This window comes from Silanimonas algicola, from assembly GCF_054777375.1.
Genome location: NZ_BAAHAS010000002.1, coordinates 889357 through 1060870 on the forward strand (window position 1 = coordinate 889357; position 171514 = coordinate 1060870).

Annotated in this window: 162 protein-coding genes, 4 tRNA genes and 1 other RNA gene (1 of these 167 cut by a window edge); 62 read left to right on the forward strand and 105 right to left on the reverse strand. The window is 68.7% G+C overall.

Annotated features, from left to right (window positions below; genetic code table 11):
* The 12 genes from ACYVAK_RS09340 to ACYVAK_RS09395 form a co-directional block, all read right to left on the reverse strand.
* Positions 1–830 carry the beginning of a polysaccharide biosynthesis protein gene (locus ACYVAK_RS09340; RefSeq protein WP_461060191.1) on the reverse strand. Its footprint begins 1075 nt before the window's first position, so 830 of the gene's 1905 nt are visible here — the first part of the coding sequence; its start codon is at positions 828–830; its stop codon lies off the left edge, out of view.
* Positions 827–1843, reverse strand: a complete 1017-nt coding sequence (locus ACYVAK_RS09345; protein WP_461060193.1) for an MraY family glycosyltransferase — start codon at positions 1841–1843, stop codon at positions 827–829. Before ACYVAK_RS09345 ends, ACYVAK_RS09340 begins: the two co-directional genes overlap by 4 nt.
* 7 nt (positions 1844–1850) lie before the next feature.
* Positions 1851–3023 (reverse strand): lipopolysaccharide assembly protein LapB, encoded by a 1173-nt coding sequence (gene lapB, locus ACYVAK_RS09350; protein ID WP_461060195.1) that lies wholly within the window; start codon positions 3021–3023, stop codon positions 1851–1853.
* Positions 3023–3265, reverse strand: coding sequence for a lipopolysaccharide assembly protein LapA domain-containing protein (locus tag ACYVAK_RS09355; RefSeq protein ID WP_461060197.1), 243 nt, complete (start codon positions 3263–3265; stop codon positions 3023–3025). Before ACYVAK_RS09355 ends, lapB begins: the two co-directional genes overlap by 1 nt.
* 42 nt (positions 3266–3307) lie before the next feature.
* Complete coding sequence (locus ACYVAK_RS09360) at positions 3308–3604, reverse strand: integration host factor subunit beta (RefSeq protein WP_397573540.1); 297 nt, start codon at positions 3602–3604, stop codon at positions 3308–3310.
* 69 nt (positions 3605–3673) lie between these two features.
* Positions 3674–5359, reverse strand: a complete 1686-nt coding sequence (rpsA, locus tag ACYVAK_RS09365) for a 30S ribosomal protein S1 (RefSeq protein ID WP_461060199.1) — start codon at positions 5357–5359, stop codon at positions 3674–3676.
* 171 nt (positions 5360–5530) lie between these two features.
* Positions 5531–6259 (reverse strand): (d)CMP kinase, encoded by a 729-nt coding sequence (gene cmk / locus ACYVAK_RS09370; protein ID WP_461060542.1) that lies wholly within the window; start codon positions 6257–6259, stop codon positions 5531–5533.
* Between the two features lie 13 nt (positions 6260–6272).
* Positions 6273–7631, reverse strand: coding sequence for a 3-phosphoshikimate 1-carboxyvinyltransferase (gene aroA / locus ACYVAK_RS09375; protein ID WP_461060201.1), 1359 nt, complete (start codon positions 7629–7631; stop codon positions 6273–6275).
* Complete coding sequence (gene hisC, locus ACYVAK_RS09380; RefSeq protein ID WP_461060203.1) at positions 7628–8830, reverse strand: histidinol-phosphate transaminase; 1203 nt, start codon at positions 8828–8830, stop codon at positions 7628–7630. The genes aroA and hisC overlap by 4 nt, the downstream gene beginning before the upstream one ends.
* Entirely contained in the window at positions 8830–9948 is a 1119-nt protein-coding gene (gene pheA, locus ACYVAK_RS09385) for a prephenate dehydratase (protein WP_461060205.1), read from the reverse strand. The genes hisC and pheA overlap by 1 nt, the downstream gene beginning before the upstream one ends.
* A 3-nt stretch (positions 9949–9951) precedes the next feature.
* Positions 9952–11037: a 3-phosphoserine/phosphohydroxythreonine transaminase gene (serC, locus tag ACYVAK_RS09390; RefSeq protein WP_461060207.1), complete on the reverse strand. Its 1086-nt coding sequence runs from the start codon at positions 11035–11037 to the stop codon at positions 9952–9954.
* 121 nt (positions 11038–11158) lie between these two features.
* Positions 11159–12016, reverse strand: a complete 858-nt coding sequence (locus ACYVAK_RS09395) for an FHA domain-containing protein (RefSeq protein WP_461060209.1) — start codon at positions 12014–12016, stop codon at positions 11159–11161.
* A gap of 91 nt (positions 12017–12107) precedes the next feature.
* Between ACYVAK_RS09395 and ACYVAK_RS09400 the strand changes: the two genes are divergently transcribed.
* Positions 12108–12383, forward strand: coding sequence for a polyhydroxyalkanoic acid system family protein (locus tag ACYVAK_RS09400; protein WP_461060211.1), 276 nt, complete (start codon positions 12108–12110; stop codon positions 12381–12383).
* Positions 12384–12414: 31 nt separating this feature from the next.
* On the opposite strand, the gene ACYVAK_RS09405 is transcribed toward ACYVAK_RS09400, so the two are convergent.
* On the reverse strand, positions 12415–13134 hold the full coding sequence (locus tag ACYVAK_RS09405; protein WP_461060213.1) for an FFLEELY motif protein: 720 nt from the start codon (positions 13132–13134) through the stop codon (positions 12415–12417).
* A gap of 29 nt (positions 13135–13163) precedes the next feature.
* Here ACYVAK_RS09405 and ACYVAK_RS09410 point away from each other — a divergent pair, with 29 nt between their 5' ends.
* The 3 genes from ACYVAK_RS09410 to ACYVAK_RS09420 all read left to right on the forward strand — a co-directional run bounded on the left by ACYVAK_RS09410 (position 13164) and on the right by ACYVAK_RS09420 (position 16337).
* Positions 13164–14525 carry a patatin-like phospholipase family protein gene (locus ACYVAK_RS09410; RefSeq protein WP_461060215.1) on the forward strand — a complete coding sequence of 454 codons (1362 nt, stop codon included), beginning with the start codon at positions 13164–13166 and terminating at the stop codon, positions 14523–14525.
* A gap of 82 nt (positions 14526–14607) precedes the next feature.
* On the forward strand, positions 14608–15225 hold the full coding sequence (locus ACYVAK_RS09415; protein WP_461060216.1) for a phasin family protein: 618 nt from the start codon (positions 14608–14610) through the stop codon (positions 15223–15225).
* Between the two features lie 134 nt (positions 15226–15359).
* Entirely contained in the window at positions 15360–16337 is a 978-nt protein-coding gene (locus ACYVAK_RS09420; RefSeq protein WP_461060218.1) for a hypothetical protein, read from the forward strand.
* A gap of 73 nt (positions 16338–16410) precedes the next feature.
* Here the strand turns inward: ACYVAK_RS09420 and ACYVAK_RS09425 are convergent, their stop codons facing one another.
* The gene (locus ACYVAK_RS09425; RefSeq protein ID WP_461060220.1) at positions 16411–18399 is read right to left on the reverse strand and encodes an SDR family oxidoreductase; all 1989 of its coding nucleotides are present in this window, start codon (positions 18397–18399) and stop codon (positions 16411–16413) included.
* A 162-nt stretch (positions 18400–18561) separates the two neighbouring features.
* Between ACYVAK_RS09425 and ACYVAK_RS09430 the strand changes: the two genes are divergently transcribed.
* Positions 18562–18819, forward strand: a complete 258-nt coding sequence (locus ACYVAK_RS09430; RefSeq protein ID WP_461060222.1) for an acyl-CoA-binding protein — start codon at positions 18562–18564, stop codon at positions 18817–18819.
* A 21-nt stretch (positions 18820–18840) separates the two neighbouring features.
* Positions 18841–19467: a TetR/AcrR family transcriptional regulator gene (locus tag ACYVAK_RS09435; protein WP_461060224.1), complete on the forward strand. Its 627-nt coding sequence runs from the start codon at positions 18841–18843 to the stop codon at positions 19465–19467.
* 5 nt (positions 19468–19472) lie between these two features.
* Here the strand turns inward: ACYVAK_RS09435 and ACYVAK_RS09440 are convergent, their stop codons facing one another.
* Positions 19473–19937, reverse strand: coding sequence for a hypothetical protein (locus tag ACYVAK_RS09440; RefSeq protein WP_461060226.1), 465 nt, complete (start codon positions 19935–19937; stop codon positions 19473–19475).
* A 128-nt stretch (positions 19938–20065) separates the two neighbouring features.
* Here ACYVAK_RS09440 and ACYVAK_RS09445 point away from each other — a divergent pair, with 128 nt between their 5' ends.
* The 10 genes from ACYVAK_RS09445 to ACYVAK_RS09490 all read left to right on the forward strand — a co-directional run bounded on the left by ACYVAK_RS09445 (position 20066) and on the right by ACYVAK_RS09490 (position 29693).
* Positions 20066–20926 (forward strand): hypothetical protein, encoded by an 861-nt coding sequence (locus tag ACYVAK_RS09445; protein ID WP_461060228.1) that lies wholly within the window; start codon positions 20066–20068, stop codon positions 20924–20926.
* Positions 20927–20973: 47 nt separating this feature from the next.
* Positions 20974–22245: a nucleotide sugar dehydrogenase gene (locus ACYVAK_RS09450; protein ID WP_461060544.1), complete on the forward strand. Its 1272-nt coding sequence runs from the start codon at positions 20974–20976 to the stop codon at positions 22243–22245.
* A gap of 12 nt (positions 22246–22257) precedes the next feature.
* Positions 22258–23265, forward strand: a complete 1008-nt coding sequence (locus tag ACYVAK_RS09455; RefSeq protein ID WP_461060230.1) for an NAD-dependent epimerase — start codon at positions 22258–22260, stop codon at positions 23263–23265.
* A gap of 109 nt (positions 23266–23374) precedes the next feature.
* Positions 23375–23500 carry a type B 50S ribosomal protein L36 gene (gene ykgO / locus ACYVAK_RS09460; protein WP_029213509.1) on the forward strand — a complete coding sequence of 42 codons (126 nt, stop codon included), beginning with the start codon at positions 23375–23377 and terminating at the stop codon, positions 23498–23500.
* A 112-nt stretch (positions 23501–23612) separates the two neighbouring features.
* On the forward strand, positions 23613–23945 hold the full coding sequence (locus ACYVAK_RS09465; RefSeq protein ID WP_461060232.1) for a hypothetical protein: 333 nt from the start codon (positions 23613–23615) through the stop codon (positions 23943–23945).
* Between the two features lie 100 nt (positions 23946–24045).
* Complete coding sequence (locus ACYVAK_RS09470; protein ID WP_461060234.1) at positions 24046–25071, forward strand: agmatine deiminase family protein; 1026 nt, start codon at positions 24046–24048, stop codon at positions 25069–25071.
* 33 nt (positions 25072–25104) lie between these two features.
* Positions 25105–26007 (forward strand): carbon-nitrogen hydrolase, encoded by a 903-nt coding sequence (locus ACYVAK_RS09475; RefSeq protein WP_461060236.1) that lies wholly within the window; start codon positions 25105–25107, stop codon positions 26005–26007.
* Entirely contained in the window at positions 25995–27215 is a 1221-nt protein-coding gene (locus ACYVAK_RS09480; RefSeq protein WP_461060546.1) for a TraB/GumN family protein, read from the forward strand. The genes ACYVAK_RS09475 and ACYVAK_RS09480 overlap by 13 nt, the downstream gene beginning before the upstream one ends.
* A gap of 94 nt (positions 27216–27309) precedes the next feature.
* Positions 27310–28425 carry a glutamate 5-kinase gene (gene proB, locus ACYVAK_RS09485; RefSeq protein WP_461060238.1) on the forward strand — a complete coding sequence of 372 codons (1116 nt, stop codon included), beginning with the start codon at positions 27310–27312 and terminating at the stop codon, positions 28423–28425.
* Entirely contained in the window at positions 28422–29693 is a 1272-nt protein-coding gene (locus ACYVAK_RS09490; RefSeq protein WP_461060240.1) for a glutamate-5-semialdehyde dehydrogenase, read from the forward strand. Before proB ends, ACYVAK_RS09490 begins: the two co-directional genes overlap by 4 nt.
* Positions 29694–29721: 28 nt before the next feature.
* Here the strand turns inward: ACYVAK_RS09490 and ACYVAK_RS09495 are convergent, their stop codons facing one another.
* The 3 genes from ACYVAK_RS09495 to ACYVAK_RS09505 are packed head-to-tail and all read right to left on the reverse strand — an operon-like array spanning position 29722 to position 37454.
* The gene (locus ACYVAK_RS09495) at positions 29722–32826 is read right to left on the reverse strand and encodes an efflux RND transporter permease subunit (RefSeq protein ID WP_461060242.1); all 3105 of its coding nucleotides are present in this window, start codon (positions 32824–32826) and stop codon (positions 29722–29724) included.
* A complete protein-coding gene (locus tag ACYVAK_RS09500) occupies positions 32823–36278 on the reverse strand; it encodes an efflux RND transporter permease subunit (protein WP_461060244.1) in 3456 nt (1151 codons plus the stop codon). The genes ACYVAK_RS09495 and ACYVAK_RS09500 overlap by 4 nt, the downstream gene beginning before the upstream one ends.
* 9 nt (positions 36279–36287) lie before the next feature.
* A complete protein-coding gene (locus ACYVAK_RS09505; RefSeq protein WP_461060246.1) occupies positions 36288–37454 on the reverse strand; it encodes an efflux RND transporter periplasmic adaptor subunit in 1167 nt (388 codons plus the stop codon).
* 160 nt (positions 37455–37614) lie between these two features.
* Here ACYVAK_RS09505 and ACYVAK_RS09510 point away from each other — a divergent pair, with 160 nt between their 5' ends.
* Both ACYVAK_RS09510 and ACYVAK_RS09515 read left to right on the forward strand, forming a co-directional pair.
* The gene (locus ACYVAK_RS09510) at positions 37615–37938 is read left to right on the forward strand and encodes a c-type cytochrome (RefSeq protein ID WP_461060248.1); all 324 of its coding nucleotides are present in this window, start codon (positions 37615–37617) and stop codon (positions 37936–37938) included.
* A gap of 17 nt (positions 37939–37955) precedes the next feature.
* The gene (locus ACYVAK_RS09515; RefSeq protein ID WP_461060250.1) at positions 37956–38339 is read left to right on the forward strand and encodes a c-type cytochrome; all 384 of its coding nucleotides are present in this window, start codon (positions 37956–37958) and stop codon (positions 38337–38339) included.
* Between the two features lie 81 nt (positions 38340–38420).
* Here the strand turns inward: ACYVAK_RS09515 and ACYVAK_RS09520 are convergent, their stop codons facing one another.
* Together ACYVAK_RS09520 and ACYVAK_RS09525 are read right to left on the reverse strand one after the other, a co-directional pair.
* On the reverse strand, positions 38421–39347 hold the full coding sequence (locus ACYVAK_RS09520) for a hypothetical protein (RefSeq protein WP_461060252.1): 927 nt from the start codon (positions 39345–39347) through the stop codon (positions 38421–38423).
* A 107-nt stretch (positions 39348–39454) separates the two neighbouring features.
* The gene (locus tag ACYVAK_RS09525) at positions 39455–40039 is read right to left on the reverse strand and encodes an NfuA family Fe-S biogenesis protein (protein WP_461060254.1); all 585 of its coding nucleotides are present in this window, start codon (positions 40037–40039) and stop codon (positions 39455–39457) included.
* Between the two features lie 96 nt (positions 40040–40135).
* Here ACYVAK_RS09525 and ACYVAK_RS09530 point away from each other — a divergent pair, with 96 nt between their 5' ends.
* Positions 40136–40483: a 4a-hydroxytetrahydrobiopterin dehydratase gene (locus tag ACYVAK_RS09530; protein ID WP_461060256.1), complete on the forward strand. Its 348-nt coding sequence runs from the start codon at positions 40136–40138 to the stop codon at positions 40481–40483.
* A gap of 57 nt (positions 40484–40540) precedes the next feature.
* Here ACYVAK_RS09530 and ACYVAK_RS09535 read toward each other — a convergent pair whose 3' ends face one another.
* On the reverse strand, positions 40541–41530 hold the full coding sequence (locus ACYVAK_RS09535; RefSeq protein WP_461060258.1) for an RluA family pseudouridine synthase: 990 nt from the start codon (positions 41528–41530) through the stop codon (positions 40541–40543).
* A gap of 357 nt (positions 41531–41887) precedes the next feature.
* On the opposite strand from ACYVAK_RS09535, the gene ACYVAK_RS09540 reads away from it, so the two are divergent.
* Positions 41888–44851 (forward strand): Rne/Rng family ribonuclease, encoded by a 2964-nt coding sequence (locus ACYVAK_RS09540; protein WP_461060260.1) that lies wholly within the window; start codon positions 41888–41890, stop codon positions 44849–44851.
* Between the two features lie 94 nt (positions 44852–44945).
* On the opposite strand, the gene ACYVAK_RS09545 is transcribed toward ACYVAK_RS09540, so the two are convergent.
* The 9 genes from ACYVAK_RS09545 to ald all read right to left on the reverse strand — a co-directional run bounded on the left by ACYVAK_RS09545 (position 44946) and on the right by ald (position 54163).
* Positions 44946–45593 (reverse strand): response regulator, encoded by a 648-nt coding sequence (locus ACYVAK_RS09545; RefSeq protein WP_461060548.1) that lies wholly within the window; start codon positions 45591–45593, stop codon positions 44946–44948.
* Between the two features lie 203 nt (positions 45594–45796).
* Positions 45797–45886 (reverse strand) — tRNA-Ser (locus tag ACYVAK_RS09550).
* 51 nt (positions 45887–45937) lie between these two features.
* Positions 45938–46864, reverse strand: a complete 927-nt coding sequence (locus ACYVAK_RS09555; RefSeq protein ID WP_461060262.1) for a LysR family transcriptional regulator — start codon at positions 46862–46864, stop codon at positions 45938–45940.
* A 10-nt stretch (positions 46865–46874) separates the two neighbouring features.
* Complete coding sequence (gene serS, locus ACYVAK_RS09560; RefSeq protein WP_461060264.1) at positions 46875–48152, reverse strand: serine--tRNA ligase; 1278 nt, start codon at positions 48150–48152, stop codon at positions 46875–46877.
* Positions 48153–48292: 140 nt separating this feature from the next.
* On the reverse strand, positions 48293–48700 hold the full coding sequence (locus ACYVAK_RS09565) for a fluoride efflux transporter FluC (RefSeq protein ID WP_461060266.1): 408 nt from the start codon (positions 48698–48700) through the stop codon (positions 48293–48295).
* Positions 48697–49977 carry a replication-associated recombination protein A gene (locus ACYVAK_RS09570; protein WP_461060550.1) on the reverse strand — a complete coding sequence of 427 codons (1281 nt, stop codon included), beginning with the start codon at positions 49975–49977 and terminating at the stop codon, positions 48697–48699. The genes ACYVAK_RS09565 and ACYVAK_RS09570 overlap by 4 nt, the downstream gene beginning before the upstream one ends.
* Positions 49978–49997: 20 nt before the next feature.
* A complete protein-coding gene (gene lolA, locus ACYVAK_RS09575) occupies positions 49998–50663 on the reverse strand; it encodes an outer membrane lipoprotein chaperone LolA (protein WP_461060268.1) in 666 nt (221 codons plus the stop codon).
* Between the two features lie 64 nt (positions 50664–50727).
* The gene (locus tag ACYVAK_RS09580; protein WP_461060552.1) at positions 50728–53040 is read right to left on the reverse strand and encodes a DNA translocase FtsK; all 2313 of its coding nucleotides are present in this window, start codon (positions 53038–53040) and stop codon (positions 50728–50730) included.
* 55 nt (positions 53041–53095) lie between these two features.
* Positions 53096–54163 carry an alanine dehydrogenase gene (gene ald, locus ACYVAK_RS09585; protein ID WP_461060270.1) on the reverse strand — a complete coding sequence of 356 codons (1068 nt, stop codon included), beginning with the start codon at positions 54161–54163 and terminating at the stop codon, positions 53096–53098.
* 183 nt (positions 54164–54346) lie between these two features.
* Between ald and trxB the strand changes: the two genes are divergently transcribed.
* From trxB to infA, 4 genes are all read left to right on the forward strand, one after another.
* The gene (trxB, locus tag ACYVAK_RS09590; protein WP_461060272.1) at positions 54347–55300 is read left to right on the forward strand and encodes a thioredoxin-disulfide reductase; all 954 of its coding nucleotides are present in this window, start codon (positions 54347–54349) and stop codon (positions 55298–55300) included.
* 17 nt (positions 55301–55317) lie between these two features.
* Complete coding sequence (locus ACYVAK_RS09595; protein ID WP_461060274.1) at positions 55318–56442, forward strand: GNAT family N-acetyltransferase; 1125 nt, start codon at positions 55318–55320, stop codon at positions 56440–56442.
* Complete coding sequence (gene aat / locus ACYVAK_RS09600) at positions 56439–57164, forward strand: leucyl/phenylalanyl-tRNA--protein transferase (protein WP_461060276.1); 726 nt, start codon at positions 56439–56441, stop codon at positions 57162–57164. The genes ACYVAK_RS09595 and aat overlap by 4 nt, the downstream gene beginning before the upstream one ends.
* Before the next feature lie 114 nt (positions 57165–57278).
* Positions 57279–57497 (forward strand): translation initiation factor IF-1, encoded by a 219-nt coding sequence (gene infA / locus ACYVAK_RS09605; RefSeq protein ID WP_028769496.1) that lies wholly within the window; start codon positions 57279–57281, stop codon positions 57495–57497.
* Positions 57498–57574: 77 nt separating this feature from the next.
* Here infA and clpA read toward each other — a convergent pair whose 3' ends face one another.
* Together clpA and clpS are read right to left on the reverse strand one after the other, a co-directional pair.
* Complete coding sequence (clpA, locus tag ACYVAK_RS09610; protein ID WP_461060279.1) at positions 57575–59860, reverse strand: ATP-dependent Clp protease ATP-binding subunit ClpA; 2286 nt, start codon at positions 59858–59860, stop codon at positions 57575–57577.
* A gap of 39 nt (positions 59861–59899) precedes the next feature.
* A complete protein-coding gene (clpS, locus tag ACYVAK_RS09615; protein WP_461060281.1) occupies positions 59900–60226 on the reverse strand; it encodes an ATP-dependent Clp protease adapter ClpS in 327 nt (108 codons plus the stop codon).
* A gap of 89 nt (positions 60227–60315) precedes the next feature.
* On the opposite strand from clpS, the gene ACYVAK_RS09620 reads away from it, so the two are divergent.
* The 4 genes from ACYVAK_RS09620 to acnA all read left to right on the forward strand — a co-directional run bounded on the left by ACYVAK_RS09620 (position 60316) and on the right by acnA (position 65396).
* Positions 60316–60825, forward strand: a complete 510-nt coding sequence (locus ACYVAK_RS09620; RefSeq protein WP_461060554.1) for an NUDIX hydrolase — start codon at positions 60316–60318, stop codon at positions 60823–60825.
* A gap of 19 nt (positions 60826–60844) precedes the next feature.
* Positions 60845–61990, forward strand: coding sequence for a tRNA 2-thiouridine(34) synthase MnmA (gene mnmA / locus ACYVAK_RS09625; RefSeq protein ID WP_461060556.1), 1146 nt, complete (start codon positions 60845–60847; stop codon positions 61988–61990).
* On the forward strand, positions 61987–62607 hold the full coding sequence (gene hflD / locus ACYVAK_RS09630) for a high frequency lysogenization protein HflD (protein WP_461060283.1): 621 nt from the start codon (positions 61987–61989) through the stop codon (positions 62605–62607). The genes mnmA and hflD overlap by 4 nt, the downstream gene beginning before the upstream one ends.
* Positions 62608–62714: 107 nt before the next feature.
* Positions 62715–65396, forward strand: a complete 2682-nt coding sequence (gene acnA / locus ACYVAK_RS09635) for an aconitate hydratase AcnA (RefSeq protein ID WP_461060285.1) — start codon at positions 62715–62717, stop codon at positions 65394–65396.
* A 96-nt stretch (positions 65397–65492) separates the two neighbouring features.
* On the opposite strand, the gene ACYVAK_RS09640 is transcribed toward acnA, so the two are convergent.
* On the reverse strand, positions 65493–65945 hold the full coding sequence (locus ACYVAK_RS09640; RefSeq protein ID WP_461060287.1) for a Cif family virulence factor: 453 nt from the start codon (positions 65943–65945) through the stop codon (positions 65493–65495).
* Positions 65946–66072: 127 nt separating this feature from the next.
* On the opposite strand from ACYVAK_RS09640, the gene ACYVAK_RS09645 reads away from it, so the two are divergent.
* The 3 genes from ACYVAK_RS09645 to ACYVAK_RS09655 are packed head-to-tail and all read left to right on the forward strand — an operon-like array spanning position 66073 to position 70213.
* Positions 66073–67758 (forward strand): long-chain fatty acid--CoA ligase, encoded by a 1686-nt coding sequence (locus ACYVAK_RS09645; RefSeq protein WP_461060289.1) that lies wholly within the window; start codon positions 66073–66075, stop codon positions 67756–67758.
* A 9-nt stretch (positions 67759–67767) separates the two neighbouring features.
* Positions 67768–68997: an HD-GYP domain-containing protein gene (locus ACYVAK_RS09650; protein WP_461060291.1), complete on the forward strand. Its 1230-nt coding sequence runs from the start codon at positions 67768–67770 to the stop codon at positions 68995–68997.
* Between the two features lie 46 nt (positions 68998–69043).
* Complete coding sequence (locus ACYVAK_RS09655; protein ID WP_461060293.1) at positions 69044–70213, forward strand: putative bifunctional diguanylate cyclase/phosphodiesterase; 1170 nt, start codon at positions 69044–69046, stop codon at positions 70211–70213.
* 20 nt (positions 70214–70233) lie between these two features.
* Here the strand turns inward: ACYVAK_RS09655 and lysS are convergent, their stop codons facing one another.
* The 12 genes from lysS to hrcA form a co-directional block, all read right to left on the reverse strand.
* On the reverse strand, positions 70234–71766 hold the full coding sequence (gene lysS / locus ACYVAK_RS09660; RefSeq protein ID WP_461060295.1) for a lysine--tRNA ligase: 1533 nt from the start codon (positions 71764–71766) through the stop codon (positions 70234–70236).
* Between the two features lie 77 nt (positions 71767–71843).
* Positions 71844–72969, reverse strand: a protein-coding gene (gene prfB, locus ACYVAK_RS09665) for a peptide chain release factor 2 (RefSeq protein ID WP_461060297.1) whose coding sequence is annotated in 2 segments (ribosomal slippage) — positions 71844–72896 and positions 72898–72969 — 1125 coding nt in all. Because the reading frame shifts where the segments join, the coding sequence is not laid out codon by codon here.
* A gap of 93 nt (positions 72970–73062) precedes the next feature.
* Positions 73063–74781 carry a single-stranded-DNA-specific exonuclease RecJ gene (recJ, locus tag ACYVAK_RS09670; protein ID WP_461060299.1) on the reverse strand — a complete coding sequence of 573 codons (1719 nt, stop codon included), beginning with the start codon at positions 74779–74781 and terminating at the stop codon, positions 73063–73065.
* The gene (locus tag ACYVAK_RS09675) at positions 74778–75698 is read right to left on the reverse strand and encodes a phosphoglycerate mutase (protein ID WP_461060301.1); all 921 of its coding nucleotides are present in this window, start codon (positions 75696–75698) and stop codon (positions 74778–74780) included. The genes recJ and ACYVAK_RS09675 overlap by 4 nt, the downstream gene beginning before the upstream one ends.
* Before the next feature lie 4 nt (positions 75699–75702).
* Positions 75703–76179 (reverse strand): transcription elongation factor GreA, encoded by a 477-nt coding sequence (greA, locus tag ACYVAK_RS09680; protein WP_461060303.1) that lies wholly within the window; start codon positions 76177–76179, stop codon positions 75703–75705.
* Positions 76176–79406, reverse strand: coding sequence for a carbamoyl-phosphate synthase large subunit (gene carB / locus ACYVAK_RS09685; RefSeq protein WP_461060305.1), 3231 nt, complete (start codon positions 79404–79406; stop codon positions 76176–76178). Before carB ends, greA begins: the two co-directional genes overlap by 4 nt.
* Before the next feature lies 1 nt (position 79407).
* Positions 79408–80544, reverse strand: coding sequence for a glutamine-hydrolyzing carbamoyl-phosphate synthase small subunit (carA, locus tag ACYVAK_RS09690; protein ID WP_461060558.1), 1137 nt, complete (start codon positions 80542–80544; stop codon positions 79408–79410).
* Positions 80545–80726: 182 nt separating this feature from the next.
* A complete protein-coding gene (locus ACYVAK_RS09695) occupies positions 80727–81452 on the reverse strand; it encodes a 4-hydroxy-tetrahydrodipicolinate reductase (RefSeq protein WP_461060307.1) in 726 nt (241 codons plus the stop codon).
* A 55-nt stretch (positions 81453–81507) separates the two neighbouring features.
* Positions 81508–82641 (reverse strand): molecular chaperone DnaJ, encoded by a 1134-nt coding sequence (gene dnaJ, locus ACYVAK_RS09700; RefSeq protein ID WP_461060309.1) that lies wholly within the window; start codon positions 82639–82641, stop codon positions 81508–81510.
* Positions 82642–82752: 111 nt separating this feature from the next.
* Positions 82753–84669 (reverse strand): molecular chaperone DnaK, encoded by a 1917-nt coding sequence (gene dnaK, locus ACYVAK_RS09705; protein WP_461060311.1) that lies wholly within the window; start codon positions 84667–84669, stop codon positions 82753–82755.
* A 136-nt stretch (positions 84670–84805) separates the two neighbouring features.
* A complete protein-coding gene (grpE, locus tag ACYVAK_RS09710) occupies positions 84806–85342 on the reverse strand; it encodes a nucleotide exchange factor GrpE (protein ID WP_461060313.1) in 537 nt (178 codons plus the stop codon).
* A gap of 48 nt (positions 85343–85390) precedes the next feature.
* Entirely contained in the window at positions 85391–86440 is a 1050-nt protein-coding gene (hrcA, locus tag ACYVAK_RS09715) for a heat-inducible transcriptional repressor HrcA (protein ID WP_461060315.1), read from the reverse strand.
* Between the two features lie 126 nt (positions 86441–86566).
* On the opposite strand from hrcA, the gene recN reads away from it, so the two are divergent.
* Complete coding sequence (recN, locus tag ACYVAK_RS09720; RefSeq protein ID WP_461060317.1) at positions 86567–88234, forward strand: DNA repair protein RecN; 1668 nt, start codon at positions 86567–86569, stop codon at positions 88232–88234.
* Positions 88235–88307: 73 nt separating this feature from the next.
* Here the strand turns inward: recN and fur are convergent, their stop codons facing one another.
* Complete coding sequence (gene fur, locus ACYVAK_RS09725; protein WP_461060319.1) at positions 88308–88715, reverse strand: ferric iron uptake transcriptional regulator; 408 nt, start codon at positions 88713–88715, stop codon at positions 88308–88310.
* Between the two features lie 96 nt (positions 88716–88811).
* Here fur and ACYVAK_RS09730 point away from each other — a divergent pair, with 96 nt between their 5' ends.
* Positions 88812–89207, forward strand: a complete 396-nt coding sequence (locus ACYVAK_RS09730; protein ID WP_461060321.1) for an outer membrane protein assembly factor BamE — start codon at positions 88812–88814, stop codon at positions 89205–89207.
* 6 nt (positions 89208–89213) lie between these two features.
* Here the strand turns inward: ACYVAK_RS09730 and ACYVAK_RS09735 are convergent, their stop codons facing one another.
* Both ACYVAK_RS09735 and ACYVAK_RS09740 read right to left on the reverse strand, forming a co-directional pair.
* A complete protein-coding gene (locus tag ACYVAK_RS09735) occupies positions 89214–89510 on the reverse strand; it encodes an RnfH family protein (RefSeq protein ID WP_461060323.1) in 297 nt (98 codons plus the stop codon).
* Between the two features lie 3 nt (positions 89511–89513).
* The gene (locus ACYVAK_RS09740) at positions 89514–89954 is read right to left on the reverse strand and encodes a type II toxin-antitoxin system RatA family toxin (RefSeq protein WP_461060325.1); all 441 of its coding nucleotides are present in this window, start codon (positions 89952–89954) and stop codon (positions 89514–89516) included.
* 20 nt (positions 89955–89974) lie between these two features.
* Between ACYVAK_RS09740 and smpB the strand changes: the two genes are divergently transcribed.
* The 7 genes from smpB to ACYVAK_RS09775 all read left to right on the forward strand — a co-directional run bounded on the left by smpB (position 89975) and on the right by ACYVAK_RS09775 (position 96487).
* On the forward strand, positions 89975–90472 hold the full coding sequence (gene smpB, locus ACYVAK_RS09745; protein ID WP_461060327.1) for an SsrA-binding protein SmpB: 498 nt from the start codon (positions 89975–89977) through the stop codon (positions 90470–90472).
* Positions 90473–90592: 120 nt separating this feature from the next.
* Positions 90593–90946: a transfer-messenger RNA gene (gene ssrA, locus ACYVAK_RS09750) on the forward strand.
* 185 nt (positions 90947–91131) lie between these two features.
* Positions 91132–92358, forward strand: a complete 1227-nt coding sequence (locus tag ACYVAK_RS09755) for a tyrosine-type recombinase/integrase (protein ID WP_461060329.1) — start codon at positions 91132–91134, stop codon at positions 92356–92358.
* A gap of 100 nt (positions 92359–92458) precedes the next feature.
* A complete protein-coding gene (locus tag ACYVAK_RS09760; protein ID WP_461060331.1) occupies positions 92459–92713 on the forward strand; it encodes a helix-turn-helix transcriptional regulator in 255 nt (84 codons plus the stop codon).
* Entirely contained in the window at positions 92710–93117 is a 408-nt protein-coding gene (locus tag ACYVAK_RS09765) for a CHC2 zinc finger domain-containing protein (protein ID WP_461060333.1), read from the forward strand. The genes ACYVAK_RS09760 and ACYVAK_RS09765 overlap by 4 nt, the downstream gene beginning before the upstream one ends.
* A 2-nt stretch (positions 93118–93119) precedes the next feature.
* Positions 93120–94844, forward strand: coding sequence for an AAA family ATPase (locus tag ACYVAK_RS09770; protein ID WP_461060335.1), 1725 nt, complete (start codon positions 93120–93122; stop codon positions 94842–94844).
* A gap of 200 nt (positions 94845–95044) precedes the next feature.
* Positions 95045–96487, forward strand: a complete 1443-nt coding sequence (locus ACYVAK_RS09775; RefSeq protein ID WP_461060338.1) for a DNA sulfur modification protein DndB — start codon at positions 95045–95047, stop codon at positions 96485–96487.
* 94 nt (positions 96488–96581) lie between these two features.
* Here the strand turns inward: ACYVAK_RS09775 and ACYVAK_RS09780 are convergent, their stop codons facing one another.
* The 27 genes from ACYVAK_RS09780 to ACYVAK_RS09910 all read right to left on the reverse strand — a co-directional run bounded on the left by ACYVAK_RS09780 (position 96582) and on the right by ACYVAK_RS09910 (position 121237).
* Complete coding sequence (locus ACYVAK_RS09780) at positions 96582–97805, reverse strand: hypothetical protein (protein WP_461060340.1); 1224 nt, start codon at positions 97803–97805, stop codon at positions 96582–96584.
* A gap of 97 nt (positions 97806–97902) precedes the next feature.
* Positions 97903–98643 (reverse strand): TFIIB-type zinc ribbon-containing protein, encoded by a 741-nt coding sequence (locus tag ACYVAK_RS09785; RefSeq protein WP_461060342.1) that lies wholly within the window; start codon positions 98641–98643, stop codon positions 97903–97905.
* A gap of 268 nt (positions 98644–98911) precedes the next feature.
* Entirely contained in the window at positions 98912–101332 is a 2421-nt protein-coding gene (locus ACYVAK_RS09790; protein ID WP_461060344.1) for a sensor domain-containing protein, read from the reverse strand.
* A complete protein-coding gene (locus ACYVAK_RS09795; RefSeq protein WP_461060346.1) occupies positions 101329–102717 on the reverse strand; it encodes an HD-GYP domain-containing protein in 1389 nt (462 codons plus the stop codon). The genes ACYVAK_RS09790 and ACYVAK_RS09795 overlap by 4 nt, the downstream gene beginning before the upstream one ends.
* A 106-nt stretch (positions 102718–102823) precedes the next feature.
* Positions 102824–102910, reverse strand: a tRNA-Leu gene (locus tag ACYVAK_RS09800).
* Positions 102911–102974: 64 nt separating this feature from the next.
* Positions 102975–103048: transfer RNA gene (locus tag ACYVAK_RS09805), tRNA-Cys, on the reverse strand.
* A 46-nt stretch (positions 103049–103094) separates the two neighbouring features.
* A tRNA-Gly gene (locus ACYVAK_RS09810) sits at positions 103095–103170 on the reverse strand.
* 80 nt (positions 103171–103250) lie between these two features.
* Positions 103251–103832, reverse strand: coding sequence for a CDP-diacylglycerol--glycerol-3-phosphate 3-phosphatidyltransferase (pgsA, locus tag ACYVAK_RS09815; RefSeq protein WP_461060348.1), 582 nt, complete (start codon positions 103830–103832; stop codon positions 103251–103253).
* Entirely contained in the window at positions 103829–105721 is a 1893-nt protein-coding gene (uvrC, locus tag ACYVAK_RS09820; protein WP_461060350.1) for an excinuclease ABC subunit UvrC, read from the reverse strand. The genes pgsA and uvrC overlap by 4 nt, the downstream gene beginning before the upstream one ends.
* Positions 105718–107163 (reverse strand): redoxin domain-containing protein, encoded by a 1446-nt coding sequence (locus tag ACYVAK_RS09825; protein ID WP_461060352.1) that lies wholly within the window; start codon positions 107161–107163, stop codon positions 105718–105720. The genes uvrC and ACYVAK_RS09825 overlap by 4 nt, the downstream gene beginning before the upstream one ends.
* A gap of 27 nt (positions 107164–107190) precedes the next feature.
* Positions 107191–107955, reverse strand: a complete 765-nt coding sequence (gene kdsB / locus ACYVAK_RS09830) for a 3-deoxy-manno-octulosonate cytidylyltransferase (RefSeq protein ID WP_461060354.1) — start codon at positions 107953–107955, stop codon at positions 107191–107193.
* A complete protein-coding gene (gene lpxK, locus ACYVAK_RS09835; protein WP_461060356.1) occupies positions 107942–108964 on the reverse strand; it encodes a tetraacyldisaccharide 4'-kinase in 1023 nt (340 codons plus the stop codon). Before lpxK ends, kdsB begins: the two co-directional genes overlap by 14 nt.
* On the reverse strand, positions 108957–110714 hold the full coding sequence (gene msbA, locus ACYVAK_RS09840; RefSeq protein ID WP_461060358.1) for a lipid A export permease/ATP-binding protein MsbA: 1758 nt from the start codon (positions 110712–110714) through the stop codon (positions 108957–108959). The genes lpxK and msbA overlap by 8 nt, the downstream gene beginning before the upstream one ends.
* A complete protein-coding gene (locus ACYVAK_RS09845; protein WP_461060360.1) occupies positions 110711–111133 on the reverse strand; it encodes an ExbD/TolR family protein in 423 nt (140 codons plus the stop codon). The genes msbA and ACYVAK_RS09845 overlap by 4 nt, the downstream gene beginning before the upstream one ends.
* Positions 111130–111771, reverse strand: coding sequence for a MotA/TolQ/ExbB proton channel family protein (locus ACYVAK_RS09850; RefSeq protein WP_461060362.1), 642 nt, complete (start codon positions 111769–111771; stop codon positions 111130–111132). The genes ACYVAK_RS09845 and ACYVAK_RS09850 overlap by 4 nt, the downstream gene beginning before the upstream one ends.
* A gap of 85 nt (positions 111772–111856) precedes the next feature.
* Positions 111857–114145 (reverse strand): ComEC/Rec2 family competence protein, encoded by a 2289-nt coding sequence (locus ACYVAK_RS09855; protein WP_461060364.1) that lies wholly within the window; start codon positions 114143–114145, stop codon positions 111857–111859.
* 1 nt (position 114146) lies between these two features.
* A complete protein-coding gene (gene lolD, locus ACYVAK_RS09860) occupies positions 114147–114845 on the reverse strand; it encodes a lipoprotein-releasing ABC transporter ATP-binding protein LolD (protein WP_461060366.1) in 699 nt (232 codons plus the stop codon).
* Entirely contained in the window at positions 114838–116082 is a 1245-nt protein-coding gene (locus ACYVAK_RS09865) for a lipoprotein-releasing ABC transporter permease subunit (RefSeq protein WP_461060368.1), read from the reverse strand. The genes lolD and ACYVAK_RS09865 overlap by 8 nt, the downstream gene beginning before the upstream one ends.
* Before the next feature lie 3 nt (positions 116083–116085).
* The gene (locus ACYVAK_RS09870) at positions 116086–116475 is read right to left on the reverse strand and encodes a hypothetical protein (RefSeq protein ID WP_461060370.1); all 390 of its coding nucleotides are present in this window, start codon (positions 116473–116475) and stop codon (positions 116086–116088) included.
* A gap of 28 nt (positions 116476–116503) precedes the next feature.
* A complete protein-coding gene (locus tag ACYVAK_RS09875) occupies positions 116504–116758 on the reverse strand; it encodes an FAD assembly factor SdhE (RefSeq protein WP_461060372.1) in 255 nt (84 codons plus the stop codon).
* A gap of 28 nt (positions 116759–116786) precedes the next feature.
* Positions 116787–117215, reverse strand: a complete 429-nt coding sequence (locus ACYVAK_RS09880) for an MAPEG family protein (protein WP_461060374.1) — start codon at positions 117213–117215, stop codon at positions 116787–116789.
* Positions 117215–118003, reverse strand: coding sequence for a succinate dehydrogenase iron-sulfur subunit (locus tag ACYVAK_RS09885; RefSeq protein WP_461060376.1), 789 nt, complete (start codon positions 118001–118003; stop codon positions 117215–117217). The genes ACYVAK_RS09880 and ACYVAK_RS09885 overlap by 1 nt, the downstream gene beginning before the upstream one ends.
* 16 nt (positions 118004–118019) lie before the next feature.
* The gene (locus ACYVAK_RS09890) at positions 118020–118388 is read right to left on the reverse strand and encodes a DUF962 domain-containing protein (protein WP_460890953.1); all 369 of its coding nucleotides are present in this window, start codon (positions 118386–118388) and stop codon (positions 118020–118022) included.
* A gap of 1 nt (position 118389) precedes the next feature.
* Entirely contained in the window at positions 118390–120198 is a 1809-nt protein-coding gene (sdhA, locus tag ACYVAK_RS09895) for a succinate dehydrogenase flavoprotein subunit (protein ID WP_461060378.1), read from the reverse strand.
* A gap of 7 nt (positions 120199–120205) precedes the next feature.
* Entirely contained in the window at positions 120206–120589 is a 384-nt protein-coding gene (sdhD, locus tag ACYVAK_RS09900; protein ID WP_461060380.1) for a succinate dehydrogenase, hydrophobic membrane anchor protein, read from the reverse strand.
* Positions 120586–120987 (reverse strand): succinate dehydrogenase, cytochrome b556 subunit, encoded by a 402-nt coding sequence (sdhC, locus tag ACYVAK_RS09905; RefSeq protein ID WP_461060382.1) that lies wholly within the window; start codon positions 120985–120987, stop codon positions 120586–120588. The genes sdhD and sdhC overlap by 4 nt, the downstream gene beginning before the upstream one ends.
* Before the next feature lie 46 nt (positions 120988–121033).
* On the reverse strand, positions 121034–121237 hold the full coding sequence (locus tag ACYVAK_RS09910) for a DUF1674 domain-containing protein (protein ID WP_461060384.1): 204 nt from the start codon (positions 121235–121237) through the stop codon (positions 121034–121036).
* 45 nt (positions 121238–121282) lie between these two features.
* On the opposite strand from ACYVAK_RS09910, the gene ygfZ reads away from it, so the two are divergent.
* The gene (gene ygfZ, locus ACYVAK_RS09915; RefSeq protein WP_461060386.1) at positions 121283–122140 is read left to right on the forward strand and encodes a CAF17-like 4Fe-4S cluster assembly/insertion protein YgfZ; all 858 of its coding nucleotides are present in this window, start codon (positions 121283–121285) and stop codon (positions 122138–122140) included.
* Positions 122141–122220: 80 nt separating this feature from the next.
* Positions 122221–123102, forward strand: coding sequence for a phosphate/phosphite/phosphonate ABC transporter substrate-binding protein (locus ACYVAK_RS09920; RefSeq protein WP_461060388.1), 882 nt, complete (start codon positions 122221–122223; stop codon positions 123100–123102).
* Positions 123103–123125: 23 nt separating this feature from the next.
* Here the strand turns inward: ACYVAK_RS09920 and ACYVAK_RS09925 are convergent, their stop codons facing one another.
* The 5 genes from ACYVAK_RS09925 to ACYVAK_RS09945 form a co-directional block, all read right to left on the reverse strand.
* Entirely contained in the window at positions 123126–124016 is an 891-nt protein-coding gene (locus tag ACYVAK_RS09925) for an adenylate/guanylate cyclase domain-containing protein (RefSeq protein WP_461060390.1), read from the reverse strand.
* Between the two features lie 31 nt (positions 124017–124047).
* Entirely contained in the window at positions 124048–126279 is a 2232-nt protein-coding gene (locus tag ACYVAK_RS09930) for a thiamine pyrophosphate-dependent enzyme (RefSeq protein ID WP_461060392.1), read from the reverse strand.
* A gap of 177 nt (positions 126280–126456) precedes the next feature.
* Positions 126457–127023 carry a GNAT family N-acetyltransferase gene (locus ACYVAK_RS09935; protein ID WP_461060394.1) on the reverse strand — a complete coding sequence of 189 codons (567 nt, stop codon included), beginning with the start codon at positions 127021–127023 and terminating at the stop codon, positions 126457–126459.
* A 46-nt stretch (positions 127024–127069) separates the two neighbouring features.
* A complete protein-coding gene (locus ACYVAK_RS09940) occupies positions 127070–128233 on the reverse strand; it encodes an acyl-CoA dehydrogenase family protein (RefSeq protein WP_461060396.1) in 1164 nt (387 codons plus the stop codon).
* Positions 128234–128346: 113 nt separating this feature from the next.
* Positions 128347–129036, reverse strand: coding sequence for a glycine zipper 2TM domain-containing protein (locus ACYVAK_RS09945; RefSeq protein ID WP_461060398.1), 690 nt, complete (start codon positions 129034–129036; stop codon positions 128347–128349).
* Between the two features lie 138 nt (positions 129037–129174).
* Between ACYVAK_RS09945 and ACYVAK_RS09950 the strand changes: the two genes are divergently transcribed.
* Entirely contained in the window at positions 129175–129441 is a 267-nt protein-coding gene (locus tag ACYVAK_RS09950) for a DUF6116 family protein (protein ID WP_461060400.1), read from the forward strand.
* Positions 129442–130203 carry a TatD family hydrolase gene (locus tag ACYVAK_RS09955; protein ID WP_461060402.1) on the forward strand — a complete coding sequence of 254 codons (762 nt, stop codon included), beginning with the start codon at positions 129442–129444 and terminating at the stop codon, positions 130201–130203.
* Positions 130204–130241: 38 nt separating this feature from the next.
* On the opposite strand, the gene ACYVAK_RS09960 is transcribed toward ACYVAK_RS09955, so the two are convergent.
* Positions 130242–131069 (reverse strand): tRNA threonylcarbamoyladenosine dehydratase, encoded by an 828-nt coding sequence (locus ACYVAK_RS09960; RefSeq protein ID WP_461060404.1) that lies wholly within the window; start codon positions 131067–131069, stop codon positions 130242–130244.
* A 119-nt stretch (positions 131070–131188) separates the two neighbouring features.
* On the opposite strand from ACYVAK_RS09960, the gene ACYVAK_RS09965 reads away from it, so the two are divergent.
* Positions 131189–131656 carry a glycine zipper 2TM domain-containing protein gene (locus tag ACYVAK_RS09965; protein ID WP_461060560.1) on the forward strand — a complete coding sequence of 156 codons (468 nt, stop codon included), beginning with the start codon at positions 131189–131191 and terminating at the stop codon, positions 131654–131656.
* 58 nt (positions 131657–131714) lie between these two features.
* Complete coding sequence (locus ACYVAK_RS09970) at positions 131715–132113, forward strand: hypothetical protein (protein WP_461060406.1); 399 nt, start codon at positions 131715–131717, stop codon at positions 132111–132113.
* On the opposite strand, the gene ACYVAK_RS09975 is transcribed toward ACYVAK_RS09970, so the two are convergent.
* Positions 132103–132903 carry an alpha/beta hydrolase family protein gene (locus ACYVAK_RS09975; RefSeq protein ID WP_461060408.1) on the reverse strand — a complete coding sequence of 267 codons (801 nt, stop codon included), beginning with the start codon at positions 132901–132903 and terminating at the stop codon, positions 132103–132105. The genes ACYVAK_RS09970 and ACYVAK_RS09975 overlap by 11 nt on opposite strands.
* Positions 132904–133095: 192 nt before the next feature.
* Between ACYVAK_RS09975 and ACYVAK_RS09980 the strand changes: the two genes are divergently transcribed.
* Both ACYVAK_RS09980 and ACYVAK_RS09985 read left to right on the forward strand, forming a co-directional pair.
* Positions 133096–134250 carry an HD-GYP domain-containing protein gene (locus ACYVAK_RS09980; protein WP_461060411.1) on the forward strand — a complete coding sequence of 385 codons (1155 nt, stop codon included), beginning with the start codon at positions 133096–133098 and terminating at the stop codon, positions 134248–134250.
* Between the two features lie 8 nt (positions 134251–134258).
* On the forward strand, positions 134259–134759 hold the full coding sequence (locus ACYVAK_RS09985; protein WP_461060413.1) for a DUF456 domain-containing protein: 501 nt from the start codon (positions 134259–134261) through the stop codon (positions 134757–134759).
* Between the two features lie 37 nt (positions 134760–134796).
* On the opposite strand, the gene ACYVAK_RS09990 is transcribed toward ACYVAK_RS09985, so the two are convergent.
* Positions 134797–137331, reverse strand: a complete 2535-nt coding sequence (locus tag ACYVAK_RS09990) for an ABC transporter permease (protein WP_461060415.1) — start codon at positions 137329–137331, stop codon at positions 134797–134799.
* Positions 137328–138032, reverse strand: a complete 705-nt coding sequence (locus ACYVAK_RS09995) for an ABC transporter ATP-binding protein (RefSeq protein WP_461060417.1) — start codon at positions 138030–138032, stop codon at positions 137328–137330. Before ACYVAK_RS09995 ends, ACYVAK_RS09990 begins: the two co-directional genes overlap by 4 nt.
* A 64-nt stretch (positions 138033–138096) precedes the next feature.
* On the opposite strand from ACYVAK_RS09995, the gene ACYVAK_RS10000 reads away from it, so the two are divergent.
* Together ACYVAK_RS10000 and ACYVAK_RS10005 are read left to right on the forward strand one after the other, a co-directional pair.
* Entirely contained in the window at positions 138097–138819 is a 723-nt protein-coding gene (locus tag ACYVAK_RS10000) for an arylesterase (protein ID WP_461060419.1), read from the forward strand.
* Positions 138820–138921: 102 nt separating this feature from the next.
* Positions 138922–140373 carry a solute:sodium symporter family transporter gene (locus ACYVAK_RS10005; protein ID WP_461060421.1) on the forward strand — a complete coding sequence of 484 codons (1452 nt, stop codon included), beginning with the start codon at positions 138922–138924 and terminating at the stop codon, positions 140371–140373.
* Here the strand turns inward: ACYVAK_RS10005 and ACYVAK_RS10010 are convergent.
* Both ACYVAK_RS10010 and ACYVAK_RS10015 read right to left on the reverse strand, forming a co-directional pair.
* Entirely contained in the window at positions 140289–141086 is a 798-nt protein-coding gene (locus ACYVAK_RS10010; RefSeq protein WP_461060423.1) for a DUF2189 domain-containing protein, read from the reverse strand. The genes ACYVAK_RS10005 and ACYVAK_RS10010 overlap by 85 nt on opposite strands.
* Positions 141083–141376, reverse strand: coding sequence for a GNAT family N-acetyltransferase (locus ACYVAK_RS10015; protein WP_461060425.1), 294 nt, complete (start codon positions 141374–141376; stop codon positions 141083–141085). Before ACYVAK_RS10015 ends, ACYVAK_RS10010 begins: the two co-directional genes overlap by 4 nt.
* Positions 141377–141470: 94 nt before the next feature.
* Between ACYVAK_RS10015 and ACYVAK_RS10020 the strand changes: the two genes are divergently transcribed.
* On the forward strand, positions 141471–141866 hold the full coding sequence (locus ACYVAK_RS10020; protein ID WP_461060427.1) for a hypothetical protein: 396 nt from the start codon (positions 141471–141473) through the stop codon (positions 141864–141866).
* Here the strand turns inward: ACYVAK_RS10020 and ACYVAK_RS10025 are convergent.
* The 4 genes from ACYVAK_RS10025 to ACYVAK_RS10040 all read right to left on the reverse strand — a co-directional run bounded on the left by ACYVAK_RS10025 (position 141831) and on the right by ACYVAK_RS10040 (position 144173).
* Positions 141831–142466 (reverse strand): hypothetical protein, encoded by a 636-nt coding sequence (locus ACYVAK_RS10025; protein WP_461060429.1) that lies wholly within the window; start codon positions 142464–142466, stop codon positions 141831–141833. The genes ACYVAK_RS10020 and ACYVAK_RS10025 overlap by 36 nt on opposite strands.
* A 138-nt stretch (positions 142467–142604) precedes the next feature.
* Complete coding sequence (locus tag ACYVAK_RS10030) at positions 142605–143321, reverse strand: fused MFS/spermidine synthase (protein WP_461060431.1); 717 nt, start codon at positions 143319–143321, stop codon at positions 142605–142607.
* The gene (locus tag ACYVAK_RS10035) at positions 143314–143817 is read right to left on the reverse strand and encodes a hypothetical protein (protein WP_461060433.1); all 504 of its coding nucleotides are present in this window, start codon (positions 143815–143817) and stop codon (positions 143314–143316) included. Before ACYVAK_RS10035 ends, ACYVAK_RS10030 begins: the two co-directional genes overlap by 8 nt.
* 80 nt (positions 143818–143897) lie before the next feature.
* Positions 143898–144173 (reverse strand): SemiSWEET family sugar transporter, encoded by a 276-nt coding sequence (locus ACYVAK_RS10040; RefSeq protein WP_461060435.1) that lies wholly within the window; start codon positions 144171–144173, stop codon positions 143898–143900.
* Positions 144174–144284: 111 nt separating this feature from the next.
* Between ACYVAK_RS10040 and ACYVAK_RS10045 the strand changes: the two genes are divergently transcribed.
* Together ACYVAK_RS10045 and ACYVAK_RS10050 are read left to right on the forward strand one after the other, a co-directional pair.
* Positions 144285–144884 (forward strand): lipocalin family protein, encoded by a 600-nt coding sequence (locus ACYVAK_RS10045; protein ID WP_461060437.1) that lies wholly within the window; start codon positions 144285–144287, stop codon positions 144882–144884.
* A gap of 44 nt (positions 144885–144928) precedes the next feature.
* Complete coding sequence (locus ACYVAK_RS10050; RefSeq protein ID WP_461060439.1) at positions 144929–146977, forward strand: amidohydrolase family protein; 2049 nt, start codon at positions 144929–144931, stop codon at positions 146975–146977.
* A 21-nt stretch (positions 146978–146998) separates the two neighbouring features.
* Here the strand turns inward: ACYVAK_RS10050 and ACYVAK_RS10055 are convergent, their stop codons facing one another.
* The 3 genes from ACYVAK_RS10055 to ACYVAK_RS10065 are packed head-to-tail and all read right to left on the reverse strand — an operon-like array spanning position 146999 to position 149519.
* Positions 146999–147517: a YciI family protein gene (locus ACYVAK_RS10055; protein ID WP_461060441.1), complete on the reverse strand. Its 519-nt coding sequence runs from the start codon at positions 147515–147517 to the stop codon at positions 146999–147001.
* 11 nt (positions 147518–147528) lie between these two features.
* Positions 147529–148359: an S-formylglutathione hydrolase gene (fghA, locus tag ACYVAK_RS10060; RefSeq protein ID WP_461060562.1), complete on the reverse strand. Its 831-nt coding sequence runs from the start codon at positions 148357–148359 to the stop codon at positions 147529–147531.
* A gap of 38 nt (positions 148360–148397) precedes the next feature.
* Positions 148398–149519, reverse strand: a complete 1122-nt coding sequence (locus tag ACYVAK_RS10065; protein ID WP_461060443.1) for an S-(hydroxymethyl)glutathione dehydrogenase/class III alcohol dehydrogenase — start codon at positions 149517–149519, stop codon at positions 148398–148400.
* A 303-nt stretch (positions 149520–149822) separates the two neighbouring features.
* Here ACYVAK_RS10065 and ACYVAK_RS10070 point away from each other — a divergent pair, with 303 nt between their 5' ends.
* From ACYVAK_RS10070 to ACYVAK_RS10080, 3 genes are read left to right on the forward strand one after another with little or no spacing between them, the layout of a single operon-like run.
* Positions 149823–150164 carry a zinc ribbon domain-containing protein YjdM gene (locus ACYVAK_RS10070; RefSeq protein WP_461060445.1) on the forward strand — a complete coding sequence of 114 codons (342 nt, stop codon included), beginning with the start codon at positions 149823–149825 and terminating at the stop codon, positions 150162–150164.
* Positions 150165–150223: 59 nt separating this feature from the next.
* Positions 150224–150460, forward strand: coding sequence for a DUF3297 family protein (locus tag ACYVAK_RS10075; protein ID WP_461060447.1), 237 nt, complete (start codon positions 150224–150226; stop codon positions 150458–150460).
* A 41-nt stretch (positions 150461–150501) separates the two neighbouring features.
* Complete coding sequence (locus ACYVAK_RS10080) at positions 150502–151395, forward strand: SAM-dependent methyltransferase (RefSeq protein ID WP_461060449.1); 894 nt, start codon at positions 150502–150504, stop codon at positions 151393–151395.
* Between the two features lie 12 nt (positions 151396–151407).
* Here ACYVAK_RS10080 and ACYVAK_RS10085 read toward each other — a convergent pair whose 3' ends face one another.
* From ACYVAK_RS10085 to ACYVAK_RS10110, 6 genes are all read right to left on the reverse strand, one after another.
* Positions 151408–154590, reverse strand: coding sequence for an efflux RND transporter permease subunit (locus tag ACYVAK_RS10085; protein WP_461060451.1), 3183 nt, complete (start codon positions 154588–154590; stop codon positions 151408–151410).
* Entirely contained in the window at positions 154587–155621 is a 1035-nt protein-coding gene (locus ACYVAK_RS10090; RefSeq protein WP_461060453.1) for an efflux RND transporter periplasmic adaptor subunit, read from the reverse strand. The genes ACYVAK_RS10085 and ACYVAK_RS10090 overlap by 4 nt, the downstream gene beginning before the upstream one ends.
* A gap of 183 nt (positions 155622–155804) precedes the next feature.
* Entirely contained in the window at positions 155805–156722 is a 918-nt protein-coding gene (locus ACYVAK_RS10095) for a M14 family metallopeptidase (RefSeq protein WP_461060455.1), read from the reverse strand.
* Positions 156723–156780: 58 nt separating this feature from the next.
* A complete protein-coding gene (locus ACYVAK_RS10100; protein ID WP_461060457.1) occupies positions 156781–157203 on the reverse strand; it encodes a hypothetical protein in 423 nt (140 codons plus the stop codon).
* A 70-nt stretch (positions 157204–157273) separates the two neighbouring features.
* Positions 157274–158131, reverse strand: coding sequence for a PA4780 family RIO1-like protein kinase (locus ACYVAK_RS10105; protein ID WP_461060459.1), 858 nt, complete (start codon positions 158129–158131; stop codon positions 157274–157276).
* Entirely contained in the window at positions 158128–158742 is a 615-nt protein-coding gene (locus tag ACYVAK_RS10110; RefSeq protein ID WP_461060460.1) for a DUF6445 family protein, read from the reverse strand. Before ACYVAK_RS10110 ends, ACYVAK_RS10105 begins: the two co-directional genes overlap by 4 nt.
* 121 nt (positions 158743–158863) lie before the next feature.
* On the opposite strand from ACYVAK_RS10110, the gene ACYVAK_RS10115 reads away from it, so the two are divergent.
* Positions 158864–159616: an rRNA pseudouridine synthase gene (locus ACYVAK_RS10115; RefSeq protein WP_461060462.1), complete on the forward strand. Its 753-nt coding sequence runs from the start codon at positions 158864–158866 to the stop codon at positions 159614–159616.
* A gap of 18 nt (positions 159617–159634) precedes the next feature.
* Here ACYVAK_RS10115 and ACYVAK_RS10120 read toward each other — a convergent pair whose 3' ends face one another.
* The gene (locus ACYVAK_RS10120; RefSeq protein WP_461060464.1) at positions 159635–160192 is read right to left on the reverse strand and encodes a DUF3228 family protein; all 558 of its coding nucleotides are present in this window, start codon (positions 160190–160192) and stop codon (positions 159635–159637) included.
* 134 nt (positions 160193–160326) lie between these two features.
* Here ACYVAK_RS10120 and ACYVAK_RS10125 point away from each other — a divergent pair, with 134 nt between their 5' ends.
* On the forward strand, positions 160327–163605 hold the full coding sequence (locus tag ACYVAK_RS10125; protein ID WP_461060466.1) for a S41 family peptidase: 3279 nt from the start codon (positions 160327–160329) through the stop codon (positions 163603–163605).
* Between the two features lie 40 nt (positions 163606–163645).
* On the opposite strand, the gene ACYVAK_RS10130 is transcribed toward ACYVAK_RS10125, so the two are convergent.
* Genes ACYVAK_RS10130 through ACYVAK_RS10140 form a run of 3 tightly spaced genes read right to left on the reverse strand, consistent with a single transcriptional unit; the run spans position 163646 to position 164876 of the window.
* A complete protein-coding gene (locus tag ACYVAK_RS10130; protein WP_461060468.1) occupies positions 163646–163864 on the reverse strand; it encodes a hypothetical protein in 219 nt (72 codons plus the stop codon).
* A complete protein-coding gene (locus ACYVAK_RS10135) occupies positions 163861–164193 on the reverse strand; it encodes a YkgJ family cysteine cluster protein (RefSeq protein WP_461060470.1) in 333 nt (110 codons plus the stop codon). The genes ACYVAK_RS10130 and ACYVAK_RS10135 overlap by 4 nt, the downstream gene beginning before the upstream one ends.
* On the reverse strand, positions 164190–164876 hold the full coding sequence (locus ACYVAK_RS10140) for a class I SAM-dependent methyltransferase (protein ID WP_461060472.1): 687 nt from the start codon (positions 164874–164876) through the stop codon (positions 164190–164192). Before ACYVAK_RS10140 ends, ACYVAK_RS10135 begins: the two co-directional genes overlap by 4 nt.
* Positions 164877–165082: 206 nt before the next feature.
* On the opposite strand from ACYVAK_RS10140, the gene ACYVAK_RS10145 reads away from it, so the two are divergent.
* Positions 165083–165829, forward strand: a complete 747-nt coding sequence (locus ACYVAK_RS10145; RefSeq protein WP_461060474.1) for a substrate-binding periplasmic protein — start codon at positions 165083–165085, stop codon at positions 165827–165829.
* Between the two features lies 1 nt (position 165830).
* Here the strand turns inward: ACYVAK_RS10145 and yghX are convergent, their stop codons facing one another.
* A complete protein-coding gene (yghX, locus tag ACYVAK_RS10150; protein ID WP_461060477.1) occupies positions 165831–166862 on the reverse strand; it encodes a YghX family hydrolase in 1032 nt (343 codons plus the stop codon).
* A gap of 137 nt (positions 166863–166999) precedes the next feature.
* Between yghX and ACYVAK_RS10155 the strand changes: the two genes are divergently transcribed.
* Entirely contained in the window at positions 167000–167638 is a 639-nt protein-coding gene (locus ACYVAK_RS10155; RefSeq protein ID WP_461060479.1) for a nitroreductase family protein, read from the forward strand.
* A 116-nt stretch (positions 167639–167754) separates the two neighbouring features.
* Here ACYVAK_RS10155 and ACYVAK_RS10160 read toward each other — a convergent pair whose 3' ends face one another.
* Complete coding sequence (locus ACYVAK_RS10160; protein WP_461060481.1) at positions 167755–168315, reverse strand: helix-turn-helix domain-containing protein; 561 nt, start codon at positions 168313–168315, stop codon at positions 167755–167757.
* Between the two features lie 246 nt (positions 168316–168561).
* On the opposite strand from ACYVAK_RS10160, the gene ACYVAK_RS10165 reads away from it, so the two are divergent.
* Entirely contained in the window at positions 168562–169917 is a 1356-nt protein-coding gene (locus ACYVAK_RS10165) for an esterase/lipase family protein (protein WP_461060483.1), read from the forward strand.
* A 165-nt stretch (positions 169918–170082) separates the two neighbouring features.
* Positions 170083–171182, forward strand: a protein-coding gene (locus ACYVAK_RS10170; RefSeq protein WP_461060485.1) for an IS3 family transposase whose coding sequence is annotated in 2 segments (ribosomal slippage) — positions 170083–170335 and positions 170335–171182 — 1101 coding nt in all. Because the reading frame shifts where the segments join, the coding sequence is not laid out codon by codon here.
* Positions 171183–171514: the final 332 nt, after the last annotated feature.

Consider the following 171514-nt stretch of genomic DNA (forward strand, 5'->3'; position numbering starts at 1 on the left):
CAGTCGGGCAACACCGGGTCGCGGCCCAGCAGATCCTCGATGGCGACGTCCTTCAACGCGCCGTGCATCCACTGCTCCTGCAGCACTTCCTCCGGCGCCGGCATCCGGCTGAACCGGAGCTTCAGGCGCTCGCACTGGGCGGCGATCCGGCCCAACTGCTCGCTCTGGTCGCCGGGCAGCGCGATCGCCACGTGGGCCACCGCCGCTTCGTCGGCGATGCGCGCGAGGTCCTTGATCCGGCCCAGCACCGGGAGGCCATAGATCTTGGCCCCCTGGATGCTCGGATCGTCGGCAAGAAACCCGACCGCCTGGTAACGGTCGCTGCGCTGGAGGTCACGAGCGAGGCTCTCCGCGGTCGGCCCGGCCCCGAGAATCAGCAGGCGCTCGCGCTGTCCCGAGGCCGCACGACGGATCTGGCCGTCCTTCCATGCGCGGTACATCAAACGGGGCGCCCCCAGCAGGACGGCCAGCGCCAGCGGGTAGAGCACCAGCGCGAGGCGCGGCACGCCGGCTGCGCGATCGCGGAAGAGGAACAACAGCATCGCCACGAGCAAGCCCCCCACCAGGCTGCTCAGCAGGATGTTCTTCAGGTCCGGCAGGCTGGCGAACCGCCATAGGCCACGGTACAGCCCCATCCGCCAGAACACCGTCAGCTGCACGCCGACGACCAGTCCCGTCTCGACGAGGAAACCGTGGCTTGGCACGGGAACGCCGATGGACGCGTAGCGCAGGGCCACGAGGACCTGCCAAGCGACAACGACCATGAGCACGTCGTGGACCACCACGAGCACGCGGCTGACGGGGAACCGGGAAAGACGGAAGGCGTTCACCACTGGCCGCGCTCCCTGAGGACGGCGGAGAAATGCCGTTGGGCCAACCACCAGACGCCGGCCGTGAGGGTGAGCGACAGTGCCGCCGCGACCCCGCCGAGTCCCGCCTCCTGAGCCATGGCCACCCCTCCCCCGCTTGCAAGCATCCAGATTCCGTAGGCCACCGTCACGCGGCCGTGACTGTAACCGCAGCGTGTGACCAGCTGATAGAGGTGTCGCCGATGGGCGGATGCCAAACGTTCACCGTCCCGGGCGCGGAGGACCAGGGTCCCGAGGACGTCGACAAGGAAGGGCGCACTCGCGATCGCCACGACCGAGGCGAACGGCACGTCCGGTGCCGAGAGCAGCAAGGCGGCAAGGCCGAGACCGAGGACGTGGCTGCCGCAGTCGCCCATGAACGCGCGTGCCTTGGGGACGTTCAACGGCAGGAATCCCGCGCAAGCCGCCAGGAGCGCCGATGCCAGGCATGCGGCCAGGCCAAGTCCCGGCGCGACGAGGAGCGCGGACGTGCAAACCGCCATGGCGGCGACCGTCGCGATGCCGTCGATGCCATCCATGAAGTTCCACGCATTCACGAACAGCACGACGAGGGCCATGCTCGAGCCGACGGCCAGCAGGGGAGGCAGCGTGACCGGCAAGCCGTCCGGCGTCCAGGGCAGCGCGACGGCCACCGGAAGCGCGGCAAGCAGTTGCCCGGCAAACTTGCGAGCGGGTCTCAGCGGCCAAATGTCGTCGATGAGTCCGACGACGCCGACCACGAGGCCGCCCAGCAGAACGGCGTTACGCGTGGCGTCGGGCGTTGCATAGACCACGAGGGCCAAGCCCGAAGCGATGGCGATGCCGATCCCGGCGCCCCTCGGGGTCGCCACGACGTGGCTGCTTCGATGGCCAGGGACATCAAGCAACCCCCGCCGGAGGGCCAAGCGGCGCCAAGCGTCGGCGACGATGAAGGCGATGGCAGCCACCAGCAGGAATCGCGGCGCCACCGCCAGCGCGTCGATTGGCGGAGTCACCGGCGCCTCATTCGATGGCCACATGCGGCAGCGGCTTGATCGAGGCCCACTGCTTGCAGCTCGGGCACTGCCAATGGTGGGCGCGAGCGCCAAAGCCGCAGCTCTGGCAGCGATAGCCCGGCGACCGCACGATGAGCTGCTCGTTGATCTGCTGCAGCGCCACCAGCAGTCCACGGGCGTCGTCGCTGTCACTCCGGAGCGCGAGTTCGATCAGGGCCGCTTCGCCCCGGATCGACGGGCGCTGCCGCAGGTGCTTGCGCAGGAATTCGAGTGCCACGCCGGCGCCCTCCTCCGTCTCCAGGCGCCGCGCCAAAGCCAGGGCCGGCGAGACACCGCGGTAGCGTTCCACCATCTCCAGCAGGAAGCTCCGCGCGCGTGCCGGATCGTCCCCGCGGTCATAAGCCGCCAGCAGTGGCGGCAACACTTCGGGGAGGAATTCGATGTCCTGCCGCGCGGCACGCTCGTAGGCGCGGATCGCCGCGGCGTCATTCCCCTCGGCCAGTTCGATCTGCCCTTCGAGAAGCGCAGCGCGCACGCTGTTGGCGTCGGCGGCGTGGGCGCGTTCGAGGTGCTGGCGGGCCAGCGGAACATCACCCTTGAGGCGTGCCTTCTCTGCCAGTTCGCATTCGAACTGGGCAATCAGCCTGCCCATCGGCTCCTGCGTCGACTGCTCGTAACGGCGCGCGTGGTCGATGGCCTGCTGCCAGTCGCGCTCGGCCTGGTAGATCGACATCAGGTGGCGCAAGGCCTGGGGCGCGGCCGATCCCAACTTCACCAGATCAGCGAACAGCGTCTCGGCGCGATCCAGCAGGCCGGCACGCATGTAGTCCTCGCCGAGGGCAAGGATGGCGCGGGTCTTCTGGTCGTCCGACAGACCGGGCCGGGAGATCACGCTTTGGTGAAGGCGAATGGCGCGATCGACTTCGCCACGACGGCGGAACAGCGTGCCAAGGGTGAACTGGGTCTCGAGCGTTTCCTTGTCGCGCTCGGCGATCTGCAGGAAGACCTCGATGGCCTTGTCCTGTTGCTCGTTGAGCAGGTAGTTCAGGCCACGGAAGTAGGTCGCGGAAAGCTTCGAGATTCGGGCGCCGCCTCGGCGCTCGCTCCCACGCTGGCCAAGGTACCAGCCGGCCAGGCCGACCAACGGCACCAGCAGCAGGAGCCACCAGGTGCTGATCATCAGGCCGCGGCCTCGTCGTCGTCTTTCGAGGGGACCACGGGCGTCGACGCGGTGCGCGACAGCAGGGCGGCCAGCCCACCGAGCAGCGCCCCGAGCAGCAGCACGGAGAGCAGCAGCAGCCCCAATGGCAGGGAGAACTCGACCCACAGGAGGTCAAGGAGGACAGCGCTGCCATTCAACGCGACCACGCCGATGCCGAAGGCGATACAAAGGAAGGCCAGCAGGATGCGGATCAGACGCATGCGACCACGCCGTTGCGGAGGGATCGCGGGATTATCGACGGATCAGGGCGCTTCGGGAACCACGGGGTTCACGCGCTCGCGCAGTTCCTTGCCCGGCTTGAAGTGCGGGACATACTTGCCCGGCAGCTCGACGCTCTCGCCGGTCTTCGGGTTGCGGCCAAGCCGCGGCGGGCGGAAATGCAGGGAGAAGCTGCCGAACCCACGCACCTCGATGCGCTGCCCGGTCGTGAGCGAGTCGCTCATCATCTCGAGCAAGGACTTCACCGCCAGCTCGACGTCTTCCGGCTTGAGGTGGGGCTGGCGGAGCGCCAACGCCTCGATCAGTTCGGACTTGGTCATCAATCCCTTCGACGGCCGCGTTCAAAGGCAGCGGCCCGGGCGAACCCGGGCCGCCGGTGTCGCTTGCGATTACTCGCGGTTGCCCAGCTGCTCGCGCAGCAGCGCGCCCAGCTTGGTGGTGCCGCTGGAGGCTTCCGCCGCCGACTTGTTGTACTCGGCGAGGGTCTCCTGCACCTCGGCCTCGTCCTTGGCGCGGATCGAGAGCTGCAGCACACGGCTCTTGCGGTCCGTACCGACGATCTTGGCCTCGACGCTGTCGCCGACCTTCAGGTGCTGGCTGGCGTCCTCGATGCGCTCCTTGGCGATGTCCGAGGCGCGGATGTAGCCCTCGACGCCATCCCCCAGGTCGACCGTGGCGCCACGGGCGTCCACTTCCTTGACGGTGCCGGTCACGATGGCACCCTTCTGGCGCTGGGCCACGAAGGAACCGAACGGATCCTGCTCCATCTGCTTGATGCCCAGCGAGATGCGCTCGCGCTCCGGGTCCACGGCGAGGACGACGGCCTCGACGGTGTCACCCTTCTTGAAGTTGCGGACGATGTCTTCGCCGGTGGTGTTCCAGCTGATGTCCGACAGGTGCACGAGGCCGTCGATGCCGCCTTCCAGGCCGATGAAGATGCCGAAGTCGGTGATCGACTTGACCTGGCCCGAGACCTTGTCGTTCTTCTTGTTCATCGCCGCGAACGCTTCCCACGGGTTCGGCGTGCACTGCTTCATGCCGAGCGAGATGCGGCGACGCTCCGCGTCGACGTCCAGGATCATGACCTGGGTCTCGTCGCCCAGCTGGACGACCTTCGACGGGTTGACGTTCTTGTTGGTCCAGTCCATCTCCGACACGTGGACGAGGCCTTCGACGCCCGGCTCGATCTCGACGAACGCGCCGTAATCAGTGACGTTCGAGACCTTGCCGAACACGCGGGCGCCGTTCGGGTAGCGGCGGGCGATGTTGTCCCACGGATCCTCGCCGAGCTGCTTCAGGCCGAGCGAGACGCGGTTGCGCTCGCGGTCGAACTTCAGCACGCGGACCTGCAGCTCGTCGCCGACGTTGACGACTTCCGACGGGTGGCGGACGCGCTTCCACGCCATGTCCGTGATGTGCAGCAGGCCGTCGATGCCGCCGAGGTCCACGAACGCGCCGTAGTCGGTGAGGTTCTTGACCACGCCGGTGACGATCGCGCCTTCCTGCAGGCGCTCGAGCAGCTGCTCGCGCTCTTCCGAGTGCTCCGACTCGACGACGGCGCGACGCGACACGACCACGTTGTTGCGCTTGCGGTCGAGCTTGATGATCTTGAACTCGAGTTCCTTGCCCTCGAGGTAGACCGGGTCGCGGACCGGACGGACGTCGACCAGCGAGCCCGGGAGGAACGCGCGGACGTCGCGGATGTCGACGGTGAAGCCGCCCTTGACCTTGCCGCTGATGCGGCCGGTGACGGTCTCGGCCTTTTCCATCGCCTCTTCGAGCTCGTCCCACACCATGGCGCGCTTGGCCTTCTCGCGCGACAGCACGGTTTCGCCGAAGCCGTTCTCGAGCGAGTCCAGCGCCACCTTGACGGTGTCGCCGACGTTGACTTCGAGCTCGCCGGCTTCGTTACGGAACTGTTCGATCGGGACGATGCCCTCGGACTTCAGGCCGGCGTTCACGACGACGACGTCGTTGCGGATCTCGACGACGACGCCCGACACGATGGCGCCCGGCTTCAGCTTGTTGAGCGCGGTCTGGCTCTGTTCGAACAGTTCGGCAAATGATTCAGTCATTGGAGTTTCTCTGGTTGGACATCAGGCAAACGCCCGCATTCCTGCGCGACGTGCCCACCTGCAATGCATCTCGCGATGCGTGGGGAAACCGGCGGGCGGGATGCGCGCCGGAGCGGTTCTTCTGACGGATCGCGGAGCGACGAAAGCGTCGCCGGTGCCGGAGTCGGACGACTACGGCCGCCGCATCGATTCGGGAACGAGCGCCAGGACGTGCTGGACCACCTCGCCGATCGACCGGCCGGTGGAATCCAGGAAAAGCGCATCGGATGCGGGTTTCAGGGGCGCCACCGCACGGCTGGCATCGCGTTCGTCGCGAGCCGAGATTTCGTGCAGAAGACTGTCGAAATTAACAGAAACCCCCTTTTCCTTCAACTGCTTATGCCGCCGCCGGGCGCGCTCTTCGGCGCTGGCGGTCAGGAAGACCTTGAAGGGGGCATCGGGGAAGATGACCGTCCCCATGTCGCGGCCGTCGGCCACCAGGCCGGGATCCGCACGAAAACTGCGCTGAAGATCGGTCAATGCGCTTCGAACGGGCGGGTGTGCAGCGATCGCGGAGGCCGCGGCACCGGCGGTCTCCATGCGCAGCTGGTGGGTCGCGTCCTTGCCGTTGACCCAGACCTTGGGCTCGCCCTCGCCGTCGCCATCGAAGCGGATGACGGTGCGCGAGGCGCAGGCCGCCACGGCTTCGGCATCGGAGAGATCGATCTGCTCCCAGGCGGCGGCCAAGCCCACGGCGCGGTACAGCGCACCGGAGTCGAGGTAATGCCAGCCGAGGGCGTGCGCCACCATGCGGCTGACGGTGCCCTTGCCCGACCCGGACGGCCCGTCGATGGTAAGGACGGGCGCGGGCGCGCCGGCGGCGGTGGCCGGATCGCGGCCGCGGGAGGTCGAAGGACTCATGCGGGGCCGCAGTCTACGCGAGTCGCAGCCCGAACCCGACCCCTCGCGCCAAGGCATCGAAGCCCGGGAAGGAGGTGGCGACGTTAGCGACGTCGTCGATCCGTACCTCGCCGGACGCGCATTGCGCGGCGATGGCGAGGCTCATCGCGATGCGATGGTCGCCGCGGCTGTCGGCCTGCCCGCCGCGGAGTCGCCCCTGTCGCGAATCGGCCGACGTGGCCGAGCCATTCGCCGTGAAGCCGCTGCCGGTGATGACGGCACCATCGGGCGCTTCGTCGATGACCGCCCCGAGCGCGCGAAGGCCCGCCGCCATCACGGCGATGCGGTCGGACTCCTTCACCCGGAGCTCGGCCGCACCACTGACGACGGTCGTCCCTTCGGCGAGTGCCGCGGCGGTGAACAGGGCCGGGAACTCGTCGATCATGTCCGGTACCAGCGCTTCCGGGATCGCCGCGCCCCGCAGTCGGGCGGCCCGGACTTCGATGTCCGCCACCGGCTCGCCGCCCTGCTCGCCCGCCGGACGAACCGTGAGGTCGGCGCCCATCAGGCGCAGGGCGTCGAGCAGGCCTGTGCGGCGCGGGTTCACGCCGACCCGTTCGAGCACCAGGTGCGACCCGGGGATGACGCTCGCCGCCACGAGGAAAAAGGCGGCCGAGCTGAAATCGGCCGGGACGTCGACCGAGGTGGCCGTGAGCGTCCGGCCGGGTCGCAGGGTGGCGATGCCCGGGGCGAAATCGATGTCGGCACCGAAGGCCGAGAGCATCCGCTCGGTGTAGTCGCGGGTCGGGTGCGGCTCGCGCACCGTGGTCGAGCCATCGGCGTACAAGCCCGCCAGCAGGATCGCCGACTTCACCTGCGCGCTGGCCACAGGGCATTCATAATCAATGCCTTGCAAGACATTCTTCGCGTGGATTCGCAGCGGCGGAAAGCCGCCTTCGCTGTCGATCCGGGCGCCCATGCGGGCCAACGGGTCGATCACGCGGCGCATGGGCCGCTTGCTCAAGGACGCATCGCCGACGAGCGTGCTCTCGAAGGCCTGCCCGGCGAGCAACCCGGCCAGCAGTCGCATGCCGGTACCGGCATTGCCGCAATCCAAGGGCCCGGCGGCGGCTCGGAGGCCGTGCAGGCCCACGCCGTGCACGAGACGCTCCCCCTCGCCCGGCTCCTCGATCCGGACACCGAGGCGCTGCAGGATGGCGGCCGTGGCGCGGGTGTCCTCGCCTTCGAGGAAGCCCGTGATCCGGGTGCGGCCCTCGGCCAAGGCGCCGAGCATCACCGAGCGGTGCGACACGGACTTGTCCCCGGGGACGCGGAGCCGCCCCGTCAGCGGACGGCCCGCGGCAGCGACCCAGGCCGCGCTGCCGCCGCTCATGCGGACGCTCCCGCGCCGGGCGCCGTCAGTCCGGCTTCAGCCATCACGGCATCCAGCGCCTTCAATAGGCGGGCGTTCTGCTCGACTTTGCCCACGGTGATGCGAAGGCACTGCGGCAAGCCGTAGCCGCGCATGGGCCGCACCACGATGTCGCGGGCCAGCAGGCCGCGGTCGATGGTGGCAGCGGTCTCGGGCGTTCCGAAGTCCACCAACAGGAAGTTGGTCTGCGACGGGTGGACGAACCAGCTGCGGCCCTTGAGCTCGATGGCCAGGGCCTCGCGGTTACCGGCCGTCTCGTGGAGCACGGTGGCGATATGCGCCTCGTCCTTCAGGGCCGCGGCGGCGGCGGCGAGACCGGGGCTGTTGACGTTGAAGCTCTCCCGCACGCGCTCCATGACCGCCACCACCCCCGGGTCGGCGATCAGCACGCCGACCCGGAGCGCGGCGAGGCCGTGCAACTTCGAAAAGGTGCGCGTCACCAATAGATTCGGGTACTTAGGCAATAAAGTTAAGGCGGATTGACAACCCGGCTGGGCAAGGAACTCCCCGTAAGCCTCGTCGACGACCAACAACGTGTCCGGACCGATGGCCTGGAGCAGGCGTTCGATCTGGGCCGTCGTCAGCCAGGTGCCCGTGGGGTTGTTCGGGTTGGCCAGCATCACCAGGCCGTGGGCCGGCGTCAGGGCGGCGATCATCGCGTCGATGTCGTGGCCGCGCGGCTGGGACGGGTGGTCCTTCGGCAGCGCGTCGACCACGTCGAGCCGCGCGTTGGCCGCCTGCGCCGCCAGCGGGTAGACGGCGAAGCAGTAGCGCGACGCCAGCACCGGGCGCTCCGGCCCGGCGAACACCTGCGCGATCTGCATCAAGAGTTCGTGGGTGCCGTTGCCGAGCAGCAGTTGCTCGCGCTCCACCCCGAACGCGTCCGCCAGCGCGTGCTTCAGCACGCCGCCGCGCGGATCCGGGTAGAGCTCGAGCGTGTCGAGCTCGGACCGCAGCGCCGCCATCGCCAGCAGGCTGGGGCCCCAAGCGCTCTCGTTCCCGCCGAGTTCAAGCAGGCCCAGCTCACCGGCCCGGTTTCGCAGGTCAACGATGTCGTGGCCGGGGTCGTAGCTGGCCAGACCCCGGATCCCAGGGCTGGCGAGCGCGCTGAAGTCGCGGGCCGGCGCGCGGGCTCCCGCCTCCGTCAGGACGTCCGCCATCAGAGCACCGCCACCGGGTAGGAACCGAGGATCTTCACCGTGGAGGCGAACGCGCCGAGCTGCTGAAGGGCCGCCTGCATCTCCGGCTGGTCGACGTGGCCAGAGACGTCGATGAAGAACGCGTACTCCCAGCGCCGCGTGTGCGCCGGGCGCGACTCGATGCGGTTCAGCGACAGGCCGACGTCGGCGAAGGGCTTGAGGATGCCGAACAGCGCACCGGGCTGGTCGTTCACGAAGACCAGCAGAGACGTGCGGTCGTGGCCGCAGGTCGGGAGCAGCTCGCGGCCGAGCACAAGGAAGCGGGTGGTGTTGTCGGCACGGTCGTTGGCCGGACCGGCGATCGTCTTCAGGCCATACACGTGGCCAGCGGACTCACCGGCCAGGGCCGCGGCGTCATCGGCGTTGCGCGCGCGGCGCGCGGCGTCGGCATTGCTCGGCGTCGGCACCAGTTCGGCCTTGGGCAGGTTGGCCCGCAGCCAAGCCTTGCACTGGGCGAGGGACTGCGGGTGGGCGTAGACGCGCTCGATGTCCTCGATGCGCCCGGTGCGCCCCAGCAGGTACTGGTGGATGCCCAGTTCGACCTCGCCGCAGATCTTCAGCGAGGAGGTCAGGAACATGTCGAGCGTGGACTGGATGGTGCCCTGCCCGGAATTCTCGACCGGCACCACGCCGAAGTCGGCGTTGCCCGCCTCGACCTCCTGGAACACCTCTTCGATGCTCGCCAGCGGCAAGCCCTTGGCCGAATGGCCGAAGTGCTTGTGCACCGCCTGCTGCGAGAAGGTGCCCTCCGGCCCGAGGTAACCGACCTTCAGCGGCTCCTGCTGCGCGAGGCAGGCCGACATGATCTCGCGGAACAGGCGCACCAGCACCTCGTCCGCCAGCGGGCCTTCGTTGCGATCGATGACGCGGCGCAGGACCTGCGCCTCGCGCTCGGGGCGGTAGTAGTCGACGGCCGCCTTGAGCGGCCCTTTGGCGCGCCCCACCTGCTGCGCCCAGCGGGCGCGCTCGGCGATCAGCTGCTGGATCGTTTCGTCGATCCCGTCGATGCGGGCCCGGACCTGGCCAAGGTCGAGCGGCGCGCCGCCTTCCCCAGCCGGTACCTGTGGTTCGTCAGCCATGGCTCACCCGTGCCGCTTGGCGAAGTCGCCCATGAAATCGACCAACGCAGCGACCGCCTCGTAAGGCAGCGCGTTGTAGATCGAGGCGCGCATGCCGCCGAGGTCGCGGTGGCCTTTCAGCGCCAGCAAGCCGGCGGCCTCCGACTCCTTGAGGAAAGCGGCGTCGAGCGCGGCGTCCTTCAGCATGAAGGGCACGTTCATCAGCGATCGCGCGCCGGCCGCCACCGGGTTGCGGTAGAAGCCGCCGCTGCCGTCGATGGCCGCGTACAGGGCCTCGGCCTTGCGGCGGTTGTTGGCTTCGAAGGTGGCCAGGCCACCCTGTTCCAGCATCCACTCGAACACCAGGCCGGCAAGGTACCAGCTGAAGGTCGGCGGCGTGTTGAGCATCGAGCCCTGCTCGGCATGGGCCTTGTAGCTGAGGATCTTGGCGCGCGGCTGGCCAGTGCGCTCGAGCAGGTCCTTGCGGATGACCATCACCAGCAGGCCGGAGGGACCGATGTTCTTCTGCGCCCCGGCGTAGATGACGCCGTACTTCGAAACATCGATCGGGCGCGAGAGGATCGACGAACTGAAGTCGGCGACCAGCGGCACGCCGCCGGTCTCGATCGCATCCGGGAACTCCACGCCGTGGATGGTCTCGTTGGCGGCGACATGCACGAACGCGGCCGACGGGTCGAGGGCATAGCTGCCGGGCGCCGGCAGCGTGGTGTATTGGCTGGCGGCCGTGTCAGCGACGACGTTCACGGCGCAATGCGCCTTGCCCTCGCTGGCGGCCTTCTTGCTCCAGGCGCCGGTGACCAGGTAATCGGCCCGCTGGCCCGGCGCCGCAAGGTTCATCGGCAGCAGGGCGAAGTGCGTCGTGGCACCGCCCTGGAGGAAGAGCACCGCATAGTCGTCGGGAATGCCCATCAGCGTCCGGAGGTCGGCCTCGGCCTTTTCCGCGACCGCGATGAACGCCTTGCCGCGATGCGACACCTCCATCACCGACGCGCGCTCGCCACCCCACTCCAGCAGTTCGGCCTGCGCCCGGCGCAGCACCGGCTCCGGAAGCACCGCCGGACCGGCACTGAAATTGAATCCCCGCGACATCACCGCACCTCCCTTGAACGAAAAATCGACGCTAGCACGCGTCGACCGCCGATCGACAGTAGAGAAGGCGATTAGAGTCGAATGTCGAAATGCCCGTCAGGGCATCGTCTCCCAGGGGCACTCAAGCCTTCGGCGCGTAGACGAAGAACGCGGTCAAGGCGGCCGCCAGGGCGGCCGCGGCGGCAACGAGCAGATACAAGCCAGTGAAGTCGCGCTTCCTCGGCGGGACGGCGGAGGATGAGGGCGCCGGGGCGCCGAGTGAGGTCAGGGCACCCATCGCCGCCACGTGCCGCCGAACCGGCGGCGGCGTTCCGCCGTCGCCTCCCTCCCGGCCCCACCCAGGCGCCTCGAGCACGAACCGCTGGTCGCCAATCTCGATCTGGTCGCCTTGGTACAGGAGCGCACTGCGCACCGCATGGCCATTGACTCGCACCACGGCGGCGGGAGATAGCGTGCGCAGCACCACGCCACCGCCTTCGACGTCAAGCTGCGCGTGGCGATCCTGCAAGCCCGGACCATCGATGCGGACGTCACTGCCCGCCCCACGCCCCAGAATGCGCGCTGAGGACAGCGACAACGAACGACCGAACCAAGGACCGCTGAGCCCGCGTAGCGACGCTTTGGCACCTCCGGGGAGGGAAGGATCCTCGCTGGCACGCCGACGCGGCGGGGGGGCGGGTCTCGGGGGCGCGGGAGGCGGCTCGTCGGACTCGAACCGGACGTGGACGCCGGCGAGGCAGACAAGGTCGCCCGCACGCAGGAAGGCGATGCGTTTCACCGGCCGCGCATTGACGACCACCGTCGCACCCTGGGGAACGGTGAGCCAATTTCCTCTACGCCCGGTCGCGAACACGGCGTGCAGCGGAGCAAGCCCTGCGATGGTGACGGTTGTCCCGCCTCCCGCGGCACTTCCCACGCCCACCTGTCCATGTTCGAGATTGACGGCGGCGTGCTCGCCGTTCGGGAACGTCAGTCGCATCGGGCCTCCTGCGCGGCGAAAGGTAGCACAGGCATCAGCGACTGGCCGGCGCGGCATGGCATGGCACAGAATCGCGGGCCAGGAGGGCCCCATGACCGACATCGACATCCACCGCAACCACCGCGTGCCTCTCAAGGAGGCCAAGGCGCGGGTCGAACGCATCGCGGAACGCATTGCCGAACGCTTCGACGTGGCCTACGGCTGGAAAGGCAACACGTTGCAATTCAGCCGAAGCGGCGTCGACGGCCAGATCGCGGTAACGGCGAAGGACGTCAGGGTGATGGTAAGGCTGGGCTTCCTGCTGTTCGCGCTGAAGGGGTCCATCGAAAGGGAAGTGGACCGTGTGATCGACGAGCAGTTCCGCTGACCCCGTCGCCGACCCCACGGAAGCGGCCCTGTCAGTGGCCGAATGGTTCGGCATGACCGGCGAAGAGTCGCCGGCTGACCTCGCCCTCGCCCCGGGCGACGCGCTCGAGGAACGGCTCGGCACCCTCAAGCTTCGCGAACGCGTCGAAGCCGCGCTCGAGGAACCCTTGCAACTCGGACAAGCCGGCCGCGCGCGCCGGAAGGCGCGAAGCACGCAGCAGGCGGTGCACGCCATGGCGCCGCACCGCGGCATCGAGGCTGCGTCCGACCGCGACGACCAGCGCGATCTGGCGCTGCCGCAGCCGCGGCTGGCCTGCCTCGCGATAGAGCTCGCCATACCGGACGGCATCAAGCCTCGCCCAGCGGCGACGGTCCATGGCCCGCACCATGCGGAGATCGAGCGCATGGCTCAGCACGTGCAGTTCGATCGCATCGCGGGCAGCGCGCAGCATGGTGTCCGGCAGCAAATGCACCATGACGGGCATGATCCGGTCGACGTCTCGATCTCGGCCGCTGAAGTCACGATCGGCATACAGATCGCTGAGGAAGAACCGGGCAGCCGCGTGCATCCGCGGATCGGCGAGCACGTCCGCGAAGCTTGCTTCAAGGCGCTGCGATTGCCAGGACCGAAGCACGGCAAGGCGCGGGGACGCGTTTTCGCGGTGGTCCGGGCGGAATGCGTCCGAGCGCCACTGCAAGCGACGTGCGATCGCCGATTTGAGGCGGGCGCGATGGTGGGTGTCGTCGATCATGGCGACAGTGAGCCTAGGGGTGCCCGATCATGCAGCCGACCCCGTGCCTGCGCCAGAACGGGACGCCGGGTTCGCGGGTAGAATCGGACGCCACCGGCCGCAGCCACGATCCCATGCTCGTCGTCCAACCCGCCAAGCCCCGCACGCCCAGCAAAGGCCGGATCGGCCTCGCCATCGCCGGCGGCGGCCCCACGGGCGGGATGTATGAGCTTGGCGCCCTGCGAGCCCTCGACAGGGCGATCGAGGGCCTCGACCTGACCCGCCTTGACTGCTATGTCGGCGTGAGCTCGGGCGCCTTCATCGCGGCTGGGCTGGTCAACCGCCTCAGTACCGAGGAAATGTGCCGAGTCTTCCTGACCGGTGATGCAGACGTCCACTTCAGACCGGAAATCTTCCTGAAACCCGCGTTCGGCGAGTACCTCCGGCGCGCCGCCGGCGCCCCCGGGCTCCTGCTGAACTGGGCCCGGGAGTCGCTTGCCGACCCGATCAACGCATCGCTGGGCGAGCTGCTCACGCGCATGGGCGGGGTGATCCCCAACGGCCTGTTCGACAACGCGGGCGTGGAAGGCTTCCTGCGCCATCTGTTCACCACGCAGGGACGCAGCAACGACTTCCGCGAGCTCGACCGGCCGCTCTACGTGATCGCCGTCGACCTCGATAGCGGCAAAGCCGTGCGCTTCGGTTCGCGCGACTGGGACGACGTCCCGATCTCGCGCGCCGTGCAGGCCAGTGCAGCCCTGCCCGGCCTCTATCCGCCGGTGTGCATCCGCGACCACCACTTCGTCGACGGCGCCCTGCGCCGCACCATGCACGCGTCGGTGGCACTCGACAAAGGCATCGACCTCCTGCTTGGCGTGAACCCGTTCGTTCCATTCAACGCAAGCCGTGGCGGCAAGCGTCCGACCGGACTCGACCGCCTGGCAGAAGGCGGACTACCGGTCGTGCTGTCGCAGACGTTCCGCACGCTTCTGCAATCGCGGGTGCAGGTCGGGCTCGAAAAGTACGCCCGGCAGTACCCCGATACCGACCAGATCGTCATGGAGCCGGACGAGGATGACGGGGAGATGTTTTTCACCAGCGTGTTCAGCTACGACAACCGCGTCAAGGTATGCGAGTACGCCTTCCGCGCGACGCTGAAGGACCTCCGAGAACGCCGGGAGCAACTTGGCCCGATGTTCGCCCGCCATGGCCTCCGGCTGCGCGACGAGATCCTCGACGATCATCATCTGTCGATCCTCGACGGGGTGGGCCGCCGACGCCCGCAGACGGAAACCTCGGCGCGCCTCCGGCGTTCGCTCGACGACATCGAGGCGATGCTGCAGCGCGAGGCCCACCCCTCGAAGCATGAGGCGAAGCGCACACGTACCAACGCCCGAAAGCCACGTCCTTGAGCGCGTCACTGGTGTGAATGCTCTAGGCACGCTCCCGAGACTTCGGGCACATCACGCTCACCCCAAGGTGTAGGAAAGGCTCATGGCCAAGCTTAAAAAGTCGACCCGCAAGACCACCTCGGCAGCGGCGTCGCCCGCCGACCTCCAAGCCAAGGCCGAGCAACTCTCCCGCGGCCTCGCCGATTCGGCGCAGCAGATCTGGCTGGCCGGTATCGGCGCGTTCCAGCGCGCCCAGCACGAAGGTTCGAAGCTGTTCGACGCCCTCGTGAAGGAAGGCTCGACGATCGAAACCGCGACCCGCAAACTGGCCACCGGCCGCGTCGACGCGGTCCGCGATGCCGTCGAGGAGCGCGTGGGCACCGTGCGTGAACGGGCCGTCGATACGTGGGATCGTCTCGAGAAGGTGTTCGAGGAGCGCGTGCAACGCGCCCTCACCCGGCTCGGCGTGCCGAGCCGCGAGGACCTGATCGAGCTCACCGGGCGTGTCGACCAGCTCACCCGCGCCCTGAAGCAGCGCGGTGCAGCGCCGGCGGCGAAGCCGGTGAAGCAGGCCGGCAAGCCGGCGAAGCAGCCTGCGAAGGCGGCGAAGACGACCGCGAAGCCGAAGAAGCAGCCCAGTGCGAAGGCGGTCGCCAAGCCGGCCAAGGCGCGAAAGGCCGCGCTGGCGCCGATCGCCGCGCCGGACGCGCCACAGGGCTGATGCTTTTCCGGCCGCCCTTGCGCACGGGGCGCCCCGGATGACGATCCACTGACGACACGACGCCCTCGGGGCGTCGTGTTTTTTTGTGCACCGCGAGAGGCTACCCTCTCCCGAAACCCCAGCCACCACTGCCCATGTCCGTTGTCGTCTCGATCCTTATTGCCCTGTCGGTCGCCGTTGCCCTTGTGCTGGTCAGCCGACTCTGGTTCGATCGATTCCAGAAGCGGGCCCACGCGCAACGGATCGGCATCGAGGTCCTTGACACCCGCCGCTGGCGCGAGGCCCTCGACCTCCTCGTCCAAGCCTTGGCCAGCGAGGGCTACACCCAGGCCGCAGAGCCGACCGGTCCGAGCGGCATGCCCTTGGCGGAACGCCACCTGATGCGGGACGGCAGCCGGGTGCTGCTCATCTACAAGCACGGCACCAGCTACCGCATTGGCGCAACGGCCCTCTTGGACGCCGAACGCAGGCGTCAGGAAGCGGAGCAGGACGAAGTCATCATCGCCACCTTGGGAAGCGTCGATCGCGACGCACTCCCCCAAGCCACGCGCATGAAGGTCACTTGCCTGGACGGCACGACGGTGTGGACGAAAGTCCGCGAAGTCCTCGACCCCACCGCGCGCGATGGCGTCGCTGCGGAAGCCGAGGCGCTCGTCGAGCGCCCGAGGCGCCTCGCCGGCGTCGCTGCGGCCGTCCTTGGCCTTGCCATCGTGTTCTGGGGAGCGGGCTTGAACGAAATGCCGCTGGGCTTCTCTGCTCAGACGAACGCGCCACCGCCCATGGTTACGACGCCTAGCCCGGCGCCAGGACGCACGACGATCCCGCAGGAAACCAAGGGCGGTCCCATGTCCACAACAAACGCCGCTGGCGACGTCGGCGACGCGCAGCGGCGCGCCCTGGCCGCCAAGGCCATCACCGCACTGCCCGAGGTCGAACGCGCGAGCTGGTCCAGCGCCAGTACGATGGTTATCGGTTTGCGTCCGCGCGTCAGCGTCGATCTCGGCGTCGAGAAGACCTGTGCGCTGGCGCCCGAACACCCCGTACTCCGGGACGTCCGACTGCAGATGGAAGCGAACGGTGGCTCCGACGTTCGTTGGCGCCGGTGCACGTGACGAATGCAAGTCCTCGACGAATGAGGAGGGCCCGCTCGCGCGGGCCTTCGTCATTGTGCAGCTTCCGGTTTGCTTACCAGTGCACGCCCCGCATCAGCGCGGCGAAGGCGATCTGCTCGTTGGAGGGCTTCTCGCCCTCGCGCATGCCCTTGATGCCCTTCGCCGCGGCCGAATCGGGGAAGAGCTCGTAGGCGGTGTTCATCACGATCTCGTAGGCCTTCGGCGCCACCGAGTTCAGCACCGAGGCGAAGATGCCGAGCCGCGTCGCCACGCGGCTGGAGCGCGTGATCACCGCATCCACGATGAGATCCGCCGCCTCCTCCGGAGTGAGCGTCGGCACCGAGTCGTACATTTTCGTCGGCGCGATCATCGGCGTCTTCACCAGCGGCATGTTGATCGTGGTGAAGGCGATGTTCTTGCCCGACAGCTCGCCCTGCGCACAGCGGCTGAAGGCGTCAAGCGCGGCCTTCGAGGCCACGTAGGCCGAGAAACGCGGCGAATTGGCGAGCACGCCGATCGACGAAATGTTGATGATGTGGCCGCCACGGCGCTCGATCATCGCCGGCAGGACGCCCATGATGAGCCGCAAGCTGCCGAAGTAGTTGAGCTGCATCGTCCGCTCGAAATCGTGGAAGCGGTCGAAGCTGAGTTCGATCGAACGGCGGATGGAGCGGCCAGCGTTGTTGATCAGGATGTCGACCGGGCCGATCTCGGCCTGCACCTTCTGGATCAACTCGTCGCAGCTCGCGAGGTCGGTGAGGTCGGCGGTGTAGGCGAAGCACTGGCCGCCCTTCGCTTTGATCTCGTCGCGGGCCTTGAAGAGCTCTTCCTCGCCACGGGCGACGATGACCACCTTGGCGCCGGCATCGGCGATCTTATGGGCCGCCGCCAAGCCGATGCCCGACGAGCCGCCGGTGATGAGCACGACGCGGTTCTCGACCTTGCCGCGCAGCGAGCGGTCGATGAACAGGTCCGGATCGAGATGGCGCTCCCAGTAGTCCCACAGGCGCCAGGCATAGGACTCGAGCTTCGGCACGGTGATGCCGCTGCCCTTCAGCGCGCGCTCGACCTCGCGGGTGTCGAAGCGCGTCGGGTAGGTGATGTATCCAAGCGCCTCGCGCGGGATCTTCAGGTCCTTCAGCACGGCCCTCGAGAACCGCTGGACCGGCGGCAGGTTCTTGATCGCGCTGCGGATGTAGCCGGGCACCACGGCGAACATGCGCGCATCGATGCGCATGCTCATTTCCGGCGCATGGGCGGCGCGGGCGAAGGTGTTCATCACCTCGCCGATGCGCTCCGGATTCGGGTCCACGAGGTGGAAGCACTTGCCATCGAGCCCACGCTTGTGGGCGATGTGGTCCATCGCATCCACCACGAAATCGACCGGCACAAGGTTGATCTTCCCGCCTTCGATACCGAGCGTCGGCACCCATTGCGGCAGGGTCTGCCGGATCTTCTTGATCAAGGTGAAGAGGTAGTACGGACCGTCGATCTTGTCGATCTCGCCCGTCTTGCTGTGGCCGATCACCACGCCGGGGCGGTAGATGCGGTAAGGCACGGGGCAGTTCGTGCGGACGAGTCCTTCGGACTCATGCTTGGTGCGGAAATAGGGATCGTTCAATCCCTCGGCCTCCTCGAACATGTCCTCGCGGAACACTCCGGGGTAGAGGCCGGCCGCCGCGATCGAGCTCGTGTGGTGGAAGCAGGCCGCCTTTACGGCCGCAGCGAACTCCATCGCGTGGCGGGTGCCTTCGACGTTCGCGATCCGCTGCGATTCGGCATCGGCCGTGAGATCGTAGATCGCCGCGAGGTGGAAGACATGTTTCACTTTGCCGGCCATCGCCTTCAACTGGGCCGCCGTGATGCCGAGCTTCGGCTTCGCGAGATCACCCACGACCGGCAGTACGCGCTTGCGATCCCATCCCATCCGGGCGGCGGTTTCGTCGAACTTCTTCTGCGACCCCTTGCGCACCAGCACATGGATCTGGCCCTTGCGCGCCAGCAGCTTGCTGACGAGGAACCGACCGATGAAGCCGGTGCCGCCGGTCACGAAATACGTCATGTCACCCTCTCCCCGGAACGACGAAAGACCCGGTCCCGCAAGGCCGCGGGACTCCGGGTTACGTTGCCAGAGGCGCAGGAAAACGACAAACGGTGGCGGCGCGTTGACCCGCCCCGGGGGGCGTGCTATCTCAGCGTTCGCCGCCAGCTCCGGATCGCCGCAATGCCCGACCTCAAGACCCAGTTCGAACAGGCCAAGGAGGCCGTGATGGCCTTGGCCGAACGCCCCGACAACGACACCCTGCTGCGCCTCTACGCGCTGTACAAGCAAGGCGCCGAAGGCGACGTCAACGGCGCCCGTCCCGGGTTCTTCGACTTCGTGGGCAATGCCAAGTACGAGGCCTGGGAGAAGCTCAAGGGCACCTCGCAGACGGACGCGATGAAGAAGTACGTCGACCTCGTGAAGAAACTCACGGCCTGACGACCGGACCACGCCTGCCCGATGGCCCCCCAGACCCGGCAACGGATCCTCGATTGCGCCTTGGCGATGTTCAACGCGCAGGGCGAGCCGAACGTGACCACGAACCACATTGCCGACGAGCTGGAGATCAGCCCGGGCAACCTGTATTACCACTTCCGCAACAAGGACGACATCATCGAGCAGCTGTTCGGCCGCTTCGAGGAGCGCATCGGCGAGGCGATGACCGTCCCCGAGGGTCGGCTACCGGGGTTGGAGGACATCTGGCTGCAGATGCACCTTGTCTTCGAGTGCATCTGGGACAACCGCTTCCTGTACCGCGACCTGGTCGACATCCTTAGTCGCAACCGGCGGCTGCGCATGCGCTTCGCACGCATCCTGAAACGTGCGACCGACAACGCGAGCTCGGTGATCCGGGGGTTGTCCCAGGCCGGCGTGTTGCGCGCATCGGCGGCCGAAATGGACGCGCTGGCGACCAACATCCTGCTGGTCGCCACGTTCTGGCTGAACTATGGCGCCGCGCGCGGCGACCAAGACGAAGAACGGTCGATTCGGCAGGGTATCGTCCAGATGATGATGCTGATCTCGCCGTTCCTGAGGGACGCCGAGCGCGTCCACCTGAACACGCTCAGCCAGGCCTATCAGGACTGACCGCCTCAGGCGCGGCGTCGCGCCTTCACCGCCGCCTTCTTCGCGACCGGACGCTTCACCGCCGCCTTGGTGGCACGTTTGGCCGGAGCCTTGGCCACGATCCTCGGCAGACCGACGCGAACGAGCAGCGGATTCAGACGCTTCGCCGCCTCCGCGACGCTCTGGACACGCGCCGCATCGAACTGGGCGCCGAGCTTGCCGGCCTCGCGCTGGATCGGGGCGATCCGCGAGCGCGCCGACTTGGCGAACTTCTTCACCTCGCTCCGCGCCGTGACCACGGCGGCGTCGGCGCCCGCGCGGAGGCGCTGCGGCACCATCGCGGCGTCGGCGACGAGGCGCTCGGCTTCGCGACGGGCCAGAACCGCCGCGCCGAGGCTGGCGAGGAAGACCGTGCGCGGCGTGACCGGCGCGGCGACGGCGCGCGGACGCGCGGTGCTGCGGCTACGGGTGCGGGAGGACGAACGTGCCATGGGACCACCGTGGGAATCGCGCCGGAATGGCGTCGGCGGGGAGTTTTGGTTCGCGCCGCAGAGCTTTCACACTAGACGAGACGGCAATATCGCCGCAGGCTTCGCGCTGGATCGAGGAGACCCGAACGATGGCGACGAAGAAGAAGTCCGGCTGGGCCGCCCTGCCCGCCAAGGCCCCGAAATTCGACTTCGCAGGCGATGCCTTGAAGAAGGCGTGGAAGGACTTGCACGCGGGCGACGCCGAGCCCTTCCCGGACGCGAAACGCGCCGCCGCCCTGCTCAAGTCGGCAGGCAAGGCCGCGCCCAAGGGACTCGACGCCGACGGCGTCGCAAGCCAGTTGCAGGAGGGGTGGCGCGCCTTCCATGAGGGCCGCTTCGAGGCCGCCCACGAAGCGGGCCATGCGCTGGGCGTGATCGGCGCGTCGCTCGCCACCAAGGCAATGGGCATCCACGCGGCGTACCTCGTCGATGACGAGGCGGAGCGCCTGCAGCGCTTCGAATTCGTCGTCGCGGTGGCCGAGCAGGCCGTCGACGCCCTGCCCGGCGAGGCCAACAGCCACTATCGCCGCGCCTTCGGCCTGGGACGCTACAGCCAGGGCATCAGCATCGTGAAGGCCCTGAAGCAAGGGCTGGCCGGCAAGGTGCGCGAGAGCTTGGACAAGACGCTGGCGATCGCGCCGGACCACGCCGAAGCGCGCCTCGCACTGGCGGTCTACCACGCCGAGATCGTGTCGAAAGTCGGCGGGCTCATCGGCGGCATGACCTACGGCGCCAAGGCGTCGGAGGCCGAGAAGCATCTCGCCGCCGCACTGAAGCTGACCCCGAAGTCCCCCGTAGCCCATCTCGAACAGGGCAACGTCGCGCTGCTGCTGCACGGTGCCAAAGGCGAGGATGCCGCGGCCGCCGCGTTCGAAACGGCAGCCGGCCTGAAGCCGCGCGATGCGATGGAGTGGCTGGACGCGCGGCACGCGGCGAGCCAGATCGAGTGACCGGTTCATCCGTCCCGCAAAGGGGCCCTTCGCCGGCCTCCGGCGCCATCGATGACCTCGGCCCGGTCGGCGTGGTCGGTCTCGGCTACGTCGGGCTGCCCGTCGCGGTCGCGTTCGGCCGCGTCGTCGACACTCTGGGCTTCGATGTCTCCGCGCGCCGCATCGAGGCCCTGCGGCGCGGCATCGACAGCACGGGCGAAGTCGAACGCGAGGAATGGGAGGCGGCCACGCGCCTTGTCGTGACCGACGATGCGACGGATCTCGGCCGCTGCCGGACCTTCATCGTCGCCGTCCCCACCCCGGTCGATGAGGCGAAACGCCCGGACCTAGGGGCGCTTCTGGCCGCCAGCCGCACCGTGGGGCGCGCGATGGCGCGAGGGGCGCTCGTGGTCTTCGAGTCCACCGTCTATCCGGGGGCCACCGAGGACGTCTGCGTGCCGGCGCTGGAGCAGAGCTCCGGGCTTCGCTTCAACGTCGATTTCCATGTCGGCTACAGCCCCGAACGCATCAACCCCGGGGACCGTTCGCGCCGGCTCAAGGACATTGTGAAAGTGACGTCCGGTTCCACGCCCGAGGCGGCCGAGCGCGTCGACCGCCTGTATCGCGCCGTCGTGACCGCCGGCACCCACCGGGCCCCCAGCCTCAAGGTCGCCGAGGCCGCCAAGGTCATCGAGAACACGCAGCGCGACCTCAACATCGCCCTGATGAACGAGCTGGCGACGCTGTTCGATCGCTTGGGCATCGACACGCTCGACGTGCTGGCCGCGGCCGGGACGAAGTGGAATTTCCTGCCGTTCCGGCCCGGCCTCGTCGGCGGGCACTGCATCGGGGTCGACCCCTATTACCTGACGCACAAGGCGCAGGCCGTCGGACACGCCCCGGAGGTCATCCTCGCGGGGCGCCGGATCAATGACGCGATGGGCGGCCACGTCGCCACCCGGGTGGCCCGCGGCCTCGGTAGGCGGGGCCTGCTCCGCCCGGGTGCGAAGGTCCTGGTTGCCGGCTTCACATTCAAGGAGAACTGCCCCGACCTGCGCAACACGCGGGTGGTGGACGTCATCCGCGGTCTCGAGGAGTTCGGGCTGACCGTCGACGTCTTCGATCCCATGGCTTCGGCGCAGGAGGCCCTCGACGAATACGGCATCGCCCTGCAGGCCGAATGGCCGGAGGGCCCCTACGCGGCGGCCGTGCTCGCCGTGCCGCACGCCGCCCTGCTAGCGCAGGGCGCGGCGCCGTTCCGCCATCGGCTCGAACCCCGCGGCGTCCTGTTCGACGTCCGGGGCGCCCTGCCCCGCGACGCGGTCGACGACCGGCTCTAACGGATCCACCCCATGCGCATCCTGATCACCGGCGCCGCCGGCTTCATCGGCTCGGCCCTCGCCCATCGCTTGCTGGACCGCGGCGACGAAGTCTTCGGCTACGACAACCTCAACGACTACTACGACGTCCGCCTGAAGCAGGCCCGGCTTGATCGCCTGACGCCGCGCCCCGGCTTCGCCTTCGTGAAGGCCTCGCTCGAGGACCGCGAGGCCCTGGATGCCGCGTTCGACGCCTTCAAGCCGCAGCGCGTGGTTAACCTCGCCGCCCAAGCCGGGGTGCGCTACTCGCTGGAGAACCCCCGCGCCTACATCGACGCGAACATCGTGGGCTTCCTCAACGTGCTGGAGGCCTGCCGCCACAAGGGCGTCGAGCATCTCGTCTACGCTTCCTCCAGCTCGGTCTACGGGAGCAACCGCAAGCTGCCCTTCGCCGTCGAGGACAGCGTCGACCACCCCGTCAGCCTCTATGCGGCCAGCAAGAAAGCCAACGAGCTGATGGCGCACACCTACAGCCACCTGTTCCGGCTGCCGAGCACCGGCCTGCGCTTCTTCACGGTGTATGGCCCCTGGGGCCGGCCTGACATGGCGCTGTTCCTGTTCACCAAGAAGATCCTCGCCGGCGAGCCGATCGACGTCTTCAACTTCGGCAGGCACACGCGCGATTTCACCTACATCGACGACATCGTCGAAGGCGTGATCCGCACGCTGGACCGCGTGCCCGGCCCCGACGCCGGCTTCGATCCGCTGGCCCCGACCCCGGCCACCAGCGCCGCGCCCTACCGCGTGTACAACATCGGCAACCACACGCCGGTGCAGCTCTCGCGCTACATCGAGTTGATCGAAGACGCCACGGGCAAGGCCGCGATCAAGAACCTGCTGCCGCTCCAGCCGGGCGACGTGCCCGACACGGAAGCCGAGGTCTCGGCACTGATGCGGGACACCGGCTACGCGCCGCAGACGCCCGTCGAGGTCGGGGTGCAGCGGTTCGTGGCCTGGTACCGCGACTTCTACCGGGCGTGATCCCGCGCGAGGCCGATCGGGGATCGATTCAGCCAAGTGCTTGATTCGCCGGAAAAGATGCCCCATACTCGCGCGCTTTCCGATCAACCCTTCCGCCCACAGGTGCCCCATGAAAGTCCTTTCGTCCCTGAAGTCCGCGAAGTCCCGTCACCGCGACTGCAAGGTCGTGCGCCGTCGTGGCAAGGTCTTCGTGATCTGCAAGTCGAACCCGCGCTTCAAGGCCCGCCAGCGCTGATTCGCGCCCGGCCCTGATGCCCCACGACGCCGGCCCTGTGCCGGCGTTGTTGTTTTCGGGCATCGCGATGCCACAATCCCGTGTCGCCCCCGCCCTTTCCGGAGACCCGCCCATGCTGCGTTCCGCCCTCGTCGCCGCCAGCCTTGCCCTCGCGTTCGCCGCCCCCGCTCAGGCCGACCGCCTGCTGATCGAGCGCAGCCGCGCCGCCGAAGCCGCGAACCTGCCGGCCCGTGGCCAGTCGATGGCCCAGGTCGAGGCGAAGTTCGGTGCCCCATCGCAGAAGCTGGAACCGCGCGGCGGCCAGAGCTCGGCGTGGCCGGTGATCCATCGCTGGGTCTACCCGCAGTTCACCGTCTACTTCGAGAACGACCGTGTCGTGAATGCCGTGCTGAACCGCGCGGCGCCGAACGAAACTGGCCCGGCGCCCGCCACGCGTACGGAGTAAGCGCCGGCCTGCAGCACCGGAGGCGCGGCGTCACCGCCGCGCCTTTTTCGTGGGCAACCCTGCCCTCGTCACTCCCATCGACTCGAACGCACCGACCGCCATGAGCCTCCGCTTTCCCGCCGAATGGGAACCCCAGGACGCCGTCCTGATCGCCTGGCCGCACGCCGGCACCGACTGGGCCGAGCGTCTTGCCGAGGTCGAGACGACCTACGTGGCGCTGGGCGTCGCGATCACGCGCTTCCAGCGGCTCGTCGTCGTGGTGGCGGATGACGCGCTCGAGGCCCACGCGCGCACCCTGCTCGCCGACGGTGGCGCCGACCTCGGGCGCATCCGCTTCGTGCACGCCGCCTACGACGACACTTGGCTGCGCGACTCGGGCCCGATCACCCTCCGTGACGGCGCGGGATTCCGCCTGCTGGACTTCCGCTTCACCGGCTGGGGCGGGAAGTACGGCGCGTCGCAGGACGATGCGCTGATCTCGCAACTGGTGGCCGCCGGCCTGTTCAAGGACGCCAAGCACCAGCGCATCGACTTCGCGCTGGAAGGCGGAGGCATCGAGACCGACGGCGACGGCACCCTGCTCACCACCTGGCAGTGCCTGCACGAGCGCCACCCCACGCTGACCCGCCAAGAGATCCGCTGGCAACTCGAGAACGCCCTGCAGCAGCACCGTGTGCTCTGGCTCGACCACGGCGCGCTCGAGGGCGACGACACCGACGCGCACATCGACACCCTCGCCCGCTTCGCCGCGCGAGACGCCATCACCTTCCAGGACTGCGACGATCCGGCCGATTCGCACTACGCCGGCCTGAAGGCCATGGGGGCCGAGCTGGCCGCACTGCGCACGGCCGACAACAAGCCGTATCGCCTGTACCCGTTGCCCTGGGTGCGGCCGATCATCGACGAAGGCCGCCGCCTCGCGGCCTCGTACGCGAACTTCCTGATCATCAACGGCGCGGTGCTGATGCCCGCCTACGGCGACAAGATGGACGCCGCCGCCGCCGTGATGCTGGGCAATGCCTTCCCGAACCACGCCATCGTGCCCGTGCCCTGCCGCCCGCTGATCTGGCAGAACGGCAGCCTCCACTGCATCACAATGCAGCTGCCCGCCGGCCTGTTGGCCTGAGCGCCGTGCGTGCCCTCCACCGCGAGTAATCCCATGAGCCGCCTCCTGAAAGTCGCCCTCGTCCAAGAGTTCAACCAGGGCGACGCCGAACCCAACCTCGCGCGCATCGAACAGCGCGTCGCCGAAGCCGCCGCCGGCGGCGCGAAGCTCGTGCTGCTGCAGGAGCTGCACAACGGCCCGTACTTCTGCCAGCACCAGAACACGGACGAATTCGACCGGGCCGAGCCGATCCCGGGCCCGAGCACCGAGCGCCTCTCGCGCCTCGCGAAGCAGCACGGCGTGGTGCTGGTGGCCTCGCTGTTCGAGCGCCGCGCCCCGGGCCTCGCGCACAACACCGCGGTGGTCTTCGACGCCGACGGCAGCTTCCGCGGCAAGTACCGGAAGATGCACATCCCGGACGACCCGGGCTTCAACGAGAAGTTCTACTTCACCCCGGGCGACCTCGGCTTCACCCCGATCGACACCTCGGTGGGCCGCCTCGGCGTGCTCGTCTGCTGGGACCAGTGGTACCCGGAAGCCGCGCGCCTGATGGCGCTGGCCGGCGCCGACCTGCTGCTCTACCCCACCGCCATCGGCTGGGACCCGCGCGACACCGACGCCGAGAAGGAGCGCCAGCGCATGGCCTGGATCCTTTCGCACCGCGGCCACGCGGTGGCCAACGGCCTGCCGGTACTCACCTGCAACCGCACCGGCTTCGAGGCCTCGCCGATCGCTGCTGAAGGAAAAGCGGGCGGCCCCGGCATCCAGTTCTGGGGCTCCAGCGCCGTGTTTGGGCCGCAGGGCGAAGTCCTGGCCGAAGCGTCGCGTGACGCCGCTGAAGTGCTGTTCTGCGAGGTCGACCTCGCGCGCGGCGAGGCCGTGCGTCGCATCTGGCCCTTCCTGCGCGACCGCCGCATCGACGCCTACGGCGACCTGACCAAGCGATTCCGCGATTGAACGACACGACCCTGCCGGCCACGCTGGCCGACCAGCCGCACGCGCGCGTCGAACGCGACGGCGTGACGTACACCCTGCTCGGCACCGCCCACGTCTCCAAGGAGAGCGTGGCTGCGGTCGAGGCCGCCCTGGCCAGCGAGGCCTTCGACGTCATCGCCGTCGAACTCGATCCCGCCCGCCATCGCGCGCTCACCGATCCGAACGCGCTGGCCAAGCTCGACCTCGTGCAGGCCATCAAGACCGGCAAGGCCGGCCTGCTGGCCGCCAACCTCGCGCTCGCCGCCTACCAGCGCCGCCTGTCGGAGCAGTTGGGGGTCGAGCCCGGCGCCGAGCTCAAGGCTGCCGCGATCGGTGCGACCGAGCGTGGCCTGCCCATGGTTCTGATCGACCGCGACATCGGCCTGACCTTCAAGCGCGCGTGGTCCATCCTCGGATTCTGGAAGCGCTCGATGCTCGGCGCCGGCCTGTTCACCAGTCTCATCGTCGACGAGAAGGTCGAGGACGACGCCATCGAGAAGCTCAAGCAGGGCGACGTGCTCGAGGCCAGCTTCGCCGAGTTCGCCGGCCAGAGCCCCGAGCTGTTCGAGGCCGTGATCGCCGAACGCGACCGCTACATGGCCGCGAAGCTGCGCGAAGCCGGCGCCGCGCATCCCGGTAAGCGCGTGCTGGCCGTGGTCGGTGCGGGGCACCTTGCGGGCCTGAAGGCCGCACTGGAAACAGGCTCGGCCACGCCGTCGGTGCAGATCGCGGAACTCGAAGCGGTTCCGTCCGACAACGGCCTGCCCTGGTTCACGATCGCGTTGGTCGCGCTGCTTCTCGGCGGTTTCGCCTGGGGTTGGCACCAGGGCGGCATCGAAACCGGCGGCATGGTGCTGCTGCAATGGGCGGCGATCACCGCCGCGGGCGGCGCGCTGGGCTGCCTCGCAGCCGGCGGACACCCCTTGAGCATCCTCGCGGCGGCCGTGGCCTCGCCGATCACACCGCTGCATCCCGCACTGGGCTCCGGAACGATCAGCGCGCTGGTCGAGGCCTGGGTGCGCAAGCCGGACTACGCCGACTTCCTCGCCCTCCGCGACGACACGCGCACGGTGGGCGGATGGTGGAAGAACCGCGTGGCCCGCACGCTGCTGAATTTCTTCCTGACCTCGCTGGGCACCGCGTTGGCCGTTTGGGCGGCCGGTGCGGGCATCCTCGCCAAGCTGCTCTGAGCACCGCCGGCGGGCATGCGCTCAGGGCGTACGGTGATTTGACGGCTCCACCGCGCTCGGGTGAACTCGGGGCTTCCCTCCCCGAGAGCCGCCGGTGTCCGGAACCGTCGCCCTGCCCCGCTGGAAACGCGCCGTCCTCAAGGTCGGCAGCAACCTGATCGCGCCCGGCGGGCAACGCCTGTCGACGCGCCACCTGCTGTCCATCGCGCGCTTCATCGCCGAAGCCCGTGCCGAGGATCGCGACGTCGTGCTCGTCTCCTCCGGCGCCGTCGCCGCCGGGCGTGCCCTGCTGGGCTCGCTGGACGCCACCGCCCTCCCCGCGAAGCAGGCGCTCGCGGCCCTCGGCCAGCCCCGCATGTTCGACGCCTGGGCCCGACTGCTCGACGTGCCCTGTGCGCAGGTGCTGCTGGCCTTCGACGACTTGCAGAACCGCCGGCGCTTCGTCAACGCCAAGAACACGCTGCGCGAACTGCTGCGGGCCGGCGTGCTGCCGATCATCAACGAGAACGATTCGGTGGCCGTCGACGAACTGCGCGTGGGCGACAACGACAACCTCGCGGCGCACGTCGCCGTGCTCGTCGAAGCCGACCTGCTGGTGATCCTGTCCGACATCGACGGCCTCTACGACGCCGATCCGCACAAGGTGCCACGCGCGAAGCGGATTGAACGCGTGGCCGCCATCGACGACGCGGTGTTCGCGCTCGCGGGCGGCGCCGGCTCCACCGTCGGCACCGGCGGCATGCGCACCAAGCTCGAAGCGGCGGCGAAAGCGACCGCGCGCGGCATCGCCACGGTCATCGCCCACGGCGGCAAGGCGGAAGCGCTGGAAGCGCTCGGGCGCGGCGAATGCCCGGGCACGCTGTTCGAACCCACGGCCACCCCGGCCAGCGCCAAGGAGCACTGGATGCGCCACGCCCTGGCCAGCCAAGGGCAACTGCACGTCGATGCCGGCGCCCTGCGGGCGCTCAAGGAGCGCGGCGCTTCGCTGCTGCCCGCCGGCGTGCGCGGCGTGGAGGGCAGCTTCCGTGCCGGTGACGCCGTCGAGGTGCGGGTGGAGGGCGAGGCCCGAGCCTTCGCCAAGGGCATCGCCCAGTACGACGCCTCCGAGCTCCGTCGGGTGCTGGGCAAGCCGAGCGCCGAGTTGCCCGCCCTGCTCGGCTACGAAGGCCCCGAAACCGTGATCCACCGAGACGACCTGGTGCTGCTGTGACCCCCGACGACCTCTCGCTGATCCGCCGATGCGCGGAAGCGTCGCGCGCCGCCGCGCGCCGCCTCGCCGCCACCGATGCGGCCACGCGCCATGCCGCCCTCGAGGCCATCGCTCGCGCGCTCGATGCGCGGGAAGCCGCCGTGCTCTCCGCCAATGCGAAGGATCTCGAGGCCGCCGCCGCCGCGGGCCTGTCGGCCGCGATGCAGGACCGCCTGCGGCTCGACCCCGCCCGCTTCGCCGCGCTGGTCGCCGCCGTGCGCGCCGTGAACGCCCTGCCGGACCCGCTCGGCGACGTGCAGTGGCAGGCGCCGCGCGCCGACGGGCTCGCCATCGGGCGGTTGCGCGCGCCGCTCGGCGCCATCGCGATGATCTACGAATCGCGCCCGAACGTGACCGTCGACGCCGCGGTGCTGTGCCTGAAATCCGGCAACGCCTGCGTGCTGCGCGGGGGCCGCGAGGCGGCACACAGCAACGCCGCCCTGATCGAGGCCGTGCAGGCGGGACTGCAGGCCGCGGGCCTGCCCGTCGATGCCGCGGTGCCGGTGCCGGTATTCGAACGCGCGGCGATCGCCGAGCTGCTGAAGCACGACGACTGCCTCGCCCTGGTGATCCCGCGCGGCGGCGAGGGCTTGATCCGGCATGTCGCCGAGGTGAGCCGCGTGCCGGTGATCCGCCACTACAAGGGCGTCTGCCACCTGTTCGTGGAGGCCAGTGCCGACCTCGATGCCGCCCTTCGTCTGGCCATCGACGGCAAATGCGCACGCCCCTCGGCCTGCAACGCCCTGGAGACGTTGCTGGTCGACGCGTCGGTGGCCGACGCATTCCTGCCCCGGCTCGGAGAGGCACTCCATGCGCGCGGCGTCGCGCTTCGTGCCTGCCCCCGCGCCTTGCCGAGACTGCCTTCGGCCACGGCCGCGACGCCAGAGGACTGGGATGCCGAGTACCTCGACCTGGTGCTGTCGGTGAAGGTGGTCGACGCCATCGAGGAGGCGCTGTCGCACATCGCGGCGCACGGCTCGCAGCACACCGAGGCCATCGCCACGACGGACGCCGCGTTGGCGGACCGCTTCCAGCGAGAGGTCGATGCCTCGGCGGTGATGGTCAACGCGTCGACACGCTTCAACGACGGCGGCGAGCTCGGCCTGGGCGCCGAGATCGGGATCTCGACGACCAAGCTGCATGCCTACGGCCCAATGGGCCTCGAATCCCTGACCACCCTCAAGTGGGTGGTGCGCGGCACCGGGCACACGCGGACGCGGGTGGCCTGAGGCGGGCCAACGGGCCCGCGCCCGGCCCTCAGTGCGCGGCGCCGATCTCGCGCACGCCGGCCCACTCGCGGGCACGACGGAAGGCGGCGCTGCTCCAGTTCCCGAGGTCGTCGAGGATGGCGTAGATGGTCGGCAGGAAGACCAGGCTGACCACCGTCGAGAAGATCAGGCCACCGACGATGGCGCGCGCCATCGGGTAGTAGCCCGGACCGTCGCCACCGATCTGCGCGCCGCCCAGGGTGAGCGGGATCATCCCGAGGATCGTCGTGCCCATGGTCATCAAGATCGGCCGCAATCGCTCGCGGCTGCCCTCGACGAGCGCATCCAGGCGGTTGTAGCCCTCGCGCCTCAGGTTGTTGATGTGCTCGATCATCACGATGCCGTTGTTCACCACGACGCCCATCAGCACCAGGATGCCGATGGCGGCCATGATCGTGAATGTCGTGTCGGTGATGACGAAGAACCAGAACACGCCGAACGCCGAGAAGACGATGCTGCTCATGATGGCCAACGGATAGAGCATCGACTCGAACAGCGCCGCCATGATGATGAAGATCATGACCATCGCGATCAGCGTGTTGAACGCCATCTGCGCGCCGGCCTCGTCGTTGCGACGGAAGTCTCCGCCGAAGCTGAAGCCGTAGCCCGGGGGGAATGTGACCTGGGACAGGACCTCGGTCATCGCCCTGCGGGCATCTTCGTTGGTCTGTTTGTCGCCGAGGTTCGCGGCGATGTTCAGCGACGTCCGGCGGTTCTCACGGTTGATCTGACCCGCACCGCGTGCGATGTCAACGCGGACCATCGACATCAGCGGCACGCGGCTGCCGTCCGCCCGCGTCAGGGACAGGGACTGCAGATCCTGGACACGGAACCTCTCGGCGCCGGCGAAGCGCGCCCACACCGGCACCTCCTCGCCGCTGCCGCGGAACTCCCGCAGCGGCGTACCACGCAGGGCGATGCCGATGTATTGCGCCACTTCCTGCGCCGAGAATCCGTACGCCGCGGCACGGTCGCGATCGACACTGACGCGCACCTCACTGGTCTCGTCGCCGGTATCGATGCGGACGTCTCGAAGCTCGGACCGGCGCGCCAGCACCGGGACGATCTGCTCGGCGAGCACCATCAACTCCTCGTTCGAGTCGCCGTTGAGCGAGACACGGACGCCCTCGTTCTGTCCGCCGCCGCCACCGCCGCCGCCCGGCCCGCCGCCACCCTCGATGCCGATCTCGGCCAGGGCGGACTTGGGCAGAATCGCACGGATTTTCTCCTGCAGCTCCTCCGTCGGGATCAGATCGCCCTCCGTGCGGAGGGTCACGTCGATACCGCCCCAGCCGCGCTCGCTGTAGACGGTGTAGATCTGCTCGATCTGCAATTCCTCGCGCCTTGCGTCGAGGGCCTCCTCGACCTTCAGCATCTCGCCAAGCATCTCGTCGAGGCTGTAGGAGCCCTTCCAGTCGAAATAGATGTCGATCTCGCGGCCGGCATCCTCCTTGAACATGTCGAACTTCATCATGCCGGTGGCCGCCGGCACGACGCTGAGGAGGATGATCAGCGCGATGCCGAACACCGACCAGCCGCGGTGCTCGAGCGACCAGCGCAGTCCATCCGCGTAACGGCGGGACAACCAGGCGACGAAACCGGTCTTCAGGCCCAGCGAGGCTGGCGTCGCCACCTTCGCCGACAGCATCGGAATCAGGCTCACCGCGACGAGCCAGGATGCCAGCAAGGAGATGGTGATCGTCGCCGCCACCTGCCCGAGGAAGATGCTGATCTGGTTGACGTCCCCGAAAAGGTTCGGGACGAACACGATGATGCTGGTCAAGGTGCCGGCGCTGATCGCCAGCTGCACGCTGCGCGTGCCTTCGATGGCGCACCGGTAAGGATCGTTCGGGTACTTCTCGCGGTACTGGTAGATGCTTTCAACGACAACCACCGCGTTGTCCACCAGCATCCCGAGTCCGAGCAGCAGGCCCATCATCGTGAGGATGTTCAGGGTCAGGCCCATGAAATACATGATGCCGAGGGTCATCACGATGCAGACCGGGATGGCGAGCGTCACCATCAACGTGCTCGGCCAGTGGCGGAGGAAGTAGAAAAGGATGAAGATCGACAGCAGGCAACCGATGAGGCCGGCCTCGGTGAGCTCGGAGATGGAACTCTTCACCGATTCCGCCTGGTCGTCCGCGATCAGAACCTGGATGCCCCGCAGCTCGGGCTCCTTCTCGATCTCGACCATCTCGCGCAACACGTCGCGCGACATCTGAACGAGGTTGGCATCGGCCTCGCGCTGGATGTCGACACCGACCGCCGGACGCCCGTCGAGGCGACGACCGAAATCGGAACGCTGCGGCTTCAACACCACGTCGGCGATATCGGACAGCTTCAGGCCGCGGTCGTTGAGGACAAGGTTGCGCAACTCGTCGAGATCGCGGATCTCGCCGACAGGCTGTACGCGGATCCGCCGCGTACCGTCGTCGATGCTGCCGGCCGAGACGGAGAAGTTCACCGCGCGGAGCCGCATCGCCAGGTCATTCAGGGCGACGTTGTGGGCGCCGAGGCGGATGGGGTCGATCGCGACCTCCACCTCCGGCGGCTGGACGCCGATGATGTCGACGCGCGCGACCCCGGGGATTCTCTCCAGGCGGCGCTTGAACAGGCGTTCCAGCATCGCGTACTCATTGCGGAGGTCACGATCGCTGGTGAAGCGCAGCCGCAGCACTGGCTCGTCGGTCGTCGAGAACTTCATGACGAAGTAGCGCTGGAAATCGTCGGGAAGCTCGGTGCGGATCGCGTCGATGCGGTCACGCGCCTCGCTCGCGGCGATGTTCGTGTCGCGCGCCCAGTCATCGAACTCGAGGAAGATGCCGCCGCCGTCACCACGGGCGTTCGACCACATGTTCTTGACCCCTGACAGTGTCGCCAGGGCCTCTTCTGCCGGCCGCACGATGGTCCGTTCGACTTCCTCCGGCGAGGCACCCGCATAGGGCAGCTCGATGTAGATGAAGGGCGCGGTGAGTGCCGGGAACTGCTCGAGCGGCAACCGGAAGGCGGCGATCAGCCCCAACACCATGAGGGACACGTAGAACATGATCGCCGTCACGGGCCGGCGCAGGCTGATTTCGGCAAGGCTCACGGCTGCGACTCTCCGACCAGCTTGCCGATCAACCCGATCTGCCTGTTGCGCTCCCCCTCGGCCCTCCAGGCCTCGTCGCTGCTGCGGTCGAGCAGCTTGTACATCGCCGGGATGACGACCAGCGTCAGCAAGGTGGAGACGGTGAGGCCGCCGATCACGGTGATCGCCATCGGCGCCTTCACTTCAGCACCGTCGCCGCCGAAGAACGCCAGCGGCGCGAAGCCGAACAGGGTGGTCAGGGTGGTCATGACGATGGGGCGCAGGCGCGAGTAAGAGCCTTCCAGCAGGGCATCGACCTTGCTGTGACCCTCAAGGCGCAGCTGGTTGACCTTGTCGACCAGCACGATGGCGTTCTTGACCACGATACCGACGAGCAGGATCAGGCCGATGAAGACCACGACCGACACCGGCGATCCGGACAGCAGGAGGGCCAACACGGCGCCGACGACCGCCAGAGGGATGGTGAACAGGATCACGAACGGATGCAGCAACGACTCGAACTGCGAAGCCATCACCAAGTAGACGAGGAAGATGGCGAGACCGAAGGCGAACATCAGCGACTGCAGCGAGCGGCCCAGTTCTTCGCTCTGGCCGCCGAAGGCGAGGCGGAGGTCGCCGCCCAAGGGGTTCGCCTCGACGAGGCTGTTCACTTCCTCGACGGCCGTGCCGAGGTCGATGCCACGGAGGTTGGCCGAGATGATCGCCACCCGCGTCTGGTCGACGCGGTTGATCTCGCCCGGGCCAATGGTCTCGACGACATCGGCCACAGCGGACAGGGGAACCGGGCGCTCGCTTTCCGGATTCACGATGAGCTCCCGGATCTCGGCGATCGACGACCGGTCCTGCTCCTGGGCGCGCACCAGAACATCGATCTTCCGGTCGCGGAAGCTGTAGCGTGTCGCGACCTCCCCGCGAACCTTCCGCACGACCTGGTCGGCGATCTGGCGAGTGGTCAGGCCGAGGGCCGCAGCGCGTTCCTGGTCGAAGCGGATCTGCACTTCGGGGAAGCCTTGCTCAACCGTCGACTTCACGTCGGCGAAGTGCGGCGAAGCCATCATCAGTTCACGCAACTTCCTGCCTGCAGCCTCGAGCTCGGCCAGATCCGTGCCACGGATCTCGATCTCCAGCGGCGTCGACAGACTGACCAGCTCGGGACGGCTGAACTTCACCTCGACATCCGGATAACCGGCCATGAAGCCGCGCAAGTCTTCCGTGAGGGCCGCCTCGGTGCTGCGGCTGTAGCCTTGGCCGAGCACGATCGAGACGCGCGCGATGTTCTCGCCGGATTCGGTGGGGTTGGCATCGAGGCGCGTGCCGGTACCACTGACGCCGAACAGCGCCTTGATCCGGTCGTCACGATCGAACTGGCCCTGCACCGCGGCGACGAGCCGGTCCGTGTCCTGCAGTTGCGTTCCCGCCGGCAGCTTCGCGGTCATGTCGAAGCGATCCTGCGCGAGCTGCGGGATGAGGTCGGTCCCAAGGGTCGTCGCCATCCCCAGCGACAGCAGGAAGGCGAGGCCGGCGGAGCCCAGCACGGCCACCGGGTTACGCAAGGCCGCCGGCAGGATGCGATGGCGATAAGCATCGGCCGCGGCATCGTAGGGCCGCAGGATGACTTCGCCGACCTTGGCGACCACCGGCAACGCATAGCCGGTGAACCCCCGCCACACGAGCAAGGCACCACGCACCGCCACGAGGGTCGCAGCGCTCAAGAACCAGCCGATGAGCCGGAAGGGAGCACTCAGGGCCACCAGGATCGCGCCGGCGACAGCGGAAAGTGCGCCCGGTCGGCGCGCGACCAACGCAACGTACGGGGCCGCGAAACGCAAGCCGGCTTCGCGAAGGCTGCGTGGAAGCCGGATGGCTCCCGGCTCGCGCTCGACGCGGAAACCCATCGGCGCCGTCGCCTTCAAGGAGCTGAGCATGGGGATCAGGGTCAGGGCGATGACCATCGAGATGAGGAGTGCGATGGAGACGGTCAGCGCCTGGTCCTTGAACAGCTGGCCAGCCACGCCTTCGACGAACACCAGCGGCAGGAACACCGCGACGGTCGTCAAGGTGGTCGCCACCACGGGCATGCCCACTTCCTTGGTGCCGACGATGGCGGCCTCGAGCACGCCGAGTCCCTTCTCGCGCGCCTTGGCGATGTTCTCGAGGACGACGATCGAATCGTCCACCACCATGCCGGTGGCCAGGGCGAGGCCCGCCAGCGACATCACGTTGAGCGAGAGATCGAGCTGCTCCATGAAGAAGAAGGTGGCGATGATCGACACCGGCAGCGACAGCGAGATGACGAAGGTGCTCCATCCGTCCCGAAGGAAGAAGAAAATGATCAGGATGGCGAACAGCCCCCCCAGCACCGCCTCCTTCTGCACTTCGCTCAAGGCCGAACCGATGAAGACGGACTGGTCCTCGACGGTGCGCATGGTCAAACCATCGACGGTGTACTGGCCCGGCACGGTAGCGACCTGCGGCGGCCCCCGGCGCCCTTCGGAACCTGGCGTGCGCGGCGCGGTCTCGCGCTCCATGTCGCGCAGGGCCTGCTTGATGGCCTCCGCCACAGCCACCGTGTTGGCGTCACCCTCCTTGTAGAGTGCCACTTCGACCGCCTCTGCCGGGCCGATGCGGATGATGGCCTCACGCTCCTTGTGGCCCTGCTCCACGGTGGCGACGTCGCGCAGGTGGATCGGCACGCCGTTGAGCGTGGTGATCAGCATGTCGCGCATCTGCTGCAGGTTGGCGAACTGGTTCACCGTCCGCACCAGGTAGCGCTGCGATCCCTCCTCGATGCGACCACCGGAGATGTTGACGTTCTCCTGCTGGAGGCGCTGGACGACGACGTTGATGTCGAGGTTGAGTTGGGCCAGCCGGTTCTGGTCGATCAGCACCTGCACCTCGTCCTCGAGGCCACCGCCGACCTTCACCGCCGCGACGCCCGGCACGGGCTCGAGGCGACGCTTCAGCGTCTCCTCGGCGTAGCGGCGCAGCGTCATCAGCTCCTGCGGTGTTGCCTGCGCGCCCGACGCGCCGATGGCGAGTCGCATGATCGGCTGGGTGCTCGGGTTGAAGCGCAGCAGGACCGGCGGCTTCACTTCCAGCGGCAGCTGGAGCAGCTCGAGCTTGTCGCGCACCTCGAGGCTGGCCTGGTCCATGTCGGTGCCCCAGGCGAACTCGAGAACAACGTCGCTTTGCCCGGTCCGTGAGATCGACCGCAGCTTCCGCAGGTTCTTCACGACGCCCACGGCTTGCTCGATCGGCTCGCTGACGAGCGTCTCGATTTCAGCCGGCGCGGCACCGACGTACTCCGTTCTCACGGTGAGCGTTGGGTAGCTCAGGTCGGGCAACAGGTTGACCTTCAGGTCAAACAGCGCGATGAGGCCGAAGAGGACGAGGGTGACGGTCGCCATCGCCACCGTGACGCGGCGGCGGGTGGCCAGCTCGATGAGGCTCATGGCGGGTGCTCAGCGGATATCGGCGTCGGCCACGGCCGTAGCGGCGGGCACGGCGGCAGTCGGATTCAGCACCTCGACCTCGGCGCCATCGCGTACCGCGACGCGGCCCTGGGTGATGACCTGCTCGCCCGCCTCGATGCCTCCGAGGACTTCCGCATACTCGCCGTTGATGTAGCCCAGCTGCAGGACCTTGCGCACGGCCTTGCCGTCCTCGACGACGAACACCGCGGACTCCCCCGAGCCCTCGATCAGAGCGATGCGAGGCACGGTGAGGGCGGCCGCCCGCTCGTCGTAGACGATGCTCAGGCGACCAAACATGCCGGGGCGGAGCTTGTCTTGGCCGCGGAACACGCCGACGACCCGGAAGGTGCCGGTCTGCGAGTCGACAACCGGGCTGATGCGATCGACCTCGCCCTCGAACACCTCCCCGGCCAACGCATCCACCATCATCCGGATCGGGAGTCCGGGCTTCATGGTGTTCATTTCACGCTCCGGCACGTTGAGCACGGCCTCGAGGTGCGAGTTATCGACAATGCGATAGACCGGCGCATTGAGCGAGATCAGGTTACCCGGCTTGGCCATGCGCTGCGCCACCACGCCCGAGATCGGCGCGGTGATGGTGGTGTAGCTCAGCTCGAGGCGCGCCAAATCGTAAGCGGCCTTGGCGGACTCGAACTCGTAGCGCAGCTGGTCGTTGGCGTCGGCGCTGACGAGCTTGCGTTCGAACAGCTCCTTGGAGCGTTCGAAGTTCGCCTGCAGGCGGCGCATCGTGGCCTCGGCGCGGGCGACTTCAAGACGCGTGCGCTCCGGGTCGATCTGTGCCAACGGCTGCCCGGCTTCGACGGTGTCGCCCTCCTCGACCAGGACGCGGAGCAGAACGCCGCCCGTCTTGGCAACGACTTGCGCGTCCGCGGGCACCTCGAGGTTCGCCGTACCGCTGTAGCTGGCGGCGATCCGGCGCTCGGACACCGCGGCCACCTCGACAGGCACCGCCTCGCTCTTCTTCTCGTCGCCCGTCTTCCCGTCCTCCGCGGCCGTCTCGGCCGCGTCATCCGCCGAGGCGTCGCTGCCGTCCTGCGCCCCTCCGGCGCAGGCCGTCAGCGCCAGCGCGGCGGCGAGTCCGAAGACCAGAGCAAAGGTCGGGGTGGCGGTCGATTTCGAGGGTGAAGCGCTCATGGGCAGGCCGTGGTGTGCTGGTTTAATACAACACTATCGTCACCCCGCTTCCCGGCGCATATGCCAAGAGTCAGCGTGACCACCGGTGTGACCGGCTGTCGCACCCCCCTTGCGCGACGGCTATACTTCGCCGGCTCACCACCCTGACCCGGATCGTCTGATGCGTCGACTCCTGACTGCCCTGACCGGCACCGCGCTCGCAATCGCGATGGCGCCTGCCCATGCCGCCGGCAACCCCGAAAACGGCAAGACGTTGGCCTACACGTGCGCCGGTTGCCACGGCATCCCGGAGTACCGCAACGCGTACCCCAGCTACCACGTGCCGAAGATCGCCGGACAGAACGAGGCCTACCTCGTGAATGCCCTCAAGGCGTACAAGACCGGCGACCGCCAGCACCCGACGATGACCGCACAAGCCTCGAGCTTCTCGGACGCCGACATCGCCGACATCGCCGCCTACCTGTCGGCCCAGAAGTCCCAGTGACGAAGGACCTCCGCCCCATGCGCCTCCAGACCCTCGCCACCGTCTCCCTGGCCCTGTTCGCTGGTACCGTGCTCGCCGTCGGCGCGCCCAAAGGCGACATCACCGCCGGCAAGCAGCGCTTCGAAGCCACGCCGGAAGGCGGACAGTCGTGCGCCAGCTGCCACCTCGAGGGCGGAGCCAAGTCGATCGACGGCAATACGCCGTTGCTTGCCGGCCAGTACGCCGACTACCTCGAGAAGGCCCTCAAGGACTATCGTTCGGGCGCCCGCGTGAACGTGCTCATGAACGCGCAGGTGAGCGCCACCGAGGGCGCCAACAAGCTTTCGGATGCCGACATCCAGAACATCGCCGCCTACCTCGCTTCGCAGCCCGAGGCGATCGAAATCTACAAGGCGCGCTAACGCGCGAACAGCGCCGATCCGCAGCTCGTCGCGCCCACGCGGAAGCCCGGCCTTGCGCCGGGCTTCTTTGCATCTGGCGCCCTAGTCCTGCGGCGTGCCGGCGGCGGACTCCACACGCGCTTGCGCCGTTGGGTCATCGCCGCCGCACAGCGCAGAAAGGCGATCGAGGTAGTAGGCGACTTCCGCGGCTTCCTCTGCCCGGTCAAGCGCCTCGCGCAGTTCTCGACATTGCACACGGTTGGAACGGTCCCAAGGTGCGGGTGGCGGCCGTTGCACGATCACCCCGGTGCCGCCATTGCGAACAATCGTGCAGCCACCGGCGAGGCCAGCGACGGTTCCGCAGACCAGGGAGAACTTCTCGTTGAGCGGAATCGAAACCTTGCCCGAAGCTTTCTCCACCAACCCGCCGAGCCAGTCGTCGACGAGGTTGCCGCGCGGGCGCCAGGCGTAAGCGAACCGCGAAGGGTTCGGGTCCAGCGCCCGCGGACGATAGAAGACGTCGTCCTCATGCCCATCGCCGGGCGTGAAGTAGCTTCCCGCGCGAGGCGGCGGCGTGGCTGAGTAAAGGCTCTCCTGCGGCAACAATGCGCGTGCATCGTCATCCAAGTAGGCAATCGTCCGCCCGACGGGTGCCGAGGCGCCGTCCGCGGCGGAGGCCGCCACGGCAGGCGGATGGGCACGCCGCAACCCGGGATCGTCCTCCGCCAAATCAACCGAAGGCTCGGCGCGCGCGCGCGCGGGTGACGCGGATGCCACCGTCAGTGGATCCGGCTCGTCCGCAGGCCCCCCTCTCAGGACCTGGGGCTCGGCGCGAGCCGGATCCCAAACGTCCACCAGCACCCAAGCCTCGACCGACGTGCCATCGACCATCGGCTCTGGAACGAGCTCGCGGGGCAGCGTCATCGCCACCATGAGCGCGAGATGCACGCCGAGCGAAACGGCCCAAGCCACGCTGCGGCGCCACGAGAACTGCCGGTCTGACGCCATGCGTGCGGGGGGCTCGATCACGAAGCGCCCGATGCTGGTGGGGCAGCGCGTAAGCCGCGGTTAAAGCCGACGCCGTCGCCTGCGGCGATTCAGCGGCCAGCAGGGATCACCCCGTCGGCGCAACGGCTTCAGCGCGCGATGTAGGGCGCTTCGCCGGTGCTGTGGTCGGTGGCGTCGCGCACGGCGGTGATGCCGGGGATCTTGGCCATCAGCTGCTTCTCGATGCCCTGCTTCAAGGTGACGTCGGCCATGCCGCAGCCGTGGCAGCCACCACCGAAACGGAGCAACACGACGCCGTCCGCGGTGACTTCCTCGAGGCGCACGTTGCCCTTGTGCGCGGCAAGCTGCGGATTGATCTCGTTGTCGAGCATCCAGCGCACGCGCTCGGGGATCGAGGCACCATCCGCGGGCGCCGTGCCCTTGATCTTCGGCGCGCGGATGTTGAGCTCGCCGCCGGTGGCGTTGGTGCGGTAGTCGATCTCGGCGCCATCGAGGTAGCTGGCGGTGCCGCCATCGACGAACAGGGTGAAGCCCTCGCAGTCCACGGCCCATTCGTTGCCGTCGAGGTCGCTCTTGTCGGCGAACTCGAGTCGGACGTCGGCTTTCGGGGTGCCGGCGTGCAGCGCGGAAAGACGGATGCCCACGGCATCGCCACCCTGCGTCTCGAGCAGGCGGCGGAAATGGGTCTGGGCGGATTCGGTGATCTGGATCATGCGCGTATTCTAAGCGCCCTCGCGCATCGCCCGCGTCGAGCCGCCCTCACGGGACCTGCCCCACGCGCCGCCCCGCTCCTGCCGATTGGACCTGCCATGACGACCTTCGCCGATCTCGCCACCGCCCACTGCACGCCGCTGCGCGGCCCCGAACACCAGCTGTCGCCCGAACGCATCGCGGCACTGCTGGACGTACTGCCGGAAGGATGGCGCCTGATCGACGACGGCCCGGCGATCGAGAAGACCTTCCGCTTCGCCGACTACCACCGCACGATGGCCTACGTGAACGCGCTCGCCTTCATCGCCCACGCGGAAGACCACCACCCGGACCTCGGCGTGCACTACGACCGCTGCGTCGTGCGCTTCTCCACCCACGACGTCGGGGGACTGTCGATCAACGATTTCGTCTGTGCCGCCAAGGCCGAGGCGTTGCTGCAGCGCTGAATCAACGCCCTCGGCCCAGGGTATTCCGGCCCCCAGCGCACATCGCCTGGCCTGCCCTCAGGCGAGCCGATCCAGCACCGCGCGCAACTCGTCGCTGAGCGGTGCGGTCACGAGGTAGGGCGTCGCGCCACCGTCGAGCGCGAACTCCATCGAAGCCGCGTGCAGGAACAGGCGCCTCAGGCCGACCTGCTCGGCGAGGCGCTTGTTGGCCTCCTTGTCACCGTACTTCGGGTCGCCGGCCACCGGGTGGCCGATGTGCGCGGCGTGCACGCGGATCTGGTGGGTGCGGCCGGTTTCGATGCGGATCTCGCAGAAGCTGTGCCCGCCACGGCGCTCGAGCACCTTGATGTGGCTGACCGAGGGCTTGCCCTCCGGGTCGACGCGCACCATCCGCTCGCCGCCCTGCAGCACCGACTTCCGCAGCGGAGCATCCACCGTAATCGTGCCGTCCGGCACGCGGCCGACCAGCAACGCGAGGTAGCGCTTGCCGGGCCCCTCGTCGTCCTCGCCGCCGCGCATCAGGGCCTGCAGTTCCAGCAGGGCCGAGCGCTTCTTGGCCAACACGATGACGCCCGAGGTGTCGCGGTCGAGCCGGTGCACCAGTTCGATGGACTCGTTCGGGCGCAGGGCCCGGAGCCCCTCGATCACCCCGAAGCTCACGCCGGAACCGCCGTGGGCGGCGATGCCCGAGGGCTTGTTCAGGGCCAGGATGGCCTTGTCCTCGAAGACAATGCTGGCGGCCAGGCGGTCCAGCAGCCCCTTGGGGGCGACCTTGGGCTCGCCCTCCTCGGCCAGCCGGACCGGCGGGATGCGGACTTCGTCGCCCCCGTTCAGCTTGGTCTCGGGCTTGGCCCGGCCGCCGTTCACCCGCACCTGCCCGGAACGCACGATCTTGTAGATGATCGAGCGCGGCGCGCCCTTGAGCTGGCCGAGCAGGAAGTTGTCCAGGCGCTGGCCGTCGCGGTCGTCCGGGACTCGGACGAGGCGGACGCCACCGGTTTTCTCATTCATGGGCGAGACCGACGGGGTGGGCGGGCCGGGGCGCATCTGTTAAGCTCCGCGCGCAGGCTAAGGTTCTGATTCGCTTGGGAGTTGGCCGAAAGCCCCCTCCCCTGAGTTCCCGCCGAAACGCGACCACGCCCCCCGGGGGCGATCATGTTAGCGGCTTTCGTGTGGGCAAACCCGCCCCCTGCCCGCGTGTCCCGAGGGGTTGCCCGACGGCCACACGGCTAGCACCGGATCGGCCTGACACACCGACCGGCATCAGTGGAATACAAAGAAGCGCTCCCGCGGGAATGCCCCTCGGTCCGATGCGCTGGAAAAGGTGCCAGGCGCTGCCCACAGCGCCGGATGACGGGCCCTGACCCGGCGTTCCTCGCGGTAGAGCGCGTGAGGAACCTGACAATGAAGCGGATGCTGATCAATGCCACGCAGGCCGAAGAGCTGCGCGTGGCGATCGTGGACGGCCAGTCCCTGTACGACATCGATATCGAGCAGTCGGCCAAGGAACAGCGCAAGTCCAACATCTACAAGGGCCGCATCACGCGGCTGGAACCCTCCCTCGAAGCGGCCTTCGTCGAATATGGCGTGGATCGCCACGGCTTCCTGCCGCTGAAGGAGATTGCCCGCGAGTACTTCCAGCCGGGCACGAACCCGGACAAGAACACGCTGAAGGAATGCCTGCGCGAAGGCCAGGAAGTCGTCGTCCAGGTCGACAAGGAAGAGCGCGGCAACAAGGGCGCCGCCCTGACCACCTTCATCTCGCTGGCCGGCCGCTACATGGTGCTGATGCCGAACTCGCCGAACGCCGGCGGGGTCTCGCGCCGCATCGAGGGCGAGGACCGCCAGGCGCTGAAGGAAGCGCTCGACGCCATCAACATCCCCGATGACATGGGCGTCATCATCCGCACCGCCGGCGTCGGCCGCGACGCGGAAGAGCTGCAGTGGGACCTGAACTACCTGCTGCAGGTCTGGCGCGCCATCTGCGACGCCGCGCTGTCGAAGCCGGCGCCGTTCCTGATCTACCAGGAATCGCGCCTGATCGTCCGCGCCCTGCGCGACTACCTGCGCGGCGACGTCAACGAGATCCTCGTCGACACGCAGGCGATGTACGACGAAGCCCGCGAGTTCATGCAGCAGGTGATGCCGAACGCCCTGCGCAAGCTCAAGCTCTATGGCGACCCGATCCCACTGTTCAACCGCTTCCAGATCGAGTCGCAGATCGAGAACGCCTACGAGCGCAACGTGCGCCTGCCTTCGGGCGGCGCGCTGGTCATCGACCAGACGGAAGCCCTCACCTCGGTCGACGTGAACTCGGCCCGCGCCACCAAGGGTGGCGACATCGAGGAAACCGCGCTGCAGACCAACCTGGAAGCCGCCGACGAGGTGGCCCGCCAGCTGCGCCTGCGCGACCTCGGCGGCCTGGTGGTCATCGACTTCATCGACATGAGCTCCTCGAAGGCCCAGCGCCAGGTCGAGGACCGCCTGCAGAACGCCCTGAAGCACGATCGCGCCCGCGTGCAGATCGGCCGCATCTCGCGCTTCGGCCTGCTCGAAATGAGCCGCCAGCGCCTGCGCCCCAGCTTGGGCGAAAGCAGCCAGATGGTCTGCCCGCGCTGCGACGGCCACGGCCGCGTGCGCAGCGTCGAGTCGCTGTCGCTATCGATCCTGCGCGTGGTGGAAGAGCACGCGATGAAGGAGAACACCGGCCAGGTGCTGGTGCAGGCCCCGTCGCAGATCGCCAACTACCTGCTCAACGAGAAGCGCCGCGCGATCACCGAGATCGAGCAGCGCCACGATGCGCCGATCATCATCGTTGCCGACCCCGCCCTCGAGATCCCGCACTACACGGTCACGCGCCTGCGCGAGAACGAGCTGGGCGAGGAGTCGTCGAAGCCGAGCTACCACCGCACCAGCCCTCGCAAGCTCGAGCTGCATGCGCTGACGAAGAACCAGCTGAACATCCCGCCGGCACCCGCCGTGACGAAGGTGCAGCCGGTCCAGCCGATGCCGAACCGCCCGGTGCAGGCCTTCGAGGGCGACGTCGCCCCGACGCCGGCGCCCGCGGCGGCACCAGCCCCGGCCTCCGCACCGCAGAAGCGCGGCTTCTGGAGCCGCCTGATGTCGGTGTTTACCGGCGACGATGGCGCCGCCGCCGCCGCTCCGGCCGCTGCGCCCGGCAAGGTGCAGGGCGACCGCCCGCGCCGCGACGACCGCGGCCCGCGCAATGACCGCGGTGGCCAGCGCGGCGAGCGCCATGACCGCGGCAATCGCGGCGAGCGCCCGAACGATCGCGGCGAGCGCCAGGGCACCACGACCGGCGAGCAGCCCGCCTCGCGTGGCGAGCGCAACGAGCGTCCGGGACGCGGCGACCGTCGCGATCGCAACGCGAAGCCGGAACGCAGCCCCGAAGAGCAGAAGCGCATCGACGATCAGCGCAAGCTCGAAGAGCAGCGCCGCCTCGAGAAGCAGCAGCGTCGCGAAGAGCAGCAGAAGCGCGAAGCCGAAAAGGCCGAGCAGCGGAAGCAGGACCCGAACCGCCGTCCGCAGGAGCCGCGCGCCAGTGTTGCGACAACAAGCGCCGTGGTCGTCGCGCCGACCACCGTCGAGGCCACCGCTGGAGAGCCGACGGATTCGATCGGTGATGCCGCGCTGACCGCCAACCTCGCGCCGACGCCCACGTCGGCGGAAACAGGCATGGGCACCACGCCAATCGATGGCGCCGAAGGCGCCGCAGCCCCCGAAGCCGGCGCGGGCGGCAAGCGTCGCCGCGGCCGTCGCGGCGGTCGACGCCGCCGCCGTGGCGCAGGCACGGAAGGTGCCGACGGCAGCACCGCCGGCGATGCACTGGATGGCGAGGATTTCGGCGATGAATCGCAGGGCGACGAGGACGGCGATTCGCCGACGGCCGCCGGCGATCGCACGGTGGCAGGGACGACGATCGCCCTCTTGACCAACGCGGAGACCGACTTCGACGACCTACCGACCCCGGCGACGCAAGCCGCTGCAGCGACGATCCCGCCTGTCGCGCTGCCCGCGGCCACGGTCGTCGAGACCGCGCCGCCCGTCGTGGCGACGCCCACGGACGATGGGGTGCCGGTATCGGTCGACTCCCCGGCAGCGGTTGAGGCCACATCTGCGGTCTCGGACGTGGCGCCGGCGATGGGGGACCCAGCCGAAGGCGGCGTCGATGCCCCGATCCTAGGCTCGATCGCGGCGGCGGCCGACACTGCAGCGGTGGTCGAAGCGACACCGATGGTTTCCCCGCTCCAGCGCGATTTGCTTTCGGAGCTCCAGGCGCCAAGTCCGGCGTTGGATGCCGCGCAGGACGCAGGACCTGAAAGCAACGAGAGCCCGCGTCCCACCTGATCGCTAGGGCCGGCACGGGCCTCGTCGCGACTGGAAGCGAAACGGCCCGCGACTGCGGGCCGTTTCTTTTCCACGACAGGTCGGACGCGCTGCCTCAGTTCGGCGCCAACGTGGCATCGTGCACACCATACTGCGTCGCGAGACGGGCCAACGACACCGTATCCTTGAGTGCCAACTTGTCGAGCAAGCGGTACTTGTGGGTCGCGACCGTCTTGCCACTGAGGTGGAGCCGGCGCCCGATCTCCTCGAGCTTCAAGCCCTGACAGAGCAGCTTGGCCACTTCCATCTCGCGAGGTGACAGGGTCTCGAACGGCGATTCCGACTGTGGGCCGCCGAGTGCGATGTGCTGTGCGACGTCGCTAGCCAAGTAGCGCTTCCCGCGCGCCGCCTCGCGGATCGCACGCAGGAGCTCGTTGGCATCGCACCCTTTGCCGACGTAGCCATGGGCCCCTGCGGCCATGAGGCGACGGGGCATCGGACCGTCCTGCTGGACGGAACAGATCACCACCCGCGTGGGCGCTTCGCCTTTCGCGAGGCGTTCGGTGATTTCCAGCCCACTGACGCCCGGCAGGTGGAGGTCGCAAAGCACGACGTCGGGGACAAGCTGGCGGATCAAGGGCAGGCCGGATTCGCCGTCTTCGGCCTCGCCAACCACCTGCATATCGGTCTCACGCTCGAGGATCAGCCGGTAGCCGGTCCGCACGAGCGCATGGTCATCCAGCAGGAACACTCTGATCATGATCGACGCTTCCTTGTTCCCTGGGGGGTTGGGTTCGGGATGGAAGGATCTTAAAGCCGTCCGAACCGGGCAGCGACAGCGGTCGTCGTGATTCGATGTAGGAAATCGCCGCACCCCGTGCCTGCAGGGCGCGGAAACGGGGCGCGTGCCCCACACGCCCGGCAACCGGAACGCTCGCTCGGTGGAAAACAGGCGAGCACGGAGGCTGGCGGAGAGAGTGGGATTCGAACCCACGGTGGTGTTGCCACCACGGCGGTTTTCAAGACCGCTGCCTTAAACCACTCGGCCATCTCTCCGTGATGCAGGCATTGTAGCCGCGCGCCTGCCGATGCGCAGTCGGCGCCGCCCTACAGGCGCGCTTCGCCCATCAGGCGCGGGAACTCCTCGACCATGTGATCGATGAAAGCACGCACGGCCGGCAGCTGGCCGCGCCGCGACGGGAAGACCGCATGGAAAATGCCTTGCTGCAGGCTCCACGCCGGCATGACCACCTCGAGGCGCCCCGCCCGCACGGCATCGACGCAGGCGGCTTCCGGCATGAGCGCGATGCCGATGCCGGCCGTCGCCGCTTCCTGGAGCAGTGGGAAATCGAGCGCCATCAGGCGCGGCTTGATCTCGACCTTGCGCGTCTCGCCATTCGGGCCGTGCAGTTCCCAGACCTGGCGCGCGTCGTCCTCGCTCATGCTGAGGGTGACATGGTCAGCCAGTGCTTCCGGATCGATGGGGCGGCCGTGCCGGGCCAGGTAGATGGGGCTGGCGACCAGCAGCTCGCGGAACTCGCCGAATCGACGCATGGCGAGTTCGCCATCGGTGTCGAGCTTCGTGCGCACGCGCAGCGCGACATCGAAGCCTTCCTCGATGACGTCGACGCGGCGGTTCGCCACGTGCACCTGCAGGCGCACCTTCGGATGCTTGATCAGGAAACCGGGCACCACGCGCGACAAAAGCCGCTGCGAGAGCGACACCGGACAACTCACCCGCACGACGCCGCGCGGCTCGGCGCTGAGCACCTGCACCGCCTCCTGCGCAGCCTGCGCCTGCGCCAGCATCGACTGCGCGTGCTTGAAGACGTTCTGCCCGACCTCGGTAACGGCGAACTTGCGTGTCGAGCGCTGGATCAGGCGAACGCCGAAGTCTTCCTCGAGTTGGGCGATGCGCCGCGAAAGCCGGGATTTCGGGACCCCGGAGGCCCTTTCCGCGGCGGCGTAACCTCCGTGCTCGAAAACGAGGGCGAACAGCTTCAGGTCGTTGAGGTCGAGTTCGCCGCTATTCATCGTCGAGGTCTCAGAGGCGCTCGGCGCCGCCGAGGTACGGACGCAGGACCTCGGGCACCGTGATGCTGCCGTCGGCGTTCTGGTAATTCTCCATGACCGCGATCAGGGCGCGGCCCACGGCCACGCCGGAACCGTTGAGCGTGTGCAGCAGCTCGGGCTTGCCGGTGGCCGGGTTGCGGAAGCGCGCCTGCATGCGGCGCGCCTGGAAGTCGCCGCAATTCGAACAGGAGCTGATCTCGCGGTAGGTGTTCTGGCTGGGGAGCCAGACTTCGAGGTCGTAGGTCTTGGTGGCCGAGAAGCCCATGTCTCCCGTGCACAGCAGCATGCGACGGTACGGCAGGCCGAGCTTCTCCAGCACGACCTCGGCATTGCGGGTCATGCGCTCGTGCTCGGCCGGGCTCTGCTCCGGAGTGGCGAGGGTAACGAGCTCGACCTTCTCGAACTGGTGCTGGCGGATCATGCCGCGCACGTCGCGGCCGCCGCTGCCGGCCTCGGCGCGGAAGCACATCGAATGGGCGGTGAGGCGCATCGGCAACTGCGCTGCGTCGACGATGTCGTCGCGGACGAGGTTGGTCAGCGAGACTTCGGACGTCGGGATCAGGTAGCGCTTGCCCTCGCCCACCGTGGTCGAGAACAGGTCCTCCTCGAACTTGGGCAGCTGGCCGGTGCCGCGCATGCTGTCGGCGTTGACGATCAGCGGCACGTTCACTTCGAGGCAGCCGTGCGCGCCGGTGTGCAGGTCGAGCATGAACTGGGCCAGCGCGCGGTGCAGGCGGGCGACGCCGCCGCGCAGCACGGTGAAGCGGGAGCCGCTGAGCTTGGCGCCGGCCTCGCCGTCCAGCATGCCCTCGCGGGCGCCGAGCTCGACGTGGTCCTTGACCGGGAAATCGAAGGTGCGCGGCGCACCCCAACGGTGCTGTTCGACGTTGCCGCCCTCGTCCATTCCCAAGGGCACGGACGCGTCGGGCAGGTTGGGGATGCCGGCGGCGATCGCGTCGATCTCCGCCTTGATCGCCTCGAGGCGCACTTCCGACGCCTTGAGCTCGTCGCCGATGGCCGCGACCTCCGCCATCAGCGGCGCCACGTCCTCGCCCTTCGCCTTGGCCATGCCGATGGCCTTGCTGCGGGTGTTGCGCAGGTTCTGCAACTCCTGCGTGCGCACCTGGATCTGCTTGCGCTCGGCTTCAATGGCCTGCAACACCTCGACATCGATAGCGAAGCCGCGCGTGGTCTTCAGGCGCTCGGCAGTGGCGGCCAGCTCAGCGCGCAGCAGGATCGGATCAAGCATCGAGGGGGTCTCGCGGGAACGGTGCCCGGATTATCGCTTGCGCCCCGGCTCCCATGCCATCGCGACACCGGCCAGCCCGCCTGTGGGCCAGCGCGCCACAGCGGCGCTGGGGAGGTCGGCGGGGCGCAGGGCCGGCGCGATCAGCCCAAGGATGCAGGGACGGGGCCGCGCAGCGCCTCGCCGGCGCGCAGGCCGAGCCACACGAGGGCCAGGCCGGCGACCAGCGTCAGCGCGAGGTAACCCAGGGCCCGTTCCGGCTGGCCGCCGCGCTGGAAGGCCACCAGCTCGAGCATCAGGGCCGAATAGGTGGTGAGCCCACCCATCACGCCGATGACCAGCAGGGCGCGCAGGGCGTCCCCCAGCGCACCGCGCTGCGCCAGCGAGGCGAACAGCAGGCCGGCGAGGAAGCTGCCGGCGAGGTTCGCGGCCAAGGTGCCCCAAGGCAGGCCGCTGCCGACCTTCTGCAGCAGGGCCGCGCCCAGCCAATAGCGTAGGCCGGCGCCCAGGGCGCCGCCCAGCATCGCCAGGGCAAGGTGCGTCAGGTTCATGCGCCGTCGCCACCCCGCGCCCGACGCGCCGCCATGCGGGCTTCGCGCAGGCCGTCGAGCTTCTCTTTCAGCTTGATCTCCATCCCACGCGCAACCGGCTGGTAGTACACACGCCCGTCGAGCGCCTCCGGCAGGCAGACCTGGTCGAGGGCCACGCCACCGGCCACGTCCGGGTCGTACTGGTAGCCCTGCCCGTAGCCGAGGCCCTTCATCAGGGCCGTCGGCGCATTGCGCAGGGCCATGGGGACCTCCAGCGTGCCGTGCTTCACCACGTCGGCCTTGGCGGCCTTCCATGCGACGTAGCCGGCGTTGCTCTTGGCGCAACTGGCGAGGTAGAGCGTGAGTTGTGCCAGCGCCAGCTCGCCTTCCGGCGCGCCAAGGCGGTCGAAGGCTTCCCAGGCGGCGATGGCCATGTCGAGGGCGCGCGGGTCGGCCAGGCCGATGTCCTCGACGGCCATGCGCGTGAGCCGGCGTGCGAGGTAGGCCGGGTCGCAGCCGCCATCGAGCATCCGCGCCAGCCAGTAGATGGCCGCGTCGGGGTCGGAGCTGCGCACGGACTTGTGCAGGGCGGAGATCTGGTCGTAGAACTGCTCGCCCTGTTTGTCGAAGCGGCGCGTGCGATCGGCCAGCACCTGCGCGAGCGTCGCGGCGTCGATCCGGTCGCCCTCGGCGATCTCCGCCGCGATCTCCAGCAGGGTCAGCGCGCGGCGCACGTCGCCGTCGGCGGCCTGGGCGATGGTGGCAAGGGTGTCGTCGTCCACGCCGAGGCCCCGCGTGCCGAGGCCGCGCACCGGGTCGAGCAGCGCGCGGCGGAGCGCTTCGGCGATGTCCGCCGCCGACACCGCTTCGAGCACGTGCACGCGGCAGCGCGAAAGCAGCGCGGAGTTCAGCTCGAAACTCGGGTTCTCGGTCGTCGCCCCGACGAAGACAATGTGGCCGGCCTCGATATGCGGCAGGAAGGCGTCCTGCTGCGTCTTGTTGAAGCGGTGCACCTCGTCGACAAACAGCACCGTGCGCTCGCCGCGGGCGAAGGCCTCGGCGGCTTCGCCAAGCACTTTGCGCACCTCGGGCAGGCCGCTCATCACCGCCGAGATCGAATGGAAGCGCGCGCTGCTCTGCGCCGCCACGAGGCGCGCGAGCGTGGTCTTGCCGCAGCCGGGCGGTCCCCAGAGGATCATCGAATGCACGCGGCCGGCGTCGAGGGCGCGGCGCAGGGCGGCCTTCGGATCCAGCAGCCGGCGCTGGCCCACGACCTCGTCGAGGTCGCGCGGGCGCATGCGCTCGGCGAGCGGCGCGCTCACTCCTGCAGCGGGCGCACTTCGGCGCTGTCGCGGGTTTCGCCCACCACGTCCACGCCCTCGGGCGGGGTGAAGCGGAACAGGTCGGCCGGCAGCGCGCCATTGCGCTTCCACTGGCTGAACGTGACTTCGGTGCGCTGGCCGAGCTGGTCCTCGAACACCATCGTCGCGAGGCCGCTGGCATTGAAGCCCAGCTTGGCCGACTGCACCGCGGAATCCTCCGGCTTGCGGGCCTTCAGATCGACCCACGTCACGCCGTTCGCCTGCCCGCCCTCGGCCACCACGAACTGGCGGTCGAGTTCACCGGGATCGATCAGCGCCGCGAGCGGGCTGGACTGTTCCTCGTAGCTCTGCACGCGCACCGTCACCTGCTCGAGGTCCGGGTCGTACAGCCACAGATGGTCGCCATCGGCGACGATCAACTGCGGGTAAGGCTGCTGGTACTCCCAGCGGAACTGCCGCGGCGCTTTCAGCGAGATCCGGCCTTCGCTGCGGTCCGTGGCGGTGCCATTGGCGTCGAACACCTGCTGCGCGAAGCGGCCATCGAGGCTGCGCAGGTCGGTGGAGAATCGGGTGATCGCCTCGCGCCCAGCACTGGCCGCGGCCAGGGCGGGCGCAAGCATCAGGGCGACGATGGCGGTGCGGAACAGGGTCGGGGTCGTCATCGGAAGGCGATTCGGGCCGGAAAGGACGCCGGGAAGTGTCCGGCGTCGCGACTGAACGGCGGCGTCACCGCGGCGGCGGCGGCGCGATCACCGTGCGATCGCCGTTGTGCTCGGCCGGCGACACGATGCCGGCCTGCTCCATGGCTTCGACGAGGCGCGCGGCGCGGTTGTAGCCGATCTTCAAGCGACGCTGAACCGAGGAGATCGAGGCCTTGCGGCTCTCGGTGACGAAGGCCACGGCCTGGTCGTACAGCGGATCGTTCTCGCTGTCCTCGCTGCTGGCGGCCTCGGGCAGGCCGGTCGGTCCGACGACGCTGCCGTCGGCCATGGTCTGGACTTCCGAGAGCACGCCCTCGACGTAATCCGCGCCACCGCCGTGTGCTTTGAGGAACTCGACGACGCGATGCACTTCCTCGTCGCTGACGAAGGCCCCGTGCACGCGCTCCGGCAGCGCCGTGCCCGGCGGCAGGTAGAGCATGTCGCCGTGGCCGAGCAGCGTCTCCGCACCGGACTGGTCGAGGATCGTGCGCGAGTCGATCTTGCTCGACACCTGGAAGGCGATGCGCGTGGGGATATTGGCCTTGATCAGGCCGGTGATGACGTCGACCGACGGGCGCTGCGTCGCGAGGATCAGGTGGATGCCGGCGGCGCGGGCCTTCTGCGCGAGGCGGGCGATCAGCTCCTCCACCTTCTTGCCGACGATCATCATCATGTCGGCGAATTCGTCGATGAAGACGACGATGTAGGGCAGCTCCTCCAGCGGGCGCGGCTGCTCGCCGAGCTCGGGGTTCGGCTTGAACAGCGGATCCATCAGCGGCTGGCCGGCGTCGCGGGCGTCCTTCACCTTGCGGTTGAAGCCGGCGAGGTTGCGCACGCCCACGGCGCTCATCAATTTGTAGCGGCGCTCCATCTCGGCCACGCACCAGCGCAGTCCGTTGGCCGCCTCCTTCATGTCGGTGACGACCGGCGCGAGGAGGTGCGGGATGCCCTGGTAGACCGAGAGCTCCAGCATCTTCGGGTCGATCATCAGCATCCGCACGTCCTTGGCGGAGGCCTTGTACAGCAGCGACAGCACCATCGCGTTGACGGCGACGGACTTGCCCGAACCGGTGGTGCCGGCCACCAGCAGGTGAGGCATGCGTGCGAGGTCAGCGACCGTCGGACGGCCGGCGATGTCCTTGCCCAGCGCCAGCGTCAGCGGGCTCGGCGATTTGTCGTATTCCTTCGAGCGCAGCATCTCCGAGAGGAAGATCATCTCGCGCTTGGTGTTCGGGATCTCGAGGCCCACCACCGATTTGCCGGGGATGACGTCGACCACGCGCACCGACTTCACCGACAGGCCGCGGGCGATGTCCTTGTCGAGCGAATTGATCTGGCTTCCCTTGACGCCCGGGGCGGGCTCCATCTCGAAGCGGGTGATGACCGGGCCCGGATAGGCGCCGACCACCTGCACCTCGATGCGGAAATCCTTGAGCTTGAACTCAATCTGGCGCGAAAGGGTTTCCAGCGTCTCTTCGCTGTAGCCGCGCTCCTGCACCTTGGGCTCGTCGAGCAGCGACAGCGGCGGCAGGCCGCCTTCCGGCACCGCGTTGAACAGCGGAATCTGCTGATCGCGCTTGGCCCGTTCGCTCTTCTCCACCACGGCCGGGGCCGGGGCCTCGATGTGGACCGGCTCGCGCTTGGCGCGCTTCTGGGTCTCGACCTTGCGGACTTCCTCGCGCTCTTCCCGCAGCACGCGGGTGCGATGCCATTCCGCGGCCTGCTCGCGGCCGGCCCTGGCCTGCTCGAACAGGCCGAGGATTCGCGCGCCGATCCACTCCATCACCGCGAACCAAGAAAGCCCCGTCGCCAGGGTGATCGAGGTGAGGAAGAGCGCCACCAGCAGGAGGAGCGCACCGGTGAGACCGAGCAGGGTCCGGCTGGCCCCGCTGACGAGCTCCCCCAGCATGCCGCCCGACGACGTCGAAGGCAGGACGGAGGACGGCCCGAACCACAACTGCAGGAGACCGGTGCCGGCCACCAAGACCCCGGCGATGCCAACGAGGCGAAGGGCTGGCCCGAGATCCACGTCGCCATCGCCGTCGCTATCCATGCCGAACAGGGCGACCCAGGTGACGCCGCCGAGGATCAGGGGAAGGCTGTATGCCATCCAGCCGAACAGCCAGAAGGCGAGGTCGGCAATCCACGCTCCCGCGGGCCCGCCGAAGTTCTGGATTTCGCCGACCACGCTTCCCGTCCTGGACCAGCCGGGATCGGCCGAGGAGTAGCTGGCGAGGCTCGCGAACAGGTACAGCAGGACCGGCGCAGCAACCACCAGCGCCACTTCGCGCCACAGCTTCTGTTTGCGGTCCAGTGCCCTGCCCTCCACGCCCTGCATCAGCACGCATCCACTCCCTGCGGGAACTTGCCGCCGGGAGTGTAGCGCGCGGGGCTCAGAGCGCCATGTCCTTCAGGGCGGGGTGCACGACCTTGCCGCCTTCGACGTTGATGCCGCGGACCAGGGCCGCGTTGTCGCGCCACTGGCCGGAGGCCAGCTTCTGGACCCACGGCAGGATGGCGGCGCAGATCGCCTGCGAGGAGGTCTGGGGCACGGCACCCGGCATGTTGGTGACCGCGAAGTGGATGACGCCCTCCTCCACGTAGGTCGGCTCCTTCCACGTGGTCGGACGGGTGGTCTCGAAGCAGCCGCCCTGGTCGACCGAGATGTCGACCAGCACGCTGCCCTTCTGCATGCCCTTGATCATCTCGCGGGAGACGACGTGCGGGGCCTTGGCGCCGGTGACCAGCACGGCGCCGATCACGAGGTCGGCGTCGCGCAGCTCGCGGGCCACGGCGTCCTCGTACGGATAGAGCGCAGTCACGTTCGGGCCCAGGGCCATCATCTGCGCCATGCGGTCCTGGCGCTTCTCGAACACCACGACATTCGCGCCGCTCGAGGCGGCCAGCGCGGCCGAGTTACCACCGGCGGCGCCCGCGCCGAGCACCACGACCTTGCCACGCTCGGTGGACGGCAGGCCGCCGAGCAGCTTGCCCTTGCCGCCCATCGGCTGGTGCAGGTAGTGCGCGCCCACCTGCACGGCGATGCGACCGGCAACGATCGACATCGGCGTCAGCAGCGGCAGGTCGCCGTTGTCGAGCTCGACGGTCTCGAACGCGACGCCGGTCAGGCCGATATCCAACAGCTTGCGCGTGAGCACCGGCTCGGCGGCAAGGTGGAGGTAGCAGAACAGCAGGTGGTCCTTGCGCAGGTGCTTGAGGTCGCCTTCGATCGGCTCCTTCACCTTCACGACCAGTTCGGCTTTCTCGTACAGCGCGGCGGCATCCGGCGCGATCTTCACGCCGAGCGCGGCGTACTGCTCGTCATCGAACCCGCTCTTGACGCCGGCATCTTTCTCGATCCACACCTCGTGGCCACGGCGCACGAGATCGGCGCAAGCGGCGGGCACGAGGGCCACGCGGCCTTCGAGGGTCTTGGTTTCGCGGGGGATACCGATACGCATGGGGCTGGGCTCCAGGGGGCGGCGCGGGGCGCGCGCATTGAACGAATGAAGCCGCCGTGAGGCGGCTTGGAAACAACGTCGATGCAACCTTGATTTGGGGGGCTTCGGCCCCCAAGCTTTGCAGCCCGCATGCCGCGCTTTGTTGCGCCGCACACCGCCACGAAGCCGCGAAAGTATAACGACATGACCGCCACCAAGCATTCCCGCCTCCTCATCCTCGGCTCCGGCCCCGCTGGCTACACGGCCGCCGTGTACGCCGCGCGCGCCAACCTGAAGCCGGTGCTGGTGACGGGCCTGCAGCAGGGCGGCCAGCTCATGACGACCACGGAAGTCGACAACTGGCCGGGCGATGCGCACGGCCTGATGGGGCCGGACCTGATGGCGCGCATGCAGGCGCACGCCGAGCGCTTCGAGACCGAAATCGTTTTCGACCACATCCATACGGCGGAGTTGGGTTCGCGGCCGTTCCGCCTGAAGGGCGACAGCGGTGAGTACACCTGCGATGCGCTGATCATCGCCACCGGCGCCAGCGCGAAGTACCTCGGCATTCCGTCCGAGGAAACCTTCAAGGGCCGCGGCGTCTCCGCCTGTGCCACCTGCGACGGCTTCTTCTTCCGCGGCCAGGACGTCGCGGTGATCGGCGGCGGCAACACCGCGGTCGAGGAGGCGCTGTACCTCTCCAACATCGCCAACAAGGTCTACCTCGTGCACCGTCGCGACACGCTGCGGGCCGAGAAGATCCTGCAGGACAAGCTGTTCGCCAAGGCCGCGGCCGGCAAGATCGAGCTGGTGTGGAACCACGCGGTCGACGAGGTGCTCGGCGACGACAGCGGCGTCACTGGCGCGCGCCTGCGCTCCACCAAGGACGACAGCACGCGCGAGATCGCCGTCACCGGCTTCTTCGTCGCCATCGGCCATAGCCCGAACACCTCGCTGTTCGACGGCCAGCTCGACATGCGCGACGGCTACATCAAGGTGAAGTCGGGCCTCGACGGCGGCGCCACCGGCACCAGCATCCCGGGCGTGTTCGCCGCCGGCGACGTGGCCGACCACGTGTACCGCCAGGCCATCACCTCGGCCGGCTCGGGCTGCATGGCCGCCCTCGACGCCGACAAGTTCCTCGACAAGCACGAGTAAGCGCGGCGCGGCCGGCGATGCCCGAGCTCCGCCTCCATCGCCGGCTCGACGAGCTCCCCGCAGCCGCGTGGGACGCCTTGAACCGCGGCGGCCACCCGTTCACGTCACACGCCTTCCTCGCCGGGCTGGAAAGTCACGGCTGCCTCGACCCCGAGTACGGCTGGACGCCGCTGCACGCGTCGCTGTGGGACGGCGATGCCCTGCTCGCCGCCGCGCCTGCCTATGCGAAAGGCAACTCGCACGGCGAATTCGTGTTCGACCACGCGTGGGCGAACGCCTACGCCCAATACGGCCTCGACTACTACCCGAAGTGGTTGGTCGGCGTGCCTTACTCGCCGGTCACCGGACCGCGCCTGCTCTCCCGGGACGACGCATCCAAGCGCCGGCTGATCGATGCCATGCGCGAAGCCGCGCCCTCGCTCGGGCTGCACTCGCTGCACGCGAACTTCCTCGACGCCGAAGACCTCCCGCTGTTCGACGCCACCTGGCTGGCGCGCGAGGACGTACAGTTCCATTGGACGCGCGACCCCGCGTGGCGCACCTTCGACGACTTCCTCGCCTCGCTGGACCACAAGCGCCGCAAGAACCTCAAGGCCGATCGTCGCAAGGTCGCCGAGGCCGGGGTCGCCCTCCGCATCCTCGACGGCCATGCGGCGCGCGGCGCGCCGATGGCGGCGATGCATCGCTTCTACGCCCAGACCTTCGCCGAGAAGTGGAACCACGCGGCGATGACGGAAGGCTTCTTCCAGCATCTCTGCGTGGCGCTCCCGGACGCGGTGGTGTTGATCCTCGCCGAACGCGAGGGCGAGCCCATCGCCGGGGCGCTGTGCCTGCGTTCGGAGGACACGCTCTACGGCCGCTACTGGGGCGCCAGCGTCGACGTGCCGGGTCTGCACTTCGAGGCCTGCTACCACCAGGGCATCGCCTACTGCCTCGGTCAGGGCCTCGACCGCTTCGAACCCGGGGCCCAAGGCGAACACAAGCTGGCCCGCGGCTTCCTCCCGGCACGCACGCACAGCCGCCATTGGCTGGCCGAACCCCGGTTCCACGAGGCCCTGACGCGCTGGTGCGCGGCCGAGCGCGACGCGACGCGCCGCTATCGCGAATCGCTCGCCGCGCACTCGCCCTTCCGATCGCCATGACGCGCCCCCTGCTGCTGGGCCCCGACCCGGCCTCCCCGTTCCCGCCCGCCGAACTCGCGCTCGACGAGCCGGACGGCCTCGTCTGCATCGGCGGCGATCTTTCGCCGCCGCGGCTGGTGAACGCCTACGCCGCCGGGATGTTCCCGTGGTTCAGCGAAGGGCAGCCGATCCTCTGGTGGTCGCCCTCCGAACGCCTCGTGTTCCGGAGCGACGGCGTCCGGCTCTCGACGCGCTTCCGGCGCGAGCTGCGGCGCAGCGACTGGCACGTCCGCTTCGACACCGCCTTCGACCGGGTGATCGCGGCCTGCGCATCGGCGCCCCGCCCCGGACAGGCGGGCACCTGGATCACGTCGGCCATGCAACGGGCTTACGGCCAGTTGCACCGGCTCGGGCATGCCCACAGCGTCGAGGTCTGGGATGGCGACCGGCTGGTCGGCGGCTTGTATGGCGTGTCGGTCGGCACCGGCTTCCACGCCGAGAGCATGGTCAGTCTCGAGAGCGGCGGCTCGAAGGTGGCGCTCGCGGCCCTCGGCCGACGCCTCGGCGAGCTGGGCTGGCCGCTCTTCGACGCCCAGATCGAGAATCCGCACCTGCGCTTCATGGGCGGAGAGGTCTGGCCTCGGGCCGGCTTCCTTGCCAACTTCCTCCCGCGCACGGCGTCGCGCACGCCCTGCCCCGACTGGGCCGGCGAGCCTTTCCCCGCCCGCCTACTGGCGGACTGAACCCCGCCCCACCCCGCTTAACCGGATTTTTGCAAGCGCCCGCCCGGCGTGGCACACTCCGCGCCTTCGATCCGCACCCGATCCCGCCCAGAGCCCAAGGCCCAAGCCCGCTGCATGTCAAAAGACGATTCCATCGAGTTCGAAGGCACCGTGACCGAAACGCTGCCGAACACCATGTTCCGAGTGAAGCTCGAAAACGGCCACGTCATCACGGCTCACATCTCGGGCCGCATGCGCAAGAACTACATCCGGATCCTGACGGGCGACAAGGTCAAGGTCGAGATGACGCCCTACGACCTCACCAAGGGCCGCATCACCTACCGCATGAAGTAAGCGCACACCGCGCCTCGTGCCAAGAAAAACGGCAGCCTCGGCTGCCGTTTTTCGTTGCCGGCCCCGGGAACCGGGGCTTACTCCACCGTGGCTGGCAGCAGCTTTTCCGGCTCGGCGAAGGCTTCCACCGTGAGCTGGCCGTCGCGGACGCCCACTTCGACCTTGCCGCCGTCCACCAGCTTGCCGAACAACAGTTCGTCGGCCAGCGGCCGCTTGATCTTGTCCTGCAACAGGCGGGCCATGGGGCGGGCGCCCATCTGCGGATCGAAACCATGCTCGGCCAGCCACTGCCGGGCCTCCGGCGAAGCCGAGAGGGCCACGTGCTTCTCCTGGAGCTGGGCCTCCAGTTCGATGAGGAACTTGTCGACCACGCGCAGGATGTGCTCGAAACCGAGCGCCCCGAACTGCACCACCGCATCGAGGCGGTTGCGGAACTCCGGCGTGAACGCTTTGCGGATCACTTCCATAGCGTCGGTGCTGTGGTTCTGCTCGACGAAACCGATGGTACGGCGCGCGGCCTGCGCGGCACCGGCATTGGTCGTCATGACGATGATGACGTTGCGGAAGTTCGCCTCGCGGCCGTTGGTGTCCGTCAGGATGCCGCGGTCCATCACCTGCAGCAGGATGTTGAACACGTCCGGATGCGCCTTCTCGATCTCGTCGAGCAACAGCACGCAGTGCGGGGTCTTGACGATCTTCTCGGTGAGCAGGCCACCCTGGTCGAAGCCGACGTAGCCCGGGGGGGCGCCGATCAGGCGGCTGACCGAATGCGGCTCCATGTACTCCGACATGTCGAAACGAACCAGCTCGATGCCGAGCTGCATGGCGAGTTGGCGCGTGACCTCCGTCTTGCCCACGCCGGTGGGGCCGGCGAACAGGAAGCTGCCGATCGGCTTGTCCGGGTTGCCCAAGCCCGAGCGCGCCAGCTTGATCGAGGCGACCAGCGACTCGATCGACGAGTCCTGGCCGAAGATCACCATCTTCAGGTTGCGCTCGAGGTTCTTCAGCACGTCCTTGTCCGAGGCGGAGACCTGCTTGGGCGGGATGCGCGCCATCTTGGCGATGATGAGCTCGACCTCCTCGACGTCGATCAGGCTCTTGCGCTTGTCCGCCGCCATCAGGCGCTGGCGGGCACCGGCCTCGTCGATGACGTCGATGGCCTTGTCCGGCAGCAGGCGGTCGCCGATGTGCTTGACCGACAGGTCGACCGCGGCCTGCAGCGCGTCGGCGCTGTAGGTGACGTCGTGATGCAGCTCGAACTTGCCCTTCAGGCCATTGAGGATGGCCACCGCCTCGGCGACCGTCGGCTCGACGACGTCGATCTTCTGGAAGCGGCGCGCCAGCGCGCGATCCTTCTCGAACACGCCGCGGTATTCCTGGAAGGTGGTGGAGCCGATGCAGCGCAGCTCCCCGGTCTGGAGGGCGGGCTTGATCAGGTTCGACGCGTCCATCGTGCCCCCCGATGCCGAACCGGCACCGATGATGGTGTGGATCTCGTCGATGAAGAGGATGGCGTTCGGCTCCTTCTTGATCTGGTTGACGACGGCCTTCAGGCGCTTCTCGAAATCGCCGCGGTACTTGGTGCCGGCGACCAGGGCGCCGAGATCGAGCGAGTAGACCGTGGCGTCCTTCAGCACGTCGGGCACGTCGCCCTCGACGATGCGCCACGCCAAGCCTTCGGCCAGCGCGGTCTTACCCACGCCCGCCTCGCCCACGTAGAGCGGGTTGTTCTTGCGGCGGCGGCACAGCACCTGGATCGTGCGCTCGATCTCGGCCTCGCGGCCAATCAGCGGATCGATCTTGCCCTCACGCGCGAGCTGGTTGAGATTGGCGGCGAACTCCTCGAGCGGGTTCTGCTTCGGCTGGCCGTCCTCGCCCGCCTCGCCATCCTGCTTCGGCGCATCGGACGACTTGGGCTCCGGCACGTCGCCGCTCTTGGCGACACCGTGCGAGATGTAATTGACGACGTCGAGCCGCGTCACGTCCTGCTGCTGCAGGTGGTAGACGGCATGGCTGTCCTTCTCGCCGAAGATCGCGACCAGCACGTTGGCGCCGGTCACTTCCTTCCGACCGCTGCTCTGCACGTGGTAGACGGCGCGTTGCAGCACGCGCTGGAAGCCGAGCGTCGGCTGCGTGTCGCGGGTGTCGTCCTCGGGGAGGATCGGAACGGTCTCGGCGATGACGTTGCGCAGGTCCTGGCCCAGCCGGCCATTGTCGGAGCCGCAAGCCTTCAGCACCTGGACCGCCGAGGCGTTGTCGAGCAGCGCCAGCAGCAGGTGTTCGACCGTCATGAACTCATGGCGGGCTTCGCGGGCCTGCTTGTAGCACTGGCCGATGGTGAATTCGAGATCTTTGCTGAACATTCGGGGCCTCCAGGGCAATGACCCGGATATGGGGGCGGCTCAGGCCTTTTCCATCGTGCACATCAGCGGATGCTGGTGCGTGCGTGAAAAATCGTTCACCTGCGACACCTTCGTTTCTGCCACTTCGCGTGTGTAGACGCCGCAGACGCCCTTGCCGCGGGTGTGCACGTGCAGCATCACCTGGGTGGCCTTCTCGCGGTTCATGCCGAAGAACACCTGCAAGACCTCGACGACGAAATCCATCGGGGTGTAGTCATCGTTCAACAGGACCACCCGGTACAGCGACGGGCGTTCCAGTTCGGGCTTCGCGGTTTCGACCGCGAGGCCGCGTTCATGTTCGAAATCGGGGCGTTCGTGTTGGCTCATGGACCCAGTATATGAGGCGCTCCGAGCGCGACGGCAAGGGCCGGAAGCGGGTGCGGCGCACATGGACGCTGCCGGGTGCCGGCGTCACAATGCGGGCTTCCCCCGATCCGGCCGGACTGCGGCCGCGGAGCCCCGCGTTGAGCTATCGCCAAGGCCGCTTCTGGCAACCCGACGTGACGGTCGCGACCGTCGTCTTCCGCGACGGCCGCCTGCTGATCGTGGAGGAGGAGGTCGGCGGCCTCCGCGTGCTCAACCAGCCGGCCGGCCACCTCGAACCCGACGAGGCCATCGTCGATGCGGCGGTCCGGGAGACCCTGGAGGAAACCGGATGGACCGTGCAGCTCACGGGATTCATCGGTGCCTACCAGTGGCAGGCCCCGGAAACCGGCCGCAGCTACCTGCGCCTCGCGTTCACCGCCGAGCCGTTGACCCACCACGCCGACCGCCCCTTGGACACCGGCATCGTGCAGGCGCACTGGATGACGCCGTCCGAGCTGCGCGCCCGCGCCGGGGAACACCGCAGCCCGTTGGTCTGGCGCGTGGTGCAGGACGCCCTCGACGGTCGCCGCCTGCCGCTGGAGTCGGTGGCGGCGCTGTGAGGTCCTGCGGGTGAACCCCTTGCCGGCCCGCGTCATCGTCGGCATGTCCGGCGGCGTCGATTCGTCCGTGGCCGCGTGGCTGCTGCGCGAGCGAGGCGAGTCGCTGGCCGGCCTGTTCATGCAGAACTGGGACGAGGACGCCGGCGGCGAGTGCCGTGCCGAGGAGGACCGCCGCGACGCCCTGAAGGTGTGCGGCCAGCTGGGCCTGCCCTTCATCGCGCGCAATTTCGCCGCCGATTACTGGTCCGGCGTCTTCGAAACCTTCCTTGCCGAGTACCGGGCCGGGCGCACGCCGAACCCCGACGTGCTCTGCAACCGCGAGATCAAGTTCAAGACCTTCCTCGACGAGGCGAAGGCGCTGGGCGCGGAGAAGATCGCCACCGGCCATTACGCCCGTGTCGACCAGGTCGATGGGCGCTGGCGCCTGCTGCGCGGCCTCGATCGTTCCAAGGACCAGAGCTACTTCCTGCACCAGCTCGGGCAGGCGCAGCTCGCCCGCACGCTGTTCCCGGTGGGCGAGCTGCCGAAAGCCGAGGTGCGGGCCATCGCCGCGCGGTTGGGCCTGGCCACGGCGAGGAAGAAGGACAGCACCGGCATCTGCTTCATCGGCGAGCGCGACTTCCGCGTATTCCTCGCCCAGTACATCGCCATCACGCCCGGCGAGATCGTCGATGCGGACGGCCGGGGGCTCGGCCGGCACGACGGCATCGCCTTCTATACCCTCGGCCAACGCGAAGGCCTCGGGATCGGCGGGGTCCGCGGCCGGCCCGATGCGCCATGGTTCGTGGTCGGCAAGGATGCGGCCCGCAACCAACTGGTCGTCGAGCAGGGCGACACACCCCTGCTCCTCTCGTCGGCGCTGCGCAGCGAGGCCGTCCATTGGATCGCCGGCCGGGCGCCCCGATTCCCGCTGCGCTGCGAGGCGCAGGTGCGCTACCGCCAGCCGCCACAGGCGTGCACCGTTTGGGCACGCGACGACGGCGGCGTCGATGTGCAGTTCGACGACCCGCAGCGCGCCGTCACGCCCGGCCAATCGCTGGTGCTCTACCGTGGCGAGGAATGCCTTGGCGGCGCGGTGATCGCCGCCACCAACGCCCCGCTCGACCCGCTCCGCGCTACCGTCGCCAACCCCATCGCCCCCTTGCCCACCCCTGCGTCCCCATGATCGAACGCGTCATCGCCCTCGCCGCCCTGGCGCAATCCCTGAAGCTCGTGCAGCAACTCGCGTCGCTGGGCCAGACGGAGCAGCACCCGGAGTCCGTCCTGTTCGACAGCCTGTTCCGCTTCGACGCCGAGGACGCGGAGACGATCTATGGCGGGACGGAATCGGTGGGCCGTGGCCTAGATCGTGGCCTCCGCGAACTCCTGGCCCTGCTGGGGCACGGACCGAAAGATCCTGCCGTGGGCCGGATGGGCCTGACCCTGTTGGCGCTCGAGCGCAGCTTCGTTCGCCATCCGACGGCCGGCGAGCGGGTGCAGTCGACGCTCCGCGACGTCGAGCGGCAGCGCCAGCACCTCGGCCCGATGCACCCCACCGTCATCAACCGGCTCGGCGATCTCTATTCCGAACAAGTGAGCCCGCTGGGCCAGCGGGTGCTGGTGCAGGGCAACCCGGTCTACCTCGGCCAGCCGTCGATCGTCGCGGAGGTCCGTGCCCTTCTTCTTTGCGGCTTGCGGGCCGCGGTGCTGTGGCGGCAGATGGGCGGCAGCCGGCTGGATTTCCTGCTGCACCGGCGCGCCATGACCGAAGCCGCCCACCAGCTGCTGTCGCCGCTCGACTGAAGCCGCCCCGGACCCGGGCCGCTTCCGGCATAATTCACGACTGCCAGCGCCCGCCGTGAGGCGGTGCGACCGGACCCTCTCGACGCACCACCAGCCTGGAGCCATCCATGAGCGACTCCTTCGCCACCCGCGACACGCTTGCCGTCAACGGCAAGTCCTACGCCTTCTACAGCCTGCCCAAGCTGGGCCAGCGCTTCGACATCAAGCGCCTGCCCTACTCGATGAAGATCCTCCTCGAGAACCTGCTGCGCTGCGAGGACGGCGTCACCGTCAACGCGGGCCACATCGAGGCCGTCGCCAAGTGGGAGCCGAAGAAGGAGCCGGACACCGAGATCGCCTTCATGCCGGCGCGCGTGGTGCTGCAGGACTTCACCGGCGTGCCCTGCGTGGTCGACCTCGCGGCCATGCGCGACGCGGTCAAGAAGCTGGGCGGTGATCCGAAGCGCATCAACCCGCTGATCCCGTCCGAGCTCGTCATCGACCACTCGGTGCAGGTCGACGTGTTCGGCAAGCCCTCGGCCGCCGACGAGAACGGCGCCATCGAGTTCTCGCGCAACAAGGAGCGCTACAGCTTCCTGCGCTGGGGCCAGAAGGCCTTCGACAACTTCAAGGTCGTGCCGCCGAACACCGGCATCGTCCACCAGGTGAACCTCGAGAACCTGGCGCGCGTGGTCATGACCCGCACCATCGACGGCGTCGAGCACGCCTTCCCGGACACCGTCTACGGCACCGACTCGCACACCACGATGATCAACGGCATCGGCGTGCTGGGCTGGGGCGTCGGCGGCATCGAGGCCGAGGCCGCGATGCTGGGCCAGCCGTCCTCGATGCTGATCCCGCAGGTCGTGGGCTTCAAGCTCACCGGCAAGCTGCCGGAAGGCGCCACGGCCACCGACCTCGTGCTGACCGTCACCCAGATGCTCCGCAAGCACGGCGTGGTCGGCAAGTTCGTCGAGTTCTACGGCGACGGCCTCGACCAGCTGCCGCTGGCCGACCGCGCCACGATCGCCAACATGGCCCCGGAATACGGCGCCACCTGCGGCATCTTCCCGATCGACGGCGAAGCGCTGAACTACCTGCGCCTCTCGGGCCGTTCGGCCGAGCAGATCGCCCTCGTCGAGGCCTATGCCAAGGCCCAGGGCCTGTGGCGCGACCCGTCGGTGGAAGCCGAGTACAGCTCGACGCTGAGCCTCGACATGGGCACCGTGCTGCCCTCGCTGGCCGGCCCGAAGCGTCCGCAGGACCGCGTGCTGCTCTCCGACATGCAGAAGGTCTACCGCGAAGCCCTGAAGCCGATGGCCGAGGCGCGTGCCGCCAAGAACCCGGCCAAGACCTCGGGCGAAGCCGACTTCCAGGGCACGAAGCTCAAGGACGGCGCGGTGGTCATCGCCGCCATCACCTCCTGCACCAACACCTCGAACCCGGCAGTGATGCTGGGCGCCGGCCTGCTGGCCCGCAACGCCGCGGCCAAAGGCCTGAGGGTTGCGCCGTGGGTCAAGACCTCGCTCGGCCCGGGCTCGCTGGTGGTCACCGACTACCTGAAGAAGGCCGGCGTGATGGACGACCTCGAAGCCCTCGGCTTCCACGTCGTCGGTTACGGCTGCACGACCTGCATCGGCAACTCCGGCCCGCTGCCGGAGGCCGTCTCCAAGGCGATTGCTGATGGCGACCTGGTCGTGACTTCGGTGCTGTCGGGCAACCGCAACTTCGAAGGCCGCGTGCATGCCGAGGTGAAGATGAACTACCTCGCCTCGCCGCCGCTGGTCGTCGCCTACGCCATCGCCGGCACCACCGACCTCGACCTCTCGACCCAGCCGCTGGGCACGGGCAAGGACGGCCAGCCGGTCTACCTGAAGGACATCTGGCCGTCGAACAAGGAAATCGGCGACACCATCGCCGCGACCATCGGCCCGGAGATGTTCGCCAAGAACTACGCCGACGTGTTCCGCGGCGACAGCCGCTGGAACGCGGTGGAATCGCCGGACGGCGACGCCTACCAGTGGGATGACAGCACCTACATCAAGAACCCGCCGTACTTCGACGGCATGACGATGCAGGTGGGCTCGATCAGCGACATCCACAACGCCCGCGTGATGGGCATCTTCGGCGACTCGATCACCACCGACCACATCTCGCCGGCCGGCAACATCAAGGCCAGCTCGCCCGCGGGCAAGTTCCTGCAGTCGCGCGGCGTCGCCCCGGCCGACTTCAACAGCTACGGCTCGCGCCGCGGCAACGACGACGTGATGGTGCGCGGCACCTTCGCCAACATCCGCATCAAGAACCTGATGCTGGGTGGCGAGGAAGGCGGCAACACCATCCACTACCCGTCGGGCGAGAAGCTGGCGATCTACGACGCGGCCATGAAGTACAAGGCCGAGGGCGTGGGCACGGTCGTGTTCGCGGGCAAGGAGTACGGTACCGGCTCGTCGCGCGACTGGGCGGCCAAGGGCACCAACCTGCTGGGCATCAAGGCCGTGATCGCCGAGAGCTTCGAGCGCATCCACCGCTCGAACCTCGTGGGCATGGGCGTACTGCCGCTGCAGTTCGTCGACGGCCAGAACGCCCAGACTCTCGGGCTCAAGGGCGACGAAGTGGTCTCGATCACCGGCCTGCAGGACGGCGCCGGCAAGGTCGCGGATGTCTCGGCCAAGCGCCCGGACGGCTCGGTGGTGAGCTTCAAGGCCCAGGTGCTGCTGTTGACGCCGAAGGAAGTCGAGTACTTCCGCCACGGCGGCCTGCTGCACTACGTGCTGCGCCAGCTGGCCGCGGGCGCGAAGGCGGCCTGACCCCTGGCCAACGGGCGCCCCGTGCCCCATGCACGGGGCGCTTGCCCGACGAAGGCCGCCTCCGGGCGGCCTTCGCCGTTTCCGGGGGTCGCCGCCCTACTTCGCCAGCGCCGGCCGGGACCAGTCGGCACTGACCAGCACCCAGTCGCCGCCCTCGCGACGCCACACGGTCTCCACCCGCCTCGCCTCGACGCCCTCGGGAATGAACCGGTTGCTACCGGTCACGACGGCGTCGAACTGCGCGGACGCGCGCTCGCCGTGCACGTCGACGTCGATCGGGCCGATCGTGATGCCGACGTTCCGCTGGCGCAGCAGCATCAGCGTCGCGTACCGGCGCAGGCCGTCGCGATCCATGCCTTGCGGACCGCCGAACTCCGGATCAACGGCGTCCAGCAGGGTGTCCGCGTCACGGGCCTCGATGGCGGCCTCCAGGCCGTCGATCCGGTCGCGAAGGGCCGCCTCGTCCGGGGCGGCGGCGCAGCCCGGCAGGGCAAGCAGGGCGAGGCATGTCAGCGCGGCGAGAAGATCGCGTCCTTTTCGCTGCGCCAAGCGCGAAAAACCGCGCCATCGCGGCTTGCCCGATATCGCCCCCTGTGCTGCAATCGAGCGAATACTCGAATTCCCGTACGGCGCCGCATCGGCGACTCGTGCGGTCCACGCGATAGGGGTGTTGTCGATGAGCATTGAGCGTCCTTGGTTGTCCAGCTACCCGCAGGGCGTCCCCGCGGAAATCGACGTGGACGAGTTCCCGTCCATCGTTTCGGTTCTCGACAACGCCATCGCCAAGTACCGCGATCGTCCGGCGTTCTCGAACATGGGCAAGGTGCTGACCTACGGCGACATCGACCGCCTCAGCCAGCAGTTCGCGAGCTACCTGCTGAACGTGCTGAAGCTGAAGAAGGGCGATCGCGTCGCCCTGATGATGCCGAACGTCCTGCAGTACCCGATCGCCATTTTCGGCACCCTGCGCGCCGGCCTCACCGTCGTCAACACCAACCCGCTCTACACCCCGCGCGAACTCAAGCACCAGCTCGATGATTCCGGCGCGAGCGTGCTCGTCGTCCTCGAGAACGTCGCGCACACCGCCGCCGAGGTCGTGGCCGGCACCCAGGTGAAGCAGGTCATCGTGACGTCCGTGGGCGAAATGCTCGGCTTTCCGAAGGGGAAAATCGTCGACTTCGTCATCAAGTACGTCAAGAAGCTGGTGCCGGACTACGAGATCCCCGGCGCCGTGGACTTCCGCCACGCTTTGTCCGAAGGCGCGAAGCACGCGCTGCCGTCGGTCACGCTGCGGAACACCGATATCGCCTTCCTGCAGTACACCGGCGGCACGACGGGCGTGGCGAAGGGCGCGATGCTCACGCACCGCAATCTCGTCGCCAACATGCAGCAGGCTTCGGCCTGGATCGGCACGAACGCCAAGCCCGGCCAGGAAATCATCATCACCGCGCTGCCGCTTTACCACATCTTCGCCCTCACGGCGAACGGCCTCGTCTTCATGAAGTTCGGTGGCTTGAACCACCTGATCACCAATCCGCGCGACATGCCCGCCTTCGTCAAGGAACTGAAGTCGGTGAAGTTCACCGCGATCACCGGCGTCAACACGCTGTTCAACGGCCTGCTCAACACGCCCGGCTTTGATACGGTCGATTTCTCCAGCCTCCACTTGACCCTCGGCGGCGGCATGGCGGTTCAACGCGCGGTGGCCGAACGCTGGAAGAAGGCTACCGGCTGCACCCTCGTCGAAGCCTATGGCCTCACCGAGACCTCCCCGGCGGCCTGCATGAATCCGCTGGACCTCAAGGACTTCAATGGCGCGATCGGCCTGCCGATTTCCTCGACCGACGCCTGCGTGAAGGACGATGAGGGCCGCACCCTGCCTCATGGCGAAGTGGGCGAGCTCTGCATCAAGGGCCCGCAGGTCATGCAGGGTTACTGGCAGCGCCCCGAAGAAACCGCGAAGGTCATCGACGCGGACGGCTGGCTGCACACCGGCGACATGGCGAAGATGGACCCGGCCGGCTTCTTCTACATCGTCGACCGGAAGAAGGACATGATCCTCGTGTCCGGGTTCAACGTGTACCCGAACGAGATCGAGGACGTCATCGCGACGATGCCCGGCGTGCTCGAGGTCGCCGCCGTCGGCGTGCCGGACGAGAAGTCCGGAGAGGCCGTGAAGGTCGTGATCGTCCGCAAGGACCCGCAGCTGACCGCCGACCAGGTAAAGGCGTTCTGCAAGGACAACCTGACCGGATACAAGCATCCGAAGATCGTCGAGTTCCGCACCGAACTGCCGAAGACCAACGTCGGCAAGATCCTCCGCCGGGAACTGCGCGACGCCGCGAACAAAGCATCCGTCTGACGCCACGCGATGGCCGTCGAAGAGGTCCGGCTCAACGTCAACGAACTGCAACCCGGCATGTTCGTTTGCCGACTGGAGGGGCGCCCGTGGGAAACCACGGGTTTCCCGCTGCAAGGCGTGATGGTTCGCACCGTCGAGGACATCATCGCGGTGCGTCGGCATGCCGACTACGTGTTGATCGACCGCGTGCGCAGCGTCGACGGTACGCCGGAAGCGGTCCTGATGAGCCTCGACGCCGGGGGGGCGGGCAGCGGCCTGCGCCATATCGGGCAGCCGACGCACTACCGCACGAGCACGAGCCTCGACGAGGAGTTGCCTCGCATCACCTTCGCTGCCGACGAGGCACAGAAGCTCTCGCGGCGACTGACCGACGACCTTCGCGAGGGGAGAAAGCTCTCTATCGAGGAGATCGGCTCGGCGATTGAGCCGGTCGTTGCCAGCATCATCCGCAATCCCGATGCGTACTTCTGGCTGGCGAGCGTGAGGGAGCGCGATCCCTACGTCTACAGCCATGCGGTCAACTGCGCCGCCCTCATGTCCGCCTTTGGCCGACAGCTTGGCTTCCCGGGAAGCGTGCTGGTCGAACTGGCCAGCGCAGGCATGCTGATGGACCTCGGCATGGCGACGCTGCCCGAAGGAACGGTCAGCCACGGCGGGAACCTGTCCGCCGAGCAACGGGCGATCATGCAAAGCCACGTCGAGGCGAGCCTCGCGCAGCTGGACGGCGCGCCCGGGACGACGCCCCTGATCCGGAGCGCGGTGGCCCACCACCACGAACGCCACGACGGCAGCGGCTACCCGGCCGGACGTCGTGGCTTCGAGATTCCACTGGAGGCCCGGATGCTCGGGATCGTGGACAGCTTCGACGCCATGAGCAGTGCGCGGGTCTACCAACCGGCATCGGCGCGCCACCATGTCCTGCAGGCGCTCTACCGGGAGCGTGACCGATTGTTCCAGGCGGAACTCGTCGAGCAGTTCAGCCAGAGCATCGGTGTCTATCCCACCGGATCGCTGGTCGAGCTCAGCAGCGGTGAGGTGGCGGTGGTCACGGCGCAGAACAGCGCGCGCCGCCTCCTGCCCAAGGTCACCGTGTTGACACGCCCGGACAAGACGATCAATCCCGCCTTCAGGCAGATCGACCTCTGGCAGCAGCCCGAATCCGGCGGCATCCGGCTCACCATCCACCGCGCACTGCCGCCCGGAGCCTACGGCCTTGACCTCGCCGAGTTCTTCCTCTGACACGCCCTCGGGCTGGCAGGCCCTGGAAGCATCCGCGGCATCCTTGTTGCTTGCCACGTCGCCGAACGCCAGCTTGGCATTGCTGCAGGTCCACTTCCGGCAGGCCCTTGCGTTGTCCGCCAACCACGGGCAGCCCGTGGTTGAGGCGGCCCTCGACGAGGCCGAGGCAAGGATCATCGCCGCGCTCCGACCCGGCGACCACCTCCTCCGTAGCGGGCACGGCGACTTCTTCGTCCTGCTGCCGCGCCTCCTTGGCGTTGGCCATGCGGAACTGGCCGCGCAGCGCATCCTTCGCGAACTGGCGCTGCCGGTCCTCGCGGAAGGCCGCCACCTGCACCTGATGCCCACCGTTGGCATTGCCATGGCAACCGAGCCCGGCGAATCGCCGCCATCGTTGCAACGGCGCGCCAGCGCCGCCGTCGTCCAAGCCCTGCGGGCGGGAGAGTCGATCACCTTCGCCCGGGAGTATGCCCGCGACGACATGGTCACCGAGCTCCGCGACGCCCTCTCGCGGAATGCCCTCGACCTGGTCTACCAGCCGATCGTCACCTTGCCCGAGCGGCGCATGGTCGGCCTCGAGGCGCTCGCGCGCTGGCGCCGCGACGATGGACGGGCGGTCGCCCCGTCGGTGTTCATCCCGATGGCGGAAGACGCCGGACTCGCGGAGGAACTCACGCGCTGGACCCTGCAGGTCGCCCTTCGGGAATTCCTGCCACTGCACCGTCGCCACCCCGAGCTCTACTGCGCCATCAATCTCTCGGCACGTGCCTTCGACAACCCCGCGCTCAGCCAGCAAGTGCTCGCGGCCTTATCCATCTGGGGACTGCCGCCAGAAACGTTGATGATCGAGGTCACCGAGACGGCGGTGTTGCACGATGTCGGACGGAATGCCCCTGCGCTGACCCGCCTCGCCGCCGAAGGCGTTCGCTTGGCTATCGATGATTTCGGGCAGGGCTACTCCTCGCTGGGCTACCTGCGCCACCTGCCTGCCGCCATCCTGAAGATCGACCAGAGCTTCGTCGCCGATGCCGGCAACCCCCGCACGCGCGCACTGTTGGAAGCGATCGCGGGGATGGCGCATCGCCTCGACATGCGCGTGGTGGCGGAAGGCGTGGAGACCGAGGCGATGCTCGGTTCCGTCCTCGAAGCGGGCTGCGACCACGCCCAAGGCTACCTGTTCGGCCGCCCGGCACCGATGGAGTCCTGGATCCGCTGATCGGCGTGAGGCGCTGGGGTTCAGCCCTCGGGACGCATGTACGGGAACAGCAGCACGTCGCGGATCGAGGCGCGATCGGTGAGCAGCATCACCAAGCGATCGATGCCGATGCCGAGCCCGCCGGTCGGGGCCAGGCCCACTTCGAGCGCGCGGATGTAATCAGCGTCGAAATGCATGGCCTCGTCGTCGCCGGCGTCCTTGGCCTCCACCTGCGCCTTGAAGCGCGCGGCCTGGTCTTCCGGATCATTGAGCTCCGAGAAGCCATTGGCGATCTCCTTGCCGCCGACGAACAGCTCGAAGCGGTCGGTGATGCCCGGCTCGGTGTCGCTCTCGCGGGCCAGCGGGCTGACTTCCACCGGGTAGTGGGTGATGAAGGTCGGCTGCACGAGGTTCCCCTCGACGAGCTTCTCGAAGAGCTCCAGCAGCAGCTTGCCCCAGCCGTAGGACGGCTTCACATGGATACCATGGCGGGTGCAATGCCCGGCGAGCGCGTCGCGGTCGCGGCAGTCGGCGGCGGTGATCGACGGGTCGGCCTCGCGCACCGCGTCGTCCATGCGCCAGCGTCGGAACGCGGGGCCGAGATCGATCGCCCTGCCCTCCCATTCCAGCGCGGTGCGGCCGAGCACCTCCTGCGCCACGTCTCGGATCACGCCTTCCGTGAGGTCCATGATCTCGGTGTACGTGGCGTAGGCCTCGTACAGCTCGAGCATGGTGAACTCGGGGTTGTGCCGCGTGGACACGCCTTCGTTGCGGAAGTTGCGGTTGATCTCGTAGACGCGCTCGAAGCCACCGACGACGAGGCGCTTGAGGTACAGCTCCGGCGCCACGCGCAGGTAAAGGTCGAGGTCGAGCGCGTTGTGGTGCGTCATGAACGGCTTGGCCGTGGCGCCGCCGGGGATGTAATGCATCATCGGCGTCTCGACCTCGAGGAAGCGCCGCGCGTCGAGCCAGCGGCGCATCGCCCCGATGATCCGCGAGCGCAGCACGAAGACCTCGCGCGACTCCTCGCTGACGATGGTATCGACGTAGCGCATGCGGTAGCGCTGCTCGACGTCGGCGAGGCCGTGGAACTTGTCCGGGAGCGGACGCAGCGCCTTGGTCAGCAAACGGATGGCCGCCACCTTCACCGACAGCTCGCCGGTGCGCGTGCGCGTGAGGCCGCCCTCGACCGCGACGATGTCGCCGATGTCCCAGCCCTTGAAGGCGTCGTAGCTCTCGCCCAGATCGGCGCCGACGAGATAAAGCTGGAGGCGCCCGCTCATGTCCTGCAACTGCGCGAACGCGGCCTTGCCCATCACGCGCTTGGCCATCAGGCGGCCGGCGATGCGCACGTGGCGACCGGCGCCCTCGAGGGCCTCGGCGGTCCACTGGTCCTTGTCGGCGAACTCGGCCTGCAGGTCGCCCGCGTAATGCTCGCGCTTGGCGTCGTTCGGGAAGGCCACGCCCTGCCCGCGCAGCGACGTCAGTTTCGCGCGCCGCTCGGCGATGAGCTTGTTCTCATCCTGGGCGGTATCGGCGGCGGGCGTCGGCGAGGCGTTGGTCTGGTCGGACATGGGAGCGTCGGGAGAAAAGAATGGGAGGCAGTGCGAAGGCGAAGCGGCAGCGAAGCCGTAACCAAGGAGCGATGCGGTCAGGCCGCATCGCTCCGTTTGGCGCCGACCTCGAGGCCGGCCTTGAGGCTGGCTTCGACAAACTCGTCGAGGTCGCCGTCGAGCACTTTCTGCGTATCGCTGCGCTCGATGCCGGTGCGCAGGTCCTTGATGCGGCTCTGGTCGAGCACGTAGTTGCGGATCTGGCTGCCCCAGCCGATGTCGGACTTCGTCGCCTCGACGGCGTCCTTCTCGGCGTTGCGCTTCTGCATCTCGAGTTCGTACAGCTTCGCGGCGAGCATCTTCATCGCGGTGTCGCGGTTCTGGTGCTGGCTGCGCCCGTTCTGGCAGGCCACGACGATGCCGGTGGGCACGTGCGTGATGCGCACCGCCGACTCGGTCTTGTTCACGTGCTGGCCGCCGGCGCCCGAGGAGCGGTAGACGTCGGTCTTGAGGTCGGCCGGGTTGATCGTGATGTCGATGTTGTCGTCGACTTCCGGCGAGACGAACACCGAGGTGAAGCTGGTGTGCCGGCGGTTGTCGGAGTCGAACGGCGACTTGCGCACGAGGCGGTGCACGCCGGTCTCGGTCTTCAGCCAGCCGTAGGCGTAGTCGCCTTCGATGCGGACCGTCGCCGACTTGATGCCGGCCACGTCGCCGCCGCTGACTTCCATCAGCTCGGTCTTCCAGCCGCGCGACTCGCACCAGCGCAGGTACATGCGCAGCAGGATCTCGGCCCAGTCCTGCGCCTCGGTGCCGCCGGCGCCGGCCTGGATGTCGAGGAAGGCGCTGGCGCCGTCCATCTTGCCGCTGAACATGCGCTGGAACTCGAGCTTCTCGAGGTGCGCCTGCCCGGCGTCGACGTCGGCGACGACCGCGTGGAAGGTGTCCTCGTCGTTCTCCATCTCGGCCAGCTCGAGCAGCTCGAGCGCACCGCTGAAGCCTTCGTCGAGCGTCTTCAAGCCGTGGACGACCTTTTCCAGCGACGCGCGCTCGCGGCCGAGGCCCTGCGCTTTCTCGGGCTCGTTCCAGATCGTCGGGCTTTCCAGCTCGCGACTGACTTCTTCTAGACGTTCGACCTTCTGGTCGTAGTCAAAGGTACCCCCTCAGCGCATCCAGCCGGCCCTTGAGCTCGGCGATGCGCTGGCGCACGGGATTGGTCTCCATGGCGCGTTCTCGGTGTTCGTAAAGGACTTGGGATTCTAGCAGCCGTCGTGGCCCGGGCCGGTGCCCCGGGGCCTCGGATTCAGGCGGCGTCGCTCAGGCCGCCCACCAGTGCCGGACCAGCAACTGCACGTCGCGGCGACCACGGAAATCGTCGAGATCGAGGCCGAACGCCATCCGCACGCGGTCCGGCGGTGCACCGAGGGCCGCCCCGCCGAAGTGGATGGCATTGACCGGCCCGAGGCGGCCGGGCATGCCCAGCTCGAACTTCAGATGGCGTTCGGCCAGCACCTTCCACGAGCGGACCTCGAACTCGCCGTCGAACAGCGGCTCGGGGAAGCCCTGCCCCCACGGCCCGGCCAGGCGCAGCGCCTCGGCGGTCGGACGGTTCAATTCCTGCGGCGCCAGTTCACCGTCGGACCACAGCTCGGCCTCGCGCAGCTCATCAGTGAGCCGGCGTGCCACCGCCGCCTCGAAGGCTTGACGGAACGTGTCGAAGTTCGCGGCGTCGAGGCTCAGGCCGGCGGCCATCGCGTGGCCGCCGTAGCGCAGGATCAGCGCGGGATGCAGGGCATCGACATCCGCCAGCGCATCGCGCACGTGCACGCCGGGAATCGAGCGGGCCGAGCCGCGCAACACGGTCGAGCCGGCGTCCGAAGGCGCAAAGGCGATCACCGGGCGGTGCAGCTTCTCCTTGAGCTTCGAGGCCACCAGACCGACCACGCCAGGGTGCCAGCTCTCGTCGCGCAGGCAGTAGGCGTCGTGCCCGCCCTCGGGCAGCGGCAGCGCCAAGGCCGCGGCTTCCGCGTCGTCGACCATCTGTTGCTGCAGCTCGCGGCGCTCGGCGTTGATGGCGTCAAGCTGCTTCGCGAGCTGCATCGCGCGTTCGGCATCGTCGGTGAGCAGGCACTCGATGCCGAGGGTCATGTCCTCGAGGCGGCCGGCGGCATTGATGCGCGGCCCGATCCCGAACCCGATGTCCGTCGCCGTCAGCACCGGCAGACGGCGCTGGGCGACCTCGGCCAGAGCCAGCACGCCCGGCTGTCCGCGGCCTTCGCGCAGGCGCTTGAGGCCCGCGGCGACGAGCAGACGGTTGTTGTCGTCGAGCGGCACGAGATCGGCCACCGTGCCTACGGCCACGAGGTCGAGAAGGCTGGAAAGATCCGCGTCTGCGCCGGCTTCGCCACGTTCGCGGAGCCGCGCGCGCAGCGCCAGCAGCAGGTAGAACACCACGCCGACGCCGGCCAGCGCCTTGCTGGGGAAGCCGTCGCCGCGCAGGTTCGGATTGACGATGGCGTCGGCTGCCGGCAGCGCGTCGCCCGGCAAGTGGTGGTCGGTCACCAGCACCTGCCAACCGCGCGCCTTCGCCGCCGCCACGCCGGGCAGGCAGGCGATGCCGGAGTCGACGGTGATGACGAGGTCGGGCGCGATCGGCGCAAGCTCTTCATGCACCAGCGCGGGCGACAGGCCATAGCCGTGGGCGATGCGATGGGGGACGCGGTACGACACGCGGGTGGCCCCGAGCATCCGCAGGCCGCGCACGGCCACCGCGGTGCCGGTCGCGCCGTCGCAGTCGAAGTCCCCGACGACGACGATATGGGCGTCGCGCCGCACGGCGTCGTGCAGCAGATCCACGGCCACGTCGATCCCCCCGAGCTGGTGGGGCGCCAAGAGCTTCGCGAGCCTCAGCTCCGCCTGCTCGGCGGAGGCGATGCCGCGTGCGGCATAGAGCCGCTGCAGCAGCGGCGGCACGTACGCCGGCCACTCGCCAACGGCGGGCACGGCGCGCCGCCGCAGGATCGGCGATGCCGTCACGCGAAGCCCTTGAAGGCCGGCTTCCAGAACCGCCAGCGCTGGGCTGGCTCCAACGTGAGGAGGTGGCCGTCGGCGAAATCGAGGCGCAAGGCGCCGAACGCGCCCTGCCCCATGGCCGCCAGGGCCAGCGCGAGCAGGTCGTCGACCACCGCCCAGCGCCGCTCGGCACGGAGGTCGACCAGCCCGGGTTTCGTGGCATCGACGCGATCGCTCACCGACGCACCGGCGGCTGCGGCGTAGGCCGCCAATTCGGGATCGGCGGTGGCCACGTGGCCGGCGGGCCCCTCGACGTGGTCGGGCAAGCCGCCCTCGCCCCAGAACCACAGGCTGTTCGCCGGCGGCAGGCCGCGGCGCGCGCGCTCCGCATTGACCGGATGCTGGTGCATCAACACCTGCGCCTCGCCCATCAGGCTGCGCCAACGACGCGCCTCGGGGCCTTCGGGCAGGTAGGGGAAGGCGTCATCGCCCAGCGCCGCCAGCGGATGCGGAAAGGACGGCAGTCGCGTCTCGCGCGGGCACTGCACCGACCACGCCTCCGGCTCGCGGGCGTCGAGCGCATAGCCGAAATCGCCGAACAGCGGTCGCAGCGGCGCCATCAGCGCCATGGATTCGTCGGCCGTGAGACCGAGGTTGCCCCAGGCCATCAACCGCGCCGTGGTGAGGTCGGGCTGCAGCCACACCGGGTCGGCGCGCAGCCATTGGAACAGCTGGACGTCGCCTTCGGGCTTCAAGCGCCGCTCCATGAGGGCGGCGCTGGGCCACTGGCCCACCGGGCGCAGTCGGAACGGCCGCCGCAGTTGGGCGAGCTCGCCCGCCTCGGCATCGACCGCCGCAGCCCGCCCGAGGGCCTTCGCGACGGCGGGCGATGGCGCTTGGCCGGCGAAGAACCGGCGCGCCGGAAGCAGCAGGGTCTGCACGGCGTCAGGGGATGTAGCGGACGCCGGTGATCTCGAACTCGCGCTGGCCGCCCGGCGCGTCGATGGTGACGGTGTCGCCCTCGTGCTTGCCGATCAGCGCGCGCGCCACCGGCGAGGAGATCGAGATCAGGCGCTGTTTGATGTCGCTCTCGAGGTCACCCACGATGGTGTAGCTGACCTTGTCGTCGGTGTCGACGTCGGCCAGTTCGACGGTCGCGCCGAAGACGATGCGCGAACCGGCGTTGAGCGACGCGATATCGATCACCTGCGCGTGCGACAGCGTGGACTCGAGCTCCTTGATGCGGCCTTCGATGAAGCCCTGCATCTCGCGCGCCGCGTGGTATTCGGCATTCTCCTTGAGGTCGCCGTGCGCGCGGGCCTCGGCGATGGCCTCGATGATCTTCGGACGATCGACCGTCTTGAGCTTCTCGAGCTCCTCGCGGAGGCGCGTCGCACCCTTGCTGGTCAGCGGGGCTCTCATGCGTTCAATTCCTTGTGCAGTTCCTGCAGCGAGGTCACGCGCGGGTTGTTGCGCGCATCGATGGCGCCGACCAGCGCGCGGGCGCCGGCGACGGTCGTCGAGTAGGTGACGCGGTGCTGCAGCGCCTCGCGGCGGATGGAGAAGGAGTCGGCAATGGCGACCTTGCCTTCCGTGGTGTTGATCACGTAGCTGATTTCGCCGTTCTTGATCAGGTCGACGATGTGCGGGCGGCCTTCGGCCACCTTGTTGATGCGCTCGACCTCCAAGCCTTCGGCGGCGAGGAACTTCGCCGTGCCCTCGGTGGCCACCAGCTTGTGGCCACGGCCCAGCAGGTCACGGGCCACGGGCAGCAAGCGCTGCTTGTCGGCGTCACGCACCGAGCAGAACACCTTCTTGCCCGGCGCCGGCGCCTTGATGTTGGCCGCTTCCTCGGCGCGCGCGAAGGCGTCCTCGAAGGTGGGGCCGACACCCATGATCTCGCCGGTGGAGCGCATCTCGGGGCCCAGGATCGGGTCGACGCCCTGGAACTTCGCGAACGGGAAGATCGCTTCCTTCACCGAGAAGTAGGGCGGGATGATCTCCTTCGTCGCGCCCTGCTCCGCCAAGGTCTTGCCGGCCATGCAGCGCGCGGCGATCTTCGCCAGCGGGCGGCCGATGGCCTTCGACACGAAGGGCACGGTGCGCGAGGCGCGCGGGTTCACTTCGAGCAGGTAGATCGTCTCGCCCTGGATCGCGAACTGCGTGTTCATGAGGCCGACGACCTTCAGCGCGCGGGCGAGCTCGGCCACCTGCACGCGCAGGCGGTCCTGGATGGCCTTCGACAGCGAGTACGGCGGCAGCGAGCACGAGCTGTCGCCGGAGTGCACGCCGGCCTCCTCGATGTGCTCCATGATCCCGCCGATCAGTACGTGCCCGTCCTTGTCGGCGATGACGTCGACATCGACTTCGACGGCGTTGTCGAGGAAGCGGTCGAGCAGCACCGGCGAGTCGTTCGAGACCTGCACGGCCTCGCGGATGTAGCGCGAGAGGTCCTCATCGGAGTAGACGACTTCCATCGCGCGGCCGCCGAGCACGTAGCTCGGGCGCACGACCAGCGGGTAGCCGATCTCCTTGGCGTGGGCCAGCGCCTGCTCGGCGTTGCGGGCGGTGCGGTTCGGCGGCTGCAGCAGGCCGAGGTCCTCGACCAGCTTCTGGAAGCGCTCGCGGTCCTCGGCGAGGTCGATGCTGTCCGGCGAGGTGCCGATGATCGGCACGCCGTTGGCCTCGAGCGCGCGCGCCAGCTTCAGCGGGGTCTGGCCGCCGTACTGGACGATCACGCCCTTCGGCTTCTCGAGATCGACGATCTCCAGCACGTCCTCGAGCGTCAGCGGCTCGAAGTACAGTCGGTCGGAGGTGTCGTAGTCGGTCGAAACCGTCTCCGGGTTGCAGTTGACCATGATGGTCTCGAACCCGTCCTCGCGCAGGGCGAGCGCCGCGTGCACGCAGCAATAGTCGAACTCGATGCCCTGCCCGATGCGGTTGGGGCCGCCGCCGAGCACCATGATCTTGTCGCGGCTCGTCGGCTGCGCTTCGCACTCGTCCTCGTAGGTCGAGTACATGTAGGCGGTCGAGGTGGCGAACTCGGCGGCGCAGCTGTCGACGCGCTTGTAGACCGGGCGCACGCCAAAGGCGCGGCGCAGGGCGCGCACGGCCGATTCGTCGGTGCCGACCAGCTGGGCGAGGCGCGCATCGGAGAAGCCGGCGCGCTTCAGCGTGCGCAGCCGCGGCTTGTCGAGGCCGGCGAGGCCACCGGCAGCGACCTCGCGCTCCATCGCGATCAGCTCCTCGATCTGGTCGAGGAACCACGGATCGATGTACGAGAGCCTGTAGACGTCCTCCACCGACAGGCCAGCGCGGAAGGCCTCGCCGACGTGGAACAGGCGCTCCGGACGGGCGTCCTTCAGCTCGCGCTTGATGCGCACCAGCCCTTCCTCGCCACGCTCGGCATCCCCGGTGGGGTCGAAGCCGACCTTGCCGATCTCAAGGCCACGCAGGGCCTTCTGCAGCGACTCCTGGAAGGTGCGGCCCATGGCCATCACCTCGCCCACCGACTTCATCTGCGTCGTGAGGCGGGCGTCGGCGGCGGCGAACTTCTCGAAGGCGAAGCGCGGGATCTTGGTGACGACGTAGTCGATCGACGGTTCGAACGAGGCCGGGGTGAGGCCGCCGGTGATGTCGTTCTTCAGCTCGTCGAGCGTGTAGCCGACGGCGAGCTTGGCCGCGATCTTGGCGATCGGGAAGCCGGTGGCCTTCGAGGCCAGCGCCGAGGAGCGCGACACGCGCGGGTTCATCTCGATGACGACCACGCGGCCGGTCTGAGAGTTGATGCCGAACTGCACGTTCGAGCCGCCGGTGTCGACGCCGATCTTGCGCAGCACGGCGATCGAAGCGTCGCGCAGGCGCTGGTATTCCTTGTCGGTGAGCGTCTGCGCCGGGGCGACGGTGATGCTGTCGCCGGTGTGCACGCCCATCGGGTCGAGGTTCTCGATCGAGCAGACGATGATGCAGTTGTCCGCGGTGTCGCGGACCACCTCCATCTCGAACTCCTTCCAGCCGAGCACGGATTCCTCGACCAGCACCTCGCCCACCGGCGAGAGGTCGAGGCCGCGCTTGACGATCTCCTCGAACTCCTCGCGGTTGTAGGCGATGCCGCCGCCGGAGCCGCCCAGCGTGAAGCTCGGGCGGATGATGGTCGGATAGCCGACGGTGGCCTGGATCTCGACGGCCTGCTCGAAGCTCTTGGCCACGGCGGCCTTCGGGCACTCGAGGCCGATCTCGCCCATCGCCACGCGGAACAGCTCGCGATCCTCGGCCATGCGGATGGCCTCGCGCTTCGCGCCGATGAGCTCGACCCCGTACTTCTCCAGCGTGCCGGCGTCGGCCATGTCGAGCGCGCAGTTCAGCGCGGTCTGGCCGCCCATCGTCGGCAGCAGGGCGTCGGGCTTTTCCTTGGCGATGATGCGCTCGACCGTGGCCGGGTTGATCGGCTCGATGTAGACGGCGTCGGCCATCTCCGGGTCGGTCATGATCGTCGCCGGGTTGCTGTTCACCAGCACGACCCGGTAGCCCTCTTCCTTCAACGCCTTGCAGGCCTGCGCGCCCGAGTAGTCGAACTCGCAGGCCTGGCCGATGACGATCGGGCCGGCGCCGATGATCAGGATGGTCTGGATGTCTGTGCGCTTCGGCATGTCAGCGGGCTCCCTGCGGGTGGGCCTGCATCAGGCCGATGAAGCGGTCGAACAGGCCGGCCACGTCATGCGGGCCGGGGCTGGCTTCGGGGTGGCCCTGGAAGCTGAAGGCGGGGACGTCGGTGCGCGCGATGCCCTGGTTGCTGCCGTCGAACAGCGAGCGGTGGGTGACGCGCAGCGTCGCGGGCAGCGTGGCCTCGTCGACGGCGAAGCCGTGGTTCTGGCTGGTGATCATCACGCGGCCGGAGTCGAGGTCCTGCACCGGGTGGTTCGCGCCGTGGTGGCCGAACTTCATCTTCAGCGTCGCCGCGCCGCTGGCCAGCGCCAGCAGCTGGTGGCCGAGGCAGATGCCGAAGGTCGGCACGCCGGCCTTGAGGATCTCGACGATCGCGGCGATGGCGTAATCGCAGGGCGCCGGGTCGCCGGGGCCGTTGGAGAGGAACACGCCGTCGGGTCTCATCGCCAGCACGTCGGCGGCCGGCGTCTTGGCCGGGACGACGGTCAAGCGGCAGCCGCGGTCGGCGAGCAGGCGCAGGATGTTGGTCTTGACGCCGAAGTCGTAGGCCACGACGTGGAAGCGGCCGTCGGCCTTGGCGAAGCCGCCGCGGTCGAGGTCCAGTGAGCCTTCCGTCCACTCGTGGACGCGGTCGGTGGTGACGACCTGTGCGAGGTCGAGGTTCTTCAGGCCCGGGAACTTGCGGGCGGCCTCGATGGCCTTGTCGGCATCGATATCACCGGCCATCAGCGCACCGTTCTGGGCGCCACGCTCGCGCAGCAGGCGCGTCAGCTTGCGGGTGTCGATGCCGGCGATCGCGACCACGCCGCGCTTCGTGAGCCATTCCGGCAGCGCCTCGCGGCTGCGCCAGTTGCTCGGGCGGCGCGGCACGTCGCGGACGATCAGGCCGGCGCACCAGACCTTGGCGGCCTCGTCGTCTTCCGGCGTGAACCCGGTGTTGCCGATGTGCGGGTAGGTCAAGGTGACCATCTGCCGCGCGTAGGAGGGGTCGGTCAGGACTTCCTGGTAACCGGTGAGCGCGGTGTTGAACACCACTTCACCGACGGAAAGGCCGGGCGCGCCGACGGAAACGCCCTCGAACACGGTTCCGTCTTCGAGCGCGAGGATGGCGGGTTGGGTCACTTCGATCGCCTTACGGTGGGGTGACTCGCGCGCGGCGTGCGCTTCCCTTGCACCGGCCGAAGGCAGGCGCATGGGAGGAGAGTCAGGCGAGCCGGAATTCTAGCCGCGAAGCCCGCGTGACGCCAGCGGAATTCGCCCCCGGAGACGGCGTCTCGTTCAGCGAGGCCCCGGCCGCGCTCGGGTCAGTCCCGGGTTTTGGCCGCGACCCAGTCGCGCATCGCGTAGTGGCCCGGCGGCTGTCCGGCCAGCCATTCGCCGACCGCCAAAGCCCCGCGGGCGAAGATGTCCCGCGAGGTGGCGCGATGGGCCAGTTCCACACGCTCGCCTGCCGAAGCGAACTGCAGCCAGTGCTCACCGACGATGTCGCCGGCCCGCAGGCTGGCATAGCGCGGCTCCGCCCCGCCCGCCTTCGCCGAGGCCCCGAGGGCCAGCGCGGTGCCGGACGGCGCGTCCTTCTTGTGGACATGGTGGCTTTCGACGATGTCGAGGTCCCAGCCCGGCAGGGCGCGGGCGGCGCGCTCGACGAGGTCGGACAGGACGGCCACGCCGAGGCTGAAGTTGGCCGACCACAGCACCGGGATCTGCCGGCTCGCGGATTCGAGCGCCTTCAACTGGCCCAGCGACAGGCCGGTCGTGCCGCTGACGAAGGCCGCGCGACGCTGGACCGCCAGGGCCAAGGCCGCGTCGAAGGCTTCGGGCAGGCTGAAATCGATCAGCAGGCGGAAAGCCGGCGCCTCGGACAGCCGCATCGCCGGCAGGGCCACGCCCTCGGGCACCACGAGGCCGGCCGTGCCGCGCGCCACGGCGGCGACGAGGTTCAGGCGGGAGAACTCGCCGGACAGGGCGAGAAGGCGCTGGCCCATGCGGCCGGAAGCGCCGTGGACCAGCAGGTCGATGGAGGTCGTCATGCACGCAAGGCTACGCGGCGCGGCGCGGCGCCTGCAACGCGGGCGAGCACCGGGTTCACCCTGTCATGCGGTCCCAGAACGCCCGCACGCCGTCGAAGAAGGTGCTTGACTTCGGCGAGTGCCGGGCCGCGTCCTCGCCTTCGAAGGTCCGCTCGAACTCTTCGAGCAGCTCGCGCTGGCGCGCCGTGAGGTTCACCGGCGTTTCCACGACCACCCGCGCGTGCAGGTCGCCGGTCTGGCGCGAGCGCACCGAGCGCACGCCCTTGCCACGCAGGCGGAACAGCTTGCCGGTCTGCGTTTCCGCCGGGATCTTGATCTCGACCTCGCCCTCGAGCGTGGGCACCGCGATGCTCGCGCCGAGCGCCGCCTGCGAGAAGCGGATCGGGATCTCGCAGTAGAGGTCGTCGCCGTCGCGCTCGAAGACGGGGTGCGGGCGCACCTGCACATCGACGTACAGATCGCCACTGGGCGCGCCGGGCTGGCCGACCTCGCCTTCGCCCTGCAACCGGATGCGGTCGCCGGTATCGACGCCCGCCGGAATCTTCACCGACAGCGTCTTCTCCTGCCGCACGCGACCGGTGCCGTGGCAGACCCTGCAGGGCTTCGGAATGATCTTGCCGCTGCCACCGCAGGTGGGGCACGGCTGCTGCATCTGGAAGATGCCGCGCTGGATGCGGACCTGGCCCACGCCGCGGCAGGTGCCGCAGGTCTCGGTCTTCTTGTCCTCGGCGCCCGTACCTTCGCAGGACCCGCAGTTCGCCATCGTCGGCACGTCGATGCGTTTCTCGATGCCGGCCACGGCCTCCTCGAGGTCGAGCTCCATTACGTAGCGCAGGTCGGAGCCACGGCGCGGGCCGCCGCGCTGGCGACCGCCACCGAAGATGTCACCGAAGATGTCGCCGAAGATGTCGCCCATGTCGGCATAGCCGCCCGGGCCACCGCCACCGCCGCCGCCCATGCCCTGCTCGAAGGCGGCATGGCCATGCTGGTCGTAGATGCGGCGCTTGTTCGCGTCGGACAGGACGTCGTAGGCCTCCTTGGCCTCCTTGAACGCCTCCTCCGCCGCCGCATCGCCGGGATTGCGGTCGGGATGGTGCTTCATCGCCAGACGGCGATACGCCTTCTTGAGCTCGTCTTCCGACGCGCCCTTCGAAACGCCCAGCACCTCGTAGTAGTCCCGCTTGCTCATCGCCGCCCCGTTCTTGACGCAAAACACCATCGTGCAAAGCCCGCGATAAGCGGCTTGACCGCTTGATCGCGGGCTGCTTGATCCGGCGGCGCATGCGCCGCCGGATCAGCATCACTTGTCCTTCTTGACCTCGGTGAACTCGGCGTCGACCACGTCGTCCGCCTTGCCCGCCGAAGCGCCCGCCGAGGCCTCGCCGGCGTCCGCCGGGCCGGCCGCAGCCGCCGCGTACAGCGACTGCGCGGCCTGGCCCAGGGCGTTCGTCTTGGCCTCGATCTGGGCCTTGTCGTCGCCCTTCATCGCGGTCTCGAGGTCGGACAGCGCCGACTCGATGCCGCCCAGCTGGTCGCCCGGCACCTTGCTGCCGTGTTCCTTGAGGGCCGTGCGGGTCTGGTGGATCAGGCCATCGGCCTGGTTGCGGGCCTGCACGAGCTCCTGGAACTTCTTGTCCTCTTCGCGGTTCGCCTCGGCGTCCGCGACCATGCGCTGGATCTCCTCCTCGGAGAGGCCCGAGCCGGCCTTGATCTCGATCTTCTGCTCCTTGCCCGTCTTCTTGTCCTTGGCGGACACGTGCAGGATGCCGTTGGCGTCGATGTCGAAGGTCACTTCCACCTGCGGCATGCCGCGCGGGGCCGGCTCGATGCCGGCCAGGTCGAAGCGGGCCAGCGACTTGTTGAAGCGGGCCTGGTCGCGCTCGCCCTGCAGCACGTGCACGGTGACGGCGCTCTGGTTGTCCTCGGCGGTGCTGAACACCTGCGAGGCGCGGGTCGGGATCGTGGTGTTCTTCTGGATGATCTTGGTCATCACGTTGCCGAGGGTCTCGATGCCCAGCGACAGCGGGGTGACGTCGAGCAGCAGCACGTCCTTCACCGAACCGCCCAGCACGCCGCCCTGGATGGCGGCGCCGACGGCGACGGCCTCGTCCGGGTTGACGTCCTTGCGCGGCTCCTTGCCGAAGAACTCGGCGACGGCCTGCTGCACCTTCGGCATGCGGGTCATGCCACCGACGAGGATCACGTCGGTGATCTCGCTGGCGCGCAGGCCGGCATCGTTCAGCGCGATTCGGCAGGGCTCGATCGACTTCTTGACCAGGTCATCGACCAGGGCTTCGAGCTTGGCGCGGGTCAGCTTGATGTTGAGGTGCTTCGGGCCCGAGGCGTCGGCCGTGACGTACGGCAGGTTCACCTCGGTCTGCTGCGAGGAGGAGAGCTCGATCTTGGCGCGCTCGGCGGCGTCCTTCAGGCGCTGCAGGGCCATCGGGTCCTTGCGCAGGTCGATGCCCTGCTCCTTCTTGAACTCCTCGACGAGGAAGTCGATGACGCGGGCGTCGAAGTCCTCGCCGCCGAGGAAGGTGTCGCCATTGGTCGCCAGCACCTCGAACTGCTTCTCGCCATCGATGTTGGCGATCTCGATGATCGACACGTCGAAGGTGCCGCCGCCGAGGTCGTACACGGCGATCTTGCGGTCCTTGGCGTCGCCCTTGTCGAGGCCGTAGGCCAGGGCGGCCGCGGTCGGCTCGTTGATGATGCGCTTCACCTCGAGGCCGGCGATGCGGCCGGCGTCCTTGGTCGCCTGGCGCTGGCTGTCGTTGAAGTAGGCCGGCACGGTGATGACGGCCTCGGTAACCGTCTCGCCCAGGTAGGCCTCGGCGGTCTTCTTCATCTTGCCCAGCACTTCGGCCGAGATCTGCTGCGGCGCCATCTTCTTGCCGTCGGCGGTGCCCACCCAGGCGTCGCCGTTGTCGTGGGCGAAGATCGAATACGGCACGAGGTCGAGGTCCTTCTTGACCTCGGCGTCGGTGAACTTGCGACCGATCAGGCGCTTCACCGCGTAGAAGGTGTTCTTCGGATTGGTGACCGCCTGGCGCTTCGCCGAGGCGCCGACGATGGTCTCGCCGTCCTTGGTGAATGCGACGATGGACGGCGTGGTGCGGTCGCCTTCCGCGTTCTCGATCACCTTGATGTTGCCGCCTTCCATGACGGCGACGCAGCTGTTCGTGGTGCCGAGGTCGATGCCGATGATCTTGCCCATGGGAGTCTCCTGTTCTTCGATTCGTCCGGCGCGCGGCGCCGATTCAGTGATGTCTGCGAGATGGGTGCGCAGGCCGCCGATTCAAGTCGCCGTCACGCGCGAGGCGCCGGCGCGGCGCGAGCTGTTCAAGGAACCGTCAGGCGTCGGCGACGACGACCACGAGGGCCGGACGCAGCAGGCGCTCGTTGAGCACGTAGCCCTTCTGGAACACGTCGAGCACGGTGCCGGGCGCGGCGTCTGCGCTCGGCTGCTGGACCACCGCCTGGTGGAACTCGGGGTTGAACACCTCGCCCTTGGGGTCGAGCTCCGTGAGGCCATTGTCGCCAGCCGTCTTCAGCAACTGGCGGAGGGTGAGTTCCAACCCCTCCTTGAGCGGGTGCGAGTCCGGACCCGCCGCCTTCAGTCCGGCGTGCAGGCTGTCGAACACCGGCAGCAGTTCGCCCAGCAGTCGCTCGTTGGCGAACTTGCGGGCGCTTTCCACCTCGCGCGCCATGCGGCGGCGCTGGTTTTCCAGTTCGGCGCGCTCGCGCAGGGTCTGCTCCCGGAGCTCCGCCAGCGCCACGCGCAGTTCGGCGTTCTCGACCTCCAACGCCGATTCGGTGGACAGGTGTTCGCCCGGCGCAGCGCCTTCCGGGGCCTCGGCCGGATCGACCGGCTCGTGCTCATGGTTCATGGGTTTTCCAGGCCGCGGATGGCGGCAGTTCGGTGACGATCGCCCCCGTTATGGGGCCGGGGTCGCCGGTTTCAAGGCCTGCCCGACCAGCTGGGCCGTGGCCTGCACCATCGGGATGACCTGCTCGTAGGCCATCCGGGTGGGGCCGATCACGCCCAGCACGCCCAGCACCCGGCCGTTCACGGCATAGGGCGCCGTGACCACCGTGCAGCCGCCGAGCGGCGCCAGCCCGGTTTCTTCACCGATGAAGATGCGCACCCCCTGGGCCCGGGCGCAGCGTTCCAGCAGGCCGAGGATCTCGCGCTTCTGCGCGAAAGCGTCGAACAGGCCGCGGAGGCGCTCCACGTCGGCCAGATCGGGGCTGCCCATCAGGCGGGTCTGGCCGGCGACCAGTACGTCGTCATCCCCCTCCGGCAGGACCTGCTCGGAGAGCTCGACCGCCGCGGCCAGAGTGCGCTCCAGCTCGGACTTGGCATCCTGCAGCTCGCGGAGCAGGGCGGCACGGATGTCTGCCCAACCACGGCCGGCGAAGTGCCGGTTGAGGTAGTTCGAGGTCTGTTCGAGTTCGCCCTGCGTGTAGGGCCGACGCGTCTGGATGATGCGGTTCTGGACCTCGTGGTCCATGAAGACGATCACGACCAGCACGCGCTGGGCGTCGATCGGCACGAACTCGATGTGGCGGAAGGCGAAGGCCGCACGCTGGGGCACGGTGACGACGCCGACCGAATGGCTCATCGAGGAGAGCAGCTCGGTGGCGCCGGCCAGCAGGCCCTGGGTGCCCTGCCCCTGCGGCAGTTGCTGGGCCAGTTGGCGGACCAGCCCTTCGTCCGGCTGGGGCAGCTCGATCAGGCTGTCGACGAACACCCGGTAGCCGTGGGAGGTGGGGACGCGGCCGGCGCTGGTGTGCGGTGCGGCCACCAGCCCCAGCTCCTCGAGGTCCGCCATGATGTTGCGGATGGTGGCCGCACTGACGTCCAGCCCCGATTGCTTGGCCAACGTCCGGGAACCCACCGGCTCGCCATGGGCGATGTACTGATGCACGAGCGAGCGCAGGAGCTGGCGGGCGCGGGGGTCGAGGCGGTGCGAGGATGGCGGCATGTCGCATAGATAAGTCCGGCCTTCCCCGATGGCAAGCGTTGGCGCTGCCATGGCCGGATGCTAGCGTTCGCGCTCGCCGGCACGGGGCGCCCGCCCCGTGCCCGCCCCCTTCGCTGCCGTGACCCCATGCTCAAGCTGCTCTCCCTCCGCGATTTCGCCGTCGTCCGCGCCGCCGAACTGCGCTTCGGCCCCGGCATGACCGTGATCTCTGGCGAAACCGGCGCCGGCAAGTCCCTGCTGGTCGACGCCTTGCTCTGGCTCTCCGGCGCCCGGGCCGACGCCGGCATGGTCCGCGCCGGGGCGGCCCGCGCCGAGCTTTCCGCGGAATTCACGCTGGACGACGCTCCCGACGCGGCCGTGTGGCTGGCCGAAAACGAACTCGACGACGAGGGCGCCTGCCAGCTCCGGCGGGTGGTGAAGGCCGACGGGGGCTCGAAGGCGTGGATCAATGGGCGGGCGGTCAGCATCTCGCAGCTCTCGGCCCTGGGGTCCCGGCTGGTCGAGATCCACGGCCAGCACGAGCACCAGGCCCTTCTTGATCGCAGCCGCCAGCTGGGTTTGCTCGACGCCTACGGACGCCTCCAACCCCTGCTCACCCCGGTGCAGAAGGCCGCCGCCGACTGGCAGGCCGCCGAGCGCGAGCTGGCGCAGCTGCAGGAGCGCGGCGATGTCGGCGACCGCATCGACTACCTCGGCCACCAGCTCGACGAGCTCGACCGGGAGCCGCTGGCCCCCGCCGACATCGACGCCCTGCTGGCCCAGCACCGGCGCGCTGCCAACGCCGGCGCGCTAGTGCAAGCCTGCGAGCGCGCCGGCCTCCTGCTCGGCGACGACGACGGCGCGGCAGCCGGCATCGGCCAGGCCCTCGCCGCGCTGTCGAAGTGGATCGCTGACGAGCCTCGCCTCGCCGAAGCGGCCGGCCTCGCCGAATCGGCACGGTTGCAGCTGCAAGAAGCCGTCGCCCTGCTCGACACCGCCCGCGAGAGGCTCGATCTCGACCCGATGGCCCTGCAGCGCGGCGAACAGCAGCTGTCGCGCCTGCACGACCTGGCACGGAAGCACCGCGTGCCGCTGCGCGATCTCGAAGCCCGGCGCGAGGCCCTCCGTGCGGAACTGGAGTCCCTCCGCGGTTCCGAGGGGCGAGTGACCCGCCTCCAGTCCGAACGCGAGGCCGCCGCCGATCGCTGGCACGAGGCCGCCGCGACGCTCACCGCCGCAAGGCGCCAGCAGGCCGACGCGCTCGGCTCGGCCATCACGGCACTGATGCAGGAACTCGGGATGGGCGGTGGGGTCTTCGAGGTCGCGCTCGAACCTCAAGGCGAGACGCGCCCGAACGCCACGGGTGCGGAGCGCGTCGAGTTCCTCGTCAGCGCCAACCCCGGCCAGCCGCCGCGCCCCCTCCGGAAGGTCGCCTCGGGCGGCGAGCTGGCGCGTATCGCCCTCGCCATTGAGGTCGCGACGCTCGGCCTCGACGACACCCCGACGATGGTGTTCGACGAGGTGGACACGGGAATCGGCGGCGCCGTCGCCGAGATCGTGGGCCAGAAGCTGCGCCAACTCGGCGGCGGCCGCCAGGTCCTTTGCGTGACGCACCTGCCGCAGGTCGCGGCCCAAGGCCACACGCACTACCGCGTGGCGAAGTCAGTGAGCGGCGAGGAGACCTTCAGCCACCCCGAACGACTGGAGGAGCCGGCGCGCGTGGAGGAAATCGCACGCATGCTCGGCGGCGTCGAGATCACGTCCGCAGTTCGCACGAGCGCAAGACAAATGCTGGAGAAGGCGCGAAAGCGCTGAACAGGCCCGACGGTCGCATTGGCGCCCGTCGCCAGCGGAAGCGGCCGCTCGCTCCGGCGCCCGCCGTGGCCGCTTATTTCCGCTTCTTGCGGACGTAGAGCACGAGCGCGTGGTCCTCGATCTCGTAGCCATGCTGGGCGGCGATGGCGTTTTGCAGCGCCTCGATCTCGCCGCTGTGGAACTCGATCACCTTGCCGCTGTCGAGGTCGACCATGTGGTCGTGGTGCTCGCCCTGGTTGAGCTCGTAGACGGCCTGGCCGCCTTCGAAGTTGTGCTTGAGAACGAGGCCGGCGGCCTCGAACTGCGTCAGCACGCGGTACACCGTGGCCAGACCGATGTCGTCGCCTTTGTCCAGCAGCACGCGGTAGATGTCTTCCGCGGTCATGTGCTTTGCCGAAGGCTGTTTCTCGAGGATGTCGAGAATGCGCATCCGCGGGATCGTGACCTTCAGGCCGACTTTTCGCAGGTCTTTGGATTCCATCGGCATCCTCTCGCGCTCCTGAACGGCACCACCGGGGCTACGGCGCGCCTCGGGGCGGAGTGTATCATCGCGTGGATTCCGACCTGCCGAGTCCCCATGCGCCGCATCCTCATCGCCCTGGCCGTCGCCGCCCCCCTCCTGCTTTCGGGCTGCCTGTACCGCCAACCGATTTTCCAAGGCAACCTGCTCGAGCAGAAAAGCGTTGAGCAGCTCGCCGCGGGGATGAGCAAACGCCAGGTGTTCGCGCTTCTGGGCTCTCCTTCCGTCGCCGACCCGTTCCGACAGAACCGCTGGGACTACGTGTCCTCGGAGAGGCGCGGCCATGCGGACGCGGTGGTCAAGGTCTTCACCGTCCACTTCGAGGGGGACAGTGTGACGCGCTGGGAAGGCGAGTACTTCCCGGAAGCCGACAGCGCGATGGCCAAGGAGCAGGTCGAGCGTTTCGGTCCGAACCTCGCCCGCGACAAGGACAAGGATCGCCGCGGCCGCTGATCGGCTTCAGCCCGTCCGACCCGCACCGGCGCGGGCACGTCTGGCCAGTTTCGGATCCGTCGGCAAGGCGCGCAGCAGTTCGAGGCGGTCGCCGTCGCGCAGCCGCGCCTCGGGCCCCACTTCCTTGCCAAACACCGCCATCGCCGCCGGGGCATAGGCCGCTTCCGGCCACCCGGGGGCCTGCACAGGCAGAACGGCCAGCACCTCGCCCGCGGTCGGCCCATCCGCGGCCGGCAGCCGCAGCCGCCACGCGCGGCCGGCTTCCGCGTAGATGACTTCGATGCCTTCGGCTGCGACGGCCATGGCTCAGGCCCGACCACGATCCGCGGTGTTGGCGATGCGGCAGAAGTCGTCGACCAGCCGGTCCGCCAGCCCCTGGAAGCCGAGCGCCAGCGCATTGCCGACCAGTGCGCCGGCGACGTCGAATTCGAGGTTCAGGCTGACCTTGCAGGCCTCCTCGTCGAGGGCGTGGAAGGTCCAGTGGCCCTCGAGGCGGCGGAAAGGACCATCCACCAGCTGCAGGTCGAGGCGGGTCGGCGCCACCCAGCGGTTGCGGGTCGTGAAGTTCGTCCGCAGGCCGGCGACCTTGAGGTCGAGCCGCGCCACCATCGAATCCTCGCCGCGTTCCAGAACGCTCGCCAGTTCGCACCAGCCGAACCAGCGCGGGTAGTCCTCGACCTCGTTGACGAGGTGGAACATCCGGCCGGCGGAATGCATGACGAGGGCGTGGCGCTGGATGCGGGTCATCGGCGTGCGACAATGCGGCCATGGCTGGAAAGAAGAAAGAAAAGGATACCGAATCCGGCGGTGGCACCATCGCGCTGAACAAGCGCGCACGCCACGAGTACGCGCTCGGCGAGCGTTACGAGGCCGGCCTGTCGCTGCAGGGCTGGGAGCTCAAGTCCATCCGCGCCGGCCGGGCGAACATCGGCGACGCCTACGCGGTGATCCGCGGAGGCGAGCTGTTCCTGTTCGGTTCGCAGATCACGCCACTGATCCAGGCCAGCACCCACGTGGTGGCCGACGACCGCCGCACGCGAAAACTGCTGCTGCACAAGCACGAGATCGACAAGCTCATCGGCAAGGTGGAGCGCGACGGCTACACCCTCGTGCCGACGGCGATGTACTGGAAGCGCAACAAGGTGAAGCTCGAGCTCGCACTGGCCAAGGGAAAGCAGGAGCACGACAAGCGCGACACCGCGCGGGACAAGGACTGGCAGCGCGAAAAGCAGCGGGCACTGCGCCACCGCAACAAGGACGCCTGAGCCCGCCGCGGCGGCGCCGACCGACCATGGACGCTGAACATGCGCGCGAGTGGCCTTGTGCCACCCGGGCCCCATCCCCATACTGCGCTGGCAAGGTTGTTTCATGACGACCGCGGAACCGGGGGTGTCCTGGCTTCGACGGGGGTTGCGAAATTGCCTGGCGCATGCCGAGGGGGCGGCTTTCCTCGTTAATCCAGCAGCAAAAACTCAGACGCCAACGACGACGTCTACGCTCTCGCCGCTTAAGGCGTAAGCCCCGAACCCACTTGTGCCTGTGCTCGTGGATGTAGGGTCACTATCACGGGATGGTTCCCGGCGGCGACCCGCCAACCGGAAACGAGACTTAGCGGGTATGTCCTGCGGCGTGCTTCGCACACCGTGTTTCCGCAGGCCGAGAACGAACGGTGAGCTAAGCATGTAGTGCCGGGCATGGAGTGCTCTCGGACGCGGGTTCAACTCCCGCCACCTCCACCATTTAGCTGTCCAAAGCGGTACAAATCAGGCTGAAATCCTCAATGAAAACAAGGATTTCGGCCTTTTTTGTGTCCAAAGGAAGCCAGAGGGGTGCATTGCCATATGCCCCACTGCGGGGGCATCTTTGGGGGCATCCGGGGGCATGAACAGTCCGATGCCCCCAGCGGCAACGGAGAAATGCCCCCATGCCCCTAACCGATACCGCCATCCGCCAAGCCAAGCCAGCCGACAAACCAAAGCGGCTCGCGGATGGCGGCGGCCTATACCTCGAAGTCTCGCCAGCCGGCGGAAAACTTTGGCGGCTCAAGTACCGCGTGGACGGTAAGGAAAAGCGACTCGCCATCGGCGCGTACCCGGCCGTGAGCCTCAAGGACGCCCGCGAGCGCCGCGAAGACGCCAAGCGGCAACTCGCTGCCGGCATCGACCCTGGCGCCGCCAAGCAGGCCCAAAAGGCCTCCCGTGCGGAGGCCACAGCCAACAGCCTTGAGGCCATCGCCCGCGAGTGGTTCGCCAAGCGCGAGGGCGAATGGGTGTCGTCCTACAGCATCAAGGTGAAGGCGTGGCTGGAAGGCGACGTGTTCCCATGGATCGGAACCAAGCCCATTAGAGACGTCACAGCCCCAATGGTGCTGGACTGTCTGCGGCGAGTGGAGGAACGCGGCGCTGTGGAATCGGCGCACCGCATCCAACAGCAGCTAGGCCAGGTCTTCCGCTACGCCATCGCCACGGGGCGCGCCGAGAACAATCCCGTTCCCAACCTGCGCGGCGCCCTCGCCCGCCCGAAGGAAAAGAACCTTGCAGCAATCACCGATCCCAGGCAAGCCGGCGCTTTGCTGCGAGCCATCGAGGACTACCGAGGCAGCTTCACGGTGCGCTGCGCCCTGCGACTCGCCCCGCTCGTCTTCGTTCGCCCCGGCGAACTTCGGCAAGCCGAATGGACGGAAATCGACCTCGAGTCGGCTGAGTGGAACATCCCCGCCTCCAAGATGAAGATGCGCGAGCCGCACCTTGTGCCGCTGTCGTTGCAGGCGCTGGCCGTACTGCGCGAGCTTCAACCGCTGACTGGCTCGGGACGCTACTTGTTCCCTTCCCCTCGCAGCCCCAAGCAACCCATGAGCAACAACGCCGTTCTTTCGGCCCTGCGACGCATGGGTTTCGCTAAGGATGAAATGAGCGGCCACGGCTTCCGAGCTATGGCGCGGACGATTCTCGATGAAGTGCTGCACGTGCGGCCGGACTTCATCGAGCATCAGCTCGCCCATGCCGTTCGAGATGCCAACGGACGCGCGTACAACCGCACCAGCCACCTCGCTGAGCGGAGAAAAATGATGCAGCAGTGGGCCGACTACCTGGATTCCCTACGCGCAGGTGGCCAGGTCATCCCCATGACTAGGCGCGCTGGCACGGGTTAGCCCCCCCTGCGAACATTCGCACCTGATCGCGCTGGCCGAGACTGGACACGCTTCCCCTCAAGCGGACGCATCCCGCGTCCGACCATGAGAGGTGCAGAGCGTGAACCTGAAAATCGAAAGCGACCAAGCCCTGCCGGCAACGGGATTTCTCCGACTCCCTCAGATTCTGGGAAGCGCCGCAACCCGGAGGAAGGACGGCTATCCGCCGCTCATTCCGGTATCCAAAGCGACCTGGTGGGAAGGCGTTCGCTCGGGACGATTCCCTAAGCCCGTGAAACTCGGCCCCAATACGAGCGCATGGCGCGTCGAAGACATTCGGACGCTGATTCAGCAGCTCGGGGGAAGCGCTCAATGAGCCCCGGAAAGAAAAACGCGACGGGGGCAACCGTCGCGCAGCACATGGCAAACCTGCGGGGCTTGTATGGGCAACCCAAGGCTACCGGCTCCAGACCGGAGCGCAAGGGTGGGCGGGACAATCCGGTAGCGCCTACCGACTGGCGCGACCGCCTGCCTGATCCCGCGGCGTACTACGCGTGCCACCTGTCGAAGGTCACGCGCCCGAACGCCGACGGCTGGGCGCAGGCCCGGTGCCCGTTCCACGAAGACAAGGTCGCATCGCTGAGTGTCCATCTCACGAGTCCACGCGGCGGGTGGAAGTGCTTTGCCGGCTGCGGCTCAGGCGACCTGGTGAGCTTCCACATGCGATTGCGCGGCCTGCCGTTCCCGCAAGCCCGCAGCGAATTGCTGAAGGGGGCTTGAGCATGGACGCATCGAACCATCCGCCAGAGGGGCGGAAAGACGCCGTGCGCCGAATCAGCGGACCGGCACTGGCGAAGGGCTACCAACCTGAGGCGCTTCACGAGTATCGCGATGCCAACGGCAAGCCGGTGCTGTGGCGGATTCGGCTCCGGCATCCCGAAACGGGCGGCAAGTGGATTCGTCCGATGTACTGGAACGGATCGGCGTATGTCGGGGGTGAGCCGCCCGCCCCTGCCAGTGGGCGCCCTCTGTACCGCCTGCCCGAAATGCTGACCGCCGATCCCAAGGCGCCGGTGTTCGTGGTGGAGGGCGAAACCTGCGCCGATGCGCTGCACCGGCTGGGATTGGTGGCCGTCACCTCAGGGGGGGCGTCATCCGATGGCAGGGCCGATTGGCGACCGCTGCAGGGCCGCCGCGTCATCCTGTGGCCTGACCACGATGAACCCGGCAGGAAGTACGCCGACCGCGTAAGCGAGCGCCTGAGTAGGTTGGGCGCGGCCTGCGAGTGCCTGGACGTGGCGGCACTTGGCCTGCCCGAAAAAGGCGACGCGGTGGACTGGACCAAAGCCCACCCGGAGGCGACGTCCGCCGACGTGTTGGCACTGCCGCGCGCGATACCAGAAGAGCCAGAGCGCGAAGGCGTGCAACTCCGGTGTATGGCCGACGTAGAAATGCGACCCGTTGAATGGCTCTGGCCTGGATGGCTTGCGCGCGGGAAGCTTCACGTGCTGGCCGGATCGCCCGGCACGGGAAAGACCACAATTGCGCTCGACTTCGCCGCGACTATTTCAAAGGGTGGACGCTGGCCGGATGGCGAGCAATGCAACGGAGGCAAGCCGGCCCACGTGCTGGTGTGGAGTGGCGAAGATGACCCTGCTGACACCATCGCACCGAGGCTCGCCGCTGCCGGGGCCGACATGTGCCGAGTGCACGCAATAGAGTCCGTGCGAATCGACGGCATGCCGGTGCCATTTGACCCTGCCGAACACCTTCCCGAACTGGCGGCCCGCATGGCCGAGCTTGGCGACGTGGGGCTCTTGATCGTTGACCCCATCGTGTCGGCAGTGGGAGGAGACACCCACAAGAACGGCGAGGTGCGGCGCGCACTAGAGCCCCTGGTAAGGCTGGGGCAGGACTTCGGATGCGCCGTTTTGGGCATCTCGCACTTCAGCAAGGGCACGAACGGCAAAGACCCCACCGAGCGGGTGACAGGTTCAATTGCTTTCGGGGCATTGGCTCGCGTGGTGCTGGGCACGGTGAAGCCGCGCGAGGAAGGCGAGCCGCGCTTGATGGTGCGGACGAAGGCGAACATCGGCCCCGATACGGGTGGTTTCGCCTATGTCCTCCTGCAAGAGGAAGTGCGGCCCGGACTTTCAGCTTCCTGCGTGGCATGGGGTGACGCCGTGGAGGGCAGCGCGCGCGACTTAATCAGAGAGGCCGAAGGCAGCGATGGCGAGCGAAAAGATCGGGAGGATGCAACGGAGTGGCTTGCCGCCACCCTCAACCGAGGCCCGATGCCCAGCCGGCAAGTGAGGGCCGCCGCCGATGAAGCGGGCCATGCCTGGCGAACGGTGCAGCGGGCGATGCGCTCGCTCCGCGTACATGTGAAACGGGACGGCTTTGGGAGAGACGGAAAGACGCTATGGGCGCTGCCGCACTCGCGCCAATCCGTATCAATCGCGCCAGACACGCCACACTTTGAAGATGGCGCAAATGGCGCAACTTGATGCGGATTCAGTTCTAGCTAGCAAAACGGTTGCTAGTGCCAAGCGGACAACGGACCGCCGCTCCGACCGAACAGCATCCAGGAGACTGTATATTAATCTCCAGGCATATTTTTTTTATCCCGTTATGAGTGTTGACATGCCTCCAGGATGCTGCTTCAATGCTTCCAGGTCATTCCGACCTGACACCCTGGAGAGTAGAAATGGCACCGGAAGAGCTGGAGAACCTCCCCACCCCTATGTCTGGCAACCTAGACGACCTCTTGGATGCAGGCGACACCACCGAGAAGGCTTACAAGGTCTTCGTAGGCCACAACCTCGGCCACAAGGCGTTTCTCATGCAGATTCCGATGCATGAGTTCTTCCAGATGTCTGAAGTTGCAAACGACCCCGGCCGCGACGGCGAAGAGGGAGTTGCCCAACGAAAGCTGGACGAATCACACGCGCACAAGCTCGCGGTCTACATCCTTAAGGGGCTCGTCCAGGGCGCCATCGCTCGCCGCAAGGTAATGGGCAAGGTTGAAATGCCGTCGCTCAAGACGATTCTTGAGCGCATGGGACGCCAACCCTACATGTCGCTCCAACCCCTGGTTGCAAACATCCGCACAGCGAAGGATGGCGCTCGAAGCATTCGCGCGGAACGAATTCTGTCGAAAGCTGACAGCTCCACTGTCGGCTTCAACATCTATCTCTCGCAGCAGCACGTTCTCTGGGTCATCGACGGGCAACATCGTCGCTGGGCGATGAAGAAGGTCTTCGACTTCCTCGACGCGGTCCTCCGAAGCGGCACCTATCCCAAGAAAAAGGACTCTCTGTACTTGGACGCTTCGGGCGATGTGCCTGCCGAGTTCCTTGCAGCCTGGCAAGAAGTTTCAGAGAGCGCCAGGAGCTTCAGCACTGTCTCCGCCGAAGTGCACATGGGGCTCACCCCGGAGCAAGAGCGTCAGCTTTTTCACGACCTCAACAACCTTGGGAAAAAGGTCGACAAGAACCTGGCGCTCAAATTCGACAATTCGAACCCAATCAATCTCTTCATTAAGGACGTTCTGCACGAAGAGATTGGACTCAACATTGTTGAGCGAGAGGTGAAGGACTGGAAAGATGATGAGGGCGCTATCACTTTGAAGGACGCCGTTGCGGTAAACGCAATTCTCTTCTTGAACAAGACAAACATCGCCGGCGCGGCGCCCGATACGGTTCTCGAGAAAACGCCAATCGCGAAGGCATTTTGGGAAGCCGTCAAGGCAATCCCCGGCTTCGGCGAAGCAGGGGCAAAAGAGAAGACGGTTGCAGCTCAGCCGGTTGTTCTGAAGGCGCTTGCGAAACTGGTTTTCGACTTCGGATTCAGCGCACGACGGCCAGAGAATGGCCAAGCATTGATGGAGGAATTGCTGGCGTCAGTTACGGAGATCGACTTCTCACATGAGAATCCGATGTGGCGGTTCTATGAGCTCTCTGAGGTGGAGCGCGCCACCCTCGGGCTCAAAGGCCTTGAAACTTACCTCCCCGCCACGAACAGCGGAAACCGCGATGTAGGCTCGTTCCAGAATGGTGTAATGCGGTTTGGAGCGAAACACAATGACATTTATCCGCTCATTGGCGACATGATTCGTTGGCGACTGTCCCTGCCGAATCGAAACGCCTAAGCAGCGTAATGATTGGTGGCCCGGCTCACATGCCGGGCCACTTCATTCCTGAGACTGACGGAGTGTGTAAGCAGGCACCCCATCTGCTCACCAATCATGGCTTCTTGGTGAGCGCCGTCAGCAACTGCGAAATCTGCAATGCAACTGCGCTTGTGTCAGGCCCCCTGTCTTCGACCACAGGTAGGCTATCCGAGAAGATGCTTTTGGCAACATCGGCTTTAATTGCGTCTCTTTTGTCCTTTTCCAAAAGCGCAAGATAGGGGCCGATGGTCGTCAGAATATGCTGGCGCCGCCTATTGAGAACCTCATTGGTCCGATGCCTTCCTGACTCCTTGGCAAGATAAATCGCGGGCGCGAAGAGGACCACAGAAAAAGGCAATCGATACAAAGCAAGGCGCCAATCGACTTTGTAGTCTGCCCCCTGCTGGAACCAACTGATGGCTTCAGGAGCGAACAGGACGAGCGCAGCAGCAGCCATAAACCCGATGGTGAGTCGCCTGTAGAGATTGGCACTCACCCTCTCCTCGTTCGCGTACTTGGCATAAGCACCAGCTTGTGCCGTGTCGATCACTGCCCCGAGAACCTTCTCAGCGTCATCCTGGAAGGACTGCATTGCCAGAAGACCGGCGGCATTCTGCTCAGTGAGCTTGCCGTAATCGGAAACAGCCTTCTCCTGAAACTTTCCAAGCCAAGAATCAAACGCAGCTGCGCGAGCAGACTCACTGGCCTGGAACGTCGAGTTAAAGGTGGAAAGCTGCGCTTGCACGGTCGTCTCGACCGTTGCCACTCGACCATCCAACTTCGCAATCTCTTCGCTGGAGGCACCAATACGCCCCTCAACTAACTCCAGCCTCTTCGCTGAATCAGCGACCAGTGCATCAGTACGTGAGGCATAGGAGACAGCGTGTCGATCAATCGCTTCCGCGTATGCAACAGCAGCTCCTGTAACGCTGGACCCTGCGCCACCTAAAGCAGCAAAGGGGCTCTGACAAGCAATAACCAAAAGCTGGTCCGCGTGCCCGTTTGCACTCTGCAGGTGACGAATCTGCCCATTCGAGCCGAACGCGGTCAGTTCGCCAACGACCTGCTGAGCATAGGACTGCAACTGCCCCAAGTAGTTTGGCGGAAGAACCTCTGGGTCCAGACCGTCAATCACTCCGCCAACAAACGCCAAGACCTTGGAAAGACGCGCGTGCTCCAACGTCACAGCAACTGCGTCGGACATATCATTTGGCAACGGCTCTCCAACCAACTCCGTGAGTCGCGCCCAATCAGCGTGGAATGGATGGGATTTGAAATGGTCAATCCAACGCGACATTGCAGACTCTCCTAGCAGCAGGATCGAAAAGACGTGACGCAAACTCGGGCGAGCAAAGGCGCAACTTCAAAAAACCGAAATCCACCTTTGGCCCCGGCTAGCTTCCGTCTTGCGCGGCTCTCGGCGGCGCTTCGAGCCAGCGGGCCTCATCAAAACTACTCACATCAAACTCAAGAGTGAGCGGGGCGTGCTGAAACAGCGGCACCTCGATTCGAACCAGTTTCGCCCGCTTCATTTGGGACAAGAATCTTGCCTGGTTAGCGAAGAACAAAACCGTTGAGTCGTGACTCTCAGGCTCATTCATCGTGAACTGCTGAATAGCCCCGTCATCGAATTTCACGGAGTAATTGCAACCGCCGATGCGGCAAAGCATCTGCCCCCTCTCGATCTGAAGGATAACGTCCTGCCCGTATCGCGGGTGCTTTCGAACCGTCAGGGCACCTCTTTGCTCGCCTTCATAAGGGAACCCCAACCGAAAGGTGTTCCGGCTTCGAAGCACTGCCGTCCTGAAGGTTCCACCCGACATCGCATCTCCACCGGTGGAGTACGCCCACGTCGCTAAGGCCTCCTCGCGGGCCTTTTGCTCAGCCTCTGCCTTAGCCAGGGCCTGTTCGGCAGCCTGCGCAGCCTTTTGCGGGGTGGGTGGCGGCCGGGACGGCGCGCGGTCGCTACCTGCGATGCACGTCACCAGCATCACCGGGATGAACAAGAGAGCCAAAAGCACAGCAACGACTTTCGTGCATCCCGAGGTGCGAACGATCTTGGCTCCGCAATGAGGACACGCCGTTGCGTTGGTGCTGAGTGTGCCTCCGCATTCCTTGCACTTCGTAAGCGCCACTCCGCTCTCCTTGCGATTGGACTGCGCTGGACTATGCCGCCCACGATGAGAGACGACAAGGCGAGTTCGAACGATAGACCCCGAACACACAACACATAGAAGCGCAACGCAAAGAGGGGAAGCGACCAAGCCCTGGGGGCATTTTTGGGGGCATCATTCCTTTACCCGCAATCAAGGCCCGCGCGGTTGAGCCATATCCCGCCCTGATTTGAGTTCCGCCACCTACCATCTGGACCACGCGACCCGCCGAAAGGCGGGTTTCGTGTTTTCAGCCCGCCATGCGCTCGCCTGAGTCCGCGCCAAAGCGCTGGGAGAACGCCTCGGCCGTCAGCGCCGGGGCCATCAGCCAGCCCTGCATCTCGTGGCAACCGGCCGCATGCAGGAGCTCGCGCTGTGCCTCGGTCTCGACGCCTTCCGCGGTGACGGAAAGGCGCAGCGCGCGGCCCATCTGGATGATCGCCACGACGATGGCCTCGCTCTCGGCGCTGCCCGGCAGGTCGGCGATGAAGCTGCGATCGATCTTGATGCGCTCGATCGGGAACCGCTTCAGGTAAGACAGCGACGAATAACCGGTGCCGAAGTCGTCGATGGCGAGGCGAACGCCAAGGGCGCTCAGCGCCGTGAGGCGGCGCATGGCGTCCTCGACGTCGGCGATCAGGATCGACTCGGTGAGCTCAAGCTCCAACGCCTCGCCCGGCAGGCCATGGCGGCGCAGGCCCTCGGCGATGGATTCGACGAAATCGCTCTGGTGGAACTGCAGGGCCGACACGTTGACGGCCACCGCCACGCACAGGCCGGCACGCCACCACTGGCTCAACTGAGCGAGCGTGGTCTCGAGCACGAAGCGGCCGAGCGGGATGATCGCGCCGCTCTCCTCGGCCACCGGGATGAAGCGGCCCGGCGATACGGCCCCGAGCTCGGGATCGGTCCAGCGAACGAGCGCCTCGGCACCAATCAGGCGGCCGTCCTCGATGCGGAATTTCGGCTGGTAGTGCACTTCGAGCGCCCCCTCGACCAGCGCATGGCGCAATGCGTGGTCGAGCTTCATCCGCGACAGGAGCCCGATGTTCATCTGCCGCTGGTAGAACCGCAGGTCGGCCCGGCCGCGCTCCTTCACCGCGTACATGGCGCTGTCAGCGTTCTTGGTGAGCTCGTCGGCGTCGGTGCCGTCCTCCGGGTACATCGCGATGCCGATCGACACCGTCAGGCTGAAGCTCATCTCGTCGACCACGACCGGCTGGGAGATGGCATGCAGGATCCGCCGTGCCGCCACCTCGGCTCCCGCGGCGTCGACGCCCGCGAGGATGAGGATGAACTCGTCGCCACCGACGCGTGCCGCCGTGTCCACCTGCCGGACGCAATCCTGCAGTCGTTCCGAGACACCGATCAACACGCGGTCACCGAAGCCGTGGCCAAGGGAGTCGTTGATCTGCTTGAAGCGGTCGAGGTCGACGAAAAGCACCGCGAAGCTGCCCCGCTCGCGCTTCGCGTAATTGATGGCCATTTCGAACCTTTCGCGCAGCAGCACGCGGTTCGGAAGGCCGGTGAGCGGGTCGGTGAACGCCAATTCCTCGATCCTCTGGCGCGCCGCCATCGCCTCGCTCAAGTCCTTGGCAAAACCGATCAGGTGCAACGTGGCGCCAGCATCGTCGACCACCCGGACCAGCGATAGCAGGCACGGGTAGGACTCGCCGTCGCTCCGCCGCGCCCACAGCTCCCCCTGCCAGAAGCCTTCGCGCAGCAACGCGTTGCGGATGGCCCGTGCCTCTGCACGCGATGCGACGTTCGAGAGCAGGGAGGCGGCCGGCTTGCCTTCGATCTCGACCGAGCGCCAGCCCGTCTGGCGCTCGAAGGTCGGATTCGCAGCCACCATCCGGAAACGGGCGTCGGTGACGAAGATCGCATCGAGGCTGGATTCGAAGACTCGGGCGGCGAGCTTCAAGCGGGCCTCGTCCGCGAGCCGCTGGGTGATGTCGCGGAATGAGAACACGCGCCCGATGGGGCGCCCCCGCGCGAACTGGGGCAGCGTGACACGCTCGAGCACCTTGCCGCTGCGCAGAACAAGCAGGTCGTCAGCCTCGAGCAACGGTGCGCGGGAGATCTGTCCCATGCGATCCCGATAGCCATCGGGATCCTGCACCTGGCCGGACAGCCAAGCGAAGATGGCGGGGTCGTCGCGCTCGCTGAGCATCGCCTCGGGCAGGTCCCAGAGCTCGGCGAAACGCTGGTTGAATCCTCGGATCCCCCCCTCCATGTCGACGACCAGAATGCCGTCTGCGGTGGACTCGAGGGTGGCGCGAAGCTCCGCGATGATGTTCTCGAGCTGCTGCTCGGCGCTTCGTTGGTCGCTGCGATCGACCATCGCGACCATGTACACGGCCGAACCCTGCTCGATCTGCACGAGGCTGACGCGTCGCTCGACCTGGCGGATATCGCCGTTGCCGCGCTTCAGCAGTGTCTCGGAACGGATCGCGCGCGACCGACCGGCGGCCACGTCCTCCCAGAAGAACAGGTCCTGCGAGGTGGACGCGAAGTCCACGACCGGCCGACCGACCAGCGCCTCGCGGGGTAGTCCGATCATGTCCTCGGCCGCGCGGTTGACCGCGAGGATGCGGAGATCGACGGCATCGACCAGCCACACGGCCTCGATGACGCTCTCGATCAGCACCTGCGGCAACTTCGCCGTCATGGCGGGCCTTCCCTCCCGGCCGTGGCGAGCGAGCGCTCGAAGAAGTAGCACATGCGCTTGCGCGGGGAGAGGTAGTCGAACACCGCTCGAGGCAGCTGGACTGGCTTGATCGCGCGCTGGATGCCGATTTCAGGGTGGTGCTCGAGATCGACGATGAGCGCTTCATCGGCCGGCACTTCGGGCTCGTGGATCAGGATGCGCGGCTTCAGGGGACGGTCGGAATTCACCGATACCACGATGGCATAGCGCTCGTCGTTGAGCTGCAACACCGAGCCCGGCGGATAGACGCCCATCATGCGGATGAAGGCCGCCAGCACGGCAGCGTCGAAGGCGTCACGCTGGCGCGCGAAGATCAGCGCCAGCGCGTCGTGTGGCGTCAGCGACTGCGCCGGATTGCCTGGATTGCAGAGATTGTCGTACTGGTTGACCAGACCGACCACGCGGGCAAGGGGCTTGATCTGCTCGCCCTTCAGGCCGGACGGGTATCCGCTCCCATCGGCGTGTTCGTGGTGCTGCGCGATGATGTCGAGGACCTCGGGCGGCAGACCCATCTTCCTGCCCAACCCCACGCCGTGGGCCGCATGGCCTTGGAACAACCGGCGCTCGACCGCCGGCGCGTTGTCGTCGCGCCAGCGCAGGCGGTCGGGCAACTCGAGCTTGCCGATGTCGTGGAGCATCGCGCCGAGCCCGAGGCTGGCGAGCTGGCCGTCGTCGAATCTCAGGGCGCGTCCGAGCAGGATCGAAAGGACGCTGACGTTCATGGCATGGAACGTGGTTTCCTGGCCGGCCTTCTCCGAGAGGAGGCGGATGGCAACCTCGCCCATGCCGGCGACCTGCCCCACCATGGCATCGACTTGGCCCTGCGCAACCACCCTCGCCTGTGCGGGATTGGACTTGGCGTTCTGCAAGACACTACGGAGCTGGCGCGTGGCTTCGCTGAACTGATGCTCGCATCGATCGAGGCTGGCCTGCTGGTCGGCCAGCAGCGACCTGCGCTTTGCGGCTGCCGTCGGCTGCACCTCCCGCGCCGCAGACACCGAGGTGACGGACGTGGCCCCGGTAACGGCGACCGTTTCCGGCAGCGCCGCCGATGCCGCGGAAGACGCCGCCGGCATGTCGGGCACCGGGTCGTCGAAGCGCGGCACGCCGAGCGCCGACCATGTCGGCACGACCCCCTGCTCGGGGAGAGGGAGAACCTCGCTCTTGCCGGGCGAGTAGCGCACGCGCTTGATCCCCGCGGCACGCAACTCGGCGAGCTGCGCATCGTTCGCGATCAGGAATCCGCCGGCGGGGAAGGCAAAGGTCGACTCGTGCAGGTCGACCTGCACGTAAACCCCTACGCGAAGTCGACTCACGTCGATCGGTTCAAGTGCGGCTTCCGCCATGGCCTTCCTCGTTCTGGCCCTGCAAGCCTGAACGCGTCCCCAGCATGTTGCAAGCGCAGCATGGGGCGAGCGCACGCATCGAAGCCCTTGGAACCGACGTCGGCCATGGTGCCCGGAGCGGGACTCGAACCCGCATGGCCTCGCGGCCGAGGGATTTTAAGTCCCCTGTGTCTACCGGTTTCACCACCCGGGCATGGGCCCATCTTACGTACGGCCCAACGGCAAAAAAAAACCGCGCGACGCGCGGTTCGATTCGATGGAGGCCTGGGTCGGAATTGAACCGGCGTACGCGGATTTGCAGTCCGCTGCATAACCACTCTGCCACCAGGCCCCGCTGAAAAAACAAGACCTCGGCGAGCCGAGGTCTTGGGAAAACGTGGAGCGGGAAACGAGACTCGAACTCGCGACCCCGACCTTGGCAAGGTCGTGCTCTACCAACTGAGCTATTCCCGCACCGGAGACGCGTATTATGGTCATTCCGCCGACGATGTCAACACCATGAAGCGAATCGCCGTCGTTCGGATCGGGGTGGTTCAGCGCCCGTCGCGGACGAACGAGGGCCATGCGGCACGCAGGTAGTCGGCCCCCGACCACAGCGTCAGGGCCGCGGCCAGGGCCAGCAGCCATTCGCCGAGGGCCTGTGCCGGCAGGGCCGGCAGGTGCGGACCCAACCAGAGGCTCGGCCCGATCAGCAGCGCGACGATCGCGACCATCTGCACGATGGTCTTGATCTTGCCCACCCACGCCACCGCAACCGCACCACGCGCCCCGATTTCCGCCATCCACTCCCGCAACGCGGAGATCGTGATCTCGCGGCCGACGATCACCGCCGAAAGCAGGGTCAGCCAAACGGTCGGATGCGCCTGGACCACGATGAACAACGCCGCGGCGACGGCCAACTTATCCGCGACCGGATCGAGGAAGGCACCGAACGCGGAATTCATGTCGAAGCGCCGGGCGATCCAACCGTCCAGCCAGTCCGTCAACGCGCCCACCGTGAAGATGACCGCGGCCCAGAGGCGCGCCTGTTCCAGCGATGAATAGAAAACGACGACCATCACCGGGATCAGCGCGATGCGGAACAGCGTCAATGCGGTGGGAATCGTCAGCGTCAAGTCGAAGCTCCTGCGCCACCCTCGTCGGGCAGTCCATGCAGGAAAGCATAGATGCGCGAGGCCAACGCCGCACTCACACCGTCCGCGCGCGCGATTTCCTCGATCCCGGCCTCCTTCAGGCCCTTCAGTCCTCCGAAGTGCTTCAAGAGGGCCTGCCGACGCCGCGGACCGACGCCGGGGATGTCTTCGAGACGACTGGTGTCGCGCGCCTTGGCGCGACGCTTTCGATGCCCGGTGATGGCGAAACGATGGGCCTCGTCGCGCGCCTGCTGCACCAGTTGCAGGCCGGGCGATGCCGCTCCGGGCCGCAGTTCGCGGCCGTCGGGGAACACCAGTCGTTCCTCGCCGGCCTTGCGTGCCTCACCCTTCGCCACGCCGATGACGGCCACGCCCTGTACGGCGAGTTCCTCCAGTACGTCGAGGGCCTGCCTCAACTGGCCGATGCCGCCATCGATCAGCAGGAGGTCGGGCAACACGCCCTCCTCCACTCCGCGTTTGAAGCGCCGCGTCAGCGCCTGGCGCATGGCGGCATAGTCGTCACCGGGTTCGATCCCGGTGATGTTGAAGCGCCGGTAATTCGCGGTCTGCGCGCCCTCCGGGCCGAACACCACGTTGCTGGCCACGGTGGCCTCGCCCATCGTGTGGCTGATGTCGAAACATTCGATGCGCTGGGGGGGCGCCGAAAGGCCCAGCAACTGCTGCAGATCGTCGAGGCGCGCCTGCTGGCTCGCTCGCGTGGCCTGCTCGGTAGCGAGTGCCAGATGCGCGTTGCGAACCGCCATATCGAGGTAGCGCGCGCGGTCCCCGCGGACACTGGCCTTGATCTCCACGGCGTGCCCGGCCTGCTCGGCCAGTGCCGCCTCCAGGGTTTCCGGATCGTCGAGCGCGTGGCTCAACACCATCTCGCGGGGCGGCTTGCGCGCCGCGTAGTGCTGCGTGATGAAAGCTTCAAGGATCTCGCCCTCCACCACATCTCGGTCGATGCGCATCGGGTGAGACGCGGTACCGAGGTTCACGCCATCGCGGAAGCTCAGCACCAGCACGACCGCCACGCCGGCCTGCTGCACGCATGCAAGGACGTCGAGGTCGGGGCGATCGCCATCGACGTACTGCCGCGCCTGTACCTTGCGGATCGCCGCGATCTGGTCGCGAAGCGCGGCGGCGCGCTCAAAATCCAGCGCGGAGCTCGCGGCCTCCATCGAATGGCCGAGCTCACGCACCACGTCGTCGCTTCGGCCGTCAAGGAAGAGCCCCACGCGTCGCACGGCATCGGCGTAGTCCGCCGCCGGAACGAGGCCAACGCAGGGCGCGCTGCATCGGCCGATCTGGTGTTGCAGGCAGGGTCGAGTCCGGTTGCGGAATACGCTGTCCTCGCAGCTGCGGAGCCGAAAAAGCTTGAACATCAGGTCCATCGTCTCGCGGACGGCGAGCGCGCCGGTATAGGGCCCGAAGTAGCGACCGGATTGCGCGCGGGCGCCACGATGGTAGGCGAGGCGCGGCCACGCTTCCTGAGTGAGCAGCACGTAGGGGTAGCTCTTGTCGTCGCGCATCAGGATGTTGAAGCGCGGCTTCAACGCCTTGATGAGCTGGTTCTCGAGGATGAGCGCCTCGCTCGCGGTGCGCGTCACCGTCGTCTCGATGCGCGCGATGCGCGACACCATCATCGCGATTCGAGGGGCATGCTGCTTGCTGAAGTAGCTGCCGACGCGCTTCTTCAGCGACGCCGCCTTGCCGACATAGAGGACTCCGCCGTCGGCATCGAACATCCGGTAGACGCCGGGCGCCGTGGTCAGCCCGCGGACGAAGGCTCGGGCGTCAAAGGCGTCGGGCGGCGCGGCGGGCGTTGCGGGGCCCGGGGCCGAAGCCGCGCCGGTCGGCGCGGCGCTCATTCGCCGACCGGCAGGCGATGCAGTTCGCCGGTCTCGCTGTCGAAGCGCCAGACCAGGTGGTTGCCGGCATCGGCGATCCACAGATGGCCCTGCCAGGACGCAAGCGCCGCGGGACGATGCAGCGCGGAGGGCAAGGGCACGGTCGCCAACGCCTGGTTGCGCGAGACCCAGCGACGCAGCGCCCCGTTGCCTGTGTCGGCGACCCAAAGCCCTTGTCCGTTCGGCAGCGCTGCGAGTGCCGTCGGGTACTGCATCTGCGCCTGCCGGTTGCCGCCGTCCTTCAGCCCGAACTCGAACAGGCCGCGCCCGAAAAGGTTGCGAACGGCGCCATCCGCCAGCCGGACTTCGCGCAGCGCGGACGAGGATGCGTCGACTACGTAGGCACGATCGCCCAGCACCACCACGCCGGTGGGCTGCGCGAAGCTCGCCGCCGCGGCCGGACCCTCATCCTCGCCGAAGCGGCCACTGCCGCTGACGTGCCGCAATGTGACCGTCCCCAGCTCGATGGCCCAGAGCTGGTGGGCGGCGGCCAAGGTCACCAACAGGGCGTTCTCCGCCACGGCCAGCCCCCAAGGCCGGTCGAGGCTCGCGTCCTTCGAGAAACGCAGCGCGCCGGCCGCCGGATCACCGCTGCGCCCGTTGCCGACGAGCGTGTCGACTTCTCCCGTGCGGGTGTTGATCCGGCGGATCGCATGGTTGCCGGTGTCGGCGACATAGAGCCGGTCCTGCAGCAGAGCCAGTCCGCGCGGTCCATTGAATCCGGCGACATCGGCCAATCCGTCGACGAAATCGCGATTGCCCGTGCCGATGCGGCGGAGGATGCGGCCATCGTGCGTGCATTCGAGGATGCGATGGTTGCCGGTGTCGGCGATGTACAGGCGAGTGGCGTTGGCGACCAGCCCGGCCGGCGCGAGCAACGCCGCCCGTGGCTCCGTCGTGTCGAGGCGCGGCGGATCGACAAGGCCCCGGGCATGGGGAAAATTCGCGTCGATCTCGGCCTCCAAGGCGGGCACCAGGCCCTCGATCGCCCGATCGCCGACGAACCGTTCGCGGATGAAACCCTGGGCATCGACCAGTACCGCGGTCGGCCAGGCGCTGAGCGCGTACTGCTGCCATGCCGCCCAGTCCGCGTCATTCAGCAACGGCAGGGCCGCGCCCTCGCCTTGCAGCACGTCCCAAGCGACCGCGCCGTCCCGCTCATGGTCGAACTTGGGCACATGCACGGCGACGAACCGGGCGCGCTCTCGGAATCGCGACGCCAGGCTGGCGATGGCCTGCAAGGCGTTGTGGCAATGCGCTGAACCAGCGTTCCAGAACAGCAACACCACCGGATGGCCACGCAGGCCGGCGAGGGTCATCGGCGCCGTGTTGATCCAGCCCATCGAGGGGTCGAATTCGGGGGCGATGCTCAGGGCGAGGCCGGTAGGTGCGGTCGATGCCATGCGGGGCCACCTGGGGGACTGGCCCGATTATGCGTGCCGCAGCGCCGCTTCGGCACGCAAAAGATCGTCCTCGGTGTCGATACCGGGCGGGAACGCGGCGGGACTGAGCGCCACCACGATTCGATGCCCGGCCTCGAGCACGCGCAGCTGCTCGAGGGCCTCGAGCTGCTCCAGCCGCCCCGCCGGCAGGGACCGGAACACACGCAGGAACCCCGCGCGGTAGGCGTACATCCCGATGTGGCGCAGGCAGGGTGCAGCGGGGGGCGCGACGCGGTCGGTCGCGAAGCGATCCCGGTGCCACGGAATGGGAGCGCGGCTGAAATACAGCGCATGGCCGGTGGCATCGGCGACCACCTTCACCGCGTTCGGGTCGAACAGCGTTGCGGTGTCGGTGATCGGGGTGGCGAGAGTGGCCATCGGGGCCGCGCTGGCCGCCAGCGTCGCGGCGACGCAGCGCAACGCTTCGACCGGGGCGAATGGCTCGTCACCCTGCAGGTTGACCACCAGCGCGTCATCCGGCCACCCGCGTTGCTCGGCGCACTCGGCAAGGCGGTCGGTCCCCGACGGATGGTCGGTGCGGGTCATGCACACGTGGACGCCGAGGCCGGCGACCGCCTCGGCGATGCGGGCGTCATCGGTCGCCAGCACGACCTCGGAGGCGCCGGCCGCCAGGGCGCGACGGACGACGTGGCGGACGATGGGCTCGCCGCCCAGCAGGCGCAGCGGCTTGCCGGGGAGGCGCGAAGCGGAGAAACGCGCCGGGACGGCGACGATGAACTCAGGGGTCGACATGGCGGGGCGACTCGCGGAGGCGATGGTCGAGGGCTTCAAGGAACGCGGCAGGGAGGAACGCGGTGACCGGCACTTCCCAAGCATCGGGCAGTCCGAGATCGCGACACTTCACGGCGTCCTTGCCGGTCATCAGCACGGGCGCGCCGCGCAGCCCGGCGAAGTCCGCCGAAGTGAAACGATGGTGGTCGGGGAACGGGTGCTCCATGACGACGAGCCCCTCCTCGCGCAGCGCGGCGAAGAACCGGCCGGGGTGGCCGATCCCGGCGACGGCGTGCACAGGGCCGGCGAAGGTCGACACCGGCCGGCCTGCCGCGCCGACTCCGGCGCCGATGCGGCGAGCCTCGCCCAGCACGAGGCGCATCGGAACATCCCCAGCTTCCGGGGCGCGTCCGTGCACGATACGGACATCCGCGGCGCGCCCCGGAAGCGGCTCGCGCAGCGGACCGGCGGGCATGACGCACCCGTTGCCCAGACCGCGGGCGTCCTGCACTTCGACTTCCAGCGTCCGTCCGAGCCGGAGATGCTGCAGCCCATCATCGGCGACCAGGAGGTCGCAGCCTGCCTCGACCAGCACTCGGGCGGCGGCGACGCGATCGGCGTCGACCACCACCGGCACGCCCGTGGCGCAATGGATCAACAGCGGCTCGTCGCCAACGTCCGCGGCCGAGCAGGCGCCGTCGACACGACGCAACCCTTTCGCGGCCCGCCCGTATCCCCTGCTGAGCACCCCCGGGCGCCACCCGCGTTCGCGGAGGGCGTCGACGAGCGCGATCACCACTGGGGTCTTGCCGGCACCGCCGGCGGTGCGGTTGCCGACCACCACGATGGGAACCCCGAGGCGATGCTGGCGGAACAAGCCGATGCGATACGCCCAACGGCGCAGGCGCATCAAGGCGCCGTAGGCCGAGGCGATGGCGCGGAGCGGCATGCCGGGGGCGACGCCGCCATACCAGCGGGCCTCCAGCGCTTCCTCCAAGGCCCGGCGCACGGACGCCCGAACGTCAGGCATCGCGGAACTGGGCGCGATGCAGCTGGGCATAAAGACCACCGCGCGCCAGCAGGTCGGCGTGCGAGCCTGCCTCGACGATACGACCCGCCTCCATCACGAGCACCTGGTCGGCGCGCTCGATGGTCGATAGCCGGTGCGCGATCACGAAGGTGGTGTGCGTCGGGATGAGCCGCTCCAGCGCCGACTGCACCAAGCGCTCGGATTCGTTGTCCAAAGCGGCGGTCGCCTCGTCGAGGACGAGGATCGGCGCATCCTTCAGCACCGCCCGCGCAATCGCGATCCTCTGGCGCTGCCCCCCGGACAGTTTGTTGCCGTTCTCGCCAATGCGGGTGGCCATGCCATCGGGCAGGCGATCGATGAATTCGCTCGCATTCGCGGCGTCGGCAGCGGCGCGAATCGCCTCGACGGGGGCGTCGCCGGAAGCGCCATAAGCGATGTTCGCGGCGACGCTGTCGTCGAACAGCATCACTTTCTGCCCGACCATGGCGATCTGGCGGCGCAAGGCGGCCAGCGACCAATCGGCGAGGGGGACCCCATCAAGGGTGATGCGACCCTCGCTGGGCTCGTAGAAGCGCGGCAGCAGCCGTGCCAAGGTGGTCTTGCCACTGCCCGAGCGACCAACGATGGCCGTGACCGTTCCAGGCTCGGCGCGCAGCGACACCGCCTCCAGCGCTGCCCGCTCGGCGCCGTCGTAGCGGAGGCCGACCCGCTCGAACACCACGATGCCATGGGCACGCTCCGGCGCGTGGGCGCCGCTGTCGCCCTCCTCCACTTCGTCGAGGAGGCCGAACAGGCGGACCGCCGCAGCGATTCCGCGCTGCACGAGCGCCTGCACGTTCGCGAGCCGCTTGAGCGAAGGGATGAGCACCATCATCGACGTCATGATCGCGACGAACGCACCGGCCGAAAGACGGCCCTTCGACGCCTCCATGCTGGCCACGCCGAGCAGCACCGCCAAGGCGACGGCGCCCAGCAGCTGGATCACCGACGCCGCCGCCGCGCGGGTCGACTCGACCTTCATGTTGAGCAGGAGGTTGGCGTTGGCCAGCAGGCGGTAGCGCGCCACTTCCGCCGACTGCCGGCCATAGACCTTGATGTCCTGCTGGCCGGCCAGGATCTCCTCAGCGCCGGTGGCGAGCTCGCCAACGCCCTCCTGGATGCGTCGGTTGAGACGACGGTAGCGTCCGCTGACGTATGCGGCGATCACGGCGATCAGCGGGACGATGACAGCGATGGCCGCGGTGACGGTGGGACTGTGCCACAGCATCACGCCGACGAGCGCCACCACCGTGAGGGTATCGGTGATCAGCACCTTCAGCGCCTCGGTGCTGGCCTGCGCCACCTGCTCGGTGTCGAAGTTCAGGCGCGAGACCAGCGAGGCCACGGGCTCGCGGTCGAAGCGCGCGCTGGGCAGGCGCAGCATCTTGTCCAGTACCGCCACCCGCAAGTCGCGCACGACGCTGCGGCCGGCGCGGGCCATGCCGTAATCGGTGATGAAGGTGGCGATGCCGCGCAACACGAAGATGCCGATGATGACCAGCGGCAGTTCCCATCGCGCCTCGTCATTCTGCGAGACCAAGGTCTCGTCGATCATCGGCTGCATGAGCGAGGTGAATGCGCCCGCCGCCGCGGCCTCGATGATCATGCCGAGGAAGGCGAGGCCCAGCAGCAGGCGATGCGGCAGGGTCCAGCGCAACAGGCGCTTGTACGTCGACCACCCCGACACGTCCGGAGCCCCCGTTTCGCTCACTCGCCGCCCTCCGGCATCGTGGCGATGGACAGGCGCATGAAACCTGCTTGGCCGAGCGCATCCATGGCGGTGACGACGGCCTGGTGCGGCGCACGCGCATCGGCGCGGAGGACCACGCGGATGGCCGCACGGTCCCCCTCGACGCGCTGCAGGGCAGCGACCAGTGCCGGGCGGTCGTCCTTCGGCAGCTCTGCGGTGCCAAGGTAAAGACGGCCCTCGGCATCCACCACGACGGTCAACGGATCGTCCGAGGCCTCCATGGTCGGCCCCGCCGCCGTCGGCAGTTCGAGGCGGAGCGAGGTCCGAACGTCGAACGTGGTCGTCACCACCAGGAACACGATGATGCAGAAGATGACGTCGATCAGCGAAACGAGGCTGATTTCCGGCTCATCGCCCTCGGTCGCACGTTGCAGCCTCACGCCGCGGCTCCCTTCCCTTTCGCCTTGCCGCTGATGGCATGGTCGTCGATGGCGTCGACGAGGGCGATCGCCTCTTTCTCCATCTCGATGACGAAGCCCGCGACCCGGGCGCGGAACCAGCGATAAGCCACGAGCGACGGAATCGCCACCACGAGGCCTGCCGCCGTCGAGATCAGGGCCTGCCCGATGCCGCCGGCGAGGCGGTTGGCGTCGCCGACGCCGGCTTCGAGGATGCCCATGAACATCGCGATCATGCCGAAGACGGTGCCGAGCAGGCCGAGCAGCGGGGTCACCGCCGCGATCGTGCCCAGCGTCGGCAGGAAGCGCTCGAGGTCGTGCAGGACATGGCGACCCGTGTCCTCGACGCGCTCCTTGATCAGTTCGCGGGAGCGGTGGCGGACGTCCAGGGCCGCGGCGAGCAGCGCGCCCAGCGGCGAGTTGCCGCGGAGGACGTCGATGTGCTTCGGATCGAGTTGGCGGCCACGCGCCCATTGACGCACCTCGTCACCCAAGCCGGGCGGCAGGACCTCCCGGCGACGCAACGTCCAGGCGCGTTCGATCGAGATGCCGATGGCACCCACCGCGAGCAGCAGGATCGGCACCATGACCCATCCACCGGCGATGACCAGTTCAAGCATGGCGAAACCTCATTGGGGGAGCGGACAGCATAGCCGCTCGCGGTGCCCCGCTGCCCCACGAGCGATCCGCGCCACGGGGATTCGCTCACCGCGACGAGGGGAACCACCAGCGCGTCGCGCCATCGCGCAGCGGCCTCGGTCCCGCGGCGTCGGACGAATGCCAGACCAAGGCGCCATCGCGGTCGACGCGATGGAGGTCCCCCGGCCAACGCTGCGAGAGCGCGGGGCCCGGCTCGCGGGTGGCAATGCCGCCGTCGGCTCGCAACGCCATGCGCCAATCAGCGAGCGCTGCCGGACCGCCAAACACCCAATCGGCACCGGAGGGCGCCGCGAGCCGGTGCGCGACCCAGCGGCCGGCGTCGCTCGAAAGCCAAACCACCCGCCCCGAAGTACTGGTCACGCGAAGCACGCAGGAGTCGTCCGCGGACATGCCCGATGCCTCCGGCTGCGGCGAAACCGCCAGGATCTCGACCCCGTCGGCGACCCAGCGACGCCCCGCCACGCAGCGTTCTCCAGGGTCGCCGGGGCCGCCTGAGCCCGACGCCACCCAGCGTTCGCGGGGCCTGAACGCCAGGTCGACGGCGGCACCGCCCCCGACGCGGCCGGCATTGCGACGGGTCTCGATGCGTGCATCGACACGCTCGACACCCGAGGCACGAAGCCGACGGACCAAGTCCGAGGCCGCCGGTCCCGCATCGACCAGCACGTCGTGCGATGCAGTGCGAACCAGCACGGCGTCGCCCCGCGGCAGAACGAAGGCAGCCACCGCGTAGTCGCCGACGGGCGGACGCGGCACTGGCGGAAACAACATCGGCAGGACCAACCCGAGGCCCGCATGGCGCCACGGCAGGCCTCGCGGCAGCAGGGCGATGGCCACGCCCAGCAGGGCCAACGCGAAACGCCAAGCGGGCAACTCGGGCAGCCATCGGCTGGACGCCCAGGCGTCGGGCACGTGGCCCAGCCCCCACCAGAGCCCGTCCATCGCCGAGGCGGCAGCTCGCCACGCCAAGGCCGACAGCGTGTCCGAAAACGGCATCAGCAGGGTGCCCAGCAGGCTCAAGGGCACGACGACGAGGCTGATCCAGGGGATCGCAACGAGATTCGCCAAGGGCCCGGCCAACGGCACCTGCAGAAAGAAGGCCGCGCCGATAGGCAGCAGCCCGAGGGTCGCCACCCATTGTGCCTTGAGGAAGCTCCCGGGGCTCCAAGGATCGGCTGCGCCGGGGAGGCACCACAGCAACCATGCCACTCCGCCACAAGACAGCCAGAAACCCGGGGAGAGCAGCACGAACGGATCGACGACGACCAGCATCGCCATCGCCAGCAGCAGCGGCTGGACAGCGGGGCTGCGCTGTCGCCGGCAGACGACGAGGGCGACCACGCCGACCATCAAGACCGTACGCACGGTGGGAAGGCTGAAGCCCGCCAAGCCCGCGTACGCGGTCGCCACGAGGAACGCCGCGGCCGCCGCGGCCGGCCGGCGACGCACGTGCAGCGCGAGCGTTGGCCACTGCCACCAGCACGCTCGGACGAGCATCACGCCCAACCCCGCGACCATGCCGACATGGAAGCCGGAGATCGCGATGAGGTGGGTCAGGCCGAACTGTCGAAGGCGCTCCCAGTCGCCATCGGAGAGACCCCGCGTGTCCCCCACAGCCAGGGCGGCGACGAAGCGGGCGGGCTCACCCCCCAACGCGCCAGCGATGGTGTCCGAGATCGCGCTGCGCCACGCATGCAGTCCGCGGGGCGGGGCGAGGCGTAGAGGACGGTCTGCGGGGAGCACGACGCCACGCGCATCGATGCCGGCGACCAGCGCGCGGCGGGCTTCGTCGGGGTCGCCGGGATTCAGCGGCCGGGACCACGGCCGCAGCCGCACCGCGAAACGCCAGACCTCCCCGGGCATCGGTGCCTGTCGGGCACCGTGCCACGCGAGTGCGATGCGCCGCGTGGCGAGCGCGTGGAGGGTGTCGGCGCTGGCCCCGGAAGCACGCTCGATGTCGGCCGTGAAGTGCACGCCGTTCGGCCGGACATCGGCCAAGCCCACGATACGGACGTCGAGTCGCAGCGTCGCACCTGCGAGAGCAGACGACGGCCGACGCTCCATCGCCCATCCGCCATGCACCGCGCACAGGCCGGCACCCAAAGCGGCTGCGCCAAGCCATGCCAGCGCGACGCCAACGCCACGGTCGGTGCGCCTGCCTTGGACGAAGACCCAGCGCCCCGTCGCCGATACCGCGAGCGCAGCGACAAGCAGGCCCAGCGCCGCCGGCCATGGCAGCAGGACAGGCGCATGCAGCTGCGCCATCGCACCTGCGCACAACGCGGCGACCCATCCCCCATCCAGCGCGAAAGGGCGTCCTTGCCCGGCGCTCATGTCAGTCCGGGACCCAGGGCTGGAGGCGCCCGCCCTTCAGCTCGAGCACGCGGTCGAGTCGCTGGGCGAGGCGGCGGTCGTGGGTGACCATGACCAGTGCCGTGCCCTGCGCACGGTTGAGCGTGAGCAGCAAATCGAACACGACGCTGGCGGAGCGCTCGTCGAGGTTGCCGGTGGGCTCGTCGCCGAGGACGCAGGACGGCCGCGTCACCAACGCTCGGGCGACCGCGCAGCGCTGCCGCTCGCCACCGGAGAGCTCGCCCGGCTTGTGCGTCAGGCGATGTCCGATGCCGACAGACTCGAGCAGCGCACGGGCCGGGGCTTCAGACTCCCTGGGGGACGTGCCCCGCACGAGCAGCGGGAGCATCACGTTTTCGAGCGCGGTGAACTCGGGCAGCAGGTGGTGGAACTGGTAGATGAATCCGAGCGCGCGATTGCGCAGCCGCCCGCGCGCCGCGTCGTCCAACCCTGCCATCGACTGCCCTTCGACGGCGACTTCGCCCGAGGTCGGTGTATCGAGCCCGCCCAGCAAGTGCAGCAGTGTGCTCTTTCCTGCACCCGAGGCGCCGATGATGGCGACGGTCTCGCCGCGCTTCACGATGAGATCGAGGTCATCGAAGACCGGCGTCTCCAGGGGGCCCTCGCGGTAGGTCTTGGTGAGGCGGCGGGCCTCGAGCACGATCGTCATCGCATCACTCATAGCGCAGAGCCGTGGCCGGATCCGTGCGCGACGCGCGCCAGGCCGGGTAAAGGGTGGCGAGGAAGCTCAGCAACAGCGTCATGCCCGCCACGGCAGCCACGTCAGCCGGGTACACCGCTGTCGGAACGCCGGTGATGTAGTAGACGTCCGGCGGCATCAGGGTGACGCCCAGCAGGCCTTCGAACCAGCGCACCACCGCCCCGAGGTTGACGCCGAGCAGCACGCCGCCGAGCACGCCCAGGGTGGTGCCAACGAGCCCGATCACGCTCCCTTGCACGATAAAAACCCCCATCACCTGACGCGGCGTCAGTCCGAGCGTGCGCAGGATGGCGATGTCGGCCTGCTTCTCCTGGACGAGCATCACCAGCGAGGAGACGAGGTTGAACGAGGCGATCGTCACGACGAGGGACAGCAGCAGGAACATCACGGTGCGCTCGAGCGCCAGCGCGCTGAAGAAGTTCCGGTTGTCGCGCATCCAGTCGCTGGCGACCACCGGCACCGGGAGGCTCGCCGCGAGGTCGTCGGCCACCGTGCCGGCCGTCCACAGGTCGGCCACCCGGATGCGGACGCCACTGACGCCCTCCCCCATCCGCAACAGCCGCTGCGCATCGCCGAGGGCGATGAACGCGAAGCTGCTGTCGGCGGTGTGCTCACCCATCGAGAACGTCCCGATGACGGTGAAGCGCTTCGACCGCGGGATCGCGCCAATCGGCGTGCTGGTGAATTCGTTCAACGTGACGTTGATGCGATCGCCGACCCGCACGCCCAACGCGACGGCGAGCTGGTCGCCCAGCAGGATGCCGAAGCCGCCATCGACGAGGTCGTCGATCGACCCGCTGCGCAGGCGTGTCGCCAATTCCGAGACGCCGCGTTCCTGGTCCGGGCGGATGCCCATGACGAGTCCGGCACTGGTGCGAGCGCCGCTCAGGAGGCCCTCCCTCTGGACGTAGGGCGCGGCGCCGACGACGCGGGCGTCCTGCCTCGCCACATCGACCACCGTCATCCAGTCCTCGAGCGGACCGCCATAGCCTGCCACGGTCACGTGCGCCACCGACCCCAGAAGCCGGTCGCGGATTTCGCGCTGGAAACCGCTCATCACCGCGATCACGGTGATCAGCGCGATGACGCCGACGACGATTCCGAGGATCGACGCGGCGGAGGTGAAACTGATGCGCCGGTCGCGGCGGCGAGCGCGCAGGTAGCGCAGGCCGATCGCCAGCGGAAGGGGTTGGAACATTGGCTAGCCCATCCAGAACTGCGGGAGCGGCGACACCGGCGTCGCCATGCGGTCCCAGCGCCGCAATAGGCGTCGTCCGGGCGCGCACAGGGTATCCGGCCAGAACACCACCGTGGTGCCGCAGCCGGCGAAGCGGATCGTGGTCACGGGCCACTGTTCATGCACTGCGGCCGGCCCTTCCGTCACCGCGCCGCCTGCCGGAAACCAGCGGGCCCGCCGTCCGGGCAGCAGTTCGAGCACGCCAACGGGCTCTCGCCGGACGCGCACCACGCGCCGGAGACCAGCGCCGATCGCCAAGACGACGAGCAGCCACGCCAACGACGTCGGCGCGCCCTCGGCCCAACGCGTCGCCAACAGGGAGGCGGCGACACAAGGCCAAAACACGACGGTCATCGCCGCGTGGCAACGCGAGGGCCGCCACTCAAGGCGGCAGGGTGAGCAATCGATCGACGAATCCAGCAATGGCGGGGTCCTCCGGCCGCTCTCGGCCCATGCACCATCGCCACAGGATGTCGTCTTCGGTGTCCAGTAGCCGCAGGAAAAGCGCCCGATCGCCGTCGGAAGCCGTCGCGAATGCGCGGTCAAGGAAGCGCTCCATCAGCTGGTCGAGCTCGCGCATGCCGCGGCGACAGCGCCACCTCAGGCGCTTTATCTCGACGGGATCGACGTCGGCCATGGTCGGGAAGCCCTGCGCCGTCGGAGCGTCAGAGCGCACCGGCCCAGTGCAGGCCGAGCTGGATCCAGAGGAACAGCAGGGCCGCGCAGCCGGCGACGAAGGCGTGGAAACGGCGCATCACCTTGTTCCGGCCGCAGGCCTCGATGGCCATGACCAGGCGCGCGCCGACGAAGGCCCAAGCCATCAGCAGCACGCCGACGCTTGCCACGCCGGTCTGCATGCCGGCGAGGCAGGCGGCGAAAAACAGCACCGGCGTCTCGAACAGATTGCGGAAGTGGTCCGCTGCCCGGGTGTCCTCGATCACCTCCGCCATCTGCTTCGCCGACGCCACTGCCTGCGGATGGATGTGGCGGCGCTTCATCTCGGGGATGCGGGTGAGGAACAGCCTCACGGCCACGCCGAACACCAGTGCGACCATCGCCAGCATCGGCCACGCGAGCGACGAGGCGGAGAGCATCAGGCGCCCCGGCGCGCCAGCATCAGCTTCTTGATCTCGGCGATCGCCTTGGCGGGATTCAGGCCCTTCGGGCAGGTCCGCGCGCAGTTCATGATCGTGTGGCAGCGGTAGAGCTTGAACGGGTCCTCCAGGTCATCCAGGCGCGCGCCCGTGTCCTCGTCGCGCGAATCGATGATCCAGCGGTAGGCCTGCAGCAGGATGGCCGGGCCGAGGTAGCGGTCGCCGTTCCACCAGTAGCTCGGGCAGCTCGTGCTGCAGCAGGCGCAGAGGATGCATTCGTACAGGCCGTCGAGCTTCTTGCGGTCCTCCGGGGACTGCAGTCGCTCGCCGCTGGCCGGCGCGGCACTCTGGGTGCGCATCCACGGGCGGATGGACGCGTACTGCGCGTAGAAGTGCGTCAGGTCCGGAACCAGGTCCTTGATCACCGGCATGTGCGGCAACGGGTAGATCGGCACGTCCTTCTTGCCGCACTCGTCGATGGCCTTGGTGCAGGCCAGCGTGTTCGTGCCGTCGATGTTCATCGCGCACGAACCGCAGATGCCCTCGCGGCAGGAGCGACGGAAGGTCAGCGTCGGATCGATCTCGTTCTTGATCTTGATCAGCGCGTCCAGGACCATCGGGCCGCAGCTGTCGAGGTCGACGTCGTAGGTGTCGACGCTGGGGTTGTTCCCGTCGTCCGGGTTCCAGCGGTAGACCTTGAAACTGCGGACGTTCTTCGCCCCGGCCGGCGCGGGGAAATGCTTGCCCTTGCCGATCTTCGAATTCTGCGGAAGAGAGAATTCAGCCATTGCTTATGACCTCGGGTCAGTGTTGCCCGGCACGGCGCGTGATGTTGCGCATCCAGCCGCCGGAAAGGACGAAACGGGGGAAGGTGATGAACTGCTCGGCGAACACGCGCTTCAGGAAGTCGCCCGGGCCGTCGAAGGGCACGGGCGGCACCGGCTCGCGCCGGTGGCCAAGGCCCTGGACCAGGAACGCGGCCACGACGAAGGCCAGCGACGCGGCGACGCCGACGAGGCTGAGCGCGATGAGGTTGAGCAGCACTCCGAGGGCGCCGGCGACGAACGCGGGCACCGCGTAGAGGTGCAACCACAGGTTGAGCTTGTCCTGGTGGCGCTCCGCGTAATCGCGGAACTGCCACGCCAGCAAGCCGCCTTCGCGCCCGGCGCCCATGTCAGTACTTGCGCGCCTTGGGCGGAATGGACTGCACGGCGTCGGTCTGGGTGTTGAGGTGCACCGGACGGTAGTCGATGCGCGTCCCGCCCTTCTCGTCGATCCAGCACAGCGTGTGCTTCATCCACTCGGCGTCGTTGCGGTCCGGGAAGTCCTCGCGGGCGTGGGCGCCGCGCGATTCCTTGCGGTTTTCCGCCGAGACGATCGTGACCACGGCCTGGGAGAGCAGGTTCTGCAGCTCGAGCGTCTCGATGAGGTCGGAGTTCCAGACCAGCGAGCGGTCGCTGACCTTGACGTCCTCGAAGCTCTTGAAGGCCTGCTGGATCTTCGACACGCCCTGCTGCAGGGTCTCGCCGGTGCGGAACACCGCGGCGTCGTTCTGCATGATGCGCTGCATGTTGAGGCGGATGTCGGCCGTCGGCGTGCCGCCCTTGGCGAAGCGCAGCTTGTCGAGGTTGGCGAGCGACTTATCCAGCGCGTCGGAGGCGAGGCGCTTGTGCGGCTGGCCTGGCTTGATCGTCTCGGCGCAGCGGTTCGCCACGGCGCGGCCGAACACCACGAGGTCGAGCAGCGAGTTCGAGCCGAGGCGGTTGGCGCCGTGCACCGACACGCAGGCGGCCTCGCCGATCGAGTACAGGCCCGGCACCACGGCATCCGGGTTGCCGTCCTTGAGGGTGACGACTTCGCCGTGGTAGTTCGTCTGCAGGCCGCCCATGTTGTAGTGGACGGTCGGCAGCACCGGGATCGGCTGCTTCTCGACGTCGACGCCGGCGAAGATCTTGGCCGTCTCGGCGATGCCGGGCAGGCGCTCGTGGATGACCTTCGGATCGAGGTGGGTCAGGTCGAGGTGGATGTGGTCGCCGTTGGCGCCCACGCCGCGGCCTTCGCGGATCTCGATGGTCATCGAGCGGCTGACCATGTCGCGCGGGGCGAGGTCCTTGACGCTCGGGGCGTAGCGCTCCATGAAACGCTCGCCCTGCGCGTTGCGGAGGATACCGCCTTCGCCGCGCACGCCTTCGGTGATCAGGCAGCCCGCGCCGTAGATCCCGGTCGGGTGGAACTGCACGAACTCCATGTCCTGCAGCGGCAGGCCGGCGCGCAGCGCCATGCCGCCGCCGTCGCCGGTGCAGGTGTGCGCCGAGGTGGCCGAGAAGTACGCGCGGCCGTAGCCGCCGGTGGCCAGCACCACGCCGTGGGCGCGGAACACGTGGATCGTGCCTTCGGCCATGTCGAGGGCGATCACGCCGCGGCACACGCCCTCCTCGTCCATGATCAGGTCGAGGGCGAAGTATTCGATGAAAAAGCGCGCGTCATGCGCAAGCGACTGCTGGTACAGCGTGTGCAGGATGGCGTGGCCGGTGCGGTCGGCGGCGGCGCAGGTGCGCTGGGCCGGCGGACCCTCGCCGTAGCGGGTGGTCATGCCACCGAACGGGCGCTGGTAGATCTTGCCTTCCTCGGTGCGCGAGAAAGGCACGCCGTAGTGCTCGAGCTCGATGATGGCCGGGATGGCCTCGCGGCACATGTATTCGATGGCGTCCTGGTCGCCCAGCCAGTCCGAGCCCTTCACGGTGTCGAAGAAGTGGTAGCGCCAGTCGTCCTCGCCCATGTTGGCGAGTGCGGCGGAAATACCGCCCTGCGCCGCGACGGTGTGGGAACGGGTCGGGAAGACCTTCGAGATGCAGGCGGTCTGCAGGCCCTTGGCGGCAAGGCCGAAGGTGGCGCGGAGGCCGGCGCCGCCTGCACCGACGACGACCATGTCGTACTGGTGCTCGGTGATCTTGTACGCGCTGGGCGTGTTCGGAGTCGTCATGGGAGGCTCAGGCGGTAAAGGCGATGCGGCCAATGGCCACGACGGAGGCGATGGCCGCGAGCGCGTAGGCAAACTTCACGAGGAGCTGCAGCGCGATCTCGAGCCAAGGGGTGTGGATGTAGTCCTCGATGACCACCTGCAGGCCGACGCGCGCGTGCCACGTCACCGCGAGCACGAAGGCCAGCATCAGCGTGGCGTTCATCGGCTCGGCGAGATAGGCGCGCGCGTTCGCGTGGTCGAGGCCGATCAGCGAGACGGTCGTCACGACGAACCATGGCACGAGGAACAGGAGGGCGGCCGCCGAAACGCGCTGCGCCCACCAATGGGCAACGCCCTCCTTCGCGCTGCCAAGGCCGCGGGCGACGGCCCAGGGATGGCGGAGGCGGCTCACGCGGCACCCCCGACGTTGACACCGACGTACCAGAGGCCGGCCGTGAGGACGATCGCCAGGCCGATGACGAGATAGCCGGAGCGGTACACCGCCGGGATCTCGAAACCTTTGCCCATGTCCCAGCCGAGGTGCCGCACGCCGTTGAGCAGGTGGTAGACGAGCGTCGCGCCGAACACGAACAGCGCCGCCTTGCCGGGCAGGGATCCGGCGACGGCGGCGAACTGGGCATAAGCGGCCTCGCCGCTGGCGAGGGCAACCAGCCACCAGGCGACCAGCAGCACGCCAACCGCGTTGGCGACCCCCGTCGCGCGATGCGCGATGGACATCATCGACGTGATCTGCGGCCGGTAGTACGGCCCGATCATGAAAGGGGACAAGGGGCGTTGTGGCGTGGCCATGGGCTGCGCTCGATCTCGGGTGTCGGTTGGGGGCCGCGTCCTGCGGTCAGAAGTCGATGCAGCGGCCGTTCTTTTCCCAATCGCCGTAGCGGGTGGGTTCCGGGCCATCGCGGCCACCGACCTCGGCCGGCGTGCCGGCTCCGGTGGCGGCCGAAGGCATCGCGCCGTGCGCCTCCGCCTCGGCATGCGGGAATTCAGGCCGACTCTCGTCAGGATCGAGGTCGCCTAGAATGTGCGTCTGCGGAAGCATCCGTGGATGTTAAGCACCCGTTCCCCGACGTTCAAGCACGGCCCCGTGAAATCCACTGAACACGCCCTCATCGGCGACATCTCCTTGCTGGCCATCCAGGGGCCCGACGCAGAGGCTTTCGCGCAGTCACAAACCATGAACGACGTGCTCGCGCTGCGCCCCGGCCACTGGCACTGGAACGGCTGGCTCAGCGCCAAGGGCCGCGTGCTCGCGCTGTTTCCGCTGGTACGGGTCGGCGCCGGCGAGCTTTTGCTGCTCGTGCTGGACGAACCGGCACAAGCCCTGCAAGACGACCTGCGGCGGTTCGTGTTCCGAAGCAAAGTGCGCCTTGCGGTCCGGAACGACCTCGGCACCTTCGCCGAGCCCATGGGCGCCGCGGTGTCCTTCGACGCCCCTGATCGCATCACGGGCACGCCGGATGGAAGCCTGTACCTCGACATGGGATCGGCGCACGCCCCCCGCGTGCTCCGGATCGCCGCACGAGGAGACCACGCGATCGACGGCGACGCGACGCGCCTATGGCGCGAGACGGACCTTCGTCACGGCGTGCCGCGGTGGCGAAGCGGCCGCGAGCACGGCTGGACGCCGCACATGCTGTCACTGGATCGCCTCAAGGCCTTCAGCACGCGGAAAGGCTGTTATCCGGGCCAGGAGATCGTCGCGCGCACGCACTTTCTCGGCCAGTCGAAACGACAGGCGTGGTGGCTGGACGGCACCGGACTCTCGCCCGGGCAGGCGGTGGCGGACCCGGACGGCCGGGTGGCCGGGGAAGTGGTCGAGGCCACCCTCGACGGTCGTGGCGCCCTGGCGGTCGCGGCCCTGCCTGCTCCCGGCCCGCTGGTGGCGGGCGGCCACCCGGCGCTCGCGAGCGCCCCCTGGGGCGGCCTTGCGCGCCCGATCTGATGAAAAGCTCTAGACTGGCGAACGGCGTACGTGCCGCCGGGGGGCGGCACGACGCAGGTGTTTCCAGGAGGCGGTTAGAAATGTCGAAAGTGTTCCACGGCGCATGGGGCGCCGTTCTCGCGGCTGGCCTGCTGGCCGGCTTTCCCGCGACGGCCAGCGCGGCGACCTACACCTTGACCGTCGAGCCCAACTATCCCGCAGCGCAGATCCGCGAGGTCTACGGCCCGCTGGTGGCCTACCTCAACCGATCCACGGGGCATCGGTTTACCGTGCGGTCGGCGGCCAACTTCAACGAACACTGGCGCGAGCTGCGCTCGGGCGCGAAGGTCGACTTCGTGTTCGAGGAAGGCCATTTCTTCGACTACCGGCGGCAACGGAGCAGCGCCATCGGCATCGCGCGCACGCAGGAGGACTCCGCGTTCGTCATCGCCGTGGCCGACCCCGCCATCGCGGCCGAAGGCCGGGACGGCATCGTCGGACGCACCGTCGCCAGCCTGGGCGCGCCCAACCTGGCCTACGTCCTGGTCTTCGACGCCTTCCGCAATCCCCTGGCCCAACCCGAAGTGCGCGCCGTGAGCAGCAAGTGGTCTGACGGTCCCGACCTTGTGTTCTCGGGGGACGTGGAGGGCACCCTCCTGCCCGCCTACATGGCCAGCGAGAATCCGGCCCTGACCGAAATCTGGCGCAGCCGCGCGGTGCCTGGACGCGTCTTCAGCGCCTCGCCGGAACTCCCGCAGGACGTACGACAGAAGGTGGCCGAGGCCCTGCTGAAGCTGCACGAGGATGGCGAGGCCTACGCCGTCATGACCGAGCTTCGCACCGAACGTCTCGTCGGCCCCGACGACAGCGCCTACAGCGGCCTCGAGCGGCTGCTGGTCAATTCCTTCGGCTACGTCGCGCCGGCGGCCCCTGCTGCTGCGCCGACCGAGCCTCTCCCGGAAGCCCCCGCGCCCGCCAACTGAGGTGGACTAACCCGCGACGGCCCTCAGGGGCAGCGGAAGAAAATCAGCGCACCGGCGTTCTGCGTCGCCGCCCTGCCGAGGCTGATGACGCCGGAGCGCCTCAGCTTCACCTCGTCGCGGTGAACCCGCTGCTCGTCGTCTCCCTCGATCCGGAAGAAGCTGCCGTTGGTCGACCGGTCGACGAGGACGTATTGGCCGCGCTGGAACTCGATGACGGCATGGCTGCGGCTGACGCAGTCCGACTCGACGACGACGACACACCCCGGATCACGGCCGAGCGTCAGCGGCGGCGAACTCGGCGTCAGCTCGATCGTGCGGCCCTTGAACTCGAGGATCAGCCGGTGGTCGGGTGCCTGTTCGCTGCCGAGGCCCAGCGCGTTCTGCACCATCGTCATGCCGGCCGGATTGTCCTGCCAGACGATGTCGACGATGTCGATGGCCTGGCGCTTGCCGGACACCTGGGCCGTGCCGAGCGGACGCAAAGGCGCGTGCTTCAGCCCTGACACCGTCGATGCCGTCGTGACGATCTGCCCCCGGCCCGCCAGCTTCGCCATGCGCGCCGCGGTATTGACGGAATCGCCGTAGACGTCGCCGTCGTCCTCGAGGAGGCAGTCGCCGTGGTGCAGACCAATGCGGATCGCCAAATGGTTGGCGATGCAGGACGGATCCGCCGACACGTGGCGCTGCATCGCCATGGCGGCATCGACGCCGTCCCTCGCTGTCGGGAAGGCGCACATGAGCTCATCGCCGATGGTCTTGATGACCCGCCCGTCGTGCTTGCGGCAGGCCACCGAGAGGCTTTCGAGGATTCGCGCGATCAACTGCCGGGCGATCACGTCACCGCGCTGCTCGAACAGCTTCGTGCTGCCACTGACGTCGGCGAAAAGCACGGTGAGGGGAACGGAATGCGGCATCGGGCGGATTCCTTGGTAGCACGCGCCTCGCTCAGGCCAAGGTGCCCGCGGCGGCGACGACGTCGGCCTCGGACGGCAACACGAGGAAGGCCGCGCCGGCCAGCGGGGTGTAGGTGTCGGCGCCACAGACGCGGGCCAGCGGGGTGGCACCCAAGCCGCCCTCGACCAGTGCGGTGATGATGCCTTCGCCCACGCCAGCGCTGCGGCGGCCCTCGTCGACGACCAGGACGCGCTTCGCGGTCCGCGCCTGCTCGACGATGAAGGCCGCGTTGAGCGGCAGCAGCCAGCGCAGGTCGATCACGCGGACCTTCCAGCCCTGGGCGGTCTCGATCTGCCGCGCAGCCTTGAGGCTCATCGGCACGCCGTTGCCGAAGGTGAAGACGACCAGATCGTCGCCCTCCCCGTAGACCTTGCCCTCGCCCACCGGGATGGCGCGGTCCGGCGCCGGGTATTCGGTCAGCCACAGGCCGTCGCCGGCCTCGTGCAGGTCCTTCGTCATATAGGTGGCGATCGGCTCGAGGAAGGCGCAGACGCGCCCATCGACGCGGGCCAGGGCCATCATCGTCCGCAGCATCATCGCCGCGTCGTCGCCGCGGCTCGGGCACCCGACGACGAGGCCCGGGATGTCGCGCAGCGCCGTCACCGAGTTGTCGTTGTGGAAGTGCCCACCGAAGCCGCGCTGGTAGCCGAGGCCGGCGATGCGCACCACCATCGGGTTGCGGTACTGGCCGTTCGAGAAGAACTGCAGCGAGCAGGCCTCGCCGCGGATCTGGTCGCAGGCGTTGTGGAAGTAGGCGAGGTACTGGATCTCCGGCACCGGGATCATGCCGAGGTTGGCGTAGCCCTGCGCGAGGCCGAGGATGATGGTCTCGTCGAGCAGCGTGTTGAACACGCGCGCCGGGCCGAACGCCTTGTGCAGGCCCTTGGTCACCGTGTACACGCCGCCCTTCTGCGCGACGTCCTCGCCGAACAGCAGGGTCTCCGGGTACTTGGCGAACAGGTCGTGCAGGGCCTGGTTGATCTGGATGGCCAGGTGCTTGGCCGGCTGCTTCTCGGGCAGCCTTGCCTCGCCGCCGAAGGCCTTCAGGCGAGCCTCCGCATAGTCGTTGCGCGTCGCCTCGCGGTGCACGAGCTCCGGATGGTGCGGGGCCAGCGGCGCGATGATCTCCTCGAGGGTCCCGATCTTCGGGCGGCGGTCGGCTTCCTCGGCGGCGGCGAAGCACTTCGCGCGGAAGGACTCGTAGTACGCCAGCAGCTGGTCCTTCGACATCAGCCCCGACATCAGCGCGATCTCGGCGGAGCGCAGCAGCGGGTCGCTCGCCTCCACCTGCACGAGCTCGTCGATCGAGCGCCACTCGATCTCGAAGTCGGTGCCGGCGTGGCCCATGATCCGCGTGGTCTTGAGGTGCAGGAACGTCGGGCGGCGCGTGCGTCGGCAGTGCTCGACGGCAGCGGCCACCTGCCCGTAGCCGGCGGCGAGGTCGAGGCCGTCGGCGAAGAAGTAGTCGAGGCCGTGCATGTTCCGGTAGCGGTCCGCCACCCAGCCCGTCGGCGTCTTCACCGAGATGCCGATGCCGTTGTCCTCGCAGACGTAAAGCACCGGCGCCGGCAGCTTCTGGTGCGCCGTCCACGCGGCGGCGTTGAAGGCCGTCTGCGCGGTGGCGTGGTTGCTGCTGGCATCGCCGAACGAGCAGATCGCGATCGAATCCTCGGGGATCGGCAGCGCGTGGCCGATGCGGCGGGCCTGCTCGATGGCGATCGCGGTGCCCAGCGCCTTCGGCAGGTGCGAGGCGATCGTCGAGGTCTGCGGCAGCACCCACAACGGTTTCGAACCCCAGACCTTGTGGCGGCCGCCCGAGGCCGGGTCGTCCTTGCTGGCGGCGAAGCTCAGCGCCGAATCCATGATCGGGTCCATGCCGGGCAGCTTGCGGAAGCGCTCGGCCATGAAGCCGCCCGAACGGTAGTGCAGGAAGGCGGGATCGGTGTGGCGCGTCGCTCGCGCGACCATCGCGTTGCCCTCGTGGCCGGAGGACCCGATGGTGTAGAAGACCTTGTTCTGCACGCGCAGCACGCGGGCCATCAGGTCGAGGTGGCGGCTGATCAGCTGCGACTCGAACAGGTGCAGGAAGTCTGCCGCCGTGAGCGTGGCACCGGGCAGCACCGCCCCCCCTGCCGACGGCGCCGCGTGGACCGGGCCGTCCCAGGCCTTCACGAACTCACTGAAATTCTGGTCGCAGATTTCGGCGCGATTGAGGCCGCGCATGCGGGCGGGGACCGGACGGGGGATCGCGGGAGCGTAGAGAGCGGACATGGCGCGGAAGAAGCTCGGGGAAACGTCGATTGTAGGCGTGCCGTAGGCGCCGCGTGATGGAGCTGAGCGGCCTGACGTCTCTTGCCCCTTGCCACTCCGGCGCCGCCCGCTGCGCCGGAGCGACAGGGCTTACGACCGAACCTGACCTGGCAAAGCCCGCCGGCGGGAGAGCCACTCCGCCCGGGTCTGCCCCCAGATCTCGACCGGCACGTCCTCGAACGGCGGCGGCAGTGTGCCGGGGCCGCGCCTCCGCGACCCCAGCCGCTGGGCCACCTTCTGCGAGCGAATGTTGTTCGGATCGATGCAGTGGATGGCGTCGTCCCATCCCAGCGTCTCGAAGGCCCAGTCCCGGGCCGCGAGGCCCGCCTCCACGGCGAACCCCTGCCCCCAGGCGTCGGGATGGAACGCGTAGCCGATCTCGTTGCCGGGCCAGCCCTCGGGACGCCACGGCCCCATCTGGCCCAGCCAGCGGCCGCTGGATTTCTCGACCACGCTGAACATCGCGAAGCCCTGCAGCAGCCACGCGCCGGGCATCTGCAGGAACTTCCGCCAGGCCGGCGCGCGCAGGAGGGTACCGCCGATGAAGCGTGCGGCCTCCTCGCTGGCGAGCATCTCGGCGTAGCGGCCGAAGTCCGCCAATACCGGCACGCGCAACTGCAGCCGCTCCGTCTCCAGCGTCGGTCCCAGTTCGGCCATCGTCGTTCCCCGGATGGCACTCGGGCCCGTTGCCGGGCCCGAGGGATCAGAACGCGTTGATACCGGTCAGCTCGCGTCCGACCACCAGCTGGTGCACCGTCTCGGTGCCCTCGTAGGTGATGACCGACTCGAGGTTCAGCGCGTGGCGGATCGGGCAGTACTCGGTGGTGATGCCCGAGCCGCCGAGCAGGTCGCGCGCCTCGCGGGCGATGTCCAGTGCCATGCGCACGTTGTTCCACTTCGCCAAGCTGACCTGCGTGGGCTGCATGGTGCCGGCGTCCTTCAGGCGGCCGAGCTGCAGGGAGAGCAGCTGCGCCAGCGTGATGCGGCGGGCCATGTCGGCCATCTTGACCTGCGCGCTCTGGTTGGCCGACACCGGACGGCCGAACAGGATGCGCTCCTTGGTGTAGTTCACGACTTCCGTCAGGCAGGCCTGCGCGGCGCCGATCGGGCCCCACGTGATGCCGTAGCGGGCCTGGGTGAGGCAGCCCAGTGGGCCCTTCAGGCCCTTGACGTTCGGCAGGCGCTGGCTGTCCGGGATGCGGACGTTGTCGAAGAACAGGGCGCTGGTGACCGAGGCGCGCAGGCTCATCTTGCGGTGGATCTCCTGGGCGGTGAAGCCCTTGGTGTCCGTCGGCACGATGAAGCCCTGGATGCCGTCGTCGGTCTGCGCCCAGACGATGGCGATGTGCGCCAGGTTGCCGTTGGTGATCCACATCTTGGCGCCGTTGATGACCCAATCACCGCCGTCCTTCTTGGCGGTGGTCTTCATGTTGGCCGGGTCGGAGCCGCCGTGCGGTTCGGTCAGGCCGAAGCAGCCGATGATCTCGGCCTTCGCCATGCCCGGCAGGTAGCGCTGGCGCTGCTCCTCGCTGCCGTAGGCGTAGATCGGGTACATGCACAGCGAGCTCTGCACCGATACGAAGCTGCGGATGCCGGAATCGCCGCGCTCGAGTTCCTGGCAGATCAGGCCGTAGCTGACGGCGTTGAGGCCGGCGCAGCCGTACTGCTCCGGCAGCGACGAGCCCAGCAGGCCCATCGACGCGATCTCCGGCACCAGCTCCTTCGGGAAGCGGCCCTGGTCGAAGCAGTCGCCGATGATCGGGATGACCTTCTCGTCGGTGAAGCGGGCGACGGCGTCCTGGACGGCGCGCTCTTCCTCGGACAGCAGCGAACGGATGTCGAACAGATCGGTCGGATTCAGGGGCATGGCGGAGGCTCGCTGGGAATGGGAAGAGGCCGGAAAACCGGCCTCTTCGGGACCCGTGGATTGTAGCCCAGCCGGCCCGGGGCCTGCCGCTCCGGGGTGACGGCGGCGTGCGCTCAGCCCGGCGTTCCGGCGACCGGCGCCGGGTTGGCGACGATGATCACGCCGTCCTTGATGGGCAGGCGCTCGCCCGGCTTGTCGACGGTCCGCACCGTGCCGCTCTGGCCCTCGTAGGTCCAGCGCACGTCGTAGCCGATGACCTTGTCGCGCTCGCCGAGCTGGATCGTGTCGCCGGGCTTCTCGTCGAGGCGCAGGTTCTTCACCTCGCCGTCCAGCGCGTACTGCACGTCGTAGCCCACGACCTCTTCACGCGGCTCGCTGACCGTGCGGCAGTCCTGCACCGTCTCGTTGTAGCGGCGCCCGCCGGTGTGGTTGCGGTCGATCTCGCGGCCGGCGTAACCGCCGGCCACGGCGCCCGCGACCGTCGCGACGTCGCGGCCGCGGCCGCCCCCCACCTGGTTGCCGAGCAGGCCGCCGACGAGCGCCCCGACCACCATGCCGTCCTTGTCGCCGAAGCGCTCCTGGGCGCGGCGCTCGACGACGCGGTCTTCGCACACCTGGCGCGTGCCCGTCACGGTCTCCTTGATGGGCGTGGCCGCCAGCACGTTGGCGAGGATGGGCTCCTTCACCGTGATGGGATCGGCCGAGACGACGTCGGCATACGTCGGGCCGAAGACGTTGTAGGCGCCCACGGCCGCACCGGCCGCAAGGACGACGCCAATGGCGATGAGGGTCTTGGTGTTCATGGCATTCCCCGAGGTGGACAGCGCAGACGTGCGCCGAGCCAGACGATGCCGCGGCCAAACTGAACAACGGCCGAAAATGTCAACGGATGTGATCCTCGCGGAGCGGTATCGTTGGCCCCTCTTCACCGGAGCTCGGCCATGCGTTCCTTCCTGATCGGTCCCCTGCTGCAGTTCGCCGCGACGCTGCGCTTCAAATGGCTGTTCCTCACCACGCTGGCGCTGTTTGTGGTCACGCTGTTCATCCCCGATCCGTTCCCGTTCGCCGACGAAATCCTGTTCGGCCTCGCGACGCTTGTCCTGTCGCAGTGGAAGAAGCGCGGCGAGCCTCAAGTCGGTGAGGCGTCGACGGCGCCCGACCCGGCCGTGATCGACCTGCCCCGCGACCAGGTGCGCCGCGAGGGCTGAGTGAGGCTCTACGACAGCCACAGCCACTTCGACGCGCCGGAGTTCGATGCCGACCGCGAGGCTGCCCTAGCGCGCGCAGAGGCCGTCGGCGTCGGCCACCAGTTGGTGCCGGCCGTGGCGTTCCGCACCTGGCCCGCGTTGAAAGACACCTGCGCCCTGCGGCCGGGCCTGAAGGCGGCCTACGGCCTGCATCCGATGTACCTCGACGAGCATCGGCCGGCGCATCTCGACGCCCTGCCCGACTGGATCGAGCGCGAACGGCCCGCCGCCGTCGGCGAGTGCGGGCTGGATTTCTTCGTCGACGGCCTCGACCCGGACACGCAGCGGTTCTATTTCACGCGACAGCTGGAGATCGCCCGCGACTTCCGCCTCCCCGTGGTGCTCCATGCCCGGCGCGCGGTGGACGAGGTGATCGCCACGATCCGCCGCGTTGGCGGGCTGTGTGGCGTGGTGCACAGCTGGTCGGGCAGCGAGGAACAAGCGGCGCAGCTCTACCGGCTCGGCTTCTCGTTGGGCATCGGCGGCCCAGTCACTTTCGAACGCGCCCAACGCCTGCGCCGCACCGTAGCGACCATGCCGCTCGAACACCTGCTGCTCGAGACCGACAGCCCCGACCAGCCGGACGCGACGCGGCGCGGCCAGCGCAACGAGCCCGCCTTCCTCGTCGACGTGCTGCGCGAGGTGGCCCGGCTTCGTGGCGAGGACGAATCGGTGGTCGCCGAAGCGACGCGACGCAACGCGGAAGCACTGTTCGGCGCCTGAACCGAAAAGCGCCGAGCGAGCGGCAAGTGCGTGGTTCCTCAGTCTGCTTTCTTCAACAGCATCTCGATGGCCTTGCCGGCCGCGACGAAGGCGAAGGTGCCGGTGAGGTGCGTCGCCGCCCCGAGCCCGGTGCCGCAGTCCAGCTTCAGGGCCGCATCGGGATCAAGCGAGGGCCGCACGCCGCACACCGAGCCGTCGGCTTGCGGGTAGCGCACGTTCTCGAGCGAGTAGACGGCCGGCACGCCGAAGTAGCGGTCCTTGTTCTTCGGGAAGTTGAACTCGCCGCGCAGCTTCTTCCGGACGAGGGCGAGCAGGGCATCGTGCTCGGTGCGCGAGAGGTCGCGAACGCGGACCAGCGTCGGGTCGATCCGCCCGCCGGCCGAGCCCACGACCACGATCGGCTGCTTGCGGCGCCGGCAGAACGCGATGGTCTCGACCTTGGCGCGGAAGCTGTCGAAGGCGTCGAGCACCAGGTCGAAGCCGCCATCGAGCTGTTCCGCGAGGTTGGCGGGGGTGACGAAATCCGCGACCGCGCGAACGTCCAGCGCAGGATTGATGCGACGGAACCGTTCGGCCAGCACCTCGACCTTCGACCGGCCGTACTCGCCGTCCAGCGCATGCAACTGGCGATTCGTGTTCGATACGCACAGGTCGTCCGCATCGATGAGCGTGAGCCGGCCGATGCCGCTCCGCGCCAGCGCCTCGGCGGCCCACGAGCCGACGCCACCGAGGCCGATCACGGCGACGTGCTTCCGGGCGAGGCGCGCGGTGGTGCCGGCGCCGTAGAGGCGGTCAATGCCGGCGAAACGGGGGTCGGGCGTCGCGGCGGGCGCGACGGTCGGCGAAGCGTCGGGGCGGAAAGTCATTTCTCCAGTGTAAGCGGCGCCACCGCAGGCTTCGACGCGACGGCTCGCGTTCAGTTCAAGCGCACTAGCGTTCCCGCCACACCCCCCACGGGACATCCGCCATGACGACGACCCGCCCCATCCCGCGCCCCGCGCTCGCCCTCGGTCTCATCGCCGCCGCCGTCCTCTCGGCCTGCAGCACTCAGCCCACCACGCGCCGCTACGCGCAGTACGAGCCGGCGCCCTACCAGGAGCCCCAGCGCTGTTACGACTGCGGCACCGTGGAGACCATCGTCCGCGTCTATGGCGCGCGGGAGAACACCCGCACGGGTGCCGTGATCGGTGGCGTGCTCGGCGCCATTGTCGGCCGCGAGCTGGCCGACGACAGCAGCAAGGGCCGCCGCAATACCGCCACCGTCGCCGGCGCCGCGGCCGGCGCGCTCGCCGGCAACGCCATCGAGAACCGGGCCAACGAGGAAAGCTTCGACGTCACCGTCCGCATGGACGATGGCCGCCGCCTCACCGTCAACGTCACGTCCCTGCCAAGCGGCGTCCGCTCCGGCGCCTACGTGCGCTACGACGGCCGCCGGTTGCAGGCCCTGCGCTGACGTCCTGCTATCGTTCCGCCGCCGGCAGGTCGCCGGCGTCGGAATGGAGCGGAATGAAATGCGCAGCGTGGTGACCCTGATCATCGGACTGTTCGTGGGCGCCATGCTCACGGTCATCGCCCTCAACAGCCTGAAGAAGGGAACGGCCTACCCGAACGGCGTGATGGCGGTGATGTCCGCGCAGATGGGCCAGCTCGACGCCCGCGTCAAGGCCAAGGCCTGCGCCGCGCCGGATCTCGAAGCCCACCTCGGCACGCTCGTCGCCTTGGGCAACGACCTCGAGCCTGCCTTCTTGCCGACACCCGACGACGAAGCCTTCAGCCGGTATGCATCCGACTACCGCGCGGCAGTCGACGCGGCCCTGGCGGCCACCCCCGCCGACTGCGATGCGGCGTCGCAGTCGCTGAACGCCATCAGCGCCACGTGCAAGGCCTGCCACCAGCAGTTCAAGGGCTGAGCCTCTCCCGCACGCCTGGCCACCAACCCGCAATTGCCTCGGCGACCGCGCGCGGCTCGCGCATCCAGGCGAAATGGTCGGCGGCCACGCCAAGGCGCGCGGCGTCGAGAACGGCCTCGCTCGCCGAGCGAGTCCCGGTGGCGGCAACCAGCGCGTGCAGCGACGCCGCCGGAACGAGCCGATCGTCGGCGAGACGCAGGCCGAGGAATGGCATCCGCAGCGCGGCGATCCTTTCGCCCAGCCGCTCGGGCAGCCCCGGCAGTCCGTCGTAGTGGCCGCGGCGTACGGTTTGCGCCCAATCCCGCATCAGCTGCCCGGCCTCGCGGCCCGCGAAACCGAGGCGATGCCCCGGATAGCTGCCGAAAGCTCGCGTCAGCGGTGGCAGGACGTGCCCGAAGCCGCCGACCAGCCAGCGGAGCGGTGCGGGGAATAGCCGCCAGTGCGGCACGCCGCTGCCGACGGCGATGAGCCCATCGGCGCCACCGTGCAGGGCCGCCGCGATAACCGCGAACTGCGCACCGATGCTGTGGCCGCCGTACAGCAGCGGCAAGCCGGGATGCGCCGCCGCCAGTGCCGCCCGGCTGGCCGGGATGTCCTCCAGCAGCAAATCCCGGTAGCCCCAGTCCGCGCGGCGCGACGGTCTCGCCGGGTGGGTTCCGGTACCGCGCCACTCGTGGACGCCGAGGGCGAATCCGCGTTCGGCCAAGGCCGTCGACAGTCGTTCGTACTTGCGCGCGGGAACGCCCAGCGCAGGGAGCCACAGCAGGGCGGCGATCGGAGATGCAGGCATGGCCGCGAGGATCGCCGAAAGCCCCCGCCGGCGTCACGCGACGCCGCCCGGCCCCACACGGCCGTGCCGCACCTCGCAAAACTGCGTTACCGCGTCGGAGGACTGCCCGACCTTGCGCTACTCTCGTCGGTCAGGTTCGTGCCCCAAGCGCCCGCCCCGCTTGGCATTTCGAACTTCCTCGGAGCCCCCCCCATGCGATTCAGGCCCCTGCCGGACATCCCCATCCAGGTCGGTGACGCCCTGCCCTTCACTGTCTTCGACCGGACGGGCAAGGCCCTCCTCGTGAAGGGCCACGTCATCGACAGCGACCTGATGCTGGTCCGACTGCAGGAGCGCGGCATGGTTGAGGAAAGCGTCGGAGCGTTGAGGGCGGAGGCCGGCCGCTCCGACGAGCCGCGGCCCCGGATCATCGAGGAGCGGCAAACCGTCCGACTGCGCGATGCCCAGGACGAACTCACCCTGATCCATCGCGATCTGATGGCCGGGACCGCCACGCAGACGACGGCCCGTGTCTCCGCGTTGGCCGTGCAACTCCGCGATGCCTACGAGCAGGATCCGGACCAGGCCATGGGCCTGCTGCAGCTCGAGGCCACCGACCACCGGCTGTCGCGCCGCCTGATGCACGCGGCCGTGCTCACGCAGGTGCTGGCCCTACCGAGCGGCCTGCCGGCCGACCACCGGCTCAGCCTGATGTGCGCCGCGCTCACCTTCGACGTGGCGCTGGCGCCAATGAGCGAGCAGTTGGCGGCGCAGACCACACCGCTGTCGGAAGCACAGTGGCGGGCCATCCAGGCCCACACGCTCGAAAGCGTCGACCTGTTGCAGCGCGCCGGCGTCAACGATCCGATCTGGCTGGAAGCGGTGCGCGACCACCACGAGCGCGTCGACGGCACCGGCTATCCGCGCGGGCTGCGCGGCGACACCGTGTCGATCGAAGCGCGCATCCTCGGCATCGTCGACATCTACAGCGCGATGATCCGCCCACGTGCCTACCGGGATGCCCAGCCATCGAGGATCGCCCTACGCGACATCTTCCTCGAGCGCGGCCAGCGCATCGACGAGCGGCTCGCGCTGCTGTTCATCAAGGAGCTTGGCGTCTACCCGCCGGGAACCATGGTGAAGCTGGCCAACGGCGAGATCGCCGTGGCCGTGCGCCGCACCACCGACGGCGCGCACCCGCAGCTGCGCTGCGTGATCGGCAGGGACGGCGCACCGCTGGCCTACCCGCAGATCCGCGACAGCCGGAACCCCGAGACGGCCATCGCCGAGATCGTCTCGGCCTCGCAGTACCGCGCTGGCTTGGGTAGCCTCAACGTCCTCTGGGCACGCGGCGCGACCGCCGGGTAAGGACGACGATGGACATGACGGTGTGGCTGTACGTGCTGGCGGGCGCGTTGATCGTGATCGGGTTGCTCGGCACCTTCCTGCCCGCCCTGCCCGGGATGCCGCTGATCTTCGGCGGCATGCTGCTGGCCGCGTGGGTCGGCGATTTCCAGATCATCGGCGGCTGGGTGCTGGTCGTGCTGGGCCTCATGTCGCTGTTCGCGCTGGGCATCGACTTCCTCGCGTCGACGCTCGGCGTCAAGAAGGTAGGGGCCTCGAACAAGGCCGCGATCGGCGCGGCGATCGGCACGATCGCCGGCCTCCCGTTCGCGATTCCCGGCCTGCTGGTCGGCCCCTTCATCGGCGCCGTCGCGGGCGAACTGATCCACCGGCAAGCCTACGACCGCGCCAACGTCGGCGAGGCCGCGAAGATCGGACTGGCCACGTGGCTGGCGATGGCCATCGGCGCCGCGCTGAAGCTGGCCATCGCCTTCACCATGCTGGGCATCTTCGCGCTGGCGATCTGGTTGTAGTCCCGCCGCGACGGAACGCGGGTGAAGCGGCGCGGACTCAGAGTTCGCGCAGGGTCACGGAGGGCGGCGCATCGAGGATGCGCCGAGTGGCCCATAGGCCAGCGAGCAACGCCACGACCACGCCGATGGCCGCGCCGGTCACGGCCAAGCGCGGGTCGGGCGTCCACGGCAGCTCCAGGACCTGCACGGCGATGACGCCAGCGAGCACCGTCGAGGCGAGGGCAGCGACAAGGCCGGAGATCAGGCCGAGGGCGGCGAACTCACCCGCCTGCGCCAAGCGCAACTGACGACGACTGCCGCCCAGCACGCGCATCACCGCGCCCTCGCGCAGGCGTTCGTCCTGGCTGGCCCCCACCGCGGCCAACAACACCAGCGCGCCGGCCAGCAGGGCGACGAGGAAGACGGCCTCCACGACGGTCGACACCTGGTCGACCGTGCTGCGCACCTGGTTCAGGATGGCATCGACGTCGATCACCGAAACGTTCGCGAAACGGTCCAGGAGCGCGCGGGTAAAGCCGTCCCGGCCGGGCGGCAAGTGGATGGCGGTGATGGCGCTGCCCTGCAGGCCTTCCAGCACGCCCGGCGAGACCAGCACGAAGAAGTTCGGCCGCACGCTCTCCCACTTCACCTCGCGGATCGACGTGACCTCGCCCTCGAGGCGCGTGCCCGCGATATCGAAGGCGACGCGGTCACCCAGCGCCCATCCCAACGACTGCGCGAGCCCCTGTTCCACCGAGAACTCGACCGGTGCGGAAGGCCGGGATGCCGCATCGACCGTCGGCGCGTCCCAGAACCGGCCTTCGAGGATGGTGTTGCTCTCGTCCAGGGTCTCCGCGGTGCTCAGGTTGAACTCGCGCTCGGCCAGGCGGCGCGCGCGTCCGTTCCCCTCCGGCAGGGCCTGCACGTTCATCGGCTCCCCGTTCTTCTCGATCCAGCGGCCACGGATCATCAGGAAGATCTCCGGATCGACGATGCCCTCGCCATCGAGAAACGCGCGGAGCGGCTCGATCTGCGCAGGCTGCACGTTGACGATGAAGCGGTTCGGCGCGTCCGCCGGCAACGCCTCGCGCCAACGCTCCAGCAGGTCGGTACGGACGAAGACCAGCAGCAACAGGGCCATGAGCCCCAGGCCGAGGGCACTCACCTGAGCGACCGTGGTCGCGGCGCGGCGGCTGACGTTGGCGAGGCCATAGCGCCACGGCCCGCGCAGGCGCGGCCGCAGCAGATCGACGCTGCGGACCAGGGCGTAGCCGAGGGCCGCGAGGATCGCGAAGGTGAGGACGAGCCCGCCCAGCATCGCGCCGGCCAGCTCCGGCGATTTCGCCTGCCACCACAGCAGGGCGCCGAAGCCGCCCAAGGCGAGCGCGGTCAATGCGAGCGCGCTGGGCGAACGCACGTCGAGGTCGCGGCGCAGCACCCGCAGCGCAGGCACGCCTCGCAGCGCCAGCACCGGCGGCACGGCGAAGGCCAGCAGCACGACGACGCCGACGGCGTAGCCGCTGATCACCGGCGCCAGGCTGGCCGAGGGCACGGCGATGCCCAGTGCGCTGCCGAGCCACTCGCCGATCGCGAAGGACAGGGCCCACGCCAGCGCCACGCCTAGCGTGCTGCCGAGCAGGCCCAGCAGCATCAGCGCGCCCACCTGCACGATCACGATCGTGCGCTGGCTGGCGCCGAGGCAGCGCATCACCGCGCAGGCATCCAGATGGCGCGCGCTGTGCCGTCGCGCGGCCATGGCCACGGCGATCGAGGCGAGGATCACCGAGACCAGCGTGGCCAGCCCGAGGAAGCGCCCCGCGCGATCCAGCGCGCGACGCACTTCCGGCCGCCCTTCCGAGGCCGTTTCCAAGCGCTGGCCGCGGCCGAGGGCGTCCCGCGCCCCGGCGCTGAAGGCTTCGACCGCATCGGGCGTACCCGCCACCACGAGCCGGTAGACGATGCGGCTGCCCGGCTGCACGAGGCCCGTGGCCGGCAGGTCGTCGAGGTTCATGACGACCTTGGGCGCGACGTTGAAATAGTCGAGCGCGCCGTCGGGCTCCTGCTCGATCAGGGCGGCGAGGCGCAGCGTCGATTCGCCGAGGGTGATGGCATCGCCCAGCGTGGCGCCCAGCGTGTTGGCCCCGGCGCGCGTCATCCAGACCACGCCCGGCGGCGGGCCTTCGGCGAGCTCGCGTCGTCCCGCGTCGTCGCTGATGACGAAGCTGCCGCGCAGCGGGAACTCGCGCCCGACGGCGCGCAGTTCACCGAGGCGGAAGCGGTCGCCCACGCGCAGCATGCTGGGGAATTCGACCGTATCGACGGCCTTGAGGCCCGGACGGTCGGCCAGGGCGCGCAGCTCGGGGGCGAGCGGCGCATCGGCGCGCAGCACGGCGTCGCCGCCGAGCAGGCGGTTGGCCTCGAGGGCCAGGGCGCGCTCGGCGCGATCGGTAAGGAAGCTGATGGTGGTGACCGAGGCGACCGCCAGCGCAAGGGCCGCGATCAGCAGGCGGACCTCGCCCGCGGCGAGGTCACGCAGCGCCTGCCGCCACGCGAGGCGCCACGGGCTGCCGGCACGCGCTGCGACGGTGCTCACGCCTGCACCCGACCGCCGGCGAGGCGCAGCTGGCGACCGCAGCGCGCGGCGAGGCGCTCGTCGTGCGTCACCAGCACCAGGGTGGTGCCGGCTTCGGCGTTCAGGCGGAACAGCAGCTCGATGATCTGCTGGCCGGTGGTGGTGTCGAGGTTGCCGGTGGGCTCGTCCGCGAACAGCAGGGCCGGCCGGGTGACGAAGGCGCGGGCGATGGCCACGCGCTGCTGCTCGCCGCCGGACAGCTGCCGGGGGTAGTGCGTCATGCGCTCGCCCAGCCCCACCTGCTCCAGCACCTTGCGGGCCGGGGCTTCGGCGTCGCGCTCACCGCGCAGCTCCAGCGGCAGCATCACGTTCTCGAGCGCGGTCAGCGCCGGCAGCAGCTGGAAGTTCTGGAAGACGAAGCCGACCTTTTCCGCACGCAGCGCGGCGCGACCGTCCTCGTCGAGCGCGCCGAGGTCCGCGCCTCCGAGCAGGACGCGGCCGGTACTGGCGACATCGAGGCCGGCCAACAGGGACAGCAGCGTGCTCTTGCCTGAACCGGAGGCTCCGACGATGGCGAACGCTTCACCCGCGGCGATGCTAAAACCCACATCGGCGAGAATGGTGAGCGGGCCGGACGGCAGGGCGACCTGCTTACCCAAGCCCTCCACGTGCAGCAGCGGCGTCGTCGACGCGGTCAGATCAGGGTTCGACAAGGCGGTCATCGGGATGCGGTCATCCAGCAAAGTTCAGGGCGCACTCTGCGTGCGGCAGGCTCTACAGGGCGTCATGGTGCTGCGCGCGCTGCTGCTCGGCATGGGCCTTTCGGCAGGGTTGGCGGCCTGCGGCCAGACCGAGGACCGCGCCCCCTCCGAGACCGACGCGCCGGCCGCGCCCGCCATGGTGCAAGCCACGGCGCCCGCGCCAGCGGCCGCCAATGGCACCGTCGCGAACGCCGAGGCCCGCACCGTGCTGGTGATGGGCGATTCGCTCTCGGCGGCCTACAACCTCGCCGCGGAACAGGGCTGGGTGGCGCTGCTCGACGCCCGGCTGCGCATCGAGGCCCCGGGCTTCAGGATGGTCAATGCCTCGATCAGCGGCGAGACCACCGCGGGCGGCGCCTCGCGCATCGACGCGGCGCTGGCCGAGCACCGGCCGTCCCTCGTGGTCATCGAGCTCGGCGCCAACGACGGGTTGCGCGGCCTGCCGCTGGAGGAGTCGCGCGCGAACCTCGAACGCATGGTGCGGGCCTCGAAGGCCTCCGGTGCCGAGGTGCTGGTGGTGGGCATGCGCCTGCCGCCGAACTACGGCCCGGACTACACGGAGGCCTTCTTCGCGATGTTCGGCGAGATCGCCCAAGCCGAAGGCGCGAGCCACCTGCCCTTCCTGCTCGAACCGATCGCCTTCGACGAAGCCTCGTTCCAGAGCGACCGCCTGCATCCGACCGCCGAGGCGCAGCCGGTGCTCGCGGACCACGTGTGGCGCACGCTGGGGCCGATGCTCGCTGACTGAGGCGACGTTGCCCGGCGCATCGGCGGGCTGAAGACGTCGGCGCCACTGGGCTTCGCGGGCACAACCCGCTAGCGTTCCCGGACATCGGTTCGGGGGACTCAAATGGGCGCCGGCGCCATCCAGTGGGGGATCTTCATCGGCCTGACGGCCGCCATCGCGCTGTTGACCTGGTGGCGCTGCCGCCGCGAGGTGCCTGCAACGGACGCTTCCAAGGAGGTCTTCCTCGCCGGCGGCACGCTGACCTGGCCCTTCATCGCCGGCTCGCTGCTGCTCACCAACATCAGCGCCGAGCAGATCGTCGGCATGAACGGCACGCAGGTCATGCTGACGGCCTGGTGGGAGATCGGCGCCGCGGTGGGGCTGGTGATCCTCGCCCACGTCCTGGTGCCGATGTACTACCGGCACGGTTGCACCACCACGACTGAACTGCTCGAGAAGCGCCTGGGCGACGCCAGCATCCGCAGCGCGGTATCCATCCTGTTCCTGCTCGGCTACCTCTTCATCCTGCTGCCGGTGGTGCTGTACACCGGCGCGGTGTTCCTGAAGTCGATGTTCGCACTCGAGGCCTCGGTCCTCGCCATCGCCATCGTCTACGCGCTGGCCGGCCTCGCGTACGCGGCGTTCGGCGGCCTCCGCGCCATTGCCATCTCAGACACCTACAACGGCGTGATGCTGGGCGTCATGGGCCTGCTCGTAACCTTCTTCGCCTTCAAGGCCATCGACTTCGACCTTTCCGGCATCCCGGCGGAACGCCTCACGCTGATCGGCGGTCCGGAATCGGACATCCCATGGCCGACCCTGCTCACCGGCATGGTCTTCATCCACCTGTTCTACTGGGGCACGAACATGGTGATCGCCCAGCGCGCGCTGGCCGCGCCGACCATGCGCGAAGCGCAGAAGGGCATCTACGCCGCCGCCGCGATCAAGCTGCTGATGCCGCTGATCGTCGTCGTGCCGGGCGTCTTGGCCTACAAGCTCTACGGCGACGTGGGCGACGTGACCTACGGCCGCCTCGTGGCCGACGTGCTGCCGCCGTGGCTGGCCGGCGCCTTCGCCGCGATGATCTTCGGCGCCGTGCTGTCGAGCTTCAATTCCTGTCTGAACTCGGCGGCCGCGCTGTACACCATGGACCTCCACGTGAAGCACGTGAACCCGCAGGCCGACCTGAAGCGTGTCGGACAGGGCGTCGCCGCCGTGTTCGCCGTTGGCGCGGTGGCGCTGGTGCCGCTCTACCAGAACGCCGAGAGCATCGTCGCGACGATGCAGAAGATGAACGGTCTGTACTCTATGCCCGTGCTCGCCGCCTTCCTCGTGGCGGTGGTGGGCCGACGCGTGCTGTCGATCGCGCTGCGGACGGGCCTGCTGTTCGGCGTCGGGCTGTATGCGGTGTTCACCTTCGCCTGGCAGCCCTTCGGCCTGCACTACATCCACCTGATGGCGATCACCCTCACCAGCACCATCGCGATGATCTATGCGCTCGACCGTGTGCTGCCGGGCCCGGCGCCGTCCGCCTCGAGCAAGGGCCAAGCGGAAGCGTCCAGCGCCTCGCGGTAACCGTGCCAGGCCGCATAGGCGAGCCAAGGCATCACGATGCCCAGGCCAACGAATGCCGTCGCCAGTCCCAGCGCCGTCAGCAGGGCGATCAGCGCCGCCCAGGCCAGCGCGGCGCCCTTGTTGCGCAGCACCGCGTTCACGCTGGAGATCCCGGCGGTGACCATGTCGACGTCACGGTCGGCGATCATCGGCAACGAGAATGCCGCGATGGCGAACGTGGCCACGGCGAACACCGAGCCGAACAGCGAGCCGAGCGCGAGGAACTCCAGCAGCGAGGCGAGGCTGCCGTCCTCGAGTGGCACGAAGGCGTTCACCATCATGCCGGCGCGCGACCAGAGCAGCAGGATCACCATCTGCACGAGCGCGAACACGCCTGCCTGCCCGACGACGCGGCGCACCAGCGCGAAGCAGTCCTTGAAGCGCGGGACTTCGCCGCGCTCGAGGGCGCGGCTGACGCCGTAGAGCCCGACGCCGATCAGCGGGGCGACGAACACGAACCCGGACAACAAGGCCGCCAGCAGCGCGAATCGGCCCAGCTGCCAAGCCATCACCGCGACGCCGAGGCTCACGATGACGACGAGGCCTCCGAAGCCCGCCGTCAACAGCGGCGCCCGCACGAGGTCGCGCCATCCCGCAGCGAGCCAACGCAGCGGTGCGGACGGGGAGAGGTCGCGGCAAGGCACCACAAAGGGCGCGGGCGTGGGCGCGCTCATGCACGCCGCCCGGCGAACTCGGGATGGCGGCACAGCCACGCCTCGACGTAGGGGCAGAGCGGATCGACCCGCACGTCTTCGGTACGGGCCCATTCGAGCGCGGCCCGCGTGAGCGCGCCAGCGACCCCACGGCCCTCGATGGCAGGATCGACGACGACGGACGGAATCACCATGACGGGACGGCCTTCGCCCCGCCGAAGCAGGTAGCGGAGCACGCCACCGTGGCCGTCGAGCTGCGCTTCGAAGCGCTCGCGCTCGGGACGGTGGATGATGTGCAGTGCATCGGCCATTCCCGACCCCTGGAAACACGGCGACGCCGCCGCCCACGTATTGAACACCGATCCCCGCGCTTATGCTGCGGCCTTGCCCCACGCCTGCCCGCCCATGCCGCCACCCCGTCGCGCCGCCCCGCTACTGCTTGTTCTCGCCGCACTCGGCATGGCCCTGTGCAGCCTGCCGCACGCCCTCGGGGCATGGCCACATTTCCGGGAGGGCCTGTCGGCGCTGGGGGCGGATGCGCGCCTCATCGGCGCCATCGGCAGCGCTTGGGCCTTCGGCACGGTGATGATGCTGGCCAGCGGCGCCGTCGTCGGCGGGCAGGCTTGGCGGGCCTGGCGCGACGACCCCGTGCACCCGCCAACCCTCTGGCCGCTCGGGCTCGCCTGGACGGGCTATGGCCTCGCGGCCTTCGCACTTCGCGACTTCAACACCCACTACCTCGCCTTCGTCGCCTGCGGCGCGGCCCTACTCGTCGCGCTCGCCCTGCCGCGGGTCCGCTGAGGGGCTCTGCGCCATCAGGTCGATCTGCAGCAGGCGCGCCGAGACCTCGTGGTCGTCGAGCGACCCTTGGCGCTGCAGCCACAGCACGCGGTGGCGCTGCTGCTCCGGGCTCTCGTCGGGGCTGAGGTAGTCGAACCGATCGCGCAGCTGCGCGGCGCGGCGGCGGTCGATCTCGGCGAGGATGGCGGCCGCGGAGGGGTCATCGATCACCAACACGTTCGCGCGCGGGGACGGCACCACCACGTAGCGACGGATGCGCAGCGCGTACCAGACGAGGCAGGCCGCCCCCAGCGGCAGCCAGATCGACAGGCCGAAAACCTGCGTTTTCGCCCAGTCCATCGAGGTCAGTACCGCGCCGAGCACGGCCCAGATCGCACCGACGTTGCGCCACCAGGTATTGCGTTCGACGAATCGCTCGCGTTCGACCGCCAGCTCGGCGTACTCGATGGTCCACGTGCGCGAGGCGCTGCCGTCGTCCAGTCCATAGCGGAGCGACTCCTCGCCGAACTCGAAGAACGTTTTCGCTCCGGCACGCTTCTGCGTGAACCGGTTGGCGTCGGAGATCGGCGGCCCGGACTGGGGCACCTGGGGCGTGTTCACGGCGGTTCCTCGATTCGGCCCGCGCGCCGGACACCCGGCAGCGGGCCTGCAGTTTAGCGCGATCATCGTGGACGCCGGTCCGTCGGGAGCCTGCGACGGAAGGGGCGCGGCACGAGGGCGTGCCGCCCGTCGAGGGCCCTAGCGGCCCTCGCCGATCCGGGAACGCACGGTGTCGAGCGCCTCGCGAAGCTCGCGCTGCCCGGCGCGCGAGAGCGACGTCGGCGCGCCGGCGGCGGCCAGCGCGCCGGCCCACGCGAAGGCCACGCGGTTGCTCTGTCGTGATTCCTCGACGACCGCGACGTTCGCGGGGCCGAAAGCGACCCGCAGGCGTTGGAGATGCACAGCGTGTGCCGTGTCGTACAGATTGAATGCCGCGACGCCTGCGGGCCGGAGGCAGGCCCGGCAGTCGTTGTAGAAGCGCTGGGTCGACAGCGCGGCCGGGATACCGCTGGTGTCGTAGCCGTCGACCAACAGCAGGTCGACGGAGGCCGTCTGGCCCTTCAGCCACTCCGCGGCGTCCGCCTGCACAACGCGGAACCGCGCGTCGTCGTCCGGGATCCGGAACGCGCGACGCAGGGCGATGACCTCCGGGTTGATCTCGACCACGTCGAGATGGAGTCCGACCACGTGGCGATGGAGGAACTTCGCCTGGGAGCCACCGCCCAACCCCACCATCACGACGCGGCCTGGCGCCGGCACGACGGCCAACGCCCCCAGCATCGTCCGCGTGTAATCGACGACGAGGCGGTCCGGGGCCCAACGCGACATCCGGCTCTGGGCGGTGCCCTCGGCGAAGCGCAGCTCCCGCGTGCGCCACCCCTGGAGGATGAAGGGGACCCCGCGCTTCTCAGCCACGCTGCAGGAAGACCACGCCCTTGCCGTCGACCTGGTTGAACAGCAGGCGGAACATGAGGCTGGTGGCTTGCGGCTTTTCCCGGCCACCATCGCAGCTCATGCCGGCGGCTTCCTTCGCGGCGGTACTGCGGAAGGTGCACACGACGGCCGGCTCGAAGCGCCACGTGGACAGCGCCGCGACGGAGACGTCGACGAACTGCTTGCTCAGCTCCGTGACCGCGGGGCACTCCGGCTCGCGGACCACCGGGCCGGTGTAGCTCACCGCGCCTTCTTCATCGATGTCCACCCGCATGCAGATGGCGCGCGAGGGCACCTGCTGCTGCGCGAGGATGTCCGCCGGGTATTCCGGCAGGCGATTCCCGGGCTCGTCGATGGGCAGGAGGAAGGTCTGCTTGTCCGTGAGCTGCAACGCGCCTTGGGCGACGTCTTCGGCGAGCGCCGGACCGGCCAGGGCGGCGGCCACGACCATGGCCAGGACGGAACGGGTGGTGCGCATCGGGGCCTCCTCCAGTGGAATCAGGGCCGCGAGCGTAACCGCTGCGCGAGCATTTCGTCGTGCAGGCCGCCGCGCTTCCATCAGGACGGGCCGCGGGGAGGGCGACGATAGGCCCACATTTGCCAGAGGTTCAGGGCGTTGACCCCCAGCGTGAAGACATTGGCGAGGATGATCGGAAGGCTCCCGATCATCACGCCGTAGACCAGCCAGAGCAGGACGCCAAGGCTGAAGGTGCCGAAGGTCGAGAAGGACAGGTCGTCGACGTGCTTGCGACGGAAGTTGCGCACGACTTGCGGCACGAAGGCGACGCTGGTGAGGAAGGCGGCGCCGAGGCCGAGGGCGGTGGGGAAGTCCATCGCCACACGATGCCCGAGGCACGGCATCCGGCTCAATCATCCGGCGGCCTGCACGGCCCTTGGACGCATGCGCGCGCAGGCTGGGCCACGTTCGTTCCAAACCCCACACCGATGCCACGGCACCCCGCCCTCCTGGTACTGCTCCTGCTCCTGGTCCTTGGCGTGGCCGGTGCCGCGCGAGCCGCCGCCGCGACGGCCGCCCTGCCCGCCCCGCTGTCCTCCGGGACCGCCAACGCCCCGGTGTCCGACCTCGACCTGGTGCGCTATGCCGGCCGCTGGCACGAGGTGGCCCGGCTGCCGATGTTCTTCCAGCGGAAGTGCGTCGGCGACACGACGGCCACGTACACCCTGCGCCCGGACGGTGGCGTCGACGTCCGCAACGCCTGCCGTACCGGCGACGGCATCATCGAATCGACCGGTGCCGCGCGCCGGGCCGCGGGCGGCGGGGCGCTGGAAGTGCGCTTTGCCCCCCGGTGGCTGGGTTGGGTGCCGATGGTCTGGGCCGACTACTGGGTGGTGGACCTCGATCCGGACTACGGCTGGGCGGTGGTCGGTGGCCCGGGCCAGGGCGCGATGTGGATCCTCGCGCGGGACACCACGCTCGATCCGGCGCTGTTCGAGCGCATCCGCCAGCGTGCCGAAGCCCGCGGCTACCGGCTGGACGACCTCATCGTCGATCCGCGCCAGCGCGCCCGGAGGGCCGCCCCGTAGGACGACACGGTTACAGTGCGGCCTCCACGGGAGGACACCACGCCATGCGATCGACCCTGCTCTTCGCCGCACTCGCCCTCGCGCTCGGCACCGCCGAAGCCGCCGAGACCCAGCGCTACGTCGTGCTGACGCCAGAGGCCACCATCGGCCACCTGCACGCCACGGTGGACGGCGACACGGTCAGCGTCGACTACGACGTCAAGGACAACGGCCGCGGCCCGACGATGAAGGAAACGCTGCGCCTCTCCGAGGCCGGGCTTCCGGTCGAGTGGTCGATCTCCGGTGCCACGACCTTCGGCAGCAGGGTCGACGAGCGCTTCGCCGTCGCCGACGGCAAGGCCACGTGGACGGACGCCGTGGGCACCGGCGAGGCGGCCGACGCCAGCGGCGCGCTGTACATCGGCCAGAGCGGCACGCCCTGGGCGCTGGGCGTCTACGCCCGCGCGCTGATGGCGGATGCCGACGGCCGCATCGCCACCCTGCCCGGCGGCGAACTGCGCCTCGAGAAGGGCGACACGCTGGACGTCGGCACCGGCTCCGCGAAGCAGACGGTCCAGCGCGTCACGCTCTCGGGCCTCGACCTCGATCCGACGCACCTGCTGGTCGAGGCCGACGGCGACCTGTTCGCGGTGCTGGCCACGCGCGGCCTGCTGATCCGCGAGGGTTACGAGGGCGATGCCGAGCGGCTGCGCCAGCTCACCGTCGAGCTCGGCGAACAGCGCTTCATCGCGATGCAGGCCGAGGTGGCCCATCGCTACGAACACCCGATCCGCATCCGCAACGTGCGGGTGTTCGACCCGAAGACCGGCACGCGCTCGGAACCGGTCAGCGTGGTCGTCTACCGCAACCGCATCAGCGGCATCCAGCCGCTCGACGCCACCGGCACCGGGCCGGAGGTCATCGTCGAGGGCGAAGGTGGCACGCTGGTGCCGGGCCTGTACGAGATGCACGGCCACATCGGCCAGAACCGCACGGTCCTCAACCTCGCCGCCGGCATCACCTCGGTGCGCGACATGGGCAACGACAACGACGTGCTCGATCGCCTGATCGAGAACATCGAGTCCGGCAAGCTCGCCGGCCCGCGCATCACCCGCGCCGGCTTCATCGAGGGTCGCAGCCCGTTCAATTCGAACAACGGCTACCTCGTCAGCAGCCAGTCGCAGGCGCTGGAAGCGGTGCGCTGGTACGCGGCCCGCGGCTTCCCGCAGATCAAGCTCTACAACAGCATGAACCCGGCATGGTCGGCCGCCGCCGCCGCGGAAGCGCATCGCCTCGGCCTGCGCGTTTCGGGCCACATCCCGGCCTTCACCAATGCCGACGCGATGATCGCCGCCGGCTACGACGAGCTCACCCACATCAACCAGGTGATGCTGGGCTGGGTGCTGACGCCGGAAGAAGACACCCGCACCCTGCTCCGCCTGACTGCACTGAAGCGCCTCGACCAGCTGGACCTCGCTTCGCCGCGCGTCCGCAAGACCATGGATGCCATCGTCGCGAAGAAGGTCGCCGTCGAGCCGACGCTGGCCATCCACGAAAACCTGCTGCTCAACCAGGACGGCCAGGTGCCGAGCGGCCAAGCCGAGTGGATCGAGAACCTGCCCGTCGGCGCCCAGCGCAACGCCAAACGGGCGTGGAGCGACATGAGCGCGCCGGGTGATCGCGAGGCCTATGCCGGCGCCTACCGCAAGATCCTCGACGGCGTGCGCGAGATGCACCAGCGCGGCGTGTTCCTGATCCCGGGCACCGACCTGGGCGGTGGCCTCGCCTTCCATCGCGAACTGCAGCTGTTCCAGCAGGTCGGCTTCACGCCGGCGCAGGCCCTGCGCCGCGCGACGATCGACATGGCGGAGTACCTCGGCGAGGACCAGCAGCTCGGCAGCATCGAGCGCGGCAAGCTGGCCGACTTCTTCCTCGTGCCCGGTGACCCGACCGAATCCCTGAGCGAGCTGAAGAACGCCCGCATGGTGGTCAAGGACGGCGTGGTGTACTTCCCGAGCGAGCTGTACCCGCGCTTCGGCATCCGGCCGTTCTCGACGGCGCCCGCGGTGCAGGTGCCGCAGGCCGAGGCGGCCGCCACGACGGCGGCGCGCTGAGGCGAGCGCGCGAGGGCGGGCTCAGTCCGCCTTCGCCGGCGGCGGCGGCACCATCCGCTCGTGCAGCCCGGCGGTGGCCATCAGCGCCGCCGAGCCGTACCACGGGTGGTACTCGGCGACCATCTCGCCGTTGACGATCACGGGGTCGGTGTCGGTGAGCGCCTTCGCTTCCTCGACGCTCTCGACCGCGAAGATGAAGAGGCCACGCCACCCGGAGTCGCTGGGCATGAACGGCCCGGCGACGGCGAGCTTCCCCGCTTTCACCAGGCGCTGGATGTTCGCCATGTGCCCCGCGAACATCGCCGTGCGCGCCTCGCCGTCCGGCACGCGCGTAGGGCCGGTCCTCAGCACCACCAGCACATAGCGGCGCATGCCGCGCTCGTCGGCGCCATGCGTCTTGGCGAGTTCGGCATCGAAGGCCGCGATCGGCGCGGCGGAGGCGTCGGTCGAGGCCGGCGTGTCGGATGCCAGCGCGGCAACGGACGCCAGTCCGATCCAAGCGGTCATCGCGAAGAGGCTTGGCAGGCGGATCAGGCGCATGGCGGTCTCCTTCAGGCCGTCAGTGCGGCCGCGTGGTAGGCGACGTGTTCGCCGATGAAGCTGGCCACGAAGTAATAGCTGTGGTCGTAGCCGGCACGGAGGCGCAGGTCGAGCGGGTGCCCGGCCTTTTCGCACGCGGCCTTCAACAGCGCGGGGCGCAGGCTGCGATCGATGAACTCGTCGTCGAGGCCCTGGTCGACGCGCAGCGGCAGGCGCTCCGTCGCTCGCGCGATCAGCTCGCAGGCGTCATAGGCCTTCCACGCGTCGCGATCCTCACCGAGGTAGGCCCCCAGCGCTTCCTGGCCCCACGGCACCTGCGTGGGCGCGCTGATGGGCGCGAACGCCGAGACGCTGCGGTAGCGCCCGGGGTGGCGCAGCGCCGTCACCAGCGCGCCGTGTCCGCCCATCGAGTGGCCGCTGATGGCACGGCGGTCGTTGGCCGGGAACAACGCCTCGACGAGCGCCGGCAGCTCCTGCGCCACGTAGGTCTGCATCCGGTAGTGCGGGGCCCACGGCGCTTGCGTGGCATCCACGTAGAAGCCCGCGCCCTGCCCGAGGTCGTAGCGGTCGGCATCGGCCACGCCCTCGCCGCGCGGGCTGGTGTCCGGCGCCACGACGATCAGTCCGTGCTCCGCGGCATAGCGCTGCACGCCGGCCTTGGTGATGACGTTCTGCTCGGTGCAGGTGAGGCCCGAGAGCCAGTAGAGCACCGGGCAGGGGCCGTGCGCGGCCTGCGGCGGCAGGTACACGCCGAAGCGCATCGAGGTGCCGGTGGCCGTCGAGTCGTGCTGGTACACGTCCTGCCAGCCGCCGAAGCAGGCGCGGTGTTCGAGGCGCTGCAGGCCGGCGGGCACGGCGAAATGGAAAGGCGCGGCGGCCGTCATGCCGGCGCTCCGTAATGGATGACGCTGCGGATCGACTTCCCTTCGTGCATCAGGTCGAAGGCCTCGTTGATTCGCTCCAGCGGCATCGTGTGCGTCACGAAAGGCGCGAGATCGATGCGACCGGCCATCGCGTCCTCGACCATGCCCGGGAGCTGCGTGCGGCCCTTCACGCCGCCGAAGGCCGTGCCCAGCCAGCGACGCCCGGTGACGAGCTGGAACGGCCGCGTGCTGATCTCCTGCCCCGAACCGGCCACGCCGATGATCACGCTCTGGCCCCAGCCGCGGTGCGCGCATTCCAGCGCCGCGCGCATCACCTGCACGTTGCCGATGCATTCGAAGCTGTGGTCCACGCCCCAGCCGGTCATCTCCACCACCACCTGCTGGATCGGTTTGTCGAAATCCTTCGGGTTCACGCAGTCGGTCGCGCCGAAGCGCTTCGCCAGCGCGAACTTCGACGGGTTGGTATCGATGGCGATGATCCGTCCGGCCTGCGCCTGCTTCGCACCCTGCACGACCGCGAGGCCGATGCCGCCGAGGCCGAACACGGCGACGCTGTCGCCCGGCTGCACCTTGGCGGTGTTCTTCACGGCGCCCAAGCCCGTGGTGACACCGCAGCCGAGCAGGCAGACCTGCTCGGGGTTCGCGTCGGGGTTCACTTTCGCCAGCGACACCTCGGCCACCACGGTGTACTCGCTGAAGGTGCTGCAGCCCATGTAGTGGAAGATCGGCTGGCCCTCGTAGCTGAAGCGCGAGGTGCCGTCGGGCATCACGCCCTTGCCCTGCGTGGCGCGCACGGCCACGCACAGGTTGGTCTTGCCGCTGGTGCAGAACAGGCACTCGCGGCATTCCGCGGTGTAGAGCGGGATGACGTGGTCACCGGGCTTCAGGCTCGTCACGCCCTCGCCCACCTCGACCACGACCCCCGCGCCTTCGTGGCCCAGCACCGCCGGGAACAGGCCCTCCGGGTCATCGCCCGACAGCGTGTAGGCGTCGGTGTGGCAGACACCGGTGTGGGTGATGCGCACGAGCACCTCGCCCTTGCGCGGTGGGGCGACATCGATCTCGACGACTTTCAGGGGTTCGCCTGCGGCAAAGGCGACGGCGGCACGGCTTTTCATGGGCGGAGCTCCCGGGGCAAGGCCGGCAGGATAACCCCTGCGTCCGTCGCGCCCGGGCAGGCGGGCGGCCGATATGGGAGAATGCCAGTCCTTTCCCGCCACCAGGTCCTCGCCATGAAGAAGTCCGTCAACAAGAAGTCCCGCTCGCGTCGTCGCGCCGCCCGCCTGCGCAGCGCGCGCTGAGCCCTCGCCAGCGGCATCGTCCCGGGGCCGCTCTGCGGCCCCGTGTCGTTTTGGGCGCCGCTCTGCGGCCCCGTGTCGTTTTGGGGGGACTAAGCTGGCGTCCCCCGCCCGGAGCCCACCATGTCCACCCTGCCGCCCTGCCCGAGCTGCGGCTCGACCTACGCCTACGAAGACCGTGGCCAGTTCATCTGTCCCGAATGCGGGCACGAGTGGACGGTCGATGCGGCCAACGCCGATGTCCCCGAGCCCCGGGTCTGGAAGGACGCCAACGGCAACGTGCTGCAGGACGGCGACACCGTCACCCTGATCAAGGACCTGAAGATCAAGGGCTCGTCATCGGTGATCAAGGTCGGCACCAAGGTGCGCAACATCCGCCTCGTCGAGGGCGACCACGACATCGACTGCAAGATCGATGGCTTCGGCGCGATGCAGCTGAAGTCCGAGTTCGTGCGCAAGGCCTGAGGCCGCGCAGGGCGTAGAATGCGCGCCTTTCCGCCCTTGCCCTTCGTCCGGACCTCGCCATGACCGACCTCGTCCCCGACCGCCTCTCGAACGACCCGCGCTCCAAGTTCCACGACCCGGCCGCCCTCGACCGCGGCATCGGCATCCGCTTCAACGGCAACGAGCGCACCGATGTCGAGGAGTACTGCATCAGCGAGGGCTGGGTGCTCGTGCCGGCCGGCAAGGCCCTCGACCGCCGCGGCCGCCCGATGACGATCAAGCTCAAGGGCACAGTCGAAGCGCGCTTCCTGACCTGAGCCACCGGCTCCGCCGCGCCCAAGGCCTTCGCCTCTCCGGCATGAGCCGCCTTCGTTCGCCCCTGCTCACGCGCGACGCCCTCGAGGCGCTGCGCGCGGCGCGCGCACGCGGTGACGCGACCTGGCGCGGCTCGCTCGACGCCGGCCGCACCGAGGGTGAGGTCGACATCGATGCCGACGGCTTCCACTGGGGCGGCGCGCCCTGGCCCTGGCCCGCCACCGACGACGTCTTCAAGGATCGGAGCTTCTACGCCGCGCTGGCCACGGGCGCCGGCGGGATCGACTGGCAGCCGGTACAGCGTTTCGGCCGCGCGCTGATCAAACTGATCCCGACCGAGTGGGGCCCGCCCACCTTCGAGATCGACGGCATCAAGATGCTGCCGACGGCGCAGGTCTCGCCGTGGGACGACGCCGCGACCAAGGTCGCGCTGGTGCAGCCGCGGGGCAAGCGGATCCTCGACTGCTGCGGCGGCCTCGGCTACTACGCGGCGCACGCGCTGGCGAGCGGCGCGGCCCACGTGCAGAGCTTCGAGAAGAACCCCGACGTCGTATGGCTGCGGCGCCTGAACCCGTGGTCGCCGGACGTCGACGACCCCGCGAACGCCGGCCGCTTCACGCTGACCGAAGGCGACGTGTCGCTGGCGATCGCCGCCCTGCCGGATGCGCATTTCGACGCCGCCCTGCACGACCCGCCACGCTTCGGGATCGCCGGCGAGCTGTATTCGCAGGCCTTCTACGACCAGCTGGCGCGCGTGCTGAAACCCGGCGCGCCGCTCTTCCACTACACCGGCGCGCCGAACGCCAAGACGAGCGGCCGCGACGTGCCGGGCGAGGTCATCAAGCGTCTCGAGAAAGCCGGCTTGCGCGCGGAGCGGAAGCTCGACGGCGTGTTCGCGACGAAGGCCTTCGCCCGACGGGCCAGACCGCTCCGGTAAGGCCCTTCGAGGCTAGCCCGTCGTCGCGGCCCGCCGCATCGTCAAGGCCTCGATGACGCGGCGTGCCATCGGCTGGGCCACCAGGTAGAGGCAGGGCACGACCACGAGCGTCAACAGCATCGAGGACATCAGGCCGCCGACCACCGCCACGGCCAGCGGCTGCATCAGCCTGCCGCCGGCGTCAAGGCCGATGGCGAGGGGCAACATGCCGACGACGGTGGTGAGCGTCGTCATCAGGATCGGACGGAGGCGCACCGCGCCGGCCTCGATCACCGCCTGCATCTCGGGCAATCCCCGGCCACGCCCCTGCTCCACGTACTCGACCAGGAGGATCGCGTTGTTCACGACGATGCCGATCAACAGCACCGATCCCAGGAAGACCGGCGCGGAAAGCGGCGTGCCGGAGAGCCAAAGGGCCACGAGGGCACCGCCCAGTGCCAGCGGCGCCGCCGTCATGATCACCAGCGGGTTCGTGAGCTGCTCGTACTGCACCACGAGCACCACCAACACAAGGAAAACGGCGAGCAGGATGACGATGTTCATCTCGCGCTCGGTTTCCTGCACGGTTTCGAACTGCCCGCCCAGGGCCACGCCGTACTGCTCCGGCATGTCGATGGTGGCGATGCGACGCTGCACTTCGGCCATGATCGTGCCGACGTCGCTCTCCGAAGTGTTGAACGCGCCGACGATGCGCTGGATGCGCAGCTGGTTCTCGCGGCCGATTTCGGCCGGCCCTTCGCCCAAGGTGAAGCGCGCGACCTGCCGGGCCTGGATCGGTCCGTTGGCGCCGTTGGCGACGATCACTTCGCCCAGGCGATCGAGGTTCTCGACCTCCTCGCGCGGCAGGCGCACCCGCACGTCGTACTCGTTGACACCCGTGCTGTAGCGCGTGGGCACCGTGCCGGTCACGGCCTGGCGCAGGGCCTGCGCGACCGCGCGGACGTCGAGGCCCAGCGCCGCCGCGCGCTCGCGGTCCACCTCGATCTGCAGCGCGGGCGTGCGGTCCTCGTCGTCCATCTCCACGGCCTCGAGGCCGGGGATGTCCTCCACGGCGCGGATGATCTCGCGGGCCAGCCGCTGCAGCGTGGGCAGGTCCTCGCCCAGCACCTTGATCTCCACGTCGTTGCCCGAGAGCCCGAAGTTCAGGCCGCGGATGCCGTTGGTGCGCACGGCGACATCGGCACCGGCGATGTCCAGCGCCCCGACCCGGCGCTGCGCCTCGCGCGCCCAGCGGCCGATGGGCCAGTCCGGCCGCTCGGCGGCGTCCTCCAGCTGGATCGCCAGCCAGCCGCGTCCCGCCCGCTCCGACAGCGTGCCGCCCCAGACGTTGCCGCCGGAGACGGTGAACACGCTCGACACGTGCGGCAGGTCGCGCAGTGCCGCTTCGACCTGGCGGGTCGCGCGGTCGGTCTGCTCGGGCGTGGTGCCGGCGGGCAGGGCGAGGCGCACGTTGAGGCTGCCGTCGTCGAGCTGCGGCAGGAACTCGCTGCCCAATCGCGACCCCAGCGGCAGCACCGCCAACACGGTGCCGAAGGCCGCGACCAGCACCCAGCCGCGATGCGGCAACAAGGCGCCGAGCAGGCGCCGGTAGCCGTCGGTGACCGCGGCCATGCCGCGGCTGAAGGCGCGGTACGGGAGGCTGCGATCGAAGCCCGAGCGGAAGCGCAGCTTGGCCATCTGGGCGGCCAGCATCGGCACGAGGGTCAGCGCCACCGCCAGCGAGGCGACCACGGCGAACGAGATGGTGACCAGCAACTCGCGGAAGACCAGCGTCGCCAGCCCGGTGATGAACAGGAAGGGCAGCACGGCGGCGAGGTTCGTCAGCGTGCCGGCGGTGACCGCCGAAATCACTTCGTCGGCGGCCGCATGGGCCGCCTGCTCAGGGTCTTCTCCCTGCTCGCGCCGATGCCGCTCGATGTTCTCGAGCATCACGATGGCGTTGTCGAGCAGCAGGCCGATGCCCAGCGCCAAGCCACCGAGGCTCATCACATTCAAGCTCAGGCCCGACGCCCCCATCAATGCGAAGGTCGCCATGATCGACAGGGGGATCGCCAGGCCGATCACCACGCTGCCGCGGACGCTGCCAAGGAAGAACAGCACGACGACCATGGCGAGCACGCCGCCCAGAATCGCCGCGGAGGCCACCGACTCGACCGAACCACGGACGAAGTAGGCGCCATCGCGGGTGGTGCTGAAGACGATGTCCTCGGGGATGAAGCCGGAGGCCTGCAGCGAATCCAACCGCGCCTGCACGTCGTCGACCACCTGCACCGTATTGGCATCGGGCTGTTTGAACACCGACAGCTGGGTCGCGGCTTCGCCGTCGAGGCGGACGAACACGCGCTGCTCGCGGAAGCCGTCCCGCACCTCGGCCACCTCGTCGAGTCGGATGCGCTGGTCGCTGCCCGGGATGCGCAGGAGCACGGCGGCGATGTCGTCGGCGGAGCGGAACCGCCCCTCGGTGCGCGCGCGCACGTCGAGGCTGCTCGAGGTGATGTTGCCCGCGGAGACGTTCTGGTTCTCCGCCGCGAGCTGGGCCGATACGTCGGCGAGGCTCAGGCCGTAGGCACGCAGCCGCTGCTGGTCGACCACCACCTCGACCTCGCGCTCCTGGCCGCCGACGCTGAGCACTCCCGACACGCCGGGGATCGACTGCAACTGGGGCGCCAGGCGGTTGTCCAGCCAGTCGCGCACCTCGCGGGCGCTGCGCCGGTCGGACGAGAAGCCGGCTTCGAAGATCGGCTGGGCGCCGGGGTCGAACTTCGACAGCCGCGGCGGCTCGATGTCGTCCGGCAGCTGGCCGCGCGCGCGCTCCAGCAGCCGCGAAGCGTCCTGCAGGGCGATGTCGAGGTCGGTGCCGTAGCGGAACAGCAGGCTGACGTCGGTCATGCCCTCTTCCGCCTCGCTGGCCATCAGCGTCAGCCCTTCCGTGGAGGCGAGCTGGCGCTCCAGCGGACGCGTCACCTGCTCCTCCATCACCTCGGGCGCGACGCCCGGATAGGACACATCGACGCGGATCAGCGGGTAGACGACTTCGGGGAGCAGGTCGACCGGCAGTCGGGTGGCGAAGAACAGCCCCAGCACCAGGACGACGCTGGTGATGGCGGCCGTGCCGATCGGGCGGCGGATGGCGGCATGGGTGAGGCCGCGGTAGCGCCGCGCGGCCTCCTCGCGGATCGAGCCGCTGCCGCTCACGCGTCGTCCCCGACCGTCTCGACCACGCGCACGCGGTCACCGGCGGCGAGGTCCAGCGGGCTGGTGGCGACGATGGTCTCGCCGGCGCGCAGGCCGTCCGTGATCTCGCGCCAATCGCCGCGCACCACGCCAGTGGCGACCTCGCGGCGCTCGAGCTCGCCGTCCTCGCCAATCACCATGACAAAACTCTGCTCGCCCAAGCCCACCGCGGCGGCCGGCACGGCCAGCACGCCTTGCCGCGACTCGATGGCGAAGCGCGCCCGCGCGAGGAAGCCGGGGCGCACGCCCCGGGCGTGGGCCTGCGGCAAATCGAGTTCCACCGTCACCAGCCGGCTGGTGGGGTCGGCCGCGGGGAACACCCGCCGCACTTGCGCCGGCACCGTCTCGCCGCCGAGCGCATCGATGGCCACGTCCACCGCCACGCCGGGACGGATGCCGGCCGCATCAAGCTCGGAGACGCCCACACGCAGTACGAGCCGGTCGAGGTCGGCCAATTCGAAAGCGGGCGCCAGCCGGCCCACCGCGGCCCCCGGCTCGATCAGGCGGTCGATCACCACGCCATCGATGCTCGCGTCGATGGACCCGAAGGCCACGCGGGTGCGCCACAGCTCGACGTCGCTCTCCGCCACCTCCAGCGCGGCACGGGCACTGAGGGCGCTGGCCGCATCGACGAAACGGCGCTCGCGCAGCGCCTCCAGGCGTTCGAGGTTGGAACGGGCCTCGCGCAGCGAGGCTTCGGCGCGGGCCAGCTCGGCCTGCTGTTCGCTGACATCGATGCGGGCGAGACGCTGCCCGGCGCGTACGCGATCCCCCGCTTCGACGGCGACCTCGGCGACCACCCCATCGGTGCGCGCGGCCAGCTGGATGCTGCGCAGCGGCTCCACGGTGCCGGCCACGAGCACGCTGCGGTCGAGCGTGCGCGGCGCCGCCGTGTAGGCCCGCACCGGGGAACGGCGCGCTTCGCCGTCATCGGCTCGGGTGCCGGCGGGCGGGGCGCCGTTGCCGCAGGCGGTCAGCAGGACGCAGGACACAAGCGCCGCGAACGCGGCTGGGGAAACGGGGGGGGAGGATTCGCATGTGAAGATCGTGCGCAAAGGCCCGTGTTCAATCCGCGAAGCGACGCCCATGGCGCGCCGCAGGACGAGCGGGCAGCCCGGTGCCTCTGTCCATGTCCGGCCGACTCATCCCGCCCGCGTCATCGGCAGCGGTGTGGCTCAGCCCGCGGCCAAGGCGTGGTCGATCGCGGCCACCACCGCCGCCACCTGCGCGTCCACGCACTGTTCCGGCGTGGCGCGCGGGCTGTCCGGATACACCTCGGTCGTGGTCGTGAACGGCGCATCGGTCAGGCCGGCACACAGGCCGAGGGTCTTGAACGGATACAGGATCACGCCGGGCGAGACCACGTCCGAGCCGATGATCCGGCCCGTCGCGTCGGACGGCGCGATGTGCGTGACCTTCGCCACCGCCTCGATCACGTGGCGCTGGAAATCCAGCTGCGGGTTCGGCGTGTCGCCCACGAGGTAGAAGCCGTCGGGGATCTCGCCGGGCTCGAACGGCTTGCCGTCCCGCGCGGCCAGCGCCGGGCGGAACTCGTTCTCGTCGGTGTCGGTGGTTTCGTGCAGGTCGATGTGCAGCCGGATGGTGCCCTGCAGCGGCGCGACCAGCGCCACCATGGCCGCCGACTCGGCGCAGGGGCTGCCCTCCCGGAAGTTGCGGTTGGGGTCGATCGCCTCCGCGTTCCAGCGCTGCACGCGCTCGTAGGCCCACGGGCTGATGCAAGGCGCCACCAGCAGGTTCGCGCGGCCGGCGTAGGCGCCGCCGTGGCGCTCGAGGAAGGCGAGCGCACCGTGCACGCCGCTGGTCTCGTAGCCGTGCACGCCGCCGGTGACCAGCCCCGTCGGCAACGCCGGGTCCCAGCCGCGGCTGCGTACGGCGAACAGCGGGAACGCCTCGCTTTCGGAGCGCACCCGCCCGTATTCGGCCACGTCGAACGCGGACCGGAGCGCGTCGATGCGCGGCAGCACGTCCTCCGCGTAGCGGCGCTGCACGCGCACGCGCGCGCGCCATGCGGCGCGTTCGGCGTCACCCCAAGGCTGGCCGGGCGTGCCGATGGGGTACGGGGCGATGGTCATGGCGGGGACTCCAGGTTCGGGGCGCTGGAGTCTAGCGACTCCCTTCCCGCCACGGCGCCTAGGTGACGATGCCGAAGTTGAACTTCTGCGCGCGCCCCTCGGCCGCCCTGGCGAAGGCGATCACGCCGCGCAGTTCGGCCACCACCTCGGGATGGGCGTTGCGCAGCCAACCGAAACGAACCTCGCGTTCGACCACGTGGGCGAGCAGTCCTTCCAGCATCGCGATGGCGTCGGCGAGGGGCAGCCACACGCCGTCGCGGGCCATCACCTCGTTGGTCGACGTCATGCCCTCGGGCAAGTCGAACTCGTCGAGGTTGAAGCGGACATCCGTCGTATCGCACAGCGCCAGGAAGGACGGCAGCCCGAGCTTCCGGGTCAGCGCGTCGAGGGCCTTGGCATGCGCGTACAGCGCGGCACGGTCCTCCGACTCGTCTTCGACGCGACCATCGACCCAAAGGTTCGCCCACAGAACGGTGCTCATCGTCGGACCTCGCGGGTGGTGTTGGTTGGACGCACCTTAGCAGCCGCCCACGCGAATCCGCGCCGCGCCTTCAATCCTCCGCTTCGGCGGCCTCGCGGCCCTGCTGGCGGATGATCGCCTCCTCGCGCGCGTCGTTGATGGCCTGCCGAACGCCGTCGAGGTCGACCTCCGATTCGTCTGGCGTCCATTCGCCGCTGAGCGGGCTGTCGGGCCGCAGCTCGCCGGCTTCGAACAGGGCCCACATCTCCTCGCCGTACCAGGTGTCGAGCAGCTCCGGCGCGAAGCGGCCGAGCGTGGCGGTGAGGTTGTTGACGTCGCGCAGCAGCATCGTCCGCGCGTTGTTGTTGCCGGCAGCGCTCACCACCTGCGGGAAATCGATCACCACCGGGCCCTCGGGGCCGACGAGGACGTTGTAAGCCGACAGGTCGCCGTGGATCAGGCCGCAGCAGAGCATCCGGACGACCTCGCGCACGAGGGCGGCGTGGTAGGCGCGGGCGGTGTCGGCATCGAGTTCCACCTCGCCGAGGCGCGGCGCGCTGAAGCCCTCGGCGTCCGTCACCAGCGCCATCACGAGCACGCCGTGGAAGAAACCGTAAGGCTCGGGCACGCGGACGCCGGCATCGCGCAGCTGGTAGAGCGCGTCCACCTCGGCGTTCTTCCAGGCTTCTTCCTGCTGCTTGCGGCCGAAGTTCGTCGCCTTGCCCATGGCGCGCGCCTCGCGGCTGCCGCGGCTCTTGCGGCCCTCCTGGTACTGCACGCGCTTCTGGAAGCTGCGTTGCGCCATGTCCTTGTAGACCTTGGCGCAGCGCACGTCGTCGCCACTGCGGACGACGTACACCGCCGCTTCCTTCCCGCTCTTCAGGGGGCGCAGCACCTCGTCGATGATGCCGTCGTCGATCAGCGCCTGGAGGGCGTCAGGGGTCCTCACGCCGCACCCGCCGCGGGCGCGAAGAACAAGACATGGATGAGCCGACCATTGGCCAGGTTGTCGCCGAATCCCGGCCCCGCGGTGTGCCAGAGCCAGGGGCGGAGCAGGACGAGCCGGTTGAAGCGCATCGGCACGGTCATCGTCTTCTCCCATGCCGACTCCTCGAGCCCGTCGCGCTCGATGATGTCGCGGTGCGCCTCGTCGAAGGACGCGTAGCCCAGCGCGGCGACCTCCTCCGCGGTCATCGGGCGTCGATCGGTGTTGGTGCGGCGATGCCGGAAGAAGTCGGTGCCGCCGCTGCAGTGCTCGGGCAGGCTCAGGTAGAGGATGCCCGACCAGTAGCCGGGGTCGACGTGCACCCGTCCGAGGCCGACGTCGGATGCCAGCGTGATCCGGCACTTCCCGTGGGAACCGAGCGGCTCCATCGGCTTGAGCCGCTCGCCGGTCAGCTGCGACACGTACTCGGAGAGCCCCGGGAGATCGATCCGCTCCAGCGAGTTCCGACCGGGAAAGGCGCCCTGCTGCGCCGGGTAGGTCAGGCGCAGGGCGCGCTCGCGGAAGGCCTCGGGGCGCTCGAGGAAATCGTCCACCACGATGAGGGAGGTCGGCATGGCCTTGGCAATCCTTTTCGATGGCTCGCGATGGGGACCGCGCGAGCCTGCAATGACTGCATTCTGTCAGCAATCGACCGTCCCGCTACACTGCGACCCCGACGCGCAACGATGACGATTCATGAGTGGTCCCACGCCGAACGATCCGATCCGACTGGCGCGCCGCGTTGTCGAGCTCACGGGCTGCACCCGGGCCGAAGCCGAGGCCTACATCCGCAACGGCTGGGTGAGCGTCGATGGCGCAAGGGTGGAGACACCGCAGCGGCGCGTCACCGACGAAGTCGTGGCGCTCGACCCGGAGGCGCGCAAGAAGCCCGTCGAGCCGGCCACCCTGCTCTTCCACAAACCGCCCGGTTTCGATGCCTTCAACGGCATCGGCAGCGCCGCCATGGGCATCGGGCCGGAAACGCGCTGGACCGACGACCCCCACGAGCAGCGCGTACTGCAGCGGCATTTCGAGCGCCTCGTACCGATGGTGCCGCTCGAGCCGGAGGCCAGCGGCCTGATCGTGCTGACGCAGGATGGCCGCATCGCCCGGCGCCTCACCGAGGACGCGGCCTTGATCGAACACGAACTCCTCGTGCAGGTCGAAGGCCGCATCGCGCCCTACGGGCTCCACAGGTTGGCGCACGGCCTGTCGTTCGAGGGTCGCGAGCTGCCGCCCTGCAAGGTGAGCTGGCAGAACGAGACGACGCTGCGCATCGCGATCAAGGGCGTGGTTCCCGGGCAGGTCCGCGCGATGTGCGCGCAGGTGGGCCTGGAGGTCACCGGGATCCGCCGCCAGCGCATCGGGCGCATCGCGCTCGGCAGGGGACCGGAGGGCGCCATGCCGCCCGGCCAGTGGCGTTACCTGCCCGTGGGCGAGCGGTTCTAGCACGCCCGGGCGGACGCCTCAGCCCCGCCAGTTCGCGTGGCGTTCCCAGAACGCCACGCTGCGCGCATAGGCCTCGCGGTCGATCGGCACGCCGCTGCCGCCTTCGTCCACGCCCAGCGCGTTGCGCATCATCGTGATCGGCGCCATCGGGATCTCGGCCGGCTCGCTCGTGTACATGCAGCCGACGACGCCCCAATCGGCCTCGATCGGCGTGCCCTCCTTCGCCATCTGCGCGCGGTCGTAGAGGATCACGACGAAGTAATCGGCCACCGGCGGCTCCACGCCTTCGAACCAGCGGTTCAGCACCGGCAGCTCGGCCTTGGTGCGCGCCTCGTAGGCCGAGCGCAGCCGATGCCGGTTGTCCTCGGTGATGGGCACCACGAGGCAGCGCGTGCTCGTCCAGTTGCGGTGCACGTGCAGCTTGCAGAACGGCGCGTAGCCGTCGAGGACGGCCAGCGGCGGCACCGTGTTGAGGTGCTCGACGAACTGCTCCGGGGTGATGTCCTGGATGGTGTTGCGGCGCGGCTCGCGGGGGAACAGGCGGGGTCGGGCGAATTCGGTGAGGACGATGGCCATGCACGGGGTCCCTCGGAGGTCGGCTGCGCATTCTGCCGCGGGTCGCCGGCGCCGTGGCCGGGGCCAACCGCACTTGCGGGCTTCACGCCGCTTCGGGCAAACAGGCGCTTCGCCTCATGACGGAACCCTCGCCGATGCGCCGTTCGTTCGTCGCCCTGCTCGCCCTCGCCGCCATCCTTCCCGCGGCGGCCACGCCCGGCTACTACCGCTTCCCCGCCGTGCACGCCGACACGGTGGTGTTCACGGCCGAAGGCGACCTGTGGTCGGCCCCGCTGGCGGGCGGTGAGGCGCGACGCCTCACCACGCATGCGGGCCAGGAAACGCATGCGGCGCTGTCGCCGGACGGCCGGAGCATCGCTTTCGTCGGCCAGTACGAGGGTCCCGGCGACGTCTACGTCATGCCATTGGACGGCGGCCTGCCGAAGCGCCTGAGCTTCGACGGCGGCCGCGTCGAGGTGCACGGCTGGTCGCCGAAAGGCGAGGTTGTCTACAGCAGCGAGGACCTCATCGGACCCGCGCTGCGCCGCGTGCTGCGCCTCGTCGATCCGGCCACCCTCGCCACCCGCGAACTGCCCCTGCACGACGCCCAGCAAGCCGCCTTCGACGATCGCGGGCGCGTGCTGTTCACGCGCTTCGGCGCGCACATCAACGGTGACAACGCGCGCGGCTACCGTGGCGGCGCGATGGGCCAGCTGTGGCTGTACGACCCGGCCACCGACGCCGAAGCCCGCCGCCTCGGCAGCGATGCCGACGGTGCCATGCACAGCCCGATGTGGCTGGGCGGGCGCTGGTACTTCCTCGGCAATGCCGACGGCCACGACACCCTGTGGTCGATGGACCCGGAGGGCGGCGACCGCCGCCAGCACGCGCGGCATGCCCCCTTCGACGTGCGCGCCGCGCGCAGCGACGGCACGCGCATCGTCTACCAGCGCGGTGCCGACCTCTGGGCCTACACCCCCGCCAGCAACGAGGACCGCGCCCTCGACATCACCCTCGTGTCCGACTTCGAACGCCGCCGCGAGCGATGGCTGGAGCGCCCGCTGCGTTTCCTCGAATCCGCGGCGCTGGCGCCGCAGGGCGACCGCTTCACCCTGACGGTGCGCGGACGCGTGGTCCTCGCCGGCCCCGGCCCGCGACGCCGCGTCGAGATCGCCATCCCGCCGCAACATCGCGCCCGCGGCGCGGTACTGTCGCCCGACGGTCGCTTCGTCTACGCCATCGCCGATGCCGACGGCCGCCCCGAGATCTGGCGCTTCGCCGCCGACGGCTCGAACGAGGCCCAGGTGCTGACGCGCGACGGCACGCACCACCGCTGGGCGCTGTCGGTGTCTCCGGACGGCCGGCAGCTCGCGCACACCGACAAGTCGGGCGCGCTGCACCTGCTCGACCTCGCCAGCGGCCGCAACACCACCATCGATCGCGCTCGCTGGGGCGGTGACGATCCGTACGGGCGCATCGCCTGGTCGCCGGACAGCCGCGCCCTGGTGTTCTCGCGCGCCGACACGCGCGCCGGGCGCGACCAGATCGTGCTCTACCGCCTCGGCGACGCGGCGCCCACCGTGCTCACCAGCGACCGCTACGTGTCCTACGCGCCGAGCTTTTCGGCGGACGGCCGTTGGCTGTATTTCCTCTCCGACCGCGCCTTCGTCGCGTCGCCCGGCGGCCCCTGGGGCGACCGCAACACCGGCCCCGGCTTCGACCGGCGCAGCAAGGTCTATGCACTGGCCCTGCAGCCCGGCCAGCGCTTCCCATTCGCCCTGCCCGATGAACTCGCCCCGGCGACGGCGTCCGCGACGCAGGGCAACGGCAAGAGCAACGACGATGCCGCGAGCGCTGCACCCATCGTCGTCGACGGCCTCGCGCAGCGCCTGTTCGAGGCCCCCGTGCCGGCGGGCAACTACAGCGAACTGCTGGTGGGCACCGACCGGCTCTACCTGCTCGACCGCGAGGGCGATCGCGGCGTGCTGAAGTCCCTCGGCATCGCCGCCCAGGGCAGCACGCTCGAGGTGCTGGCCGGCGACATCCGCAGCGTGCAGATCAGCGCCGACCGCAAGCGTCTCGGCTTCGTGCAGCGTCGCGGTGACGCCGACCCCATCCTCGTCACCATCGACGCCGGCCCGAAGTTGCCCCAGGACCTCACACCGAGCATCGTGCGCGTGGCCGACTGGCGACTGCCGATCGACCCGCCGCGCGAGTGGGCGCAGATGTTCGCCGACGCCTGGCGCATGCATCGCGATTTCAGCTTCGACGAGCGCATGCGAGGACTGGACTGGAACGCGGTGCGCGCGCAGTACGAACCGCTGCTCGCCCGGGTCACCGACCGCGCCGAGCTCGACGACCTGCTCGCGCAGATGATCGCCCCGCTGGGCATCCTGCATTCGCAGGTCCGCGGCAGCGAGCTGCCCGTCGATCCGGAAGCCGCCGCGCCGGCCCTGCTTGGCGCCGCACTCGAACAGACCGCCGACGGCCTGCGCATCGCCCGCATCTACCGCACCGATGCCGAGCTGCCCGCCGAGCGTTCGCCGCTGGCCCAACCCGGCGTCGATGCGCGCGAAGGCGATCGCCTCGTCGCCGTCAACGGCCGCGCCGTGCGCCACGCCGGTGAACTCGCCGCCGCCCTGCACCACCAGGCCGGCCAGCAGGTGCTGCTGACGCTGCAGCGCGAAGGCCGCGAGATCCGCACCGTCGTCGTGCCGGTCGACGCCATCCGCAACGCCACCCTGCGCTACTCGGACTGGGTGCAGGGCCGCATCGAGGCCGTCGAGCGCGCGGGCAAGGGCCGCATCGGCTACCTGCACCTGCGGGCGATGGGCCCGAACGACATCGCCAGCTTCGTGCGCGACTTCTACGCGAACGTCGATCGCGAAGGCCTCGTCATCGACGTGCGCCGCAACCGCGGCGGCAACATCGATTCGTGGATCATCGCCGCCCTGCTTCGCCGCACGTGGGCGTTCTGGCAGCCGCCAGGCCAGGCGCCGTACTGGAACATGCAGCAGAGCTTCCGCGGCCACCTCGTCGTCCTGACGGATGCCCTCACCTACTCCGACGGCGAGACCTTCGCCGCGGGCGTCAAGGCCTTGGGCCTCGGCCCGGTGGTGGGCACGCGCACCAGTGGCGCGGGCATCTGGCTGTCCGACCGCAATCGGCTCAGCGATGGCGGCTTCGCGCGCATCGCCGAGTTCGGCCAGTTCGGTGCCGACGGCCGCTGGCTGATCGAAGGCCGCGGCGTCAGCCCCGATGTCGAGGTCGACAACCTGCCGAGGGAGTCCTACGCCGGCCGCGACCGCCAACTCGAGACGGCACTCGCGATGTTGAAGGACGAACTCGCGGCCTCGCCGGTGGTGCAGCCGCCGGCGCAGCGCATCCCGTCGCCGGAGCAACCGGGGCAGGACGTCGCGCCACTGCCGCGCTGATCCGATGGCCGCGGCGTCAAGGCGCCGCGGCCGCGGGCGATCACTCCGTCGCCACGTCCGGTTTGGCCGTCGCTGGTTCGGCCTGGATCCGCTTCAGCACCGTGGTGGTGGCCAGCACCTCCACCTTGCCGCCCGCGGCCTCGAAGGCGGCGACGTGGGCGTCGATGTGCTCGCTGGTGAGCGTGCGCGACGATTCCGCCTTGCGCTGGAAGGGCGGTGCCGACGAGCTGGCGTGAGGGGTGAACGAGCGGGTCGTCATGGGGCCTCTCCTATCAGTTGGACGGGAATGCCGCGGCCATCGCCGCGACCGTAGTAGTCCTCACGGATGGCCTCGCAATACGGCCCCCCCATGTGGAATCGACGACACACCTCGGGGCGCGCGTCGTAGATCGAACAGTTCATGCGCGCGCCATCGATGGCCACGCACCAGCCGTCCTCGTCGCGGGCCATGACGGTCAGGCCTTCGTCGGTGAGCTCGGTGAGGTGCTCGGCGATGCCGTCGTCCGGGTCGACGATCACGGTAAGCCGGCAGCACACGGCATCGCAGTGCCGGCAGTCGGCCGCCTCGCCCGCGCGTTTCGCGTTCATGCCGCGCACCGCAGGCGCTCGAAGCGCAGCGTCGCGATGGGGCCGGTCGCGGCCGGGTCGCAAGGCCGCGGCCGCACCGCGGAGAAACCGAATGCCCGCAGGGCCTTGCCGAGCCGCGCCGCGTAGCCGCGCCCCGCGTCGGTGACGATCACTTCCGCCTCGTCCGCGGCGTAATCGGCGATCGCCTGCGCCACCGTCTCGGCCTGGCCACGTTCGTAGAGGACGTCGCCCGCGATGATGACGTCGAAACGGCCGAGGTCGGGACGGGCCCGCGCCCAGTCGAGGCGGCGGTAATGCACCGCGTCCATGCCGTTCAGGGCGGCGTTGTAGGCCAGGAAAGTCTCGGCCAGTGGGTGCACGTCGGTGGCCATCACTTCGGCGCCGCGTCGCTGCAGCACGAGGCTCGCCAGGCCGATGCCGCAGCCGAGCTCGAGCACGCGCTTGCCGGCCACGTCGAAAGCCTGCATGGCCTCGGCGAGGCATTGGCCCGCGGGCCAGAGCTGGCCGAACAGCGGCCACTGCGCGCAGGAGATCCCGGCCCGTTCGGCATCGCCGTCCGGGTCGGCGAACTGTTGGTGGTCGCTCAGGACGCGCAGGCGATAGGGTTCGCCGAGCACGTCGACGTCGATGAAACGGGCGGTGTAACCGGAGATACCGGGCTCCCGGAGGGGCGGCGCCCGCAAAGGCTGCAGAGGCGCGTGGAGGGAGCGGAACGAGCGGCCCGGGGGCCGTGCGAAGCGCGCGGAATTTCTGATGCCCGAGTGTACCCCCTTCCGGCCGGGCGGCCCTGAACGGCGGTCGCGCCCCCCGCCCCCACGATTGATCCGCCCGGGGCCAGCCTGTAGAACCGCAGCTTCCACCCGGCGAACCTCGAGCGCGGAGGGCAGGCATGCGAAGGCCATGGGCGAGCGGATGGGCGTGTTGCCTCGCCGGCCTGCTGGTCGTCATGCCCGCGAAGGCGGCCGATCCGCACATCGTTCGTCTCGCCTCGCTCGAATGGCCACCGCATGCCGGACCAGCGCTTCCGCAAGAAGGCACGACGATCGCCCGGGTCCGGAGCGCCTTCGCCTCGCAGGGCTATCGGCTTGAGGTCGAATTCCTGCCCTGGGCCCGCGCCTTGCGTGCCGCCGAAGCCGGGGACCATGGCGTCGTCGGCCTGCTCCCCGAGTACCAGAGCCACAAATCCGCGTCGCGCTGGTGGCTGAGCGCGCCCGTCGGCGAGAGTCCGCTCGGCTTCGTCGAGCGCAGCGACCAGCCGGTCAACTGGCGGCAGCTCGAGGATCTGATCGGCTTCCGCATCGGCGTGGTGCGCGGCTACATCAACGAGGCGCGCTTCGACGCGCTGGCGTCCCGCGGGGTCCTGACCGTGGAGGAAGCGCCCGACGATCTGGCGAACCTGCGCAAGGTCGCGTCCGGCCGGCTCGATCTCGCCGTGGTCGATGCCGCGGTGCTGGCGCATCTCGTTGCCACGCAACCGGCGCTGCGTGAGGCCAGGGTGCCGCTGCAGTTCAACGCGCGGATCCTCGGGACGAAGACCCTGCATGTCGCCTTCCGGCGCGATGACGAGGGGCGCCGCGCCTGGGCGGTGCTGCAGCGTGGACTCGGGCACGCCGACACCGCCGCACCGCCGCCCTAGTTCAGGCCAGGTGGCGCGTGAACCACCCGATCGTGCGTTCCCACGCCAAAGCCGCGGCGGCTTCGTCGTAACGTGGGGTCGAATCGTTGTGGAATCCGTGGTGGGTGCCCGCGTACACATGCGCCTCGTAGACCGTGCCCGCGGCCTTCAGCGCCGCCTCGCAGGCGGGCCAGGTCTCGTTGATCCTTGGATCGTTCTCGGCGAAGTGCAGCTGCAGTGGCGCCTTGATGCGCGGCACGTCCTCGGGCTGGGCCTGCCGCCCGTAGAACGGCACCGCCGCGGCCAGCGCCGGGTCGGCGACCGCCGCCGCGTTCGACACCCCGCCGCCGTAGCAGAAGCCGGTGATGCCGACCTTGCCATTGCTGAGCCCGCTCGTGCGCAAGTGGTCGATGGCGGCGAAGAAGTCGTTCATCAGCTTCACCGGGTCGACCTGCTGCTGCAGGCGACGCCCATCCTCGTCGTTGCCGGGATAGCCGCCCACCGAGCTCAGGCCGTCGGGCGCCAGCGCCACGAAACCGGCCTTGGCCACGCGACGGGCCACGTCCTCGATGTAGGGGTTCAAGCCGCGGTTCTCGTGCACCACCACGATGCCGGGCACCGGGCCTTCCACCCCGGCCGGCCGCACGAGGTAGGCGCGCACCTCGCCATGGCCCTCCGGCGAGGGGTAGCGCACGTACTCGGCGCGGATGCCGGGGTCGGTGAAGCTCACCTGCTGCGCCAGCGCGTAGTCGGGCGTGAGTGCCGACAGCAGGCCGGCGGCCGTCAGCCCGCCCACCGCGAAGCGCGCCGCGCGGTCGAGGAACTCGCGACGGCTCAAGCGGCCGTGCACGTAGCCGTCGTAAAGCTCGAGCAGCTCGGGATGGAAATGCTTGGCGGTGAGGCGGGTCATGCGGCGCTCCGGGGGTCGGCGGGACGCCCGAGCATCGGCGCGGCCGCCTTCGCGCGGGGTGAACGCCCGCGGCGAGACGCCCACCACTTTCTTGAAGGCCTTCGAGAACACGAAGGGATCGCCGTAGCCCACGGCATTCGCCACCGCGACGATCGACGCGCCCGGCCGCGCCGCACCTTGTGTCCTACCTCGCCCCGCGCGAGCGCCACTGCCCGATGAACGCAGCCTTCAAGCTCGGCGGGCTAGGCTGCGCCATCCTCCCTCCCCTGCTGGACTGCCCCATGGCCACCCTCACCCTCGAATCGATCCGCCACCGCGTCTCCGCCAACGCCTTCGACCCCACCCACGCGCTCTCGCGCACCGAGATCGAATCGCTGGTGGCGCACGCGCTCGAGGCGCCCTCCTCGTTCAACCTGCAGCACACGCGCTTCATCGCCGTGGTCGACGCCGCGCAGAAGGCCAAGCTCAAGGCGCTCAGCTGGAACCAGGCCAAGGTGAGCGATGCCGCGGTCACCTTCATCATCCTCGGTGACACGCAGGCGCACGAGAAGCTGCCCGACCTGATGGCCCGCGCCGTGCAGGCCGGCCACATCGACCAGGGCGTGGCCGACTGGTTCGTCAACGGCGCGGCCGGCTTCTATGGCGACTACAAGAACGAGCGCCTCGTTCGCGACGAGGTGATCCGCAGCGCCAGCTTCGCGGCCATGAACCTGATGCTCGCCGCCGACGCCATGGGGCTCGCCAGCGGCCCGATGATCGGCTTCGACAGCGCGGGCGTGCAGGCTGCCTTCCACATCCCGGAGCGCTACGTGCCGGTGTTGACGCTGGCCGTAGGCCGCGCTGCCGAGGGCAACTGGCCGCGCAAGCCGCGCCTCGCCGTGTCGGAAGTGCTGGCTTGGGACGAAGGCAAGGTGTTCTGACGCCCTCCGCCCGCGTGGTGCGCGAGTGCCGCTGGTCGTGGAAACAGCACACCGGCATCGACGAGACCACCACCGACGGGCAGGGGGCGTTCCGTTCCCCCGTGATCGCCGGCGGCTCAGAGCTTGCGGCGCAGACGCTTCTCGACCAGCCGGCGCTCCCAGCCCGGGCCGAAGAACGGCAGGTTGACGACTTCGAAGGCCAGCAGGCCCTGGATGACCACGCCCACGCCGAGCGCGCCGAGGATGATGTAGACGATGGTGGCCCGGTGCGAGTCGTGGAAGGCGAACAGGAACACCGGCGTGATGACGAGCCACGTGGCGAGGAACTCGTAGAACGCCTTCACGCGCTTGGCGTAGGCCATCGCCTCCTGCTCGTCGCGCCTGAGCTCGGGCACGGAATCGAGGGGCGCCTTGGCCCTCCGGGCCTCTTGCGGGGCTTCCTGGGTGTCGGCATCGGCGGGCGATGCGGGTCGATCGGTCGAGGGGGTCATGGTCGGCGGCTCCGGCTGGAAGGTGGAAAGGTCGACCTCGAAGACGGACGCCAGGGCCTTCGCGGTTTCGAGGCTGGGGGCCTGCCCCTGCTCGATCCGCTGGATGGTGCGCGTGGCCACCCCGACCAGTTCGGCCAACTGGGCCTGGGACCAACCGCGCTGCAGCCTGAGCTTCCTGACAATCATCGTTTCACCGTGCGCCTTCGAGGCGCCGCCAGAGTGGAGCGACGGCCCCACCCCGCCAACGACGCCGGGGCGACGCGGGGGCGACAGGGGCACGACGCGGGCCCGACAGTGTAGCGACGGCGGCCCGCGACGCCCCCGGCAGGGCGTTTTCCTACAGTAAGGTAGGACATCCCCGACCCCGCATCGCGGCGGATTCGGGCACAACAAGCCCCAGCCTCCCCCCCTTGGCGCGAAGGCGCATCGACCATGACCGAACGCACCGTCATCCTGCACGGCTGGAGCGACGAGGCCGGCAGCTTCCGCGCGTTGGCCGGGCTTCTCACCAGCGACGCGAACCTGCGGCCCGTCGTGATCGACCTGGCCGACTGGGCATCGATGGACGACCACGTCACCTACGCCGATCTGGCCGAAGCGATGCATCGCGCGTGGCGACATCACGGGCTGCCGACGGCCCCCCGGGCGACGAACCTGATCGTGCACAGCACGGGGGCGCTGGTCGCCCGGGAATGGATGACTCGCTTCTTCTCGAGCCAAAGCGTCCCGGTCAAGCGCCTGGTGATGCTCGCACCCGCCAACTTCGGCTCGTCGCTGGCGCACAAGGGCCGCTCGTTCATCGGCCGGGCGATCAAGGGCTGGGCCAATGGCTTCGAGACGGGAACGCAAATCCTGAAGGGCCTGGAGCTCGCCTCCCCCTACACGCGGGCGCTGGCCGACAAGGACCTCTTCGCCGAGGAGGCCTGGTACGGGGCCGGCAAGGTGCTGGCCACCGTCGTCATCGGCGACCACGGCTACGACGGCGTGCGGCAGATCGCCAACGAGGAGGGCTCGGACGGCACCGTCCGCATCAGCACGGCCAACCTCAACTGCGCGCGGCTGCGCGTGGCCCTCGACGAGAACCAGAGCCCGACCGGGGCGGTCGTCGTCGAGCCCTCGCGGGGCGAAATCGCCTTTGCCATCGCCCCGGGGCACAACCACAGCAGCATCTGCCTCGGCAAGGCGAAGAGCGAAGGCTCGAAGGAGGCGCTCGCGCGCCTGATCGTCCGCGCCCTCCAGGTTACCGACGCCGACTACGTCCCGGCCGGCGCGTCCTTCCCCTGGCAGGGCGCCTGCACGGCCTTGCTCGGCACGCCCCCGGGCGACCAGGCCTTCCAGAACACGGTCACCCACGTGCGCGACCACCTGGGCAACGCCGTCCACGACTACTTCATGGAGTTCTACCGCCGCTCCGGGAAGGACGACGCCTTCGAACGCGAGATCTACGACAAGGTCATCCGCGACGTGCATGCCTACGGCGATGACCCGAGCCGCCGATCGCTCCACCTCGACGTGATGGCGCTGGACACCCTCCGCCAGCAGAAGCGAATGGCCATCGACGCCCTGTTCATCAGCGTCACCGCCCATCCGATCTACCAGCGCATCAAGGGACGGTGGCCCAAGGTGGGCTACAAGCCCCTGCCCGAGAACGGCGCCGGCGGCATCCGGGTGCCCGGCGACCAGCTGGAGCGGTTCTTCGCCAAGCATCGGACGCTCTTCGTCGATCTCACGCTGCAACGCTCCATCGCCGACGACCTCTTCAAGCTGGAGCGCGTCGCCACCCCCTAGACACGGAGAGCCCCCATGCGCACATCGCAACACCGGACCTCACGGCGGCTGGCCCCCGCCCTAGAGATCGGGAAGGCGATCAAGTGACCCACCCCCTGAAAACAGGGCCGGCGATAAGTAGAGGATTCGGCAAGATGGGCCCCGTGCCTGATGGGGAATCAAGCCATGAAGAAGTCCCGCTTTACCGAAGAGCAGATCGCGTATGCGCTGAAGCAAGCCGAGCTCGGGATGGCCGTAGCTGACGTCTGTCGCAAGCTGGGGGTTTCTGAAGCGACCTTCTATAACGGGAAGAAGAAGTACGGAGGGCTCGGGCCATCGGAGTTGAAGCGACTGCGTCAGCTCGAAGACGAGAATCGAAAGCTGAAGCAGTTGGTCGCCGATCTGAGTTTGGACAAGGCCATGCTGCAAGAGGTGGTCACAAAAAAGCTCTGAAGGCCCCCCAGAAGCGCGCCTGGGTGGCTCGACTGCAAGATCGCTTCGGGATCAGTGAGCGGCGGGCGAGCAAGATCATGTCGATTTCGCGATCATCGCTCACCTATGTCGCCAAGGCACGAGATTGCAGTGCCCTGCGGATGCGAATCCGTGAGATTGCGGCGAGCCGGATTCACTACGGATGTGAGCGGGTGTTCGTCGTCCTTCGGCGAGAAGGGTGGCGCGATAATCACAAGCGCGTCCATCGTCTGTACAAGGCTGAAGGTCTGTCTCTGCGGCACTGTCGGGTCCGAAGAAGTCGCAGTGGCCGACGCCGGCAGCCAAGGAAGGAGGCATTCGCGGTCAACGATCTGTGGGGCATGGACTTCGTCAGCGACGCTCTCTTCGACGGGCGTCGCTTTCGTGCGCTGACGATCGTCGATCACTTCACGCACGAATGCCTCGGCATCGTCGTGGATCAGTCGCTGCGTGGCGAGCACGTAGCCGAGGCAATGACGCGCCTCGTTGCCGAGCGCGGGAAGCCGACGGCGATCAAGGTAGACAATGAAAGTGAGTTCGCTGGGAAAGTCATGGATCGATGGGCATATGAAAACGGCGTCGAGCTTGATTTTTCACGACGCGGAACGCCGACGGACAACGCGCTGGTCGAGAGCTTCAAGGGAAGGTTCCGGCAAGAGTGCTTGAACGAGCATTGGTTCTTGTCGCTGCACGATGCTCGGTGCAAGATCGACGAGTGGCGAACGTTCTATAACGAGGATCGTCCCCACTCTGCAATTGCGTGGAAGACACCTGCGGAATTCGCCCGAGAACACGGGGCCCAAGCGAACTCTTAGGAGCCGTAGGAGATCGAGTTATCTACTTGCAGCCGCACCTGCTTAAGGGGGTGGGTCAAAGTAACCCCGGACTCTAAACAGCTCCGCTACTGAAAGCGGGGGGACGTCGCTCCGGAACCGTCGCGACCGCCTTCGATGGCGTGGGCGATGCCTCGCGAGGCGTCGTTCTTAAGAACGCTTCTGTCCGGAGCGCTTCCGCTGGCATCCGTAACCTCCCCCGTCAAGCAGACAGTTCGAAAGTAGAGCTTCTGGCGTCGTGGTGATTTCGGAACTCGGCGGGCGTCATGCCGCCGAGGGCGTCGTGGGGGCGGTGCTCGTTGTAGTCGATCAGG

Coding starts and splice junctions, on each gene's coding strand:
- lapB (WP_461060195.1), bottom strand. CDS start 3,023: ATGATCAGCACCTGGTGGCTCCTGCTGCTGGTGCCGTTGGTCGGCCTG.
- ACYVAK_RS09355 (WP_461060197.1), bottom strand. CDS start 3,265: ATGCGTCTGATCCGCATCCTGCTGGCCTTCCTTTGTATCGCCTTCGGC.
- ACYVAK_RS09360 (WP_397573540.1), bottom strand. CDS start 3,604: ATGACCAAGTCCGAACTGATCGAGGCGTTGGCGCTCCGCCAGCCCCAC.
- rpsA (WP_461060199.1), bottom strand. CDS start 5,359: ATGACTGAATCATTTGCCGAACTGTTCGAACAGAGCCAGACCGCGCTC.
- cmk (WP_461060542.1), bottom strand. CDS start 6,259: ATGAGTCCTTCGACCTCCCGCGGCCGCGATCCGGCCACCGCCGCCGGC.
- aroA (WP_461060201.1), bottom strand. CDS start 7,631: ATGAGCGGCGGCAGCGCGGCCTGGGTCGCTGCCGCGGGCCGTCCGCTG.
- hisC (WP_461060203.1), bottom strand. CDS start 8,830: ATGGCGGACGTCCTGACGGAGGCGGGAGCCCGCGCGCCGGCCCGCGAC.
- pheA (WP_461060205.1), bottom strand. CDS start 9,948: ATGGCTGACGAACCACAGGTACCGGCTGGGGAAGGCGGCGCGCCGCTC.
- serC (WP_461060207.1), bottom strand. CDS start 11,037: ATGTCGCGGGGATTCAATTTCAGTGCCGGTCCGGCGGTGCTTCCGGAG.
- ACYVAK_RS09395 (WP_461060209.1), bottom strand. CDS start 12,016: ATGCGACTGACGTTCCCGAACGGCGAGCACGCCGCCGTCAATCTCGAA.
- ACYVAK_RS09400 (WP_461060211.1), top strand. CDS start 12,108: ATGACCGACATCGACATCCACCGCAACCACCGCGTGCCTCTCAAGGAG.
- ACYVAK_RS09405 (WP_461060213.1), bottom strand. CDS start 13,134: ATGATCGACGACACCCACCATCGCGCCCGCCTCAAATCGGCGATCGCA.
- ACYVAK_RS09410 (WP_461060215.1), top strand. CDS start 13,164: ATGCAGCCGACCCCGTGCCTGCGCCAGAACGGGACGCCGGGTTCGCGG.
- ACYVAK_RS09415 (WP_461060216.1), top strand. CDS start 14,608: ATGGCCAAGCTTAAAAAGTCGACCCGCAAGACCACCTCGGCAGCGGCG.
- ACYVAK_RS09420 (WP_461060218.1), top strand. CDS start 15,360: ATGTCCGTTGTCGTCTCGATCCTTATTGCCCTGTCGGTCGCCGTTGCC.
- ACYVAK_RS09425 (WP_461060220.1), bottom strand. CDS start 18,399: ATGACGTATTTCGTGACCGGCGGCACCGGCTTCATCGGTCGGTTCCTC.
- ACYVAK_RS09430 (WP_461060222.1), top strand. CDS start 18,562: ATGCCCGACCTCAAGACCCAGTTCGAACAGGCCAAGGAGGCCGTGATG.
- ACYVAK_RS09435 (WP_461060224.1), top strand. CDS start 18,841: ATGGCCCCCCAGACCCGGCAACGGATCCTCGATTGCGCCTTGGCGATG.
- ACYVAK_RS09440 (WP_461060226.1), bottom strand. CDS start 19,937: ATGGCACGTTCGTCCTCCCGCACCCGTAGCCGCAGCACCGCGCGTCCG.
- ACYVAK_RS09445 (WP_461060228.1), top strand. CDS start 20,066: ATGGCGACGAAGAAGAAGTCCGGCTGGGCCGCCCTGCCCGCCAAGGCC.
- ACYVAK_RS09455 (WP_461060230.1), top strand. CDS start 22,258: ATGCGCATCCTGATCACCGGCGCCGCCGGCTTCATCGGCTCGGCCCTC.
- ykgO (WP_029213509.1), top strand. CDS start 23,375: ATGAAAGTCCTTTCGTCCCTGAAGTCCGCGAAGTCCCGTCACCGCGAC.
- ACYVAK_RS09465 (WP_461060232.1), top strand. CDS start 23,613: ATGCTGCGTTCCGCCCTCGTCGCCGCCAGCCTTGCCCTCGCGTTCGCC.
- ACYVAK_RS09470 (WP_461060234.1), top strand. CDS start 24,046: ATGAGCCTCCGCTTTCCCGCCGAATGGGAACCCCAGGACGCCGTCCTG.
- ACYVAK_RS09475 (WP_461060236.1), top strand. CDS start 25,105: ATGAGCCGCCTCCTGAAAGTCGCCCTCGTCCAAGAGTTCAACCAGGGC.
- ACYVAK_RS09500 (WP_461060244.1), bottom strand. CDS start 36,278: ATGAGCCTCATCGAGCTGGCCACCCGCCGCCGCGTCACGGTGGCGATG.
- ACYVAK_RS09505 (WP_461060246.1), bottom strand. CDS start 37,454: ATGAGCGCTTCACCCTCGAAATCGACCGCCACCCCGACCTTTGCTCTG.
- ACYVAK_RS09510 (WP_461060248.1), top strand. CDS start 37,615: ATGCGTCGACTCCTGACTGCCCTGACCGGCACCGCGCTCGCAATCGCG.
- ACYVAK_RS09515 (WP_461060250.1), top strand. CDS start 37,956: ATGCGCCTCCAGACCCTCGCCACCGTCTCCCTGGCCCTGTTCGCTGGT.
- ACYVAK_RS09525 (WP_461060254.1), bottom strand. CDS start 40,039: ATGATCCAGATCACCGAATCCGCCCAGACCCATTTCCGCCGCCTGCTC.
- ACYVAK_RS09530 (WP_461060256.1), top strand. CDS start 40,136: ATGACGACCTTCGCCGATCTCGCCACCGCCCACTGCACGCCGCTGCGC.
- ACYVAK_RS09535 (WP_461060258.1), bottom strand. CDS start 41,530: ATGCGCCCCGGCCCGCCCACCCCGTCGGTCTCGCCCATGAATGAGAAA.
- ACYVAK_RS09540 (WP_461060260.1), top strand. CDS start 41,888: ATGAAGCGGATGCTGATCAATGCCACGCAGGCCGAAGAGCTGCGCGTG.
- ACYVAK_RS09555 (WP_461060262.1), bottom strand. CDS start 46,864: ATGAATAGCGGCGAACTCGACCTCAACGACCTGAAGCTGTTCGCCCTC.
- serS (WP_461060264.1), bottom strand. CDS start 48,152: ATGCTTGATCCGATCCTGCTGCGCGCTGAGCTGGCCGCCACTGCCGAG.
- ACYVAK_RS09565 (WP_461060266.1), bottom strand. CDS start 48,700: ATGAACCTGACGCACCTTGCCCTGGCGATGCTGGGCGGCGCCCTGGGC.
- ACYVAK_RS09570 (WP_461060550.1), bottom strand. CDS start 49,977: ATGCGCCCGCGCGACCTCGACGAGGTCGTGGGCCAGCGCCGGCTGCTG.
- lolA (WP_461060268.1), bottom strand. CDS start 50,663: ATGACGACCCCGACCCTGTTCCGCACCGCCATCGTCGCCCTGATGCTT.
- ACYVAK_RS09580 (WP_461060552.1), bottom strand. CDS start 53,040: ATGCAGGGCGTGGAGGGCAGGGCACTGGACCGCAAACAGAAGCTGTGG.
- ald (WP_461060270.1), bottom strand. CDS start 54,163: ATGCGTATCGGTATCCCCCGCGAAACCAAGACCCTCGAAGGCCGCGTG.
- trxB (WP_461060272.1), top strand. CDS start 54,347: ATGACCGCCACCAAGCATTCCCGCCTCCTCATCCTCGGCTCCGGCCCC.
- ACYVAK_RS09595 (WP_461060274.1), top strand. CDS start 55,318: ATGCCCGAGCTCCGCCTCCATCGCCGGCTCGACGAGCTCCCCGCAGCC.
- aat (WP_461060276.1), top strand. CDS start 56,439: ATGACGCGCCCCCTGCTGCTGGGCCCCGACCCGGCCTCCCCGTTCCCG.
- infA (WP_028769496.1), top strand. CDS start 57,279: ATGTCAAAAGACGATTCCATCGAGTTCGAAGGCACCGTGACCGAAACG.
- clpA (WP_461060279.1), bottom strand. CDS start 59,860: ATGTTCAGCAAAGATCTCGAATTCACCATCGGCCAGTGCTACAAGCAG.
- clpS (WP_461060281.1), bottom strand. CDS start 60,226: ATGAGCCAACACGAACGCCCCGATTTCGAACATGAACGCGGCCTCGCG.
- ACYVAK_RS09620 (WP_461060554.1), top strand. CDS start 60,316: ATGCGGGCTTCCCCCGATCCGGCCGGACTGCGGCCGCGGAGCCCCGCG.
- hflD (WP_461060283.1), top strand. CDS start 61,987: ATGATCGAACGCGTCATCGCCCTCGCCGCCCTGGCGCAATCCCTGAAG.
- acnA (WP_461060285.1), top strand. CDS start 62,715: ATGAGCGACTCCTTCGCCACCCGCGACACGCTTGCCGTCAACGGCAAG.
- ACYVAK_RS09645 (WP_461060289.1), top strand. CDS start 66,073: ATGAGCATTGAGCGTCCTTGGTTGTCCAGCTACCCGCAGGGCGTCCCC.
- ACYVAK_RS09650 (WP_461060291.1), top strand. CDS start 67,768: ATGGCCGTCGAAGAGGTCCGGCTCAACGTCAACGAACTGCAACCCGGC.
- lysS (WP_461060295.1), bottom strand. CDS start 71,766: ATGTCCGACCAGACCAACGCCTCGCCGACGCCCGCCGCCGATACCGCC.
- greA (WP_461060303.1), bottom strand. CDS start 76,179: ATGAGAGCCCCGCTGACCAGCAAGGGTGCGACGCGCCTCCGCGAGGAG.
- carB (WP_461060305.1), bottom strand. CDS start 79,406: ATGCCGAAGCGCACAGACATCCAGACCATCCTGATCATCGGCGCCGGC.
- ACYVAK_RS09695 (WP_461060307.1), bottom strand. CDS start 81,452: ATGACGACCTCCATCGACCTGCTGGTCCACGGCGCTTCCGGCCGCATG.
- dnaJ (WP_461060309.1), bottom strand. CDS start 82,641: ATGAGCAAGCGGGACTACTACGAGGTGCTGGGCGTTTCGAAGGGCGCG.
- dnaK (WP_461060311.1), bottom strand. CDS start 84,669: ATGGGCAAGATCATCGGCATCGACCTCGGCACCACGAACAGCTGCGTC.
- grpE (WP_461060313.1), bottom strand. CDS start 85,342: ATGAACCATGAGCACGAGCCGGTCGATCCGGCCGAGGCCCCGGAAGGC.
- hrcA (WP_461060315.1), bottom strand. CDS start 86,440: ATGCCGCCATCCTCGCACCGCCTCGACCCCCGCGCCCGCCAGCTCCTG.
- recN (WP_461060317.1), top strand. CDS start 86,567: ATGCTCAAGCTGCTCTCCCTCCGCGATTTCGCCGTCGTCCGCGCCGCC.
- fur (WP_461060319.1), bottom strand. CDS start 88,715: ATGGAATCCAAAGACCTGCGAAAAGTCGGCCTGAAGGTCACGATCCCG.
- ACYVAK_RS09730 (WP_461060321.1), top strand. CDS start 88,812: ATGCGCCGCATCCTCATCGCCCTGGCCGTCGCCGCCCCCCTCCTGCTT.
- ACYVAK_RS09735 (WP_461060323.1), bottom strand. CDS start 89,510: ATGGCCGTCGCAGCCGAAGGCATCGAAGTCATCTACGCGGAAGCCGGC.
- ACYVAK_RS09740 (WP_461060325.1), bottom strand. CDS start 89,954: ATGACCCGCATCCAGCGCCACGCCCTCGTCATGCATTCCGCCGGCCGG.
- smpB (WP_461060327.1), top strand. CDS start 89,975: ATGGCTGGAAAGAAGAAAGAAAAGGATACCGAATCCGGCGGTGGCACC.
- ACYVAK_RS09755 (WP_461060329.1), top strand. CDS start 91,132: ATGCCCCTAACCGATACCGCCATCCGCCAAGCCAAGCCAGCCGACAAA.
- ACYVAK_RS09765 (WP_461060333.1), top strand. CDS start 92,710: ATGAGCCCCGGAAAGAAAAACGCGACGGGGGCAACCGTCGCGCAGCAC.
- ACYVAK_RS09770 (WP_461060335.1), top strand. CDS start 93,120: ATGGACGCATCGAACCATCCGCCAGAGGGGCGGAAAGACGCCGTGCGC.
- ACYVAK_RS09775 (WP_461060338.1), top strand. CDS start 95,045: ATGGCACCGGAAGAGCTGGAGAACCTCCCCACCCCTATGTCTGGCAAC.
- ACYVAK_RS09780 (WP_461060340.1), bottom strand. CDS start 97,805: ATGTCGCGTTGGATTGACCATTTCAAATCCCATCCATTCCACGCTGAT.
- ACYVAK_RS09790 (WP_461060344.1), bottom strand. CDS start 101,332: ATGACGGCGAAGTTGCCGCAGGTGCTGATCGAGAGCGTCATCGAGGCC.
- ACYVAK_RS09795 (WP_461060346.1), bottom strand. CDS start 102,717: ATGGCGGAAGCCGCACTTGAACCGATCGACGTGAGTCGACTTCGCGTA.
- uvrC (WP_461060350.1), bottom strand. CDS start 105,721: ATGAGCGCCGCGCCGACCGGCGCGGCTTCGGCCCCGGGCCCCGCAACG.
- ACYVAK_RS09825 (WP_461060352.1), bottom strand. CDS start 107,163: ATGGCATCGACCGCACCTACCGGCCTCGCCCTGAGCATCGCCCCCGAA.
- kdsB (WP_461060354.1), bottom strand. CDS start 107,955: ATGTCGACCCCTGAGTTCATCGTCGCCGTCCCGGCGCGTTTCTCCGCT.
- lpxK (WP_461060356.1), bottom strand. CDS start 108,964: ATGCCTGACGTTCGGGCGTCCGTGCGCCGGGCCTTGGAGGAAGCGCTG.
- ACYVAK_RS09850 (WP_461060362.1), bottom strand. CDS start 111,771: ATGCTTGAACTGGTCATCGCCGGTGGATGGGTCATGGTGCCGATCCTG.
- ACYVAK_RS09855 (WP_461060364.1), bottom strand. CDS start 114,145: ATGAGCGCCGGGCAAGGACGCCCTTTCGCGCTGGATGGGGGATGGGTC.
- lolD (WP_461060366.1), bottom strand. CDS start 114,845: ATGAGTGATGCGATGACGATCGTGCTCGAGGCCCGCCGCCTCACCAAG.
- ACYVAK_RS09865 (WP_461060368.1), bottom strand. CDS start 116,082: ATGTTCCAACCCCTTCCGCTGGCGATCGGCCTGCGCTACCTGCGCGCT.
- ACYVAK_RS09870 (WP_461060370.1), bottom strand. CDS start 116,475: ATGACCGTCGTGTTTTGGCCTTGTGTCGCCGCCTCCCTGTTGGCGACG.
- ACYVAK_RS09875 (WP_461060372.1), bottom strand. CDS start 116,758: ATGGCCGACGTCGATCCCGTCGAGATAAAGCGCCTGAGGTGGCGCTGT.
- ACYVAK_RS09880 (WP_461060374.1), bottom strand. CDS start 117,215: ATGCTCTCCGCCTCGTCGCTCGCGTGGCCGATGCTGGCGATGGTCGCA.
- ACYVAK_RS09885 (WP_461060376.1), bottom strand. CDS start 118,003: ATGGCTGAATTCTCTCTTCCGCAGAATTCGAAGATCGGCAAGGGCAAG.
- ACYVAK_RS09890 (WP_460890953.1), bottom strand. CDS start 118,388: ATGGGCGCCGGGCGCGAAGGCGGCTTGCTGGCGTGGCAGTTCCGCGAT.
- sdhA (WP_461060378.1), bottom strand. CDS start 120,198: ATGACGACTCCGAACACGCCCAGCGCGTACAAGATCACCGAGCACCAG.
- sdhC (WP_461060382.1), bottom strand. CDS start 120,987: ATGGCCACGCCACAACGCCCCTTGTCCCCTTTCATGATCGGGCCGTAC.
- ACYVAK_RS09910 (WP_461060384.1), bottom strand. CDS start 121,237: ATGCTTCCGCAGACGCACATTCTAGGCGACCTCGATCCTGACGAGAGT.
- ACYVAK_RS09920 (WP_461060388.1), top strand. CDS start 122,221: ATGTCGAAAGTGTTCCACGGCGCATGGGGCGCCGTTCTCGCGGCTGGC.
- ACYVAK_RS09925 (WP_461060390.1), bottom strand. CDS start 124,016: ATGCCGCATTCCGTTCCCCTCACCGTGCTTTTCGCCGACGTCAGTGGC.
- ACYVAK_RS09930 (WP_461060392.1), bottom strand. CDS start 126,279: ATGCGCGGCCTCAATCGCGCCGAAATCTGCGACCAGAATTTCAGTGAG.
- ACYVAK_RS09935 (WP_461060394.1), bottom strand. CDS start 127,023: ATGGCCGAACTGGGACCGACGCTGGAGACGGAGCGGCTGCAGTTGCGC.
- ACYVAK_RS09940 (WP_461060396.1), bottom strand. CDS start 128,233: ATGCCCCTGAATCCGACCGATCTGTTCGACATCCGTTCGCTGCTGTCC.
- ACYVAK_RS09945 (WP_461060398.1), bottom strand. CDS start 129,036: ATGAACACCAAGACCCTCATCGCCATTGGCGTCGTCCTTGCGGCCGGT.
- ACYVAK_RS09950 (WP_461060400.1), top strand. CDS start 129,175: ATGCGTTCCTTCCTGATCGGTCCCCTGCTGCAGTTCGCCGCGACGCTG.
- ACYVAK_RS09960 (WP_461060404.1), bottom strand. CDS start 131,069: ATGACTTTCCGCCCCGACGCTTCGCCGACCGTCGCGCCCGCCGCGACG.
- ACYVAK_RS09970 (WP_461060406.1), top strand. CDS start 131,715: ATGCGCAGCGTGGTGACCCTGATCATCGGACTGTTCGTGGGCGCCATG.
- ACYVAK_RS09975 (WP_461060408.1), bottom strand. CDS start 132,903: ATGCCTGCATCTCCGATCGCCGCCCTGCTGTGGCTCCCTGCGCTGGGC.
- ACYVAK_RS09980 (WP_461060411.1), top strand. CDS start 133,096: ATGCGATTCAGGCCCCTGCCGGACATCCCCATCCAGGTCGGTGACGCC.
- ACYVAK_RS09985 (WP_461060413.1), top strand. CDS start 134,259: ATGGACATGACGGTGTGGCTGTACGTGCTGGCGGGCGCGTTGATCGTG.
- ACYVAK_RS09995 (WP_461060417.1), bottom strand. CDS start 138,032: ATGACCGCCTTGTCGAACCCTGATCTGACCGCGTCGACGACGCCGCTG.
- ACYVAK_RS10000 (WP_461060419.1), top strand. CDS start 138,097: ATGGTGCTGCGCGCGCTGCTGCTCGGCATGGGCCTTTCGGCAGGGTTG.
- ACYVAK_RS10005 (WP_461060421.1), top strand. CDS start 138,922: ATGGGCGCCGGCGCCATCCAGTGGGGGATCTTCATCGGCCTGACGGCC.
- ACYVAK_RS10010 (WP_461060423.1), bottom strand. CDS start 141,086: ATGAGCGCGCCCACGCCCGCGCCCTTTGTGGTGCCTTGCCGCGACCTC.
- ACYVAK_RS10015 (WP_461060425.1), bottom strand. CDS start 141,376: ATGGCCGATGCACTGCACATCATCCACCGTCCCGAGCGCGAGCGCTTC.
- ACYVAK_RS10020 (WP_461060427.1), top strand. CDS start 141,471: ATGCCGCCACCCCGTCGCGCCGCCCCGCTACTGCTTGTTCTCGCCGCA.
- ACYVAK_RS10035 (WP_461060433.1), bottom strand. CDS start 143,817: ATGCGCACCACCCGTTCCGTCCTGGCCATGGTCGTGGCCGCCGCCCTG.
- ACYVAK_RS10040 (WP_461060435.1), bottom strand. CDS start 144,173: ATGGACTTCCCCACCGCCCTCGGCCTCGGCGCCGCCTTCCTCACCAGC.
- ACYVAK_RS10045 (WP_461060437.1), top strand. CDS start 144,285: ATGCCACGGCACCCCGCCCTCCTGGTACTGCTCCTGCTCCTGGTCCTT.
- ACYVAK_RS10050 (WP_461060439.1), top strand. CDS start 144,929: ATGCGATCGACCCTGCTCTTCGCCGCACTCGCCCTCGCGCTCGGCACC.
- ACYVAK_RS10055 (WP_461060441.1), bottom strand. CDS start 147,517: ATGCGCCTGATCCGCCTGCCAAGCCTCTTCGCGATGACCGCTTGGATC.
- ACYVAK_RS10065 (WP_461060443.1), bottom strand. CDS start 149,519: ATGAAAAGCCGTGCCGCCGTCGCCTTTGCCGCAGGCGAACCCCTGAAA.
- ACYVAK_RS10070 (WP_461060445.1), top strand. CDS start 149,823: ATGTCCACCCTGCCGCCCTGCCCGAGCTGCGGCTCGACCTACGCCTAC.
- ACYVAK_RS10075 (WP_461060447.1), top strand. CDS start 150,224: ATGACCGACCTCGTCCCCGACCGCCTCTCGAACGACCCGCGCTCCAAG.
- ACYVAK_RS10080 (WP_461060449.1), top strand. CDS start 150,502: ATGAGCCGCCTTCGTTCGCCCCTGCTCACGCGCGACGCCCTCGAGGCG.
- ACYVAK_RS10095 (WP_461060455.1), bottom strand. CDS start 156,722: ATGACCATCGCCCCGTACCCCATCGGCACGCCCGGCCAGCCTTGGGGT.
- ACYVAK_RS10100 (WP_461060457.1), bottom strand. CDS start 157,203: ATGAGCACCGTTCTGTGGGCGAACCTTTGGGTCGATGGTCGCGTCGAA.
- ACYVAK_RS10110 (WP_461060460.1), bottom strand. CDS start 158,742: ATGCCGACCTCCCTCATCGTGGTGGACGATTTCCTCGAGCGCCCCGAG.
- ACYVAK_RS10115 (WP_461060462.1), top strand. CDS start 158,864: ATGAGTGGTCCCACGCCGAACGATCCGATCCGACTGGCGCGCCGCGTT.
- ACYVAK_RS10120 (WP_461060464.1), bottom strand. CDS start 160,192: ATGGCCATCGTCCTCACCGAATTCGCCCGACCCCGCCTGTTCCCCCGC.
- ACYVAK_RS10125 (WP_461060466.1), top strand. CDS start 160,327: ATGCGCCGTTCGTTCGTCGCCCTGCTCGCCCTCGCCGCCATCCTTCCC.
- ACYVAK_RS10130 (WP_461060468.1), bottom strand. CDS start 163,864: ATGACGACCCGCTCGTTCACCCCTCACGCCAGCTCGTCGGCACCGCCC.
- ACYVAK_RS10135 (WP_461060470.1), bottom strand. CDS start 164,193: ATGAACGCGAAACGCGCGGGCGAGGCGGCCGACTGCCGGCACTGCGAT.
- ACYVAK_RS10145 (WP_461060474.1), top strand. CDS start 165,083: ATGCGAAGGCCATGGGCGAGCGGATGGGCGTGTTGCCTCGCCGGCCTG.
- ACYVAK_RS10155 (WP_461060479.1), top strand. CDS start 167,000: ATGGCCACCCTCACCCTCGAATCGATCCGCCACCGCGTCTCCGCCAAC.
- ACYVAK_RS10160 (WP_461060481.1), bottom strand. CDS start 168,315: ATGATTGTCAGGAAGCTCAGGCTGCAGCGCGGTTGGTCCCAGGCCCAG.
- ACYVAK_RS10165 (WP_461060483.1), top strand. CDS start 168,562: ATGACCGAACGCACCGTCATCCTGCACGGCTGGAGCGACGAGGCCGGC.